Annotated in this window: 198 protein-coding genes, 1 tRNA gene and 3 pseudogenes (1 of these 202 only partly in view); 73 read left to right on the top strand and 129 right to left on the bottom strand. The window is 68.4% G+C overall.

Annotated elements, in window-relative coordinates:
* Nucleotides 1–372: 372 nt before the first annotated feature.
* The 6 genes from AC07V5_RS30335 to AC07V5_RS30310 all read right to left on the bottom strand — a co-directional run bounded on the left by AC07V5_RS30335 (nt 373) and on the right by AC07V5_RS30310 (nt 7,017).
* Nucleotides 373–1,884: a tripartite tricarboxylate transporter permease gene (locus AC07V5_RS30335; protein WP_495119338.1), complete on the bottom strand. Its 1,512-nt coding sequence runs from the start codon at nt 1,882–1,884 to the stop codon at nt 373–375.
* A 9-nt stretch (nt 1,885–1,893) separates the two neighbouring features.
* A complete protein-coding gene (locus tag AC07V5_RS30330; RefSeq protein ID WP_495119336.1) occupies nt 1,894–2,358 on the bottom strand; it encodes a tripartite tricarboxylate transporter TctB family protein in 465 nt (154 codons plus the stop codon).
* 104 nt (nt 2,359–2,462) lie between these two features.
* Entirely contained in the window at nt 2,463–4,244 is a 1,782-nt protein-coding gene (gene tfpB, locus AC07V5_RS30325) for a type IV pilus assembly ATPase TfpB (RefSeq protein WP_495119335.1), read from the bottom strand.
* An 11-nt stretch (nt 4,245–4,255) separates the two neighbouring features.
* Nucleotides 4,256–5,026: a spermine/spermidine synthase domain-containing protein gene (locus AC07V5_RS30320; protein WP_495119334.1), complete on the bottom strand. Its 771-nt coding sequence runs from the start codon at nt 5,024–5,026 to the stop codon at nt 4,256–4,258.
* Entirely contained in the window at nt 5,023–6,450 is a 1,428-nt protein-coding gene (locus tag AC07V5_RS30315) for an amidohydrolase family protein (RefSeq protein WP_495119333.1), read from the bottom strand. The genes AC07V5_RS30320 and AC07V5_RS30315 overlap by 4 nt, the downstream gene beginning before the upstream one ends.
* 9 nt (nt 6,451–6,459) lie before the next feature.
* Nucleotides 6,460–7,017, bottom strand: coding sequence for a DNA-deoxyinosine glycosylase (locus AC07V5_RS30310; protein ID WP_495119332.1), 558 nt, complete (start codon nt 7,015–7,017; stop codon nt 6,460–6,462).
* A gap of 18 nt (nt 7,018–7,035) precedes the next feature.
* On the opposite strand from AC07V5_RS30310, the gene AC07V5_RS30305 reads away from it, so the two are divergent.
* Nucleotides 7,036–7,845 (top strand): mechanosensitive ion channel family protein, encoded by an 810-nt coding sequence (locus tag AC07V5_RS30305; protein ID WP_495119361.1) that lies wholly within the window; start codon nt 7,036–7,038, stop codon nt 7,843–7,845.
* A gap of 13 nt (nt 7,846–7,858) precedes the next feature.
* Entirely contained in the window at nt 7,859–8,680 is an 822-nt protein-coding gene (locus AC07V5_RS30300) for an MOSC domain-containing protein (protein WP_495119331.1), read from the top strand.
* On the opposite strand, the gene AC07V5_RS30295 is transcribed toward AC07V5_RS30300, so the two are convergent.
* The 4 genes from AC07V5_RS30295 to AC07V5_RS30280 all read right to left on the bottom strand — a co-directional run bounded on the left by AC07V5_RS30295 (nt 8,681) and on the right by AC07V5_RS30280 (nt 12,425).
* Complete coding sequence (locus AC07V5_RS30295; RefSeq protein ID WP_495119330.1) at nt 8,681–9,490, bottom strand: TatD family hydrolase; 810 nt, start codon at nt 9,488–9,490, stop codon at nt 8,681–8,683.
* Between the two features lie 154 nt (nt 9,491–9,644).
* On the bottom strand, nt 9,645–10,499 hold the full coding sequence (purU, locus tag AC07V5_RS30290) for a formyltetrahydrofolate deformylase (RefSeq protein ID WP_495119329.1): 855 nt from the start codon (nt 10,497–10,499) through the stop codon (nt 9,645–9,647).
* Nucleotides 10,496–11,176, bottom strand: a complete 681-nt coding sequence (lolD, locus tag AC07V5_RS30285; RefSeq protein ID WP_495119328.1) for a lipoprotein-releasing ABC transporter ATP-binding protein LolD — start codon at nt 11,174–11,176, stop codon at nt 10,496–10,498. The genes purU and lolD overlap by 4 nt, the downstream gene beginning before the upstream one ends.
* Nucleotides 11,169–12,425, bottom strand: a complete 1,257-nt coding sequence (locus AC07V5_RS30280) for a lipoprotein-releasing ABC transporter permease subunit (protein WP_495119327.1) — start codon at nt 12,423–12,425, stop codon at nt 11,169–11,171. Before AC07V5_RS30280 ends, lolD begins: the two co-directional genes overlap by 8 nt.
* 89 nt (nt 12,426–12,514) lie before the next feature.
* Here AC07V5_RS30280 and AC07V5_RS30275 point away from each other — a divergent pair, with 89 nt between their 5' ends.
* A complete protein-coding gene (locus AC07V5_RS30275) occupies nt 12,515–13,051 on the top strand; it encodes a histidine phosphatase family protein (RefSeq protein WP_495119326.1) in 537 nt (178 codons plus the stop codon).
* On the opposite strand, the gene AC07V5_RS30270 is transcribed toward AC07V5_RS30275, so the two are convergent.
* The 4 genes from AC07V5_RS30270 to AC07V5_RS30255 form a co-directional block, all read right to left on the bottom strand.
* Entirely contained in the window at nt 13,048–15,897 is a 2,850-nt protein-coding gene (locus tag AC07V5_RS30270) for a DUF3857 domain-containing protein (RefSeq protein ID WP_495119325.1), read from the bottom strand. The two genes, AC07V5_RS30275 and AC07V5_RS30270, sit on opposite strands and share 4 nt — an antisense overlap.
* Before the next feature lie 54 nt (nt 15,898–15,951).
* The gene (locus tag AC07V5_RS30265) at nt 15,952–16,791 is read right to left on the bottom strand and encodes an HDOD domain-containing protein (RefSeq protein ID WP_495119324.1); all 840 of its coding nucleotides are present in this window, start codon (nt 16,789–16,791) and stop codon (nt 15,952–15,954) included.
* Nucleotides 16,792–16,867: 76 nt separating this feature from the next.
* A complete protein-coding gene (locus AC07V5_RS30260) occupies nt 16,868–18,154 on the bottom strand; it encodes a glycerate kinase type-2 family protein (RefSeq protein WP_495119323.1) in 1,287 nt (428 codons plus the stop codon).
* A complete protein-coding gene (locus tag AC07V5_RS30255; protein WP_495119322.1) occupies nt 18,151–19,332 on the bottom strand; it encodes a urate hydroxylase PuuD in 1,182 nt (393 codons plus the stop codon). The genes AC07V5_RS30260 and AC07V5_RS30255 overlap by 4 nt, the downstream gene beginning before the upstream one ends.
* A gap of 223 nt (nt 19,333–19,555) precedes the next feature.
* Here AC07V5_RS30255 and AC07V5_RS30250 point away from each other — a divergent pair, with 223 nt between their 5' ends.
* Nucleotides 19,556–20,374 (top strand): hypothetical protein, encoded by an 819-nt coding sequence (locus tag AC07V5_RS30250; RefSeq protein ID WP_495119321.1) that lies wholly within the window; start codon nt 19,556–19,558, stop codon nt 20,372–20,374.
* A 12-nt stretch (nt 20,375–20,386) separates the two neighbouring features.
* Here AC07V5_RS30250 and AC07V5_RS30245 read toward each other — a convergent pair whose 3' ends face one another.
* The 4 genes from AC07V5_RS30245 to uraH form a co-directional block, all read right to left on the bottom strand.
* On the bottom strand, nt 20,387–21,952 hold the full coding sequence (locus AC07V5_RS30245) for a methyl-accepting chemotaxis protein (protein ID WP_495119320.1): 1,566 nt from the start codon (nt 21,950–21,952) through the stop codon (nt 20,387–20,389).
* A 119-nt stretch (nt 21,953–22,071) separates the two neighbouring features.
* Nucleotides 22,072–22,872 (bottom strand): xanthine dehydrogenase accessory protein XdhC, encoded by an 801-nt coding sequence (gene xdhC / locus AC07V5_RS30240; RefSeq protein ID WP_495119319.1) that lies wholly within the window; start codon nt 22,870–22,872, stop codon nt 22,072–22,074.
* A complete protein-coding gene (locus AC07V5_RS30235) occupies nt 22,865–23,071 on the bottom strand; it encodes a hypothetical protein (RefSeq protein ID WP_495119318.1) in 207 nt (68 codons plus the stop codon). Before AC07V5_RS30235 ends, xdhC begins: the two co-directional genes overlap by 8 nt.
* 7 nt (nt 23,072–23,078) lie before the next feature.
* Nucleotides 23,079–23,432 (bottom strand): hydroxyisourate hydrolase, encoded by a 354-nt coding sequence (gene uraH / locus AC07V5_RS30230; RefSeq protein WP_495119317.1) that lies wholly within the window; start codon nt 23,430–23,432, stop codon nt 23,079–23,081.
* A 42-nt stretch (nt 23,433–23,474) separates the two neighbouring features.
* Here uraH and puuE point away from each other — a divergent pair, with 42 nt between their 5' ends.
* From puuE to AC07V5_RS30210, 4 genes are read left to right on the top strand one after another with little or no spacing between them, the layout of a single operon-like run.
* A complete protein-coding gene (gene puuE / locus AC07V5_RS30225; RefSeq protein ID WP_495119316.1) occupies nt 23,475–24,440 on the top strand; it encodes an allantoinase PuuE in 966 nt (321 codons plus the stop codon).
* Complete coding sequence (uraD, locus tag AC07V5_RS30220) at nt 24,437–26,197, top strand: 2-oxo-4-hydroxy-4-carboxy-5-ureidoimidazoline decarboxylase (RefSeq protein ID WP_495119315.1); 1,761 nt, start codon at nt 24,437–24,439, stop codon at nt 26,195–26,197. Before puuE ends, uraD begins: the two co-directional genes overlap by 4 nt.
* Nucleotides 26,198–26,201: 4 nt before the next feature.
* Entirely contained in the window at nt 26,202–26,555 is a 354-nt protein-coding gene (locus AC07V5_RS30215) for a hypothetical protein (RefSeq protein WP_495119314.1), read from the top strand.
* 26 nt (nt 26,556–26,581) lie between these two features.
* Nucleotides 26,582–27,802, top strand: a complete 1,221-nt coding sequence (locus tag AC07V5_RS30210; protein ID WP_495119313.1) for an ArgE/DapE family deacylase — start codon at nt 26,582–26,584, stop codon at nt 27,800–27,802.
* 395 nt (nt 27,803–28,197) lie between these two features.
* Here AC07V5_RS30210 and AC07V5_RS30205 read toward each other — a convergent pair whose 3' ends face one another.
* The 3 genes and pseudogenes from AC07V5_RS30205 to AC07V5_RS30195 all read right to left on the bottom strand — a co-directional run.
* The gene (locus tag AC07V5_RS30205; RefSeq protein WP_495119312.1) at nt 28,198–28,749 is read right to left on the bottom strand and encodes a TlpA disulfide reductase family protein; all 552 of its coding nucleotides are present in this window, start codon (nt 28,747–28,749) and stop codon (nt 28,198–28,200) included.
* A 90-nt stretch (nt 28,750–28,839) separates the two neighbouring features.
* Nucleotides 28,840–28,938, bottom strand: a pseudogene (locus AC07V5_RS30200) (PEPxxWA-CTERM sorting domain-containing protein); the annotation flags it as partial.
* A gap of 87 nt (nt 28,939–29,025) precedes the next feature.
* Nucleotides 29,026–29,889: pseudogene (locus AC07V5_RS30195) on the bottom strand (NF038122 family metalloprotease); the annotation flags it as partial.
* Nucleotides 29,890–30,066: 177 nt separating this feature from the next.
* Between AC07V5_RS30195 and AC07V5_RS30190 the strand changes: the two are divergent.
* From AC07V5_RS30190 to AC07V5_RS30180, 3 genes are all read left to right on the top strand, one after another.
* Nucleotides 30,067–30,465: a DUF2946 domain-containing protein gene (locus AC07V5_RS30190; RefSeq protein ID WP_495119311.1), complete on the top strand. Its 399-nt coding sequence runs from the start codon at nt 30,067–30,069 to the stop codon at nt 30,463–30,465.
* A gap of 83 nt (nt 30,466–30,548) precedes the next feature.
* On the top strand, nt 30,549–32,942 hold the full coding sequence (locus AC07V5_RS30185; RefSeq protein ID WP_495119310.1) for a TonB-dependent receptor: 2,394 nt from the start codon (nt 30,549–30,551) through the stop codon (nt 32,940–32,942).
* Entirely contained in the window at nt 32,939–33,472 is a 534-nt protein-coding gene (locus AC07V5_RS30180; protein ID WP_495119309.1) for a YcnI family copper-binding membrane protein, read from the top strand. The genes AC07V5_RS30185 and AC07V5_RS30180 overlap by 4 nt, the downstream gene beginning before the upstream one ends.
* Here the strand turns inward: AC07V5_RS30180 and AC07V5_RS30175 are convergent.
* The 4 genes from AC07V5_RS30175 to AC07V5_RS30160 form a co-directional block, all read right to left on the bottom strand.
* Nucleotides 33,432–34,355: a PEP-CTERM sorting domain-containing protein gene (locus AC07V5_RS30175; RefSeq protein WP_495119308.1), complete on the bottom strand. Its 924-nt coding sequence runs from the start codon at nt 34,353–34,355 to the stop codon at nt 33,432–33,434. The genes AC07V5_RS30180 and AC07V5_RS30175 overlap by 41 nt on opposite strands.
* A gap of 430 nt (nt 34,356–34,785) precedes the next feature.
* The gene (locus AC07V5_RS30170) at nt 34,786–35,214 is read right to left on the bottom strand and encodes a hypothetical protein (RefSeq protein WP_495119307.1); all 429 of its coding nucleotides are present in this window, start codon (nt 35,212–35,214) and stop codon (nt 34,786–34,788) included.
* A gap of 38 nt (nt 35,215–35,252) precedes the next feature.
* A complete protein-coding gene (locus AC07V5_RS30165) occupies nt 35,253–35,774 on the bottom strand; it encodes a c-type cytochrome (RefSeq protein ID WP_495119306.1) in 522 nt (173 codons plus the stop codon).
* Nucleotides 35,771–36,592, bottom strand: a complete 822-nt coding sequence (locus tag AC07V5_RS30160) for a hypothetical protein (RefSeq protein ID WP_495119305.1) — start codon at nt 36,590–36,592, stop codon at nt 35,771–35,773. Before AC07V5_RS30160 ends, AC07V5_RS30165 begins: the two co-directional genes overlap by 4 nt.
* 199 nt (nt 36,593–36,791) lie before the next feature.
* Between AC07V5_RS30160 and AC07V5_RS30155 the strand changes: the two genes are divergently transcribed.
* Nucleotides 36,792–37,469: a hemerythrin domain-containing protein gene (locus AC07V5_RS30155; protein WP_495119304.1), complete on the top strand. Its 678-nt coding sequence runs from the start codon at nt 36,792–36,794 to the stop codon at nt 37,467–37,469.
* Here the strand turns inward: AC07V5_RS30155 and AC07V5_RS30150 are convergent.
* Nucleotides 37,436–40,069 (bottom strand): winged helix-turn-helix domain-containing protein, encoded by a 2,634-nt coding sequence (locus AC07V5_RS30150; protein ID WP_495119303.1) that lies wholly within the window; start codon nt 40,067–40,069, stop codon nt 37,436–37,438. The genes AC07V5_RS30155 and AC07V5_RS30150 overlap by 34 nt on opposite strands.
* 110 nt (nt 40,070–40,179) lie before the next feature.
* Between AC07V5_RS30150 and AC07V5_RS30145 the strand changes: the two genes are divergently transcribed.
* From AC07V5_RS30145 to AC07V5_RS30120, 6 genes are all read left to right on the top strand, one after another.
* A complete protein-coding gene (locus AC07V5_RS30145; protein ID WP_495119302.1) occupies nt 40,180–41,007 on the top strand; it encodes a PEP-CTERM sorting domain-containing protein in 828 nt (275 codons plus the stop codon).
* A gap of 223 nt (nt 41,008–41,230) precedes the next feature.
* Nucleotides 41,231–41,941: a PEP-CTERM sorting domain-containing protein gene (locus AC07V5_RS30140; protein ID WP_495119301.1), complete on the top strand. Its 711-nt coding sequence runs from the start codon at nt 41,231–41,233 to the stop codon at nt 41,939–41,941.
* A 105-nt stretch (nt 41,942–42,046) separates the two neighbouring features.
* Nucleotides 42,047–43,723, top strand: a complete 1,677-nt coding sequence (locus AC07V5_RS30135) for an alkaline phosphatase D family protein (protein WP_495119300.1) — start codon at nt 42,047–42,049, stop codon at nt 43,721–43,723.
* Nucleotides 43,724–43,740: 17 nt separating this feature from the next.
* The gene (locus AC07V5_RS30130) at nt 43,741–44,316 is read left to right on the top strand and encodes a DVUA0089 family protein (RefSeq protein ID WP_495119299.1); all 576 of its coding nucleotides are present in this window, start codon (nt 43,741–43,743) and stop codon (nt 44,314–44,316) included.
* A gap of 74 nt (nt 44,317–44,390) precedes the next feature.
* Nucleotides 44,391–45,962 (top strand): cation:proton antiporter, encoded by a 1,572-nt coding sequence (locus AC07V5_RS30125; RefSeq protein ID WP_495119298.1) that lies wholly within the window; start codon nt 44,391–44,393, stop codon nt 45,960–45,962.
* 193 nt (nt 45,963–46,155) lie between these two features.
* Nucleotides 46,156–46,878 (top strand): PEP-CTERM sorting domain-containing protein, encoded by a 723-nt coding sequence (locus tag AC07V5_RS30120; RefSeq protein ID WP_495119297.1) that lies wholly within the window; start codon nt 46,156–46,158, stop codon nt 46,876–46,878.
* 369 nt (nt 46,879–47,247) lie between these two features.
* Here the strand turns inward: AC07V5_RS30120 and AC07V5_RS30115 are convergent, their stop codons facing one another.
* From AC07V5_RS30115 to AC07V5_RS30090, 6 genes are all read right to left on the bottom strand, one after another.
* Complete coding sequence (locus AC07V5_RS30115) at nt 47,248–47,610, bottom strand: hypothetical protein (protein ID WP_495119296.1); 363 nt, start codon at nt 47,608–47,610, stop codon at nt 47,248–47,250.
* A 149-nt stretch (nt 47,611–47,759) separates the two neighbouring features.
* On the bottom strand, nt 47,760–48,296 hold the full coding sequence (locus tag AC07V5_RS30110) for a hypothetical protein (RefSeq protein WP_495119295.1): 537 nt from the start codon (nt 48,294–48,296) through the stop codon (nt 47,760–47,762).
* Between the two features lie 89 nt (nt 48,297–48,385).
* Nucleotides 48,386–48,889, bottom strand: coding sequence for a hypothetical protein (locus AC07V5_RS30105; protein WP_495119294.1), 504 nt, complete (start codon nt 48,887–48,889; stop codon nt 48,386–48,388).
* Nucleotides 48,890–49,010: 121 nt separating this feature from the next.
* The gene (locus tag AC07V5_RS30100) at nt 49,011–49,244 is read right to left on the bottom strand and encodes a hypothetical protein (protein WP_495119293.1); all 234 of its coding nucleotides are present in this window, start codon (nt 49,242–49,244) and stop codon (nt 49,011–49,013) included.
* Nucleotides 49,245–49,298: 54 nt separating this feature from the next.
* Complete coding sequence (locus AC07V5_RS30095) at nt 49,299–49,730, bottom strand: hypothetical protein (RefSeq protein WP_495119292.1); 432 nt, start codon at nt 49,728–49,730, stop codon at nt 49,299–49,301.
* Nucleotides 49,731–49,804: 74 nt separating this feature from the next.
* Nucleotides 49,805–50,338 carry a hypothetical protein gene (locus tag AC07V5_RS30090; protein WP_495119291.1) on the bottom strand — a complete coding sequence of 178 codons (534 nt, stop codon included), beginning with the start codon at nt 50,336–50,338 and terminating at the stop codon, nt 49,805–49,807.
* 392 nt (nt 50,339–50,730) lie between these two features.
* Here AC07V5_RS30090 and AC07V5_RS30085 point away from each other — a divergent pair, with 392 nt between their 5' ends.
* Nucleotides 50,731–51,027 carry a phage integrase N-terminal SAM-like domain-containing protein gene (locus AC07V5_RS30085; protein ID WP_495119290.1) on the top strand — a complete coding sequence of 99 codons (297 nt, stop codon included), beginning with the start codon at nt 50,731–50,733 and terminating at the stop codon, nt 51,025–51,027.
* Here AC07V5_RS30085 and AC07V5_RS30080 read toward each other — a convergent pair.
* The 5 genes from AC07V5_RS30080 to AC07V5_RS30060 all read right to left on the bottom strand — a co-directional run bounded on the left by AC07V5_RS30080 (nt 50,979) and on the right by AC07V5_RS30060 (nt 57,218).
* The gene (locus tag AC07V5_RS30080; protein ID WP_495119289.1) at nt 50,979–52,229 is read right to left on the bottom strand and encodes a class I SAM-dependent methyltransferase; all 1,251 of its coding nucleotides are present in this window, start codon (nt 52,227–52,229) and stop codon (nt 50,979–50,981) included. The two genes, AC07V5_RS30085 and AC07V5_RS30080, sit on opposite strands and share 49 nt — an antisense overlap.
* A gap of 294 nt (nt 52,230–52,523) precedes the next feature.
* A complete protein-coding gene (locus tag AC07V5_RS30075) occupies nt 52,524–55,001 on the bottom strand; it encodes a CPBP family glutamic-type intramembrane protease (RefSeq protein ID WP_495119288.1) in 2,478 nt (825 codons plus the stop codon).
* Complete coding sequence (locus tag AC07V5_RS30070) at nt 54,998–55,747, bottom strand: ABC transporter ATP-binding protein (protein ID WP_495119287.1); 750 nt, start codon at nt 55,745–55,747, stop codon at nt 54,998–55,000. Before AC07V5_RS30070 ends, AC07V5_RS30075 begins: the two co-directional genes overlap by 4 nt.
* 144 nt (nt 55,748–55,891) lie before the next feature.
* Complete coding sequence (locus AC07V5_RS30065) at nt 55,892–56,422, bottom strand: PEP-CTERM sorting domain-containing protein (RefSeq protein WP_495119286.1); 531 nt, start codon at nt 56,420–56,422, stop codon at nt 55,892–55,894.
* Nucleotides 56,423–56,546: 124 nt separating this feature from the next.
* The gene (locus tag AC07V5_RS30060) at nt 56,547–57,218 is read right to left on the bottom strand and encodes a histidine phosphatase family protein (protein ID WP_495119285.1); all 672 of its coding nucleotides are present in this window, start codon (nt 57,216–57,218) and stop codon (nt 56,547–56,549) included.
* Between the two features lie 52 nt (nt 57,219–57,270).
* Here AC07V5_RS30060 and AC07V5_RS30055 point away from each other — a divergent pair, with 52 nt between their 5' ends.
* From AC07V5_RS30055 to AC07V5_RS30045, 3 genes are read left to right on the top strand one after another with little or no spacing between them, the layout of a single operon-like run.
* The gene (locus tag AC07V5_RS30055) at nt 57,271–57,726 is read left to right on the top strand and encodes a GNAT family N-acetyltransferase (protein ID WP_495119284.1); all 456 of its coding nucleotides are present in this window, start codon (nt 57,271–57,273) and stop codon (nt 57,724–57,726) included.
* Nucleotides 57,719–58,378 (top strand): alpha/beta hydrolase, encoded by a 660-nt coding sequence (locus AC07V5_RS30050; protein ID WP_495119283.1) that lies wholly within the window; start codon nt 57,719–57,721, stop codon nt 58,376–58,378. The genes AC07V5_RS30055 and AC07V5_RS30050 overlap by 8 nt, the downstream gene beginning before the upstream one ends.
* Nucleotides 58,379–58,436: 58 nt before the next feature.
* Nucleotides 58,437–59,687 (top strand): hypothetical protein, encoded by a 1,251-nt coding sequence (locus tag AC07V5_RS30045; RefSeq protein ID WP_495119282.1) that lies wholly within the window; start codon nt 58,437–58,439, stop codon nt 59,685–59,687.
* On the opposite strand, the gene AC07V5_RS30040 is transcribed toward AC07V5_RS30045, so the two are convergent.
* Nucleotides 59,684–60,571, bottom strand: a complete 888-nt coding sequence (locus tag AC07V5_RS30040) for a LysR family transcriptional regulator (RefSeq protein ID WP_495119281.1) — start codon at nt 60,569–60,571, stop codon at nt 59,684–59,686. The genes AC07V5_RS30045 and AC07V5_RS30040 overlap by 4 nt on opposite strands.
* A gap of 107 nt (nt 60,572–60,678) precedes the next feature.
* On the opposite strand from AC07V5_RS30040, the gene AC07V5_RS30035 reads away from it, so the two are divergent.
* Complete coding sequence (locus AC07V5_RS30035) at nt 60,679–61,566, top strand: MBL fold metallo-hydrolase (protein ID WP_495119280.1); 888 nt, start codon at nt 60,679–60,681, stop codon at nt 61,564–61,566.
* Nucleotides 61,567–61,720: 154 nt separating this feature from the next.
* Here AC07V5_RS30035 and AC07V5_RS30030 read toward each other — a convergent pair whose 3' ends face one another.
* The 6 genes from AC07V5_RS30030 to secA form a co-directional block, all read right to left on the bottom strand.
* Nucleotides 61,721–62,164, bottom strand: a complete 444-nt coding sequence (locus tag AC07V5_RS30030) for a GNAT family N-acetyltransferase (protein ID WP_495119279.1) — start codon at nt 62,162–62,164, stop codon at nt 61,721–61,723.
* Complete coding sequence (locus AC07V5_RS30025) at nt 62,161–64,290, bottom strand: prolyl oligopeptidase family serine peptidase (RefSeq protein ID WP_495119278.1); 2,130 nt, start codon at nt 64,288–64,290, stop codon at nt 62,161–62,163. The genes AC07V5_RS30030 and AC07V5_RS30025 overlap by 4 nt, the downstream gene beginning before the upstream one ends.
* Before the next feature lie 112 nt (nt 64,291–64,402).
* Entirely contained in the window at nt 64,403–65,632 is a 1,230-nt protein-coding gene (gene argJ, locus AC07V5_RS30020; RefSeq protein WP_495119277.1) for a bifunctional glutamate N-acetyltransferase/amino-acid acetyltransferase ArgJ, read from the bottom strand.
* Nucleotides 65,633–65,755: 123 nt separating this feature from the next.
* The gene (locus AC07V5_RS30015) at nt 65,756–66,427 is read right to left on the bottom strand and encodes a PEP-CTERM sorting domain-containing protein (RefSeq protein ID WP_495119276.1); all 672 of its coding nucleotides are present in this window, start codon (nt 66,425–66,427) and stop codon (nt 65,756–65,758) included.
* A gap of 40 nt (nt 66,428–66,467) precedes the next feature.
* Nucleotides 66,468–67,019 carry a PEP-CTERM sorting domain-containing protein gene (locus AC07V5_RS30010; protein ID WP_495119275.1) on the bottom strand — a complete coding sequence of 184 codons (552 nt, stop codon included), beginning with the start codon at nt 67,017–67,019 and terminating at the stop codon, nt 66,468–66,470.
* 227 nt (nt 67,020–67,246) lie between these two features.
* Nucleotides 67,247–69,991: a preprotein translocase subunit SecA gene (secA, locus tag AC07V5_RS30005; protein ID WP_495119274.1), complete on the bottom strand. Its 2,745-nt coding sequence runs from the start codon at nt 69,989–69,991 to the stop codon at nt 67,247–67,249.
* 180 nt (nt 69,992–70,171) lie between these two features.
* Here secA and AC07V5_RS30000 point away from each other — a divergent pair, with 180 nt between their 5' ends.
* A complete protein-coding gene (locus tag AC07V5_RS30000) occupies nt 70,172–70,510 on the top strand; it encodes a hypothetical protein (protein ID WP_495119273.1) in 339 nt (112 codons plus the stop codon).
* A 43-nt stretch (nt 70,511–70,553) separates the two neighbouring features.
* Here the strand turns inward: AC07V5_RS30000 and AC07V5_RS29995 are convergent.
* From AC07V5_RS29995 to petA, 6 genes are all read right to left on the bottom strand, one after another.
* A tRNA-Thr gene (locus tag AC07V5_RS29995) sits at nt 70,554–70,629 on the bottom strand.
* A gap of 49 nt (nt 70,630–70,678) precedes the next feature.
* The gene (locus AC07V5_RS29990) at nt 70,679–71,182 is read right to left on the bottom strand and encodes a ClpXP protease specificity-enhancing factor (protein WP_495119272.1); all 504 of its coding nucleotides are present in this window, start codon (nt 71,180–71,182) and stop codon (nt 70,679–70,681) included.
* Nucleotides 71,182–71,799 carry a glutathione S-transferase N-terminal domain-containing protein gene (locus AC07V5_RS29985; protein ID WP_056192820.1) on the bottom strand — a complete coding sequence of 206 codons (618 nt, stop codon included), beginning with the start codon at nt 71,797–71,799 and terminating at the stop codon, nt 71,182–71,184. The genes AC07V5_RS29990 and AC07V5_RS29985 overlap by 1 nt, the downstream gene beginning before the upstream one ends.
* A 138-nt stretch (nt 71,800–71,937) precedes the next feature.
* Nucleotides 71,938–72,708: a cytochrome c1 gene (locus tag AC07V5_RS29980; protein WP_495119271.1), complete on the bottom strand. Its 771-nt coding sequence runs from the start codon at nt 72,706–72,708 to the stop codon at nt 71,938–71,940.
* Nucleotides 72,709–72,728: 20 nt separating this feature from the next.
* A complete protein-coding gene (locus AC07V5_RS29975) occupies nt 72,729–74,135 on the bottom strand; it encodes a cytochrome b (RefSeq protein ID WP_495119270.1) in 1,407 nt (468 codons plus the stop codon).
* A 9-nt stretch (nt 74,136–74,144) separates the two neighbouring features.
* On the bottom strand, nt 74,145–74,741 hold the full coding sequence (gene petA / locus AC07V5_RS29970) for a ubiquinol-cytochrome c reductase iron-sulfur subunit (protein ID WP_495119269.1): 597 nt from the start codon (nt 74,739–74,741) through the stop codon (nt 74,145–74,147).
* A 176-nt stretch (nt 74,742–74,917) separates the two neighbouring features.
* Between petA and mscL the strand changes: the two genes are divergently transcribed.
* Together mscL and AC07V5_RS29960 are read left to right on the top strand one after the other, a co-directional pair.
* Nucleotides 74,918–75,343, top strand: a complete 426-nt coding sequence (mscL, locus tag AC07V5_RS29965; protein WP_495119268.1) for a large conductance mechanosensitive channel protein MscL — start codon at nt 74,918–74,920, stop codon at nt 75,341–75,343.
* Between the two features lie 132 nt (nt 75,344–75,475).
* Nucleotides 75,476–77,917, top strand: coding sequence for a DUF1631 family protein (locus AC07V5_RS29960; protein WP_495119267.1), 2,442 nt, complete (start codon nt 75,476–75,478; stop codon nt 77,915–77,917).
* On the opposite strand, the gene pdxA is transcribed toward AC07V5_RS29960, so the two are convergent.
* On the bottom strand, nt 77,914–78,930 hold the full coding sequence (gene pdxA, locus AC07V5_RS29955; RefSeq protein ID WP_495119266.1) for a 4-hydroxythreonine-4-phosphate dehydrogenase PdxA: 1,017 nt from the start codon (nt 78,928–78,930) through the stop codon (nt 77,914–77,916). The genes AC07V5_RS29960 and pdxA overlap by 4 nt on opposite strands.
* A 72-nt stretch (nt 78,931–79,002) precedes the next feature.
* Between pdxA and AC07V5_RS29950 the strand changes: the two genes are divergently transcribed.
* Both AC07V5_RS29950 and AC07V5_RS29945 read left to right on the top strand, forming a co-directional pair.
* Nucleotides 79,003–80,808: a DUF885 domain-containing protein gene (locus AC07V5_RS29950; protein ID WP_495119265.1), complete on the top strand. Its 1,806-nt coding sequence runs from the start codon at nt 79,003–79,005 to the stop codon at nt 80,806–80,808.
* Nucleotides 80,805–81,716: a M14 family metallopeptidase gene (locus AC07V5_RS29945; protein ID WP_495119264.1), complete on the top strand. Its 912-nt coding sequence runs from the start codon at nt 80,805–80,807 to the stop codon at nt 81,714–81,716. Before AC07V5_RS29950 ends, AC07V5_RS29945 begins: the two co-directional genes overlap by 4 nt.
* 796 nt (nt 81,717–82,512) lie before the next feature.
* Here the strand turns inward: AC07V5_RS29945 and AC07V5_RS29940 are convergent.
* Nucleotides 82,513–83,259: a Nif3-like dinuclear metal center hexameric protein gene (locus AC07V5_RS29940; RefSeq protein WP_495119263.1), complete on the bottom strand. Its 747-nt coding sequence runs from the start codon at nt 83,257–83,259 to the stop codon at nt 82,513–82,515.
* Between the two features lie 19 nt (nt 83,260–83,278).
* Here AC07V5_RS29940 and AC07V5_RS29935 point away from each other — a divergent pair, with 19 nt between their 5' ends.
* Nucleotides 83,279–84,466 (top strand): S1C family serine protease, encoded by a 1,188-nt coding sequence (locus tag AC07V5_RS29935; protein WP_495119262.1) that lies wholly within the window; start codon nt 83,279–83,281, stop codon nt 84,464–84,466.
* Here the strand turns inward: AC07V5_RS29935 and tatC are convergent.
* From tatC to AC07V5_RS29895, 8 genes are all read right to left on the bottom strand, one after another.
* Nucleotides 84,454–85,251 carry a twin-arginine translocase subunit TatC gene (gene tatC, locus AC07V5_RS29930; RefSeq protein ID WP_495119261.1) on the bottom strand — a complete coding sequence of 266 codons (798 nt, stop codon included), beginning with the start codon at nt 85,249–85,251 and terminating at the stop codon, nt 84,454–84,456. The genes AC07V5_RS29935 and tatC overlap by 13 nt on opposite strands.
* Nucleotides 85,251–85,727 carry a Sec-independent protein translocase protein TatB gene (gene tatB / locus AC07V5_RS29925; RefSeq protein WP_495119260.1) on the bottom strand — a complete coding sequence of 159 codons (477 nt, stop codon included), beginning with the start codon at nt 85,725–85,727 and terminating at the stop codon, nt 85,251–85,253. Before tatB ends, tatC begins: the two co-directional genes overlap by 1 nt.
* Before the next feature lie 17 nt (nt 85,728–85,744).
* Nucleotides 85,745–85,981, bottom strand: a complete 237-nt coding sequence (gene tatA, locus AC07V5_RS29920) for a Sec-independent protein translocase subunit TatA (RefSeq protein ID WP_495119259.1) — start codon at nt 85,979–85,981, stop codon at nt 85,745–85,747.
* 120 nt (nt 85,982–86,101) lie between these two features.
* Nucleotides 86,102–86,452 (bottom strand): histidine triad nucleotide-binding protein, encoded by a 351-nt coding sequence (locus AC07V5_RS29915; RefSeq protein ID WP_495119258.1) that lies wholly within the window; start codon nt 86,450–86,452, stop codon nt 86,102–86,104.
* Nucleotides 86,449–86,772 carry a phosphoribosyl-ATP diphosphatase gene (locus AC07V5_RS29910; RefSeq protein WP_495119257.1) on the bottom strand — a complete coding sequence of 108 codons (324 nt, stop codon included), beginning with the start codon at nt 86,770–86,772 and terminating at the stop codon, nt 86,449–86,451. The genes AC07V5_RS29915 and AC07V5_RS29910 overlap by 4 nt, the downstream gene beginning before the upstream one ends.
* Complete coding sequence (hisI, locus tag AC07V5_RS29905; RefSeq protein WP_495119256.1) at nt 86,765–87,154, bottom strand: phosphoribosyl-AMP cyclohydrolase; 390 nt, start codon at nt 87,152–87,154, stop codon at nt 86,765–86,767. Before hisI ends, AC07V5_RS29910 begins: the two co-directional genes overlap by 8 nt.
* 4 nt (nt 87,155–87,158) lie before the next feature.
* A complete protein-coding gene (locus AC07V5_RS29900; RefSeq protein WP_495119255.1) occupies nt 87,159–87,584 on the bottom strand; it encodes an NUDIX domain-containing protein in 426 nt (141 codons plus the stop codon).
* Nucleotides 87,581–88,447 (bottom strand): ATP-binding protein, encoded by an 867-nt coding sequence (locus AC07V5_RS29895; protein ID WP_495119254.1) that lies wholly within the window; start codon nt 88,445–88,447, stop codon nt 87,581–87,583. The genes AC07V5_RS29900 and AC07V5_RS29895 overlap by 4 nt, the downstream gene beginning before the upstream one ends.
* A 142-nt stretch (nt 88,448–88,589) precedes the next feature.
* Here AC07V5_RS29895 and AC07V5_RS29890 point away from each other — a divergent pair, with 142 nt between their 5' ends.
* From AC07V5_RS29890 to AC07V5_RS29880, 3 genes are read left to right on the top strand one after another with little or no spacing between them, the layout of a single operon-like run.
* Nucleotides 88,590–89,144 carry a PEP-CTERM sorting domain-containing protein gene (locus AC07V5_RS29890; RefSeq protein ID WP_495119253.1) on the top strand — a complete coding sequence of 185 codons (555 nt, stop codon included), beginning with the start codon at nt 88,590–88,592 and terminating at the stop codon, nt 89,142–89,144.
* A gap of 17 nt (nt 89,145–89,161) precedes the next feature.
* A complete protein-coding gene (locus AC07V5_RS29885; protein WP_495119252.1) occupies nt 89,162–91,096 on the top strand; it encodes a bifunctional metallophosphatase/5'-nucleotidase in 1,935 nt (644 codons plus the stop codon).
* Nucleotides 91,093–92,142, top strand: a complete 1,050-nt coding sequence (locus tag AC07V5_RS29880) for a hypothetical protein (protein ID WP_495119251.1) — start codon at nt 91,093–91,095, stop codon at nt 92,140–92,142. Before AC07V5_RS29885 ends, AC07V5_RS29880 begins: the two co-directional genes overlap by 4 nt.
* On the opposite strand, the gene slmA is transcribed toward AC07V5_RS29880, so the two are convergent.
* The 4 genes from slmA to argB form a co-directional block, all read right to left on the bottom strand.
* The gene (gene slmA / locus AC07V5_RS29875) at nt 92,123–92,749 is read right to left on the bottom strand and encodes a nucleoid occlusion factor SlmA (RefSeq protein WP_495119250.1); all 627 of its coding nucleotides are present in this window, start codon (nt 92,747–92,749) and stop codon (nt 92,123–92,125) included. The genes AC07V5_RS29880 and slmA overlap by 20 nt on opposite strands.
* Before the next feature lie 10 nt (nt 92,750–92,759).
* On the bottom strand, nt 92,760–93,446 hold the full coding sequence (locus AC07V5_RS29870) for a response regulator (protein WP_495119249.1): 687 nt from the start codon (nt 93,444–93,446) through the stop codon (nt 92,760–92,762).
* Between the two features lie 77 nt (nt 93,447–93,523).
* The gene (locus AC07V5_RS29865) at nt 93,524–94,204 is read right to left on the bottom strand and encodes a pyrimidine 5'-nucleotidase (protein WP_495119248.1); all 681 of its coding nucleotides are present in this window, start codon (nt 94,202–94,204) and stop codon (nt 93,524–93,526) included.
* Entirely contained in the window at nt 94,201–95,106 is a 906-nt protein-coding gene (argB, locus tag AC07V5_RS29860) for an acetylglutamate kinase (protein WP_495119247.1), read from the bottom strand. Before argB ends, AC07V5_RS29865 begins: the two co-directional genes overlap by 4 nt.
* A 127-nt stretch (nt 95,107–95,233) precedes the next feature.
* Between argB and AC07V5_RS29855 the strand changes: the two genes are divergently transcribed.
* The 4 genes from AC07V5_RS29855 (at nt 95,234) to AC07V5_RS29840 (ending at nt 99,083) form a co-directional block, all read left to right on the top strand.
* Complete coding sequence (locus AC07V5_RS29855; RefSeq protein WP_495119246.1) at nt 95,234–95,785, top strand: hypothetical protein; 552 nt, start codon at nt 95,234–95,236, stop codon at nt 95,783–95,785.
* Nucleotides 95,786–95,868: 83 nt separating this feature from the next.
* Nucleotides 95,869–96,762 carry a cation diffusion facilitator family transporter gene (locus AC07V5_RS29850; RefSeq protein WP_495119245.1) on the top strand — a complete coding sequence of 298 codons (894 nt, stop codon included), beginning with the start codon at nt 95,869–95,871 and terminating at the stop codon, nt 96,760–96,762.
* Nucleotides 96,759–97,199 (top strand): D-aminoacyl-tRNA deacylase, encoded by a 441-nt coding sequence (gene dtd, locus AC07V5_RS29845; protein WP_495119244.1) that lies wholly within the window; start codon nt 96,759–96,761, stop codon nt 97,197–97,199. Before AC07V5_RS29850 ends, dtd begins: the two co-directional genes overlap by 4 nt.
* A 15-nt stretch (nt 97,200–97,214) precedes the next feature.
* Nucleotides 97,215–99,083 carry a sensor histidine kinase gene (locus AC07V5_RS29840; protein ID WP_495119243.1) on the top strand — a complete coding sequence of 623 codons (1,869 nt, stop codon included), beginning with the start codon at nt 97,215–97,217 and terminating at the stop codon, nt 99,081–99,083.
* Here AC07V5_RS29840 and AC07V5_RS29835 read toward each other — a convergent pair.
* From AC07V5_RS29835 to AC07V5_RS29785, 11 genes are all read right to left on the bottom strand, one after another.
* Nucleotides 99,076–99,735: a response regulator gene (locus tag AC07V5_RS29835; protein WP_495119242.1), complete on the bottom strand. Its 660-nt coding sequence runs from the start codon at nt 99,733–99,735 to the stop codon at nt 99,076–99,078. The genes AC07V5_RS29840 and AC07V5_RS29835 overlap by 8 nt on opposite strands.
* Before the next feature lie 63 nt (nt 99,736–99,798).
* Nucleotides 99,799–103,098 (bottom strand): GH36-type glycosyl hydrolase domain-containing protein, encoded by a 3,300-nt coding sequence (locus AC07V5_RS29830; RefSeq protein WP_495119241.1) that lies wholly within the window; start codon nt 103,096–103,098, stop codon nt 99,799–99,801.
* Complete coding sequence (locus AC07V5_RS29825; RefSeq protein WP_495119240.1) at nt 103,095–103,820, bottom strand: carboxylesterase family protein; 726 nt, start codon at nt 103,818–103,820, stop codon at nt 103,095–103,097. Before AC07V5_RS29825 ends, AC07V5_RS29830 begins: the two co-directional genes overlap by 4 nt.
* Complete coding sequence (locus tag AC07V5_RS29820; RefSeq protein WP_495119239.1) at nt 103,817–106,774, bottom strand: glucosidase family protein; 2,958 nt, start codon at nt 106,772–106,774, stop codon at nt 103,817–103,819. Before AC07V5_RS29820 ends, AC07V5_RS29825 begins: the two co-directional genes overlap by 4 nt.
* The gene (locus AC07V5_RS29815) at nt 106,771–107,583 is read right to left on the bottom strand and encodes a carbohydrate ABC transporter permease (protein ID WP_495119238.1); all 813 of its coding nucleotides are present in this window, start codon (nt 107,581–107,583) and stop codon (nt 106,771–106,773) included. Before AC07V5_RS29815 ends, AC07V5_RS29820 begins: the two co-directional genes overlap by 4 nt.
* On the bottom strand, nt 107,580–108,476 hold the full coding sequence (locus AC07V5_RS29810) for a carbohydrate ABC transporter permease (RefSeq protein ID WP_495119237.1): 897 nt from the start codon (nt 108,474–108,476) through the stop codon (nt 107,580–107,582). Before AC07V5_RS29810 ends, AC07V5_RS29815 begins: the two co-directional genes overlap by 4 nt.
* A complete protein-coding gene (locus AC07V5_RS29805) occupies nt 108,473–109,753 on the bottom strand; it encodes a sugar ABC transporter substrate-binding protein (RefSeq protein WP_495119236.1) in 1,281 nt (426 codons plus the stop codon). Before AC07V5_RS29805 ends, AC07V5_RS29810 begins: the two co-directional genes overlap by 4 nt.
* Before the next feature lies 1 nt (nt 109,754).
* A complete protein-coding gene (locus AC07V5_RS29800) occupies nt 109,755–111,176 on the bottom strand; it encodes a glucoamylase family protein (protein WP_495119235.1) in 1,422 nt (473 codons plus the stop codon).
* A gap of 54 nt (nt 111,177–111,230) precedes the next feature.
* Entirely contained in the window at nt 111,231–114,164 is a 2,934-nt protein-coding gene (locus AC07V5_RS29795) for a TonB-dependent receptor (protein ID WP_495119234.1), read from the bottom strand.
* A 44-nt stretch (nt 114,165–114,208) separates the two neighbouring features.
* Complete coding sequence (locus AC07V5_RS29790; RefSeq protein ID WP_495119233.1) at nt 114,209–115,216, bottom strand: LacI family DNA-binding transcriptional regulator; 1,008 nt, start codon at nt 115,214–115,216, stop codon at nt 114,209–114,211.
* The gene (locus AC07V5_RS29785) at nt 115,216–116,565 is read right to left on the bottom strand and encodes a GH1 family beta-glucosidase (protein WP_495119232.1); all 1,350 of its coding nucleotides are present in this window, start codon (nt 116,563–116,565) and stop codon (nt 115,216–115,218) included. Before AC07V5_RS29785 ends, AC07V5_RS29790 begins: the two co-directional genes overlap by 1 nt.
* Before the next feature lie 208 nt (nt 116,566–116,773).
* Between AC07V5_RS29785 and AC07V5_RS29780 the strand changes: the two genes are divergently transcribed.
* The 4 genes from AC07V5_RS29780 to AC07V5_RS29765 all read left to right on the top strand — a co-directional run bounded on the left by AC07V5_RS29780 (nt 116,774) and on the right by AC07V5_RS29765 (nt 118,628).
* On the top strand, nt 116,774–117,196 hold the full coding sequence (locus AC07V5_RS29780) for a hypothetical protein (RefSeq protein ID WP_495119231.1): 423 nt from the start codon (nt 116,774–116,776) through the stop codon (nt 117,194–117,196).
* Entirely contained in the window at nt 117,193–117,402 is a 210-nt protein-coding gene (locus tag AC07V5_RS29775) for a DUF1737 domain-containing protein (protein WP_495119230.1), read from the top strand. Before AC07V5_RS29780 ends, AC07V5_RS29775 begins: the two co-directional genes overlap by 4 nt.
* A 63-nt stretch (nt 117,403–117,465) precedes the next feature.
* Nucleotides 117,466–117,960: a VOC family protein gene (locus AC07V5_RS29770; RefSeq protein WP_495119229.1), complete on the top strand. Its 495-nt coding sequence runs from the start codon at nt 117,466–117,468 to the stop codon at nt 117,958–117,960.
* A 104-nt stretch (nt 117,961–118,064) separates the two neighbouring features.
* Nucleotides 118,065–118,628 (top strand): PEP-CTERM sorting domain-containing protein, encoded by a 564-nt coding sequence (locus AC07V5_RS29765; RefSeq protein WP_495119228.1) that lies wholly within the window; start codon nt 118,065–118,067, stop codon nt 118,626–118,628.
* Here the strand turns inward: AC07V5_RS29765 and AC07V5_RS29760 are convergent.
* Genes AC07V5_RS29760 through AC07V5_RS29720 form a run of 9 tightly spaced genes read right to left on the bottom strand, consistent with a single transcriptional unit; the run spans nt 118,600 to nt 128,025 of the window.
* Complete coding sequence (locus AC07V5_RS29760; RefSeq protein ID WP_495119227.1) at nt 118,600–119,589, bottom strand: tripartite tricarboxylate transporter substrate-binding protein; 990 nt, start codon at nt 119,587–119,589, stop codon at nt 118,600–118,602. The two genes, AC07V5_RS29765 and AC07V5_RS29760, sit on opposite strands and share 29 nt — an antisense overlap.
* Before the next feature lie 18 nt (nt 119,590–119,607).
* Nucleotides 119,608–120,843, bottom strand: coding sequence for a phenylacetate--CoA ligase family protein (locus AC07V5_RS29755; protein ID WP_495119226.1), 1,236 nt, complete (start codon nt 120,841–120,843; stop codon nt 119,608–119,610).
* The gene (locus AC07V5_RS29750; protein WP_495119225.1) at nt 120,840–121,139 is read right to left on the bottom strand and encodes a hypothetical protein; all 300 of its coding nucleotides are present in this window, start codon (nt 121,137–121,139) and stop codon (nt 120,840–120,842) included. Before AC07V5_RS29750 ends, AC07V5_RS29755 begins: the two co-directional genes overlap by 4 nt.
* A complete protein-coding gene (locus AC07V5_RS29745) occupies nt 121,136–121,945 on the bottom strand; it encodes an ABC transporter ATP-binding protein (protein ID WP_495119224.1) in 810 nt (269 codons plus the stop codon). The genes AC07V5_RS29750 and AC07V5_RS29745 overlap by 4 nt, the downstream gene beginning before the upstream one ends.
* Before the next feature lie 4 nt (nt 121,946–121,949).
* On the bottom strand, nt 121,950–123,263 hold the full coding sequence (locus tag AC07V5_RS29740) for an ABC transporter substrate-binding protein (RefSeq protein WP_495119223.1): 1,314 nt from the start codon (nt 123,261–123,263) through the stop codon (nt 121,950–121,952).
* 36 nt (nt 123,264–123,299) lie between these two features.
* Nucleotides 123,300–124,364, bottom strand: a complete 1,065-nt coding sequence (locus tag AC07V5_RS29735) for a branched-chain amino acid ABC transporter permease (RefSeq protein WP_495119222.1) — start codon at nt 124,362–124,364, stop codon at nt 123,300–123,302.
* Nucleotides 124,365–124,367: 3 nt separating this feature from the next.
* Complete coding sequence (locus AC07V5_RS29730) at nt 124,368–125,297, bottom strand: branched-chain amino acid ABC transporter permease (RefSeq protein WP_495119221.1); 930 nt, start codon at nt 125,295–125,297, stop codon at nt 124,368–124,370.
* Nucleotides 125,297–126,082 carry an ABC transporter ATP-binding protein gene (locus tag AC07V5_RS29725; RefSeq protein WP_495119220.1) on the bottom strand — a complete coding sequence of 262 codons (786 nt, stop codon included), beginning with the start codon at nt 126,080–126,082 and terminating at the stop codon, nt 125,297–125,299. The genes AC07V5_RS29730 and AC07V5_RS29725 overlap by 1 nt, the downstream gene beginning before the upstream one ends.
* On the bottom strand, nt 126,079–128,025 hold the full coding sequence (locus AC07V5_RS29720; protein WP_495119219.1) for an AMP-dependent synthetase/ligase: 1,947 nt from the start codon (nt 128,023–128,025) through the stop codon (nt 126,079–126,081). Before AC07V5_RS29720 ends, AC07V5_RS29725 begins: the two co-directional genes overlap by 4 nt.
* Before the next feature lie 136 nt (nt 128,026–128,161).
* Between AC07V5_RS29720 and AC07V5_RS29715 the strand changes: the two genes are divergently transcribed.
* Entirely contained in the window at nt 128,162–128,872 is a 711-nt protein-coding gene (locus tag AC07V5_RS29715; protein WP_495119218.1) for a Crp/Fnr family transcriptional regulator, read from the top strand.
* A gap of 3 nt (nt 128,873–128,875) precedes the next feature.
* Here AC07V5_RS29715 and AC07V5_RS29710 read toward each other — a convergent pair whose 3' ends face one another.
* Entirely contained in the window at nt 128,876–129,436 is a 561-nt protein-coding gene (locus AC07V5_RS29710; RefSeq protein WP_495119217.1) for a GNAT family N-acetyltransferase, read from the bottom strand.
* A 195-nt stretch (nt 129,437–129,631) separates the two neighbouring features.
* Nucleotides 129,632–130,537 (bottom strand): AraC family transcriptional regulator, encoded by a 906-nt coding sequence (locus AC07V5_RS29705; RefSeq protein ID WP_495119216.1) that lies wholly within the window; start codon nt 130,535–130,537, stop codon nt 129,632–129,634.
* A 120-nt stretch (nt 130,538–130,657) separates the two neighbouring features.
* On the opposite strand from AC07V5_RS29705, the gene AC07V5_RS29700 reads away from it, so the two are divergent.
* Nucleotides 130,658–131,401 (top strand): SDR family oxidoreductase, encoded by a 744-nt coding sequence (locus AC07V5_RS29700; RefSeq protein ID WP_495119215.1) that lies wholly within the window; start codon nt 130,658–130,660, stop codon nt 131,399–131,401.
* An 8-nt stretch (nt 131,402–131,409) separates the two neighbouring features.
* Here the strand turns inward: AC07V5_RS29700 and AC07V5_RS29695 are convergent, their stop codons facing one another.
* The 5 genes from AC07V5_RS29695 to AC07V5_RS29675 all read right to left on the bottom strand — a co-directional run bounded on the left by AC07V5_RS29695 (nt 131,410) and on the right by AC07V5_RS29675 (nt 136,790).
* The gene (locus tag AC07V5_RS29695) at nt 131,410–132,195 is read right to left on the bottom strand and encodes an alpha/beta fold hydrolase (RefSeq protein WP_495119214.1); all 786 of its coding nucleotides are present in this window, start codon (nt 132,193–132,195) and stop codon (nt 131,410–131,412) included.
* 43 nt (nt 132,196–132,238) lie between these two features.
* Nucleotides 132,239–134,131 carry a molecular chaperone HtpG gene (gene htpG, locus AC07V5_RS29690; protein ID WP_495119213.1) on the bottom strand — a complete coding sequence of 631 codons (1,893 nt, stop codon included), beginning with the start codon at nt 134,129–134,131 and terminating at the stop codon, nt 132,239–132,241.
* Nucleotides 134,132–134,197: 66 nt separating this feature from the next.
* The gene (locus AC07V5_RS29685; protein ID WP_495119212.1) at nt 134,198–134,509 is read right to left on the bottom strand and encodes a hypothetical protein; all 312 of its coding nucleotides are present in this window, start codon (nt 134,507–134,509) and stop codon (nt 134,198–134,200) included.
* A gap of 13 nt (nt 134,510–134,522) precedes the next feature.
* On the bottom strand, nt 134,523–135,647 hold the full coding sequence (locus tag AC07V5_RS29680) for a 3-deoxy-7-phosphoheptulonate synthase (RefSeq protein WP_495119211.1): 1,125 nt from the start codon (nt 135,645–135,647) through the stop codon (nt 134,523–134,525).
* Between the two features lie 219 nt (nt 135,648–135,866).
* On the bottom strand, nt 135,867–136,790 hold the full coding sequence (locus AC07V5_RS29675) for a LysR family transcriptional regulator (RefSeq protein ID WP_495119210.1): 924 nt from the start codon (nt 136,788–136,790) through the stop codon (nt 135,867–135,869).
* A gap of 129 nt (nt 136,791–136,919) precedes the next feature.
* Here AC07V5_RS29675 and metE point away from each other — a divergent pair, with 129 nt between their 5' ends.
* Nucleotides 136,920–139,196, top strand: a complete 2,277-nt coding sequence (gene metE, locus AC07V5_RS29670) for a 5-methyltetrahydropteroyltriglutamate--homocysteine S-methyltransferase (protein WP_495119360.1) — start codon at nt 136,920–136,922, stop codon at nt 139,194–139,196.
* Between the two features lie 49 nt (nt 139,197–139,245).
* Nucleotides 139,246–140,019: a fumarylacetoacetate hydrolase family protein gene (locus tag AC07V5_RS29665; RefSeq protein WP_495119209.1), complete on the top strand. Its 774-nt coding sequence runs from the start codon at nt 139,246–139,248 to the stop codon at nt 140,017–140,019.
* A gap of 15 nt (nt 140,020–140,034) precedes the next feature.
* On the opposite strand, the gene AC07V5_RS29660 is transcribed toward AC07V5_RS29665, so the two are convergent.
* Together AC07V5_RS29660 and tldD are read right to left on the bottom strand one after the other, a co-directional pair.
* Nucleotides 140,035–140,508 carry a DUF5063 domain-containing protein gene (locus AC07V5_RS29660; RefSeq protein WP_495119208.1) on the bottom strand — a complete coding sequence of 158 codons (474 nt, stop codon included), beginning with the start codon at nt 140,506–140,508 and terminating at the stop codon, nt 140,035–140,037.
* A gap of 7 nt (nt 140,509–140,515) precedes the next feature.
* Complete coding sequence (gene tldD, locus AC07V5_RS29655; protein WP_495119207.1) at nt 140,516–141,979, bottom strand: metalloprotease TldD; 1,464 nt, start codon at nt 141,977–141,979, stop codon at nt 140,516–140,518.
* A gap of 175 nt (nt 141,980–142,154) precedes the next feature.
* Between tldD and AC07V5_RS29650 the strand changes: the two genes are divergently transcribed.
* Nucleotides 142,155–144,923, top strand: a complete 2,769-nt coding sequence (locus AC07V5_RS29650) for an FG-GAP repeat domain-containing protein (protein WP_495119206.1) — start codon at nt 142,155–142,157, stop codon at nt 144,921–144,923.
* 1 nt (nt 144,924) lies between these two features.
* Here the strand turns inward: AC07V5_RS29650 and AC07V5_RS29645 are convergent, their stop codons facing one another.
* A complete protein-coding gene (locus AC07V5_RS29645; protein ID WP_495119205.1) occupies nt 144,925–145,056 on the bottom strand; it encodes a hypothetical protein in 132 nt (43 codons plus the stop codon).
* Between the two features lie 129 nt (nt 145,057–145,185).
* Here AC07V5_RS29645 and AC07V5_RS29640 point away from each other — a divergent pair, with 129 nt between their 5' ends.
* Together AC07V5_RS29640 and AC07V5_RS29635 are read left to right on the top strand one after the other, a co-directional pair.
* Nucleotides 145,186–145,515, top strand: coding sequence for a hypothetical protein (locus tag AC07V5_RS29640; RefSeq protein ID WP_495119204.1), 330 nt, complete (start codon nt 145,186–145,188; stop codon nt 145,513–145,515).
* A 110-nt stretch (nt 145,516–145,625) separates the two neighbouring features.
* Nucleotides 145,626–146,801 (top strand): PQQ-dependent sugar dehydrogenase, encoded by a 1,176-nt coding sequence (locus tag AC07V5_RS29635; protein ID WP_495119203.1) that lies wholly within the window; start codon nt 145,626–145,628, stop codon nt 146,799–146,801.
* On the opposite strand, the gene rsmI is transcribed toward AC07V5_RS29635, so the two are convergent.
* Nucleotides 146,779–147,708, bottom strand: coding sequence for a 16S rRNA (cytidine(1402)-2'-O)-methyltransferase (gene rsmI, locus AC07V5_RS29630; protein WP_495119202.1), 930 nt, complete (start codon nt 147,706–147,708; stop codon nt 146,779–146,781). The two genes, AC07V5_RS29635 and rsmI, sit on opposite strands and share 23 nt — an antisense overlap.
* On the opposite strand from rsmI, the gene AC07V5_RS29625 reads away from it, so the two are divergent.
* Genes AC07V5_RS29625 through AC07V5_RS29615 form a run of 3 tightly spaced genes read left to right on the top strand, consistent with a single transcriptional unit; the run spans nt 147,695 to nt 149,319 of the window.
* Nucleotides 147,695–148,093, top strand: a complete 399-nt coding sequence (locus tag AC07V5_RS29625) for a YraN family protein (protein WP_495119201.1) — start codon at nt 147,695–147,697, stop codon at nt 148,091–148,093. The two genes, rsmI and AC07V5_RS29625, sit on opposite strands and share 14 nt — an antisense overlap.
* Nucleotides 148,094–148,109: 16 nt before the next feature.
* Nucleotides 148,110–148,688 carry an SIS domain-containing protein gene (locus tag AC07V5_RS29620; protein WP_495119200.1) on the top strand — a complete coding sequence of 193 codons (579 nt, stop codon included), beginning with the start codon at nt 148,110–148,112 and terminating at the stop codon, nt 148,686–148,688.
* Nucleotides 148,689–148,707: 19 nt separating this feature from the next.
* Nucleotides 148,708–149,319, top strand: coding sequence for a BON domain-containing protein (locus AC07V5_RS29615; protein ID WP_495119199.1), 612 nt, complete (start codon nt 148,708–148,710; stop codon nt 149,317–149,319).
* 64 nt (nt 149,320–149,383) lie between these two features.
* Here AC07V5_RS29615 and AC07V5_RS29610 read toward each other — a convergent pair whose 3' ends face one another.
* Genes AC07V5_RS29610 through AC07V5_RS29600 form a run of 3 tightly spaced genes read right to left on the bottom strand, consistent with a single transcriptional unit; the run spans nt 149,384 to nt 152,485 of the window.
* Nucleotides 149,384–150,274, bottom strand: coding sequence for an NAD(P)-dependent oxidoreductase (locus tag AC07V5_RS29610; protein WP_495119198.1), 891 nt, complete (start codon nt 150,272–150,274; stop codon nt 149,384–149,386).
* A gap of 11 nt (nt 150,275–150,285) precedes the next feature.
* The gene (locus AC07V5_RS29605; RefSeq protein ID WP_495119197.1) at nt 150,286–151,422 is read right to left on the bottom strand and encodes a PilT/PilU family type 4a pilus ATPase; all 1,137 of its coding nucleotides are present in this window, start codon (nt 151,420–151,422) and stop codon (nt 150,286–150,288) included.
* Between the two features lie 19 nt (nt 151,423–151,441).
* The gene (locus AC07V5_RS29600) at nt 151,442–152,485 is read right to left on the bottom strand and encodes a type IV pilus twitching motility protein PilT (protein WP_495119196.1); all 1,044 of its coding nucleotides are present in this window, start codon (nt 152,483–152,485) and stop codon (nt 151,442–151,444) included.
* Between the two features lie 24 nt (nt 152,486–152,509).
* Here AC07V5_RS29600 and AC07V5_RS29595 point away from each other — a divergent pair, with 24 nt between their 5' ends.
* From AC07V5_RS29595 to AC07V5_RS29570, 6 genes are all read left to right on the top strand, one after another.
* Nucleotides 152,510–153,187, top strand: a complete 678-nt coding sequence (locus tag AC07V5_RS29595; protein ID WP_495119359.1) for a YggS family pyridoxal phosphate-dependent enzyme — start codon at nt 152,510–152,512, stop codon at nt 153,185–153,187.
* Between the two features lie 29 nt (nt 153,188–153,216).
* Entirely contained in the window at nt 153,217–153,618 is a 402-nt protein-coding gene (locus tag AC07V5_RS29590; RefSeq protein WP_495119195.1) for a GFA family protein, read from the top strand.
* A complete protein-coding gene (locus AC07V5_RS29585; protein WP_495119194.1) occupies nt 153,615–154,298 on the top strand; it encodes a c-type cytochrome in 684 nt (227 codons plus the stop codon). Before AC07V5_RS29590 ends, AC07V5_RS29585 begins: the two co-directional genes overlap by 4 nt.
* A complete protein-coding gene (locus tag AC07V5_RS29580) occupies nt 154,295–155,575 on the top strand; it encodes a c-type cytochrome (RefSeq protein ID WP_495119193.1) in 1,281 nt (426 codons plus the stop codon). The genes AC07V5_RS29585 and AC07V5_RS29580 overlap by 4 nt, the downstream gene beginning before the upstream one ends.
* A gap of 211 nt (nt 155,576–155,786) precedes the next feature.
* Nucleotides 155,787–157,334 (top strand): methyl-accepting chemotaxis protein, encoded by a 1,548-nt coding sequence (locus AC07V5_RS29575; protein ID WP_495119192.1) that lies wholly within the window; start codon nt 155,787–155,789, stop codon nt 157,332–157,334.
* A gap of 30 nt (nt 157,335–157,364) precedes the next feature.
* A complete protein-coding gene (locus AC07V5_RS29570) occupies nt 157,365–157,682 on the top strand; it encodes an energy transducer TonB (protein ID WP_495119191.1) in 318 nt (105 codons plus the stop codon).
* Nucleotides 157,683–157,772: 90 nt separating this feature from the next.
* Here the strand turns inward: AC07V5_RS29570 and AC07V5_RS29565 are convergent, their stop codons facing one another.
* On the bottom strand, nt 157,773–158,180 hold the full coding sequence (locus AC07V5_RS29565; RefSeq protein ID WP_495119190.1) for a cold-shock protein: 408 nt from the start codon (nt 158,178–158,180) through the stop codon (nt 157,773–157,775).
* 109 nt (nt 158,181–158,289) lie between these two features.
* On the opposite strand from AC07V5_RS29565, the gene ylqF reads away from it, so the two are divergent.
* Nucleotides 158,290–159,255: a ribosome biogenesis GTPase YlqF gene (gene ylqF / locus AC07V5_RS29560; RefSeq protein ID WP_495119189.1), complete on the top strand. Its 966-nt coding sequence runs from the start codon at nt 158,290–158,292 to the stop codon at nt 159,253–159,255.
* 65 nt (nt 159,256–159,320) lie between these two features.
* The gene (locus tag AC07V5_RS29555; protein WP_495119188.1) at nt 159,321–160,712 is read left to right on the top strand and encodes a wax ester/triacylglycerol synthase domain-containing protein; all 1,392 of its coding nucleotides are present in this window, start codon (nt 159,321–159,323) and stop codon (nt 160,710–160,712) included.
* A 6-nt stretch (nt 160,713–160,718) separates the two neighbouring features.
* Here the strand turns inward: AC07V5_RS29555 and AC07V5_RS29550 are convergent, their stop codons facing one another.
* Nucleotides 160,719–160,976 (bottom strand): hypothetical protein, encoded by a 258-nt coding sequence (locus AC07V5_RS29550; protein WP_495119187.1) that lies wholly within the window; start codon nt 160,974–160,976, stop codon nt 160,719–160,721.
* Nucleotides 160,977–161,069: 93 nt separating this feature from the next.
* Here AC07V5_RS29550 and AC07V5_RS29545 point away from each other — a divergent pair, with 93 nt between their 5' ends.
* Entirely contained in the window at nt 161,070–162,224 is a 1,155-nt protein-coding gene (locus AC07V5_RS29545; RefSeq protein WP_495119186.1) for an acyl-CoA dehydrogenase family protein, read from the top strand.
* 11 nt (nt 162,225–162,235) lie between these two features.
* Nucleotides 162,236–163,438 carry an acetyl-CoA C-acetyltransferase gene (locus tag AC07V5_RS29540; RefSeq protein WP_495119185.1) on the top strand — a complete coding sequence of 401 codons (1,203 nt, stop codon included), beginning with the start codon at nt 162,236–162,238 and terminating at the stop codon, nt 163,436–163,438.
* A 10-nt stretch (nt 163,439–163,448) separates the two neighbouring features.
* Here AC07V5_RS29540 and AC07V5_RS29535 read toward each other — a convergent pair whose 3' ends face one another.
* The 3 genes from AC07V5_RS29535 to AC07V5_RS29525 all read right to left on the bottom strand — a co-directional run bounded on the left by AC07V5_RS29535 (nt 163,449) and on the right by AC07V5_RS29525 (nt 166,066).
* Nucleotides 163,449–163,793 carry a hypothetical protein gene (locus AC07V5_RS29535; RefSeq protein ID WP_495119184.1) on the bottom strand — a complete coding sequence of 115 codons (345 nt, stop codon included), beginning with the start codon at nt 163,791–163,793 and terminating at the stop codon, nt 163,449–163,451.
* The gene (locus tag AC07V5_RS29530) at nt 163,790–163,957 is read right to left on the bottom strand and encodes a hypothetical protein (protein ID WP_495119183.1); all 168 of its coding nucleotides are present in this window, start codon (nt 163,955–163,957) and stop codon (nt 163,790–163,792) included. Before AC07V5_RS29530 ends, AC07V5_RS29535 begins: the two co-directional genes overlap by 4 nt.
* Nucleotides 163,958–164,038: 81 nt before the next feature.
* Nucleotides 164,039–166,066, bottom strand: a complete 2,028-nt coding sequence (locus AC07V5_RS29525) for a S9 family peptidase (RefSeq protein WP_495119182.1) — start codon at nt 166,064–166,066, stop codon at nt 164,039–164,041.
* Nucleotides 166,067–166,130: 64 nt separating this feature from the next.
* Here AC07V5_RS29525 and AC07V5_RS29520 point away from each other — a divergent pair, with 64 nt between their 5' ends.
* Nucleotides 166,131–166,379 (top strand): hypothetical protein, encoded by a 249-nt coding sequence (locus AC07V5_RS29520; RefSeq protein ID WP_495119181.1) that lies wholly within the window; start codon nt 166,131–166,133, stop codon nt 166,377–166,379.
* Nucleotides 166,380–166,383: 4 nt separating this feature from the next.
* On the opposite strand, the gene AC07V5_RS29515 is transcribed toward AC07V5_RS29520, so the two are convergent.
* Both AC07V5_RS29515 and AC07V5_RS29510 read right to left on the bottom strand, forming a co-directional pair.
* Nucleotides 166,384–167,541 (bottom strand): YbfB/YjiJ family MFS transporter, encoded by a 1,158-nt coding sequence (locus AC07V5_RS29515; protein ID WP_495119180.1) that lies wholly within the window; start codon nt 167,539–167,541, stop codon nt 166,384–166,386.
* A complete protein-coding gene (locus tag AC07V5_RS29510; RefSeq protein ID WP_495119179.1) occupies nt 167,538–167,909 on the bottom strand; it encodes a YciI family protein in 372 nt (123 codons plus the stop codon). The genes AC07V5_RS29515 and AC07V5_RS29510 overlap by 4 nt, the downstream gene beginning before the upstream one ends.
* Nucleotides 167,910–168,052: 143 nt before the next feature.
* On the opposite strand from AC07V5_RS29510, the gene AC07V5_RS29505 reads away from it, so the two are divergent.
* Nucleotides 168,053–168,874 carry a M90 family metallopeptidase gene (locus AC07V5_RS29505; RefSeq protein WP_495119178.1) on the top strand — a complete coding sequence of 274 codons (822 nt, stop codon included), beginning with the start codon at nt 168,053–168,055 and terminating at the stop codon, nt 168,872–168,874.
* Here AC07V5_RS29505 and AC07V5_RS29500 read toward each other — a convergent pair.
* From AC07V5_RS29500 to AC07V5_RS29460, 9 genes are all read right to left on the bottom strand, one after another.
* Complete coding sequence (locus tag AC07V5_RS29500; RefSeq protein WP_495119177.1) at nt 168,871–169,425, bottom strand: protein phosphatase CheZ; 555 nt, start codon at nt 169,423–169,425, stop codon at nt 168,871–168,873. The genes AC07V5_RS29505 and AC07V5_RS29500 overlap by 4 nt on opposite strands.
* 128 nt (nt 169,426–169,553) lie before the next feature.
* Nucleotides 169,554–170,354 carry a DUF2520 domain-containing protein gene (locus AC07V5_RS29495; RefSeq protein ID WP_495119176.1) on the bottom strand — a complete coding sequence of 267 codons (801 nt, stop codon included), beginning with the start codon at nt 170,352–170,354 and terminating at the stop codon, nt 169,554–169,556.
* Between the two features lie 82 nt (nt 170,355–170,436).
* A complete protein-coding gene (locus AC07V5_RS29490; RefSeq protein ID WP_495119175.1) occupies nt 170,437–171,201 on the bottom strand; it encodes a class I SAM-dependent methyltransferase in 765 nt (254 codons plus the stop codon).
* A 58-nt stretch (nt 171,202–171,259) separates the two neighbouring features.
* The gene (locus AC07V5_RS29485; RefSeq protein WP_495119174.1) at nt 171,260–172,399 is read right to left on the bottom strand and encodes an MFS transporter; all 1,140 of its coding nucleotides are present in this window, start codon (nt 172,397–172,399) and stop codon (nt 171,260–171,262) included.
* A gap of 43 nt (nt 172,400–172,442) precedes the next feature.
* Nucleotides 172,443–173,045, bottom strand: coding sequence for a TVP38/TMEM64 family protein (locus AC07V5_RS29480; protein WP_495119173.1), 603 nt, complete (start codon nt 173,043–173,045; stop codon nt 172,443–172,445).
* Nucleotides 173,042–175,072, bottom strand: a complete 2,031-nt coding sequence (locus tag AC07V5_RS29475) for an alkaline phosphatase (RefSeq protein ID WP_495119172.1) — start codon at nt 175,070–175,072, stop codon at nt 173,042–173,044. The genes AC07V5_RS29480 and AC07V5_RS29475 overlap by 4 nt, the downstream gene beginning before the upstream one ends.
* A 10-nt stretch (nt 175,073–175,082) precedes the next feature.
* Nucleotides 175,083–175,553, bottom strand: a complete 471-nt coding sequence (locus AC07V5_RS29470; protein ID WP_495119171.1) for a hypothetical protein — start codon at nt 175,551–175,553, stop codon at nt 175,083–175,085.
* A gap of 90 nt (nt 175,554–175,643) precedes the next feature.
* Nucleotides 175,644–176,339, bottom strand: a complete 696-nt coding sequence (locus AC07V5_RS29465) for a cytochrome b/b6 domain-containing protein (RefSeq protein WP_495119170.1) — start codon at nt 176,337–176,339, stop codon at nt 175,644–175,646.
* Nucleotides 176,314–176,820 (bottom strand): rhodanese-like domain-containing protein, encoded by a 507-nt coding sequence (locus AC07V5_RS29460; protein WP_495119169.1) that lies wholly within the window; start codon nt 176,818–176,820, stop codon nt 176,314–176,316. The genes AC07V5_RS29465 and AC07V5_RS29460 overlap by 26 nt, the downstream gene beginning before the upstream one ends.
* Nucleotides 176,821–177,139: 319 nt before the next feature.
* On the opposite strand from AC07V5_RS29460, the gene AC07V5_RS29455 reads away from it, so the two are divergent.
* From AC07V5_RS29455 to AC07V5_RS29420, 8 genes are all read left to right on the top strand, one after another.
* Nucleotides 177,140–179,755, top strand: a complete 2,616-nt coding sequence (locus tag AC07V5_RS29455) for a TonB-dependent receptor (RefSeq protein ID WP_495119168.1) — start codon at nt 177,140–177,142, stop codon at nt 179,753–179,755.
* A 145-nt stretch (nt 179,756–179,900) separates the two neighbouring features.
* On the top strand, nt 179,901–182,399 hold the full coding sequence (locus AC07V5_RS29450) for a DUF1549 and DUF1553 domain-containing protein (protein ID WP_495119167.1): 2,499 nt from the start codon (nt 179,901–179,903) through the stop codon (nt 182,397–182,399).
* A 10-nt stretch (nt 182,400–182,409) separates the two neighbouring features.
* Nucleotides 182,410–183,861 (top strand): DUF1501 domain-containing protein, encoded by a 1,452-nt coding sequence (locus AC07V5_RS29445; protein ID WP_495119166.1) that lies wholly within the window; start codon nt 182,410–182,412, stop codon nt 183,859–183,861.
* A gap of 605 nt (nt 183,862–184,466) precedes the next feature.
* On the top strand, nt 184,467–184,844 hold the full coding sequence (locus tag AC07V5_RS29440; RefSeq protein ID WP_495119165.1) for a hypothetical protein: 378 nt from the start codon (nt 184,467–184,469) through the stop codon (nt 184,842–184,844).
* On the top strand, nt 184,841–185,224 hold the full coding sequence (locus AC07V5_RS29435; RefSeq protein WP_495119164.1) for a hypothetical protein: 384 nt from the start codon (nt 184,841–184,843) through the stop codon (nt 185,222–185,224). Before AC07V5_RS29440 ends, AC07V5_RS29435 begins: the two co-directional genes overlap by 4 nt.
* A 10-nt stretch (nt 185,225–185,234) precedes the next feature.
* Nucleotides 185,235–186,707, top strand: coding sequence for an SMP-30/gluconolactonase/LRE family protein (locus AC07V5_RS29430; protein ID WP_495119163.1), 1,473 nt, complete (start codon nt 185,235–185,237; stop codon nt 186,705–186,707).
* Between the two features lie 37 nt (nt 186,708–186,744).
* Nucleotides 186,745–187,215, top strand: coding sequence for a c-type cytochrome (locus tag AC07V5_RS29425; RefSeq protein WP_495119162.1), 471 nt, complete (start codon nt 186,745–186,747; stop codon nt 187,213–187,215).
* A complete protein-coding gene (locus AC07V5_RS29420) occupies nt 187,215–187,904 on the top strand; it encodes a lectin (RefSeq protein WP_495119161.1) in 690 nt (229 codons plus the stop codon). Before AC07V5_RS29425 ends, AC07V5_RS29420 begins: the two co-directional genes overlap by 1 nt.
* Nucleotides 187,905–187,913: 9 nt before the next feature.
* On the opposite strand, the gene AC07V5_RS29415 is transcribed toward AC07V5_RS29420, so the two are convergent.
* From AC07V5_RS29415 to AC07V5_RS29355, 13 genes and pseudogenes are all read right to left on the bottom strand, one after another.
* Nucleotides 187,914–189,800, bottom strand: a complete 1,887-nt coding sequence (locus AC07V5_RS29415) for an AAA family ATPase (RefSeq protein ID WP_495119160.1) — start codon at nt 189,798–189,800, stop codon at nt 187,914–187,916.
* Between the two features lie 144 nt (nt 189,801–189,944).
* On the bottom strand, nt 189,945–190,814 hold the full coding sequence (locus AC07V5_RS29410; RefSeq protein ID WP_495119159.1) for a sugar phosphate isomerase/epimerase family protein: 870 nt from the start codon (nt 190,812–190,814) through the stop codon (nt 189,945–189,947).
* Nucleotides 190,815–190,873: 59 nt separating this feature from the next.
* Nucleotides 190,874–191,206 (bottom strand): hypothetical protein, encoded by a 333-nt coding sequence (locus AC07V5_RS29405; protein WP_495119158.1) that lies wholly within the window; start codon nt 191,204–191,206, stop codon nt 190,874–190,876.
* A gap of 125 nt (nt 191,207–191,331) precedes the next feature.
* Nucleotides 191,332–192,198 carry an ABC transporter permease gene (locus AC07V5_RS29400; protein ID WP_495119157.1) on the bottom strand — a complete coding sequence of 289 codons (867 nt, stop codon included), beginning with the start codon at nt 192,196–192,198 and terminating at the stop codon, nt 191,332–191,334.
* Nucleotides 192,195–192,995: an ABC transporter ATP-binding protein gene (locus AC07V5_RS29395; RefSeq protein ID WP_495119156.1), complete on the bottom strand. Its 801-nt coding sequence runs from the start codon at nt 192,993–192,995 to the stop codon at nt 192,195–192,197. Before AC07V5_RS29395 ends, AC07V5_RS29400 begins: the two co-directional genes overlap by 4 nt.
* A 1-nt stretch (nt 192,996) precedes the next feature.
* Nucleotides 192,997–194,004 carry an ABC transporter substrate-binding protein gene (locus AC07V5_RS29390; RefSeq protein WP_495119155.1) on the bottom strand — a complete coding sequence of 336 codons (1,008 nt, stop codon included), beginning with the start codon at nt 194,002–194,004 and terminating at the stop codon, nt 192,997–192,999.
* Nucleotides 194,005–194,006: 2 nt separating this feature from the next.
* Nucleotides 194,007–194,876 carry a TauD/TfdA dioxygenase family protein gene (locus tag AC07V5_RS29385; RefSeq protein WP_495119154.1) on the bottom strand — a complete coding sequence of 290 codons (870 nt, stop codon included), beginning with the start codon at nt 194,874–194,876 and terminating at the stop codon, nt 194,007–194,009.
* Between the two features lie 3 nt (nt 194,877–194,879).
* A complete protein-coding gene (locus AC07V5_RS29380) occupies nt 194,880–196,679 on the bottom strand; it encodes a family 2A encapsulin nanocompartment cargo protein cysteine desulfurase (RefSeq protein ID WP_495119153.1) in 1,800 nt (599 codons plus the stop codon).
* Nucleotides 196,654–197,577 (bottom strand): family 2A encapsulin nanocompartment shell protein, encoded by a 924-nt coding sequence (locus AC07V5_RS29375; RefSeq protein ID WP_495119152.1) that lies wholly within the window; start codon nt 197,575–197,577, stop codon nt 196,654–196,656. Before AC07V5_RS29375 ends, AC07V5_RS29380 begins: the two co-directional genes overlap by 26 nt.
* A gap of 51 nt (nt 197,578–197,628) precedes the next feature.
* Nucleotides 197,629–198,561, bottom strand: a complete 933-nt coding sequence (gene epsC, locus AC07V5_RS29370; RefSeq protein WP_495119151.1) for a serine O-acetyltransferase EpsC — start codon at nt 198,559–198,561, stop codon at nt 197,629–197,631.
* Nucleotides 198,561–199,031: a rhodanese-like domain-containing protein gene (locus AC07V5_RS29365; RefSeq protein ID WP_495119150.1), complete on the bottom strand. Its 471-nt coding sequence runs from the start codon at nt 199,029–199,031 to the stop codon at nt 198,561–198,563. The genes epsC and AC07V5_RS29365 overlap by 1 nt, the downstream gene beginning before the upstream one ends.
* 99 nt (nt 199,032–199,130) lie before the next feature.
* Nucleotides 199,131–200,138 carry an isopenicillin N synthase family dioxygenase gene (locus tag AC07V5_RS29360; RefSeq protein ID WP_495119149.1) on the bottom strand — a complete coding sequence of 336 codons (1,008 nt, stop codon included), beginning with the start codon at nt 200,136–200,138 and terminating at the stop codon, nt 199,131–199,133.
* Nucleotides 200,139–200,335: 197 nt separating this feature from the next.
* Nucleotides 200,336–200,458, bottom strand: a pseudogene (locus tag AC07V5_RS29355) (PLP-dependent transferase); the annotation flags it as partial.
* A 38-nt stretch (nt 200,459–200,496) separates the two neighbouring features.
* Here AC07V5_RS29355 and AC07V5_RS29350 point away from each other — a divergent pair.
* The 3 genes from AC07V5_RS29350 to AC07V5_RS29340 all read left to right on the top strand — a co-directional run bounded on the left by AC07V5_RS29350 (nt 200,497) and on the right by AC07V5_RS29340 (nt 203,077).
* Nucleotides 200,497–201,102, top strand: coding sequence for a TetR/AcrR family transcriptional regulator (locus AC07V5_RS29350; protein ID WP_495119148.1), 606 nt, complete (start codon nt 200,497–200,499; stop codon nt 201,100–201,102).
* A 146-nt stretch (nt 201,103–201,248) separates the two neighbouring features.
* Nucleotides 201,249–202,079 carry an oxidoreductase gene (locus AC07V5_RS29345; RefSeq protein WP_495119358.1) on the top strand — a complete coding sequence of 277 codons (831 nt, stop codon included), beginning with the start codon at nt 201,249–201,251 and terminating at the stop codon, nt 202,077–202,079.
* On the top strand, nt 202,076–203,077 hold the full coding sequence (locus tag AC07V5_RS29340) for an NADP-dependent oxidoreductase (protein ID WP_495119147.1): 1,002 nt from the start codon (nt 202,076–202,078) through the stop codon (nt 203,075–203,077). Before AC07V5_RS29345 ends, AC07V5_RS29340 begins: the two co-directional genes overlap by 4 nt.
* Here AC07V5_RS29340 and AC07V5_RS29335 read toward each other — a convergent pair.
* Both AC07V5_RS29335 and AC07V5_RS29330 read right to left on the bottom strand, forming a co-directional pair.
* Nucleotides 203,064–204,110 (bottom strand): DUF3500 domain-containing protein, encoded by a 1,047-nt coding sequence (locus AC07V5_RS29335; RefSeq protein ID WP_495119146.1) that lies wholly within the window; start codon nt 204,108–204,110, stop codon nt 203,064–203,066. The two genes, AC07V5_RS29340 and AC07V5_RS29335, sit on opposite strands and share 14 nt — an antisense overlap.
* On the bottom strand, nt 204,107–204,146 hold the final stretch of the coding sequence (locus tag AC07V5_RS29330; protein WP_495119145.1) for a PEP-CTERM sorting domain-containing protein. 758 nt of this gene lie beyond the right edge of the window; only the last 40 of its 798 coding nucleotides appear in the window; its start codon lies beyond the right edge, outside the window — the gene reads right to left on this strand; it ends in the stop codon at nt 204,107–204,109. The genes AC07V5_RS29335 and AC07V5_RS29330 overlap by 4 nt, the downstream gene beginning before the upstream one ends.

The following is a 204,146-nucleotide window of genomic DNA, read 5'->3' as shown; positions in this document are numbered from 1 at the left end:
AACCCGCCGCACTTACCGTCTCCGGTCAGCGCCGCGCTTTGTCAGCAGCGAAGCCCACGACTGTAGCACAGGAATTTGCAGCAGCGCAAGAAGTTCGGCGATTTGATGTCGAGGGCGCACTGCGCCAGGCTTCAGCGCAGCCGCCTCAGTCTCCCAAGAGGATCACCACAGCCTATATAGATGACGGGCGCTAGATGCCGCTCAGCGCGCTCAACGCTCTCAGTGCGCCGCTGCAGTTCCACCACTGCCTGGCAATGACTGGCCGGGGGCTGGCAGCAGGCGCCTCAATCTAGGCGCAGACACGATTGCGCTCCAGGCACCCTAGAAAGGTGGCATTACCGAACAGCCGTGCGCTCAGCGGCGCACAGCCCATCAGCTTTCTTCCTGGAACGCCTCTTCCCGCTTGCTCTTGATCGACGGCAGCATCACAACAACGATCATCAGCGCAGCTGCAATCAACAGGCCGGCGGACAGGGGGCGCGTCAGGAACGTACTCCAGTCCCCCCGCGCCAGCAGCAGTGCCCGGCGCAGGTTCTCTTCCATCATGGGGCCAAGGATGAAACCGAGCAGCAGCGGAGCCGGCTCGCAACTGAGCTTGTAGAAAACATAGCCCAGCAGCGCGAAACCTGCCGTCAGATAGACGTCGAAGCTGTTGTTGTTCAGCGAGTAGGTGCCGATGCAGCAAAAGACGACGATGGCCGGGAACAGGAACCGGTAGGGCACCGTCAGCAACTTGATCCAGATACCGATCAGCGGCAGGTTCAGCACGATCAGCATCAAATTGCCGATCCACATCGATGCAATCAGGCCCCAGAACAGCTCCGGGTTGCTGGTCATGACCTGCGGGCCGGGCTGGATGCCCTTGATGGTCATCGCGCCAACCATCAGTGCCATCACAGCATTGGGAGGGATGCCCAACGTCAGCATCGGGATGAATGAAGTCTGCGCACCGGCGTTGTTCGCGCTCTCGGGACCAGCGACACCCTGGATCGCGCCCTTGCCGAAGGGCACTCGCGGATTGCGAACGACCTTCTTCTCCAGCGTGTAGGACGCAAACGAGGCCAGCAAGGCGCCGCCACCTGGCAGCACACCGAGCACCGAGCCCAGGGCGGTGCCTCGCAGCACAGAGGGCCAGGCATCCATGAAGTCCTCACGCGTCGGCCATAGCCCCTTGACCTCCTTCGTGAAGACCTCGCGGTGTTCTTCAGGCTGACCAAGGTTGGCGATGATCTCGCCGAAACCGAATACGCCCATCGCGATGACCACGAAGCCGATGCCGTCGGTCAGCTCGGGAACGTCAAAGGAAAAGCGCGCCGTGCCGGTGATGACGTCCGTGTTGATCTGGCCAAGCAGCAGGCCGAGCACGATCATCGAGATGGCTTTGACCAGAGAGCCAGATGCCAGCACGACAGCGCCCACCAGACCCAGCACCATCAGCGAGAAGTACTCTGCAGAACCGAACTTGAAGGCCAGCTCAGTCAGCGGCGGCGCGAAAGCCGCAATGATGATGGTGCCGACACAGCCGGCGAAGAAGCTGCCCAGGCCAGCAGCCGCAAGCGCCGCGCCAGCGCGGCCACGACGGGCCATTTGATAGCCATCGATGGCGGTCACCACCGAACTCGATTCGCCCGGCACATTGATCAGGATGGCCGTCGTCGAGCCGCCGTACTGCGCGCCGTAATAGATACCGGCCAGCATGATGAGGGCCGGCGTCGCATCGAGCGTGTAGATAGACGGCAGCAGCATCGCGATGGTCGCGACCGGCCCCAGGCCCGGCAGCACACCGATCAGCGTGCCCAGCACCGTCCCGAAAAAGCAATACATCAGGTTCTGCAGCGTTAGCGCCGTCTGGAACCCGATACCGAGGTTGTTCAGCAGGTCCATGTCGCGCCCTCAGCCAGTGATGTAGATGGGCCAGAGCGGAATGGTCAGCTTCAGGCCCAGTATGAACAAGGCCCAACTGCCCACTGTCAACACGACACTGCTGAGCAGCACATCGCGCCAGCGAAATTCGTCGCTGGCAAAAGCCGACATCGTGATGAGGATGGGCAGCGTGCAAGCCAGGCCCAGGCGCGGCAAGGCAATGCCGAAAACCGCCACCGCCAGGACGATGACGATCAGCGGTCGCCAGGCGATGGCGCCAATGGCATCGCCACCCTCAGATTCCAATGTGAGCGCCTTGAACAGCACCAGGCCGCCAAGGATGGCGAGCAGTACACCGAGCCCGAACGGGAAATACCCTGGACCGGGCCGGGCAGATGTTCCGAAGGAGTATTCGGTCGCGCCCCACGCGAACGCCACGCCCACCACCAGGAACATCAGCCCGGACAAGAAGTCCCGCTGGCTTTTGATCTTCATCGCTTGTCGCCTCCGGCGAGCCGCAGGGCTCGCTCTATTGGCGGCGATTCTGGCAGTCGGGCCATCGCTTCCCGACTGTGGATTACACGTAAGACAACCGAGGCTCAGCCTTCCCAGGCCGGTGTGCTGCGCAGCACTTCCTCCACTGTCGTCACGCCCTCAGCCACTTTCATCGCACCCGCCAGTCGCAGCGGGCGCAGGCCCTCCTGCATGGCCTGGCGGCGCAACGCCGTCAGATCGCCCAGCGCGCCCTTGACGCCTTCGGTCACGGTCAGCAGCTCATAAAGGCCAGCACGGCCGCGGAAGCCCGTGTTGCGGCACTCCAGGCACCCCACAGGCTTGTAGGGCTTCACACCGCCACCCAGGCGCCAGTGGCGCACCAGTTCGTTCAGGCTCTCGCGCGTGACGAGCGGGTCAGGCTGCTTGCAATGCGGGCACAGCGTGCGCACCAGCCGCTGGGCCAGCACGCCGATGATGGTTGCGCTGAGCAGATAGCTCGGCACGCCCAGATCCAGCAACCGCGTGATGGCCGATACCGAATCGTTGGTGTGCAGCGTGCTGAAGACGAGGTGGCCCGTCAGCGCGGCCTGAATGGCCATCTCGGCCGTCTCGAGGTCGCGGATCTCGCCCACCATGATGATGTCCGGGTCCTGCCGCATCAGCGCGCGCAGGCCTTCGGCGAAACCGAAGTCGAGCTGGTTCTGCACCTGGGTCTGGTTGAAGGCCGGCTCGATCATCTCGATCGGGTCTTCAATCGTCGTCACGTTGACCTCGTCGGTCGCCAGCCGCTTGAGGGTCGAGTACAGCGTCGTCGTCTTGCCGCTGCCGGTCGGGCCGGTCACGAGGATGATGCCGTGGGGCTGCTTGACCAGTTGCTCCCAACGGTCCGAATCGTGCTGGCCAAAGCCCAGCGACGACAGGTCCTTGACCGCCGTGTCGGGGTCGAAGATGCGCATGACCATCTTCTCGCCGAAGGCCGTGGGCAGCGTCGACAGGCGCATTTCAACTTCGTCACCCGCGGGGTTGCGGGTCTTGATGCGGCCGTCCAGCGGGCGGCGCTTCTCGACCACGTCCATGCGGCCCAGCAGCTTGATGCGCGAGGTCATCGCCGCCATCACCGTGGGCGGCAGCTGGTAGACCGTGTGCAGCACACCGTCGATGCGAAAGCGGATGACGCCCATCTCGCGGCGCGGCTCCAGGTGGATGTCGCTTGCGCGCTGGTCGAAGGCGTATTGCCACAACCAGTCGACGACCTGCACCACGCCCTGGTCGTTGGCATCCAGCTGCTTGTTCGTCCTGCCCAGCTCGACGAGCTGCTCGAAGCTCGCCACCTGGCTCTGCTCGCCGGCCTTGGCCGCGGCGCGCACCGAGCGCGCCAGCGTGAAAAACTCGGTCGTGTAGCGCGCGATGTCCAGCGGGTTGGCGACCACCAGCTTGATGGGCTTGCGCACATGCGACTCGATCTGCGCCACCCAGCTCGTGTCGAACGGCTCGGAGGTCGCGATCGTCACGTCGTTGAGGCCGAACTGCACCGGCAGGCAACGCTTGGCCTCGGCATAGCCGATGGACATCACGTCGCCCACACGGCCCACGTCCACCTTCAGCGGGTCGATGCGCAGATAAGGCAGCTTGACGCGAATCGCCAGCCATTCAGACAGTGCGTCCACATCCAGCGGCTTGCCGGTCGACAGCCGCACCAGGCTGGCATGGCCCAGCCGCACCAGCGGATGCAGCGCGCTATCACCGGCCGCAAAGCGCTGCTCGGTGCGCTGCACCTGAGGCTCGTCGATGAGACCGTCCTCCAGCAGCCAGTGCAACAGCTGTCGCCACTCCAGGCGGCCGTCGGACTTGGGGGCGGGAGCCAAGGGCTTGGGCTTGGTCGTCATCGAGGCGGATTTCAGAGTGCGTTGAGGATGCTCATCGGCAGCGGCCTGACAAGCCTGAGCCATTTACGGGCCGGCAGCTTGAAGCGCGATTCGATATTAGCCGCGCGTTGCTCCAGGATGTCACGATGCGGCACCTGCACACCGCGCACGGCAACCACGATGGTGTTGCCCTCCTTGGTGGGCGCCAGGCTCCAGACCTGGTCGGACCCGAAGGCTTTGGCGATGCGCAGCGCGCTGCGCGCGAAGCTGGCGCTGCGGCCGAAGAGGTTGACCGTCATCAGCCCACCGTCGGCCAGCACGCTGCGGCAGGCAGCGTAGAAGGCCTCGTCGTCCAGCACCGGCGATGCGGCGTCGTGGTCGTAGAGGTCGACATTGAGCACGTCGACCGTCTGCAGGTTGGTGTCATCGTTGACCCAGGCCGCGGCATCGGCGTTGATGACGTTGAGCCGCGCATCGTTGCCCGGCAGGCGGAACCAATGCCGGCACGCCGCGATGACCTCGGGGTTGATCTCCACGGCCGTCGTGCGCATCTTCAGCTGGCCTTGGCAGAAGCGCGTCAGCGCCGCAGCGCCCAGGCCCAGCTGCGCCGCATGGCCTTCGCCGAGCGAGGCCGGGTCGCGCCACAGCATCCAGGCGCACATGCGCTGGATGTATTCCAGCTCCAACTGGTCAGGCTTCCTGATGCGCATTGCGCCCTGCACCCAGATCGAATCCAGGTGCAGGAAGCGCACGCCGTCGAACTCGCTCAGCGTCGCCGGGCCCCACGTCTGCTTGGCCTTCATTGCTTGGCCACCCAGTCGCGCACGTCGGCCAGCATCGCGTCGAGCCGCTTGCGGTCCAGCAGGCGCCCTTGCGTGACGACCGCATCGATCTGTCGCGTTGCGGCGATGTCTTCCAGCGGGTTGGCTTTCAGCACGACGATGTCGGCCACCTTGCCTTCGGCCAGCGCGCCATACCGATTCAGCTTGCCCAGGAAGCGCGGCCCGGCAACCACGGCCGAACGCAGTGCCTGGGCGGGCGTGAGGCCCGAGCGCACATAGACAGCCATCTCGTCATGCAAGGCCTGGCCGGGATAGTCGAAGCTGTTCAGGAAGCCGGCATCCGTGCCGGCAACGATCTCGACACCCGCCTCCGCCAGCAGCGGCAGCAAGCGGGCCGTCTTTTCGTAGCTGGCGTGGCGGTAGGCAATCGCGTCCGGTCCGTCCAGCGCGGCGCGCTTGACGCGCCAGTCGTAGGTCTGGCGCAGCTTGGGGCCGATGTACTTCAGGTAGTCGTCACCCGCGTGATCGTCCTGGTCCAAGTAGGCGGTGATGCGAATGACCGACAGCGTCGGCACCACGGCCGTGCCCCGCGCAGCCAGGCGCTTGAAGGCGGCGCGGGCCGTCGCCTCGTCGTAGCTCGCCAGGCTCTGCTCGGCAGCCGAGCGCGCGGTGATGGCGCCGGCCACGACCTGGGCCGTCAACTCCGCCTCACGCGGCGTCGCGGCGCGCAGCAGGTAGTTCATGTGCTCCAGCGTGCCCAGGCCAGCCTCGCTGGCTTGATCCAGCGTGACCTGGCCGTGCAGATGGGCCGAGCTCGGCAGGCCGCGCGCCTTGGCTTGGCGCAGCGCATCCAGGTAGACGTCGGCCCGCATCGTGTTCTCGGTGATCTTGACGAAGTCGGCGTGATCGTTGCGCAGCTTGTCCAGCGCCTGCGTCACTTCCTCAGGCGTGCCAACCTCCTGCGTCCCCTTCCACAACGGCTTGTAGCCCTCCAGCTTGGCACCGGACGCAAAGATCGTCGGCCCGAGCAGCTTCTTGGCGGCGATGTCGTCGCGCCACTGCAGAACCGTGCTGCTGAGGTCGCCGGCGCAGTCCCGCACCGCCGTGATGCCGTGCGCCAGGTAGAGCGGCAGCAACTCGCGGTTCTCGTCGATCAGCCCCTCGCCGCCGCCGAAGTGGACATGGCTGTCCCACAGGCCGGGGATCAGGTAACGACCCTTCAGGCTCAACGTTTTCTTAGCCCTGTACTGGCCAAGCTGCTTCACGTCGACGACGGCGAGGATGCGGTCGCCACGGGTAACGACCGCCTGGCCACGCACGAGACGGCCGGCAGCCACGTCGACGACGGTGGCATCCCGCAGGATCAGGTCGGCGGAAATGGCGGGCGCCGCCGTGGCCCAACTCGCCCAGACCGCCAGCGCGGCAGTCAGCAACATTCTTCTCATGAATGAATCCTAGGCCAAGTACGGTGCCAGCCCGGCACGCCAGGCGGCGATCTTGTCGGCCAGGCTCAAGCCCGCATGAGCCGGGCTGGTGGACGGCAGGCGCAGCACGGGCAGCGCCACGTTCCCCAGCGCCAGCAGCGTCTGCCTGTGCGCCAGCGCGCCATTGCAGGCAACGGCCCGCAGCTGCGGCAGCCGGGCGACGAGTTCGAGCAGATCACTGGGCTCAGCCGCTTCGATGGCCGTATCCAGGCTGCCCTCACGCTGGCATGTCGCCACGGCATCCCACAGCGCGACGCGATGGCGGCGCAGGGCCTGCAACCGCTCGCCGTAAGGCCGGGCTGCGAGGTCAGCCTCGCCCACCAGCGCCGCCATGACCGGCCAGAACGCATTGCGCGGATGGGCGTAATACTGCGCTGCCTGCAGCGAGGCCGCGCCAGGAAAACTGCCGAGCACGAGCAGCCGGGCCTGCGCGTCAAACACCGGCGCCAGCCCGACGAGCCGTGCGGAATCGGGGTTTGAGGGGTTGATGCCCGCCGCAGCCCGCTGCGACGATGGGGGCGTTTTCACAGGGAGTGATTCGACATGATGAATACGGAAGCCATCTGGCTGTTCCTCAGCACCCAGGGTGCGGATTTCGGCTTGAAGATTCTCGCGGCCATCGCCGCCTGGGTCGTCGGCCGGTGGCTCATTTCAATCGCGCTGCGCGTCTTCTCGGCGGCGCTGGAGCGCGGCAAGCGCATCGACTCGACGCTGGCCACCTATCTGCGCTCCATCCTCGGCGTGCTGCTGAACCTGGTGCTGATCCTGGCCATCCTGGACATCTTCGGCGTCAAGACCACCTCGTTCGCCGCCTTGCTGGCGGGCGCCGGCCTGGCCATCGGCACCGCCTGGGGCGGATTGCTGACCCATTTCGCGGCGGGTGTCTTCATGCAAGTGCTGCGGCCGTTCAAGGTCGGCGACTTCGTGCAGGCCGGCGGCGTGACCGGCACCGTGACCGAGATCGGCCTGTTCGGCACGACGATCAACACGCCGGACAACGTGCACACCCTTGTCGGCAACAACACGGTGTTCAGCAGCGCCATCCAGAATTTCTCCGCCCTGCCCCACCGGCGCGTGGATTGCACGGCCAAGGTCGACAACAGCGTGGACCCGCTGGACGCCATCGCACGGCTGCGCCCAGCCATCGCCGCCATCCCGAACGTGCTGGCCAAGCCGGCGCCCGACATCGAGATCCTGCAGTTCACGCCCGAAGGCCCGCTGCTCTGCGTCAGGCCCTACTGCCACACCGACCATTACTGGCAGGTCTACTTCGACACCCACAAGGCCGTCGTCGCGACCTTCGGCGCGGCCGGCTATCCGGTGCCTGAAACGCCCATCTCGCCGCGCAACCGTTGACGCCGGGAACACCATGGCTGATCTGATCGCCCGCGTCGCCGGGCTCTGGCGCTACCCGGTCAAGTCCTGCGCCGGCGAAGCCGTCGACACACTGCGGCTCGACGCCGACGGCTGGCCCGAAGGCGACCGCGGCTGGGGCGTCGTCGACGCGACCGGCGAGCTGACCTGGATGGGCGCCCACCCGCGCCTGGCCTTGGTCAGCGCGCGCCTGCTGGCCGGTGGCCTGGAGCTGGCAGCCGAGGGCCGGGTGCAGCAGGTGGCGGCAGACGCCGGCAGCGAGGTTGGCGTGCGGGGCTGGAATGGCGAGCGCCAGGACTTCGACGCCCTGCAGGCCTGGGACGCCGGCGACGACGCTGCTGCCCTGCTGCGCGCAACAACGGGCGAACGCCTGCGCCTGGTGCGCCTGAGCCTGGAGGCCCAGCGCCGACCGATCCTGAACGCGCTGCACATCGTCGGCGACGGCTCGCTGCGCGCCTGGAGCGACGCGATGGCTCAGCCGCTGAGCAGCCCGGCCAAGCGGGCCCGGCCCAACCTGCTGCTGCGCGCCGATGACGGCGGCGAATTGCCGCCCTTCATCGAGGACATCCTGACCGAGGCCCGCATCGGCGCGTTGACCCTGAGCCGCACGACGGTCTGCGTGCGCTGCGTGGTGCCCACGGTCGACCCGGCGACCGGCCAACCCCAGCCGCTCACGCTCGAGGCCCTGACCCAGCTCAGCGCCGAGCGGGCCCCCGGCGCGCCGGTGCAGTTCGGCATCTACGCACGCGGCAACGGTGTGGGTGACCTTCGCGTGGGCGACCGCGTGGAGCTGTCGCTGAACTTCGGCAACGCCTGATCAGCGCAGCCGCGGCAACGCAGCGCGCGCGTTGGCGCTCGTGACCGCCGCCGTCTGCTCCAGCGTCCAGCCGCGCAGTTCGGCCAGGCTCTGGGCAATGCGTGGCAGCTCCGAGGACTCGTTGCGTGCCTGGCCCGGGCTGGCCTCTCGCTCTTCGGCCGTCTTGTAGAGCCACTGCGGCGGGATGTCGGGCGCGTCCGTCTCCATGACCAGCGCCGTCTCCGGCACGCTGGCCGCAATGCGGCGGATCTGCAGCGAACGCTCGAAAGTCAGCGTGCCGCCGAAGCCGAGCTTGAAGCCCAGATCGATGAAAGCCTGCGCCTGCTGCTCGCTGCCATTGAAGGCATGCGCGATGCCACCGTGCTTGAAGCCAACGCGGCGCAGGCCGGCGAGCAACTGATCCGCGCTGCGGCGCACGTGCAGCAGCACGGGCAGGCCGGCGCGCTTGGCGAGCTTGAGCTGCTCCACGTAGAAGTGCTGCTGCGTGGCAGCGTCGAGGCCCGGCACGAAGAAGTCCAGGCCGATCTCGCCGACGGCGACGAGGCGAGGGTCGATGTGGTGCGTGTCCAGCGCTTCTGCCAGCTTGGCCAGATCACCGTCGGCCGCCCGCATCACACACAGCGGATGGATGCCCAGCGCGTAGGCAAAGTCGTGCTCGATGGCCAGCAGCCGCACGGTGTCGAGGTTGGCCGCAGCAACGGCCGGGATGACGATCTGCCTGATGCCCGCGGCCCTGGCGCGCGTGACGACGGCCTCACGGTCGGCGTCGAACTCGGCCGCGTCGAGGTGGCAGTGGGTGTCTATCCACATGCTCAGAACTCACAGGTGCGCTGCGCGTCAAGCCATCGACCGCCGGCATCCAGACAGCGATCTTGCTGAAGCCAAGCCCACGCCTTGAACCCAAATCCAGCCGCAGCAGCCACAAGAATCAACGCAAGTGACGCGCGGCGGATTCGCATGTCGATTACCGGAACACCACCGTGCGGTTGCCATTCAGCAGCACCCGGTGCTCCGCATGCCACTGGATGGCCCGCGCCAGCGCCACACACTCCATGTCGCGGCCGATGCCGACGAGTTGCTCGGGCGGCATGCTGTGGTCGATGCGCGCCACTTCCTGCTCAATGATCGGGCCCTCGTCCAGGTCGCTGGTCACGTAGTGGGCCGTGGCGCCGATGAGCTTCACACCACGCTCGTAGGCCTGGTGATAGGGCTTGGCGCCCTTGAAGCTGGGCAGGAAGCTGTGGTGGATGTTGATGGCCTTGCCCGACAGATCTCGGCACAGCTCGGGCGACAGGATCTGCATGTAGCGCGCCAGCACCACCAGATCAATCTGATTGTCGGCCACCACCTCGCGGATCTTGGCTTCCTGCGCCTGCTTCTGCGCATCGGTGGCGCCGAGCAGCGGGAAGTGGTGGAAGGGAATGTTGTGCGACGCCGCGAGTTGGTAGAAGTCGCGGTGGTTGGAAACGATGGCCGGGATCTCCACGTTCAAGTGCCCGGTCTGCACGCGGAACAGCAGGTCGTTCAGGCAGTGGCCCAGCTTGGACACCAGCAGCAGCACGCGCGTCTTGCGGGCGCGGGCCACCAGCTCCCAGTCCATGTCGAACTGCGCGGCCAGCGGCGCAAACGCGGCCTGCAGCGCAGCTTCCTCAGTGTTGGCCTCGAACTCGATGCGCATGAAGAAGCGGGCATGGTCCGCGTCGCCATGCTGGTGCGACGTGATGATGTTGCCGCCCTGCTGCAGCAGCACACCGGTGACGGCGTGCACGATGCCGGCGCGGTCGGGGCAGGAGAGCTTGAGGACGAAACGCGGATTCATGATGCTTGAAATTGCCCCGCAACCAGGCGCAGCTGCCGGTCGCAGCGCGCCGCCAGATCGCGGTCGTGGGTTACGAGGACGAAGGCCGTGCCGGACTCGCGGGCGCGCTCCAGCATCAGCTCGAAAACGGCCGCGGCGGTGTCGCGGTCCAGGTTGCCGGTGGGCTCGTCGGCCAGCACGCAGGCCGGCCGCGTGACGAGGGCGCGCGCAATGGCCACGCGCTGGCGCTCACCGCCCGACAGCTCGGACGGGCGGTGCTCCACGCGATCTTTGAGCCCGACGCGGGCCAGCATCTCGGCGGCCACGGCGCGTGCTTCGGCCGGCGGCTGGCGGCGGATGCGCAGCGGCATGGCCACGTTGTCCAGCGCGCTGAACTCGGGCAGCAGGTGATGGAACTGGTAGACGAAGCCCAGGTGCTGGTTGCGCCAGCGGCCGCGCTCGGCCTCGTCCATGTCGGCGAGCGGGCGGCCCATCAGCGTGACGTTGCCGGAGGTCGGCGAGTCCAGCCCGCCGAGCAGGTGCAGCAGCGTGCTCTTGCCCGAGCCCGACGCGCCCACGATGGCCAGCGTCTCGCCGCGTGCGACGTGGAGGTCCACGCCCTTGAGGACGGTCACATCCAGGCCGCCTTCGCTGAAGCGACGGGTCAGGCCCGTGGCCTGGAGGATTTGTTCATTCATAGCGCAGCGCCTCCGCCGGTTGCACGCGGCTGGCGCGCCAGCTCGGGTAGAGCGTGGCGAGGAAGGAGAGAAGCAGGGACACCAGCGCAATCGGCACGATGTCGCCCCGCTGTGGGTCGCTGGGCATCTGGCTGATGACGTAAATGCTGCCCGGCAGGAAGCTGACGTTGAGCAGGCGCTCGATGGCGGGCACGATGAAGTCGATGTTGCAGGCCACCAGCAGCCCCAGGCCCACGCCCGACAGCGTGCCGATGACACCGGCCACGGCACCCTGCACGATGAACACGCCCATGATGGAGCGCGGGCTGGCGCCGAGCGTGCGCAGGATGGCGATGTCGCTCTGCTTGTCGGTCACCGTCATCACCAGCGTGGACACGAGGTTGAAGGCCGCCACAGCGACGATCAGCGTCAGGATGATGCTCATCAGCCGCTTCTCGATCTGCACGGCGTCGAACCAGTTCGCGTTGGCGCGCGTCCAGTCGCGCACGAGGATGTCCGGCCCCATGGCCCGCGACAGCTCGGCCGCCACGCGGCGGGCGTCGTGCACGTCGCGCAGCTTGAGCTGCACGCCCGTCGGGCCCTCGGTGCGGAAGAGCTTGGCCGCATCGTCGACGTGGATCATCGCCAGGCCCGAGTCGTATTCGTAGTGGCCGGCGCTGAAGGTGCCGACAACGTTGAAGCTCTTCAGCCGCGGCACGACGCCGGCCGGCGTGACCTGGCCGCCTGGCGCCACGATGGTGATCTTGTCGCCCTCGCGCACGCCCAGCTGGCGGGCCAGCTCCGCGCCCAGCACGATGTTCCAGGCGCCGGGCTGCAGCTTGGCAAACGCGCCGTCCTTGAGCTGGGCGCCCAGGGCCGTCACGCTGGCTTCTTCCGCCGGCGAGATGCCGCGCAAGATGGCGCCGCGCATGTCCTCGCCGCGGGCGATCAGGCCCTGGCTGGCGATGAAGGGCGCCGCGCCGATGACCTCGGGGTTCTCTTTTGCCTTGGCCGCCGTGGCCTGCCAGTCGGGCAGCGCCTGGCCCGAGTAGTTCAACAGCTCGACGTGGGCGATGACGTTGAGCATGCGGTCGCGCACTTCCTTCTGGAAGCCGTTCATCACCGACAGCACGATGATCAGCGCTGCCACACCCAGCGCGATGCCCAGGATGGACACGCCCGAGATGAAGCTGATGAAGCGGTTGCGCCGCCCGCCGCGGCCGGCGCGCGTGTAGCGCCAGCCGACCTGGAGTTCAAACGGCAGGGTCATGAGGCTTTGAAAAAGGCGTACGGCATGGGGCCGGGATGGTAACTGGCAGGGCGTGGCGAGAATGGCGCAAGATCCCTTCCGGAATCACGATGAAGCCCTTGTCCGTCCTGCTCGCGGCCTGTCTTCTGACAGGCGCCCTTCCTGCCCCCGCCGTCGCCATGCCCGATCTCGTCATCCTCGTGCGCCATGCCGAACGCGCCACGGAGCCCCCGGGCGACCCCGGCCTGACGCCCGCCGGCGCGCAGCGCGCCCAGGCCCTGGCCCAGGCGCTGGCCGGCCTGCGGGTGAACGCCATCGTGACGACACCCTTGCGCCGCGCACGCGACACGGCCGCACCGCTGGCCCAGGCCGTGGGCGTGCAGCCCCAGGTGGTGGAAGCCAGGGGCGCCGCGCATGTGCCGGCAGTGGTGGACGCCGTGCGTGCCCAGACCGGCGTGGTGCTTGTCGTCGGCCACAGCAACACGGTGCCAGCCATCCTGGCGGCCCTGGGCGGGCCGAAGCTGGCCGATCTGTGCGAGACCAGCTTCCACCACGCCTTCGTGCTGCAACTTGGCAGCGAGCCGCCGCGCTGGGCGCAGTTCAGCTACGGCGCACCGAGCGGGTCGCCGGAAGCGAACTGCCTCTAGTTGCCGCCCCGCTTCAGTTCCCACTGCGCCAGCGTGAACTCGCGGTAAGGCACGGCCTGGGTGGTGAGCGTGCGTTCGAACCAGGGCAAGGCCTCACCGCGCCGGCCCTGGGCCGAAAGCTGCTGGCCGATGAAGAAATACGCCTCGGCCAGGCGCAGCCGCTCGGTCTCGGGTTTTTCACGGGCCAGCTTGAGCAAGGCCTCGCGGCCCAGGCTGCCGCCCAGATAGCTCAGCAGCGCGCCGCTCCACTGGCTGGCGTCGGCTGAAGCCAGCTCGTCGGCGATGGCCGCCTTGCCGCGGCCGCCCTGCTGCTCGGCGGCCAGGTACAGCCACAAGAGCGTGAACTGGCGCGTCTCGCCGCTGGCGTTGGCGGCGCTGTCGCGCAGGGCGGCCTCGGCGCGGGCGTAGTCGCCCAGCATGTAGTGCGTCGTGCCCAACCAGCTTCCACCAGCGCCGCTGAGGGCTGCCTGCTGGCTGAAGGCCGCCAGCGCCTCGGCCGGGCGGCCCAGGCCGATCAACGCCACGCCCTTGGCCTCCAGCGCGCCACCGCCCTCCTCGCCTTCGGCGCGGATGGCCAGGGCGGCCTCGGCGTCCGCCAGCGCGGGCGCGAAGTCGCCGAGCTGGTTGTGGGCCTGGGCGCGTTCCACGCGGGCCCAGGCGGCCAGCCGGCTGTCGGGCGCCACCTGGGCCAGCAACTGAGCGTCGATGAGGCGATTGACCTCGTTGCCGAGCAGGATCTCCCACAAGGCATCGGGCTTGGCGCCATTGCGAAAGCGCGCCATGCGCTGGGCCACCTCGACAAAGGGCGCCTCCAGCGCCTTGCGGTCGACGAGGTTCATGCGCAGGCGCTGCACGTTCAGCATCTGCCGCGCCCGGCCCACGCGCTCCCGGTAGCCGTCCACATCGGTCGGCAGCACCTCGTCGGCACGGCGCTCCACGCGGCTGATGAACTGCACCGTGGCGCCGCTGATCTCGACGCGGCTCGTGAAGGCGAAATGCTTGTCGGTCAGCTGCTGGGGCGCCGGCGGCTGGGCGGTGAAGGGCCTGGCGCCGGTCACGCTGACGCGCAGCTCGGCCGCGCGCGTGGCGTCGAGCATGAAGGGGTAGCGGCGCCTGGCCTCGGGCGGCACGGGCAAGGCGTCGGTCAGCTCGACGGCCGGGAACTCCAGGTCCAGCCAGCCGCGCTGGTAGTGGCCGGCGGTGGGGTGCTCGAAGCGCAGCTTCAACACCCATTCGTTGGCGTCCCGGTCGTCCAGCACCTCGGGTTGGCCGACGCTGACGAGGCCGGGCAGCAGGCGCACATAGGCGCCGCCGATGGAGTCGGCCAGGCGCTCCAGCCCGGCCATGGCCAGGTTGGCGCGCCAGCGTTCGGCAGCCAGGCCGATGGCCTTGAAGCTGGTGGTCAGCTGGGCGGGGCGGGCGAGCTGGCTGAAGTCCCAGTCCTGGCGGAAAGCCAGCGCGTCCTGCGCAAAGGCTGGCGGCAGCACGGGCTGCGGCCCCGCCTCCCCCAGGCCGACGATGAGCGCTGCGCCGTAGCGGTAGTAGCCGCGCTTCTCCAGCGAATAGCCCTGGCCGTTCATCGTCGGGTCCAGGAAGTAGACCGCGTCGCCAACCTTCACGCGGCTGATGACGTGGTCGAACTGGTCATGCGAAGGCAGGTAGTTGGCGATGCCGCGGTTGCGCGCCATCGACACCAGCGCCGGCTTGGCATCAAAGCCCATGGCACCGAGCAGGCTGTTGAGCAGCAGCGTCTTGTCCTTGCAGTCGCCCAGGCGCTCGGCCAGGGTCTTGGCCGCCGGCTTGGGCCGGTGCGAGCTTTCACCCAGCGACGCGGAGAAGTAGCGCACCTCGTCCTGCAAGAAGCGCAGCGCGGCGGCCACCTGCTGCTCGGGTGTGCCGCCCAGGGCTTTCAGCTCCGCAGCCTTCTCGGCGATCCCGGCCGCCTGCGCCTCGACGGCGAAGAGCCGCTGCGCCCACTGGTCCACCTCGGCCCAGCTGCCGTACTCGCTGACCTGCAGCACCGGGAAGACCTTGAACCAAGGCGGCGTGGCGGCCTCGTCCGGCACGGGCGCCACGCGCTCGCGCAGCACGCGGATGACCTGGCGGCCGCCCTCCTCGAAGCGCTCCGGCACAACATCGGAGGCCAGCGTCTTGACGTTCAGCCGGCGCTCGGCCGGCGCCTCGATGCGCAGGTGCAGGCGATCGACCGGCGCATCCGACGCGAGCTGCAGCAGCGCCGAGTAGCGGCCCTCGAAGATGGGGTTCTCGCCCTCCAGCGTGTAGGCCACGTCCACCACGTCGCCCACGCGCACGTCGCTGAGCACGACCAGGGCGGTGCGCACACCGTCGATCAGTTGGCGTTCCAGCTGCTGCTCGCGGCGCATCAGCTCGATGCGCGCACCCTTGAGCCGGTCCAGGCGCTCGCCGTTGCGCAGCACGGCCAGCTGGTGGATGACGAGCTGCTGGTAGGCCGGGTTGAAACTGATCTGCGGCTCCGACACCTCGCGCAACGTCGACGTGTCCAGCGCCTCGTGCTGCAGATGGATGTAGGTGGCGGTGGCGGACTTGGGGGAGAGCTGCACCTGCACGTCCACCAGCGGCTCGCGGCGCGCCTTGGCGCCCGGTGCCGCAGCGCGGGCCTCGGTGGCGGTGGCGGGCGGCAGCGGCTTGACCCAGGCCGGCACGGCGCCGTAGCGGTAGCCGGCGCCGGCTGGCACCGCGGGGACGGCGAGATGGGCCGAGGCAGCAGGCTTGGCGGGCTTGGTGGTCGGCTTTGGGGGCGTCTGCGCAGCGGCGACACCCACGGACAAGGCCAGCAACAGCGCCGGCCAGAACTTCGAACTCATCCACTTCCTCCCCGCGAACCCGCCCGATTGTGCGGGTTGGCCGGGCGCGTGAATTCAGTGAAGCATTTGCTCCACCTCAGCCGCCGGGTCGCCGGCCGCGGCGATCTTGGCGGCCAGCAGTTCGAGGTCCAGGTGCAGGTGCTCGATCAGCTCGGGCACCGCCACCTTCAGCGCATGCACCGGCTCGTCGTGGTGCTCGGAGGCATCGGCCAGCACCTCGGCCACATGCAGCACGGCGGCGATCAGCGAGAAGGGCCGGATCTCCAGCGGCGTGTTGGCGTCCTTGAAGGCCTCCACCATCGCATGCGGGAAATGCCAGTGCTCGGCCAGCGAGGCCGTCACGTCGGCATGCGTGCAGCCGAAGCGGTGCTCTTCCAGCGAGAAGCGGCTGCCCGGCTCGGCGGCGTGGGCCTCCACATCGGCCACCAGATGCGGTTCGTCGATGGCCATCAGCAGTTGGCCGGTGCGCAGCATCAGGCCGGCGAGATAGGCGGTATCGGACGTAGCCGCATCGGTGCCCAGCATGCGGGCGAGGATGCGCGCGTAGTTGGCCGTGGCCACGCTGTGGCGCCAGAAGGTGGCGCGGTCCAGGCCCTGGACCTTGGGAAAGGCGCCGCTCAGGCAGGCCGCCATCGCCAGGTTGCGCAGCGTCTCCAGGCCCAGCGCGTGGGCGGCGTCGACGACGGTGGCGATCTGGTGCGAAGGGCTGTAGTGGGCCGTGTTGGCCAGGCGCAGCACCTTGGCCGTCAGCGCCCCGTCCTTCTCGATCAGCGCGGCGATGTGAGCGAGGCCGACGTTGTCGTCATCGAAGCTCTTCAGCAGCCGGGAGGCCACCTCGGGCATGGTGGGCAGGGCGTTGTGCTTGACGAAGAAACGTTCAGCAGCTGCACTCATTTTCTGATCTCCGGGTCGATGTCGACCGGACCAGTCTAGGACGAAGGTCAGCGCCGTGCCACGGCCTTCACGTCTCTTAAACGATCAGCAATGCACGGAAGTCGTTGACGTTCGTGAAGCTGGGGCCGGGCACGAGCAGATCGCCCAGCGGCGCGAAGAAGCTGGCGCTGTCGTGGGCATCCAGCAAGGCCTGCGAATTCAGGCCCAAGGCCCGGGCACGGCCCAGGCTGGTGGGTGTCAGCAGCGCTCCGGCGTGGGGGCCGACGCCGTCGATGCCGTCGGTGTCGGCAGCCAGCGCAAACACGCCGGGCTCGCATTGCAGAGCCAGCGCGCAGCCGAGCAGGAACTCGGTGGCACGGCCGCCTTTCCCAGCAGGTTTGGCAGCGTCGACCGTCACCGTCGTCTCGCCGCCGGACAGGATGACGCAGGGCTTGGCGAAGGGCTCACCGCGGCGAGCGACGGCGCGTGCCAGCGCCGCATGCATGCCGCCGATGACGCGTGACTCGCCCTCGATCTCGTCGCTGAGGATGTGGGCGGTGATGCCCCGCTCCCGGGCAAAGGCGGCCGCGGCGTCGAGGCTCATCTGCGGCGTGGACAGCATGACGAGCTCGTGCCCTTCCAGGCGCGGATCGCCGGGCTTGGGCGTCTCGAAGGCGCCGGATTCCAGGCCGGCAAGGGCGGCAGGGGGCAGCTCGATGCGGTATCTGCGGCAGATGGCCAGCGCATCGGCGCAGGTCGTGGCGTCGGCCACCGTCGGGCCAGAGGCGATGACGGCGGGTTCGTCGCCAGGAACATCGCTGATCGCCAGCGTCAGCACGCGCGCCGGCGCGCAGGCTGCGGCCAGGCGCCCGCCTTTGATGGCGGACAGGTGCTTGCGCACGCAGTTCATCTCGCCGATGGCGGCACCGCTGTTCAGCAGGGCGCGGTTGACGGCCTGCTTGTCGGCCAGCGTCAGCCCCGGCGCCGGCAGGCTCAGCAAGGCGGAGCCGCCGCCGGAGATCAGGCAGATGACGAGGTCGTCGGCGGTGAGGCCGAGGGTCAGCGCGAGCAGCTTTTCGCTGGCGGCCAGGCCAGCGGCGTCCGGCACGGGGTGTGCGGCCTCGACGACCTGCAGCCGGCGCGGCTTGTAGCCCGGCGGCACGTGGCCGTAGCGGGTGATGACGAGACCGGACAACTTTGCGTCGGCAGGCCACGCCGCTTCCAGCGCCTGGGCCATCGAGCCACCCGCCTTGCCGGCACCCAGCACCAGGGTGCGCCCCTTGGGAGGTGGCGGCAGGTGGCCGGCGAGAACCCGCCCGGGCAGCGCACTTGCGACGGCCACGTCGTAGAGCTGTCGCAGCAGCGCGCGCGGGTCGAGGCTCATGGTTGTTGAGCCCAGCGGCCGATGAGCGCGCGCTCTTCTTCAGTCAGACCGGTCGCGTTGTTCAGCGGCATCGCGCGCTGCACGACGACCTGCTGGTAGATCTGCGCCTTGCGGGCGGTCAGGGCCTCGGCGCTGTCCAGCCGCACGCCTTTTTGCGCGACCTCGCCCGTGTGGCAGGCCAGGCAGCGCTGGGCCGCGATGGCCTGAACCTGTTCGAGCGAGACCGGCGCGGCCGAGGCGGCGGCCTGCGGTTGCGGCGCCATCCAGGCGATGAGCCCGGCCAGCAGCGCCAGCGCCAGCGCAACGGCGCCCCAGCTGTTGACGCCCTTGTGCCGCTTCACGAAGAACACCCGGATGGCCACGCCCGCAGCCATCAGCACGCACAGCACGACCCAGTTGTGCGGGTGCTGGTACAGCATGCCGTAATGGTTGCTGAGCATCGCCACCAGCACCGGCAGGCCGAAGTAGGTGTTGTGCACGCTGCGCTGCTTGCCGCGCTGGCCGTAGATCGGCTCGGGCTTCTGGCCGGCGCGCATCTGCGCGATGACCTTCCTCTGGCCCGGGATGATCCAGTGCGCGACGTTGGCGGTCATCATGGTCGCGAGCGTGGCGCCGACGATCAGGAAGGCCGCGCGGCCGGCAAACAACTGGCAGGCCAGCCAGCTCTCCAGCACGACAAAGGCCGCGACAACCGCCATCACGCGGCCGTCATTGCCGATGCTGCCGTCTTTCGTGCGGCCCAGGGCCTGGCAGGCGATGTCATAAACGGCCGAGCCGACAACCAGAAAGCCCAGCGCCGCCGTCACGGCCTGCCAAGGTGCGCCCCAGGCGTGCACGCGCGGGTCGATGAGCATCTGGCTGGCATTGCACAGGTACAGCACGATGAACAGCGCCATGCCGCTCATCCAGACCCAATAGCTCTCCCAATAGAACCAGTGCAGGTCCTGCGGCAGGTTGGCGGGCGCCACCATGTACTTCTGCGGGTTGTAGAAGCCGCCACCGTGCACGGCCCAGAGTTCGCCGTCCACGCCCTTGGCCCGGAGGTCGTCGGTGGCGGGCTTGACGAGGTGGTTGTCCAGCCAGACGAAGTAGAAGGACGCGCCGATCCAGGCGATGACGGTGATGACGTGCAGCCAGCGCAGCAGCAGGTTGGCCCAGTCGAGCAGATAGATATCCATGAGCGGTGGTGTTTTCGCACGGCCCCACCACGGCGGGTGCTGTGGGGCCCAAGGGTCGCGTCCGCGGGCCCGAAATTTCCCTCAAGCCCGACACCGCTGCGACTGGCTGGGAGTGTATGCAGGCCGCCGTCGCGAGCCCGCCACGAAGCTGGCCGTGAATGCGTTCACGTTGAAGCGTTAGCGGAGACGCATTCCGATGGCAGCTGCCCCCCAGAATCGGCCCATGCCCGACCGCACCTCCCGCCAGCACCTGCCCCTCTGGGCCTTCCTGGCGCTGACGGCTGCCCTGCCCGCTGGCGCGCAGGAGCCACCGGTCGTGCGGCTGGCCACCAACATCGAGCGCAGCTATTTCCCGCCCGCCGAGGCGCTGCTGCGCAAGGCCTATGCGTCCATCGGCCTGCAGGTCGAGTTCCTGCCCTGGCCACTGCCCCGCACCCACGTGGAATTGCAGAGCGGCCGGCTGGACGGCGTGGCCATGCGGGCGGACGCCTACTTCGAGCAGGCGCCGTTCCTGCGCCGGGTCGACGTGCCTTTGCTGCAGCTGCACGTCTTCGCCTACGGCCGGCCGCCCTGCCCGCAGGCACTGGCGCCGGAGGAGCTGGGCAAGAGCCGTGTCACCTACCAGCGCGGCATGGTGGCAGCCGAAGCCCTCGTGTCCGACTCGACGCGCGTGCCGGCCAACACGCCCAGCGACGCCTTCCTGAACCTGGGCGCCGGCGCGGCCGACTACGCGCTGGTGTTGACCACGCCATGGATGGCCGAAGTGCCGGTGGACACCCGGCAAGGCTCGATCTGCCGCATCCCCACGCCGTTGACGCGCACCCAGCTCTTCCACGGCGTGCACGAATCCCACGCCGCCTGGGTGGTGCCGCTGGAGCAGGCACTGCGCCGCATGCGCGAGCGCGGCGAGATCCAGCAGGCCTGGGTGGATTACGAACGCCTGATCGGCGGCGACAACAACCGCCTGCAGGCCCAGCCCGGCCGCAGCCTTACGCTGACACCGGCAACGCCAGGCTCTGCGCCGGCACGGCCACCGCGATGACGGGCGGACAGCTCAGCTCTTCTTGAACCCGACGTAGGCCACGCCGATCACCGAGCCTCGGCCGTCCTTGATCGGGCTGTAGCAGGCGTCGAAGCGTTTGCCCAGCACTTCCACTTCGCCGCTGAAGGGTTGGCCCCGGCTGATCAGCTCGTAGGCCTTGGCCCGAGCCAGTGGCGTGCCCACGCCGCGCGTGCCCTCGGGCGTGAGCACGTTGGTGCTGATGCGCACGAACTCGTCGCCGACCTTCACGAACACCGTGGCCGTGGCACCGGTCTTTCGCTTGATGTCGTCCACCAGCTCGTAGTCGTTGTTCAGCTTGCGCGCGCCGAAGTACAGGCCAGGCACCGGCTTGCCGCCGGCCTTTTCGGTTCCCCGCAGCTCAGGCGCGCCCAGTTGGGCCAGGCTCGCCAGCATGTTGGCCATGAGGGCCTGGGGGTTGCCGGCCTCGTGCAGGCGGAAGAACGCGACGGCGCCGACGAGTTGCTGCGCCTGGTCGCGCAGGCTTTCGGCAGCGGCAGCGCTCTGCTCCACCAGGGCGGCGTTCTGCTGCGTGCTGCGGTCCATCTGGCCCACGGATGCGCCCACGTCGCTCACATGCTGGGCCTGCGCGGCGCTGGCGGCGCTGATCTCGTTGACGATGCGGTCGACCTTCTGGATGGCGTCCACCACCTGCTGCATGGTCTCGCCCGCGCCGTCCACCTGCCGCGAGCCCTGCTGCACCTGCTGGCCGCTGTCGGAAATGAGCTGCTTGATCTCCTTGGCCGCGTTGGCGCTGCGTTGCGCGAGGCCGCGCACTTCGCCGGCGACGACCGCAAAGCCGCGGCCCTGCTCGCCCGCGCGGGCCGCCTCCACCGCGGCGTTGAGCGCCAGGATGTTGGTCTGGAAGGCGATGCTGTCGATGACGCCGATGATCTCGGCGATGCGGGCCGAGCCGTGGCTGATGGCGTGCATGGTGTTCACCACCCCGCCCACCACGGCGCCGCCGCGCTCGGCCACGCCGCAGGCCGTCGTGGCCACGCTGCTGGCATCGCGCGCATGGTCTGCACCGAGCAGCACCTGCTGGCGCAGCGTCTCCATCGCACCGGCGGTGCGCTGCAACTCTGCGGCCTGCAGCTCGGTGCGGTGGGAAAGGTCGGTGTTGCCGGTGGCGATTTCGGCGCTGGCCATGGCCACGCTCTCAGCGCCCTCGCGCACCTGGGCTACGACCGTGATCAGCCGCTGCTGCATCTGCGCCAGCCCCGCCATCACGCTGGCCTCGTCGCCGGGCCTGACGGGCACGTGGTGCGTCAGGTCCCCCTGGGCGACGTACTGCAGCTGCTGAGCCACCACGCGCGGCTCGCCGCCCAGCTCGTGCAGCAGGGCGCGCGACAGCACGACCGCCACTGCCACGATGGACAACACGCTGGCAACGAGCAGGCTCCAGATGAGGGCCTGGCCCAGTGAATAGAGTGCCGCCGCGCCAAGCGCGGCCGTCAGCACGATCAGCCAGCCGAACGCCAGCGCCAGCTTGCGCGGGGTCGACAGCCCGGCCTGACGTTGGGAGGCACTGGCGCCCAACCGCTCCGCGTTCAACGGCATGTCAATGTTTCTTGCACTCGTCCAGGGCAACGAGCGGCATCGCCGGCAGCGTCAAAAAAGCAGGTCTGACCATCAAAGTCTCCGGGTGACGTCGCCTGCAAGCAAAACAGCGAAAGCGGTTAGCGTTGTAACACCTGGGGCTGCGGCTCAAGCCAAGGCAAGGCGAGAACCTGCGCCAAAACGGACACCGCGATGACCGCAGGCTGTTTGCCCGCCACGCCGAGCACGCCGATGGGGCAGACGACGCGGGCCAGGTCAGCCTCGGTGAAGCCCCGGGCTTCGAGCCGCTGACGGAAGCTCGCCCATTTGGTGCGGCTGCCGATCATGCCGATGAAGGCCAGGTCGCCCTGCTCGCGCTGGCGCTTCAGGCAGGCCGCGACGATGTCGAAGTCTTCGGCATGGTTGTGGCTCATGACGAGCACGGCCGAGCCGGGCGCCAAGTCGTCTACGGCGTCGGCCGGCGGCTCGCACACCTCCTGGCGCCAGCCGCGCGCGGGAGGCTCGCCGGGGAACTGGCTCTCGCGGCTGTCGATCCAGTGCAGCGCCAGCGGCAGGTCGCGTGCGATGTGGGCGATGGCCGCGCCGACATGACCGGCGCCGAACAGGGCCACGCGCCGCTGCGGGGGCTGGGGCAGCCGGGTGGCCAGGTCTTCTCCCGCGGCGACACGCTCGAAGCGCAGCCAGACGACGCCGCCGCAGCACTGGCCCAGGCTGGGGCCGAGCGGGTAGCGCACCTCGTCGGCCAATTCACCGCCGGCCAGCGCGGTTCGGGCTCGGGCAATGGCGTCGAACTCCAGATGGCCGCCGCCCACGGTGCCGGTAAGGCCGTCCGGCGTCACCGCCATCCAGGCACCCACCTCGCGCGGCACGCTGCCGGTGCTGCGGGCCACGGAAACAAGGATGCAGGCCGCCTCAGCCACGCTGGGCCTTTCTCTTCACGCGCAGCCGCTTGAAGCGCAGGAACACGCCCAGCCCCAGCGCCGCCAGCGCGCCGCCCAGCAGGAACTTGCCCATCGCGACGGCAAGGCCCGCGCCGCCCCAGGCGCCGACGTTGGCCAGCCCTTCGACCACCGCCAGGGCACCGTCACCGAGGCTTTCACCCCAGCCGGAGCGCTTCAATGAAGGTTCAGCTGCCACGGTAGGTCGAATAGCTCCACGGCGAGGCCAGCAGCGGCACGTGATAGTGCGAGTTCTCGTCGGCGATGCCGAAATCCAGCGGCACCTCGTCCAGGAAGGCCGGCTCGGGCAGCTTCCCGCCAAGGGCGCGGAAATAGGCCGCCACCTCGAAGACGAGTCGGTAGCGGCCGGCCGTGAAGGTGGCGCCCTCCAGCAGGGGGCCGTCGGCGCGGCCGTCGGCGTTCAGGTGCAGGCTGCGGAGCCACTTGGGGCCCTCAGCGTCGAAGCGGTAGAGACGCACGGCCATGCCGGCGGCCGGGCAGCCATTGGCGGTGTCCAGCACATGTGTTGTCAGTTTGCCCATCGGAACTCCATTGCTGATTGCAGCTTGATGCAAAGTGTAGGGATGAGCACGCCCCATCAGCCGCGGTATCCCCGCGACCTCGTCGGCTACGGCGAGAACCCGCCCCACCCGCAATGGCCGGGCGGCGCCCGCGTTGCGGTGCAGTTCGTCCTGAACTACGAGGAGGGCGGCGAGAACTCGGTGCTGCACGGCGACGCCGGCAGCGAGCAGTTCCTGTCCGAGATGTTCAACCCGCCCAGCTTCCCGGCCCGGCACCTGAGCATGGAAGGCATCTACGAATACGGCTCGCGCGTGGGCGTATGGCGGCTGCTCAAGGAGTTCGAGCAGCGCGCGCTGCCGCTGACCGTCTTCGGCGTGGGCATGGCGCTGGAGCGCCACCCGGATGTGACCCAGGCCTTTGTCGAGCTCAACCACGAGATCGCCTCCCATGGCTGGCGCTGGGTTCACTACCAGAACATCGACGAAGACACCGAGCGCGCCCACCTGGCCCAGGCCATGGCGAGCCTGAAGCGCCTGACGCTGGGCCGCGACCCGCACGGCCTGGGCTGGTACACCGGCCGCGACAGCCCCAACACCCGCCGCCTGGTGGCCGACTTCGGTGGCTTCGAGTACGACAGCGACTACTACGGCGACGACCTGCCCTTCTGGCTGCAGGTCAAGAAGACCAACGGCGAACTCGCGCCCCACCTCGTCGTGCCCTACACGCTGGACTGCAACGACATGCGCTTTGCCCTGCCCCAGGGCTTCAGCCATGGCGAGCCGTTCTTCGAGTACCTGAAGGACACGTTCGACGTGCTCTACGCCGAGGGCGCCGAGGCGCCCAAGATGATGAGCATCGGCATGCACTGCCGGCTGCTCGGCCGCCCGGGGCGCATGCGCGCGCTGCAGAAATTCCTGGACCACATCGAGGCGCATGACCGCGTGTGGGTGTGCCGCCGGCTGGACGTCGCGCGGCACTGGAAAACCGTTCACCCCTTTGACGCCAAGACGGCCTTCGTCTGGGAATGATGAAACTCGACGACCTCAACAACGCCAGCGCCGCGGACTTTGTCGCGCTGCTGGACGGCACCTACGAACACTCGCCCTGGATCGCCGAGCGCGCCGCCGCGGCCCGGCCATTCAAGTCGCTGGCCGCGCTGAAGGTGGCGCTGGCCCGCGTGGTGCGCGAAGCCAGCGTGGCCGAGCAGCTCAGCCTGATCCGCGCCCACCCCGAGCTGGCCGGCAAGGCGGCCGTGGCCGGCGAGCTGACGGCGGAGTCGACGAACGAGCAGCAGAAGGCCGGCTTGACGGCCTGCACGCCCGACGAGTTCGCCAAGCTGCAGAAGCTCAACGCCGACTACAACGCCCGCTTCGGCTTCCCGTTCATCCTGGCGGTGCGCGGGCCACGCGGCACGGGCTTCACCCGCGCCGAGATCATTGCCACCTTCGAGCGCCGGCTGCGCGCCCACCCCGATCTGGAGCGGGCCGAATGCCTGCGCCAGATCCACCGCATTGCCGAGATCCGGCTGAACGACAAGTTCGGCGTCGAGCCCCGGTTGGGCCAGCAGCTCTGGGACTGGGCCGCCGAGCTGGCCGCGCACAGCGAGGCCGAAGACTTCCTGACCTGCACCTACGCCACGCCCACGCACACGGCCGTCGCCGAGCAGCTGATGACGTGGATGCGCGACTGCGGCTTCGATGAAGTCAGCCGCGATGCGGTCGGCAATGTCGTCGGTGTCTACAACGGCGCCGGTGATGTCTCCACACAAAAGCGCCTGCTGACCGGCAGCCACTACGACACCGTGCGCCGCGCCGGCCGCTTCGACGGGCGGCTGGGCATCTTCGTGCCCATGCTGGTGGTGCGCGAGTTGCACCGACAAGGCAAGCGGCTGCCGTTCGGTCTCGAGGTCGTGGGCTTCTCCGAGGAAGAGGGCCAGCGCTACCCAGCGGACTTCCTCGGCTCGAGCGCGCTGATCGGGACTTTCCAACCTGCATGGCTGGACCAGACCGACGCCACAGGTATCACGCTGCGCGACGCCATGCAGGCTGCGGGCATGGCCGGCACGATGGAGAGCATTCAGACCGCAACGCGCGATCCGAGCCGCTACCTCGGCTTTGTCGAAGTCCACATCGAACAAGGCCCGGTGCTCGACAGCCTGGACCTGCCGCTGGGCATCGTCACCAGCATCAACGGCAGCCGCCGCTACACCGGCGAGATCGTCGGCCTGGCCAGCCATGCCGGCACCACGCCCATGGGCCAGCGCCGCGACGCGGCCGCGGGCGTGGCGGAGCTGATCCTGTTCACCGAGCAGCGGGCCGCCGCAGCGCCCGACGTCGTCGGCACGGTGGGCATGCTGGAAGTGCCCTCGGGCTCCATCAACGTCATCCCCGGCCGCTGTCGCTTCAGCCTGGACCTGCGCGCGACGACCGACGCAGCCCGCGATGCACTGGATACCGACGTGCGCGCCAAGCTCGACGAGATCTGCCAGCGCCGCGGCCTGAGCTACACACTGCAGCCGACGTTGGCCGCCAACGCCGCGCCGAGCGACACCGCCTGGCAATCGCGCTGGGAGGCCGCCGTCACCGAACTGGGCCTGCCCCTGCACCGCCTGCCCTCAGGTGCAGGCCACGACGCGATGAAGATCCACGAACTGCTGCCCCAGGCCATGCTCTTCGTGCGCGGCGGCAATGGCGGTATCAGCCACAACCCGCTGGAGTCGGTGACGGTGGATGACGCGGAGTTGGCGGTGCAGGCGTTCCAGGCGCTGGTACAGCGGTTCAGCTGAATCCATGAACCACCTCAGCACTCGGCTCGCGACAGACTGGTCCGATCCACCAGCACGTCCTGCGTTATGGCAGCGTCTGCTGAAGCAGGCGCTGCCGGCCGCGAATCCAGATTTCGAGCAACTGATTCCCCGGGTGCGATGCTGGTGGCTTGAGGTTGACGAGACTGGGATGCCACAACGAGAAATCGGTTTCGATTCAGAAGGCGCTGTTCTCTTTGCCGCGCCTTTCGATCACAACATGGGTTTCTGGACGGACTCCGACATGACGTTCTTGCCGGCCGACAACGAGCCCGTGAGCGCCGATGACTTTGAGACCACCTGGAGCGACTTCGTTGGTCGATGGAACCCGCTTCGCTAGCCGCAAGAACTCAAGGAACAAGCCCGATGTCATCGCTGGATCAAGAAATTTCCAATCACTTCGCCGACGAAGTCCGCTTCCTGCAAGCCCTCGTCCGCATTCCCACCGACACCCCGCCCGGCAACAACGCGCCGCACGCCTACCGCACGGCCGAGCTGTTGGCGGAGCTGGGCTTCGAGGTCGAGAAGCACACCGTACCTGCCGCCGAGGTGCATGCCGCCGGCATGCAGTCCGTCACCAACCTCATCGTGCGCCACCGTTTCTCCGAAGACGGCCCAACCATCGCGCTGAACGCCCATGGGGACGTGGTGCCCCCGGGCGAAGGTTGGACGCATGAACCCTACGGCGCCGAGATCGCAGACGGCAGGCTCTACGGCCGCGCGTCGGCCGTCAGCAAGAGCGATTTCGCGACCTACACCTTCGCGCTGCTGGCCCTGAAGAACTCGGGGCTGAAGCTGAAAGGCGCCGTCGAACTGCATTTCACCTACGACGAGGAATTCGGCGGGGAGCTAGGCCCGGGCTGGCTGCTGGCCCAAAGCCTGACAAAACCCGACTACCTGATCGCCGCCGGCTTCAGCTATCAGGTCGTTACGGCCCACAACGGCTGCCTGCAGATGGAAGTTACCCTGCATGGCCTGGCCTCGCATGCGGCCTACCCGAGCACGGGCATCGACGCGCTGCAGGCCGCCAACAAGCTGCTCACCGCGCTTTACGCCCACAACGACGTGCTGAAGATGCGCCGCTCCGAAGTGACCGGCATCACCCATCCTTATCTGAACGTGGGCCGCATCGAGGGCGGCAGCAACACCAATGTCGTGCCCGGCAAAGTCGTCATCAAGCTGGACCGCCGCATGATTCCGGAGGAAGACCCGGTGGCCGTCGAGGCCGAGGTGCGCGCGCTGATCGAGAACACGGTCGCGCAAAGCCCAGGCATCAAGCTCGACATCAAGCGCCTGCTGCTCGCCAACTCGATGAAGCCCCTGCCCGGCGCCGCGCCACTGGTGGCCGCGCTGCAGAAGCACGGCCAGGCGGTGTTCGGCGAGGAGATTCCAACCTCGGGCACGCCGCTGTACACCGACGTGCGCCTCTACACCGCCCACGGCATCCCGGCTGCCATCTACGGCGCCGGGCCGCGCACGGTGCTGGAGAGCAATGCCAAGCGGGCGGACGAGCATCTCGTGCTGGACGACCTGAAGCGCGCGACCCAGGTAGTTGCGCGCGCTGTCGCCGAGCTACTGGCCGCCTGAGGCGGCGACTCTCAGCATCTCGCGGCGCTCGGCCAACTCGGCCGGCGGCCATGGCCCCCAGGCTGCGCGTGGCGGCCACGGCGTGCAGGTCGGTGCGGCGCAGCTCCATCAGCAGGACCGGCAGCGCCGGCTCGCCGAAGGAGGCCAGCACGACGGCGTTGTTGTTCAGCTTGCCGAGGTCTTCCTCCTCGGTGAGCTTTTGCAGCAACGCGAGCATTTCCTTGGTGTAGCTCAGGTCGAGCAGGCGCCGCTTGATGGCCAGGTCCACCGAGTCCTTGATCCAGAAGCCCAGCACCAGCACGACAATGCGGGCGATCAGCTTGGGTGGCGAGGGGGTGCGGCATCCATGGGCGCGGTGCCTGCCGCCCATCACGCCGCACACAACTCCAAATCAGCTACGCGTTTGCCCGGGCGGCCGCGAGAGCCGCGTTGACGTGCTCGAGGACGAAATCCAGGCTGCCCTCGCCCCAGCCGCGCTGGGTGGCCGCCACGGTGGCGTCGGCCCGCACGACGACTGTGTAGGGCAGCGACCCCGGCTTGGCGAAGGCCTTGGCGGCGGCTTCGTCCGGGTCGTAGGTCAGCACCATCTGAGTGGCCTCCGACAGCGCGCGGTGCAGCTTGCGGAAGATCGCCTTCTCTTCCACGTTGACGGCGATGACGCGCAGGCGATCCTTGCTTGTGGCGCCCTGCAGGCGCTCCAGCACGGGCAGCTCGTTGCGGCAATGCGGGCACCAGGCGGCCCAGAAGAAGACGACAACGGGCATGCCGGGGTAGTCGGCCATGCTCACCACCTTGCCATCCAGCGTCTGGCCAAGCGATGCGTCGGGCGCGACGCGCGAGAGCGTCTTGGGCTTGGCGGCCTCGTCGGCCGCCTGCGCGGCGCCGCTGCCCAGTGCAGCGAGGCCGGCCCAGGCCAGCAGGCCGCGGCGGTGCAGTTCGTCGTTCATGAATCTCCCTGGCGGGGCGCGTGCAGTGCCCGCGCCGAGAGCATCTTAGGCAGCGGGGCTGCTGCCCGACGTTACGGCTTGTGCGAGCGGTCAGGCCGCCTGTTGCTTTGCGCGGCGGCGCAGCACCGCCCCGGTCAGGCCCAGGCCCGCCAGCAGCAGCGCGCCGCTGGCCGGTTCCGGCACGGCGGTGGCGTTCAGGTAGTCCTGCAGGACCTGCGACGTGAACTTCTGGTAGCCCGGCTGGGTCAGGATGTTGGTGTTCAGGTTCCAGCCGATGGCATCGAACAGCGCCAGGTCCTGGGCAGTCACGATGCCCTCCTGGCAGAGGCCACCAGTCGGGTCCATGACACCGATCTGCAGCGTCGAGATCGTGCAGGTCACGCCGTCGTGCTGGCGAGGAGCCTCCTGCCAATGCGAGGTCTGGAATCCGTCGGCGCCGTTCGCGAAATCCGAACGGCCGAACACTTCGCTGACACCGCCGTCGATGGAGAAATACGGCGAGCCACCCCAGAGCATGCTGAAGGCGCCGTTCTGGTAGCGGAACATGTCCGTGTTGGCCGGCCGCGAGGCGTTGGTCGAGTTGGTGCCGACGTTGCTCGTGAAGCCCAGCGCGTGGCCCATCTCGTGCACGGCGACGCTGACGAAGTCAGACGACACGGTGCCGAAACCGTCACGCGTGTCGAAGTCAAAAGGCCGGGCGCTGTTGAAGGTGATGGTGGCGTCGATCGAGCTCGCCGCGCCGGCGTACAGGCCCAGCGCCTTCTGCAGCGCGGTGTTCAGCGTCACGTTGGCGTTGGCGAAGGTGGCCAGGTTGCCCGTTGCGATGAGGTCCAGCGGCGTGGACGCATCAGCCGTGATGGCGGTGCGCCAGGCGGCCTGCGTCTTCTGGCCGGACGAGCTGGCCGTCTGGCCCAGCGTCGTGGGGGCGAAACCCACCGTTGTGAAGCCCACGTTGAAGTTCAGCGTGACGTTGTCCGTCAGCACGGACTCCCAGTACGCGGCCGCGGCGGAGAACCCGACGTAGGCTGCGGTGCCCTGCTCGACCCCACCGGTGTTGATGAGGTTGATGGTGAGCGCATGAGCACTCGGGACGGCCAGCAGCACGGTGGACGCGCTGGCAAGGACTTGGCGCAACTTCATCGGGATCCCTTGTGGAGATTTGGGCAGGCCAGTTACCCCAACTGACATGGAAGACATGCCGGTTACCCCAACGGCACTCGGCGGATGCTAAGCGCACCTTCGTGCGGCAGCAATGCGGACTTCGTCCCACGAGCCCGCGACAGTGTCAACCCTGAGCCACCTAGAATCTCTTGGCTCGTGACCGCCCTGCCCCACGCCCACGCCCGCCGCCAGACCTGGTGGCTGCTGGCCGTGTTCGTGCTGGCCATGCTGGCCCCAGGTGTCAGCGCCGCGCTGGCGCATGCACGCGGCGATTTCTCGGCCTGGCAGGACATCTGCCGGGCACCGTCGGCCAGCTCTGCGGGCAAGCAGAGTCAACCCGCGGAGCCCGGAGGCGCCGGGCTCAAGCTGCTGGCCCAGGGCCATTGCCCGGCGTGCCATCTGAGCCACGCCGACCTTGCCCCGCCGCCCGTACCGACGCTGGCGGTGCTGCGCGAGGATGTGGTGCTGGAGGCGCCCGAGCGTTTCTGGACCGCACCAGTCACTGCCCACGCCTGGCGCCCTGCCAGTGCGCGCGCCCCACCCGGGCTGATCTGAGTCTCCCGCGCCGCCGGGCCGCCCAGGCCTGACGTTTGCCGCCGCCCACCCGGGCGCCGGCCCGACTCCGATCCAGCCCATCCATGAACAAGAAGACTGCCCTTGCGCGCGCGGCCGCCGCCTGCGCCGCCCTGTACCTATTGCCCGCCCTGGCCCAGGCCTGCGACGACTGCGACTGCGACGACGCGCCGCCCGCCGTGCTGGCTACCGCTGCCGCAGAAGACGCCACACCCCGCGCCAGGCTCGGCCTCGTGCGCGTGCAAGGCGCCGCGCCCAGCTCGCTTCCCACCAACATCCCCACCACCCGCGAGACCGTCACGCGCGAGGAGATCGAGCGCAGCATCAACGCGACCGACTCGGAAGACGCGCTGAAATACCTGCCCAGCCTGCTGGTGCGCAAGCGCTACATCGGCGACTACAACCACGCCATCCTGTCCAGCCGCGCCTCGGGCACCGGCAACAGCGCGCGCTCGGCCGTCTACGCGGACGGCATCCTGCTGTCCAACTACCTGGGCAACGGCGTGGGCGGCCTGAGCTTCCCGCCCCGCTGGGGCCTGGTGACGCCCGAGGAGATCGAACGCGTGGACGTCATGTACGGCCCCTTCTCGGCCGCCTACCCGGGCAACTCGGTCGGCGCCGTGGTGGACTACGTGACCCGCATGCCCACCAGGTTCGAGGCCCATGCCAAGGTTGGTTATGTGTCCCAGCCCTTCGAGCTCTACAACACCAAGGCCACCTACCGCGCGTGGGCAAGCAGCGCCTCGGTGGGCAGCCGCGAAGGCGATTTCAGCTGGTGGATCAACGTCAACCACACCGACAGCGACGGCCAGCCGCTGACCTTCGCGACCCGGCTGCTTTCCACCAACGTCACCGGCACGGCGGGCACGGCCGGCACACCGGTCACCGGCGCCGTGCCGGGCCTGAACAACGCCAACCAGCCCTGGCTGCTGCTGGGCGCGGGCACCACCTACAGCACCCACCAAGACCACCTGAAGATCAAGCTCGCCTACGACCTCAGCCCCACCGTGCGCGCCAGCTACGTGCTGGGCGCCTGGCGCAACGACGCGGACGGCAACTCCGAGAGCTACCTGCGCAACGCGGCCGGCCAGCCGGTCTACGCGGGCGCCATCAACATCGACGGCAAGCAGTACGCCGCGCTGACCGGCGGCGACTTCGCGCTGACCCGCGAGAAGCTGCTGCACCTGATGCACGGCGTCTCGGTGAAGAGCCGCACGGGCGGTGAATGGGACTGGGAAGTCGCAGCCAGCCTCTACGACTACCGCCAGGACGACAAGCGCCAGAACGCCGCGTCCAACCCGCAGCCCGCGGCCCAGAGCGGCGGCGCCGGCACGTTGGCCGACGGCAGCGGTACCGGCTGGCACACGCTGGCACTCAAGGGCATCTGGCGCCCGGCCGACACCAGCCACGTGGTGGACCTGGGCCTGCAGCAAGACGGCTACAAACTCAGCTACGTCACCTCCAACATCACCGGCAACTATCTGCAGGACGGTGCTGGAGCCCTGGCCAGCAACGTGCGCGGCAACACCCGGCTGCAGGCCGCGTACGCGCAGGACGCCTGGCTGATCAGCCCCGACTGGAAGGCCGTTGTCGGTCTGCGCGCCGAAGCCTGGAAGGCCACTAACGGCCGCACCGACTTCTCGGCCACCGCCGGCCAGAGCTACGCAAGCCGCAGCGAGAACTTCCTGTCGCCCAAGGCCGCACTGTCCTGGCAAGCCGCGCCCGAGACCGTGCTCAAGGCCTCGGTCGGCCGCGCAGTGCGCACGCCCACCGTGGCCGAGCTATACGGCGCCACGTCCACTACCAACTCGCAGTACATCAACGACCCCAACCTCAGACCCGAGAAATCCTGGACCGGCGAGCTGAGCGCCGAGCAGGCCTGGGGCCCGCTGCAGTCGCGCGTGACGCTGTTCGCTGAAGAGACGCGCGACTCGCTGTACTCGCAGACCGCGTTCGACGCCGTGGCCAACCGCAACATCAGCCGCGTGCAGAACGTCGACAAGGTCGGCACCACCGGCCTGGAGGCCACGCTGGCCGCGGTCGACTGGCTGGCCAAAGGCCTGGACCTGTCGGCCAGCCTCACCTACACCGACTCCAAGATCAAGGCCAACAGCGGCTTCGTCGTGACGCCGGGCGACGCGGTGGGCAAGTGGCAGCCCAACATCGCCCGCTGGCGCGCCACCCTGCAGACAGGCTGGCGCTTCAACGACGCCTGGACTGCCAACCTCGCCGCCCGCTACAGCGGCCCGCAATACCGCACACTGAACAACGCCGACGTGAACGGCCATGCCTACCAGGGCGTCAGCAAATTCCTGACCGTCGACCTGCGCGTGCGCTGGAAGATCGACCGCCAGTGGAGCGCCGCGGTCGGCATCGACAACCTGAACAACGACAAGTACTGGAACTTCCACCCCTACCCGCAGCGCAGCACTGCAGCCGAGCTGAAATTCGATCTATGAAAACACTGTTCACCCCGGTCCTGCTGGCGCTGGCCGGCGCCGCCCAGGCCCACATCACGCTGGACCAGCCCGAAGCTCCGGCCGGCAGCAGCTACCGCGCCGTCTTCAAGGTGGGCCATGGCTGCGAGGGCGGCGCGGCGACGAAGGAGATCCTCGTCACGCTGCCCGCGGGCTTGCGCGGCGCCAAGCCCATGCCCAAACCCGGTTGGACGCTGACGACCCAGCGCCGGCCGCTGAAAACGCCCTACGACAGCCACGGCAAGCCCGTCACCGACGAGCTGGCCGAGGTGCGCTGGGCGGCCAACGGCGAGGCCGACTACCTGCCCGACGCCTGGTACGACGAGTTCATCCTGCGCGCCTCGCTGCCTGCCGAGGCAGGCGAGCTGTGGTTCAAGGTGCGCCAGGTGTGCACGACGGGCGAATGGAACTGGGCCGACATCCCGGCCGCGCCGACCGACAGGCCGCGTGCGCCCGCCGTGCGCCTGCTCGTCAAGCCGTTGGGCAAGGAGGCGGCGCCGCACGCGCACTGACGGGCTGGCCGGTGCGCCGGCGCAGCCAGGCGGCCAGGCCCAGCAGGCCGGCCAGCATCAACGCGCCTTCGCCCGGCTCGGGCACCTGCGCGATGACCAGTTGAAAGCTCAACGCTTCACCCGCGCCAACGCCGTTGGACCGCAAATTGAAGGCCAGATAGGGCGCTGCCGTGTCGCGCACGAACGCCGTCGCGTCGAAATAGGCGATCTCGCCATAGGTCGTGACCGCAGCCATCTGCAGCGTGCCGAGCCAGTGGCCGGCCCACATGTCGCTTGCGCCGAGCGACACCTCCGTGCTGCCGTAGCCGTAGACCTCGACGGTGTACGCCGCAACCGGAGGGGCGCCTCGGGCCAGCGCCAGCCAGGCCTGCCCGACGCCGCTGCCGGCCACGCTGCCATCAAACTTGGCGAGGGCCTGCGCATTCGCACCCAGCCAGGTGGGGTCGTTCTCGGCAATGCCGCCACAAGCCGCGCAGGTATAGAAAGTGCCCTGGCTGAACGGGTCCAGCCGCCAGGCCGACGATGGCGGCACTGGGACCGGAGCGGGGGCAGGCGTAGGTGCGGGGGCAGGCGCCGGACTGGGAACCGGCGCGGGTGCCGGGCTTGGTGCGGGTGACGGCGGGCTGGGCACTGGTGCGGGGCCAGGTGAAGGCGAAGGGCTCGGCGCCGGTACGGGCGCGGGTGCAGGCGGCGTGGGTACCGGGGCGGGTGCGGGCGGCTGGGCCGACGGCAGCGGCGGCGCGGGCGGCAGCATGTCGCGCGTCGTCAAGCCACCGTTGCCGGGAGAAGGCCAGCCGATCGGCCCCGGCGCCACCTGCGCCCAGGTCGTCGTGCCGGTTGCGCACAGCAGCGCTGCTGCAACGGCCGATGTCGTATTTTTCATGGCTCCCCCTGACGTTCTTGGCAAGAGTCTCCCTGTCCATGAAAACCGGCCGATGACAGCGCCTGGGCCGAATGGCTCATCCGGGGCATGGTGCAAGCAGGCTTTGAACCGGAAAAACAGCCCGCAGCCCGCGCTGATCGCAGCTTCGTTCCCGCGCCCCAACGCGATGATTCAGCCCGTCACCAGTGCATGGCCCCCGGCAACGTTGCGGCCCCTGGCGAGGCGGACAAACGCGAACCGCCCGCGACGAAGAGCACAAAGATTCAGGCCCGCTCGCATCACGCCCGCCGTGTTGCCCGCGACCGGCCACCTGCGCTGTGATGCACGCCGCAGCCCTACGCACCCTCCACGGTGTGTCCCGGGCGGCGTGAAGCGCTCTTGCGCCCCGACCGGCTCACGCCGGGCGGGGCTTTGTTTTGCCTTCTCGACGTCAACGCATCGCCACGATGCCGCCCTCGCGCGAGGGCGCCAGCAGGAAGAGACCCGCCTCGTTGCGGTCACCGCTCTTCACCTGCACGTCCACGAGGCAGGTCTGACCCACGTCGGTGGCGCGTACCAGCCGCGTGTGCCGCGGCTGCGACGAACGGCCCAGGCGCTCGATGAGCTCGCGGTAGACCGCCACGCGGCCCGCCTCGCCGCCGGCGCCCAGGCTGCCCTCCATCGTGAACTGCGCCGTCAGGCCCCAGGCGTCGCTGGCGTTCCAGCGTGCATCGAAATCGTCCAGCCGCCGCTGCAGCGCGGCCGTGTCCTCGCAGGTGGAGGCCGCCGCATGGGCGTCCTCGGAAAACGCCAGCGCGGCGGCGACGACGAGGCAGAGGGCGGACAACAGGCCCAGGCGGGCGGGGGTGATCAGGGTCATGGAAATCTCCTTGGGTTTCAGGCTGTGGGGCGGAGCGATCAGGGATGGGCAGGCGCCAGCGGCTCGGGCACCTTGTTGCGGATGGGCGGCAGGCTCTTCAGGTAGGCGAACATGGCCTGCAGGTCGTCGTCCGTCATCTGGCTGTAGACGGGGATGGGCATGGGAGGCAGCACCGGCCGGCCGCGGCCGAGGTGGCGGCCGGTGCGGATGGTCTGCACGAAGTCGTTCTCGCTCCAGCGGCCCAGGCCCGTCTCCATGTCCGGCGTCAGGTTGGCCGTGAAGCTCACGCCCCAGGGGCCGGAGAAGGCCGTGGCCGTGACGGCGGTGACGGCCATCCAGGGGCCCGGTGGCACGGCCACCGGCGCCGTGATGACGAGCTGCTGCGGGTGGCCCGACAGCAGCCGCGTCATGTCGGGCTCGGGGCCGTTGGCGCCCATCTTCAACGGCGTGTGGCAGTCCATGCAGCCACTGGTGTTGACGAGGTAGCGGCCACGCTCGACGCGGTCGGAAGCCTGGGCGGCGCCGGCCAGCAGGATGAGAAGGGGAAGCAAGGCTTTCATGGGATCTCCGGGTTGAAGTGACGGGCCAACAAAGCCAGGCCCTGGGCGTCGATCTCGCGGGTGCCCAGGGGCGGCATCTGCTGGTAGGGGTTTCGGGTGCCGGCGCGCTTCAGCACCTTGGCCGCGTCCACCGGCGCGGGCGGCTGGCCGACGTCCAGCGCCAGGCGCAGCGGCACGGGCACGCCGCCGTCGAAATGGCAGTGCGCGCAGTTGCCGTGCAGATAGCCGCGGGCGGCGTGCTCGGCGGGGCTGGCGGCGGGGAAGTCCGGCGCCTGCAGGCTCCAGGCGGCGGGCGCGTTCTTGAGCAGGCCCTCGCGCACCAGCGCCGGCACGGCGGGGCCGAGCTGCAGGGCCGCAAAGCCCAGCACGGGGCTGCGGGCGCCGGCATGGCAGGCCATGCAGTCGCCGGTGGAGGGCACCTCGTAGCGGCGGCCGCCCGGCAGCGTCAGCACCAGGCCGCGGACCGGGGCGCGCACCGCGTCGGCACCGGCCCAGACGTAGCTGGCGCCTTCCCAGCGGCCGTCGGCGCCGAGCACGAAGTGGCGCGTTTCCACCGGCCGGCCGTCGACGCTGAACTCCTTCCACAGCCGCGTACCGGCCGGGAAGCGCCAGGCATCCGGCTGGCTCGCGTCCACCTGCGCGCCGGGCGGCAGCGCGATCCAGCGCCGCTTGGCTGCGCCGTCGGACCACAGCGCAAAGCGTGGCTCGAAGGCGCGCACTGCGGCTTCATCAAGGCCGGTCTGGCTCAGGCGCTCGGGCAGCTCGGCGCGAGCGGCCAGGGCGGCGGTGCAGAGCAGCAGGAGGGCGAGGCGGGGCATGGGTCGGCACTGTGCCGAGCGGCCCGGCGCGCGGCATCGCCCCGACGGGCCAGCGCGGCGGGCCGCGAGGAGCCATGACTGAGGTCATGGCCATGGCCCACCGGCGATGGCCCATCAGGGCGATGGCAGCGGCGGCTCCGCTCGGAACACTGGCGACCATCCGGCCCACCTTGGCGCCGGCCCAACCCGGAGCCTCACCATGACCACCGCCCCCCGCCTCGACCTATACGCCCACATCCACAAGGCCCTGCGCCTCTTCATGACCGACACGCTGCAGCAGCTCGGCCGCCTCGACGTCGACGACCCGCTGGACCTGGCCGCCGGCCTGGCCCAGCTGGACGCGCTGCTGGACGCCGCCAAGCACCATGTCGACAAGGAGAACGCCTTCATCCACCCGGCCATCGAGGCCCGCCGGGCCGGCGCCAGCGCGGCCATCGAGGTGGAGCACGAGGAGCACCTCGACACCATCGCCACGCTGCGCGCGGAAAGCGCCGCGCTGCGCGCCATGCCGTCAGCCGGTGCCGCCCAGCGCCTGTACCGCCGCTTCGCGGCCTTCGTCGCGCACAACTTCGAGCACATGAGCGTGGAGGAGAGCCGCCACAACCAGGCGCTGTGGGCCAGCTACAGCGACGCCGAGCTGATGGATCTGCACCACCGCATCCTGGCCAGCATCGGCCCGCGCGAGATGAGCGAGACGCTGCGCTGGATGATCCCTGCGCTCACCCCCGCCGAGCGCGCCCTCGTCGTCGGCAGCCTGCCGCCCCCCGTGCAGGCGCCGGTGCTGGCCTCGGCACGGTCGCTGCTCAACGACACGGCCTGGGCCAAGCTGAGCCGGGCGGTGGGTCAGCCCAGCGTGCCGGGCCTGGTGACCGTTTGACGGTCGCGCCACCACGCGGCCGCCTCGCCGCGTGAGTTCAGGCCCAGCTTGTCGAGGATGTTGGCCACGTGCCGCTTGACGGTGTGGGGGCTCAGGTCCAGCGCGCGGGCGATGTGCTTGTTGCTGGCGCCGGCGGCGATCTGGGCGATGACCTCGGCCTCGCGCTGGGACAGTCGGTCGTCGACCGGCGCGGCGCCTTCGGTGGCCATGGCCAGCGTGGCCGGCCGCACCGCGTCGGCCCAGCCGCGCAGGCGGGCGACGTCGGCCGGCTGCAGCAGGTCGCCCCAGTCCTCGGCGGCCATCCGCAGCAGCTCCGGCGTGGCCCACATCAGGCCGCCGGGCTCGCGCCTGGCCAAGGCCGGCGCCAGGGCCTCGGCCGCGGCGGCGCGGTCGCCACCTTCCAACAGGGCCACGGCCAGGCGCAAGCGCGCTTCGGCCAGTTGGCCCAGCAGGTCGCCACTCTCACCATCGGCCAGCAAGCCGTGCCAGGCCGCGATGGCCTCGTCGCGCCGCCCCTGCAAGGCGGCGAGCTGGGCCTGCAGGCCGATCAGCGGTCGCGGCCGGTGCGGCATGACGAGGTCTGGCAGGTCGGCGCCCACACGCACGAGGCGCTGCAGGCCGTCGGCCAGCGCCTCGCGGTCGCCCACGGCCGCGGCCATGCGGGCCATGAAGAAGCCGGCATGCCACTGCCCCCAGGCGCCATAGCCCGGCACATGCTCGGCCAGGCGCAGCCGCATCAGCTCCAGTGCCTCGCCGTGGCGGCCGGCGATGAGGTCCAGCATGGCGTGCAGGGCCTGGCCGTGATTGCGCGCGATGACGAGGCGGCCGAACCAGGCGGCGTCGGCCTCGGCGCGGGCCAGCAACTGCTGCGCCTCGGCCAGGCGGCCCTGCCAGAACAGGTTCCAGGCCTGGGCCATGTGGGCGTTGACGCCGAAGGGCAGCGGCCGGTCGCCCAGCACATGCATGGCACCGCGATACCAGCGGTCGGCCACCGGCGCCATGCCGACGCAGCTGATCTGGCGCGGCGGCGGCGAGCCGGTGTACCAAGCCTCCAGCGAGGCCGTCTGCAGCAGCTCGGTGACGAGGGCGTCGAACAGCGGCGCGACGGCGTCGAAGCGGCAGCTTTCCAGCGCGTGCCAGGCGCGGCCCAGCAGCGTCATGCGGCGCAGCTCGCCGCTCAGCGCAAACGGGTCGAGGTCGCGCAGCAGCGCCTCGGCCTCGTTGAGCCGGCCCTGGGCGATCAGCAGGATGCTGCGGTGGGCGCGCGAGGCCCGCAGGCCGGCCTCGTCGCCACGGGCCTCGAACAGCACCTCTGCCCGGCTCAGATGCCACTCGGCCTGCTGGGCTTCCCACAGCACCCACAGCGACAGCGCCTTCACGCGGTGCAGCTCGGGGTTGGCCTCCGCAAAGGCGGGGTCGAAGCGCTTGGTCAGGTCCAGCAGGCCCTGCGCGCCGAGGTGGTTCATCAGCAGGGCGCCGTCTGCCAGCAGCAGCTCGGCGGCACGCTCGGGGCGACCCGCGGCCAGCAGCAAGCCCTGGCGGCGCAACGCGTCCGTCTCCAGCAGGGCAGCGCGCTCCAGCAACTGGCGGTGCAGTTCGGGCTGCTCCTGGCGCAGGCGCTGCTGCAGCATGTCGCGGAAGAGCTGGTGCAGCCGCAAGGTGTGGGGCGCGAGGTCGACGACGGTGACGAAGAGGGCCAGTCGCTCCATCTCGGCCAGCCAGCCGGCGGCGTTGGCGTCTTCACCGAGGGCCTGGCAGCGCGCCACGTCAAGCTCGTGCAGCACGCTGGTGCGCAGCAGGAAACCGCGCAGCCCGGGCTCCAGGCGGTCCAGCACCTCGGCGGCGAGGTAGTCGAAGGTGGCGCGGTCGATGGCCGCGGGCAGGCGCTGGCCACCTTGGTTGATGCCCAGCGCCAGGCGCAGGCCAGCGGGCCAGCCCTGGCAACGCTCGTAGAGCCCGGCCGCCGCGCTGTCGTCCAGGCCCGCGGCCTGGGCCAGTTGGGCCACCTCGCCACGCACCAGCGCCAGCTCGGTGGGGCCCAGGTCGGCCAGCTCGCCGGCAGCGCGCAGCCGTGCCAGGCGCAGCGCCGGCTCGTGGCGGGTCGACAGCACCAGGCGCCAGCGCTCGCCCATGCGGGCCAGCCAACGGTCCAGGAACTGCAGCGAGGCGGGGTCGACGAGGTGGTGGGCGTCGTCCAGCACGATCAGCCCACGCTCGACCTCGCAGGCTTCCAGAGCGTTCAGCATCGCGTCGGCCACGGTGACGATCTCGGCGCCGCCGCGCAGGGCCGCGTCGCGCAAGCCCTCGGGCGCCGTGCGCCAGGGCGGGTCATAGGGTTCGAAGGCGGCGAACAGGCAGTCCAGCAGGCGGCCCAGATCATCGCCCTCGTCCAGCGTCACCCAGGCAACGGCGCTGTCTTCGGGCACATCGGCCAGGGCCTGCGTGAGCAGCGCCGTCTTGCCGTAGCCGGCGGGCGCGCAGATGAGCAGCACGCGGTGGGTGTCGAGCGCGCGCTGCACCGTGGCAAGCAACGCCGGGCGCGGCAGCAGCAGGCCGGCGCGCGGGCGCGGCGCACGGGTCTTGGTGTGGGCGAGAGCCATGGACGCGAATGCTAGACCACCAACTTGAGGGGGTGCATCAGGCCTTGCCGCTAACGATTGCCTAACGGTCGCTTCCGAGACTGGCCTCCAACCTGATCGGAGACCCCACCATGAAGCTCGCTCGACTGCTGCTGCCGCTGATCCTCGCCACGGGCATGGCCCAAGCCGACCAGGGCGTGAGCCTGGCCAGCGGCTACACCGACTTCACGACCTGGCAGCTGTACGGCAGCGCCACGGCCAACAACTTCACCCCGGGCAACGGCTTCACCTACAGCGACCTGGTGCTGACGTCGCCAGGCACGGGCGCTCAGGGCGGCGCCGGCTTCGCGCCAACGGCCATCACGCTGGACTTCAACCAGGCCTTCGCCTTCGACTTCCACTTCTTCATCCCCGTCAGCCAGCAGCTGCGCGGCGATGGCCTGACCTTCACACTGAGCGACGCGACCGGCGTTGGCGGCGCGGGCTCGGGCCTGGGCTACGACGGCATCAGCTCGGCCAGCGTGGCCTTCGCCATCGACACCTTCCACTTCAGCGGCGAACCGGTTTCGCCCAGCCTGCAGATCCTGTCGGGCGGCTCGGTCACGCCACTGGCCTTCACCGAAACCGGCTTGGGCGACGCCATCCGCGACCCCGATTTCCAGTGGTACGCCTCGGTGCAGTACACGCCCTCGGGCCTGAACGACGATGCCGGCACGCTGACGGGCACGATCGACCACCTGAACCTCGGCACGTTCAGTGTCAGCGCCCAGGTCAGCTTCGCCGACCTGGGCCTCGTCGGCCTGCCGGTGTTCTACGGCTTCACGGCCGCCAACGGCCTGGCCACCGACGGCCACTTCATCACCTCCGCCGTGCCGGTGCCCGAGCCGGGCATCTGGGTCATGATCCTGGCCGGCCTGGGTTGCCTGAGCTTGCTGGCGCAGCGGCGCCGCTCGCGCTGACGTTGCAAGCCGGCGCTCCATTTCGGCAAAACCGGACATCGCGCCCGCGCCGTCTCCCCAGCCGGTAGGGCGCACGCCTTCATTCACGGCATCTCCCCCTAGGAATCGGGTTCCTCCTCGCGACGCGCCGGCCTAGATTGCAGCGGCACGTCACGCATCGCAAGGAGGCCCCGTGAAGCCCGCAAACCATTCCTCTTGGCACGCCGCCCTGACACGCGCCTCAGTGACTGCCCTGCTGGGTCTGCTGGGCGGATTCACCGCACCATCGGCCAACGCGGTGCCTTGCGACAGCGGGACCTACTGCAGCCCCAGCGACCCCGGCGCTTACCGCATGCACTTCGACGTCACGAGCACGACGCCCGTGGCGATCACCCAGATCGTCGACATGTGGGGTGGCAGCAAGGCCGCCGACGGCCAGGGGGTCTTCAACTTCGGCAGCCCACCGAGCCTGGTGACCGGCAGCGGCCGGCTGGATGCCGGCATCTGGCTGGGCGAGGATGCCCATTTCCTGCTCGGCATGGCGGGCCCTGACCTGGTGATCATGATGAACCCGGCCACGGCGGCCCTGATGACGGGTCAGCCCTTCGACTACCTGATCAACGGCATCCCGCCGGTGGCGACACCCAACCCGACGCCCTTCACCGGCGCGGAAGCCTTCATCATCAATCGCCTGACCACGCAGCCAGCCGAGTGGGATCACGACATCTGGAGCCTGTTCGACACGATCTACCGCCCCGCTGCCCTGGACCCGACGGTGCTGATCGGCCCAGGCCCGCACGCGACGGCGGTGCTGATGAGCTTCACCGATGGCAAGGTCCTCGGCACCGTGAACATCAGTGTCAGCCCGGTGCCCGAGCCGGGCAGTTGGGCCATGGTGCTGGCCGGCCTTGCCTGCCTGGCCCTCATCACCCTGCGGCGCCGGCACGCGCGCTGAAGCTGATCCGTTAGGCGGGGTGGCCGTCGCAGCGCGGTCACAGTCGCTCGCCATGCTTGTCGCTTCGCCGGGGCCGTCGCCGCGGCACTCAGCGCGAGGTTCAGCATGGGGCGTCCCAACAAAGTCCAGCCGGCACTGTCCGGCAGCAGCCGCCGGGAGTTCTTCAAGCGCTCCGGCGCCGGTGCCGTGGCCCTCGCCGCCACCGCGCCGATGCTGGCAGCCGAAGCCGCCGTTGCCGCCTTGCGCTTCGACCACGGCGTGGCCAGCGGCGACCCGCTGGCCGACCGCGTCATCCTGTGGACGCGCATCACACCGGCCACGCCGCGCCCGGCGCTGACGCTGACCTACGTCATCGCCACCGACCCCACGCTGACGCAGGTGGTGCAGCGTGGCTCCACCAAGACCAACCCGGGCCGCGACTACACGGCCAAGGTCGACGCCGCCGGTCTGCAGCCCGGCACGACCTACTACTACCGCTTCAGCTGCGAGGGCGTGGACAGCCCGGTCGGCCGCACGAAGACGCTGCCAACGACCGGCGTGAACAGCCTTCGCTTTGCCGTGGTGAGCTGCTCCAACCACGCCTACGGCTACTTCAACGCCTACGCCCGCGTGGCCGCGCGCGCCGACCTCGACCTGGTCATGCACCTGGGCGACTACCTCTACGAATACGGCGCTGGCCAGTACGGCAATGCGCGCACGCCCGAGCCGGCCAACGAGATCGTCTCGCTGGCCGACTACCGCCAGCGCCATGCCCAGTACAAGCGCGACGCCGACGCCCAGGCCCTGCACCGCCAACATCCGCTGATCGCCATCTGGGACGACCACGAAACCGCCAACAACGCGTTCAAGACCGGTGCCGAGAACCACCAGCCCGCCACCGAAGGCGACTGGGCGGCACGCGTGGCCGTGGCCCTGCAGGCCTACTACGAGTGGATGCCGGTGCGCCCGGCCGACGTGAACAACCTGCGCGACAACCACCGCAGCTTTGCCTACGGCGACCTGGCCGAGCTGCTGATGCTGGAGGAGCGCGTCAGCGCCCGCTCCGAGCAGCTCACCACCGCCGTGCACGCGACGCCCTTCGGCGCCGGCTTCGCCACCACCGACCCCGGCTACGGCGACGCCAGCCGCACACTGCTGGGCGACGCCCAGGAGGCCTGGCTCGTCAACCGCCTGCGCACGACGCCGGCGCAGTGGAAGCTGCTCGGCCAGGGCGTCATGTTTGCCCAGCTCAAGGCCCCTGGCAGCAACCAGGCGACCGACCCCGGCCTGTACTTCATCAACAGCGACCAGTGGGACGGCTACGAGCCGGCGCGCAACCGCGTGTTCGCTGGCATCAAGGGCGATGCCGCCAACCCGCAGGTCAACAACGTCGTCGTGCTGACCGGCGACATCCACAGCAGCTGGGCGGCCGACCTCACCCCCAACCCCTACAACCCGGCCGCCTACGACAAGGCGACCGGCGCCGGCTCGCTGGCCGTGGAGTTCGTCGGCACCTCGGTCACCTCGCCCGGCATCGACAGCGACACGACGGGCGGCATTGCCGGTGCGATCAAGCTCTACAACCCCCACTACAAGTACGTGCAGCTGACCCGCCGCGGCTACATGGTGATGGACGTGAACCGCGACCGCGTCGTCGGCGAGTGGTGGTACGTGGACACGGTGGCCAGCGCCAGCAACATCGAGACCTTCGCAGCCGCGTTTGAAGTGCGCACCGGCGAGAACCACCTGCGCCCCTCCGCCCAAACCACGCCGCGCGCCAACCCGCCGGTTCTGGCTCCCTGACTCGACAAGGAATGGACATGAAGAAGCACCTCCTCGCGCTGGCCCTGGCCGCGCTGTCCCTGGGCGCCCAGGCCGCCGACCTGACGTTCTCCGGCCAAGCCGTGAACCACAACGACAAGGTCGTCATCGACTTCCAGGTCGCCGCCGGCAGCACCGTCAGCCTGTGGACCGACTCCTGGCAGTCGGGCCTGAACTTCGACCCGCAGCTCTTCCTGGCCAGCGGCGGCGTCATCGTCAACATGGACAACGACAGCGGCAGCCTCGTCAGCGCTTCAGCCGGCTACTACGACGCGGGCCTGCAGTTCACGGCCATCGCCGCGGGCAGCTACCGCCTGGTGCTGAACGCCAGCTCCAACGACGCGCTGGGCACGACGCTGCCCCAGGGCTTCGTCTACGACGCCGATGCACCGATCAAGCTCGCGGACTGGAACCAGCCCGGCTATGACATCAACGCCAACGACCAGAAGGGCGGCTTCTGGCAGCTGCACCTGAGCGGCGTCGAGCAGGCCGCCGTCGTGCCCGAGCCCGCCGGCTGGGCCTTGCTGCTGCCCGGGCTGCTGGCGCTGGGCCTGGCCGGCCGCCGCCGGCGCTGAGTTAGTTCGGCAGGCGCCGTAGCAAGCGCCTGCCCGCCTTCCTTTGCCGTGACGAGGCCTCCATACTCCGGCCGGTGCGGGAACTCGAACAGATCCTGATCCTTTTCGTGGCTGCCGTGGTGCTGGCCGCCACCGCGCGCCGCGCCGGTGCGCCCTACCCCGTCTTCCTGGCCATTGGCGGTGCGCTGCTGGCGCTGATCCCAGGCGCCCCCAGCGTCAGCCTGCCGCCCGACCTGGTGTTGGCCTTGTTCGTGGCGCCCATCCTGGTCGACGCTGGCTACGACGCCTCGCTGCGCGACCTGAAGGACAACTGGGCGCCGCTGGTCAGCCTGGTGGTCGTTGCGGTGGGGCTCACAACGGCGGCGGTGGCCGTCGTGGCCCACGCCCTGGTGCCGGGCCTGCCCTGGGCCGCGGCCATCGCGCTGGGCGCCATCGTCGCGCCGCCGGATGCCGTGGCGGCCACGGCGGTGCTGCGGCCACTGCACCCACCGCAGCGCATCCTGGGCATCCTCGAGGGCGAGAGCCTGCTGAACGACGCCAGCGCGCTGCTGATCTACCGCCTCGCCGTGGGCGCGGTGGCGGCCGGCGGCTTCTCGGTGCAGGCGGTGGCGCCGACCTTTTTGCTGGCCGTGCTGGGCAGCCTCATCGCGGGGCCCGCGCTGGGCTGGCTGGCACAGCGCCTCTTCGAGCGCGTGCAGCACATTCCCACGGCCATCATCCTGCAGTTCATCGGCACCATCACCGTCTGGCAGTTGGCGGAACACGTCGGCCTGTCGGGCGTGCTGACCACCGTGTGCTTTGCCATGACGCTGGCGCGCACGGCACCGGCACGCATCCCGGCCCGCGTTCGCATCCCCACCAACGCGGTGTGGGCCACGGTGGTGTTCGCGCTGAACATCTTCGCCTTCATCTTCATCGGGCTGCAGCTCCGGCCCATCCTGATGGGGCTGGAGGCGCCGGCGCGAGAGCAGTACCTCGTTGTGGCTGCCGCCGTGCTGGCGACGGTCATCCTCGTGCGCATCGTCTGGCACATGACCTTCAATGCGGTGGTGCGCTGGCGCGACCGCCGCCACGGCTTCAACCCACCGCGGCCCATGCTGCGGCCCACGGTGGGCAGCGGCCTGGTGATTTCGTGGGCCGGCATGCGCGGCATCGTCACGCTGGCCGCGGCGCTCGCGCTGCCCGAGGGCTTCCCGGCCCGCGACTTGATCGTGCTGACGGCCTTTCTCGTCGTGCTGGGCACGCTGCTGATCCATGGCCTCACGTTGAAACCGCTGCTGCGGGCGCTGGACCTGCACGACGGCAACCCCGTCGAGCACGAGGAGCACGCCGCGCGTCATCGCATGCTGGAAGCCGCCTTCGCGCAACTGCCGGCCGACGGCTCTGCCGCCGTGAGCCTGGTGCGCAAGAACCTGAAGATGCACCTGGGCCGGCCGCTGCACGAAAGCGGCAGCCCGTTCGCCTCCTTCGGCGCCGAGTACGACGACCGCTACCGCGCCGCGCTGCAGGCCGCCCGCCAGGTGCTGCTGGCACTGCGCAACGCCGGCGACATCGGCGACGACGCCTTCCACACGCTGGAGAACGACCTGGACTGGCTGGAGGTGTCGGACCCGCTGCGAGCAGCGAATGCGGACGCGACGGAGTAGCGGTTTCCAAGCAGCCCCAGGTCAGCAAGCCACCCCGGCTTTGCATTGACAGCGAATCAGATTCGTGTTAACCCTAGCCCAGGTGTTTGGGGCCGCCGCATGGCCGCTCGCCACGCCAAGCCGGGCAGTATGGCGGCGCCTTTCAACCCTAGTTCGGAGAAGAATATCCAGGGAGCTACTTAGGAGAACCGCCGTGAATCAGATCTCGAAGCAGTTGAGACTTTGCGCTGCAGCGTTTTCTGTCTGTCTGCCCGTTTCGGGTATGGCAGCAGTCATATTTGAAGCGGAACCCAACAACTCTCTCGCTGCCGCCCAGTCGGTCGATGGTCATTTCAGCCTGGATTACAGCCCCGATATTGGCAACGGCACGCTTGTCGACAATACCTCGCTGACCATACCGCACGTGACAATAAAGGGCACGGGCGACGGCACCTTCGACTACTACTCTTTCTATTTTCCCGGGGCGGGCAGCACCTTTGGTTTTGTGGTGCTGGATATAGACCACACGTCATCGACTTTCGATTCGCGCGTGGCGATTTGGGCCGCCGACGGCTCCTCGCTGGGGCACAACGATGACTATGATTATCGCGGCGGTGCGGACGGCAGTGTTTTGAATTACAGCGGCACGATGTCGTACGACTCGCTGATGACGACCTATCTCACCGCACCAGGGGTTTATATCGTTGGCGTGGGGAGATTCGGCGCCAGCCCAGTAACTGGTGGATATACGGGCGGATTTGTCGACGCCGAACCTCAGCTCGGTGATTTCTACACCCTGCAGATTTCAGTGGAGAACGTGCCGGTGATTCCTGAACCGGCTACGTCGGCCTTGCTCGGCCTGGGTGCGATCGCCCTGCTCGCCCGGCGCGCTCAGCAGTTGGGCTTGAAGTTGGTGCCGCAAGCGGCATCAACCTGAACGCAGCTCAGGACGTTGCCAGAGGATCAACGAAATCAACTGCCTGGGGGGTGTTTCTTTAAAGGTCACTGGCGCATGCCTACCAAAGCACCGGCCCGCCCGCCCTTTGGCGAGACAGGCTGCGCCCCAAGTTGCTTGCGATAAAGCACCCGACAGCCAGTGCGACCGGAATGGCTACGAACCAGAGTGGATTTGCAAAGCTCACAAATCCAATTGAGGCGACAGTCCCGCCCCCAGCAAGGGTCGCAACTGCGACGCCAGCACGAAACAAGAAGGAGAAACGCCTCCGCGGATGATCATGCTCCGGCTCAGCGCCGCGCATTGGCGGCAGTTGGCTGGGCGGAAAGAACCTCATCAGCTGGTTCCCGTTTATTGAAGCCGCGTAATCTCTGCATCGAGAACGTGAAGCAGACGATTTGCTTGGTGTGTACTCAGGACTTGGCGTTGAAGCATGAGAAGGGCGCTTTCAACTTGTGCTGCCAAGTCTTCGATTCTTGCGTAGGACTTGTCGGGGGTGGCGGTTAGGAGCCTGGCTTGGCAGAAGAGATCCGACGCGGCGTTTGAAAACTGGCCTTTGCTCGCCTGGGTTTCAGCATTCGGCGGCTCAGAAATAGCTGAGGCAAGACTGGTATGCAGCGCTCCCAAGGTGGAAATCAAGCGCTCTCGTTCAGCTTTCAGCGCGACTGGCGAGGAAGCAGCGAGTGACAAAAGATCGAATAGCGTCCAGAGCACGATCGTTCTTCTTTGTGCGGCCTAACGTTCGAGATAACCGGACTGCGGAGGCGGGTGCCGCTTGGCCGCGGAAGAAAAATATAAACCCTGGCCTGGAGCGGCCAAGCGGTGGCCGCCGTAGCGGGTCCGGTTGAGCGATGGGTTAGGCCTCACCAAGCCAACACCCACCGCGGCTCGAGTCCGGAAACCATGCACCCACCAGGCACAAACTCGCCTCGCTCTGCGGCGGCCAGTCCATCGGCATTTAGCAACCCCATTCCCAGCGGCAACACTCTCGGGCAATCCTTCACGGAGCTCACGGCCACGTCGAACGGCGCTGACAACAAGAGCTGCAATCCGAGAAATAGCGCGACGCTAGTGCGAGGTGCTTGTGCTAGCCAAAGCAAAGCAGAGAAGACCAACCCGACCGCGATTGGCGCTGCAAAGGCAACTGAGGAGAACGCGATCTCGGGCATCGCTGCCAGAACGGCCGCGGCAGGCGGGCTCGCCGCGAGCGCAAAGAGCACCGACGCAGTGCGATGCGTGCAACCCCGTAGCGCTCGAAACATGACGACGACGGCAAAGAGTATCGAGAGCACGCCCCACGCCGGGCGCTGAAACATCGCAGCAAGCACGAACAGAAGCGCACAGGCGACAAGGCCCAGCGCAAGTGTTCCGGCTGTTCGGAGGCGCAGCGATGTCAACATGTGAGGCCTAACGTTGAAGCTGACCCGAGGACCGAGGCTTGCCGAGGGATGTCGGGTCGAGCGACCGATTAGACCGCGCTCGGAGCAAGTTAGTAATACTCCCAGTGCGGACCCTTTGTCTCGTTGATATCTGCGGCATAGAGGTTACCGATGTCTGATCTCATCTGCTTGCGAAGCCGATTTCTCGCGAGGAACACCTTGTCAGCCTGTTCCTCCGAGTAGTCTTGGCCATGGGCCGGATTCTTCGCAAGTGCTCTCCTCAACTCCCAATAGCACTCCGTAGTGTCTAGCGAGAAGAAGAGTGAAGTTGGGCCAGCCCACTTATTGAGCTCGTCCTTGAGCTCCTTTAGATGATCTGGATGCGCTAGGTAATGCGGCGGACCCAGCCTCCTTATCCTACTAAGAATTGAATACCCTTCCGGATAGTACTTAACTCTATTCTCATAAATTCTCTCCGAAAAGGCATGGGCTATGTCGTCGGCCTGCTTCTTCCGCGCATTTCGGAGTTGCAACCAGGTTCCGCCAAGACTTAGGGCAGCGACGAAAATAGATACTCCTGCTGCTATGAAGGCACTAGTCAGCGCGTCTGGCATATCAATTTCCTTGAGGTCGGAACACTAGTTTGGTGCGGTCTAACGTTTTAGCTCAGCGGACGGCGAAGCCGTCCGCTGCAGTGCAGGGTTGGGCAGCGTGACCGCGAACCACAACGATGCGCTACCGAGTTCGACTGGCGAAATGCTCGACGGTGCGTGCATAGAACCCTTCCCAACCTAGTGGTTCGGCAAAGCGTCTACGGACGGAACTCCGGACCTCTTCGGACTGCGCCATGAACCATTCTTGCCACGCGTACCAATATTCTTCGCCGCCGCCCACACGCCAACCTATCGAGCCGAGCGGAATCTTGGGGAATTTGAGCCACGGCGGCTCCATGAAGATGCTGTCCGTCATGCTGCTCAACGTTCGAGCTCAGCGGACGGCGGAGCCGTCCGCTGCAGCAAAGGGTTAAGGCGCTGGTGGTCGATGCAAAACACGCTCACTCCAGAGTCGTGAAAGCCGAGACGATACGAGCGCGAGCAAAAAGATGCCTACCCCGAGGACAAGCATGATGCCGCCATCGTCACCAGGGCGATCAAGATTCGGCACGAGGATGCGGAACACCCCGTATCCAACGCAGAACACAGCCATCGCAAGCAAGAACCTTGTTCGCCACTTGGTGACCTTTCCGCGGTGGGAAATTTGCTGGCGCCGATGAGCCTCTTCAGAAATTGCTTCGCGCTGTCGCTCTTGAGCATGCGCAGAAAGATCGTTGATGCCACGCTGCTTCAACTCGGCGTGAAGCGCAGCGGCGGCCTCGGGCACCAGTTCCTGCCGCAGCGCGAGTTCGATGAGGGCCTCGTCGTGCAGACGTTCGTAGTGTTGTGCAAACTGAGACATGAAATTCCGATGAGTCGAAGCGCCTTAACGTCTGGCATCAGCGGCGAGCGTAGCGAGTCCGCTGCATGCCGGGGTTAGGTCGCGCGTGAACCCGAGAGAAGGATCTCCAGGATGAGAGCCCGGACGTCGTCCTCGGAGACGGTGGGAAGTGCTTGCTCGAGGACGTCGAGAACGGGACCGTGCGAGCACTGCTGCCATATCTGCTCCAACGCGACCACGGCGAAGTAGTGGCACCCGAGAGTGTCGGGGGCGTGAGAAAGAAGGAGGTCCCGAAGAGCCGGCACCAGCACCGGGGAAGGAAAGTCCATGGCGCATTGCGACGCCCAGTACCGGACGCCGAGAAGCGGACTCTGAAGTGCAGATTGAAGATGTGGAACGACCTGCTCAGGCGTGTACTTGAGGAAGACGTCGTCCACGACCTGATAGACACCGAAGCCGGAGCCGTCGCCAAAGGAGTTGAGGAAAAGCGGAATGCACCTGGGATCAGGGTGCCGCACGAAATGGCACCGTACCGCGTCGTATATGTCAATCAGTTCGTCCGACAGCATGCCGTCGGCGGGGAGGGGCTGATGCTGAGCCAGGAAGTGAAGGGCGTCTTCTGTATCCATGCGCGTATGCGGGCATCGCGGTCTAACGTGTTCTGTGGAGACAGGGGCCGCCGCCTAGGCAGGAAGGCTGCGCCCTAGATCGGCACCGAATGGCGGATACAAGCAATTGATTTATCAACAACTTCCCCCCATCGACTGTACGGATGTACAGCATTAAATTTCCCGCAAAAGCGGCGCGCAGTTACAAGTTCTTGTTGAACAGAGGCGATGCCGCTGGAAGGCTCATGATGCCAGTCCAGTTGCCGGGCTTGCCACCTCGGGGAAACCTGCGGCCCCGGCCATCACCGAGCGACTTGCCGCCCCTGCGGTCCGCCCGCGTGCTCGATCAGTTGCGCGAGCGCTGCCGGCTCCTGCACTACAGCCTGCGTACCGAAGAGGTCTATGCCTAATGGGTGAAGGCCTTCATCCGGTTTCATGGGCTGCGGCATCCGGCAGAGTTGGGCGGACCCGAGGTGGAAGCCTTCCTGCCGCTTCTGGCCAATGACCGCTCGGTGGCACCGTCAACGCACAGCCAGGCGCCGTCGGCCTTGCTGTATTTCTATGCCAGGGTGCTCCAGGGCATGCAAAGCAAGCACCTGCTGCTGGCTCAGCTGCGGGTCAAGGCAATGGACTTTAGCCGGCACGCGCTGATCGCCCGGCTTCAGCGCTCCGCCAGCAACTGCTCCAGCCGTTGCTCCCGCAGCCCGTAGAAGCGCTTGATCTCCGCGATTTGCGCCAGCAGCTCCGGCCGGCGCGCGGCCAGGGCCTCGGCGGCCAGGCCCTGCGCCTTCACGGCCAGGATCATCTTGTTCTTGCTGGTGTGCTCCAGCGCGATGAACTCGAACACCTGGGTGCGGTAGCCCTGGCTTTCCAGCAGCAGCGCGCGCAGCGAGTCGGTCACCATCTCGGCCTCCTGGCCGAGGTGGATGCCATGCTGGAGCATGGGTCGCAGCACGGCCGGCATCGTCATCTGCGGGCGCAGCTCCTTGTGGCAGCAGGGCGAACTCATGATGACGCGGGCGCCGGATTGCAGGCCGACATGCAGCGCATGGTCGGTTGCGATGTCGCAGGCGTGCAGCGCGATCATCACGTCCAGCGGCTGCACGGCTTGGGTCCGCACGTCGCCCTGGTCGAAGCGGATGCCGGCGAGCTGTTCACCCTCGATGACGGCGTTGCACAGCCGCACCATGTCGTCGCGCAGCTCGATGCCGGTCACGCGGGGCTGCAGGTTGTGCGACTGCAGCCAGTCGTGCACGGCAAAGGTCAGGTAGCCCTTGCCCGAGCCGAAGTCGGCCACGCGCACGGGGCCTTGCAACTCGGCTTCGTCGACCGCCGAAGACAGGATCTCGACGAAGCGGTTGATCTGCTTCCACTTGCGCGCCATCGCCGGCACCAGCGCCGGTTCGGCCTTGACGAGATGGGTCAGTCCCAGGGCCGACCAGACCGGGTGGGCCATGTCCAGCGGGCGCTGCTTGGCCTTGTCGTGCGCGGCGGGTGCCGCGGCTTCGGCGGCTCTGTCTGCGTCCAGGCGCGTCACCCGCAGCGTCTCGCGGCCTTTGCGGCTGACGGCGAACTGCACCTCTTCCGAGGCGGTGTGCAGGTGGGCATTGCGAAAACGCGCGCCCAGCAGCGTGGCGATCTCGGCCAGGCCGGCCTCGGGCGCATGGTTCTTCGTGATGTCCTTGGTGCGATGCTTCCACAGGAAGCTCAGCGTCGGCTCACCGCGCAGGTCGACGAGGCGCACGGTCAGTCGCTCGACATCCTCGTCATCACCCACCGGGCCGGACAGCAGCAGCTTGCCGAACTGGCCGCCGGCCAGGGCCAGGCGGGCGAGGTGCAGAAAGCGCTCGTGGGCGGGCGCCGTGGCGGCCGGGGGCGGGGTGATCAGCGAGGTGAAAAGCGGGGCGGGCATTGCGCCGCATTGTCCCGGATCGAATCCCTAGGGCCTGTTAACACGGCGGCAGTAGGCTGCGAAGGCCCGCCGCCAGGGGCCAATCAAGGCGCGGCGCGCCGCCCGCACTGATGTGCGGGCCAGCGGTGCAACGCCGAGTGGCCCTTGGCGGCGGGCCTTCCCTTCGGGTTGTGGCCAGACAGGCCGCGCGCGGCGTTGCAAATCCTCGCCGGGCACCCAGCCCGGCTGCGGTTTGCGCCTTGCTCGCGGCCTGTCTGGCCACAACGCGACCTGCTGCCGTCGTGTTAACAGGCCCTAAGCCGCAGGCGCGAGGAACTGGTAGCCGATGACCCCCGCGTTGTAGATCGCATGGGTGAGCATGGGGGCGGCGAGGCTGCGGGCGCGCTCGTAGGCCACGGCGGTGAACAGGCCCAGGAAGAACACCGGGATGATGGACATCGGCGGGTGGACGATGGCGAACACGGCCGCGCTGGCGACCGCCGCAGGCAGCAGCGGCATCGAGCGGCGCAGGCCGCCGAAGATGAGGCCTCGGAAGATGAACTCCTCGAACAGCGGCGCCGCCAGGATGCCCAGGGCGGCGAGCCACAGGCGCAGCGAGGCCCCCGCGGCGCCCTGCGCCGGCAGCAAGTCCAGTTGCCGCATCGCCAGCAGATAGGCCAGGCCCAGCCCCGCCGCCGCCGCGCCCATGACGGCGCCGGTGCGCCAGGTGGATGCCAGGCGCGCCTCGGGCCCCAGCACGCGCGGGAGCGGCTGCGTGCCGGTGCGCCAGTAGACCAGGCGCACCAGGCCGTAGGTGATGGCGCCGGCCCCGACGAACGAGGCCAGCAACCCGGCCCCCAGCATGCGTGGCCGGATGGCGAACCACAGGGCGGCGATGACGATTTGGAACACGAGGAAGGCCATGGCCGCGATCAGGCCATCCGCCGCCGACGTCCTGGCGGGCGGTGCGGCGACGGGGTCGAGCAAAAAGGGCAGTTGATCCGACGCCTTCTGCCACAACGCCATCGCCAGCAGCGCCGCCAGCAGCGCAATCTCAAGCGACTGCCACCACTGCGCGGCCCAGATGCCGTAGACGTAGAAGCCGCTCAGCAGCATGAAGAGGTAGAGGTACCTCGGGCGCACGCGCGCACCCTGCTCCGTGGCGAGCGGGTCGCTCGCGAACACGGCGAGCGCCACGGCGATGACGGCGTAGATGGGCACGCCGGCCAGGGCCAGCAAGGCATGGCCCAGGTAGCGCCAGTTCTCGTGGCCCGACACCAGCGCGCCAGGCACCAGGATGAGGAGTGGATAGGCCAGTGCGAGCACCGCCCAGAGCTGCGCCTTCTCCTTGAGCACGCTGCCGATGCTGCGAGGGAAGGTGTAGAGCAGCCACAGCGCACCGCCCTCGGTGTTGAGGGTCTGGAAGGCCGAGAGCATGAGCATGTAGCTGGCGATGCCGAAGGCTGCCGACGCGACCAGGGCCGGCGGGCCACCCCAGAGCTCGGCAATTGCCGAGAAGCCGCCGTTCATGACCACCTGGCTGCCGATGATGACGACCGGCAGCAGCAGGGTCTGGACGAGGAAGTTGCGATCCCGCGCCAGCAGGCGCAGCTCGCGCCGCTGCACGGCAGACTTGATCAGCATCGCCGCGCCAGCAGGCCTCGAAGGCTCGGACGCGGCGGCGCGGCCCACGGTTTCGCGGGAGCCTCCGGCCAGCACGCCGTGGCGCAGCTGGTGCTGCATCCAGGCCACACCCAGCGCCGCCAGCGCCAGCACCTGCGCCAACGCCCCGAGCATGAAGAGCAGGCCATGGCCCGCATCGGCGGCGTTGAGCGCCTGCACCACCAGGCCCGGCGGCGCCCACACGGCCCAGGGCGGCAGGGCCGTCACCACCGCCGCGCCGTATTGTCCACCGCCGGGTGATGACAACGACAGGGCGAGGTACATGCCCACCATGCCCAGCACCGACATCAGCGCCTGCAGGTTGCGCAGCTTGGACGGCGCCAGCTTCAGCCGCAGGCCGATGTCCACCAGCGAGCGCCCGAGCGCCGAGAGCGAACACAAGGGAATGGCGGCCGCCAGCCCCGCCAACGGCGCCAGCCACCAGCGCATGCCCGACAGCCAGGCCAGCACGGTGCACAGCGGCAGGAAAGCGATCAGCCCGAACGCGCTGGTGAAGGTGCGCTCCACGAGCCTTGCCCACAGCAGCGTCGGCATGGCGATGGGCAGGGTGACGAGCCACTCCATGTCCCACTCGGGTTTGGCCAGTTCGCGCGCGCCGAGGTCGTTGAAGATGGACATCACCAGCAGCAGCGTCGCCAGGCCCGCCGTGGCCTGCAGCAGCTCGGGGCTGAACGGGCCTCGCTCCAGCGCCTTCCACCGGTGCGTTTCGCCGGCCCTTGCTGTGCCGCTGGCCTCATCGGTCTGATCGGCGTGATGCACCTGATGCGCTCTCGGCGACGAGGTCGGCAACAGCGGCGGCGGCACGTCCACCCGATCGTGCAGGTGGATCACGCTCTGGAAGGCGATGTTGCCGAAGGTGAACAGCATGAACAGCGCCACGAGCATGCCCAGGATGGGGCCGGCCAGCGCCTTCTTGGCCGTGCCGGTGCGGCCTTGCGAGGCCTGGGTCTGCACCTGAGCCTGGGCGGGGGCTGGCACGGCGGCCTTCTTCTTGCGTGTGAACGACAGCCGCCCCACCATGCCCAGCAGGTTGTAGAGGCGGCGCGCCCGCAGCCGCGTCAGCAGCCAGAACATCTGCGGGGCGCTCGGCGCAGCCCGTGTGCACCTCATGGCTGCGCCTCGTGCTGCTGCTGCGAGGTGATGTGCAGGAAGGCGTCTTCCAGCGATCCATCCTGGCCGGAGGCAGTCAACTGTTGCTTGATCTGGCCTGGCGTTCCCACGGCCGCGAGCTGGCCTTTGTGAATGATGCCGATGCGCGAGCACAGCCGCTCCGCCATGTCCAGCAGGTGGGTGGACACGAAGATGGTGCAGCCTTTCGCGGCCAGCGTGCGCAGGCGCTCCTGCACATCGCGTGAGGCGCGCGGGTCCAGGCCGTTGATCGGCTCATCCAGGATCAGCACCTCGGGCTCGTGGATCAGCGCGCAGGCCAGGCCGAGCTTCTTCTTCATGCCCAGCGAGTAGTTCACCGCGTACTCCTGCGCGTCCTCACGCAGGCCGAACTCGTCCAGCATCTGATCGGCGCGTGCCGCCGCTTCTCGCCGCTGGAAACCGTGCATCTCCGCCACGAACTGCAGGATCTCCCGCCCGCGCAGGTAGTCGTAGAAAGTGGGCGTGTCAGGCAGATAGCCCACGTGGCGCTGCACCTCGGCGCGCTGCGCGTGGCAGTCCAGGCCCTGAATCAGCACCTGGCCGCGGCTGGGCACCAGGATGCCCATCATCATGCGGATGGTGGTTGTCTTGCCGGCGCCGTTGGGCCCGAGGCAGCCGAACAGCTCGCCTCGCTCCACCGTGAGCGAGAGATTGCGAACGGCGTCGAACGCGCCGTAGCTCTTGCCGAGATTCTGAAAGTCGATCAAGCGGGGCCTCCCTGTCGCGCCGCCGGCCTCGGCGGGGCAGGCCGGTACGCGCGCGTTGCAGTTGTTGTTCGTCGCTCGTCATTTTGACGGGCGCGATCAACGCGGCGGCAAAGCGGGGGCGGCGCGACGGAAGGCCGGCAGGGCTCAGCGCGCGCGCCGGCGCTGGCTCCAGAGTCCGATGAAACCCATGCCGGCCAGCAGCAGCGCCAGGCTGTGAGGCTCGGGCACGGCAGCCGTGACTTGCAGCGGCTCCCAGCTCATGGACACCAGGCCCAGGCGCTCGTCGGTGACGACGCCGGGGATCATGTAGCTGGGCCAGCCCTTGCTGTCGAAGCTGAAGAAGCGCACGCCCTCGTCGTTCTGGCTGAAGGCGGCCATGTGCCAGAGCGTGCCGGTGGCCAGCTCATATTCCAGGCCGGCGCGCTCGCTGTAGCCCAGGCTGAAGGACTGCACGGCGCGGTTGCCCGACCAGTTCAGCTCGAACCCGGTCAGCTCGTAGCCGTAGAGCCAGCCGTCGTCGTCGAGGTCGCTGCCGGCGAACTGGCCGCTCAGCGTGGCGCCATCGGCATAGCCGCCTTGTTGGAACTGGAAGCTCTGCGCCTCGGCAGGCTCGACGAAGGCGGCGGCAGCCAGGGCGACAAGGGCGGTGAGGGCGAAAAAACGAGGTGCGGACATGACGGAACTCCATCGGGGGTTGAGGAGTCGTCATGCTGCCGATCGGGTCGCGTTGCCGCTTCGCCCAGGAGAGCCACCTCCCGTGCCATCAGTGATGGCCCGTTGGGGCCAACGAGGTTTCAGTTCAGGCGTGCGTCGCCAGGCCGCGTGTCTCGGCCGCGTCCAGGTGGGGCAAGGTGTTGAAGGTGACGAGGTGGTGACGCTTGGGGTTGAACGCGAACTCCGTGACGGCCGAGTTGCGGATGCGCAGGTTCAGCTCCACAAACGTTTCGGGCGGCGTGGACAGCACCTGGCTGACGGCCGTCGCGATGGGGCCGCCGCTGGAGACGATGAACACCTGCTTGCCCACGCCCACCGCCAGCACGCGGGCCAACGCATCGGCCACGCCGGCGGCAAAGTCGGCGTGCAGTGGCATGCCCACGGGTGCCGTCTCGCCGCGCATCCAGGCCAGCAGGCCCTGGCGCAGCAGCCGGAAGTGCTGCTTGACGGCCTCGGGGTCGCGCGGCACCGCCACCGGCTCGGGGTGGACAGCGCGCACAACGGCCTCGCTGTCGTATTCGTTCAAGCCGGGCAGCGCGACGGCGGGCAGGGCCTCGCCATAGCCCTCGACGATGCCGGCCAACGACTGCGCATGCCGCTTCAGCGTGCCGGTGAAGACGGCGTCGAAGCGCTGGCCGCGTTCGCGCCAGTAGGCGCCGAGGTGGCGGCATTGCTCATGGCCCTTGGCGCTGAGCTGGTCGTAGTCGGCAGCGCCAAAGCTGGCCTGGCCGTGGCGGACGAGGTAGAGGCTTCCCATGGCCGTCATCATGAAGGGCCGAGGGGCCCGCGACTGTCGCGACAATGACGCCATGACGCTCAGACAAGCCACCCGCGACGACGCCGACGAGATCTGGCGCGTGCGCTACCTGGTCACCGAGAACCGCCTCACGCCGGGCCGGCTCGATCACGCCTTGCTGTACCCCTACCTGGAAGACTACGGGCGCGGCTGGGTCATCGAGCTGGAACCTGCCCCAAATCTGAAGATTGCCGGCTTCTCCATCGGCGACACCCGCGACGGCAACATCTGGGCGATGTTTGTCGACCCGGCGCTGCATGGCCAGGGTCACGGCCGGGTGCTGCACGACGTGATGGTGAATTGGTTGTTCGACCAGGGGCTGACGCGGCTGAACCTGGGCACCCAGCCCGACTCGCGTGCCGAGGCCTTCTACCGGCGCGCCGGTTGGCAGCCGACGGACGAGGGCCTGGATGCCCACGGCGACAAACGTTTTGAATTGCGCATCGAGGACTGGAAGCACCATGCTTGAAACCCATGTGATCGAGACCGGCCCCAACCCTGGCACGACCCTGATCGTGTTGCATGGCCTGGGCGCGGACGGTTATGACTTCGTGCCCATCTGCGGCGAGTTGGACCTCGGCCGCCTGGGCGCCGTGCGGTTCGTGTTCCCGCATGCACCCGAGCGGCCGGTGACGATCAACGGCGGCTACGTGATGCGCGCCTGGTACGACATCCTCGGCGCCGACCTCGTGAAGCGCGAGGACGAAGCCGGGCTGCGCGAGTCGCAGGCCGCCATCGCGGCCATCATCGACAGCGAGCGCGCGCGCGGCGTGGCGGCGGAACGCATCGTCCTCGTCGGCTTCTCGCAGGGCTGCGCGATGGCGCTGATGACGGCGCTGCGCTACCCCGAGCGCCTGGGTGGCGCCGCGGGGCTGTCGGGCTACCTGCCGCTGGCGGCGACGACGGCTGCCGAGCGCACGGCGGCGAACGCCGACCTGCCCATCTTCATGGCTCACGGCACGCAGGACCCGATCGTCGCGCCCGCCCGCGGCACGGCCAGCCGCGACGCGCTGCGCACGCTGGGCCACGAGGTGGCTTGGCATGACTACCCGATGCCGCATTCGGTCTGCGCCGAGGAGATCGAGGACCTCAACGCCTGGCTGCTGAAACAACTGGGCTGAGTTCCTGGGTTTGTTCGGTGCGCTGAGCACCGCGCGCCCCGGCGAAGATCGATGAGTCATGGAGCGCCTAGCTGAACAGATCGTTGCCTGGCACAACCGCCACCCTTTCGCGCGGCGCATCGCCATGGGCGATGTGCACACCGTGGGCGTGGTGGCCCTGCCCTTCGTGCGCGCCTCTGCGGAGGCGGGCGGCCTCGTCGAGCCGGTACTGACCGACGCGGTCACCTTCGACGAACTCGCCGCTGCGCCGCGCCAGTCGTGGATAGCCGGGCTGTTGCACCGCCTGGCCGGCCTGGCCCGGCTGCCGGGCCGCAAGCCGCGCACGCAGTGGCGCGCCTTCAGCGAGAAATTCCTGCCCGGCCTGAGCCCCAACAGCGTCGAGCGCTTTGCGCTGGCGCATGGCTTTGCCGAACCGCCCGCAACGCCCGAATCGCGCCCCTGGCGCGTCATCGTCATCGACGAGTCGATGGCCAGTGCCCACAGTGGCTGGCCCTTCGAGCTGTATCTGATGACGGCCGGCATCGACGTCGGCAGCCGCCGCACGCGCGTGCTGGCCGGCCGCGGCATCCCGTCGGAAGTCATCGGCCGCCGGCTCTGGGACATGCGCCGCGTGGGCGCTGCAGGTGCCGTGGTGGCGTTGCTGGTCGCCATCGGCGCCTGGTCGATGTGGCCCCGGCGTGCGGCCGAACCTGTGCCGGTGCCGGCAATGGCCGCCTCTGCGGCGTCCGCACCTGCATCAGCGGCGACGGCGCCTGTGGCCACGCCCGCTTCCGAAGTGCCGTCTCAACCAGCCTCTCAGGCTGACGCGGCATCGGCACCGGGAACGGCTGCCAGCGAGCCGGCCGATGAAGGCCCGCCGCCCGACATCCGCCCTCGCCTGGTGGAGCGCACCGACGGCATCAAGCGGCCGCCACTGCGCTCGACGAAGGCGTCAGAGCCGGTAGTGGAAAAAGCCGCAGAGAAGCCCGCTGAAAAAGCGACCGAGAAAACGACCGAAAAAGAGCACTCCGCCGCCAAGCCCGAGCCAGTGGACCCACGCCTGGCTCGCCTGGCCCAGTCGCCGGACAAGACGGTGGTCGCCCTCGTTGGCCCGCCGGGCAGCAAGGCCGAGGCCGAGGCGCTGCTGAAGAAGATGCAGGCTGGCCTGGTGGGCGTGCACGGCAACCCGGAAGCGCTGCAGGCCGACGTCATCCAGACGCCCGAGGGCTGGCGCGCCACGGTCTGGCCCTTCCCGAGCCGGGAGCAGGCTCAACTGATCAACGCGACGCTGGTGGCCCGTGGTCTCAAGACCAAGGCCGTGAATTTCTAAACCCCGCTCTCGAAGCGGTCGGCCAGGAAGTCCAGCAGCAGGCGCAGCGCCAGCGGCTGGTACTGGCGCGACAGGTAGACGCCGTGGATGGCGTGGGCCTCGGGCTCGTAGCCGGGCAGCAGGCGCTGCAGCCGGCCCTCGCGCAGGTCCTCGTCGACAAGGTAGCTGGGCAGGATGGCCAGGCCAGCGCCGGCCAGCGCCGCGCTGCGCATGACGCCGGCATCGTTGCTCTGCAGCACCGAGCGCACCGGCACGCGCAGCCATTGGCCCTCGTGCTGCAGCGCGTAGTCGTTGCGGTTGACGTAGGCGTGCGTCACGCAGCGGTGCTGGCGCAGGTCCTCGGGCGTCGCCAATGGCGCTGCGCCGGCGAGATAGGCCGGTGCCGCGCACAGCACCGAGGAGAAGCGCCCGAGCGGGCGGGCCACGAGGTTGGGGTCGAGCTGGTTGCTGATGCGCACGGCGAGGTCGATGCGCTCCTCGACGAGGTTGACCGCGCGCTCCAGCACGACGAGCTCGACTTCACAGTCCGGGTAGCGGGCAAGAAAGTCGGCAACCGCAGCGGCGAGCCGAGCCTGGGCGAGCGACGCGCTGGCCGTCACGCGCAGCCGGCCGCGCGGTGCAAGCCGCTGCTCCCCGGCAGCGGCCTCGGCCTCGCGGGCCAGTTCCAGCATCTGCCGGCAGCGCAGCAGCGCACCGGCGCCGGCCTCGGTGAGGCTGACGCGCCGCGTCGTGCGCTGCAGCAGCCGCGCGCCCAGCCAGCGCTCCACACTTTCCAGGTAGCGCGACACCATGGCGCGCGACATGTCGAGCACGTCGGCGGCCTGCGTGAGGCTGCCGCGCTCGGCCACCTCGACGAAGACCTGCATCGCGATCAGGCGGTCCATGACTTGCTCGATTCAGTTGACAAATCATCGACTTTAGCGATGTTTATCAATCGAATCAGCGCCAATAGAGTGACGGCATTCCCACTCACACCCCTCCAGGAATCGCCATGAACACCCTCAAGACCCTGCGCCGCCTCGCCCTGCCGATGGCCGCCCTCACGCTGGGCATCACGGACGCCAGCGCCCAGGCCACCGCCCCGCTGAGCCTGCAGGTCTACAACGCCGACGCGGGCAGCTTCCACGTCAACGCGGTACTGGTGAGCGGCAAGACTGACGCGGTGCTGCTGGACACCGGCTTCACGCGGGCCGACGCGCTGCGCATTGCCGGCATGGTGCTGGACAGCAAGAAAACGCTGAAGACGATTTACATCAGCCAGGCGGACCCGGACTTCTATTTCGGCGTGGGGCTGTTGAAGCAGTTCTTTCCGCAGGCGCGCGTCGTTGCGACGGCGCCGACGCTGAAGAAGATCGAGGCCACGTTGGCGACCAAGCTGCAGGTCTGGGGCCCGCGCCTGGGCGCCAACGCGCCGCAGGCCGTGCCACTGCCCGAGGCACTGGCCACGCCGGTCATCGAGCTGGAGGGTGAGAAGCTGGAGGTGCGCGGTTTGGACGACGCCCTGCCCGGCCGCAGCTATGTGTGGATCCCGTCGCTGCGCACGATTGCCGGCGGCGTCAATGTGTTCGCCGGCCTGCATGTGTGGACGGCCGACTCGCAAACCACGCGGGAGCGCGCCGACTGGAGCGCCAAGCTGAGCGCGATGGCCGCGCTGCAGCCGTTGCGCGTCATCCCCGGCCACAGCCGCGCCGGTGCGCCGCAGGACGCGACCCAGCTGCGCTGGACGCAGGACTATCTGGCCCGCTTCGAGACGGAGCTCCCCAAGGCCGTGAACGCCGCCGCGCTGATCAGCACCATGCAGCAGGCCTACCCGGACGCGGGCCTGGGCATTGCGCTGGACATCGGCGCCAAGGTCAACAAGGGCGAGATGAAGTGGTGAGGGCAGAAGCTGTGAACGGACCCCGCGCGACCGAGCAGACCGTCGCGGCGTCGCCAATCAAGGCGCAAAGCGGAGCCGTAGCTGGAACTACGGCGAGCATTTGCAACGCCGAGTGGTGGCGTTGCGGCGGGATGAGCGGGCGTGTGGGGTTCGTTTACAGCTTCTTTGCCCGGCGGATGACGAAGGCGCGCTTGTCGCCGCTGTCGAAACCGCAGCGCTCGTAGAAGGCCCAGACGGCGGGGGCCTTGCGGCTGGTGGTCAGCACGACCTTGTAGCAGCCGGCGCCCCACGCCTGCTCGATGGCATGGCGGATGACGGCCTGGCCATGGCCCTGGCCGCGACGGTCGGCCTGCGTGACGACGTTTTCGATGACGCCGTAGCCACTGCCGCCGCGTGTGAGGTTGGGAATGACGGCGAGGTTGCAGCTGGCGATGAGCGCGTCGCCGATGAACAAGCCGAAGTGCCGCAACCCGGGATGCGCGAACACGGCGCGTACGGCCTCGGGAGGAGGCGGTGCGTCGCCGGCGTTCAAATGGGCGTAGAGCCCGATGAGGGCGTCGACATCGCCGACGCCCAGGTCGCGGATTTCGCTGTTCACTTCACCTCAAGCTTCATCGTGTTGGCGATGAAGGCGAGGATGTCGCTGCGCTCCTCGATGATCTTCGAGGTGGGCTTGCCGGCACCATGGCCGGCGTTAACCTCGATGCGGATCAGCTTGGGTGCCGGGCCGGTCTCGGCGGCCTGCAGCGTGGCGGCGTACTTGAAGCTGTGCGCCGGCACAACGCGGTCGTCGTGGTCGCCCGTGGTGACGAGCACGGCCGGGTACTTCGCGCCGTTCTTGACGTTGTGCACCGGCGAGTAGGCCAGCAGCGCCTTGAACATCTCGGCGCTGTCCTTGCTAGTGCCGTAGTCGGTGGCCCAGGCCCAGCCGATGGTGAAGTTCTGGTAGCGCAGCATGTCCATCACGCCCACCTGCGGCACGGCGGCGGCGAACAGGTCCGGGCGCTGGTTGGTGACGGCGCCCACCAGCAGGCCGCCGTTGCTGCCGCCGTTGACGGCCAGCGTGGCGGGGCTGGCGACCTTGTTGTTGACCAGCCATTCGCCGGCGGCGATGAAGTCGTCGAAGACGTTCTGCTTCTTCAGCTTGGTGCCGGCATCGTGCCAGGCCGAGCCGTACTCGCCGCCGCCGCGGATGGAGGCGATGACGTAGACGCCACCCATCTTCATCCAGGTGGCTGCCGTGACGCCGTAGCCCGGCGTGATGGAGATGTCGAAGCCGCCATAGCCGTAGAGCAGCGTGGGGTTGCTGCCGTCGAGCTTCAGGCCTTTCTTCGCCGCGATGAAGATCGGGAAGCGCGTGCCGTCCTTGCTGGTGACGAACTCGCGGCGGGTCTCGTACTCGTCGGGGTTGAAGGCCGTCTTGGGGCGCTTGAAGAGGTCGATCTTGCCGGTCTTGACGTCGTAGCGATGGATCTCGGCCGGGTTGGTCAGGCTGGTGTAGCTGAAGAAGGTTTCCTTGTCGCTCCAGCGGCCGCCGAAGCCGCTGGCGGTGCCGATGCCTGGCAACTGGACCTCGGTCAGCTGCTTGCCATCGGCGCCGTGCACGCGCACCAGCGTGGCGGCGTCGTGCAGATAGCTCATCAGGTAGCGGCCACCCACGGCGGAGGCGCCGGTCATCGCATCGGGGCCTTCGGCGATCAGCGTCTTCCAGCCGGCCGGTGCCGGGTTCTTCAGATCGATGCTGACGAGGCGGCCGCGCGGCGCATCCTTGTCGGTCTTGACGACGAGCTTGCCGCCAACGACGGCGACCGGGGTGTACTGGGCGTCGAAGCTCAACGTGATGGGCTGGGGCTTGCCGCCGCCGAACCCGCCCTTGGGCAAGGGCAGCACGAGCAGGCCGTTCTTGCTGCCGGCGCTCTTCCAGACGTTGATGAGCAGCAGTTGGCCGTCGTCGGACACCTCGACGCCGAAGCCCCATTCCTTGTCGTCGCGGTTCTCGGTGACGAGGACGTCCTCGCCCTGCGGCGTGCCGAGGCGGTGGTAGTAGAGCTTCTGGAAGTAGTTGGCGCCGGTCAGCTTGGCGCCTTCCGGGGGCGCGTCGTAGCGCGAGTAGAAGAAGCCCTTGCCATCGGCCGTCCAGGCGGCGCTGCTGAACTTGACCCAGTCGATCTTGTCGTCGAGGTCCTGGCCGGTGGCCAGGTCGCGCACCTTCCAGACCTGCCAGTCGGAGCCAGCGCCTGCCGTGCCGTAGGCCAGCAGCTTGCCGTTACGCGAGGGCACGAGGCCGGTCAGCGCCACGGTGCCGTCCTTGGACAGCAGGTTGGGGTCCAGCGCGACTTGCGGGCTGTCCTTCAGCGACTTGGCCGTGTAGATGACGTTCTGCTGCTGCAGGCCGTCGTTGCGGCTCCAGAAGTAGCGGCCGCCTTCCGTGAAGGGGATGCCGAAGCGCTCGAAGTTGTAGAGCTCGGTGTAGATGCGGCGCGCGGGCAGGCGCTGCGGCATCGCTTCGAGGAATTTGTCGGTGACCTGGTTCTGGGCGATGACCCAGGCCTTGGTCTCGGCGCTGTTGTCGTCTTCCAGCCAGCGGTACGGGTCGGTGACGTTGGTGTCGTGGTACGCGTCGACCTGGTCGGCCTTGCGCGTGACGGGGTAGCTGAGACCTTGAGCCTGGGCGCTTGTGGCGAGCACGGCTGCGAGGGTGATGGCAGACAGGGTGAGCTTCATCGAGCGACATCCGGGGTTCTTGAAGCCGCGGATTGTCAGCGCCGCTCGCGAACGGCGCCGATGGTCATGCGATGAAAGCCCTGACAGCAATAACCCGCAGAGGCCCGACGCCTCAGCTGCGGTAGTCGGCGTTGATGCTGACGTAGTCGTGGCTGAGGTCGCAGGTCCAGACGGTTGCGCTGGCGGCGCCGCGGTTCAGACCGACGCGAATGGTGATCTCGGCCTGCTTCATGACGCGCTGGCCGTCTTCCTCGCGATAGCTCGGTAGCCGGCCGCCCTGGCGGACGATGGCGACGTCGTCCAGGTCCAGGTCGATCAGGCCCTGATCCAGGTCGCCGATGCCGGCATAGCCGACGGCGGCCAGGATGCGGCCGAGGTTGGGGTCGCTGGCGAAGAACGCCGTCTTGACCAGCGGCGAGTGCGCAATGGCGTAGGCGGCCAGCTTGCACTCGGCCTCGTCGCGGCCGCCTTCGATGGTGATGGTGATGAACTTGGTGGCGCCCTCGCCGTCACGCACGATGGCCTGGGCCAGTTCCTGGGCCAGCGCAATCAGCGCAGCGCGCAGGGTTTGTGCGTCTGCGCTGTCCAGCGATGTGATCTCAGCGTGCGCGGCCTTGCGGCTCGCGATCAGCATGAAGCAGTCGTTGGTGGAGGTGTCGCCGTCGATGGTGATGCGGTTGAAGGACGCGTCGGCGGCCTCCTTCACCAGCGGCTGCAGCAGGGCCGGCGCGATGTTGGCGTCGGTCGCGACAAAGCCCAGCATGGTGGCCATGTTGGGGCGGATCATGCCGGCGCCCTTGGAGATGCCTGTCAGCGTGACGGGCACGCCGCCGATGTCGATGCGGCGGGACGCGGCCTTGGGCAAGGTGTCCGTCGTCATGATGCCGGCGGCGGCCTCGGCCCAGTTGTCGGCCTTCAGCACGGCCAGGGCGGCGGGAAGGCCGGCGGTTATGCGGTCGACCGGCAGCGTCTCCATGATGACGCCGGTGGAGAAGGGCAGGATCTGCTCGGGGGCGCAGCCGATCAAACCGGCCAGTGCCTTGCAGGTCTCGCGCGCACGGGCCAAGCCGTCGGCACCGGTGCCGGCGTTGGCGTTGCCGGTGTTGATCAGCAGGGCACGGGTCGCGGCGCCGCCGGCCAGGTGCTCGCGGCAGACCTGCACCGGGGCGGCGCAGAAGCGGTTCGTCGTGAAGACGCCGGCGACCGCCGAGCCCTCGTCCAGCGCGATGACGCTGAGGTCACGCCGGTTGGCCTTGCGCACGCCGGCCATCGTCACGCCGAGGCGAACGCCTGGCACTGGCAAGAGGGTGGCGGGATCAGGGGCGAAAAGATTGACGGGCATGTCGCGCTCGGGAGGAGTCAGGGAAAGCGCGCGGATTGTAGGAAGTACGCAGCGTGCGGCAGACCAAAAAGCAAAAGGCTCCCGAAGGAGCCTTTGCAAGGGTGGCGCGATCAGCGCTGCGGATCAGCGCGGCAGGCGGCGGCGGGCCACCATGCCGATGATGCCCAGGCCGGCGAGCAGCAGCGCGTAGGTCTCAGGTTCCGGCACGGCGTTGACGGAGTTCGCGACGATCAGATCCTGGTAGCTGGCGTTGGTCAGCATGGTGAGCGAGTACAGGGACGCGCCCTGATAGCCCTGCGCAGCCTGTAGATAGCTGTTGGCCAGGCCTTCCACCGCGCTGGCAGTCTGAATGGATCCGGCCGAGCTGTTGGCAGGCTTCAGGTAGAAGCTGCCAGCGTTGTTGGTCACGCTCAGCGTGCCGGTGGTTTCACGCACCAGTTCCCAGACGGCCAGTTGGAAGGCGGCCTGCTCGGTCGTCGTCTGCACCGAGGCGAAGGTGCTGGAGTACAGACCTTGCAGCAGCGCTGCCTGCGCGCCGCTGAAGCTGGCGACGGTGTAGGCCTGTGCGCCGTAGGACGTCAGCGCGTTCGGCTGAGCCGGCTCGATGCAGTAGGCCTGGAAGCTGCCCGCTGCGGTGTCCACGTAGTTCAGCACGCCGGCGGCAACCTGACCAGTCTGCGACGTGCGCACCACCGGAGAGCTGGTGTCCTTGCCCATGTACGTGATGTTCACGTCGGCAGCAGCGGAGACGCTGGCAGCTGCAGCAAGAGCGAAGAGAGTGATTTGCTTGTTCATGGCCTATCCGATGATTTCTTGCGATCAGTGCTGGCGCGGCTCAGTCGGCGCGACGGCGGCGGCTCAGGCCCAGGGCGGCCAGGGCAGTGGCCACGAGGGCGAGAGCGGTCGGTTCGGGCAGGTCAGCAGCATTACCGGCCAGCAGACCTTCGTAGCCGTCAGCGCCCTTGTCGTTGATGCCGATGCCTGAGACGACGAGCGTCCACTCGCCGGCTGCGAGCTGAATCGGGGACAGCGCCCAGATTTCCATGCCGCTCTGGCCATGGCTCCAGTCGAAGCCGACGGTCTGGATCAGGTTGTAGCGCACGCCCGCTGCGGATTGCAGGTAGGCGGACTGGATGTCCAGGTAAGGCGTCGTTGCGTCCGGATCGCCATCGACGATGACGGTCTGGATCTGGCCCGACAGCGTTGCAGTGCTGCCGAGAGTGAAGGTGTGCAGGTCGTTGAAGACCGTCGGTGCGCCGGAGAACAGGTCGGCGGCGTAACCGTCCACGGCGGTTTGCTGGATGCTGACCGTCACGGGCGCGGCCGACACAGCGCCAGCGGCGAAGGTCAGGCTCAGGGCGGCGAGGGCTGCAGACAACGATTTCATGACGTGCTTTCAGGTTCTCTATCAGGGTCTACCCGAGCTTTCTCGGGGCATGGACTGCACTCTAGGGGGGTCGGCGCGAGGCGAGCACCCCCCAGGCGTGTGGCGCGGGGGGCGCTATGTGCTCAAACGCACGGTTTTCCCCCCACATGGGTGGGCTCCGCGAAGCGGACAGCCCAATGAAAACGGGCCGGCAGAGCCGGCCCGTGACGAATTTCAAGCGCGAAAGATCAGGCCAGCTTGCCGTGGCAGAGCTTGAACTTCTTGCCGCTGCCGCAGGGGCAGGGGTCGTTGCGGCCGATGTGACCGTACTCGGCCAGCAGCGTCGCCGGGTCGACGTCCTGGCTGATGGAGCCGTCCTCGTTGGGGTGCTGGTAAGTCACGTTGGACACGGCCTCGGCGCGGCGCTCCATGGCCTCGGCGGCCTGGTTGGCCTCTTCCTGGCTCTGGATGCGCACGTTCATCAGCGTGCGGGTGACTTCCATCTTCACCAGGTCCAGCAGCTGCGAGAACAGTTCGAAGGCCTCGCGCTTGTATTCCTGCTTGGGGTTCTTCTGGGCGTAGCCGCGCAGGTGGATGCCCTGGCGCAGATAGTCCAGCGCCGCCAGATGCTCGCGCCAGCGCTGGTCGATGCTCTGCAGCAGCACCATGCGCATGAAGGGGTTGAACTGCTCGATGCCGACTCGCTCGATCTTGCTCTGGAAGAGCTCCTCGCCGGCCTTGACCACCGCCTCGACGATGTCCTCGTCGGTGATGGAGTCGCTCTTCTTGACGAGCTCGGTCAGCGACAGTTCGATCTGCCACTCGCCCCGCAGCACCTGCTCCAGTCCGGGGATGTCCCACTGCTCCTCAACGCTCTCAACCGGCACGAAGGTGCGCACGACGTCGGTCAGCGTGGAGTCGCGCAGCGAGGCAATCTGCGCCAGCAGCACCTCGGCTTCGAGGATGTCGTTGCGCTGCTGGTAGATGACCTTGCGCTGGTCGTTCGACACGTCGTCGTATTCGAGCAGCTGCTTGCGGATGTCGAAGTTGCGGGCCTCGACCTTGCGCTGGGCGCCTTCGATGCTGCGCGTGACGATGCCGGCCTCGATGGCCTCGCCTTCCGGCATCTTGAGCCGGTCCATGATGGCGCGCACGCGCTCACCGGCGAAGATGCGCATCAGCTGGTCGTCCAGCGACAGGTAGAAGCGCGAGGAGCCCGGGTCGCCCTGGCGGCCGGCTCGGCCGCGCAGCTGGTTGTCGATGCGGCGGCTCTCGTGGCGCTCGGTCGCGATGATGCGCAGGCCGCCCTCGGCGCGCACCTTGTCGTGCAGGCCCTGCCACTCGTCCTTGAGCTGCTGGATGCGCCGGGCCTTTTCGTCGGCGGGAATCGCCTCGTCGGCTTCGAGGAACTTGACCTGGTTCTCGACGTTGCCACCCAGCACGATGTCGGTACCACGGCCGGCCATGTTGGTGGCGATGGTGATGACGCCCGGGCGGCCGGCCTGGGCGACGATCTGCGCTTCCTTCTCGTGCTGCTTGGCATTCAGCACGTTGTGCGGCAGCTTGGCCTGGTCGAGGAGCTTGGAGATCAGCTCTGAGTTCTCGATGGACGTCGTGCCCACCAGCACCGGCTGGCCGCGCTCGTGGCAGGCGCGGATGTCCTCGACGACGGCGTTGTACTTTTCCTTGTCGGTCTTGTAGACCAGGTCCAGTTCGTCCTTGCGGATGGTCGGGCGGTTCGGCGGGATGACGACGGTTTCCAGGCCGTAGATCTCCTGGAACTCGTAGGCCTCGGTGTCGGCCGTGCCCGTCATGCCCGACAGCTTGCCGTACATGCGGAAGTAGTTCTGGAAGGTGATGGACGCCAGCGTCTGGTTCTCGGCCTGGATGTCCACGCCTTCCTTGGCCTCGACAGCCTGGTGCAGGCCATCGCTCCAGCGGCGGCCGCTCATCAGGCGGCCGGTGAACTCGTCGACGATGGTGACTTCGCCGTTCTGCACGACGTAATGCTGGTCGCGGTGGTAGACGTGGTGGGCACGCAGCGCTGCATTCAGGTGATGCATCAGCGTGATGTTGGCCGCGTCGTAAAGGCTGGCGCCTTCGGGGATGAGGCCGGCCTCGGTCAGCAGCGCTTCCGCAACCTCGTGGCCGTCTTCGGTCAGGTGGATCTGGTGCGACTTCTCGTCCACCGTGAAGTCACCCGCCTCGATGACGCCCTCGCCCGTGCGCGGATCGAGTTCGCCGATCTGCTTCTTCAGCTTGGGCACGACGGCGTTGATGCGCAAGTAGACGTCGGTGTGGTCGTCGGCCTGGCCCGAGATGATCAGCGGCGTGCGCGCCTCGTCGATGAGGATGGAGTCCACCTCGTCGACGATGGCGTAGGCTAGGCCGCGCTGCACGCGATCGGCCGTCTCGTAGACCATGTTGTCGCGCAGGTAGTCGAAGCCGTACTCGTTGTTGGTGCCGTAGGTGACGTCAGCGGCGTAGGCCGTCTGCTTCTGCTCGCGCGGCGCCTGCGGCAGGTTGATGCCGACCGACAGCCCGAGGAAGGTGTAGAGCTTGCCCATCCACTCGGCGTCGCGGCGAGCGAGGTAGTCGTTCACCGTGACGACGTGGACGCCCTTGCCCGTCAGCGCGTTCAGGTAGACCGGCAGCGTCGCCATCAGCGTCTTGCCTTCGCCGGTGCGCATTTCGGCGATCTTGCCGGAGTTGAGCACCATGCCGCCAATGAGCTGCACGTCGAAGTGCCGCATCTTCAGTGCCCGCTTACTGCCCTCACGGCAGACGGCGAAGGCCTCAGGCAGGATGTCGTCAACCGTCTCGCCGGCGGCGATGCGCTGCTTGAACTCGGCCGTCTGGGCGCGCAGTTCGTCATCGCTCAGTGCCTCGTACTTGGGCTCCAGCGCGTTGATCTGCTGCACGGTGCGGCGGTAGGTCTTTAGCAGGCGCTCGTTGCGGCTACCGAAAATCGAGGTGAGAAGCTTGGGCAACATGCTGCTAAGAGATGGGGTGCTGCGCTGACACCGACGGGCGGCCCGGCCGGCAAGAGGCGCGAATCTGGGGGCACGACGAGGCATTGCAAGAAGAACTTGCCCTGTCGCGCAAAACGGCGCAGTTTAGCAGCGGGGTTCCGGTGAGGCTTGCCCGCCAGCTGGGCTGACTACACTGCCGCCATGTCCTCCGCGCCCCGCTACCTCGCGCCCAAGAGCACGCGTGCCAGCGTGCCCTCGCCGACGCCGGTGGCGCAGGCCTTGCGCGAGCATGCCGGCCTGGCCTTGCTGGGCGAGCGGCTGGAGGCATCGCGCCGCCGGCTGCGCGTCATCGCGCCGGCGCTGCCCGGCGGCCTGATCGCCAGCCTTCAGCCGGGGCCGCTGGACGAGGACGGCTGGAGCCTGCTGGCCGCCAATGCAGCCGTCGCGGCCAAGCTGCGTCATCTGCTGCCGCGGCTGGAAGCGTTGTTGGCCCAGGCCGGGCTGCCGGGACGCATTCGCGTGAAGCTGCTCCAGAAATGACAAGACCCACGGCCTGAGAGGCGGTGGGTCTTGCGTTTTGGATTGGTGCCGGCTATCGGATTCGAACTGATGACCTACCGCTTACAAGGCGGTTGCTCTACCAACTGAGCTAAGCCGGCGAAAAAAGAGGTGCGATTCTAGCGTTCACCGCGCTCGTGCGCGGGCACGCTACTTCACCCGCTTGAGCGAAGGCCGCGGACCGCCGCTGGGCGTATCCGGCGGCGGCGTGTCGTCGCCTTCGTCATCGTTCGCTTCGCTGGCCAGGCGCAGTCCGCTGCGACGCGGCTCCTGCGGAGCCGGGCTGGGTGCCGGCACGCCATCGGCCGGAGCCTCGGGCGCAGGGAAGGCCATGCCTTGGCCGTTCTCACGGGCGTAGATCGCGACGACATGGTCCACCGGCACGACGATTTCACGCGCCACGCCGCCGAAACGGGCCTTGAACTGGATGAACTCGTTGCCGAGGTCCAGCCCGCTGGTCGCATCGAAGCCGACGTTCAGCACGATCTCGTGGTTGGACACGTACTCCATCGGCACCTGCACCGAACGGTCGACGTGGACCGCGATGTAGGGCGTGAAGCCGTTGTCCGTGCACCAGTCGTGAAGCGCGCGGATCAGGTAGGGGCGGGTGGACGTGCCATTGCCCGCCCCACCGGGGGCCGGGGTCTGGTCCATCAGCGGCGCATGACCTTTTCCGAGGGCGTCAGCGCCTCGATATAGGCCGGGCGGCTGAAGATGCGCTCGGCGTACTTTAAGAGCGGCAGCGCGTTCTTGGACATGTCGATGCCGTAGTAGTCCAGGCGCCACAGCAGCGGGGCGATGGCCACGTCGAGCATCGAGAAGTCGTCGCCCAGCATGTACTTGTTCTTCAGGAAGATCGGGGCGAGCTGGGTCAGGCGGTCGCGGATCTGCGAGCGGGCCTTTTCGAGCTGCTTGTCGGTCGCCTTGGTCGTCGTGCCGCGGCCTTCGAGGATGTTCACGTGGGCGAACAGCTCCTTTTCGAAGTTCAGCAGGAACAGGCGCACGCGGGCGCGCGCGACCGGGTCGCCGGGCATCAGCTGCGGGTGCGGGAAGCGCTCGTCGATGTACTCGTTGATGATGTGCGACTCGTACAGGATGAGGTCGCGCTCAACGAGGATGGGCACCTCGTTGTACGGGTTCATCAGGGCGATGTCTTCGGGCTTCGCGAACAGGTCAACGTCACGGATTTCGAAGTCCATGCCTTTCTCGAACAGCACGAAGCGGCAGCGGTGCGAGTAGGGGTCGGTGGTACCGGAGTAGAGGACCATCATGGCTTGGGCTCCCGAGGGGTCAGTCAATCAAAACGCGCAGCGGTCAGCCGCGCTGAAAAAGCAAACGCAGTGGGTGGCCGAAGCGCGCCCCACTGCGTGGTTCGGCACCGCCCGAGAGCGGTACCGGGATGGACGGGCTTACTTCACGTCCTTCCAGTACGAGGCGTTTAGGCGCCAAGCGAACACGGTGAGGATGGACAGGAAGATCAGCACGATCACACCGAGCTGGAAGCGCTGGCCTTGCGCGGGCTCGCCCATCCACTGCAAATACGCCACCAGGTTGGCCACGGCTTCGTCGTACTGGCGCTCGTTCAGGGTGCCGGGCGTCAGTTGCTGGTAGCCGGCAAAGACGTGGGTCTTCTTGTCGTGGTCATGCGGGTCGGCGACTTCCTCGAACTTGGCGGCGCGCTGGCCTTGCAGTTCCCACATCACATGCGGCATCGCGACGCTGGGGAAGGCCAGGTTGTTCCAACCGGTGGCCTTCGTGTCGTCGCGGTAGAAGTTCCGCATGTATGTGTAGAGGTAGTCGGCACCCGAACCCTTGGCACCGTCGGCGCGCGAGCGCGCGATGACGGTCAGGTCGGGCGGGTTGGCGCCGAACCAGGCCTTGGCGTCCTTGGGGTCGATGCTGACCTTCATGGTCTCACCGACCTTGTCAGCCGCGAACAGCAGGTTGTTCTTGATGTCGGCTTCCGACAGGCCGATGTCGCGCATGCGGTTGTAGCGCATGTAGGCGGCCGAATGGCAGTTCAGGCAGTAGTTGACGAACAGCTTGGCGCCGCTTTGCAGCGCAGCCATGTCCGACATCTTTTCCTTGGGGAACTTGTCCCACTCGATGCCGCCGGTGTTGGCCTGGGCGGCACCAACCAAACCCAGGGTGGCCAGCAGGATGGCAATCAGCTTTTTCATTTGTGTTGTTGCTCCGCGGCTCAGTGGGCGTGGAAGGTCACACGGTCAGGCACGGCCTTCGGCGTACCGAGGCGGCTCCACCACGGCATCAGCAGGAAGAAGCCGAAGTAGAACAACGTGCCCACCTGGGCGACCAGCGTGCCTATGTCGCTCGGCGGCTGGATGCCGAGGTAGCCCAGCCACAGGAAGAAGACGACGAAGACGGCGTAGACATACTTGTGCCAGTCAGGGCGATAGCGGATCGACTTGACCGGGCTGTGATCCAGCCAGGGCAGGAAGAACAGGATGATGACCGCGCCACCCATGACGACCACGCCCCAGAACTTGGCGTCGAAGATCTTGAGCAGGAAGATCAGCACGGCGGCCGCCACCAGCAGAGCGATCTTGGCCGCGCCACCGAACTTGCCCTTCAGGAAGCTCACGACAGCCGCGATGCCGACGACGCCGCAGAGCACGTTGACCATGGTGTCGGTCGTCGCGCGCAGCATCGAGTAGAACGGCGTGAAGTACCAGACCGGGGCGATGTGCGCCGGCGTCTTCAGCGGGTCGGCCGGGATGAAGTTGTTGTATTCCAGGAAGTAGCCGCCCAGTTCCGGCGCGAAGAACAGGATGGCGGTGAAGGCCATCAGGAACAGGCAGACGCCGTAGATGTCGTGCACCGTGTAGAACGGGTGGAAGGCAATGCCGTCCAGCGGGATGCCGGTCTTCGGATCCTTGTGCTTCTTGATCTCGACACCGTCGGGATTGTTGGAGCCGACGTCGTGCAGGGCCAGCAAGTGGGCCACGACCAGGCCCAGCAGCACCAGCGGCACGGCGATGACGTGGAAGCTGAAGAAGCGGTTCAGCGTCGCGTCGCCGACGACGTAGTCGCCGCGGATCATCAGCGCCAGGTCACCACCGACGAAGGGCACGGCGGCGAACAGGTTCACGATCACCTGGGCGCCCCAGTAGGACATCTGGCCCCAAGGCAGCAGGTAGCCCATGAAGGCTTCGGCCATCAGGCACAGGAAGATCGCGCAACCGAAGATCCAGACCAGCTCGCGCGGCTTGCGGTAGCTGCCGTAGATCAGGCCACGGAACATGTGCAGGTAGACGACCACGAAGAACGCTGAGGCGCCGGTGCTGTGCATGTAGCGGATCAGCCAGCCCCAGGGCACGTCGCGCATGATGTACTCGACCGACGCGAAGGCGAGGCCCGCATCCGGCTTGTAGTGCATCACCAGGAAGATGCCGGTGACGATCTGGATCACCAGCACCAGGAGCGCCAGCGAGCCGAAGATGTACCACCAGTTGAAGTTCTTCGGCGCGTAGTACTCCGACATGTGGACCTTGTAGGCGTCGAACGCGGTCGGGAACCGGTTCTCCAGCCAGGTCATGGTCTTCACGCCTACCGAGGCGCCTGCGGGCGCATCTTTGAATTCAGCCATGTCTCGTCCTCAGGCCTTCTTGTCTTCACCGATGACCAGCCGGGTGTCCGACAGATACATGTACGGCGGCACCTCGAGGTTGTCGGGCGCGGGCTTGTTCTTGAACACGCGGCCGGCCATGTCGAAGGTCGAGCCGTGGCAGGGGCACAGGAAACCGCCCGTCCAGTCATCCGGCAGCGACGGCTGGGCGCCGGTCGTGAACTTGTCGCTCGGCGAGCAGCCCAAGTGCGAGCAGATGCCGACGACGACGAGGTACTCGGGCTTGATCGAGCGGTTCTCGTTCTTGGCGTAGTCCGGAATGGGGAACGCCTTCCGATCGGAATTCGGGTCGGCCAGTTGGCCGTCGTTCTTCTTCAGGGCCTCGAGCTGTTCGGGCGTACGACGCACGATCCAGACCGGCTTGCCACGCCATTCGACGGTCAACTTCTCGCCAGGCTTGATACCGGAAATATCGACCTCGACGGGGGCACCGGCGGCCTTGGCGCGCTCGCTTGGCGCAAAAGTGCTGACGAAGGGCACTGCGGTCGCAACGCCACCAACGGCGCCGGCACAACCGGTTGCGATCAACCAGGTGCGTTTGCCTTGGTCCACTTGCTGGTCACTCATGAGGGTCCTCTAAAGAGACTTCTGATCAGGGGCAGCCCGGGATTCTAACGGACGCTTACCCGAGGCCCGACCCAAGCCCGCGCGCCCGACCACAGGTTTACCCGCCTTCAAGCCCCGGGGACTTGGCGCCAACATCGCGCCGGGTCATCTCACGACATCGCAAACCAGGAGTGCGCATGAGTTTCTTTTCCGAGTTCAAGGAGTTCGCCGTCAAAGGCAACGTGGTTGACCTCGCGGTCGGCGTGATCATCGGCGGCGCCTTCGGCAAGATCGTCGACTCCCTGGTCGGCGACGTCATCATGCCGGTCGTCAGCAAGATCTTTGGTGGCCTGGACTTCAGCAACTACTTCATCCCGCTGGCCGGCCAGACAGCGTCCACGCTGGTCGAAGCCAAGAAAACCGGTGCCGTGCTGGCCTACGGCAGCTTCCTGACCGTGTCGCTGAACTTCATCATCCTGGCCTTCATCATCTTTCTGATGATCCAGCAGATCAACCGCCTCAAGCGTGAGCCCGAGCCCGCCGCCGCGGCGCCCGCCGAGCCGCCGCCCACGCCGGAAGACATTCAATTGCTGCGCGAGATTCGCGATTCGCTGAAGCGCTAAGCTCTCGCCCCGCTCCGCCGCCCGGTAAGCAATGGTTACCGGGCTTTTTTTTGCCACCAAGTTGGCAACCCGCTGAAAACCCGCCCTTGTTGCAAGCGCGATACTTTCGATGCAGCTCGTGCCAATTCCTTGATGAACGCGCCAGAGATACGTCTGAACCCGCACCTTGAAGCCTCGCTGACCCGCATCCGTCTGGCGGGTGAGCAGGCGGCCGAGCGCTGCGCGGAGGGCCTCGGCCTGTCGGCGCTGTCGGCCGGCCAGATCAAGCGGCGCGACGCGCTGCTGGCCGCGCAATTCGTCTTTCGCCAGCAACAGGCCGTGTTCTCGCAGCGTTTCGTGCAGAGCCTGCGCAAGCAGGTGGCGGCCGAACAATCCGACACCAAGCCGGCCGCCGCGCCTGACAAGAAGAAGGACTGGGGCGAGCTTTCGCTGATGGATGACGACCAGGTCAACAACCTCGTCGCGGCCGACCGCATCGGCCTGGCCATCGGCCACCACTGCGAGTGGGAGCTCCGCGACGTGGAGTCCTATGTCGCCAGCATCCAGATCGGCGAACGCAACCCGCTGCGGCCCGAGCTCATCGGCCAGGGCCTGCTCGACGCCGTCCAGTCCATCACCGACGACGCACAAACGCGCCAGACCCTGACCGACGAGCTGACCCGGGCACTGGCCCAGGAGATGCGCGCCTGCTATGCCGACATCGCCGAGCTGCTGCGCACGCGCGGCCTGCGCCCCCAGGATCTGCGCGTGCGGGCAACGCCGGACGGCGGCATGTCGCGCCACGGCGGCCTGGGCGCCAGCACCCAGCAGGGCGACCTCGACTCCGGCCACGGCGCCATGTCCACGCGCGGCGGCTATGGCGGTTCGGGCCATGGCGGCCTTGGCCAAGGCGGTGGTGGCCGCGGCAGCGGTTTCGGGGGCGGTATCGGCGGCCGCGGAGGCAATGGTGGTGGCGGCGGCGGTGGCAACGGTGGGGGTGGAGCTGGCGGTGGCGTCAGCGGCGGCATCGGTCGTGTCGACCCCCAGATGATGGATCTGCTGCGCCGCCTGGCGCAGACGCCTGGCGCCTACGAACCCGGCTACGACAGCCATGGTCACTCCAGCCGCATGGGCCTGGATACCCTGGGCAGCGAACCCAGTGCCTGGGGCCAGTTGCCGCTGCCGACCAACCTGATCCACCAGCACCGCGACGAGTTGCGCCAGCTCGCGACGGGCCGGCTGGACCACATGGTCATCGACGTCGTCGCCGGCCTGTTCGACCAGATCCTCTCCGACCCCAAGGTGCCGCCCCAGATGGCGCGCCTGCTCGCGCGCCTGCAGCTGCCGGTACTGCGCGTGGCGCTGGGCGACGAAACCTTCTTCTCCTCGCGCCGCCACCCGGTGCGCGCGTTCGTCAACCGCATGGCGTCGCTGGCCTGCGCCTTCGACGACTTCAGCGACGACCCCGGCCGCTCCTTCCTGGCCCACGTGCGCGACCTTGTGCAAGACGTGGCGAGCGGCGACTTCGACCGCATGGACGTCTACACGGCCAAGCTGGACGAGCTCGAGACCTTCATCACCGAGCAGACCCGCAGCACGCTGAAGGCGGCCGGCGACGCCGCCGCCGTCGTCGAGCGCCGCGAGACCGACCTGCGCCTGCAGCAGCGCTATTCGCTGCTGCTGCAGCAGCAGCTGGCCAAGGTGCCGATGCAGGACTTCCTGCGCGTCTTCCTCGCCCAGGTCTGGAGTCAGGCCATCGTGCTGGCCTCGCGCGAAGGTGCTCCCGAACGCGCGCTGCGCCTGCGCCAGCTCGGCCGCAGCCTCGTCATGAGCGTGCAGCCCAAGGCCGGCACGGCCGCCCGCGCCGACTTCCTGCGCGAGCTGCCCAACCTGATGCGCACCCTCAACGAGGGGATGGATCTGATCCGCTGGCCGGACGGCCCGCGCAAGGACTTCTTCGGCGTGCTGCTGCCCGCCCATGCCGAGTCGCTCAAGGGCCAGGCCCCCAGCGCGCTCGACACCAATCTGCTCATCAAGCAGCTTGACCAGATCTTCGGCGTCGCGCCGCCCGCCGAGGCCGACCTGGCCAAGCCCGTCGTCGGCGACACCGCTGCCGGCGACCTCGACGCCAGCCAACGCCTGACGCCCGCCGAGGCCAAGAGCCTGGGCCTGGTGGAAGAGTCCGGCGTCGACTGGAGCGGTGATCTCGACCTGGACCTGTCCGGCAACGACGCCGCCGCCGCCGCCGAGCCGCTGCAGGCCGTTGACATCTCCATCGACGGCCTGCCGGCCTCGGAGAGCGCAGCCGAAGCCAGCGGCGGCGCACTGCTGCTGGACACCATGCAGCTCGGCTTCGCCTACCAGATGCACACGGGCGACCAGTGGCAGAAGGTGCGCCTGGCCCACGTGAGCGCGGGCCGCAGCTTCTTCATCTTCACGCACGGCAGCCGCCACCAGGAGACGGTGACGATGACGGCCCGCATGCTGAAGAAGCTCTGCGAGGCCGGCCGCATGCGCGCCTACGAGCACGCCTTGCTGCTGGAGCGCGCGACGGCGCGCGCCCGGGCCCAGCTCGCGGCGCTCGGCGGCCGCTAGGTTGCTGCCAGCCGGCGCGCCATCGCCAGCGCCGCACCCAGGCTCGACGGGTCGGCCACACCCTGGCCGGCAATGTCGAAGGCCGTGCCGTGATCGGGGCTGGTGCGCACGAAGGGCAAGCCCAGCGTCACGTTGACGCCCTGCTCCACGCCAAGGTATTTCACCGGGATCAGCCCGTGGTCGTGGGTCATCGCGACGACGACGTCGAACTCGCCGCGGCGAGCGCGCATGAAGATGGTGTCGGGCGCAAAAGGTCCGGTCGCCTCCATGCCCGCAGCGCGCGCATCGGCGATGGCCGGCGCGATGTGCAGGATCTCCTCGTCGCCGAACAGGCCGCCCTCGCCGGCATGCGGGTTCAGCCCGGCCACGGCGATGCGCGGCTTGGCAAAGCCCATGCGCTTGAGCGCGGCGTCCGTGATGTGCAGCGTCTCCAGAACCGCCTCGCGCGTCACGCGGGCGATGGCCTCGCGCAGCGAGCAATGGATGGTGACGAGCACCGTGCGCAGCTCTTCGTTGGCCAGCATCATGCGCACCGGCGCGCTACCCGCCAGGGCCTGCAGCATCTCCGTGTGGCCCGGGTAAGGCGAGCCCGCCGCGTGCAGGGCCTCCTTGTGGATGGGCGCCGTGACGAGGCCCCGCGCCCGCCCGGCCTGGATCAACCCGACCGCGGCCTCGATGCAGCGTGCCGCCGCTGCGCCGGCACGTGCGTCGACCCGGCCCAGCGGCGCTGCGGCCAGGTCCGCCGGCAGCAGTGAAGGCTGCCAGACCGGCAGGCAGCGCGGCGGCACGCGGTCCAGCTCCTCCGGCCCCTGCAACTCGGCGACCGCCAGGCCGCCACCGATGGCCGCCACGGCCCGCCTCATCACGGCCACGTCACCGGCAATGACGGCATCCCGCGGCGCATCGCGCTGCCACAGCCTGGCGATGATCTCGGGGCCGATGCCGCAGGCATCACCCATGCTGATGACAAGGGGCGCGCCCAGCGTGCCGTCTAGGGAGTTTTCCGGGGTCATGCCTCATTCTTTCATCACGCCGGCGGCGCACTGGCAGACTGCCGGCCGGCCCATCACGCCGTGGAGACTCTCTTGCGCAAGACCCTTGTTGCCGCCCTGATCGCTGGTTTGCAGCTGTCCGCCCTCGCCGCCACTCAACCGGCAGCCAAACCCACAACTGCCGCAGCCACCGCTGCCGACACCGCCGCCCGCGCCCACCAGGCCCTGCAGGCCTTGTTCGACGAAGCCTGGGAGGCCGAAGCCCGTGCCGCGCCCGAATGGGCCACGCTGCGCGGCGACCTGCGCTTCAACGACAAGCTCAGCGACCGCTCTGCCGCCGCCCTCGCCGCCCGCGATGCCTTCGCCCGCGACATGCTGGCGCGCGCTCAAGGCCTCGACGCCGGCTTGCTCAGCGACACGGACCGCGTGTCCCTGGCCCTCTTCATCAATCGCTACCAGCAGGACGTGGCCATGCAGGGCTTCACCGGCTGGCGCACGCTGACGCTGGGCACGCTGTACGGCGCGCAGTCGGCCCTGGCCGGTTTTGCACGCAACGTGCCGGTCGGCAACGAGACCCAGGTCAAGCAGTGGCTGACGCGACTGGCGGCCTACCCGGCGCGGGTCGACCAGGAAATCGCCATCCTGCGCCAGGGCCTGGCCCTGGGCTGGGTCACATCCAAGCCCGTGCTGGCGCGCGCCATCGCACAGCTGGAGGGCCAATTGCCCGACGACGTGACCAAGAGCCCCGTCTACGAGCCCTTCAACCGCATGACGGTGGATGCCAGCGTCAAGGCCGGCTACCAAGCGCAGGGCCAAGCCGCCCTGCGCGAGCACTTCTACCCGGCCCAGCGCAAGCTGCTCGCCGTGCTGAAGGACGAACTGGCTCCGAAGGCACCGGACAGCGGCTCGCTCTCCAGCTACCCGGGCGGCGACAAGGTCTACGAGGCGCTGATCCTGCGCAACGTGACGCTGCCGCTGGCGGCCGGCGACATCCACACCACCGGCCTGCGCGAAGCCGCTCGCATCCGCGCCGAGATGGAAAAGGTCAAGACCGAGGCCGGCTTCGACGGCGACCTCGCCGCTTTCAAGAAGTTCCTCTACAGCGACCCCAAGTTCTTCAACCAGAGCGCCGACGAGCTGCTGGACGGCTACCGTGCCATCGCCAAGCGCATCGACCCCGAGCTGCCCAAGCTCTTCGCCCAGTTGCCGCGCTCTCCCTATGGCATCCGCGGCATGCCGGCCTACACCGGCGAGGGCGCGGCCGACAACTACAACGGCCCGTCGCTGGACAGCACGACGGCCGGCTGGTTCAACGCCAACGCCATCGCCTTCAAGCGCCGGCCCAAGTGGGCCATGGAAACGTTGGTGGCCCACGAGACGGTGCCCGGCCACCACCTGCAGATCTCCCGCCAGGTGGAGCTTGGTGAGCTGCCCAACTTCCGCCGCCAGTCGCAGTACTCGGTCTTCAGCGAGGGCTGGGCGCTGTACGCCGAGACGCTGGGGCCGCAGATCGGCCTGTTCCGCGACCCGTACACGCGCTTCGGCCATCTGCAGGCGCAGATGTTCCGCGCCGCACGGCTCGTCGTCGACACCGGCCTGCACGCGCTGGGCTGGAACCGCGACAAGGCCATCGCCTACATGATCGAGCAGACCGGCCACGACCCCGTCTTCATGACGGCCGAGGTGGACCGCTACTACTCCCAGCCCGGCCAGGCGCTGAGCTACATGATGGGCGAGCTCAAGATCAAGGAACTGCGTGCCCGCGCTGAAGCCGCGCTGGGAGCGAAGTTCGACCAGCGCCGCTTCCACAACGCCGTCATCGACCAGGGCGCCATGCCGCTGCCGCTGCTGGAGCAGCGCATCAATGCCTGGATCATGAGCGAGAAGGCCCGGCCATGAGCTACGCAATAGGCACGCCGGGCCAACCCTGGGGGCCGGCGGAGGTCCGCGCCTGGCGCGAGCGCCTCGTCAAGCAGCGCAGCTACGCGCAGGACGTGCTCGCCGCCGTGGCGGCATTGCGGCAGCACTTCGATGTCAGCGAGTACGGCGCACTGGACTACGACGGCGAGCACTTCCCGCTGCTGGCCCTGCTCAGCCGCGACTGGCGCGAAGACCTGCCCAACCTCGTCGTGACCGGCGGCGTGCACGGCTACGAGACCAGCGGCGTGCACGGCGCGCTGCAGTTCCTGCGCGACCACGCGCTGGAAACCGCCGGCCGCGCCAACCTGCTGGTGGTGCCCTGCATCAGCCCCTGGGCCTACGAGCGCGTGCAGCGCTGGAACTTCGACGCCCTCGACCCCAACCGCAACTTCCGTGAGGGCAGCCCGGCGGCTGAATCCGCAGCGCTGGTGGCCCTGCTGGCGCCGCTGCGCGGCCGCGTGCTGATGCACATCGACCTGCACGAGACGACGGACTCGGACGAGTCGGAGTTCGGGCCGGCCCTGGCGGCGCGCGATGGCCAGGCCTTCGTGCGCGGCGAGATCCCGGACGGCTTCTATCTCGTCGACGATGTCGACCACCCGCAGCCGGAATTCCAGCGCGCTGTCATCGATGCAGTCGCCGCGATCACCCACATCGCCGAGCCTGACGCCAACGGCCAGATCAACGAAACACCCCTGCAGTCGCCAGGCGTCATCAACTATCCGGTGTCGCAGCGCAGCCTGTGCGCGGCCATCACCGGCGCACGCTTTGCAACGACGACCGAGGTCTACCCGGACAGCCCGCGCGCCACGCCCGCGCAATGCAATGCGGCGCAGGTCACGGCCACCCGCGCCGCGATCGCCTATGCGCTAGCGGCTGCGACCTGAGCCGCACGCGCCGGCACTCGCACACCTGCACGCTCTTGGCGCCCACGCCATGGGTGGCCTGCAGCAAAGAGGTGGCATTCACGAGCCGCCCCATCCGGCGCCGCACGAAGCCGTCCGCATCGCGCTCGAGCTTGACGCAGAGGTTGGGGTCCAGCCCCATCGCAATCCGCTCCTCGAAGTTGGGCCGGGGCGAATTGCTGCGCGGGTCGGAGGTGGCCGGGTTGGCCAGAGCGCCGCGCAGGGCTTCAGGGCTGGGCCTGAGGTTCAAGGCGCCGGGCGCGGAAGCTGCCACACCGGGAGACAACGCAGATCCCGCCGCGGCCAGGCGCTCCCCCACACCGCCAGCTGAAGCGCCGCCAGCGTCCGGCGTGGCGGGCAGTACCGGTGGTGGTCTCAGGCTGATGGCCGCTGACGTTGAGGCAGGCTGCCGGGCCTCCACGCGGGTAGCACGCTCGCGTGGAGGCCGTGGCGGTGGCACCAGATGCAGCACCAACGAACGCCGGGCTTCGCTGCCTACCGCCGGCAAGCGCCGCTCCTGCAAGACGAGCATCCACAGCGCCGCATGCCCCACCAGCACGACACAGACCGCCACCTGCCGGCGCCGGGACGAGGCCAGCCGCCAGCGGCCCGGCCCTGCCGTCACGCGCCGGCCTGGTGAAGGCCATGCAGCCACCGCGAGGTGACGGGTAGAAAGCCAGTGGGTGAGCGGACAGCACGACGAGAACAGAAAACCATCACCGGATGCTAGAAGCCGCAGCCCGGCGCCGGGTTACGCCAGGGTTAGGGCCAGCGCCATTCAGGCCGGGTTGTCCACGTCGATGAACTGCCAGGTGAGCCCCAGGTCCTGCGCGACCCGGGCGCCAACGCCCTGCACGCCGTAGCGTTCGGTCGCGTGATGGCCGGCCGCGATGAAGGCCACGCCGGTTTCGCGGGCGTAGTGGGCTTGCGGCTCGGAAATCTCGCCGGTGATGAAAACGTCGGCGCCGGCCGCGATGGCGCTCTCGAAATAACCTTGCGCGCCACCGCTGCACCAGGCTGCGCGGCGCAGCGGCCGGCCGTCGCCGGGCACGGCCGTCACGTCGCGCCCAAGCACGCCGCGCAGCTGCGCCGTCAGTGCGTCGAGATCGGTGGCTGCGATGGCCGCGCTGAAGCCCAGGTCCTGCTCGCCGAAGCGCGCATCCGCCGTCCAGCCGAAGCGAGCACCGAGCTGGGCGTTGTTGCCCAGCGTGGGGTGGGCATCCAGCGGCAGGTGGTAGGCGAAGAGATTGATGTCGTGCTGGATCAGCCGCGCCAGCCGCTGCTTCATCCAGCCCGTCACGCGGCCGTCCTGTCCACGCCAGAACAGGCCGTGATGCACGAGGATGGCATCCGCCTTGGCCGCGATGGCCGCGTCGATCAAGGCGAGGCTGGCAGTGACCCCGCAGACGAGATGGCTCACCTCGGCGCGCCCCTCGACCTGCAGACCGTTCGGCCCATAATCCTTGAAGCGGGTGGGCTCCAGCAGCTGGTTCAGGCTGAGTTCCAGCGCGGCGCGATCGGTCATGGCTTGATGGGGATGTTGGGTGTTGAAACGGCTCTGGCTGATTTTCGCGCAGGCGGTCACCGTCGCCCTCGCCGCCCTCTTCGTCGTGTCGACGCTGAAGCCGCAGTGGCTTCGTCAAGCCCGTCTGCCGGACGCGACCATCGCACAGACCGCACGCCAGATTGCCCTGCCGCCCTCCCTTGCCGCTTCCGTCGTGCGTGCTGGCTTCTCGCAAGCCGCCCGTGTCGCGGCGCCGGCCGTCGTCAGCATCACCGCCAGCAAGGCGCCATCGCGCGCGGGCCGGGGGCATGAGCAACTCTTCGGCTTCCCTGGTTCTCCATTTGGCCCCCGCCAACCGCGCGGCGGACCTCAGCTTGGCCTGGGCTCTGGCGTCATCATCTCGGCCGACGGCGTGCTGCTGACGAACAACCATGTCGTCGAAGGCGCGTCCGACATCGAGGTCATGCTCAGCGACGGCCGCCAGGCCCAGGCCACGCTCATCGGCACCGACCCCGAAACCGACGTCGCCGTGCTGAAGATCAACCTGCCCGACCTGCCCGTCATCGCGATGGGCGACGCGGCCAGCCTGGCGGTGGGCGACATCGTGCTGGCCATCGGCAACCCCTTCAACGTCGGCCAGACGGTGACCTCGGGCATCGTCTCGGCGCTGGGCCGCAACCAGCTCGGCATCAACACCTTCGAGAACTTCATCCAGACCGACGCGGCCATCAACCCCGGCAATTCGGGCGGCGCGCTGGTGGACGCCGATGGGCGGCTGGTGGGCATCAACACGGCCATCTTCTCGCGCAGCGGCGGGTCCTTGGGCATCGGCTTTGCGATCCCCGTGGACGTGGCGCGCCAGGTGGCAGCAGCGCTGCTGCAGGACGGCGTCGTCGCGCGCGGCTGGATCGGTGTGCAGACGCGCGAGCTGACGCCCGAGCTGGCCGAGGCGCTGAAGCTGGGCGACGGGAAATCGCAACTTCGGGGCGTGCTGATCGGCGGTGTCGTCACGGATGCACCGGCCTCCAAGGCCGGCATCAAACCGGGTGACGTGCTGACCCGCATCGGCGAGCATGCCGTTGCGTCGCCGGCTGACCTGCTCGCCAGCGTGGCAGCGCTCAAGCCCAAGACTCAGGTCGAGGTGGGTGTGCAGCGTGGCGGCAAGGCCATGGCCTTCCAGCTGGCCGTAGCGCAGCGGCCCAGGCCACAGCGCAATCAGGACGAGTGATTCGTCTGGTCGACCTCGTCGGGCGCTTTGGTGTGGCGCACGAAGTAGGTGGAAGCAAACAGGCCCACCTCATAGAGCAGGCACATCGGGATGGCCAGCGCGAGTTGCGAAACGATGTCCGGAGGCGTGATGACGGCCGCGACGATGAACGCGACGACGATGAAATAGCCGCGCCATTCGCGCAGCTTCTCAACCGACACGATGCCCATGCGCGCCAGCACGACGACGATGACCGGTACCTCGAAGGCCGCGCCGAAGGCGATGAACATGTTCATCACGAAGCCCAGATAGGCCTCGATGTCTGGCGCCGCCGTGATGCTCTTGGGCGCAAAGCTCTGGATGAACTTGAAAACCTGGCCGAAGACGAAGAAGTAGCAGAAGGCCACGCCGGAGAAGAACAGCAGCGTGCTCGACACGACCAGCGGCATCACCAGCCGCTTCTCGTGCGAGTACAGGCCCGGTGCGACGAAGGCCCAGGCCTGGTAGAGCACGATGGGCAGCGCCAGCATGAAGCCGGCCAGCATCGTGATCTTGATCGGCACGAAGAAAGGCGCGATGACGTTGGTCGCGATCATCTTGGTGCCTTCGGGCAGGTTGGCCACCAGCGGCGCAGCCAGCCAGTCGTAGAGTTGGCTGGGGCCCGGGTACAGGCACAGCACGCCGAAGCACACGGCGATGGCGATGACGGCGCGCAGCAGCCGGTCGCGCAGCTCCATCAGGTGAGTGACGAAGGGTTGCTCGGTGCCGGCGAGTTCGTCGTGGTCGGGTTTCTGGAAGGAGCTCATCAGCGGATGCCTGGCGGGCGGAAACGCGCCACACGGGCCGCGCCCGACTGGGTATGCCGCTTCACGCCGGCCTTCTGCTTGAACCACATCGGCGTCGCTCCGCGCTTGACGCGCCAGTTCTTCTTCGGATGGCGGTACTCGGGCGGCGGTGGTGCGATGGCCGTGCCGGACTCGTAGGACGAATCGCTGGTCACGTCGCTCCAGGTCTGGTTCAGCGCGTTCGTGGCCGAGTCCACCTCCTGGCGCACGCTCTGCTCCACGTCGCGCGCGGCCGTCTCGAACTGGGACTTCATCTTCTGAAGCTCCTCCAGCTCGATGGAGCGGTTGACCTCGGCCTTCACGTCGGCCACATAGCGTTGCGCCTTGCCCAGCAAGGTGCCCACCGTGCGGGCCACGCGCGGCAGCTTCTCGGGGCCGATGACGATGAGCGCCACCGCGCCGATCAGCGCGATCTTGTCGAAACCGAAGTCAAGCACTCGTCAGGCTCGGCTTCTCAAGACTTGGTCTTGGCGTCGACGTCAACCGTATTCGGGTCGTTGACCTTGTTGGTGGCCGTGACCTGTTGGGGCGGGGCGGCCGGATCGGAGGTCGTGCCGTCCTTGACGCCATCCTTGAAGCCCTTGACGGCGGCGCCGAGGTCGGAACCGACATTGCGCAGCTTCTTGGTGCCGAAGATGGCGATGACGACGACGAGGACGATCAGCCAGTGCCAAATGCTGAATGAACCCATGATGCTTACTCCTTGAGGACTGGCTCAAATTCTAGGTGAGGGGCGCCATGCCGACTCCACATCGGGAGCGGGCATCTCGCAGACGCTGCTTTGGACACCGCGTCTAGATGGGGCTGGAATTCAACCTTTCAACCACGGCCGTGGCCCGCCCATCACATGCAGATGCACGTGATACACCTCCTGACCGCCATCCGGGCCGGTGTTGATGACGTGGCGGAAGCCGTTGGTCACGCCCAATTCCTTCATCAGGCGCGGACCCAGGGCCGTCATCTTGCCCAGCAGCGCGGCCTCGGCCTCGGTCACATCGACCATGGACGCGATGTGACGCTTGGGGATGATGAGAACGTGGACCGGCGCCCAGGGGTGGATGTCGTGGAAGGCGAGGATGTCTTCGTCCTCGTAGGCCTTCTTGCTCGGGATCTGGCCGGCGACGATCTTGCAGAAGAGGCAATTCGGATCGGAATGACTCATGGTTGTCCTCGTTGGGCAAATTCAGTCAGGCCCGACAAGCCCTCGCGGCGGGCCAGTTCAGCCAGCACGTCCTCGGGCTTCAAGCCGAAGTGGGCCAGCGCAACCATGCTGTGAAACCACAGGTCGGCCACCTCGTAGACCACCTTCTGGGCGTCGCCGTCCTTGGCGGCCATGACCGTCTCGGTGGCTTCCTCGCCCACCTTCTTCAGGATGGCATCCAGGCCCTTGTCAAAGAGCTTGGCGACGTAGCTCGTCGTGGGGTCGGCACCCTTGCGGGACTCGATGACCGCGCCGACGCGGGAAAGGATGTCGTCACTCATAGATCTTGGTCGGGTCTTTCAGCACCGGCTCCGTAGCGCTCCAGACGCCGTTCTCCAGCTTCTGGAAGAAGCAGCTGTGGCGGCCGGTGTGGCAGGCGATGCCTGGCTCATGGCCGAGCTGGGTGATGGTCAGCAGCACGACGTCGTTGTCGCAGTCCATGCGGATGGCGTGCACCTGCTGAAAGTGGCCGCTCTCCTCGCCCTTGTGCCAGAGCTTGCTGCGCGAGCGGCTCCAGTAGACGGCCTGGCCGCGCTCGGCCGTCAGCGCCAACGCCTCGCGGTTCATCCACGCGAACATCAGCACGTCGCCCGTGCCCTGCTCCTGGGCGATGACGGGCACCAGGCCCTTGTCGTCCCATTTCACTTCGTCAAGCCAGCTCATGGTTTCAGTCTAGGTGAGTGGGGCCGACATGGCTGCGCTCTTCGGCAAACCAGTTCAGCACGGGGATGGTGCCCGGCAGCACCGGCTTCACCTGCACCGGCAGGCTGGCCCAGGCCATCTGCTGGTTCTCCAGCATCTGGAACTCGCCGGTCCACTCGAAGACCTTGCAGAAGTTCAGCCGCACCAGGGCGTGTGGGTAGTCAAAGATCTCGGTCTTCCACGGGTGCGCGGCGCCGATCTCGATACCGATCTCCTCGCGCAGCTCGCGCGCCAGGGCCTGCTCGACGGTCTCACCCGCCTCGACCTTGCCGCCCGGAAACTCCCAGTAGCCGGCGTAGACCTTGCCTTCGGGACGCGAGGTCAGCAGAAACTGGCCGTCAGGTGCGACCAGCACGCCGACGGCGACCTCAGTAATCGGACGTTCACTCATTCAGCGCGCCCCGCCATGTCACGGGCGAACTGGTAGGCCACACGGCCCGAGCGCGAGCCGCGCTCCAGCGCCCAGATCAGCGCCTGCTGCCGCGCGCCTTCAATGGCTGCGTCGTCCACGCCAAAGTGGCGCAACCACTGCGCCACGATGGCCAGGTACTCGTTCTGGCTGAAGGGGTAGAAGCTGATCCACAGGCCGAAACGCTCGGACAGCGAGATCTTTTCTTCCACCGCCTCGCCGGGGTGGATCTCGCCATGCTCGCCGTGCGTGCCGGCCAGGTTGTCCACCATCTTCTCGGGCAGCAGGTGGCGGCGGTTGCTGGTGGCGTAGATCAGCACGTTGTCGCCGGCCGCGGAGACGGAGCCGTCGAGCACGCTCTTCAGCGCCTTGTAGCTGGCCTCGCCTTCGTCGAAGCTCAAGTCATCGCAGAAAACGACGAAGCGCTCCGGGCGGGCGGCGACCTGCTCGACGAGGTCCGGCAGGTCGACGAGATCGGCCTTGTCGACCTCGATGAGGCGCAGGCCACGATCCGCGAACTCGTTCAGCACGGCCTTGATGAGCGAGCTCTTGCCCGTGCCCTTGGCGCCCGTCAGCAACACGTTGTTGGCCGGGCGGCCGGCAACGAACTGGGCCGTGTTGCGCAGCAGGCGCTCCTTCTGCGGCTCCACCTCCTGCAGGTCGGCCAAGCGGATGCGGCTGACCGCACGCACCGGCTCCAGCACCAGGGCGCCATGGCGGCGGCGGGCTCGAAAGGCGGTGGAGGCGGCCCAGTCGGGCGGCGTGGCGGCGTGGGGCAGGACGGCTTCAAGCCGGGCCAGCAGCCCCTCGGCGCGGTTGAGGAAGGATTCCAGTGCAGCAGACATCGCCGCAGTTTAGGGGGCCGGTGTTTCATGCAAGGGTCACGCGCACTGGTTCCAACGGCAGGGCCGCGAGGCCTGCCTGCGTCAACACCGGGACACCCCCGCGGCCGACGATGCCGTCACTCCCTAGCCCTCGAGGATGTCCATGCGCTCCACCCTGCTCGCCGCCGCACTCCTGCTCGCCGCGCTTTCCTCCGCCCAGGCCGCCACCCTGCCCGCCGACGGCAGCTGGGCCGGCTTCAGCGTCGACGCCAACCTGCCGCCCTATGCCTTCGGCTGGGTGGACGACAACGGCGCGCCGCTGAGCTTCAGCGTGACGATCGCGGCCGGCGAGGTCGGCACGCTGACCGTCGTCGATACCGGCGTCTCCGGCGACCGCTTCCAGGTCTGGGACGGCGCTACGCTGCTGGGCAGCACCGGCACCGCCGTCAACGGCGACTCCGCCGGCGCCATCACCTTCGACCACGACGCCGCTCTGGCCAATGCCGACTTCAGCCGCGGCACGTTCACGCTGGGCGCCGGCAGCCACGTCATCACCGGCCTCATGTTCGAGTCGGCGACCGACGCCTTCGGCCCGCTCAACGCAACCATCGGCGGCGTCAAGCTGAGCGTCAGCCCCGTGCCGGAGCCCGCCACCGCTGCGACCCTGCTCATCGGCCTGGGCGTGCTGCTCGGCGCGCTGCGCCGCCGCGCGGTCTGAACGAACGAAAGAATCCCATGCACAGCTTCAAACTCCTGCCCCTTGCAGCGGCCCTGTTCGCCGCCGCCGTCCAGGCCGCCACGCCGGTCAACGTGAAGATCGTTGCCTTCAACGACTACCACGGCAACCTCGAAACGCCCGGCACCTTCGGCCTGAACACCAGCGTCCCCGCGGCCCAGCGCCCGGCCGTCGGCGGCGCCGAATATCTCGGCGCCTATGTCGCACGCATGCGCGCGGCCAACCCCAACACCGTCGTCGTCGGCGGTGGCGACCTGATCGGCGCCTCGCCGCTGTTGTCGGCGCTGTTCTTCGACGAACCGGCCGTCGAGACGCTGAACCAGATCGGCCTGGACTTCTCGTCGGTGGGCAACCACGAGTTCGACAAGGGCAAGGACGAGCTGCGCCGCCTGCAAAACGGCGGCTGCAAGCTCACGAGCGGTGGCGCACCCGAAGCCAACAGCTGCCGCGGCTTCGGCTCGTCGGCGCCCGGCACGTTCGACGGCGCCAGGTTCAAGTGGCTGTCGGCCAACGTCGTCGAGACGGCCACCGGCCGCACGCTGCTGCCGGCCTATGGCCTGAAGAGCTTCGGCAACGTCAAGGTCGCCTTCGTCGGCATGACGCTCAAGGGCACGCCCGGCATCGTCACGCCCACCGGCGTGGCTGGCCTGGAGTTCAAGGACGAGGCCGACACCGTCAACGCGCTCGTGCCCCGCCTGCGCGCCCAGGGCGTCGAGGCCATCGTCGTGCTGGTGCACCAAGGCGGCTTCCAGAACGCCGCCAGCGTGGGAGGCTTCAACAACAGCGACATCAACGGCTGCCTGAACGACCTGCGCGCCAGCGGCAGCAACGCCGCCAGCGACATCGCCGCCATCGTCTCGCGCCTGGACAACGCCGTGGACCTGGTCATCAGCGCCCACACCCACGCGGCCTACAACTGTTCGCGCAACACCACGGACAACGGCGGCGCCGTGCGCACCGCCGGCCTGCCCAACAAGGCCGGCCGCCTGGTGCCCGTGACCAGCGCCAGCGCCTTCGGCCGCGTGCTGACCGAGGTTGACCTGCAGATCGACCCGGTGACCCGCGACGTCATCGACGTGAGCCCGAAGAACGTGCTGGTGGCGCGCAACAACCCGGTCAACGCCAACGACCCGGCCATCGTCGCTATCAACGACCAGATCACGGCCAACCCGCAGGTGAAGAACACCGTCGCCGCCTACAAGGCCGCCGTGTCGCCGCTGGCCAACCAGGTCATCGCCACCATCACGGCCGACATGAGCAACGCGGCCAACAGCGCCGGCGAAATGCAGGCCGGCGACCTCATCGCCGACGCCCAGCTGCAGGCCACCCAGCCCGCCGGCCTCGGCGGCGCGGTCATCGCCTTCATGAACGCAGGCGGCGTGCGCAACCCCGGCTTCATCAAGCCCGCCGCGGCAAGCTTCCCCTACAACCTGACCTACGGTGATGCCTTCACCGTCCAGCCCTTCGGCAACAGCCTGGTCACGATGACGCTGACGGCCCAGCAGATCAAGGACGTGCTGGAGCAGCAGTTCGCCGGCTGCATGGGCCAGACGGCGACGCGCATCATGCAGATCTCCAACGGCCTGAAATACGGCTGGAAGTCGAGCGCCGCGCCCTGCAGCAAGATCACCGACGTGGCCTTCACGCCGACCGACGTGACCGTCTATCCGCCGGTCGTCACCGGCCCGGTCGACAACATCGTCATCGGCGGCATCGTGCAGAACCCGGCCAAGACCTATCGCGTGACGGTCAACAACTTCATGGCCACCGGGGGTGACGGCTTCGGCGTGCTGGTGGGCGGCGGCAGCCCCCTTGGCGGCGCCCAGGACATCGACGCGCTGATCGCCTACCTCGCCGGCTACAAGGCGCCCGCCACGGCCTACAACCCGGCCAGCCCGGTGCTGGCCAAGCCGCGCATCACCGTCACGCCGTGAAGCACCGCTGGCTGGCCGTGCTGCTGGCCGCGGCCGGCCTGGCCCAGGCGCATGAGGCGGCGCTGGCCCCGGCCCAGGAGGCCGAGCGCCAGCGCCGCCTGGGCGAGGCGCGCGCAGCGCTGTCGCGCGGCGAGGCGGATGCGGCCGTGCTGCCGCTGGACGCCGCCGCCGCGATGAGCCACGCAGCCGACACAGAATTGCTGCAGCTGCAGGCCCAGTTGCAGCGCGGCGAAGTGCGCCAGGCCCTGGCCTTCGCGGCCCACACGGCGGCAGCCCACCGAGACGAGCCCGAGGCCCAGGCCCTGCATCTGTGGCTGCTCGCCCTGTCGGGCCAGCCGGCTTACGCCGCGTCGCGGGCGACCACGCCGGACATTGCTGCCGCACTGGCGGCCCTCGACAACGCCTCTGCCCTGCCCGCCGGCCTACCCGGCCCCTGGCCTCACGGCGCCACCGTGCCGGCGGACGCCCGGCCGATCGCCACCGGGCTGCTGCTGGACGGCGGCCGCCTCGCGCTGGTGCCGGCCAGCGCAGTGCGTGGCGATGGGCCGTTCTGGCTGCGCAACGGCCTGGGCCGCGCCAGCCGGGCCCGGGTGGCTGCCACGGAGGCGCCCCTCGCCGAGCAAGGCCTCACGCTGCTGAGCGTGGAGCCGGCGCTGGTGCCGCCAGCTCCATTGAGCCGCGCCCCTCGGCCGGCCTTTGCCGGCAGCCCCGCCCTGCGCGTCGCGGCGCTGAACGTGGACGAGGCCGCGCCGGCGTGGCCGCTGCTGCAATCGGGCTTCCTGGGCCGCGTCGACCGCGACGGGCGCCAAGCCCTGGGCTGGCAGCGCGGCGCCAGCGTCGGCGGCGGGCCGGTGTTCGACCTCTTCGGCCGCCTGATCGGCCTCGCCCTGCCTGGCCCCGATGGCGAGCGCCTGCTGCCCGCCGCACAGATTGCACCGCTGCAGACGCTGTCCGCATCGCCCGGCACCCAGGCGCGCATGCCGGATCAGGTCTACGAAGCCGCCCTGCCCTGGGTGGCCCAGTTGCTCAGCCCGCCACGGCCCTGAGGGATGCTTCCAGCTGCTCCGTGGGCAGCCGCTTGAAGCCCGAGCGGGCATAGCGCTGCAGCCGGCCGATGATGAAACTGACCCAGACCGAGGCCTGGGCGTTGGCCTGCACCGTGGGCGTCATCGAGCCCTGCGTCTCGGCCACCGGGCGCAGCACCTGGCGCAGGGAGGACTCGATGCGGTCGAAGAACTGGTTCATGCGCGCCACCAGGCGCTCGTTCTCATAGACGAGGGCGTCGCCCACCATCACCCGCGTCATGCCGGGGTTCTTCTCGCCGAACTGCAGGATGACGCTGGCAATGCGCGCGGCCTTGCCGGGCGGCGGCAGCGGGTTGGGGTTGTCGGCGATCTGGTTGACCAGGCCGAAGACGCTGTTCTCGATGAAGTCGATCAGCGCCTCGAACATCTGCGCCTTGCTGGCGAAGTGGCGGTACAGCGCCGCCTCGCTGACGTCGAGCCTGGCCGCCAGCGCCGCCGTCGTGATGCGGTCGGCCCCCGGCTGTTCCAGCATGCCGGCCAGCACCTGCAGGATCTGCGTGCGGCGCTCCCCGGGCTTGGGGCGTTTCTTGGGGGCGGGGCTGTCGGCGGCGGGCTGGTCGGCGTCCATGCCGGAGATGCTAATCGCGGAGCCAGCCCAAACGGCGCGCTTCGTAGATCGCTTCCACCTTGGAACGGACGTGCAGCTTGCGGTAGACCCGCTTGACGTAGGTCATCACCGTGTGCGGCGAGACCTGCATGAACTGCGCGATCTCGTCAAAGGTGAAGCCCTTGGCCGCCAGGTGCAGCACGCGCGACTCCTGCTCGGACAGGGCAACGACTTCTTCGTCCGCCAGCGTCGCGGCCATGGCCTCCGGCGAGGGGCCGGTCGTGCCCTGGGCACCGGGCGCCAGGCGAACCAGCAGGCGGCGGGCGATGACGGGGCTGATGGGGCTGCCGCCGGCACGCAAGGCGCGCAGCTGGCCCGGCAGATCGAGCGCCAGGCTGTCCTTGAGCAGATAACCGGTCGCGCCGGCCTCGATGCTGGCGACGACATGCTGCTCGTCACCGAAGACGGAGATGACCATGACCTCGCACTGCGGCCGCGTCTGGGCGGCATGGCGGATCAGCTCGATGCCGCTACCGCCGGGCAGGTCCAGGTCGACGAGCAGCACGTCGGGCTGCAGTTGGTCGAACATGCGCCGGCCCTGGGGCAGGTCGGGCGCAATGCCCAGCAACTCGATATCAGGCACGCTGCCGAGGGCATGCGTGAAAGCATCTCGGAAGCGGGCTTGGTCTTCGACGATCAGGACCGAGAACGGGGACATGGACTCTGTGGACTTTCCAAACGCGCGGGAGTCGCATTGTCGGTTGAGGATACCCCCTCATCCACGAGCGCCTTCCTTCAGAAGTGGGGGGAACGTAACAACGCGGCCAGCGAACGCACGCGCCGGCTCACGTAGGCGGGGCGCCGGTGCAGGCGCGCGGCCCCCGCCCGGCGCAGCCAGCGCTGCATCCAGACCGTGCGCAGCCCCAGGCCGCGGGCAGTCTTCTGGTGGATCAGCGTGTCCTCGACGAGGGTGCATTGCTCGGGCCTGAGCTTGAGCCGCGCCAGCACGACGCGGAACATGCGCGCGTCCGGCTTGGGGCGCGACTGGCCGAAGCAGCTCATGTCCTCCACGCAGATCAACCCTTCGAAAACGCCCAGCAGCCCGATGGCGGCCAGCACGCGCTGGGCATAGGCCAGCGGCGCGTTCGTCATCAGGAACTTGCGGCCCGGCAGGCGGCGCAGCGCGGCCAGGTCATGGGCGTGGCCGTGCAGGTGGGCGTCCAGCCCGGGCAGCTGATGCGTCTCGTGCAGGAAATGCGCGGCCTTGACCCCGTGGTGGCGTTGCAGGCCCGTCAGCGTCGCGCCGTAGCGGGCGAAGTAGCCGTGGCGCAGCGCGACGGCCTCGTCGGACGTCAGGCCCAGATGGGTCTCGATGTAGGCCGTCATCGACGCGTTCAGCGCCGGGAACGCGCGGTGCGAGGCGTTGTGCAGCGTGTCGTCGAGGTCGAACAGCCAGACCCTGTCGCGCGCGTTCACCGGGAAGAAATCATCGTGCCGTAGGCCTGGTCCGTGAGGATCTCAAGCAGCATCGCGTGCGGCACGCGGCCGTCGATGATGTGGACGGCGTTGACGCCGCTCTTGGCGGCATCGATGGCGCCGGCGATCTTGGGGATCATGCCGCCGCTGATGGTGCCATCGGCCACGAGTTCGTCGATGCGGCGCGGCGTCAGCTCGGTCAGCAGCTCGCCGTTCTTGTCCAGCACGCCACGGATGTTGGTCAGCATCAGCAGCTTCTCGGCCTGCAGCACGGTGGCCAGCTTGGCAGCCACGACGTCGGCGTTGATGTTGTAGCTCTCGTTGTGCTCGCCGAAGCCGATGGGGCTGACGACGGGGATGAACTGGTCGTCCTGCAGCGCCTTCACGACGCTGGGGTCGATGGCGACGATGTCGCCGACCTGGCCGACGTCGTGCTCCTTGGCCGGGTCATCCTTGTCCAGCATCTTGAGCTTCTTGGCGCGGATCATGCCGCCGTCACGGCCCGTCAGGCCCACGGCCTTGCCGCCGGCGGCGTTGATGAGGCCCACGATGTCCTGCTGTACCTGGCCGGCCAGCACCCATTCGACGACTTCCATCGTCTCCTCGTCGGTGACGCGCATGCCCTGGATGAACTCGCCCTTCTTGCCCAGGCGGGAGAGCGCGCCCTCGATCTGCGGCCCGCCACCGTGCACAACGATGGGGTTCAGGCCGACGAGCTTGAGCAGCACGACGTCTTCGGCGAAGTCCTGCTGCAGAGCCGGGTCGGTCATCGCGTTGCCGCCGTACTTGATGACGATGGTCTTGCCGTGGAACTTGCGGATGTACGGCAGGGCCTGGGACAGGATCTCGGCCTTCTCGCGCGGCGCGATGTGGGAGACGTCGGTGGTGTGGGCGGTGGTCATGGCTCGGCTGGAACTCCAGATAACCGGCGCATTCTAGGCAGCGGGTGTGTGCTTCCTCGCGTTTGCCCGGCCCCGGCGGGCCGCCGACATCGGTTAAAAACCGGCCGCCAACAAACTAGGGGGGAACATGGCAATCATCAAAATCACCGCGCTTGCGGCCACGCTCGCGCTGACCGGCTGCGCCTCGGTCATGAACGACACCACGCATCCGATGCGGCTCGAAACCAAGGCCGCCAGCGGCGAACTGGTGGCGGGCGCCGAATGCAAGCTCACCAACGACTACGGCACGGTCTCGGGCAAGTCGGGTGACACGCTGCAGGTTCGCCGTTCCAACAAGGACCTGGACATCACCTGCGTGCATCCGAGCAATCCCAATGCGACGGCACGCGCCATCTCGCGCGCCAACAGCGGCATGTGGGGCAACATCATCATCGGCGGCGGTATCGGCGCCATCATCGACCACAACAAGGGCACCGCCTACACCTACCCGACCTGGGTGCAACTGGTGTTCGGCAAGGCGTTGGTGTTCGATCGCAGTGGCGAGAAGGAAGGCCAGCCGACGCCGTTCACGGAGAGCGGCAGCACCGTGGCCGCTGCCCCCGCCGCCCCCGCTGCGACAGCAGCCCCGGCTACTGCGCCCATCCCGGTCGCCGCGGCCTCGGCCCCGCTCGTCAAGTAAGGGCCTCAGGCCATTGCCCAACAGGCCCTGCGGGGCCTGTTTGCATTTCCGAGGGCGTCAAAGACTCACGCAACAATGACGCCATGCAAGCCAGCGCCTATCTCAAGCTCTCGGTAGCGACGGCCCTCGTGACCATCGTGCTGAAGACCGCCGCCTGGTGGTGGACGGGTTCGGTCAGCCTGGCGGCCGACGCGCTCGAATCCCTGGTCAACCTCGCCGGCGCCGTGTTCGCGCTGGCCATGATCACGCTGGCCGCCCAGCCACCGGACGCCGAGCACCCCTATGGCCATCACAAGGCCGAGTACTTCTCCAGCGGCTTCGAGGGCATCCTCATCATCGCGGCGGCCATCGGCATCCTGTGGGGCGCCTTTGACCGCTGGCGCCACCCGGAGCCGCTGCACTCGGTGGGCCTCGGCGTCGCACTGGCCGTCGTCAGCTCGGCGCTGAACGGCGCGCTGGCCTGGGCGATGTTGCGCAAGGCGCGCGAGGTGCGCTCCGTGGCGCTGGAGGGCGATGCCCGCCATCTCTTCACCGATGTCTGGACATCGGCCGGTGTCGTCGTCGGCCTGCTCGGCGTCATGGCCACGGGCTGGGACTGGCTGGACCCGCTGCTCGCCGTGATCGTGGCGCTGAACATCCTGCGCGAGGGCGTGCACCTGATGCGTGAGTCCACCCGCGGCCTGATGGACGAGGCGCTGGACGCCGAAGCCCAGGCCCGTGTGCAGGCCGTGCTGGACGAGTTCCGCCACCCGCACACCATCCGCTTCGACCACATCGCCAGCCGCGTCGCCGGCCAGCGCCGCTTCGTCGACCTGCACATGCACATGCCGTCGAGCTGGACGCTGGGCCGCGCCGCCGCGCTGCGCGGCTCCGTCGAGCAGGCGTTGATGAGCGCCGTGCCGGGCCTGCGCGCGAGCATCCAGCTGCTGCCGATGGACGTCGAGGCCCATTTCGACGACCCGAAGGATCTGCTGTGATCGCGCTGCTGCAACGCGTGACGGAAGCCCGCGTCGAAGTGGGCGGCCAGGTCATCGGCCAGATCGGGCAAGGCTTTCTGATGCTGGTCTGCGCCGAGCCCACCGACACCGAGGCGACGGCCGAGAAGCTGGTCGCCAAGGTGCTCAAGCTGCGCGTCTTCAGCGACGACGCCGGCAAGATGAACCGCAGCGTGCAGGACATGGCCGGCGGGCTGCTCATCGTCAGCCAGTTCACGCTGGCGGCCGACACGACCGGTGGCAACCGGCCAAGCTTCACCGGCGCCGCACCTGCCGATCAGGGCCGGCAGCTCTATGAACACACGCTGGCCGTCGCGCGCCGGCAGCACCCGGTGGTCGCCAGCGGCGAATTCGGCGCCGACATGCAGGTCCACCTCGTCAACGACGGGCCCGTGACCATCCCGATGCGGATGAGCTGAACGCCGATGCCGCGCATGCCTACGGCCCGCCTGTGGTTGACGCTGTGCACCGCTGCGCTGCTGCCGCTGCTGGCCGTACTGGCGGTGCAGGCCGTGCAGGAGCCCGACCCCGCCGGCCTGGGCGTGCGGGTGCTGCGCGAGGCCCGCGTGCTGGTGTCCGACGCCGCCACGCCGCCGGCCGAACTGGCCAGCGCGCCGCTGCGCCGGCTGCCGCTGAGCCGCGGGGCCGACGAGCCCTCGGCGCTCTGGCTGGCCATTCCCATGCCTGCGCCCAGCGGGCGGCCCGAGAGCCTGGCCCTGGCCTACCGCCCTGGGCTGACGGTCTATCTGGACGGCACGACGCTGGCCACCGGGCCTGGCGACGCAGCGGGCACCGGCGAACGCTTCGTGCTGGGCCACCAACGCTGGGTGCTGCAACTGCTGCCAGGCCTGCACCGCCAACAGCCCACCCAGGTGCTGCAGCTGCGCCTGGCAGCGCCCGGGCCCAGCGGCGCCAGCCTGGACGCGCCGCTGCTCGGCCCGCCCGAGGCCGTGCAGGCGCTGGATGCCGGCCGCCGCCACTGGCAGCTGCTGCGCGCCACGACGGCTCTGGGCGGCCTGCTCGTCGCGGCCTTCCTGGCGCTGGTGGCGCGCACGCGGCGCGACGAGCCCATCTACGCGCTGAGCGCCCTGCACGTCGCGCTGCTGGCCCTGCTGCTCAGCCCCTATGTGCTGCCGGACCAGCCCCTGCCCTCGCCGTGGTGGCGCATGCTGCTGGACGCGGCCGACCTGGGCGCCAAGCTGCTGCTGGTGGCCATCTGCGCCCGGCTGGCCCAGGCCTGGGCGCCATGGCTGCGCCGGCTGCTGTGGGCCGTGGCCGCGGTGGGCCTGCCGCTGGACCTGCTGGCCGCGGCACTGGGCTGGTCGTGGGGCAGCTTCGACCAGCCCTGGCCCTGGTGGGCGCTGGGTTCGCGGGCGCTGCTGTTCGGCCTGGCATGGAGCCTGGCGCTGCGAGCCCTGCGTGAACGCGGCACGCTGGCCACCTGGGGCACGGCCCTGCTGGTGGGCTTTTCGGCGGCCACCTGGGCCTGGGTCAGCCTCTGCGCGCTGGTGCTGGACCGGCCCGTGGTGGACGCCAACGCCCTGGCCCACGCCGGCTGGGTGGCCTGGGTGGCCCTGCTGTTGCAGCGCCACTTCAACGACGGCGCGCGGCGCGAGCGCCAGCTGCGCGAACGGCTTGCGCTGGAGCTGGAGCAACGCAGCCGGGAACTGAAGGCGGTGTTCGCAGCCCATGCCCAGGCGGAGCGTGAGCGTGCCGCCAGCGACCAGCGCCGCCGTTTGCTGCAGGACCTGCACGACGGCCTCGGCGCCCGCCTGCTGAGCGTGCGCCTGCGCGCGCCCGAGCTCGACGCCGCGGCCCTGGCCGAGGCGCTGGACGACTGCCTGCTGGAGATGCGCCTCTCGGTCGACACGCTGGCGCAGGAAGACGGTGACCTCGGCGTGCTGCTGGGCAGTTGGCGCCAGCGCATCGAGCCAGTGCTGCGCAGCGCCAGCTGCGCGATGGACTGGCGCGTGGCCCATGCGCCCCACCTGCCCTGCCTGCTGGGGGGCGGTGCGCTGGAGCTGGTGCGCGGCCTGCAGGAGCTGACGAGCAACGCGCTGCGCCACGGCGGCGCGCGGCGCCTCATCGTCGCCACCGAGGCGGACGCTCAGGCGGTAACGGTCTGGCTGGTGGACGACGGTTGCGGCCTGGCCGAGGACGCGCGCATGGGCCAGGGCCGGCGCAGCGTCATGCAGCGCGCCGAACGCCTGGGTGGCGCCGTCAGCTGGCATTCGCCGGTACCGGCGCGCTGGGAGGTGGCAGGCGTTGGGACCGCCGTGGCCTGGCGGCTGCCGCTCAACTGATCAAGCCCAAGCGCCTGGCCTGGGCCAGGGCCTGCGTCTTGGAATGCGCCTGCAGCTTGCGGTAGCAGCGCTTGACGTGGGTGGCCACCGTGTTGAGGCTGATAGCCAGCTGCACGGCGATCTCGTCATATCGGTAGCCGCGCGCCACGGCCTCCAGGATCTGCATCTCGCGCTCCGACAGGCTGACCTCGGAACTCACGGGCAGCGGCGCAGGCGGGGCCTCGGGCGTCAGCCGCCGCAGCAGCTGGCGCGCCAGCACCGGGCTCAGCGGTGCGCCGCCCTCGCGCAGGCTCTGCAGCTGCTCGACGAGACGGTGGGCCTGGCCCTGCTTGAGCAGATAGCCCACGGCGCCCGCAGTCAGTGCGGCCAGCACGCTGTCCTCGTCACCCAGCGTCGTGACGACGACCACCTCCGTCTTGGGCAGCTCGGCCGCCGCTGCCTCGATGAGGCGCAACCCGCTGCCCGAGGGCAGCTGCAGGTCGACGAGCAATAGATCCGGCTGCACGCGGCGCAGCAGTTGCAGCCCATCCGGCAGGTCGGCGGCCGTGCCGACAAGCTCGAAGCCCTCCGCCTGCATGACCGCCGAGGCCAGCGCGCCACGGAAGGCGGCTTCGTCCTCGATCAGCGCAGTGCGCAGGGGCGGCATCGACATGCGCGCATTGTGAAGCGAGGGCCCCTGTCGTGGCCCTCGCTTCACCTGAATCGGTGACCGTCCTCAGCCCAATTCGACGGTCCAGCGATTCAGGCTGGCGGGCGCAGGCCGCGGCAGCGCGAGCGCGCCCACCCGGTAGGCGTGGGGCCGCCGCTGGGCTGCCAGCTCCTGACCCGCGTCGTCGCGCACCCGCTCCACGCCATGGCCGCGCGGGCCGACACGGTAGGTCAGCTCGAACCGCATGTCGGCCAGTTGCAGCTGCACGGTCAGGCCGTCCAGCACGGCGGGCATGACGGGGTCCACCACCAGGGCCTCGTGCTGCAGCCGCAGGCCCAGCAGCGAACCGATGACCAGGCCCAGCGCAATGCCCGGGCCGCTGGAATAGATGCGCCAGCCGCCGTCCAGCGCCACCTCGCCGGCCAGCGCGCGGCCGTAATGGGCGCGGGCCTCGTAGCGGTCGGCAAAGGCGGCGTCGGAGCTGGAGTAGTAGCAGTTGGCCTGGCGCCGGCTGGCGCTCGGCACGCGGTCGGTCAGCGCGATCGGGTGCGCAAGCGTCAGCGCCTGCAGGAAGGCCTCCGAGTGCCCCAGGTGGGCCAGCATCTGCGCGTACCGCAGATGGGCATGCATGTACATGATGCCGATCTCGCGACCGAAGAAGGTGCTCGTCTCGGCCCGCTGGAAGAGCTGCGACGGCCCGCCGCGATAGGGCAGCGGTGCGTCGAACAGGCGGGCGCCGTCGGGGCCCTTCAGATGCTGCTCGATCAGCGCGGCCTGCGTGGCCGCCTGCTCGGGCGTGAAGAGTTCGTCGATGACGGCATGCATCATCGGCAGCAGGCTGTAGCGCAGGCCGGTGCGGGTGTCGCGCGGGTGGATCCACAGCTCACGCTCGCCCTGCTCCGGGAAAAGCGCGTAGCCGGCGACGACATCGTCCTGCACCAGCAGGCGCTGGAACTCGGCGCGCACGCCCACGGCCTCGGCCGTCAGCGCGGCGGCCTGGTCGGCGCGGCCGATCTGGCCAAGCGCCGTGGCCAGCGTGTGCAGCATCTGGTGGTGCAGCGTGACGGTCCAGGCGCTGCACAGGCGCTCGCGCAGGGCCGGGTCGGCCGGCTGCAGCGAGTCGTTCCAGTCGCCATGCCAGTAGGCCGCCAGGCCCGTGCCGGGCACGACGCGCTGGCGGATCAGACCCAGCGCCCGTTCGACGTGGGCAGCCAGCGTCGCAGGCTCGCCGCCGTGGAAAGGCAGCACCTCGTCCAACAGGCCGGCGTCGCCGCTGGCGATCAGGTATTGCGCAAGGCCCAGCAGCGGCCAGAAGACGATGTCGCCGTGCGAGTCGCCCGCGCGGATGGCGCTCTCGCGCTCGAAGAACATGAACCACTGCGGCCAGTCGCCGTCGGGGTTCTGGGCGCTGAAGACACGCAGCAGCAGGTCGCGCACCGGCGCCGGCTGGCCCAGGGCCAGCAGCATCTCCAGTGGGCCCTGGCAGACGTCGCGCGTGCCCCAGCCGCCACCCGAATACTGCTCCAGCCCGCGCGGCGACAGGTAATGAACCAGGGCGTTGTGGGCGTACCAGGGCAGGATGTCGCGCAGCTGCGCCAACGCGGGCTGGGCCAGCTGCCATTGCGGCAGGGTCAACGGCTGCGGCGCGGGCGCTGCGGCGTCGATCAGCGCGCCATGCAGCGTCAGGGCAATGCCGGTGGCGGGCGCGAAGTCCAGGCACAGCAGCGGCTCACCACGGCTGACGCCGTCGTCAAACAGCCGGCCGTCGTCGCCGACTATGGATATGCCCGGTGCATCGATGTCGAAGCAGCCACCGGGGAAGCGTTCGGCCAGCTCGCTGCCCTCGGGCGGCGTCAGGCGCAGGCGGTCGCCGCTGTGCGTCCAAATGGGCTTGAGCGACGCGGCACCATCGTCGCCGCCCAGCGCGAGGTTGAGGCTGGCGCGTACGCGCAACGGGCCGCCTTGCAGCACGGTCAGCGCCAGGCTCATCGCCGTCGGCACGGCGCCGGCTCCGGCCACCACTTCGATCAGCCCACCGTCGTGGGCGTACAGCCAGCGGCAGCGCTGCGGCTGCATCTCGAAGGCGGACGGCAGGCCCAACAGCTGCCAGTCACCGCCGTCGGCCTGAACAAACAGCCGCAGCCCGGCCGTGCGGAACAGGCCAAGCAAGCTGCGCTGCGTGGACAGCAGGCGGTTGATGCTGACGTGACCCTGGGTCAGCATCGAATGGAAAACGCCGCCCATCCAGCAGGTGGACGTCAGCGCGCTCTCGTCCGGCACGAGGTGGTCGCCACTGCGCAGGATGTGGCCGTGCGGGCGCTGCACGCGCAGCTCCTTGGCGCGCAGCACGACGTGGCTCGCTTCGTTCGGCGATTGGCCGGCGAAGAAGCTCAGCAGCTGGCCGTCCTGCCATTCCTCGTGGCGGCGCTCGCCGGGGAAGAGCTGGCGGCGCGCCTCGGCGCCGAGGTCCAGGCTGGCCAGCAGGGGCGCGCTGGCAAACAGGCTGGGCGCGGGCGCGTGGGCAGGCGCATCGATCGGCACAGCGGGCTGAGCCTCGGGCAGCGTCAACAGGGCCGGCAGGCGGGCCAGGTCGGCATCGCCGCTGGCTTGCGCGTGGTGAGCCTGCAGCGCGAGGAAGAAGCCTGCAGCCGTGCCCTCGCCGGGCGCAAGGGTGACGGCCGCGTCCTGCAGCGCGACAACGGCGTGCTCCTGCTGCAGGCGCTGGCCTGGCAGGCCGGCCAGCAGCGCGGGCGGCGTGGCGCCTTCACGAGCGGCGTGGCCCCAGACCTGGGCCGCGTCGGTGGCGAAGGATTCGGCACGGCGCAGCGAGCCGGCCAGCAGCCACGGGTGCTGGCCGCGCTGGGCCTGGTTCTGGCGTGCGGCCAGCAACGCGCCGTGGTGGGCATGCTGCAGCGGCTGCAGGTCGATGTAGTGGCTGACGTAGAACTCGTTGGTGCGCACGGCGCCGTAGTCGGCCAGGCCCACGTCCTGCACCAGCACGGGCGCGATCTCGCAGGCCGTGCTGCTGCGGTTGTCCACCTGCAGATGCCAGAACAGCGTCGGCTCGTCGGCGGCCAGGCGCAGTTGCAGGCGCAGTGCCAGGCCATCCCAGTCGCCACGCATCTCGAAGGCACCGGCCTCGGCATGCACGCTCAACGGCGACAGCGGCCCGAGCAGCGGCGCCACGCGCCAATCGCCCCCCGCATCGCGCCGGCGCAGCCAGACATTGGCCGGCCCACCCTCCAGCTCGTTGCCGGGGAAGAGGTTGAGCATCAGCGCCGGCCCGGCCATCAGGCGGCGCAGCGCGCCGTGAGACAGCAGCTCGACCTCGAGGCCGGCTTTGTTGCGAAGGGAATGCAGGGTCATGTTTGTCGCTGCGCCAACAGCCAGGGCAGCAGTCCAGGATCTTGGTAGGCAGGCGTCCACGAATCGTGGCCGACGCCGGGGTAGATGGTCAGCGAGGCCGTGCCGCCGGCCGCGCGCAGCGCCTCGACACAGGCCACGTGCGGGGCCAGGGGCACGGCGGTGTCCTGGTCACCGTGATAGCCGCGCACCGGCACGCCGCGCATCGCGGCCACCTTGGCCGGGTCGCCAAAGCCGCAGACCGGCGCGATGGCTGCGAGGTCGCGCGGGTAGGTGGTGGCCCAGTTCCACACGCCGTAGCCGCCCAGGCTCAGACCTGTGCCGAGGCAGCGCCGCGGGTCAACGTGGAGCCGGGTCTTCAAGGCACCGAGCAGCTTGTGCAGGCGCTCCGCGTCCCACCAGTGGGCGCTCTCTTCCAGCTGCGGGCTGACGACGATGCAGGGGTAGGGCACGCCCTGGGCGACGAGCTTCGGCGGGCCGTGCACCTTGACCTTCTCCATGTCCGTGCCGCGCTCGCCCGAGCCGTGCAGAAAGATCAGCAGCGGCCAGCGCTCGCTGCGCTGGGTGTACTCGCGCGGCAGCGCCACCCAGAAGCGCTCGCCCTCCAGCTGCCAGGGGCGCTGCTCGCCCGCAGCGAGGCCCTCGGGCACGGTGGGCGGCAAGCTGGCGCAGGCGCTGAGCAGCGCCGGGGTCGTCAGCATCAGTTGGCGGCGGTTGATCGTCATGGCGTGGGGTCCAGTTGGATGAGGGTGGCACCGGGCGGCAGCGGCAGCTCGCGGCCCTGCCAGTTCAGCTGCGTGGACTCGACGTTAGCGCGCGGTAACCGATCCGTACCGGGCCAGGCCAGGCGCAATTCGCCGGGCAGGCGTTCGGGGCGGCGGTCGATGTGCAGCGTCCAGCCGCCGTCGGCGCGCTTCAGCAGGCGGTAGTCGAGCCGGCCCCAGGCGGTGGACAGGCCGGTCACGCCGATGTCGCCAGCGGCGCGCCAGGCCGGCGGCACGCCCGCGGCAAGCACGACGCTGCCGGTGCTTTCGCGCTCGTAGGCCAGCAGGTCCAGCGCGGCGCGCAGGTAGTCAGACGAGATCCAGGCATGCGGCATGTCGCCCAGGAACTGGACCTTGCGCGCGTCGGGCAGCACGACTTCGGCCCACTGGTTCCAGCCCGCCGGGCGCTGGTGGGTGAAGAACCAGGCGAGCAGGCGGTGGGCGTCTTCCACGCGGCCCAGCCGCGCGAGGGCGCTGACGTTGCGCAGCTCGTAGGGCGTGTAGTCCTTCCAGGCCTTGGTGCCGGCGATGCGCGCATCGGCTTCGGCCACGTAGCGCTCGAACGTGCCGCGCAGCAGCTCGGGCGCCAGCTTGTCGGCCTGAGCGGGGTTCAGGGCCATCGTCGTTGACGTGGCATCGAAGTCGCCACGGTCGGCCGCGCCGGCGATGTGATCGAGGCCGTAGTGCTTGGCCGTCGCGGTGATGGACGCGGCGAGGTCACTCTCGAACTCGTCGCGCGACACGGCCCAGCGGACGGCGTTGGCGGTGTCACCCCGGGCCTGCGCGATCTGCACGGCGTCCTTGTAGCCGCGCAGCGCCCAGAAGTCGTCCCAGTAGGAGTACGCCGGCTTGTCGGAATAGCCCTCGTGGCTGATGGACGGCGGCATCAAGCCTCTGAACCTCGCATCGGCTCCAGGCTTGCGTTCGCTCAGGCGCAGCGCCTCCATCCACGCGACGACGCGCTGCACCTTGGGCCAGTGGCGCTCCAGCAGCGCGCGGTCTTGCGTGTGGCGCCACAGCTCGGCAACGGCGAACAGGTACTGGCCGTGGCTGTCGTTCTCGACGACGGGGTCGGCGCCGCGCTGGTCCACGCAGCACGGCACCTTGCCGGATTCGAAGATGTAGCCGCCGAACCAGTCGACGAACTCCCGCGCTGCCTGCACCTCGCCCATGCGCACGAGGCCGGCCACCATCATGGCGCCGTCGCGCACCCAGGAGCGGGCGTAGGACCGCGTGCCGGGCCGCAGCGCCGGGCCGTCGCGGGACATCAGGATCTGCGCGAGCGCGCTGCGCATCGTGTCGGCGATGGGCTGGGCTTGTGGGGGCAGGCGCAATTCCAACGCGCCGAGGCGGTCGCGCCACTGCGCCGCGGCGACGGCCAGGCGCGTGTCGAGGGCGCTGGCGTCTCCGCCCGTCACCCATCCGAAGCTGCGCGCCTCGCCAGCGCCCAACTCGATGTCGAAGCGCAGCAGGGCCGAGGGCAGGCTGTCGCTGTCCGCCAACTGGGTCAGCGGCGGTGCTTGCAGCAGGGCCGCGAGGCCGGGGCCGGCGCTCCACGGCGCGGCGCGGACCTCGGCCGGCGCCTCGCGAGGCTTGATGTTCAGGCCAGCCGCGGTGAGCTGGCCGTCGGCCCAGCCAATTGCGGGCAAGGGGCTGATGCCGCCCTGGGTCGACAGGAACTGCTGCGGCGGGTTGACCTGCCAGGGGCGCAGTACCAGCAGCAAGGCGTAGCGCTGCGGTTTGCTTGTCGGGTTGCGCAGCGTGTAGCGGGCCAGCAGGTTCGGCGCCTTGGCCGCGCCGTCGGCGCCAGCCTCGACGCGCAGCTCCACGTCCGCATGCCGCCACTGCACGACGGGCAGCGCGTGCTCGACCAGGCTGTGCTCGATGCGCGCCTGCGCCCAGGTGACGAGGCGGCCATCGGCCAGTTGCACGACGGGCTCGATGCTGGGGCCGCCCCGGGTCAGCTCGATGGCGCCGTCTTCGCTGACGAGGCCTGAGCGCTGCGCGCCGCCGTCCACGCCAACCACCGTCCAGTAGTTCTGCTCGCCGATGAAGGCCCGCGGCAGCTCGCCGCGCGGCAGTGACCTGGCCACCTCGGCCACGGCGGCATTGCGGTCCGGCCAATGCGCCGCGTCACGCAGTTCGACCTCGGGCGGCTTCTTGCCCTCATACCGCAGGCGAATCCAGCGCCACTCCTGTTCGCCCAGGAATAGCGCGCGGCCGGGGCGCGACGACAGCAGCTTCCAGCGCCGGTTGTCGTCGGATACCTCGATGCGCGTGGCCGCGCCACTGGCGAACCACAAGCCCGTGAATTCGCGCAGGGTCTGGAAGTCCAGCGTCACCTCGCCGCCGCCGAGCTTGCGTTTGGGCTCGGGCCAGGCCTTGGGCGCCGGCTCGCGCGGTTCCAGGCCCAGCGCGCCGACGCACAAGGCCCCTGCCCCACCGCCCTGCTGGCCGGCGACGACAACGAACTCGATGAACTGGCTGCGCTTGAGCACGCGGTCCTGCGCCGGCCCCCAGGCGAAGGCGACGTGACGGCGCTTGAAGCGCATCTCCGTCAGCGTGTCGGGCAGGGCCAGCGCGGGCCGGTTGACCCACCAGACGTTGTCGCCGCTGGCGTCGACGAACTTGATCTGCACGTCGTTGCCCTGGCCCTTGCCTTTGAGCTGGGTCGTCAGCGCGAAGTCGGCGGGCCAGTCGGTGGGCAGTTCGCGGCGCAGCACGGCGTAGCCGGAGACGCCGGCGAAGTCGTAGTCCAGACAGAGGCTGTCGTCGCGGGCATCACGGCGCAAGCTGGCCTTGACCTGGTCGGAGGCGGTGGCCTTCCAGACGCCGGCGTCCTTCATGTCGTCGAGCACGGCGGCGCCAGCCAGGCGAGTGGCCAGCAGCAGCGCTATGGCGAAACACCGCTTCACTTCACGCTTCCCATCAGCAGCCCCTGCATGTAGTACCTCTGCAAGGCGACGAACAACGCCAGCACCGGCAGCACGGTGATCACCGCCCCGGCCATCATCAGTTCGCTGTCCTGCACATGCTCCCGCGACAAGGCGGCAAGGGCGACCGGCAGCGTGTGCATCTCGCCGTCGGTCAGCACGATCAGCGGCCACATGAAGTCGTTCCAGCTGCCGAGGAACGCGAACACCGCCAGCGTCACCAGCACGGGCTTCAGCGTCGGCAGCACGATGTTCCAGAAGATGCGCCACTCGCCCGCACCGTCCAGCCGCGCCGCTTCCAGCAGTTCATCCGGCACACCGCGCGCGTACTGGCGCACGAGGAAGATGCCGAAGATGCCGGCCATGCTCGGGATGAGCACACCCATCCAGGTGTTCACCAGGCCCATGCCCTTGAGCATCAGGAACAGCGGCAGCATCGCCACCTGGCCGGGAATGACCAAGGCCGCGATGAGCAGGCCGAAGACGCGCTCCCGGTGACGGAAACGCAGCTTCGCGAACGAGTAGCCGGCCAGCGTGTTGAAGCTCGTGGACAGCAGCGTGCTGACGATGGCCAGGCCCAGGCTGTTGACGAACGCTCGCTTCAGGCCGCCGTCGCCGAGCAGCTGGCGGTAGTGCACCAGCGTCGGGTCCTTGGGAATCAGCGGCGGCGGCAGGCTGGACGCGCTGCCGGCGGGCATCAGCGACACGCAGACCATCCAGACGAGCGGGAACACCGCCAGCGCGGCGAAGGCCCACAGCACGCCGTTGACGAGCAAGGTGCGCGGCTTCATGCCTCTGCCCCCGTCAGCCGCCGCTGCAGCACGATCAGCCCCTTGCTGACCGCCACGATGATGAGGAAGAGCACGAAGGCCACGGCCGAGGCCAGGCCCAGGTTCCACCACTTGAAGCCCTCGTCGTACATCAGGTAGAGCACGCTAACCGTGCTCTGCAGCGGGCCACCCTGGGTCATCACATAGGGCTCGGCAAAGAGCTGGAAGTAGCCGGCCGTCGTCAGGATGGTGACCATCAACAGCGTTGGCGCGATGCTGGCCAGCGTGATGTAGCGGAACTGCGCCCAACCGCGCGCGCCGTCCAGCCGCGCGGCCTCGTACAGGTCCTGCGGCACGGCCTGCAGCGCGGCGATGAAGATGATCATGTTGCCGCCGAAGTTCTTCCACGCGGCGAACAAGATGATGGTGGGCATGGACCAGTGCGGGTCGCCCAGCCAGTCGATGGCGTCGATGCCGAAGGACTGCAGCGTGTAGTTCACCAGGCCGTACTTGACGTGGAACAGGTAGCGCCAGATGACGGCGACGGCTACCAGCGTGGTCACCACCGGCGCGAACAAGGCCGTGCGCAGCAGCGGCTTGAAGCGCACGAGCTTGGACTGCAGCAGCACGGCGGCCGCCAGCGACACGCCAATGGACAGCGGCACGCCCAGCACGACGAAATAGGCGGTGTTGGCCAGCGCCTGCCAGAACAGCGGCATCGTCAACACGTGGACGTAATTGTTCCAGCCCTGCCAGCGCAGGTTGCGCAAGTCGGCCAGCGCGTAGATGTCGAAGTCGGTCAGGCTCAAAGCCAGGCCGGCGAAGACGGGCACGCCGAAGAACAGCGCGATGACGATCAGCGCCGGAGCGGCGAAGGCCCAGGCGGCGAAGGATTCGCGACCGGTCGTTCTCACGATGCCTTCCTGTCCAGCATCCAGCGGCGCTTTTCCAGGATGCCGTCCACGCGCGCGTCCAGGCCCTTCACGGCGACATCGATGCTGTCGCGCCCCCCCACCACCCGCGCGGCGGCGAGCTGCATCTCCTGCATGACACGCTCCCACTCGGGCACGGCCGGCGTGGGGCGCACATGTTCGAGCTGGCGGCGGAAGGCGGCGGCGTGGCGGTCTTCGGCCAGCGTGGTGCCGCCGGGCAAAGGCATCGTCCAGGTGCTGCGGCGTGGCGGCAGGTCGCCGGTCAGGCGGTAGAACTCCAGCTGCACGTCGGGCCGGCTCAAATAGCTGATGAGAGCCCAGGCTTCGGGCTTGTGGCGCGAGCGCTTGAACATTGCGAGGCTGGCACCGCCGGCAATCGATGCGCCGGGGCCTTGCCCGGTGACAGGTCCAGGCAGCTCGGCAGTCGTCCACGCATCGGCCAGCTCGGGCGGCAAGCGCCGCTTGAACTCGCCGATGTTCCACGGCCCCGAGATGTAGAACGCAAAGGTGCCGCGCCCGAACTCCTGCCAGACGTTGGCAACCTGGTTGTTCGTCAGTCCCGGCGCGTCGCCGAGCTTGAAACGCTCGGCGTAGAAGCCCAGCGCGCGGCGGAAGTCCTCGGAAGAGAAGTTGCCGAAGCGCCCGCCCTCGCGCAGCACCTCGGCGGGTTGCTGCAGCGCCAACGCCAGCAGCGGCTCGAACTCGTTGGTGGGCAGCAGCAGCGGCGTGGCCATGCCGCGGTCGCGCAGCCGGGCGAGCGCCGTGCCCCAGGCGGCCCAGTCCTGGGGGATCTGCGGGATGCCCGCGTTCGCGAGCAGGTCCTGCCTGACGAAGAGCAGCCGCGTGTCGACATACCAGGGCAGGCCGACGCGCTGGCCGTTGGGTGCGTTGGTGGCCCAGATGCCGTCGAAATAGTCCGCCGGCTGCAGCGCCTGCGTGCGGGCGATCCACGGCTCCAGCGGCTCCAGCGCGCCCAACGCTTGCATCTCGGGCAGCCAGGTGTTGCCGACCTGGGCGAGGTCGGGCGTCGCGTCGCCGGCAAAGGCGGTCAGCAGCTTCTCGTGCGCGGCCGTCCAGGGCAGTTGCTCGACCTTGACGCGCACGCCGGGGTGCTCGCGCTCGAAGCCCGCGATCAATTCGGCCGCCACCTCGCTCTCGCGGCCCATGGCCCAGAAGCGCAGCGTGGTGGTGGTGCCGTCGCGCGCGCAGCCGGTGAGCGCGGCGGCGGCAGTGGCCGTGAGCAGGTCGCGGCGTTTCATCTCAGCCGAGCCAGCCTCCGGTGAAGCCGGCCTTCTTCAGGCCGCGCACCAGATGCGCGTTCTTGCGCATCGCCTGCCACACCAACTCACCACGGTGGTTGCCCATCATGGCGAGCAGCGGGCCCTGGTCGATGCCCAGCATGTCGGTGTCCACCCAGCCTTTGCCGGGTTCGATGCGGCCATGCGTGAGGCGCACGTCCGGGAAGTTGAAGCTGGGGTTGAAGGCGTCCCAGAAGCCGTAGCGGCCCCAGGTGTGCGGGTAGCGGTCCTTGATGGCCATCAGCGCGGGCACGACGATCTCGGGTGCGAAGGCAATCGAGGAGCCTGCCGCGTAGGGCGCCAGCGTGCCGTCGTCGTACAGGCCCATGCCGCGGCCGGCGTAGCTGATGAAGCGGCGCTTCTCGGTCTTGCCGGCGGTCGTCGTGTAGGCCAGCGAGATGTCGGCCGGGCCGTCGCTGGCGCTGACGCCCCAGACCTCGGCGCTGTAGCCCTGCCAGCCCAGCGGGTTCGCGGCCGCGTAGGCCTGCTGCGCGTAGGTGGCGCGGCGCGAGTTCTCGAAATAGTCGAGGCCCTTGGCGCGCATGTAGGTGTCGCGGATGCCACGGAAGTCCACCCAGCAGTGCGTGAACTGGTGGCCGAACAGTGGCGGGAAGCGCAGCAGCGTCTGGCCGTGGCTCTCGCCCCAGCTGTCGCGGTCGTAGGTGCTGAGCCAGGCGTCATACGCCTCGGGCGCGACCGGCCGCGTGGGCGAACCCAGTGCCAGCAGGTAGACCATCATGGCCTCGTTGTAGCCCTTCCAGTCGCTGGCGATGAAGCCCTTCTCGGGCGACCAGCCGTGGCTGATGGACGGCGGGCGCACCTGGGCCCAGGCCCAGTCCACGCGGCCATAGAGCTCGTCCACCAGTTTGCGGATGGCGGCCTCGTCGGCATGCTTGCCATCGAAGAAGCTCTGCGCATGCAGGGCGCCCATCAGCAGCAGCGCGGTATCGACCGTGGACAGCTCGCACTGGGCGAAGCGCAAGCCCTCCTTCATGTCGAGGAAGTGATAGAAAAAGCCTTTGTAGCCGGCCACGCCGGTCTTGCCCGGGCCCTGCGGCAGGCCGGCGAAGAAACGCAGCGTGGTCAGCGTGCGTTCGCGCGCCTGGGCTCGGGTGATGTAGCCGCGGGCCACGCCCACGGGGTAGGCACTGAGCGCGAAGCCCACCGCCGCGATGCTGGCGAACGACGGCGTGGGCCAGCGGTCGGGCGCGAGGCCCGTCCTGGCGTCCGTCGTTTCCCAGAAGAAATCAAAGGTGCGGCGTTCGAGGTCCGCAAGAAAAGTGTCGGCGGCCAGCGCCGGTGCTTCCGCCCAGCTGGGCAGGTTGGCGGCCAGGGCAAGGCCGGCGCCGTGCGACAGCAGGGCACGTCGGGTCAGCAGGTTCATGGTGGGGTGATTGTGGGAGCGGGCACGGGCCGCGCTCCCACGGGTCTTGCAGGGTCAGAACGAGTAGCTGGCGGTGAGCTTCACCGTGCGGGCCGGATCCCTCACGCTGTTGGGCGTGCCGACGTTGAGGTTGTCGCCACCGTACTTGTTGGCCTTCTGGCCGGGGGCCACGGGACCGCCACCCCAGTCGTCGAGACCGTCGTAGTTGGTGGTGTTGAACAGGTTGATGACGTCCATGCGCAGGCTCACGCGGTGGATGCCGAACTGCAGGGCCTTGGCAATGCCGATGTCGAACTGGCGGAACACCGGGCCGTCACCCTCGACGCTGATGCACTTGTCCCAGCCCGCAGCGCAGGACGTGACCCGGCGCGGGGCGCCACTGGCATAGGTGGCCTTGCCCGACAGCGACATGTCCCAGGGCAGCAGGCGGTCCACGACGCCGGCAGCCACGAGGCGGTGCTTGCTGGCATCGGCGGACGGGTTCCAGCCGTGCGTGCTGCGGCCGTAGGTCCAGTCGAAGATGTCGTTCTTCCACTCCTTGTGGGTGGTCTTGGCGTCGCTGTAGGTGTAGGCGATGTTGACCGCCCAGCCGGAGGCCGCGGTGTAGGGCTTGGCGGCGCTGACGAGCACCGCCTGGGTCTTGGTCTCGCCGACGGAGTCGCCCAGGATCAGCGTGCCGTAGCCGTTCGGTCCGCCCCACAGCGGGTCGATGGGGCTCTGCGTGGCCCAGCCACCGTTGGCGTCGCGGTTGCCGCCGAACCAGACGAACTGGTTCTTGGCATGCACCTGGCTCAGCGCGATCTCGGCGTTCCAGTCGCCCACGGCCTGGCGCAGGCCGAAGCTGAACTGGTCGGCATAGGGCGTCTTGACCTTGTTGTTGATCATCCAGATCTCGCCACCGCCCTGCAGGTTCTTCTGCAGTTCGTCCAGCGCATGGTTGGCCATCGTGCGGTCGTAGCTGCGGCCCCAGCCGCCGAAGAGCACGGACATGCGGTCGCCGAACAGGTCGTAGGACGCCCCGACGCGCGGTGCGAACGCGCCCTTGAAGGCACGGCGCGAGCCGCCGTTGCTGATGTAGTCCTCGATATTGACGCCACCCTTGGCGAGGGACTGGGCGTAGGTCTGGCCGGCCGGGGGCGTGAGGCCCCAGCGCGGGCCGTCCAGCGCCCGCAGCGCGGTGACGCGGTCGGCCGGCGTGACGTAGCTGTTGTTCAGCATGTTGGTCTCGTAGTCCCAACGGATGCCGAGGTTGAGCTCCAGCTGCTTGCTCAGCGCCCAGTCGTCCTGCAGGTAGAGGCCGTACTGCTTGTTGTTGAAGTTGACGTCGACGCTGGGCAGCGCACGGTCGATCTTGCACTGGTCGCTGTTGACGCCGCCGTTGGTGACGTTGGTGCCCGTGCAGACCGAGCCGTTGTAGTACAGGTTGCCGGTGGTGCGGTCGATCAGGGCCTCGACGATGTCGACGCTGCGCGAGGTGCCGCCCAGCTCGTACTTCATCGCCTTGAGCTTGGCACCGACCTTGATGACGTGGCCGGCCATGCCGGTGTAGGTCAGGTCCTCGGCGAAGTACAGGCCCTTCTGGCCGCGCTTTTGCGCGTCGGGCGAGCCCCCGCCGAAGATGACGTCGTCCGCCGCGCTAAGCAACTGGGCCGGGCTGTTGCCGACCTTGTACTTGATGAAGGCGGAGCTGACCGCCGCGTGCGGGTTCCAGGTGTAGTCCTCGTAGCCGGTGCGCGCCTCGCTCAGCCAGGGGCCGCGCGACCACTCGTGCTTGAGGTCGATGCGGGTCTCGTCGTTCTGGCGTTCCTTGTCGTTGCCAGGCAGGCTGAGGTCGCGGTTCTCGGCCACGCGGTCCTTCTCGCGGCGCAGGCGGGCCGAGACGCTCAGGCGCTGCTCGTCGTCGATGTTGATGTCGAGCTTGCCGAACAGCAGGTGTTCCTTGAAGTTGTCGACCTGGCTGCCCTGCAGAGCCACCAGCCCCGGCACGATGCCGGTATTGGGCAGCTTGTCGCGGTTGCGCAGCACGATCTGGCGCGAGTCATCGATGCTCTTGCCGTCGTAGGCGAAGAAGAAGTGCGCCTGGTCCAGCTTGATGGGGCCGCCAACGCTGAAGCCGTACTCGTTCTTGCTCGACGGCGGGCGCGGCACGCCAGCGGCCTCGCGCTGCTGCTCGGACTTGTTCAGCGCGCGCCAGTTGGTGCCGGTGCGGTCGCCATAGACCTCGCCGTGCAGCGTGTTGGTGCCCGACTTGGTGACGGCGGTGATGGCCGCGCTGCTGACCTGGTCGAACTCGGCCTTGTAGTTCTGCGTGATGACCTTGTATTCGGCGATGGCCGACTGCGGGAACGGGTTGCCGCGCGAGGTCTCCTGGCCGCTCAGGCCGCCGCGCAGGATGTTGTTCTTCTGGCCCACGCCGTCGATGAAGACGTTTACATGGTCGAAGTTTTGAGCGCCAGCCTGGACTGAGGTGTAGCCGTTGCCGTCCGACTGGAAGGCCACGCCGGGGGCGAGGTCGATGGCGCTGAGGAAGTTGCGCGTCGTCTGCGGCAGGCTCTCCAGCATCTTGGCGGAGACGTTGGTGCCCATCTGCGAGTCGCGCACGCCCTGGCGCTGGGCGGTGCCGAGGATGGTGACGGTGCCCAGGTTGGTGGCGCCGCCGAGTTGCAGGTCCAGCGCGGCGGTTTCGCCGACGGCCAGCGTCACGCGCTCCGTCTTGGCGCTGCCGACGCGGATCTCGTAGCTGCCGGGCGCCAGGCCCAGCAGCGTGTAGCTGCCGTCGGCCTGGGTCTGCGCGCGGTAGGTGGCGCCGTTGGCGAGGTTGACGGCGACGACGGTCAGGCCGGCGCGCTGCTCACTGGCGGCTGCCTGGACCGAGCCCTTGATGGTGGCCGTGCTGACCTGGGCCGAGGCGGCGCCAGCCAGCGTGAAGAAGACGGCAGTGGCGAGCGCGTGGCGGCGCCACGGCTTGCGGGTTGATTGCTTGCTCATGATGTCCTTGTCTCCTGTTGTGTGATGTGTGATGTGGACGGGATTCAGGTCTTGGTGCCGCCGCAGGAGCGGCGCACGACGAGCTGCACCGGCATCACGGTGGTGCTGACGTCGGGTGCATTGCGTTCAAGGGTGTCGGCGAGCGCGTCGAGCGCCTGGCTGCCGAGCGCGGCGATGGGCACGTGCATGGTTGTGAGCGCGGGGCTCACGTAGCGTGCGACGGGGATGTCGTCGAAGCCGGCGAGGGCGATGTCCTCAGGCACCCGCACGCCGCCGGCCTGCAGCGCGCCGAGCAGGCCGATGGCCATGATGTCGTTGGCGGCGAAGACGGCGTCGGGCCGCTCGGCCACGGGCAGCGCCAGCAGGCTTGCTGCGGCACGCTGGCCGCCGGCCTCGGAGAAGTCGCCCTCCAGCAGCCAGGGCCTAACGCCCGCAGGCAGGCCAGCGCGGTGGCCGCGTTCACGCTCGCGGGCCTCGAAGTTGGCAGAGGGCCCGCCGAGGAAGGCGATGCGCGTGCGGCCTGTGGCAACGAGGTGCTCGGTCATCGCACGCGCGCCACCGAAGTTGTCGACGGCGAAGACCCGCTGCGGCGCCTCCCGCACGCCGGAGTTCAGCAGCACGGCAGGCAGGTTGGACGGCAGGTTCTGCGACAGGAAGTCGTCGTCGGCATGCGGCGACATGACGAGCAGGCCGTCCACGCGGCCGTTCATCGCCCGCAGCGCAGCGGCGGCCTCGTCGGCGTCATCATGGGAGCTGGACAGCAGCAGGTGCAGGCCGCGGGCACGGGCGGCCTGGTCGATGCCGCGGATCAGCTCGGAGAAGAACTCGCCGTGCAGGTCGGGCAGCAGCGCGCCGACGGTGTCGGTGCGGCGCGTGATGAGGCTGCGCGCGGCGCCCGAGGGGCTGTAGCGCAGCTCGCGCGCCACTTCGACGATGCGCTGGCGGGTGTCGGGCAGCACGTTCTCGGCGCCGTTGAGTGCGCGCGACACCGTGGCGACGGACACACCGGCGACACGGGCGACATCCTTGATCGTGGCGGGAGAAACCGACATCAGGGCTCCAGGTTGGTGCCGTGGGCGGCGATGACGTCAGCATAGAAGCGCGCGCTGGCCTTGGGCGTGCGCTGCTGTGTCTGAAAGTCCACATGCACGAGACCGAAGCGCTTGGCGAAACCGAGCGCCCATTCGAGGTTGTCGAACAGCGACCAGGCGCAGTAGCCGCGCACGTCGGCGCCCCGTTGAATGGCGTCCCGCACGGCGGCGATGTGGGTGCGCAGGTAGTGCACGCGCAGCGGGTCGTCGATGCGGCCGTCGATAGCCACGGGCGGGTCGTAGAACGCCGCGCCGTTCTCGGTCACGTACAGCGGCAGGCCGCCGTAGCGTTCGTGCATCCACACCAGCGTGTCGGCCAGGCTCTGCGGGTGCAGCTCCCAGCCGGTCTCGGTGTAAGTGCCACCGGGCTGGCGCTGCGGCGTGGCGGGCACGGGCCAGGCCTTGGCGTCGTGGCGAACGACGGCACGGGTGTAGTAGTTCAGGCCAAGGAAGTCGACAGGTTGCTTCAACGCCTCGACCTCGGCCGCCGGCCAGTCGGGCCAGGCCTCGCCAAACACCTCGCGCAGCTCATCGGGGTAGGTGCCGAGCAAGGCCGGGTCGAGGTACTGCCGGTTCATGTAGGCATCGGCCAGCTTGGCGGCGTGGCGGTCGTACTCGCTGGCGTCGGCCGGCAGATGCTTGGGCTCGATGTTGACGACGAGGCCGATCCTGTTCTTGCCCACGGCGCGGTAAGCCTGCACGCCCTTCGCGTGGGCCTGCATCAGCCGGTGGGCGGCGATGGCCGCCTCGTAAGCGCTCTTGTGCCCGGGTGCCAGCGCGCCATGCATGAAGCCGCCGTCGGCGACGACCCAGGGCTCGTTCAGCGTCACCCACATCGGCACGCGGTCGTCCAGCGCCTTGAAGCAGACCTGGGCGTAGTCGGCAAACCAGTCCGGCATGTCGGGGTTGAGCCAGCCGCCGCGGTCGTCCAGCGCGGCGGGCAGGTCCCAGTGGTGCAGCGTGGCCATCGGCGTGATGCCGGCCGCCAACAGTTCGTCGACGAGGCGCTCGTAGAAGCCCAGGCCTGCCGCGTTCACGGCGCCACGCCCCTCGGGCAGCACGCGGTTCCAGGCGATGCTGAAGCGGTAGGCCGTGAGGCCGAGCTCGCGCATCAGCGCGACGTCGTCCTTCATGCGGCGGTAGTGGTCGCAGGCGACGTCACCCGTGTCGCCACCGAGCACGCGGCCCGGTGTGCGCACGAAGCGGTGCCAGTTGCTGATGCCGGCGCCATCCGCAAGCGGCGAGCCTTCGATCTGGTAGGCCGAAGTCGCGCAGCCCCAGAGGAAGCCTGGCGGGAACGGTTGTCTCATCCGTGTGCCGACTCCGCTTGCGCGGGCCGGTCGTTGTGTTGTCATGTAAACGTTTACATGCATTCTTTCCGTGATCGACGAAGGAGTCAACAGCGTGTTTACCCGCTGCGCGGAACGCGGCGAGCGGGCCCCTCTCGCAAGTCCTGAAGCCACGGTGCAAGGCCCGCTGCTATCTTCCGCGCGCCAAACAATTCAGGGAGAAAACGGCATGGCCATCAATGAAGATCCGATCGTCAAAGGCGCAGCACGCTGGTTCTGGTGGATCGCCGGGCTGTCGCTCGTCAACGCGGTGATGTTCCACGCGGGCAGCGACACCAGCTTCGTCCTCGGGCTCGCCATGACGACGCTGGCCAGCGCGGTGTTCGCGTCGATGCTGCCGGTGGCCATCCTGTTGACGGCCATCACCGTCGGCTTCTACTTTGCGATGGGCCTGTACGCGCAACGCGGCAAGCTGTGGGCCTTCTACGCCGGCCTCGCGGTCTACGTCGTCGACGCCCTCATCTATCTGAAGTTCGAGGACTGGATGTCGGTCGGCTTCCACGCGCTGGCGATCTTCTTCATCGCCAGGGGCCTGATGCGCGTGCGTGAACTCGACCGCATGCCGCCGCCTGAAGCCGCCTCGGCCCAATGACCCGCCCACCCGACGGCCTGCCCGTCTACCGCCTGCTGACCGGCCCCGACGACGCCGGCTTCTGCCATCGCGTCAGCGAGGCGCTGGCCTTGGGCTACCGGCTCTACGGCTCGCCGGCGGCGACTTTCGATGGCCAGCGGGTCATCGTGGCCCAGGCGCTGATCTGGCCGGCGGCCGACGCGCCTACGCCCGTGCCCAAGCCGTAACCCGTCCACGCAACGGCGTCGCTAGCATGCGCGCCCATTGCCGCAATTTGCGAAGAGGACGAGATGCTGGAGCAGCCGGTCGGACATGTCTTTGAAGCCAGCGCCCGCGAGGCACTCTCGCCGCGCCAGCGCCTGCATCTGATCCTGCTCGGCGTCGACAGCGTCGAGCGCTCGACCGCCTTCTACGAAGCGCTGGGCTGGAAGAAGTCCGCCACCGGCACCGCCGGCTTCGCGAAGTTCGACCTGGGCGGCTACGCGCTGTGCCTGATCTCGCGTGCCGACTTCGCCAAGGACGCGGGCTTCGATTCACCCGAAGGCCGCGGCTTCGCTGGCGTCGCGCTGATCCATCTCGCGCAGTCTGCCGACGAGGTGGCGCGCATCCTGGCCAAGGCGGTTGAAGCCGGCGGGCGGCTCGTCAAGCCCGCCACGCGCACGCAGTGGGGCGTCGCGGGTTATTTCACCGACCCGGACGGGCATCTCTTCGAGGTGGATTACGAAGAGGTCTGGGTGCTCGACAACGACCACCGGTTGGTGGTCGACAAGGTCAACGGCACCTAACGCAGCGATCACGCGCCGGCACAAACTCAAGCCCTAAGCTGCAGGAGGGCGCCGCGGGCCTGGCAGCACTAGGCTGGAACCCATCGCATCCATGGAGCGCCGTCATGAAGACCGTCCTCAGCCTGGGGCTTGCCGCCGCGTTGTCCACGTCGGCGCCCGGCGCGGCAGCAGCCAACTGGACCTTCACGTTCACCAACCTGTGCGCCGACATCGGCTGCGTGGACCTGAACGGCCAGTTCAGCGGCGTGGACAGCAATGGCGACGGCACGATCGCGCTGGACGAGCTCACACTGCTGGAGATCGACACGGCACGCTTCTTCCCGGCATGGACGTCAGCGCCAGGCGACCTGCCCGCAGCCGGCTCGACCTTTGCCTTCAGCTACGTCATGGGCGGGCCGCTGAGCTTCAGCGCCGGCGCGTACTACTACCGCGTCCAGGTCAGCGTTACCACCGGCACCGACTACATCATCTTCGGCCCCGTGCCCGAGTCCGGCACCTATGCGTGGACACCGCAGACGACGCAGGTCGTGACGGCAGTCGTTGTGCCGGAACCCGGCACGGCCGCACTGCTGGCACTGGGCTTGTTGACGCTCGGAGCCCGCGCGCCACGGACTCCGCTCGACCCCTGGTCGGCGTCCTCTAGTCAGCGTACTGGCCAGCCGCCTTGATGACCGGGCTGAGCTTGTTGATCTCGGCCTCGACGAACTTCTTGTGCTCGGCCGGTGCAAGGCGTGCATCATTGATGATGACGGCGCCCAGGGCCTCCTGGCGCTTGTGGAAGTCGGCATCCTTCAACGCCGCCCGCAGCGCCGTGTTGACCTTGTCGACCACGGCCTTGGGCGTGCCCTTGGGGGCGTACAGGCCGTGCCAGACCGCCAGGTTGAAGCCCTTCACGCCGGACTCGTCGGCCGTCGGCAGCTTGGCCAGCGAGCCGCTGGTCAGGCGCTTGGACGACATCACCGCGAAGGCCTTGACCTTGCCGGCCTCGATCTGGCCGGTGGTGTTGGTCGTCTGGTCGCACATGATGTCCACCTGGCCGCCGAGCAGGTCGTTCATGGCCGGCGCGGTGCCCTTGTAGGGCACGGTCGTCATGTCAATCTTGATGGCCGACTGGAACAGCAGGCCGCACAGGTGCGAGGCCGAGCCGACACCGGCATGCGCCAGGTTGATGGTGCCCTTGTTGGCTTCCAGCCATTTGCTCAGCTCGGCGTAGTTCGACGCCGGCAGCGAGGGGCGGCCGATCAGCGTCATCGGCACTTCGTTGACCATGCCGAGGTATTCGAAGTCTTCCAGCGTCTTGTAGGGCAGCGTGCGGTACAGGGCCGTGGCGCTGGCGATGCCGATGTGGTGCAGCAGCAGCGTGTAGCCGTCGGGCGTGGCCTTGGCCACTTTGTTGGCACCCAGCGTGCCGCCGACGCCACCGACGTTCTCGATGATGATGGTGCCGCCTAGGGGTTTGCGCAGCGCCTCGGCCAGGTCGCGGGCGACCTTGTCGGTCGGGCCGCCGGCGGCGAAGGGCACGATGATGGTGACGGGCTTCTCGGGGTATTCGGCCAGGGCGGGAACGGCGAACAGGCAGGCCAGCAGGCCAGCGGCAATCGACAGTGAAGTCGGCAGGGAACGGCGCATCGGGGTGTCTCCAACGGGTTAGCGACGGTCTTCGATGAGCTTGCCGTCATTGGGCAGGCTGCCTGGCGGCAGCGTTTCCACCTCAATGCGGAGTTTGGTCAGGTCGCGCGCAGCCTGCATCAGGCTTTCCACGAAGGTTTTCTGCAAGGTCTGTGTAATCTCAATCTGCAGCACAACGTGATCCTGCGCCAATTCGCCGCTGACGACGAGGCGCGCCTTCAGCAGCTCGGGGTGGCGCTTGAGCAGTTCCGCCACCTGGCCGGCATGCACGAACATGCCGCGCACCTTGGCCGACTGGTCGGCCCGGCCCAGCCAGCCGCGCAGGCGCTGGTTGGTGCGCCCGGTCGGGCAACTGCCCGGCAGCACGGCAGACAGATCACCGGTGGCGAAGCGGATCAGCGGGTAGCCGGCGGACAGCGTCGTCACCACCACCTCGCCCACCTCGCCGTCCGGCAGCGGGTCGCCCGAGCCGGGGCGCACGATCTCGACGATGACGCCCTCGTCCACCACCAGGCCTTCGCGCGCGGTGGTCTGGTAGGCGATGAGGCCGAGATCGGCCGTGGCGTAGCACTGGGTGACGTTCACGCCACGCTCCGCAAACCACGCGACCAGGGGCGGTGGGCAGGCTTCGCCGCTGACCAGGGCGCGCTGCAGATAGGGCAGCGCGTGCCCCCCTTCGGCCGCCTTCTCGAGCAGGATGCGCAGCAGGCTCGGCGTGCCGGCATAGGCCTCGGGCTGCAGGTCCATCAGCGCCTGCAGCTGCAGCTCGGTGTTGCCGACACCGCCGGGAAAGCTCGCCGCGCCCAGCGAGCGCAGGCCGGCTTCCATCATGGCGCCGGCCGGCGTCAGGTGGTAGCTGAAGCCCACGTGGGCGAGTTGCCCGGCGCGAATGCCGGCCGCATGCAGCGCGCGCCCGATGCGCCAGGGGTCGGCGCCGTCGGCATCGGGCTCGGGCTCATAGAGCGGCCCGGGCGATTGGAAGATGCGCCGTGGTGCGCCGGCCGCAAAGCCGCCCAGGCGCAGCGTGCGCCGTGCCGCCTGGGCGGCAGCGAGGCTGCTCTTGCGCGTCAGCGGCAGCTGGGCCAGGGCCGCGCGTGAGGTGATGGCCGCCGCATCAATACCGGCCAGCAGCGCGGTGTAGGCCGGGCTGCTCGCCTGGGCATGGGCGACCTGCGCCGGCAGCGCAGCCATCAGCGCGGCCTCGCGGGCGGCCGGGTCGCGGGTCTCCAGCGCGTCGAAGAACTCGTCGCTCACTCGTCTTCCTTCCAGCGCGTGAGCCGGCGCTTGATCTCATCCTGCAGCTTGCGCAACTCGGTCGCGGACTTGAGCGTGAACGTGTCCCACTCGGGCGTGCGCGCCGGGCGCTTGGTGAGCTGGACCTTGACCGTTGCACCGTCCACCGCCAGCTTGAGCACGACGTCGGCGCCCAGCATCCAGCCCTCGCCGCGCTCGGCCAGCACGCGCTGGTCGCGGGCGAAGCGCTTCATCGTCAGCAGCGCCGAGTCCGCATCAAAGGGCGGCGGCGCCATTTCCCAGGAATCGTCACTCATGCGAGCCACCTCTTCCTTCGCTTGTAGCTCTTCACATCCTTGAAGCTGCGCCGCCCTTCCCCGCCCACGCCGAGGTAGAACTCCTTGACGTCCTCGTTCTCGCGCAGCGCGCTGGCGGCGCCGTCCATGACGACGCGGCCGTTCTCCAGGATGTAGCCGTAGTCGGCATAACGCAGCGCCATGCTGGTGTTCTGCTCGGCGAGCAGGAAGGTCGTCCCCTCCTTGGTGTTGAGGTCGCGCACGATCTCGAACACCTCCTCCACGATCTGCGGCGCCAGGCCCATGGACGGCTCGTCCAGCAGCACCATCTTCGGGTTGGCCATCAGCGCGCGACCGATGGCGCACATCTGCTGCTCGCCACCTGACGTGTAGGCGGCCTGGCTGGTGCGCCGGGTCTTGAGGCGCGGGAAGTAGGTGTAGACCTTCTCCAGCGTGGCCGCCACCGCCGCCCGCCCGTCCTTGCGGGTATAGGCGCCGGTCATCAGGTTCTCCTCGATGGTCAGGTGGGCAAAGCAGTGCCGGCCCTCCATCACCTGCACCACGCCACGCTCGACCATGGCCGATGTGGACAGCTTCTCGATGCGCTCGCCGCGCAGCTCGATGCTGCCCTTGGTGACTTCGCCGCGCTCGCCTTCGAGCAGGTTGGACACCGCCCGCAGCGTGGTGGTCTTGCCGGCGCCGTTGCCGCCCAGCAGCGCCACCACCTTGCCCTGCGGCACCTGCAGCGACACGCCCTTGAGCACCAAGATCACGTGGTTGTAGATGACCTCGATGCCGTTGACGTTGAGGAGAACCTCGGTGCTCATCGCATCAGCTCTGGCAGTCTGCGGGCGTGCGACGGGTGAGCTTCTTCTCGCCGGCGTACTTGTCCGCCGCCGCCTTGACCATCGGCTTGATGATCTGGCTGTCGGCCTCGTACCAGTCGCTGCTGAAGCTCCACTTGGCGCCGTCCCAGGTGTGGATGCGCGCCCAGGTCGAGCCCTGGTGATCGGTGCAGCTGGTGCTGATCGGGCGGATCACGCCGGTCAGGCCCAGGGCGGCCAGCTTCTTGTCGTCCAGCGCCAGGTTCTCCAGGCCCCAGCGCACCTGCTCGCCGGTCATGACCTTGCCCTTGCCGAAGCGCTCCTGCGCGCGCCGCACGGCCTCCACGCCGAGCGCCTGGATGACCAGGCCGCGCGTGTAGAGCACCGAGCCGACCTCGTCCTTCGGGCCAGTGCCCTGGCCCTTGTCATGCACGAGCTTGAGGATGTCCTGGATGACCTTGGGACTCTGGCCCGAGGTGTTGAGGTTGAGCGCGTTATAGCCCTTGGCACCCTCACCCACGTCCTTCACATCGGGCTCGGCACCCGACCACCAGACGCCGTACATCTTGTCGCGCGGGTAGCCGGTGGCCTGGGCCTCCTTCAGCGCGGTGGAGTTCATGACGCCCCAGCCCCACAGCAGCGTGTAGTCGGGCCGCTGCTGGCGCACCTGCAGCCAGGCGCTCTTCTGCTCCACACCAGGCGCGGTGACGGGGATCTTCACGAGCTCGAAGCCGTGCGTCTTGCTGCGCTCTTCCAGCAGCGGGATGGGCTCCTTGCCGAAGGGGCTGTCGTGATAGACCAGCGCGATCTTCTTGCCCTTGAGCTTGTCCAGCCCGCCTTCCTTCTTGCCGATGTGCTGGATGAGGATGTCGGCCGCCGTCCAGTAGCTGCCCATCAGCGGGAAGTTCCACGCGAACACGCCGCCGTCGGCCGAGGCCGACAGGCCGTAGCCCAGCGTGATGAGCGGGATCTTGTCGTTGGGCACCTTGTCGGTCAGCGCGAAGGTGATGCCGGTGGCCTGCGGGTCGAAGAGGCTGGCGCCCTTGCCCTTCAGGCGCTCGTAGCACTCCACGCCCTTGTCGGTGGCATAGCCCGTCTCGCATTCCTCGAACGTCAGCTTCACGCCGTTGACGCCGCCGTCGCGCGCGTTGATGAGCTTGATGTAGTCCTGCTTGCCATTGGCCCAGGGCGTGCCGTTGGGCGAGTAAGGCCCCGTGCGATAGACCAGCAACGGGAAGAACTGCTCCTTGGCTTGCGCCTGGGCTGCGGGGGCTGCAAGTTGCAGTGCGGCGAGGGCCGCGCAAGCGATGAAGGTCTTCATGAGCGTTGTCTCCTGTCGTTGTGGGTCTGTGCAAGTTCAGTGAGGGAAGGGCCAGAGGCGCAGCTTTTCCTTGGCTGTCGCCCAGAGCCGTGCCAGACCGTGCGGTTCCTTGATGAGGAAGAACACGATCAGCGCGCCGAAGATCATCAGCGCGAGATGGGAGGCGGTGGCCGTGTCGATGGGCAGGCCGGTCCAGTAGGGCAGCTTGTCCAGGATCAACGGCAGCACGACGATGAAGGCCGCGCCGAAGAAGGCACCCGAGATCGAGCCGAGCCCGCCGATGATGACCATGAAGAGCAGGTCGAACGAGCGGTTGATGCCGAAGGCCGCCGGCTCCCAGGAACCCAGGTGCACGAAGCCCCACAGCGCACCGGCCACGCCGATGATGAAGCTGGACACCGCGAAGGCGCTGAGCTTGGCCTGCATGGGCCGGATGCCGATGACGGCGGCGGCCACATCCATGTCGCGCATGGCCATCCACGAGCGCCCGATGTGGCCGCGCACGAGGTTCTTGGCCGCCAGCGCGAAGACCACGACGAAGGCCAGGCAGAGCAGGTAGCGCGAGGCCGGTGATTCGACATTGAAGCCCGCGATGCTGAGCCCCGCCACGCTGACCGAGCCGGACGAAGAGCCGTTGGTGACCCAGGGCAGGCGCAGGCAGGCCCAGTCGACGAAGAACTGCGCCGCCAGCGTGGCCACCGCGAGGTAGAGGCCCTTGATGCGCAGCGACGGCAGCCCGAAGGCCACGCCCAGCACGGTCGCGCCCAGGCCGCCGGCCAGCAGCGACACGATCAGCGGCATGCCTTCGAAACGAGCCTGGCAGTTGTAGGCCACGTAGGCGCCCACGGCCATGAAGGCGCCCGAGCCGAGCGAGATCTGGCCGCAGTAGCCCACCAGCACATTCAGGCCCAACGCGGCGAGCGACAGGATCAGGAAGGGGATGAAGATGGCGCGCAGCAGGTACTCGCTGGACACCATCGGCACGACGACAAAGGCGACGGCCAGCAGCAGCGCCATCGCGACGCGGTCCTGGCGGATGGGCAGGATCTGGCTGTCCGCCGAGTAGCTGGTCTTGAACTGGCCGTTCTCTCTGTAAAGCATGGCTCAGACCCGATCGATGATCTTCTCGCCGAACAGACCCTGCGGCCTGACCAGCAACACCACGAGCACGAGCACGTACCCGAACCAATACTCGATGCCACCACCCAGCGCCGGCCCGAGGTAGGCCTCCGACAGCTTCTCGCCGACGCCAATCAGCAGGCCTCCGACGATGGCGCCGGGCACACTGGTCAGCCCACCCAGGATGACCACCGGCAGCGCCTTCAGCGCGACCAGCGAAAGCGAGAACTGCACGCCCAGCTTGCTGCCCCAGATCATCCCGGCCACCAGCGCCACAAAGCCGGCCACGCTCCAGACGATGACCCAGATGCGCGACAGCGGGATGCCGATGCTCTGCGCAGCCTGGTGGTCGTCTGCCACGGCGCGCAGCGCGCGGCCGGTGGCGGTCTTCTGGAAGAACAGCGACAGGCCAGCCACCAGCGCCGCTGCGATCAGCGCGGCGTAGAGGTCTTCCTTGCTGACGAGGATGCCGCCCTCGAAGGTCTTGTCGAACAGGAACATCGGGTCCTTGGGCAGGCCGATGTCGATCTTGTAGATGTCGTTGCCGAACAGCGTCTGGCCCAGGCCTTCGAGCAGGTAGGCGATGCCCAGCGTGGCCATCAACAGCGTCACGCCCTCCTGGTTGACGAGCTTGGACAGGGCCAGCCGCTCCACCAGCCAGGCCACGACGACCATGACGGCCAGCGCGCCGGCAAACGCCAGCAGGTTGATGACGAGCTTGCCGTCCAGGCCCGTGTATTTCTGGATCCACTCGGCAAAGCGCGCCATGGCGAGTGCCGCGAACAACACCATCGCACCCTGCGCGAAGTTGAAGACGCCGCTGGCCTTGAAGATCAGCACAAAGCCCAGTGCGATCAGCGAATACAGCATGCCGGCCATCAGGCCGCCAATGAGGGTTTCGAGGAAAGGTCCCATCAGTGGCTCGCTCCGAGATAGGCCTTGATGACATCTTCGTTCTTGCGCACCTGGTCTGGTGCGCCGTCGCCGATCTTCTTGCCGTAGTCCAGCACGACGACGCGGTCCGAGATGTCCATGACGACGCCCATGTCGTGCTCGATCAGCACGATGGTGGTGCCGAACTCGTCGTTGACGTCGAGGATGAAGCGGCACATGTCCTGCTTCTCCTCCACGTTCATGCCGGCCATGGGCTCGTCCAGCAGCAGCAGGCTGGGCTCCATGGCCAGAGCGCGACCGAGGTCCACACGCTTTTGCAGGCCATAGGGCAGGCGGCCGACGGGCGTCTTGCGGTAGGCCTGGATCTCGAGGAAATCGATGATGCGTTCCACCGCCTCGCGCTGCTCGCTCTCCTCGCGCCGCGCGGGGCCGAGGTGCAGGGCCTGCCAGAACAGGCCGCGCTTCATGCGCAGGTTGCGGCCGGTCATGATGTTGTCCAGCACGCTCATGCCCTTGAACAGGGCCAGGTTCTGGAAGGTGCGCGCCACGCCCATCTCGGCCACCTGGCGCGGGCTCATGCCCTTGAAGGTGCGGCCGCGCAGCGTGATGGCGCCCTGCTGGGGCTGGTAGACGCCGTTGATGCAGTTCAGCATCGAGCTCTTGCCCGCACCGTTGGGGCCGATGATGGCCCGCACCTCGTGCTCGCGCACGTCGAAGCTGATGTCGGTCAGCGCCTTCACGCCGCCGAAGGCCAGCGAGATGTTCTTCACGTCGAGGACGACGTCGCCAATCTTCTTCGCGCTCATGCCGCTTGGCCCTTCACGGCAGGAAAGGTGCGCGCCTCGACGATGCGCAGGTCCGCCGCCACCATGGACGTGCGGCCATCCTCGAACTTCACCTGCGTCTCGATGTACTGCGAGACCTTGCCCTCGTAGAGCGCGTCGATGAGCACGCCGTACTTCTCGGCGATGGCGCCGCGCCTGACCTTGCGTGTGCGCGTCAGCTCGCCGTCGTCGGCGTCCAGCTCCTTGTGCAGCACCAGGAACCGGCTGATCTGGCTGCCCGCCAGCAGCTCGTCCTGCGCCAGGTCGGCGTTGACCTTCTCGACGCAGTCGAGGATCAACTCGTAGACCTCGGCGCGCTGGGCCAGGTCGGTGTAGCCGGCGTAGGGCAGGTTGCGGCGCTCGGCCCAGTTGCCCACGGCCTCGAAGTCGATGTTGATGAAGGCGCACACCTTGTCGCGCTTGTCGCCGAAGCAGACGGCCTCCTTGATGTGCGGGAAGAACTTCAGCTTGTTCTCCACGTACTTGGGCGCAAACATCGCGCCGTCGAATGCGCCGCCCATCAGCCGCCCGACATCCTTGGCGCGGTCGATGATCTTCAAGTGGCCGCCGGGCGTCAGGAAGCCGGCGTCACCGGTGTGGAACCAGCCGTCGGGCGTCAGCGCCTCGGCCGTTGCGGCGTCGTTCTTGTAGTAGCCCTTGAGCAGGCCGGGCGAGCGCACCAGCAACTCGCCGCTGTCGCTCAGCTTGATCTCCACGCCGTCAATCGGCACGCCCACCGTGTCGGCGCGGGCCTCATGGTCGGGCTGCAGGCAGACGAAGACGGCGGTCTCGGTGGAGCCGTAGAGCTGCTTGAGATTGATGCCGATGGCGCGGTAGAAGCTGAACAGGTCGGGGCCGATGGCCTCGCCCGCCGTGTAGGCCACGCGCACCCGCGAGAAGCCCAGCGTGTTGCGCAGCGGGCCGTAGATCATCAGGTCGCCAAGGGCGTAGGCCATGCGGTCCAGCAGGCCTACGGGCTCGTGGTCCATCAGCCGCGGGCCAACGCGGCGGGCCAGCGTCATGCAGCGCTCGAACAGCCGGCGCTTGATGGCCGAGGCGTCCTCCATGCGGATCATCACGGTCGTCAGCAAGCCCTCGAAGACACGCGGCGGCGCGAAGTAGTAGGTCGGGCCGACCTCCTTCAGGTCGATGCTGACGGTGCTGGCTGACTCCGGGCAGTTGACGACGTAGCCCACCGCCAGCCACTGCGCGTAGCTGAAGATGTTCTGGCCCACCCAGGCCGGTGGCAGATAGGCCAGCACCTCCTCAATCGACGTCAGCTTGTCAAAGCGCTGGCCGGCCTGCGCACGGTCGATCAGCGTTGCATGGGTGTGCATGACGCCCTTGGGGTTGCCCGTGGTGCCCGACGTGAAGAACAGCGCGGCGACGTCACCCGGCAGGCATGCCGCAACCTCGGCGGCGAAGAACTCGGGGCGCTCGACCGCATGCGCGCGGCCCTGCACGATCAGCTCGTCCAGCGAGGCGAGGCCCGGCTCGTCGTAGTTGCGCAGGCCGCGCGGGTCGTCAAACCAGATGCGCTTGAGCTGCGGACATTGCTCGCGCAGCTCCAGCAGCTTGTCCACCTGCTCCTGGTCCTCGACGATGGCGAAGGCAATCTCGGCGTTGTTCAGCGGGAAGACGAACTCGGCCGCAACGGCGTCCTGATACAGCGGCACCGGCACGGCACCCAGACATTGCGCGGCCAGCATGCTGGCGTACAGGCGCGGCCGGTTCTCTCCGACGACAACGATGTGCTCGCCGCGGCGCAAGCCAGCCGCGGCCAGGCCCAGGGCCAGCTCCTGCACCAGCGCTGCCAGCTGCGCCCAGGACAGCGTCTGCCACACACCGAACGCCTTCTCGCGCAACGCGGGCGCTTCGGGCCGTTGGGCAGCGTGCTCGAGCAAGAGCCGGGGGAAGGTCGTCAAGCCTGTCTCCAATGCGAGGGCTGGAGCCCCCGTCTGTTGGGCCCATTCTGGTCAGTACTTTGACGCCCATCTGTCTGTACGACGACAATTTACGGGTCTTCACGGCCCAGACTTTCCCGCCCCTCAAGCGTCCAACATGGCCGACACCCCACTCAGCCTGCGCCAACGCGCCCGCAGGCCCACCCCGGCCGAGCTGGACGCCATTCCCTGGCTGAAGCTGCTGGACGGCCCACAGCGCGAGCGCGCCATCACGACGCTGGAGGTGGCCGATGCCGAACCGGGCGAGCGCCTGTGCCGCATCGGCCGGCCGGCGAACTTCTGGTTCGGCGTCGTCGACGGCCTGCTGAAGATGAACAACGACGATTCGCTGGGTGCGGCCGTCACCTTCACGGGTGTCCCGCCGGGCGGCTGGTTCGGTGAGGGCACGCTGCTCAAGCGCGAGGTCTACCGCTACAACATCCAGGCCCTGCGGCCCAGCGTTGTCGCCGGCCTGCCCATCGACAGCTTCCATGCGCTGCTGGACGGCAGCATCGCCTTCAACCGCTTCGTGCTGAATCAGCTGAACGAACGGTTAGGGCAATTCATTGCCGCCCGCGAGACCGACCGCATCCACGACCCCGACGTGCGCGTTGCGCGCAACCTGGCCGCCCTCTTCCACCCCACGCTCTACCCGGGCGTGGGCAACTGGCTGCGCATCACGCAGCAGGAGCTGGGTTATCTGGTGGGGTTGTCGCGCCAGCGCGTGAACCAGGCGCTGCACGGCTTGAGCGGCGCAGGGCTGATCCGCATCGAGTACGGCGGCCTGCGGGTGCTGGACCTCGCCGGCCTGCGGCGCTTTCCCGGCTGAGGATCAGGCGGCGAAAGCCACCGCTTCCGGCTCGCCGCGCGGCAGGCTGGCCCAGCGGTTGCCGGTCAGCTCGTACAGCAGGGCCGCGGCGCTGCCGGGGCCATCCGCCAGCGTGCCCTTGGGGCGCAGGCCGAGACCTTCCAGCGTCTTGCGTGTGGGTGCGTTGCTCGGCAGCACGGCGGCGACGACGGCCGCCTCGTGGCGCTGCTCGAAGGCCTGGCTCATCGCGTACTGGGCCATCTCGGACGCCAGGCCGCGGCCCCAAGCCTGGGGCGTGATCCGGTAGTAGAGGTACAGGCCGGCGTGGCCGGCAACGCTGCGATGCATCAGCCCGCCGAAACCGATCAGCGTGTCGGGCTGTTCGCGCTCGGCAATGGCCCAATGGCCGAAGCCACGGGTCTGCCAGTGGGAGAGCCACGTCTGCAACTGCGCTTCGGTTGCCGCCCGGCCATGCGGCGTGGCCGCGGCACAGAAGCGGTTGACCGCAGGGTCGGCATGCAGCGCCGTCAGCGTGTCGAGATCACTTTCCCGGGGCGGCCTCAGCACGAGGCGGCGGGTCACCATGGCCGCTGGCACGGCGGGAACAGAGGCGCAGAACTCACTCGGAACCATGTACGACGCTAACTCGGTGAAAACCCTAGTAGGGTAGCCGCGAGCCGTCCGGGGCGAAAGCCCGGGGGTGCGGGAGCTGTCGCAAAACCGTCACAAAACCACGTAAAGACGGCGAAAGCCGCGGTTGGCGGGCGCCAGCCGCGCACCTTAGGCCCCCTCGCCCGCTCGCGCATACCGGCTGGGCGGCTGCCCGACGTGCCGGGAGAACGCCGTGCTGAACGTGCTGGTCGATCCATATCCCACGCGCTCCGCCACGTCGGCGACGGCGACCCCCTCGTGCCGAAGTAGCCCCTTGGCGATCTCCATGCGCCAGCCCAGCAGATAGGCCATCGGCGTGGCGCCGACCGTGCGGGTGAAGCGGTCGAAGAACGCCGAGCGCGACAGCGCCGCGACGCCGGCCAACTCCCCCACCGTCCAGGCGTGCTCCACCCGGGCATGCAGTTGCCTGAGCGCTGGAGCCAGTCTTTCATCCCCCAGCCCGCGCAGCAGGCCAGGCGGCGCGCTGCCCGCCGTCGTCCAGCGCATGGCTTCGACGAGCAGCATGCCCACCAGGCGCGACAGCATGTATTCGTTGCCCGGCCGCTGCTCCTCGTACTCCTCGCCCACCATGCGCACGAGCTGGGCCAGCCGCTGCGAGCCCCGCACATGGACGACCCCGGGCAGCAACGAGATGAGCAGGCCCGGCTCGGCGCCGTCGAACAGGAAGGCGCCGCCCAACGAGCGCATGTCGGGCTCGCCGTCCATGTCGCCGTGGCGCCGCTCGCCGTTGCCGCCCGGCACGAGCTTGGGATCGATGTGGACGGCCGGCGCGGGGCCGAAGCTGGAGATCGTGAACGGCGGCGTGGTGGGCAGCAGCACGAAGTCGCCGGCGCTCAGCGTCACCGGCTCGTGGCCGTCCACAGCCAGCAGGCAACTGCCCTCCAACATGATGCAGAAGCTGGGCTGTCCGTACTCGGCGTAGCGCACCGCCCAGTCGCCCTTGCCGCTGATGAGGTTGGCGAAGACGGCCCGCGGCTGCATCAGCCGGACGACTTCGGTGAGCGGATCACTCATCACCCGATTCTCCGCTGGATTGGACTTTGACTAAACAAATGCGGATTCTCTGTTATTCATAGTCCTGTCTTCGCTCGATATCGTGAGGTCCTCGCTACCCACCCTTGAAAGGACCTCCCCATGAAAACCGTTCTCATCACCGGCTGCTCCTCGGGCTACGGCCTGGCCACTGCCCGCCACTTCCTCGCTCAGGGCTGGAAGGTCATCGCCACCATGCGCACGCCGCGCGAAGATTTGCTGCCCCGCTCGGACCGCCTGCGCGTGCTGGCCCTGGACGTGACCCGGCTGGACAGCATCGCCGCGGCGGTCTGGGCCGCCGGCCCGATTGACGTGCTCGTCAACAACGCCGGCATCGGCGTCGTCGGCGCCTTCGAAGCGACGTCCATGGACACCGCGCGCGAGGTCTTCGAGACCAACACCTTCGGTGTCATGGCCATGATGCAGGCTGTCGTGCCGCAGTTCCGCGAGCGCCGCGCGGGCGTCATCGTGAACGTGACGTCCAGCGTGACGCTGGCGCCCATGCCGCTGGCCGGTGTCTACACGGCCAGCAAGACGGCCATCACCGGCCTCACCGGCTCGGTGGCTCACGAACTCGCGGCCTTCAACATCCGCGTCAAGCTCGTGGAACCGGGTTATGCGCCGACGACCCGCTTCGCCGAGAACGGCGCCGCGCGCATCCAGGGTTTGATCCCCGACGCCTACATGCCCTTCGCCCAGCCGATCTTCGCGGCCTTCGCCCAACCGGCGGCGGTGACGACGGAGCAGGACGTGGCCGAGGCCGTCTGGCAGGCCGCCCACGATCGCTCGGAGCGCCTGCGCTTTGCGGCCGGGGCCGACGCCGTCGCCCTCGCCCAAGCGGCCTGAGGCGCTGCTCAGCGCCGGATCAACGCATCCAGCTCCTCGGCGACAACGTCGGGCCGGTCCTTCTGGATGTAGTGGCCGGCGCCGTCCACCTGGCGCCGTGTGGCGCCGGGCATCAGCTGCAGCCAGTCCGCTTCCAGCCGACGGACCAGGGTCTCGAAAGCGCCTTTCTCCGCCAAGCCGAAGCTGGAGCGCGCGAGCAGGCGCACCGGCATGCTCGGTGCCGGCTGGGCCTTGGCGCAGTCGACTGATGCCTGGGCGTCGAACTCGGCGCGCATCGCGGCGCCAAACACCGTCGCGCGCATGCCACCGAGGATGCGCGCAGAGGCCGGCGCCTCGCGCTGCATGCGCGCCCAATGGTCGGGATGGGTCGGGTCGACCAGCAGCACCGCGGCAACCTCGGCCGGGTAGAGCTTGGCGAAGACGTATTGGTAGAGGCCGCCAATGGAGTGGCCGACAAGCACATAGGGCGGGTGCTGCCCGGCGGCTTGCAGCGCTGAATGCAGTTCGCGCGCGATGCTGCAGGGGTCGCGCGGCGCGGCCGGCACGGCACTGCTCTCGCCATAGCCCGGGCGGTCATAGGCAAAAACCGACGTGCCCGGCGCGACGCGGCTGATGACGGCGCCCCACACATCCTTGCCGTCGCCCAGGCCGGACTGGAACACCACCACCGGTTGGCCGGCACCCGCCTGCACATAGGCAATGCGGCTGGCGCCAAGCTGCAGGGTGTGCGTGGGCGGCAGGCTGGCGCAGCCGGCCAGCGCGAGGGTGATCGAAAGGGAGGTGAGGAGGCGCATGGCCGCGAAGCCTATGCGCCGAACCTCAACGCCTCCCAAAGACTCAGCCAGTCAGCAGCGCATTGACGCGACGCACGTACGCGGCGGGATCTTCCAGATGGCCGCCCTCGGCCAGCACGGCCTGGTCGAACAGCACCTGGGCCAGGTCGTCGAAGTGGGCCTGAGATGCCGAACTCGCGTCCAGCTTCTTGACCAGCGCGTGCTCGGCGTTGATCTCCAGCGTCGGCTTGCTTTCAGGCGCGGTCTGGCCGGCCTGCTTGAGCAGGCGCGCCAGGTGGCCGCTCATGTCGCCCTCTTCCACGACGATGCAGGCGGGCGAGTCGACCAGGCGGGTCGTCACGCGCACGTCCTTGGCGCGGTCCTTCAGCGCTTCTTTCAACTTGTCGAGCAACGGCTTCAGGCTCTCGGCGGTCTCGTCAGCCTTCTTCTTCTCGTCCTCGTCCAGGAGCTTGCCTAGGTCCACGGCGCCCTTGGCGACGGACTGCAGCGTCTTGCCTTCGAACTCGTACAAGTGGCTCAGCATCCACTCGTCGACACGGTCCACCAGCAGCAGCACCTCAATGCCCTTTTTGCGGAAGATCTCCAGCTGCGGGCTGTGCTTGGCGGCGGCGAGCGAATCGGCGGTGATGTAGTAGATGACCTCCTGGCCATCCTTCACGCGCGACACGTAGTCGGCCAGGCTCACGTTCGCGTCGGCATGCGTGGACGCAAAGCGGAACAGCTTGGCCAGGCGTTCCTGGTTCTGGTGGTCTTCGCCGATGCCTTCCTTCAGCACCTGGCCGAAGTCGGTCCAGAAGGCCGCGTACTTGTCCTTGTCGGCCTGCTCTTCGCTGTTGGCCAGGCTCTCCAGCATGCCGAGCACGCGCTTGGTGGAGCCCTCGCGGATGGCCTTCACGTCGCGGCTTTCCTGCAGCAGCTCGCGGCTCACGTTCAGCGGCAGGTCGGCCGAGTCGATGACGCCCTTGACGAAGCGCAGGTACACCGGCATCAGCGCCTCGGCGTCGTCCATGATGAAGACGCGCTTCACGTAAAGCTTCACGCCACCGCGCTTGTCGCGGTTCCACAGGTCGAACGGCGCCTTCTGCGGGATGTAGAGCAGCTGGGTGTATTCGCTGCGGCCTTCCACGCGGTTGTGCGTGTAGGCCAGCGGCGCTTCGCTGTCGTGGCTGATCTGCTTGTAGAACTCTTCGTACTGCTCGGGCGTGACGTCGCTCTTGCTGCGCGACCACAGCGCGGACGCCTTGTTGACCGGCTCCCACTCGTCGAGCACGACCTGCTTGGCGTTGTCGGCGTCCCACTCTTCCTTCTTCATCAGGATGGGCAGGGAGATGTGGTCGCTGTACTTGCTGATCGTCGACTTGACGCGCCAGGTCTTCAGGAACTCTTCCTCGCCGTCGCGCAGGTGCAGCACGACGTCGGTGCCGCGGCCGGGCTTGGTGATGGTTTCCAGCTCGTACTCGCCGGTGCCTTCGCTGCTCCAGCGCACGCCCTGGTCGGCCGGCAGCTCGGCGCGGCGGGTCTCGACCGTGATGCGGTCGGCGACGATGAAGCCCGAGTAGAAGCCGACGCCGAACTGGCCGATGAGCTGGGCGTCCTTCTTCTGGTCGCCTTCGAGCTTGGCCATGAACTCGCGCGTGCCGCTCTTGGCGATGGTGCCCAGGTGCGACGCGGCTTCCTCGGCGCTCATGCCGATGCCGTTGTCGCTGATGGTCAGCGTCTTGGCTTCCTCGTCGAAGCTGACGCGCACTTCCAGGTTGGGTTGGTCTTCGAACAGCGCGGCGTTGTCCAGGGCCTCGAAGCGCAGCTTGTCGCAGGCGTCGCTGGCGTTGCTCACCAGCTCGCGCAGGAAGATCTCCTTGTTGGAGTACAGCGAGTGCGTGACGAGGTGCAGGATCTGCTTGACTTCGGCCTGGAAGGCGTGGGTTTGCTTGGTCATGGCGGGGGGAATTCCGTGAACGAAAACGCGGCCTACATGAGGCCGCGCGGGGTTGAGTTCAAGAGGCTAGTAAGACACGGCAAGACGGGGCACGTCGACCTTGATCAGCGCCTTGGACAGCGAACCGGCCGCCGCGCGGGCGTAGTCCAGCGCCCAGGCGGCATCGGCAAACGCGGCCGGCCCGGCGGCGAGCGCAATGCCCACCAGCTTGTCGGCCAGCAGCACCTTGCCTGAGCCGCGTAGCGGCTCGCACTCCAGGCGGACGAAGTTCTCGTCCAGCCAGCGGCGCGCTGCTTCGTAGCTCAACACCTCGGCGCCGTCGAGCTGGATGTCGACCGGCGCGCCGGTGGCGAAGACAACGGTGATCCGGGCTTGCATGGCCCGGATTGTGTCAGCGCCCGGCCTTGACGGCCTCGGACAGCACGTCCAGCACGGCCAGGGAGTCGTCCCAACCCAGGCAGGCGTCGGTGATGCTCTTGCCGTATTCCAGGGCCGCGGGGTCGTCCTTGCCGGGCGTGAACTTCTGGGCGCCATCGTTCAGATGGCTCTCCACCATGACACCGAAGATGCTCTTGCCGCCCTCGCGCATCTGGCCGGCGATGTCGCGCGCCACGTCCAGCTGGCGCTGGTGCTGTTTGCTGGAGTTGGCGTGCGAGCAGTCGACCATCAGGCGCTGCGGCAGCTTGGACTTGGCCAGGTCGGCGCAGGCCTCGGCCACACTCTTGGCGTCGTAGTTGGGCGCCTTGCCGCCGCGCAGGATGACGTGGCAGTCCTCGTTGCCGCGCGTCTCGACGATGGCGACCTGGCCGTTCTTGTGCACCGACAGGAAGTGGTGGCCGCGCGCCGCAGCCTGGATGGCGTCGGTGGCGATCTTGATGTTGCCGTCGGTGCCGTTCTTGAAGCCGATGGGAGCGGACAGGCCCGAGGCCAGTTCGCGGTGCACCTGGCTCTCGGTCGTGCGCGCACCGATGGCGCCCCAGGCGATCAGGTCGCCGATGTACTGCGGCGAGATCACGTCCAGGAACTCGCTGCCGGCCGGCACGCCCAGGCGGTTGATCTCCAGCAACAGCTGGCGGGCGATGCGCAGGCCTTCGTCGATGCGGTAGCTCTCATCGAGGTAGGGGTCGTTGATCAGCCCCTTCCAGCCCACCGTCGTGCGCGGCTTCTCGAAGTAGACGCGCATGACGATCTCGAGCGTGTCGGCGTACTTCTCGCGCTGCACTTTCAGCTTGCGGGCGTACTCGATGGCGGCCGTCGGATCGTGGATGGAGCAGGGGCCGATGACGACGAGCAGCCGATCGTCCTCGCCGCTCATGATCTTGCGGATGCGCTGGCGGGTGTTGCTGATGAGCCCTTCCATCGCCGTGCCGCGGATGGGGAAGAAGCGGATCAGGTGCTCCGGCGGCGGCAGCGGCGTGATGTCGAGGATGCGCTCGTCATCGGTGGCGCTGGTCTTGTCGTCCTGGGAGTACCAGCGCTGGGCTTCGGGTTCGACGGAGGAGACTTTGGCGTTCACGGAAAAGGCCTTTCAGAAAACAAAAAACCGCCGGGCTTTGGAGGCCCGGCGGTTTGTAGGGAGTCTGGGTTCAGCGCGCGCGCTCAGGACTCTCCACCGCCGGGGCGGGGAAAAAACCAAAAGCTAAAAAACGCAGCGCGGGACATGGGAGCGGAATCTAGCACGCTGCCGGCGGCGCGGTTTCGGCGCCGCGCAAAGCAGCCATCGCGCGGCGCGACATCACAGCAGGCTGGTGCCCGCCAGATTCAGCAGCGAGGTCTCTCGCATGATGCGCACGAAGTCGGCCAGGAAGGGCTTGGCCGCCAGCGCCTGGGTGCTGACTGCGTAGAGCCGCCCCGTCAGCCCCGCTTCGCCGATGCGCTGGCGCGCGACGTAGCCACGAGCTAGGTAGCCCTCCACCGCCCACAGCGGCAGCGCAGCAAAGCCACGGCCACTGGCGACAAGCTGCAGCATGGCCACCGTCAGCTCACTCGTGCGCCGCGGCGGCGTGATGCCGGCGGGCTGCAAAACACGGCGCACCAGGTCCAGCATCTCGTCGGGCACCGGGTAGGTGATCAGCGTGTGCTCGGCAAAGTCGACCGCCTCCAGCCAGGGCTTGCCCAGCAGCGCATGGCCCTTGGGCAGCAGCGCGACGATCTCGAAGCTGAAGAGGGGGTGCACGACAACACCGGTCTCGTCGGCGTCCACGTCGGACACGATGGCCAGCTCGGCGCGGTCCTGGTGCAGCAGGCCCACGGGGTCGGCCTGGAAGCCGGAGACGATGTCCAGCTCCACCTCGGGCCAGCGGCCGCGGAAGGCGTCCATGGCCGGCATCAGCCAGTCGAAGCAGGTGTGGCATTCGACGGCGATGCGCAGTTGGCCGGCCGAGCCGTCCACGAGGCGGCGCACGTCGCGGTCGGCCTCGTCGACCTGCGGCAGCACATGGTCGGCCAGCTTCAGCAACCGCTGGCCGACGACGCCGAAGACCAGCGGGTTGCTCTTGCGCGCGAACAGCTCGGCACCGTAGTGCTCTTCCAGGCCCTTGAGCTGGTGGGACAGGGCCGACTGCGTCAGGTTCAGCAGCTGCGCGGCGCGCGACAGGTTGCCGGCCTCGCGCAAGGCGACCAGCGTGCGCAGGTGGCGGAATTCAAGCGGCGCTTGCATGAGCAGAACTTGTGATGATTCAAAAAACGTTTCGTTTGAATCATAGATAACAAATGCCGATCATCACGAATCTGATTCAACACCAACAGATTCATCGTGATCAAGACTCATATTCTGGGCTTCCCCCGCATGGGCGAGCAGCGCGAGCTGAAGACGGCGCTGGAGCGCCACTGGCGCGGCGAGATCAGCGCCGACGCCCTGGAGGCACAGGCCGCCGAACTCCGCGCCCGGCACTGGAAGCTGCAGCAGCAGGCCGGCCTGGATCACGTCACGGTGGGCGACTTTGCCCTCTACGACCACGTCGCCAATCTGATCCAGCTCTTTGGCTGCGAGCCAGCGCGCTTCGGCTTCAGCGGCCAGCAGACTTCTCTGCAGCGCTACTTTGCGATGGCACGCGGCACGGCGACTCATGCTCACGGCGAGGCCTGCTGCGGAGTCAACACCACGGCGCTGGAGATGACCAAGTGGTTCGACACCAACTACCACTACCTCGTGCCCGAGTTTGACAGCGCCACGGCCTTCAGCTTGGCGCCCGAGCGCCTGCTGGCCGAGGTGGACGAAGCCATCGCCCTGCCGGCCAGCCCCAAGGTGGCGCTGCTCGGGCCGGTGAGCTTCCTGTACCTGGGCAAGAGCAAGGAGGAAGGCTTTGACCGCTTGGCGCTGCTGGACCGCCTGCTGCCCGCCTACGAGCAGCTGCTGACCCGCCTGGCCGCCCGCGGCGTGACCTGGGTGCAGCTGGACGAACCCATCCTCGGGCTGGACCTGAGCCCCGCCTGGCAGGCCGCCCTGCGCCAGGCCTATGCCCGCTTGGCCAAGGTCGAGCAGCATGTGCTGCTGGCCACCTATTTCTCGCCGCTGGGCGACAACCTCGCGCTGGCCTGCGAGCTGCCCGTGGCCGGCCTGCATGTCGACGCCGTGCGTGCGCCGCAGGAACTGCTCGCCGTGGCCACGCGCCTGCCGGCGGACCGCGAGCTGTCGGTCGGCATCATCGACGGCCGCAACATCTGGCGCAGCGACCTCGACCGCGCGCTGCAGCTGCTCGACCACGCCCGCGAGCTGCGTGGCGGGCGGCTCTGGGTGGCGGCATCCTGCTCGCTGCTGCACGTGCCCTTCAGCCTGCGCCACGACGCGGCGCTGGACACCGAACTGCAGGGCTGGCTGGCCGGCGCCGTCGAGAAGCTGGACGAGCTGCGCGTGCTCAAGCGCGCGCTGTGGGCCGATGAAGCTGGCGTGGCGCGCGAACTGGCCGAGTCCCGCGTCGCCCGCGCGGCCCGCGTCGTCAGCCCTCGCGTGCGCAACGGCACCGTCGCAGCCCGCCTCAAGGCACTGCCCGCCGACGCCGACCAGCGTCGCTCGCCCTTCCCCGCCCGCCAGCTCGCGCAGCGCAAACGCCTGCAACTGCCGGCCTTCCCGACGACGACCATCGGCTCCTTCCCGCAGACGGCCGAGATCCGCGCCGCCCGCGCTGCCTTCAAGCGCGGCACGCTGGAAGAGCCCGCCTACCGACAGGCCATGCAGCGCGAGATCGAGCTGGCCGTTCGCAAGCAGGAGGCGCTCGGCCTGGACGTGCTGGTGCACGGCGAGGCCGAGCGCAACGACATGGTGGAGTATTTCGGCGAGCAACTGGCCGGCTTCGCCTTCACGGGCAACGGCTGGGTGCAGAGCTATGGCTCGCGCTGCGTGAAGCCACCGGTGCTGTTCGGCGACGTGTCCCGCCCGCGGGCCATGACGGTGGACTGGACCGTGTTCGCACAGAGCCTGACGGACAAGCCGATGAAGGGCATGCTGACCGGCCCCATCACCATCCTGCAATGGTCCTTCGTGCGCGATGACCAGCCGCGCGCCGACACCGCACTGCAGATTGCGCTCGCCATCCGCGACGAAGTGGCCGACCTGGAGGCCGCCGGCATCGCCGTCATCCAGATCGACGAACCCGCCATCCGCGAGGGCCTGCCGCTGCGCCGAGCCGCTTGGGGGCCCTACCTCGCCTGGGCCACTCGCGCCTTCCGCGTGGCCGCCAGCACGGTGCGTGACGACACGCAGATCCACACCCACATGTGCTACTCGGAGTTCAACGACATCCTGCCCGAGATCGCCGCGATGGACGCCGACGTCATCACCATCGAGACCAGCCGCTCCGACATGGAACTGCTGAGCGGCTTTGCCGACTTCCGCTACCCCAACGAGATCGGCCCGGGCGTCTACGACATCCACTCACCACGTGTGCCAGACGCAGCCGAGATGCTGCGCCTGCTGAAGAAAGCCGCCGCCGTCATCCCGCCCGAACTGCTCTGGGTCAACCCCGACTGCGGGCTGAAGACGCGCGCCTGGCCCGAGACCGAGGCCGCACTGCGGCATATGGTGGCTGCGGCGCGCGAGCTGAGGGCGGAGGGCTTGCCCGCTTGACCCGGCGCGAGGCTTGCCCGCCAATGGTGGCTGCACCAGGAGACAAGCCATGCAAAGACGTCACGCGCTGGGCGCCGCCGTCACGGGCCTCGCGGCCGCCGGCTGCGCCACGACGACCGCGGCCTCCGCGTCGCCTTTCACCGTCGCGCAGCCCTTCGTGCCCATCGCGGGCAGCACCGAGGTCTTCCCGGTGCGGCGCATCTACTGCATCGGCCGCAATTACGCGGCCCACGCCCGCGAGATGGGGTCGGACCCGACGCGCGAACCGCCCTTCTTCTTCCAGAAGCCCAGCGACGCGGTGCAGTTCGTCGCACCCGGCACGACGGCCAGCAACCCCTACCCGACGCTGACCAAGAACTACCACTACGAGCTGGAACTCGTCGCGGCCCTGCACAAGGGCGGCAAGAACGTGCCGGTGGAGAAAGCGCTGGACCTGGTCTACGGCTATGCCGTGGGCCTGGACATGACGCGCCGCGACCTGCAGCGCGGCATGGGCGACCAGAAGAAGCCCTGGGAGATCGGCAAGAGCTTTGACCGCTCCGCGCCCATCGGCCCCATCCACCGCGTCGCCCAGGTCGGCCACTTCACGGCCGGTGCGATCACGCTGAAGGTCAACGGCGTGGTCAAGCAGGACGCCAACCTGAACCAGATGATCTGGAACGTCGCCGAGCAGATCGCCCAGCTGTCCCAGGCCTTCGAGCTGATGCCGGGCGACATCATCTACAGCGGCACGCCGGAGAACGTCGGGCCGGTAGTGCCGGGGGATCTGATGGAGGGGACGATTGCGGGGTTGCCGCTGCTCAGCGTCAAGGTCGTCGCCTGACTGGCGTTGGGACCGTCAGTCAGCCATGGGCTCGCAGTGCAGCGCAAAGAGCGCTCCAACCGCATGGCGCCCCCAGTGGATGCGGTGCAGGAACGCCCAGTACCACAGCGCTTCGACTTGTTTTCCTTGATCCATCAGGACAAGGCCGGACTTCACATCCTTGTAGATATCCAGCAGGTCATCGCCGACGTCGCCCATCACCGCCTCGTCTTCCAACGAAGGATTCGGGTCGAAAAACTCGCGGTAGTACCAGCCCATGAAAAGGGCGAGGTTTGCCGCAGCCTGGGCCGCTGGCGCTTCGGGCAAATCGGATAGACCGTCCTCGTTGTCGGGATCGACTTCCGGCAACGTCAGCGCGGCTGCATGGAGCCGGGCAAGCCATATTGCGGCGTCGCGCTCCGGTTGAGCACCGAGCGATGAACTCTCGCACCAAGCGCAAAAGCCTCGCGCTATCTCGGCGAATGCCTCAGCAGTGTCGGCGTGCAGCACGAACCGGTCAGGCTGTCCCACCCACCGTCAGCCCCTCAATCCGCAATGTCGGTTGTCCCACGCCCACCGGCACGCTCTGGCCTTCCTTGCCGCAGACGCCCACGCCGGTGTCCAGGGCCATGTCGTTGCCGATCATGCTGACGCGGGTCAACGCGTCCGGCCCATTGCCGATGATGGTGGCGCCCTTGACCGGGTACTGGATCTTGCCGTTCTCGACCCAGTAGGCCTCGCTGGCCGAGAACACGAACTTGCCGCTCGTGATGTCGACCTGGCCGCCGCCGAAGTTGGTGGCGTACAAGCCCTTCTTGATGGACGCGACGATCTCCTTGGGGTCGTCCTTGCCGCCGAGCATGTAGGTGTTGGTCATGCGCGGCATGGGCACGTGGGCGTAGCTCTCACGGCGGCCATTGCCGGTCGGCGCAACCTTCATCAGCCGCGCGTTCATCGCGTCCTGGATGTAGCCCTTCAGGATGCCGTCCTCGATGAGCACGTTGCGCTGGCTGGCGCAGCCCTCGTCGTCGACGTTCAGCGAACCGCGGCGATCCGGCAACGTGCCGTCGTCCAGCACCGTGACGCCCTTGGAAGCGACACGCTGGCCGATGCGGCCGGCGAAGGCGCTGGAGCCCTTGCGGTTGAAGTCGCCTTCCAGCCCGTGGCCGACGGCTTCGTGCAGCAGCACGCCCGGCCAGCCCGGGCCAACAACGACGACCATCTCGCCGGCCGGCGCAGGGCGGCTTTCCAGATTCGTCAGCGCGGCGTGCACCGCCTGCTCAACGTAGCTCGCAATCATCTCGTCGGTGAAATAAGCCAGACCAAAGCGCCCACCGCCGCCGCCCGAGCCCACCTCACGGCGGCCGCTGCTCTCGGCGATGACGGTGATGGACAGGCGCACCAGCGGGCGCACGTCCGCCGCCAGCGTGCCGTCGGCGCGAGCGATCAACACCACCTCGTGCTCGGCGGCCAAGCCGGCCATCACCTGGGCCACGCGCGGGTCTTTGGCGCGAGCCATCTTTTCGGCGCGCTCCAGGAGCGCCACCTTGGCGGCGCTATCCAGGCTGGCGATGGGATCGGCCACGCCGTACAGCTCACGGCTGCCAGCCACACGGCTCTGCGAAGGCACCTTGACCTTCTTGCTCTGGCCGGCCGCAGCGATGGTGCGCACGGTGCGCGCGGCGTCCAGCAGCGAGTCCAGCGAGATGTCGTCGGAATAGGCAAACGCCGTCTTCTCGCCGGCCACGGCGCGCACGCCCACGCCCTGGTCGATGCTGAAGCTGCCGCTCTTGACGATGCCCTCCTCCAGGCTCCAGCCCTCGGCGCGCGTGGTCTGGAAATAGAGGTCGGCGTCATCGACGCGGTGCTCGGTGATGACGCGCAAGGCCTGCGAGAGCGAAGCCTCAGTCAGGCCAAAGGGCTCCAGCAGTTGCGAGCGTGCAGTGGCCAGGCGGGCCAGGGTGGGTTCGACGGCGATCATGGATTGATTCTAGGAGCCGGGCTCTCCGGGTGCTGCTAGCGACAACCAAACCTTCGTCGCACGTTGAACGCATGGCAAGTCGAGGGGGCGCTCCCCTCGAACGCATGCCTAAAAGCGTCGTAGCGGCTGGGTAGACTCCAGCCGCCAAAAAAATGATGACGCCAGGGAGGGCGAGATGAAAATACGGCACAGCCACGGATTGTGGGTTGCGGTCTTGACGTTCGTGTTGGGCGGCTGTGGGGGCGGCCAGCCAGTCGAAATGCCTCAGACCAGCGCCACCCCGCTCACCGCGACGGCCATGGCTGGCTTGGCTGTCACCGGCCCGAGCATGGAGCAGGTGCTGGCTCAGCCCAGCATCGTGCGTCCACCTGCGCAGACGGACAGTGCAAGCCCCACGGCCAAGCGACTGGCCGCCGGCACATCGGCAGCACGCTACCCCGACCTCATCTGGCTCAACGCCACCACGGGTCAGACCGTCAGCTGGACGATCGACGGGGTTCAGCCAAAGCGCGTCAATCCGCTGTTCCAGCATCCCGACTGGCGGCTGAATTTCGTCGCCGACCTCAACGGCGACGGACAGGACGACTACATCTGGGAGAACGAGAAGACAGGCCAAATGGCCGTATGGCTCATGAACGGCCCTGCGTTGGCCGACGCCAGCGAAATCACGTTGTTGCTGGAAAGTCCTGGATGGAAGGTGGTCTTCACCGGCGACTTCGATGGCGACGGCAAGGCCGACCTGATCTTTTACAACGCCAAAACCAGTCAAACCGTCATGTGGCTGATGGATGGCAGCCGCATCCTGGAGAGCCGGTTGTTGGCCGGCGAACCCGGTGAGCGTGTCATCGGCGTCGGTGACCTCGATGGCGATGGGCGCAGCGACCTGGCCTGGGGCGGCAAGGATTCGACGATTGAGACCTGGCTGATGCAGGGTAGCGCACGGACCGGCGGTCGACGCGTTGCCTGCGATGCGTCTTGCCAGGGCACCGTTCCGCTGGCACTGGTCGATCCGGACGGGTCTGGTCGCGCCGCCTTCCCGGCTTTGACAGGGGGAAAGAACCCGTCTTTGCTGTTGCTCAAGACTGAGGCCGAAGGCGCGTCGGCTTGGTCGACCGCGACTCTTGGGCGTCTCGATGATGCATCTGGGGGCGCCGCAACGCAGATTTCCGCGCTCGCAGATCTTCATGGTGATGGCGTTGTTACGGCTCTGCTGCGAGACCCCGGCAGCCAAGCAAATCTGGCTCTACGCACCGGTAAGCCTGACCAGTCTTTCTCTGCACCGCAGCCCTTGGTGAAGTTGCCTGGCTGGTCGGTCGAGCGCGCCGCCGATCTGGACGGCGATGGCAAGGCGGATCTGATCTGGCGTCATGCCGGCAAGGGCCAGACCGTCGTCTGGCTGATGAACGGACTGGAGGCCAAAGCGCAAGGTGATCTGCTGCAGAACCCGCAATGGTTTGTGACGAACGTTCGCAACGCTACGGCAAAGCCTCAAGCCGTTGTCGGGCCTTCTCAGACGCTGCAGCAACCCGCCACTGTGACTCTGGATGGCAGCGCAAGTTTGGCTCGCGGCTTGGGTGGGCTGAGCTACCAATGGTCACTCGTCGAAAAACCGACGGGCAGCGCGGCAACACTCAGCTCAGCATCATCGCCAAAACCTGCCTTCACGCCGGATGTGCCGGGTCGGTACCGTGTGCAACTGGTCGTCACCCGCAATGGGATCAACAGTTCAGCGGCGACCGTCAGCGTCACGCTTCGCCATCCACCCAGCGTCCTCTCCAGCGTATTGCTGGAGCCCCCTTCGCGCGCCATCAATGCCAGCGTTGGGTTTGATATCTTGTTTCGGCCAACGAAGGCATTAGGCCCCGGCGACAAGGTTTTCATTGAGGTTCCAGGCGAATACGGCCGCCTTTGGGACAGCGACATCAGTACGCGCCGATGGGATGGGGTGCCCTCCTCCGTGCACTGGCAGTCAGTTCGGGAAAGGGTGCTGTCCGTTGCATTCGACGGGGGCGCGTCGAACAGCCAAACCGTCCGGCTTGCACTCTACCCAAGCGGCAATCAAGCCTTCCACAACCCCTCGCAGCAGGGGAACTATGTCTTCAGGGTCTGGACGACAACGGATCCAACGCCGGTCGAAGTTCCCGTCCAGATCCTGACGGCGGATACCAAACTAGAGAAATTTCAGATGATCTTCACCAACCGAGACAGCGCGCGGGAAACGGTGCAGGTCGCGGTGGATTTCATTACGCCATCTGGCCTGCCTCAAGGGGCGCGCTTCTTCGCTTCGCTGCCTAGCGGTGTCGATGGCAGAGAAGCTCAGCTTGTTCGACCCAACCCGCTCTTCCAACTGTATGAGGCGCCTACCTTTGGTGAGCAGCTGATCTACATCGTCACAGCGCCAGAGGGGCTACCCGCCGGTACGCGCGTCACGGCCGAACAGACGATGGTGTCCGGAGTGCGGGCGACGGCCTGCCCCACGAGCGACCCGCGGTTCTGGAACTTTCAAGTGCACGGCCGCACGTCGCAAGACTTGATTTCCAGTGATGGCATCGAAGTACTGCCTCAACCGCTCACGACCACCTCGCTCAGCGACGTGATGGTGATATTCACGCGCGACAAGACGTGGCCGCAAAACGGCCGTTGGCAATTGTCATTGCGCGGCGCCAGCGGGCTTCCCATGGGCTCGCGCGTGCACCTCAAAACCGACCTGTCGAAGATTCCTGGCAATCAACAAGCGTTCTCAGCCAACAATTTATTCCGGCAGGACCTTCAGTGCCGCGACTTTGATACCTATGAGATCGGCGAAAACGCAGCTGTGCCTGCGGGCGATTACTTGCACATCATCTCCGCGCTCGTGAGTGCCCCAGCCCCAGGGACGTACACGTTCACCGTTTACACGAGCCTTGATAACCGGCCGGTCACAGCGACGGCGACCGTGGATTGACTCAGGAATCTGACAGCGGCTCGGTGATGAAGCGCAGCGCCTGGCTGAGCGACGCCTCAGTCAGGCCAAAAGGCTGCAGCATTTGCGAGCAGTCGACGGCCGAGCGGGCAGGGGTGGGTTCGACGGCGATCATGGGCTTCTAGAAAGCGTGACTCAGCAGATCGAAGACAGTGATATTTTTCTTTACGAATGTCCTGTCGGCGGCAGTTACTAGGCCTTCGTTGTGGATGGGCCTCGCAACCACCCCCACACGGAGCCCCCGATGAAGACCTCCCACAAAGCCCTGATCGCCCTGCTGACCCTGGCCGGCGCCAGTGCCTTCGCCCAGACGAGCACGCCGCGCGTCGACCAGCGCGAAGCCAACCAGCAGGCGCGCATCGCCCAGGGCGCCGCCAGTGGCAGCCTGACGGCACACGAGACCCAGCGCCTGGAAAAAGAGCAGGCCCACATCAACAACGCCGAAGCCAAGGCCAAGTCGGACGGCACGGTCACGGCCAAGGAGCGCCGCCGTCTGCATGCGATGCAGGACGGTGCCAGCCGCGATATCCACCGCAAGAAGCACAACGCCCGCGCCGCCAGCGCGCCGGGCTGACACGTCCGCTAACAAATCCGTCCCTGGCAACCGCCTGCTAGGGATGGCCGCCGGGCCGACGCCCGGCCGAGCATGCGACGCAACCGTTTTCACGGAACCTGGAGCGTCGCATGAAGCATTTCTTCCCGCTGGCCCTGGCTGCCATCGCCAGCGCCCCCGCCCTGGCCTACACCCAGGTCGGCGCGGGCTACAGCCAGCCCGTCTTCCTGACCGCCCCGGCCGGTGACTCTCGCCTCTTCATCGTCGAGAAGGGCGGCGTCATCAAGACGCAGCAGGGCGGCAGCGTGTCCACCTGGCTGGATATCTCCGGCAAGGTCGACACCGGCGGCGAGCGTGGCCTGCTCGGCCTGGCGTTTGATCCCAACTTCGCCAGCAACGGCCGCTTCTATGTCGACTACATCGACAAGACGACGCTGAGCACCGTCGTTGCGAGCTACACGGTCAACGGCTCGGGCGCTGTGGACCTGGCCAGCGCCAAGACCATCATCACGGTGGCCCAGCCGGCCGGGCGAAACAACCACAAGGCAGGCTGGATCGGCTTCAGCGCCGCCGACCCCGGCCAGCTTTACATCGCCACCGGCGATGGCGGCAGCGGCAACGACCCCGATAACAACGCGCAGAACCTGAACAGCAACCTCGGCAAGCTGCTGCGCATCACGCCCAACGCCGCCGGCGGCTACTCGGTGCCGACGAACAACCCGTTTGTCGGCGTGGCCGGCAACGACGAGATCTGGGCCTACGGCCTGCGCAATCCCTTCCGCAACAGCTTCGACCGCCTGACGGGCGACCTGTGGATAGGTGACGTCGGCCAAGGCGCGCGCGAAGAGGTCGACTTCGCCTCGGCAGCATCCGGCCTGGGCCGCGGCGCCAATTACGGCTGGCGCGTGCGTGAAGGCTCGATCGCCACGCCCGGCATCGGCGACCCGACGCCACCCAACCTGACCGGGCCGCTCTTCGACTACGACCGCAGCGTGGGCGGCACCGTCATCGGCGGCTACGTCTATCACGGCGCAGACGCCAGCCTGGACGGCAAGTACGTCTACGGCGACTACGTCGCAGGCAAGATCTGGAGCTACAGCAACGGCACGACCACCGAGCTGGCCGACCCCTTTGGAACCTTTCAACTGACCAGCTTCGGTGAAGGCGGCGACGGCTCGCTCTACGCCGTGGGCATCAACGGCAACATCTATCTGCTGGCTGCCGCAGTGCCCGAGCCCGCACCGGCCCTGCTGCTAGCGTTGGGGCTGGCCGCCGGCAGCCTCTTTATTCGTCGCCGCCGCGCTTGAGGGCCAGGCCCGCCTCGTAGAGGCGGTTGCGCGGCTCGCCGCTGATCTGGGCTGCCAGGGCCACGGCCTGCTTCAGCGGCAGCTCCGCCGCCAGCAGCGCCAGTACGCGCAGTGCCTCCGCCGGCAGCGCGTCGTCTGCTGCGGCCACTGGCGCACGGGCGTGCAGCACGAGGACGAACTCGCCGCGCTGGCGCTGGCTGTCATCGGCCAGCCAGGCGGGCAGCGTCGAAGCCTCGGCGGTGTGCACGGTCTCGAACTGCTTGGTCAGCTCGCGGCAAACCGTCACGCGCCGGTCGGGCGCCAGCTCGGCGAGCAGCGCTATCAACTCGACGATGCGGTGCGGCGCCTCGAAGACAAGCTGGCTCTGCTCTTCGACAGCCAGCACCGCCTGCAGCGCCGTGCGACGCTCGCCGGCCTTGGTGGGCAGGAAACCCACGAAGGCAAAGCCCTGGGCGGCCGTGTCGCCCGCCACGCTGAGGGCCGTTGCCGCGCTGCTCGGGCCGGGCAAGGGCAGCACGCGGTAACCGGCGGCAGCGGCTTGCTGCACCAGCACGGCACCGGGATCGGAGATGGCCGGCGTGCCGGCATCCGACGCGTAGGCCACGCGCTCGCCCGCCGCCAGCCGCGCCAGCACGCCGGCGCTGGCCTCGCGCTCGTTGTGCTGATGCAGGGCGATCAGCGGCTTGTGCAGGCCCAGGTGGCGCAGCAGCTGAGCCCCCTGGCGCGTGTCCTCGCAGGCCAGCGCGTCCACCAAGCCCAGCAGGTGGATGGCGCGCAGGCTCAGGTCGGCGAGATTGCCGATCGGCGTCGCGACGAGATAGAGCGTGGCGGCCGGATACTGCTGGCCACCTGCGGCAGCGGCCGCGGCCTGGCGCAGCAGGGACTGATCGGAAATGGCGATGTTCAACTGGGGCTCTCGATCAAAACCGGATACCAAGACGCTCGGTGACGCGGCGGAGGACGCCGCGCTGGCGCATCTGCAACGCGCCGGCCTGCGCCTGCTGGAGCGGAATTATCGAGTCGGCGCCGGCCCCAGCCGCCGCGCCGGCGAGGTGGACCTGATCCTGACCGACCGCGACGGCACGCTGGTGTTCGTCGAAGTGCGCGCGCGGGCCGATGCCTCGCACGGCGGCGCGGCGGCCAGCGTGACCGCCAAGAAGCAGCAACGCCTGATCTACGCCGCCCAGCACTATCTGCTCCGCCACGCCAGCCCGCCTCCGTGCCGGTTCGACGTCGTGGCGCTGGACGGCGCCGAACTCACCTGGTTACAGGGGGCTTTCGATTTGAGCTGACTATGATCGCCGCCCAATGATCGAGCAAAGAATCCAGCAGCAGTTCTTCGAGAGCGCAGACCTGCTTTACCAAGCCGCCGAGCAACTGGCCCGGCCCCTGGCGATGGCCGCGCAGATGGTGGTGGACGCCATTACCGGCGGCAACCGCATCCTCTGCGCCGGGCACGGCCTGGCCAGCATGGAGGCCGACTACCTGGCCGCCCGCTTGGCTGGCCGCTTCGAGCAGGAGCGCCCTGGCCTGGCCGCCTGGAGCCTGGCCGCCCAGGCCCGTGAAGCCGCCGGCCTGGACATCGCGCGCCTGCTGCAGGCCCACGGCCACCCGGGTGACGTCCTCGTCATGATCGAGCCGCTGCGCGAGCAGCGCGATGCCTGGCAGCCGGCCGTTGCCATCGCCCACGCGCAGGAGATGAGCATCATTGCGCTGACGGCCCAGCCCCCGGGCGCCACCGACGAGTGGCGCGGCCTGCTGCAGGACACAGATATCCAGATTCGCGTCAGCCACGGCCGCGAGCCGCGCGTTATCGAAGCCCAGCGTGTGCTGCTGCATGCGCTGGCCGACGCCGTCGACCTGCAACTGCTTGGCAGCGACGAATAACTTTTCCGATGGAAGCCCGATGAAAAAACTCAGCCTGACCCTGACCGCCGCCATCCTCGCCAGCACGCTTGCCACCGGCTGCGCGCCGCTGCTGATTGGCGGCGCGATGGTGGGTGGCGTCAGCGTCGCCACCGACCGCCGCACCTCGGCCACCCAGCTGGAAGACGAAACCATCGAGATCAAGGCTGGCAACCGCATCCGCGAGCAGCTGGGCGACAAGGTCCACATCAACGTCAACAGCTACAACCGCGTCGCGCTGATCACCGGTGAGGCCCGCACCGAGGCCGACCAGGCCCAGCTGGAGCGCATCGTCGCCGGCGTCGAGAACGTCACCCGGGTGATGAACGAGACCGCGGTCACGATGCACAGCGCGCTGAGCGGCCGCTCCAACGACGTCGTCATCCAGGGCAAGGTCAAGGCCCAGTTCATCGATGCACGCGACCTGCTCAGCAACGCCTTCTACGTCGTCGTCGAACGCGGCGAGGTCTTCCTGATGGGCCGCGTGACGGAGCGCGAAGCCAATCGCGCCACCGAGATCGCGCGCCAGGTCAGCGGCGTCAAGAAGGTGGTGCGGGCGTTCGAGATCATCAGCGAGGATGAACTGGCGCGCCTGCTCCCCAAGAAGCAGTGATCCCTTGAGCACATCGGCTCAAGCGCGCCTAGGGTCGGCCCGGCGGCGCGCTTGAATCAAATGCTCAGAGGCGTTTGATTAGCGAGGACGTGTCCCAGCGGTTCCCACCCTGGGCCTGCACGTCGGCATAGAACTGGTCCACCAGCGCCGTCACCGGCAGGCGTGAGCCGTTGCGGCGGGCCTCGTCGAGCACGAGGCCGAGGTCCTTGCGCATCCAGTCCACCGCGAAGCCGAAGTCGAACTTGCCTTCGACCATGGTCTTGCCGCGGTTGTCCATCTGCCAGCTCTGGGCCGCACCCTTGCCGATGACGTCGAGCACCTGGGCCATGTCCAGGCCCGCGTTCTGGCCGAAGCGCACGGCCTCCGACAGGCCTTGCACGACACCGGCGATGCAGATCTGGTTGACCATCTTGGCGAGCTGACCCGCACCTGGGCCGCCGAGCAGCGTCACCGCCTTCGCGAAGGCGAGCGCGATGGGCTTGGCCGCTTCGAAGGGCGCCGAGTCGCCACCGCACATGACGGTCAGCGCACCGTTGACCGCACCGGCCTGGCCGCCGGAGACCGGCGCATCGATGAAGGGCAGGCCACGCCGGGCGCCTTCGGCATGCAGCTCGCGCGCGACCTCGGCGGAGGCCGTCGTGTGGTCGATGAAGACCGCGCCCGCCGCCATGCCGGCGAAGGCGCCCTGCTCGCCCAGCACCACCGAGCGCAGATCGTCGTCGTTGCCGACGCAGCAGAACACGAACTCGGCGCCGCGCGCGGCTTCGGCCGGCGTCGCCGCAAAGGCGCCACCATATTCCTTGGCCCAGGCCTCGGCCTTGGCCGCGGTGCGGTTGTAGACGGTGACCTGGTGGCCGGCTCGCGCCAGATGGCCGGCCATGGGATGGCCCATGACGCCCAGGCCCAGGAAGGCGACGCGGCGGGAGGGGACGGGGTCGTAGCTGCGGGTGGTCATGGGCGACAAGGTCAGAGGATCGTGAGGTGTTCGGTGCCGGAGGAGAGATCGCCGGAGCGGGCGCGCTCGCTGTTGAGCTTGATCTGCAACCGCAGGTCGTTGACAGAGTCGGCGTTGCGCAGCGCGTCTTCGTAGGTGACCTTGCCGGCTTCGTACAGGTCGAACAGCGACTGGTCGAAGGTCTGCATGCCCTGCTCGCGCGAGCGCTTCATCAGCTCCTTGATCTCGGTGATCTCGCCCTTGAAGATCAGGTCCGAGATCAGCGGCGAGTTCAGCAGGATTTCGACGGCGGCAACCCGGCCCTTGCCCTCGCGACGCGGCAACAAGCGCTGGCTGATCAGCGCGCGCAGGTTCAGCGACAAGTCCATCAGCAGTTGCTGGCGGCGGTCTTCGGGGAAGAAGTTGATGATGCGGTCCAGGGCCTGGTTGGCGCTGTTGGCGTGCAGGGTGGCCATGCACAAGTGGCCGGTCTCGGCGAAGGCAACGGCGTGCTCCATCGTCTCGCGGTCACGAAGCTCGCCCATCAGGATGACGTCGGGGGCCTGGCGCAGCGAGTTCTTCAGCGCGGCCTCCCAGCTGTCGGTATCCAGGCCCAGTTCACGCTGCGTGACGATGCAGTTCTTGTGCGGGTGCACGAACTCGATCGGGTCCTCGATGGTCACGATGTGGCCATAGGTCGTCTCGTTGCGCTCGTCGATCATGGCGGCCAGCGACGTGCTCTTGCCCGAGCCGGTGGCGCCCACGACGATGACCAGGCCGCGCTTGTGTTGCACGACCTCGCGCAAGATGACGGGCAGGTCCAGCGAGGTGATGGTGGGCAGCGTCGACGGAATCGTCCGCAGCACCAGGCCCACCTGGCCCTGCTGCAGGAAGGCGTTCACGCGGAAGCGCCCCACGCCATGCGGCGAGATCGCGAAGTTGCACTCCTTGGTGCGTTCGAACTCGGCCGCCTGCTTGTCGTTCATGATGGCCCGCGCCAGCTGCAGCGTGTGCTGGCCCGACAGCGGCTGCGGCGAGACCTTGGTCAGCTTGCCGTCCACCTTGATGGCCGGCGGGAACTCCGCGGTGAGGAAGAGATCGGAGCCCTTGCGCGACAGCATCAGCCGCAGCAGGTCGTTGATGAACTTGGAGGCCTGATCGCGTTCCATGGTGCGTGTCCTTGGGCGGTCAGCCTGGGAAATTTTCCGGGAATTTCGCCTTGGAGCGAGCTTCGGCGGGGGAAATGATGTTGCGGCGGACCAGGTCCGTCAGGTTCTGGTCCAGCGTCTGCATGCCTTGCGAATTGCCCGTCTGGATGGACGAGTACATCTGCGCCACCTTGTTCTCGCGGATCAGGTTTCGGATGGCCGAGGTGCCCAGCATGATCTCGTGGGCCGCGACGCGGCCCGTGCCGTCCTTCAACTTGCACAGGCTCTGTGAGATGACGGCCACGAGGGACTCCGACACCATCGCCCGCACCATTTCCTTCTCGGCCGCGGGGAACACGTCGACGATGCGGTCCACCGTCTTGGCGGCAGATGACGTGTGCAGCGTGCCGAACACCAAGTGGCCCGTTTCGGCAGCGGTCAGCGCCAGGCGGATGGTTTCCAGGTCGCGCATTTCGCCGACGAGCACGCAGTCCGGGTCTTCGCGCAGTGCCGAGCGCAGCGCGTTGGCGAACGAGTGGGTGTGCGGGCCCACCTCGCGCTGGTTGATCAGGCTCTTCTTGGATTCGTGAACGAACTCGATCGGGTCCTCGATGGTGAGGATGTGGCCGTACTCGTTCTCGTTGAGGTGGTTGACCATGGCCGCGAGCGTCGTGCTCTTGCCGGAGCCGGTCGGGCCGGTCACCAGCACCATGCCGCGGGGCTTCAGCGCCAGTTCGGCGAAGACCTTGGGCGCGGCGAGCTGCTCCAGGCTGAGGATCTTGCTCGGAATGGTCCGGAACACGGCGCCCGCGCCGCGGTTCTGATTGAACGCGTTGACGCGAAAGCGCGCCAAGCCCTGGATCTCGAACGAGAAGTCGACCTCCAGCGTCTCCTCGTACACCTTGCGCTGGGAGTCGTTCATGATGTCGTACACCATGTCGTGGACCGCGCGATGGTCCAGCGCCTCGACGTTGATGCGGCGCACGTCACCGTGCACGCGGATCATGGGCGGCAGCCCGGCCGAGAGGTGCAGGTCCGATGCTTTGTTCTTGACCGAGAATGCCAGCAGCTGAGTGATGTCCATGGTGTGCCTGGAAGTGCTCGGACCATTATGGCGATCTCCGACTCCCTGCAATCCACCAAAAATCGCATCAACGCGGCATGCGTCTCAGCCGGCCGCTCCCCCGGGGCCGTGCGCCTGCTGGTCGTCAGCAAGACCTTCCCCGCTTCTGCAGTGCGCCAAGCCTTCGACGCCGGCGCCCGTGCCTTCGGCGAGAACTATGTGCAGGAGGGCCTGGCCAAGATCGACGAGCTGAGCGACCTGCGCAGCCAGATCGAGTGGCACCTCATCGGCCCGCTGCAGTCCAACAAGACCAAGCCCGTGGCCGAACAGTTCGACTGGGTGCACTCGGTGGACCGGCTCAAGATCGCGCAGCGCTTGTCCGAGCAGCGCCCGGCGGAGCTGGCACCGCTGAACATCTGCCTGCAGGTGAACATCAGTGCCGAGGCGAGCAAGAGCGGGTTGCTGACGGCCGAAGTGGCCGCGCTGGCCCACCAGGTGGCCGCCCTGCCCCGGCTGAAGCTGCGCGGGTTGATGGCCATCCCCGAACCCGGCCCCGGCGCGCTGGCCCAGCACCAGGCCATGGCGGCGCTGTTCCGGGAACTTCAGGCCCAGGGCCTGGCGCTGGACACGCTGTCCCTGGGCATGAGCGCCGACCTCGAAGACGCCATCACAGCGGGCTCGACGATGGTGCGCGTGGGCAGCGCCATCTTCGGCGCACGCTGAGCCCCTTTTTGACTCCGAGGAGATCCAGCATGGACCGATTCACCGGCGGCTGCCTGTGCGGTGATGTCCGCCTCGTCGCTTCGGGGCGCCCTTACCGGGTTGGCCTGTGCCACTGCCTGGACTGCCGCAAGCATCACGGCGCACTGTTCCATGCGTCAGCCATCTTCCCGCAGGACGCCGTCACCATCAGCGGCGACACGCGCGACTACGCCGGGCGGTTCTTCTGCCCCCGCTGCGGCTCGTCCGTCTTCTCGCGCAGCGCGGATGAAATCGAGGTGAATCTTGGATCCCTGGACGCCCCTGACCAGCTGAAGCCGACCTACGAGCTCTGGACCGTCCGCCGCGAGTCCTCGCTGCCGCCGTTCCCGCTCACGCGGCGATACGAGAGGGATCGCGACGCCACCAGCCGCTTCGAGGATGCCGCGTCATGATCCGTTCGCTCGCCGCCGCGCTCTGCCTCGCCGCCACGGCGCTCCAGGCCCAACCCGTTCCCGACAACCTCGCGCAGCGAGCGCTGGCCTGCACCGGCTGCCATGGCAAGGAGGGCCGCGCGGCGCCCGACGGCTACTACCCCCGCCTGGCGGGCAAGCCGGCCGGCTATCTCTACAACCAGCTGCTGAACTTCCGCGACGGCCGGCGCGACTACGGGCTGATGAGCGAGCTCATCGCGCCGCTGTCCGACGCCTACCTGAAGGAGCTGGCCGGCCATTTCGCGTCGCTAGACCTGCCCTACCCGGCGCCCCAGAAGCCCACGCTGCCGGCGCCCGAGCTGGCGCGTGCTGAAGCGCTGATCCGCCACGGCGACGCCGCGCGAAAACTGCCGGCCTGCACCGCCTGCCACGGTGAGCGCCTGACCGGCACCCAGCCGGGCGTGCCCGGGCTGCTGGGCCTGTCGCGCGACTATCTGAACGGCCAGCTCGGCGCCTGGCGCAGCGGCCAGCGGCGCGCGCTGGCGCCCGATTGCATGGCGCATATCGCCAAGACGCTGAGCGAGGGCGAGATCAACGCCATGACGCAGTTCCTGGCCGGCCAGCCCATGCCGGCCGACCCGCATCCGGCCGCCGCCCTGGCCGCGCCGGCGCCGTTGCGTTGCGGGGGGCTGCAACCATGAAGCGGCTGCTGGCGGGGTTGATCCTGTTGGGCCTGCTCGCCGCGGGGGCTGGCTTTGCGCTGCTGGCCTGGCAGCGCGGCCTGAGCGACGCGACGCCGCCCTCCTCCACACCAGCCAGCCTGGGGCGCGGCGCCTACCTCGCCGCGGTCGGCAACTGTGCCGGCTGCCACACGGCCCGCGGCGGTGCGCGGCTGGCGGGCGGGCGGGCCATTCCGACGCCCTTCGGCACGGTGTTCTCCACCAATCTGACGCCCGATGCCACGGGCCTGGGCGGTTGGAGCGCGGACGACTTCTGGCGCGCCATCCACCTCGGTATCAGCCAAGGCGGGCGGTTGCTGGTGCCGGCCCACCCGATCACGAACACCACGCTCGTCACGCGCGAGGACGCCGACGCCCTGCATGCCTGGCTGCAGGCCCAGCCGCCCGTGGCGGCTCCGCGGCGTGAGCATGAGCTGCACGGCCTCTACGGCAGCCAGCTCGCCATCGCCACCTGGCGGGCCCTCTACTTCAAGCCCGGCGTCTACCGGCCGGAGCCCGCCCGTGACGCGACCTGGAACCGCGGCGCCTATCTGAGCCAGGGCCTGGCGCACTGCAGCGCCTGCCATGCCGGCCGCGACGCGCTGGGCGGCGATCGCGGCCCGGCCGACTTCCGTGGCGGCCTGCTGGCCGGCTTGGGCTGGGTGGCGCCCTCGTTGCACGACCCGGCCGAGGCCGGCGTGCAGCGCTGGCCCACCGAGACGCTGCAGCGCTGGCTGCGCGATGGCCACGCCGACGGCCATGCCGCGCAAGGGCCGATGGCCGAGGTCGTGCTTGGCAGCACGGCAGCGCTGAACGACACCGACCTGGCCGCGATGAGCAGTTATCTGCGCGCCCTGCCGGAGCAGGCCGTTGCCGCGCCCGAGCCGGCCAGGCCGGATGCACGCCGGCGTGAGCTCGGCGCCGGCCTCTACCGCGAGCATTGCGCCGCCTGTCACGGCGCGCAGGGCGAGGGCCGGCGTGACGAGAGCGGCGCCCTGGCCTACCCGGCACTGGCCGGCAGCCGCCTGGTGACCCAGGCGAGTGCGGCCAATCTGATCCGCGTCATCGAGCGCGGCGGCTTTGCCCCGGCCACGCCCGGCCACCCCCGGCCTTACGGCATGCCGCCCTTTGCCGGCGTGCTCGGCGTTGACGATCTGGCCGCGCTGGCCAGCCATCTGCGCCAGTCCTTTGGCCACGGGGCCGGCGACGTCGATGCCGTCGAAGTGCTGCGCCTGCGCGCCGCGGCGTCCCAACGGTGACAGGCAAGCCCCCGGGCGCGGGGGCCGACGTGAACGACTTCACGCAAGCCTGCTGCAAGCATGAAGCAAATGGTCACAGGTCGCGACACACTGCGCGCCGGCCCCTGGGTATGGCCGCAAAAACACGGCCGCGAGGCCTACAGTCGTCGTTGAATTCAAGCGCGGCAGCCCGCCGCCGATACCCGAAGATCACCGCAAGGACCTGAACCGCATGAACTTCCTGACGCAATTGCGCATTGGCCAACGCCTGGCCGTGAGCTTCGGCCTGCTGATCGTCCTGCTGGTGGCCATCGGCATCTACGGCGCCTCCAACGCCAACCGCCTGGCCAAAGACCTGGACCGCACCGCGAATTCCAGCCTGGTGAAGATCGCCGCGGCCAACGCGCTGGAGAGCCAGGTCAACATCATTTCGCGCGCCGTGCGCGACTTGCTGCTGCTGGACACGGCCGGCGCCATCAAGAAGCAGAAGGCGGCCATCTCTGGCGCGCTGGAAGAAGCCGAGAAGCAACTGACCGGCCTGGAAGCCGCCGCTGCCGACGGCACCGAGAAGTCCGCGGTGGGCGAAGTGCGTGAGCGCAAGGTCAAGTTCCTGACCGCGCTGGAGAAGTTCCAGAAGATCCAGACCGACGGCAGCCCCGACGAAGCGCGTGAAAGCCTGATCACCGACCTGCGCCCCGCCCAGGCCGCGCTGCAGGAAGGCCTGAAGAAGCTCGTGGACATGCAGTTCGAGAGCGGCAAGGAACTGGCCGTCTCCGGCGGCGAACTGGCCCGCTCGTCGGTCATGCTGACGGCGGTGCTCGTCATTGCCGCCGTGGCCCTGGGCATCGGTGGCGGCATCGTCATCGCCCGCTCCATCGTCGTCCCCGCCCGCAAGGCGCAGGCCGCTGCCGAAGCCATCCGCGACGGTGACCTGACGCAAGACATCCAGGTCGAAGGCCGCGACGAGCTGAGCCAGATGCTGCAGGCCATGAAGGACATGCAGACCGCCTTGTCCGGCGTCGTGCGTGATGTGTCTACCGCCGCTGCTGAAGTGGCGCAGAACTCCGGCTCCATTGCCGACAGCAACTCCAACCTGGCCGAGCGCACCACGCGTTCCGCCGCCAGTCTGCAGAACACCGCCGCCTCGGTGGAAGAGATCGCCTCCACGCTCAAGGGCGCCAGCGACCTGACCCGCCGCGCCGCCGGCATCGCCGTCACGGCCCGTCAGTCGGCCAGCAACGGCGGCGCTGTCGTCTCCAAGGTCGTCGAGACCATGGAAGAGATCAGCGCCAGCTCCAAGAAGATCGGCGACATCATTGGCGTCATCGACGGCATCGCCTTCCAGACCAACATCCTGGCGCTGAACGCCGCGGTGGAAGCGGCGCGCGCCGGCGAACACGGCCGCGGCTTCGCGGTGGTGGCTGCCGAAGTGCGCGCGCTGGCGCAGCGCTCGGCTGGCGCCGCCAAGGAAATCAAGGTGCTGATCCAGGAATCGACCGTCAAGGTCGAGAACGGCACCACGCTGGTCAACAACGCGGGCGTCACCATCCGCAGCGTCGTCGACGAGGTCAACAACATGGGCCAGCTGATCGAGGAGATCTCGCACTCGGCCCAGGAGCAGGCCACGGGCGTGGGCGTCGTCAACGGCGCCATGAACGAACTGGACAAGGCCACGCAGCAGAACACCAGCCTGGTGGGTGAGCTCAGCCGCTCGGCCGACGCGCTGCGCGACAGCTCGACCCGCCTGATCGAGGCGGTCGGGTTCTTCCGCGCCGCCTGAGCCCCAATCACTTACTTTCCAAGGGTCGCCATGTCATTCCTGCGTTCCGCCACCGTCCTCGCTGCCAGTCTGATGCTGGCCCTGGCCGCCCAGGCTACGCCCAAGATCGTCAAGAAGGTGCCGCCGGAATTCCCGGCCGAAGCCACCAAGAAGGGCATCTCCACCGGCGTCATCAAGGCCAAGCTGACCATTGAAGCCGACGGCAAGGTCAGCGACGTCGAAATCGTCGAAGCCGAACCCAAGCGGGTCTTCGACCGCGCCGTGAAGGCCGCGCTGATGGAGTGGAAGTTCGAGCCGGGCGAAAAGGCCACCCACGAAGTCAAGCTCGTCTTCAAGAACGAGGACTGAGTGAGCGCCGAAGACAGGCCCTGCGGCCTGTCTGACGGCTCACGAAGGACTGCGGCATGCAGGCCGCAGGCATGAAATGGGACCGAGCGCCTAGCGCCTCACCCCCGCCGCCACGTCCCCGGCCTTGTTCTGGTTCGGCCAGAACTGCATGCCCCCCACCACCAGCGACACCGCGATGACGGCGCCGGCCGCAAGGCCCAGGCGCCGTTTTCTTTGGGCCTGGCGGGCACGGACATGCGCCGCGCCTACACCGGCCGCCGCTTCCCGCAGGGCCGGGCTGAGCTGGGAGCGCGACAGGCGCCGCAGGTTGACGGCCTGCTTGCGGCCGTCACGGCTGGTCACAATTTCAAAGCTCAGTGGCTCGTCCGGCCGCGGACCTTCGCCATCGGTCGGAAACGCGGCCAGGCCCACAAAGACCTCTTCACCACCGCCAGAGGGGCGGATGGCGCCATAACCGGCGTCATGGTTCCACGCGCTCAACACGCCTTCGAATCTCATATTCACCTCAACGACAACCCTGCAATCTTGGGGGAGGCCGCCGGCACCGCCGAAACCGGATGTAAGCCGTCGACAATCCGCCCTCCCCCGTTTTCTGTTCCTTCAGCGCATGCCTATCAACTGGTTCCCCGGCCACATGAACTCCACCCGTCAGGCGATCAAGGATCGCGTGAAGGCGGGGCTGGACGTGGTCATCGAGCTGCTCGACGCGCGCCTGCCGGGCTCCAGCAGCAACCCGCTGCTGGCCTCGCTGACGACAGGCCGCCCGTCTCTGAAGGTACTCAACAAGCAGGACCTTGCCGACCCCTCAATCACGGGCGACTGGTTGGCTCACTACAACGCCCAGCCGCACACGCGCGCCATCGCGCTGGATGCCGGCGACAAGTCGCCCGCCCGCGCGCTGATCCACGCCTGCCGCGAGCTGGCGCCGCTGCGGGGCGACATGCACAAGCCGCTGCGCGTGCTGATCTGCGGCATCCCCAACGTGGGCAAGAGCACGCTGATCAACACCCTGGTCGGCCGCAAGGCCGCCAAGACGGGCGACGAACCCGGCATCACGAAGCTGGAACAAAAGTTCGTGCTGGAGAACGGTTTTTACCTGTTCGACACACCCGGCATGCTGTGGCCGCGCATCTCCATCGAGCAGAGCGGCTACAACCTCGCCGCCAGCGGCGCCATCGGCCGCAATGCCTTCGACGAGGAGGAGGTGGCGCTGGAGTTGATCGCCACGCTCAAGCACCGCTACGCCGAACGGCTGCAACAACGCTACGGCCTGGCTGAACTGGGCACGGACGACGCGGTGCTGGAGGCTATCGGCCTGAAGCGCGGCGCCAAGGTACGCGGCGGCGCGGTGCAGATGCACAAGGCTGCCGAGGCGCTGCTGATCGACTTCCGCCAGGGCTTGCTCGGCCGCATCACGCTGGAGACGCCCGAGGAGATGGCCGCCTGGCGCCGCGCCGCGGCCGACGAGGAAGCGCGCAAGGCCGCCGAGCAGGAGGCGGCGCGGGTCGCCGAGAAGGAAAAGCGCAGCGGCAAGCGCAAGTCGTCCAGCGGTGACGGGGATACAAGCGCGTGATTCCCCGGCCTTGACCGTCTCTCGGGCGCGCCTATGCTGGCTCGCCCATAACGACAAGAGACATCATGAGCCGACTCTCGCTGCTCGACCTTGCCTTCTTCATCGCCGAGACCGAGGCCAGCCCCAAGCACGTGGCGGGGCTGCAGATCCACCAGATCCCCAAAGGTGGCGGCGCGAACTTCGCCAAGCAGATATTCGACGAGTTCCTGACCCACACCGACGTCCAGCCGCCGTTCAACCAGGTCATCAACTTCGTGTCGGCCGGGCTGATGCCGAGCTGGGTGACGGCGGAGTCGGTGGACCTCGAACAGCATGTCTTCTTCCACAAGATGAAGGCGGGCCACAACGACCGCGACGCCCTCTACGCGCTGACCGCCAAGCTGCACGAGCCCATGCTGGACCGCAGCCGGCCGCTGTGGGAGGTGCACGTCATCGCCGGCCTGTGGGACAAGCAGTTCGCGCTGTACTACAAGATGCACCACGCCGCGGCCGACGGCATCACGATGACGCGCTGGGGCGTCGACTCGCTGCGCACGACGCCCGACGACGACACCGTCACGCCGGTCTGGACCTTTGACCACACGCGCCGCGGCGGCGGCCTGGGGCGCAAGAAGCGCCTGGACCAGGCCGTGGCCGGCACCGTCTGGAAGCAGCTCACCGCCAACAGCAAGCGTGCCGTGGGCATCGGGCGCCTCACGGCGATGCTGGCGCTGGAAGCCGTCAAGCTGACGAAGAACGCCATCGCCCTGCCCTTCATGGCCAGCGGCAGCACGCCCTTCACCGGCAATGCGACGCCCGGCCGCCAGTTCGCCACCGCCGCGGTGCCCATGGCCCGCATCGACGCCATCCGCAAGGTGTCCCGCGCGACGCTCAACCACGTGGCGCTCACCTGCCTGGACGGTGCCATGCACCGCTACCTGGCCGACGAAGGCATCGAGCTGGACCGGCCGATCACGATCCAGATGCCCGTGAACCTGCGCCGCGAGGGCGAGAAGGGCGGAGGCAACAAGATCGGCATCATCCTTGTGGACCTCTCGCCGCCCACCGACGACGCCTATGTGCGGCTGCGCAATGTGGGCTACTCGCTGCGCAACGTGCGCGCCATGATCGACGCCGTCGCGCCCGAGGCCGTCGAGACCTACACCATCCTCACCGGCCTGCTCGGCCAGATCGCCGGCATGCTCAACCTGGCCGACAAGGTCACGCCCATGGGCAACACGCTGGTGTCCAACGTGCCAGGGCCGGCCGAGCGCCTGTACCTGAAGGGCGCGCCGCTGCTGGAAATGCACCCGGTGTCCACGCTGCCCGCCACGCATCTGCTCAACATCACGCTGTTCAGCTACGCGGGCACGCTCTACTTCGGCCTGATCGCTACCGACGCCCTGCCCAATCTGGGCAGGCTGACGGCTTATGTCGAAGAAGAGATCGCGACGCTGGAAAAAGCCGTCGGGATCTAGGGCCGTTTATTGCGGCGGAGGCGGCGGGATCTTCAGCTCGCCGGCCATGCGCTGCGCGGACTCCATGCTGTTCTTGTAGTCCTCCTTGCTCATGCAACGGCGAACCTTGCGATTGGTACCGGTCGCCGCCTCGAAGAAGCAGACCACGTCGGCCTGCGGCCCGTCGGCCATGGCCAATTGCTGAGACTCCGGCTCCGGCGTCGCGCAGGCGGACAACAGCGCCAGCACCGACACAGTGCCCGTGAACTGAAGAAGAAACTTCACGACTAACCCTCCGATGGATTGCAAGCACGAATGTAGCCGCCCGCGGGCGGCGGTCGCGCGCTGGCATCATCAAAGCCGACCAATCGACTCACCATGCCCCTGCCCCTGTTCGATTCCACCTGGATGAGCGCTGAACACCGCCTGCTGCGGGACAGCGCCGCGCGCTTCTTCACGGAGCGCTGGCTGCCGCGCGCCGCGGCCTGGCGGGCGGCCGGGATGATGGAGCGCGACACTTGGCGCGAGGCCGGCGTGCAAGGCCTGCTGTGCGCGGCCATACCGGAGCAATGGGGCGGCAGCGGCGGCGACTTCGGCCACGAAGCCGTCATCGTCATGGAAGCCGCCCGCGCCAACCTCGGTGGCTTTGGCGGCAGCGTGCACTCGGCCATCGTCGCGCCCTACCTGCTGCGCCACGGCAGCGATGCGCAAAAGTCGCGCTGGCTGCCGCTGCTGGCCACGGGCGAGCGCGTCGGCGCCATCGCGATGACGGAGCCGGGCACGGGCTCGGACCTGCAGGCCATCCGCACCCGTGCGCGGCTGGACGGCGATCACTACGTCATCAGCGGCCAGAAGACCTTCATCACCAACGGCCAGAACGCCGACCTCATCGTCATCGTCTGCCGGACCGACGCTGCCCCAGGGGCCAAGGGCCTCTCCCTCTTCGTGGCCGAGATCGACGCCGGCACGGCGGGCCTGACGCGCCGGCGCCTGGACAAGGTCGGCCTGCACGCGCAGGACACCAGCGAGCTCTTCTTCGACGAACTCCGCGTGCCGGCCACACACCTGCTGGGCGACCGCACAGGCCTGGCCTTCGGTCAGTTGATGCAGGAGCTGCCGCAGGAACGCCTCGTCATCGCGTGCCAAGCCGTCGCGATGATGGAGCGCGCGCTGGACGACACGGTTGCCTACGCCAAGCAGCGCGAGGCCTTCGGCCAGCCGATCTGGAACTTCCAGAACACCCGCTTCGTGCTGGCCCAGGCGCAGAGCGATGTGCTGGCCGCTCGCGCCCTCGTCGATGCGGCCATTTCGGCCCACTTGAAGGGCGAACTCGACGCCGCCCGCGCCGCGCTCGTGAAGGCCTGGTGCAGCGACCTGGCCTCGCGCCTGACCGATGCCTGCCTGCAGCTCTTCGGCGGCTACGGCTACATGCTGGAGACCCCCATCGCCGAACTCTGGGCCGATGCCCGCGTGACGCGCATCTACGGCGGCACCAACGAAATCATGAAAGAGCTCGCTTCGCGCAGCATGTGAGGAGACAAAAGATGTTCGACGCCTATCTGTACGACCACTGCCGCACGCCACGCGGCAAGGGCAAGCCCGAGGGTTCCCTGCACGCGGCCACGCCGATCTGGCTGGTGCGCACGCTGCTGCAAGCGCTGCAGCAGCGCACCGGGTTGGACACCGCGCTGGTGGACGACGTGGTGCTCGGTTGCGTCACGCCGATTGGCGAGCAGGGTGGCGACATCGCCCGCATCGCCGTGCTGGACGCCGGCTGGGCCGAGACGGTCGCGGGGGTCACGCAATCGCGCTTCTGCGCATCGGGGCTGGAAAGCGTCAACCTCGCCGCGGCCAAGGTGGCGAGCGGCTTCGAGCGGCTGGTGGTGGCTGGCGGCGTGGAGAGCATGAGCCGCGTGCCCATGGGCAGCGACGGCGGCGCCTGGATGCTGGACGAACGCGTCGTCAACGCCGTCGGCTTCGTGCCGCAAGGCATCAGCGCCGACCTGATCGCGACGCTGGAGGGTTTCACACGCGACGACCTGGATGCCTACGCCGCACGATCGCACCAGCGTGCCGCTGCGGCCCGCGCGGCTGGCCATTTCAACCGTGCCCTCGTGCCGGTGCACGACGAAGGTGGCGCGCTGCTGCTGGCCGAGGACGAAACCATCCGCCCGCAGACGACCGCCGAAACACTGGCCGCGCTGAACGCCAGCTTCATCAAGCTGGGCGCGAAGTTCGACGCACTCGCACTGCGCAAGTACGCGCAGGCGGCGGCCATCGAGCACCGCCACCACGCCGGCAATTCATCGGGCATCGTCGACGGCGCTGCGCTGGTGCTGGTGGGCTCCAAGGCGGGCGGCGACGCGGCCGGCCTGAAGCCCCGCGCCCGCATCCGCGCCGCGGCCGTGACCGGCAGCGAACCCACCATCATGCTGACCGGCACGACACCGGCCTGCCAGAAAGCGCTGCGCCAGGCCGGCATGCAGGCGTCCGACATCGACCTGTGGGAAATCAACGAAGCCTTCGCCGCCGTGCCGATGAAGACGGCGCGCGACCTTGGCCTGGACCTGGATCGCGTCAATGTGAACGGTGGTGCGATTGCGCTCGGCCACCCGCTGGGCGCGACCGGCGCGATGCTGCTGGGCACGCTGCTCGATGAACTCGAGCGGCGTGACCTTCAGACTGGCGCCGTGACGCTGTGCGTGGGTGGCGGCATGGGCATCGCCACCATCATCGAACGGGTCTGAAGAGACCCGATCAGAGGCGCATCCAACCACCGATGCGCAAATGCCAGCGGCCGCCGCGGTTCTCCCAACGGTTGGGCTCGTAGCGGTAGCCGGAGCGCGGCCGGTCGTAGTAGCCCGGCACCCAGTTGTGACGGCCACCGCTCCAGCCCCAGTAGCCGTTGATCCAGACCGCGCCCGGGTAGGGCATGACGGGCACGACCTCGGCATAGGGCGCCGGGGGCGGCGCGTCCACGACGATGCCGGGCTCGGCGTAATAGCCACCGCCCCCGCCACCACCGCGGTGGGCGGGCACGACGATGCAGGCCGACAGCAGCGCCGACGACGCCAGTGCCAGCGCGAAGCTGGCCCGTTTCATCGCCGTGGGCCAGGCTGGCCGTAGACGGGGCCGCTCTGATAGTGACCGCCCCCTTGGTAGTAACCGCCACCGCGGTAGCCGCCGTGACGAGACGGCACGATGATGCAACCCGACAGCAGGGCCGCGGTAGTGATCAGCGTGATGGCCAGGGCCAGTCGTTTCATGAGGGAACTCCAGGCCGCAAAAGCGCGACCGCAGCCCTCTAACCGTCCAGCACCTCAGGCGGATGACGATGTCACACAGAGTTACTTCCCGGCCGGCGGCTTCAGATGGCGGTCCATCCAGGCGATGAAGCGGCTTTCCCAGTCGCGCTGGTAGCTCGGCAGCGACAGGCCGTGGAACTGCCCCGGGTAGATGACGAGCTGGGTCGGCACGCCCAGGGCTTTCAGCGCCTGATACATCTGCTCGCTGCCCGAGATGGGCACGTTGAAGTCCTTCTCGCCGCCCATGAACAACGTCGGCGTCTTGATGCGGTCGGCCTTGAAGAAGGGGTAGGACACCTTCAGCCAGCGCTCGCGCTGCGCCCAGGGCAGGCCCATCTCGCGTTCGTACTGCACGGCGTACTGGTCGGTGCCGAACATGCTGAGCTGGTTGCCGCTGCCGGCACCGCTGACGGCGGCCTTGAAGCGCGTGTCGCTGGCGATCAGGTAGTCGGTCAGCAGGCCGCCATAGCTCCAGCCGCCCACGCCCAGGCGGGCAGGGTCGGCAATGCCCTGCTTCACGGCCCAGTCCACGGCGGCGTGCAGGTCCTGCACCTCCAGCCGCCCCCAATCCGCGTAGATGGTGCGCTGGAAGGCCTGGCCACGGCCGCTGCTGCCGCGGTAGTTGACGAGCAGCACCGCGTAGCCGGCGGCGACGAGGCGCTCGCGCAGCGCGCTTCGCGTAGAGAGTTCCTGCGCATCCTGGCCATTCGGGCCACCGTGGATGAGCAGCACGGTCGGCAGTGGCAGCCTGGCCTCGGGGGGCAGCGCCAGCAAGCCGTGCACTTCGGTGCCATCAGCGCTCTTGGCCGAGAACTCGCGCAGCATGGACAGCGCGAGGCCTGTGCGCCAGGCCTCGTGGTGCGTCGTCAGGGCGCGCGGCGCAGTGCCGTCCACCACATGCAGCTCGGCCGGCTGCTGCCAACCACCGGCGAGGAAAGCGATGCGGCCGTCGCGGGAAACGCTGGCCTGGCCGGCCGTTCCGGCGCCGCTGAGGCGCTGCAGCCTGCCATCCGCCACCGCGATGCGCGTGAGCCGGCTCATCCCGTCGTCATCGACGACGCCAACCAGCGCCGCGCCGTCCGCTGCCCACACGAGCTGCTGCTGCCAGCCGCGGTCCAGGCCCGCGCCCAGCACGCGCGCCGCGCCGCTGGCGACTTCGTAGAGGCCAACACGCCACTGCTGATAGGAACTCCACTTCACCTCGTCGCCCGTCGGCAGCGCGATGAAGCGGCCGTCGGGGCTCCAGGCCGGGTGGGCGTCGGTGTCCGTCATCAGCGTCACCAGCGGCCGCGCACTTGAGCCTGCCTCGGCCAGCATGACGAAGAGGCTGGTCGCCTCGGTGCGGTCGCGCTCGGGCGAGCGATTGCTGAGGAAGGCGAGCTGGCGGCCATCCGGGCTCCAGGCCGGCGCGGTCTCGTCAAACTCGCCGCTCGTCAGCGCGTCGAGCTTGCGGCTGGCCAGGTCCAGCAGCCGCAGATGCTTGCGGCGGCCCTCGAGATAGCCCTCGCGGTCCTGCTTGAAGTGGAAGGCATCGATGACGATGGGCAACGGCGTCTTGCGCTGCCAGCCGGCCAGCTTCTCCGGGTCGGGCGCCTCCTCCTGCACGACGAGGGCGGCGCGGCTGCCGTCGGGTGCAACCGCGTAGTCGTCGACACCGCCGGGAATGTCCGTCAGCTTCTCGGCCTCGCCACCGGCCAAGGGCAGGCGCCACAGCTGGGCGCCCTTCTTCTTTTCATCGTCACTGCCGCGCGTGGCCAGGAAGGCGATGGCCCCGCCGTCCGCGCCCACCCAGTGCGGCTTGCCGGCAACGTCTCCGCCGAAGGTCAGCCGCCGCGGCGCGCCGCCCGCGGCCGTGGGCGCGAGCCAGAGGTCGGTCAGGTATTTGTCCTTGGCCAGATCAGCCACGCGCAGGCCGTAGACAACCCAGCGTCCGTCGGGCGAGATCTCGGGCTCGACGAGGCGCTGCAACGTGTTGGCGGCATCGATGTCGAAGGGCCGGGCGGCGGGCTCGGCCAGGGCCGCAGAGCACAGCAGGCCGGCCAGGCTCAGGGTTGTCAGCAGGTGTCGCATGTCACGGTGTTGGAGGGTCAGGCCCGCGGTATTCTGCGGCGCTTCGTACGAACCTACTTTCGCCATGAAACGAATCCTCCTAACGCTGTTGCCGCTTGCACTGGCCGCCTGCGCCTCGACGCCCCCCACCGACGCCACGCAGGCATCGGGCGACAACGGCACCCTCTGCGAACGCGACGCGCGCACCGGCAGCATGCTGCCGACGACGCGCTGCACCACCGCCGCCGAGCGCGAGGCCGCGCAGCGCAGCACCCAGGCCGTCAGCGAGGCCGTGCGCAACCAGCGCACCGCCCCTCCCGGCAAAGGCAGCTGACCCCTCAGCGAGCGTCCCTCAGTACCGCGGCCAGGCAGACCATGCCGGCCGCCATCACGCCTGCCGTCAGCCACAACGCGGCGTCGAAGCTGCCGCTGGCCTCCACCATGTGGCCGGTCAGCGCCGGCGCGCTGATCTGGGCCAGGCCGTAGCTCAGCGTCAACCGGGCCATCGCCTTGCCCGGGTTGGCGGGTGAACGGCGGCCGACCAGGGCCAGCGTCAGGCTGACGATGCCGATGAAGGTTGCGCCGTACAGCAGGGCTCCCGCCAGCGCGGCGACGAGACCCCCGGCCAGTACCGGCAGCAGCACGGCGAAGATCTGTACGCCGAAAGCGATCAGCAGCGCGCCCACGTCGCCCGTGCGGCGCGCGATGCGGTCCCAGACGAAGACGGCCGGCGTCGAGGCGAGGCCCACCAGCAGCCAGGCCCAGGGGCCCTGCCCTGCCAGCAGCGGCTGCTTCTCCACGATGGCGACCGTGAAGGTCGCGTTGATGACGAAGCCCCAGCCGGCGCAGAAATAAGCCGCCACCATCAGCGCCATCCAGCGCCGGTTCGGCGCCTGGCCGGCCGCGGCCTTCGTGGCCGGTGGCGGCACCGGCGGCCGCCAGGCCCAGGCCGGGATCAGGAAGGCCAGGCCGATCAGCGCAAAGCCCTGCCATTGCGCGGCCCAGCCCAGGCTCAGCCCCGTCATGCCCATGGCCCCCAGCGCCGACACGACGATGCCCAGCCCCAAGCCGATGAAATAGATGCCCAGCTCCGGGCGCCGGCCCGAGCGGATCAGCCAACCCTGCACCAGGCCCGAGCCCAGCAGCATGCCGGCCGCGCCACACAGGCCGCCCAGGTAGCGCGACGCCGCCCACACGCCGAACGACGAGCTCCAACCCATCAGCGCCGTGACGAGCAGCGCCAGCGGCAGCCCCCAGCTGTACAGGCGCTGGCGCCAGACCGGACTCTCGATCCAGGCCGCCAACAGCGCGCCGCTCATGTAGCCGGCGTAGTTGATGGAGGCGAGCAGCCCGCCGTCTGCCACGCCCAGGCCGGCCTGGGCATGCATCTGCGGCAGCAGCGGCGTGTAGGCGAAGCGCGCCAGGCCGATGGTCAACACCAGCGCGCAGATGCCACCAAAAAGAACCTGCCAGGCGCGCAGCGGCGCTGCAGTCACGGGCGGCGTGGGCGGGGCTGCAGGCTGCCGCCGTAGAAGACGTTGAAGGAATGCACGTCGATGCTGAAGGTACCGGCTGCGATGGACGGGTCGCCGTCCATCAGCGCACGTGCCGCCGTCTCGCTCTCGGCGCTAACGACAAGCAGGCCGACGTCGGCATAGCGCGCGCCCATGACCAGGCTGCCGGCGTCGCGCAACCGCTTCAGGTGGGCGCTGTGCTCGCGGAACAGCGCCTGCTCATGCGGCGGTTTGGCGGTGTCCCAACGCGGGCCTGTCCTGGCCTGGATCGCGAACAGCGCCGGCTCGGCCACGGGCGGCGTCTGCGCCTGGGCATCGAGCCCCAGGGCCAACAGGGTTGGCAGGACCAAAGCCCAGCGTCTGGGGACTTTCGCGAGACTGAGCGGCATGGGAACTCCGGGCGACGAACGCGGACCATGTTATGCCCCCTGGCCCGGTGGGTTTCGTCGCGTGTGGGGCTTGCAAAGCACGCCGCCAGACCCAGTTGCCGCCCATGCCGCTGTTCATCTGCTTCTGTCTCGTCCTGCTGGCCGCCGCCGGTATCGCGCTGTGGCCGCTGTGGGTGCGCCACCGCCGCGAGCGCATTGCCAACCGCCCCTTCCCGCAGGCCTGGCGCCGCCTGCTGCGCCGCCACGTGCCGCTGGTGTCCCGCTTGCCGGCGCGCCAGCAACTCAAGCTCAAGGGGCTGATGCAGGTCTTCCTCGCCGAGAAACCCATCCTGGGCTGCCGTGGCCTGCGCGTGACGGATGAGATCCGCGTGACCATCGCCGCCCTGGCCTGCCTGCCGCTGCTGGGCGCGGCGCGTGGCGTGTACCCGGAGCTGCGCCAGGTGCTGGTCTACCCCGGCGCCTTCGTCGTGGACCGGCCGGTGACGGAGTCCGGTGGCGTGCTGTCGGACCAGCGCCGCGTGCTGGCCGGCGAAAGCTGGAGCCAAGGCCAGGTGCTGCTGGCTTGGGACGAGGTCAAGCGCGGCGCGTCAACGCCGGGTGATGGCCACAACGTCGTCATCCACGAGTTTGCCCACCAGCTCGATCAGGCTGGCGGCCCGGCCAACGGCGCGCCCGCACTGCCCACGGCCGAGGCGTATCGGCGCTGGTCGACGGTCATGCAGAACGAGTTCGATGCGCTGCGCTGGCGTTTGGCGCGCGGCGAGCCCAGTTTGATCGACGCCTACGGCGCGACGGATCCGGCGGAGTTCTTCGCGGTGATCAGTGAGCTGTTCTTCGAGCGGCCGATCGAGCTGGCCGCCGGTCACCCGGCGCTGTACACCGAGCTCAGTAGCTACTACCGGCTGGATCCGGCTTCCTGGAATTAGAAGCCGAGGCTGGCCAGCAGGTCGTCCACGTCGTCCTGCTTGAGCGCCTTGTCCGGCGTCTGCACACCGCCCAGCTCGGCGGACACGGCCGCAGCGGCGGGCGCGGGCAGGGACTGGACCAGATCCTTGAGCGGCGGCTCGGCGCGCTCCAGCATCTTGCTGACCTTGTTGATGACCTGGCCGGAGAGATCCTGGAAGTCTTGCGACATCATGATCTCGGTGTGCAGCGACTTCTCGCGAGCGGCAAAGCTCGCGGCGTCGGCGGCATAGGCCGCGCACAGCTTCATCAGCGCACGAGCCCGGTCCGGGCTGATGTTGCTGGACAAGGCCAGGCGGTTCAGTGCGTCGGACAGCGCGCGGCCCTTCTTGCGCACAGCCTCGGCGTCGTCCTGGGCGGCTTCCACCAGGTTGAGCACCTTGGTGGCGGCCTGCTCCGTCATGCTGCGCACATAGGCCAGCCGTTCGCGCGCATCGGGCAGTTCCTCGACCACGTCGTGCAGGATCTGAGCGGCGTCGGCCCGGATCATGGCTTGGATGGACGCGTCGGACATGTGGAACTCCCTGGGTGCGCCCGGCAACTCGTCGGGTCTGCGGCCAGTTTAGGACGCGCACCCCGCCGCGCAAACGCCTGGCGGACAGCCGAACGCGGCCTTTGTCACGCCGACTGCAAACGTCTTCATTACTCCGCCAGCAAGGCCCGCAGCGCCGCGATCTGTGTCACGTCCAGGCGGCCTGCCCGTTCGGCCAGCGCGAGCTGGCGCCGGGCCAGGGCGAGCAGCAGGTCGTCGTCCAGGCCCGCCGCCGCCAGCGCGGCCAGGTGGCGGGCCAGCACACCGGCGTCGCCGCGCGCAACGGGTCCGGAAACGGCACCGGCCAGACCACGCGCCAGCGCCGTGTCCAGCGCGCCGCGGGTCAGCGGCGCGAGGGCCGGCAAGGCGTCGGCCGGCGCCAGGCCAGCGGCCGTCCACAACGTTTCAGCTTCGGCCAAGACAGCCAGCACACCGCTGGCGGCGAGGTTGGCGGCGGCGTGATACGCGGCCCGCGCCTGGGCCGTCATGGGCGATGGCAACGCAAGCGGCACAAGGCCCAGCTTGTGAGCGAGTGCTTCCAGCGCGGGGCGATGGATGACGTCGGCTTCGATGCCAACATGCACGCCCGCGAGGCCGGCGTCGCCGGCCAGCAGCTTCAAAGGATGGAAGCCGGCGGCGGCTGGTGCCGGAGCGAGCGCGGTCAACGGCGTTGCGCCGCTGCAGTGCAAGGCCAGCTGGCCCACCCGCCAAGGCAGGCCAGCGGCAATCGAAGCGATGTGGTCATCAGGTACGGTGAGCCAGACCCAATCGACCGCTTGAACCGCGTCGGCTGGCGAGAACTCGCCTTCGCCCGGCGCACGCCGACCGACGACAACCGTCTGGCCGGCCGCCCTGAGCGCCGGCACGAGCGCCTGCGCCAGGCGCCCGTAACCAACGACCGCATGGATCATGTCTGCCCCTCGACCGCCGAGTACGTCGGTCGGTCCCCCGAGGGGACGAGGGCCGGCTCGGGAGCGGCCCAGCGCTCGGCCCTCAAGGCTTCACGAACTTCAGCGTCATGCGATCACTCTCGCCAATCGCCTGGTACTTCGCACGATCCTTGTCCTTGAGGGCGTAGGTCGGCGGCAGGGTCCAGACGCCGTCGGGGTGGTCGGCCGTGTCCTTGGGGTTGGCATTGACTTCGCTCTTGCCCGCCAGCTTGAAGCCCGCGGTTTCGGCGAACTTGATGACGACCGCCTCATGCACGTAGCCGCTGCTGCCCTTGGGGTCTTGCGTGCGCGAGGCGGGCAGGCGGTGCTCCTCCACGCCCAGCACGCCGCCGGGCTTGAGCGCCTTGAAGGCAGCGTCGAAGACTGCCTGGGCCGTGCCGCCGTTCATCCAGTTGTGCACGTTGCGGAAGGTCAGCACCGCGTCGGCGCTGCCGGCCGGGGCGATGTCGAACGCGCCCTTGGCCGGGTCGAAGCTGGTGATCTTGACCTTGCTGTAGACGCCCATCGACTCCATCTTGGCCTTGAAACGCACGCTGCCGCCGTCGGCTGCGTAGAGCTGGCCACCCTCGCGCAGGTAGGGCGCGAGGATCTCGGTAAACCAGCCACCGCCCGGCACCAGTTCGACGACGGTATCGGTCGGCTTGATGCCGAAGAAGCTCAGCGTTTCATACGGGTGGCGGTGCGCATCGCGGGCGACATTGCCCACCAGGCGGGTGTCGGCCGCGACGGCGGCCTTCAGCGGGTCGGTGCCTTGAGCTTGCGCGCCGGCGGCAGCGAGGGCGAGAGTGGCAATCAGCCAAGTCTTCATAGGGAGTGTCTCCTTGTGGAAGGGCCAGTATCCAGCGCGCGTCGGCCCCTGTCCAAGGTCAGCGACGAAATGCCAATGACGCCAGACCAAGCAGGGCCAGCGCGGCGCCAAACGGCCCCAGCGCATGCAGGCCCAAGCCCTTCAGCACCACGCCGCCGACGCTGGCGCCCAGCGTCGCGCCCACGTAGATGGCCGACGCGTTGAGCGCAAACAGCACTGGCAGCCGCGCCGGGTCCAGCGCCGCCAGCCGCGCCTGCTGCGGCACCATGAAGCTCCAGCCGAACACGCTCCAGACGAACATCAGCCCGCCGACGACCGCCAGCGGCCAGGTCGGCAGCGTCAGCGCCGGCATCAGCAGGCTCTGCGCCAGGCACAGCAGCACCAGCGTGCGGCGCGAGCCGATGCGGTCGGTCAGCCGCCCGCCCATGGCGTTGCCAACGACGGCGCCCAGGCCGAACAGCAGCAGCATGCCCGTCACGCCGTCGCGGCTCAGGCCGTAGACGGTCTCCAGCAGCGGCGCCACGAAGGTGTAGCAAACGTAGAGCGCGCCCATGAACAGCGTCGTGAAAGCAACCGCGCCCATCAGCCGCCCGCTGCGCAGCACGGCGCCCAGGCTCGCCAACGTGGCCACGGGCACGGCGATGCCTGCTGGCAGAGCGATGACGATGGCCGCCAGGCCGAGCGCCGACAACACGGCGACCGCCGCGAAAGCCGCCTGCCAGCCCAGTGCATAGCCCAGCCAAGCACCGGCCGGGATGCCCAGCACCTGGGCCAGCGTCAGCCCGCCGAAGACGACGGACAACGCCTTGCCCTGCTGGCCCGGGCCGGCCAGGGCGACGCCGATGGACGCCGCCACCGGCGTGACGAGGCCGCCGCCCAGGGCCATCAGCGCACGCGCCGCGAGCAGCAGCGCAAAGCTGGGCGCCAGCGCGGCCGCGAGTGACCCGAGGCCGAACAGCGTGAGGCCGATGGACAGCAGCCGGCGCCGATCCAGCCGGCCGGTGGCGGCCACCAGCAGCGGCGAGGTGACGGCATAGGTGGCGGCATAGACACTCATCAGCGCGCCCGCTTGCGCCCGGTCGACGCCAAAGGCCACTGACACCGGTGACAGCACGCCGACGACGACGAAAGCGCCCATGCCGATGACGAAGTTGGCCAGGGCCAGCAGCCAGAGCTGGCGTGTGGTGGATACGTTCATCAGCGCATCTTCCCTGCGGGCGCCGGGCCGTGCCGTGCCAGGGTCAATGGACCGACCAGCCCATCCAGCCCGCCAGCGTGTCGAAGAAGGTCGCGTAGATGATCAGCGGCCCGGGCAGGCCGATCAGCGTGCCCAGCATGTAGTCGCGAAAACGCAGGCCCGACAGCGCCAGCGCGTAGTTCAACGCCGGCACGGTCTGGAAGACCAGGCGCAGCAAGGCCACGCTGCGCACCGGGTGGGCGTCCAGGCGCGCGAACAGCCGCTTGGCCAGCGGCCCGGGCAGCTCGCGCAGCGCATCGGCGCCAAAGGCGCGCACGACGAAGAAGGTGACGACGCAGGAGATCAGCGCGGCCGAGCCCGTGGCCAGCGCCCCCCACAGCGGCCCCAAGGCCAGCACCGCGGCGGCCAGGAAGAACCAGCCGGGCAGTTGGATCAGGTTGCCGATGGCGAACAGCGCGGTGAAGGCGGCAAAGCCCCAGAAGCGATGCTCGCCGAAGCCGTCGCGCAGCGCCTGCGGGTTGATCTGGGCGCGCAGGCCGGTGAACTCGAACAGCGCCCACAACGCCGCCAGCAGGGCCAGCACCGCCGCCAGACGACGCCAGGGCTTGGGAGAACTGGCGGGTGGGGCGGTGTCGGCAGGTTTCAACGCTTGGGTTTGGGCGGCTTCTTGGAGCCGGAAGTATCGGCGGGCGCAACGACGCCCTTGACGGCCGCCTGGGCGAGCTTGAAGAACACGTCGGTGTTGTCGATGACACCGGTGAAGGCCAGCGCGCCAGGGCCGTAGGCGGACAAAGGCACGTCCGTGGCCGTGTGCACGGCCTGCTCGCCGGGCACCTGGCCGGTGACGAGGTAGTCGCCCAAGGCATCGTCGCGCTCCTGCGCGTTGGCGGGGTACCACTTCAACGGCGCATCGCTGGCGAAAGGCTGTTGGACATCGCGCTGCGGCGTCTTCTTCGTGCGCCAGTCTTCGTAGCGGTCGGCGTTGGCGCCGTAGCCCACGAGCAGGCGGTAGTCGATGTCCGTCGTCTCCGGGTAGCCATCGGCGGCGAGCTTGTAGCGCGGGAAGCCGGCCTTCTCGTAGGGGCCGACGACGCTGTTGCGCAGGTTGGCCACACCCTTCTTGGTGGCCAGCTCCACCAGCTGCTTGTCGGTGACGATGGAGCCGCCGATCAGTGCAGCGCCCGAGCATTCATGGTCGGCCGTCACGATGACGAGGGTGTCGCCCTGCTCGGCCGCGAAGTCTTGCGCCACGCGCACGGCGCGGTCGAACTCCAGCGTGTCCAGCATCCAGCGCTCGGTGTCCATCGCATGGGCCTGCTTGTCGATGGAGGCGCCTTCGATCATCAGCACGAAGCCCTTGGGCGCGCGCTTCAGCACGGCGAGGGCCTTGGTGGCCATCTCGTCCAGCATGGGCTGGTCGGGCAGGCCGAAGTCCTCGACGACGCTGGCGCCGCCCAGGCCGTTCTTCTCCGTGCCGCGGCGGCCGTTGATCTTGTCCAGCGCCACGTTCATGTTGGAGAAGGCAAACAGGCCGAGCAGGGGCTTGGCGGCATCGGCCTTGTCGAGGTCGGCCTTGGTGGCGGCGTAGCTGAAGCCGGCGCCCTGGAAGGCCGCGATGAGGTCGCGGCCCTTGTCCATCGCGCCAGCGGCGGCACCCCAGCGCTTGACGATCTCGGCCGTGTGCGCGTCACTGGCCGAGAACGCGTAGTCGCTCGTGTCGGTGCGCGCCGAGCCCGGCGTGCCCGCGGGCAGGAACCACTTGCGGCCGCCGCCCATCAACACGGTCAGGCCGGTCTGGCCACGGTCGTCGAAGAACTGGTCGACGATGCCGGTGCCCGCGCCGCGGTTGCTGGTGTGCACGGCGTTGCCGGCAGGCGTGGCGTCGAAGACATCGGCCGTCGTAACGACGCCGAGCTGCTTGCCCTGCGTGCGGTGCAGGTACTCGGAGAGGTACTCGATGCGCGGGTTGTCGAAGGCGTCGACCGTGTCGTCGGGGAACACGCCCTCCTCGTTGTTGTTGTTCTTGTTGCCGCTGACATAGCTCGTCATGCCGGGCGCCGAGTCCGTGACGATGCTGTTCAGCGACGCGGTCTTGACCAGGGCCGTGGCGGTGAACGTGTCCATCGCCAGCGGCTGCAGTGCCTTGCCTTGCGCGTAGCCATGCACGATGCGCGCAGCCGTGCGCTGCGAGGCGCCCATGCCGTCGCCGAGCAGGATGATGATGTTCTTCACCTTGGGGCCCAGGGCTGCCGTGAAGGGCACGACCTCGAAGTTGCCCTTGGCCACCACCTTCTGGCCATCGGCCTGCGTCGCCTCGACGCTGAACTCATGCTTGCCGGCGACGTCGACCGAGACTGCGCGCGCGGTGGCAATCGCCGTCTCCGCGACCAGGCCCTTGGTGCAGCCGCTGGCGCAGTCGCGCAGTGCGACGGTGGCGGCCACCGGCTTGCCGTCGACGAGGAAACGCGCGGCGGTGATCTTCTGGCCGGCGTCGGGCTTGACGGTGGCCTGCAGGTCGAAGCGCTGGCCCGGCAGGAAGCGGGCGATGACGGGGTCGGCACGGCCGCTGGAGAACAGCTCGCTGGGCGGTGTCAGGCGGGTCACGGCGGGGGCAGCGACGGCGGAACCCGCGGCCAGTGCCGCCAGTACTGCCAAAAGCAGGGTCTGTTTCATCGGAGAGGTCTCAGTGCGAAGGGGGGTGGGCGGCCAGGGCCTCGGGCGCGAGGCGCAGGCGCAGCCAGGACACGCGGCCGGTTTCGTCTTCGGCCGGGCCGTATTCGAGGCGGCCGGTCAGGCCGACCGGGCCGGCCTGGTGAGCGACGACGCGGGCGCGCTGTGCCTCGGGCAGCAGCACGGTGACGGTGGCGGCGGGCAGGTCATCGGCCTCGCCGTCGGCGTGCTCGGCCATGGAGACCGGCCGCGGCGTCAGCAGGAAGCGCCCAGGCTGGGCATGCTCGCGCTGCACCATGAAGCCGACGAGGCGCACCTCGCGGCCTTGTGCCGCCAGCAGCCGTGCCGTCGGCTCCAGCCCACGGGGGCCGATGGGCTGGGCGAAGAAGTCGCCGAAGGCCAGCTCAAGTGGTGCGTCAGCGGCGCGAGCCGCAGGCAAGGCGATCAGGCCGATCAAGGCCAGCAAGGCAGGCAGCAGTCTCATGCAAGGCGGTTGTCGCAAAACCGCCGATGCTGGCCGCGCTGCGTGACAGGAACGTGACGACGGCGCTCCCGCACCGTCGTCAACGAGGGCTCATATCTGCGAAAGCCCGGAGATCCAGAGCAGCGCCCAAGCCCCCGCACCCAGGCCCAGGCTGAGCAGCAGCAGCGGCCAGCGCAGCCGCTCTGCAGCCGCGGAAGCCGCACCCGGGCGCCGGCCTTGCCACATCGCGCGCAGCAGCGGCTGGCGGTGCAGCAGTTCATGCACGGCAATGGCCACCACGTGCAGGCCCAGCCAACCGTAGAGCAGCTTGGCCGCCAGCTTGTGCCAGCCGGTGAGGCTCAGACTGGTGTCCTCCGACACCCAGCCCGACCACGGCCCGGCGAAGCCGATCTCGTCATTGCCGAGCAGGCCGGTCAGCACCTGCGTGACAAGCAGGGCCAGCACGGCGAAGACGGACAGCGCCCCGAGCGGGTTGTGGCCCAGCGCCTGCCAGCGCCCGCGCAGGTAGGCCCACACACGCGAAGGCGCGGGCCAGAACTGCGCGAAGCGCGCATAGCGCGTGCCCCACAGGCCCCAGGCGAGGCGGAACACCAGCAACGCCGCGATGGCCTGGCCGGCGCGCGCATGCCAGGTCATCCACGCTCCACCGAGCAGGCCTGTGGCGATGGTGGCCGTGACGAGCAGCACCAGCGCCCAGTGGAAGACGCGCAGCGGCAGGTCCCAGACCGGGACATCGGCAGGAGCCCCCGCCGCACCGGCCTCAAGGCTGGCGAGCTGCTGCGACATCCGTTCCTCCGGCGGCGGAAGCAGCGGCACGCGGCGCGCGCGGCGGCGGTGCCTGCAAGTGGGTAACGGCCTTGCCGCCTTCGTTCTCGTAGTCCTCGCTGCCGGTGGCGCCGACCACCTTGTAGCCCTTCGCGGCCAGCAGGTCGCCCGCAACGCCAGCGCGCACCGCGTGGTTGGACACGGTCAGGATGACGCGGTCCTTGGGCAGGTAGGCCAGGTGCTTTTCCAGGTCCTTGTTCTGGATGTTGAGGTAGACCGGGAAGCTGCCGTACTTGATGAGCTCGTCGGGGCGGCGCAGGTCCAGCACCAGCAGCTTCTCGGGCTGGGCCAGCAGCGCGTCGACCTCCGGGGCCTTCAGGCGCGGGGTCTTGTTCTTCCATTCGGCAGCGGCGGCGGGCGCGGAGGCAGCAGCGGTCTGGGCTTGCACGAAGGGCGTGGCGGCCAGCAGGGCAGCCATGGCGAGGGTGCTGAGTGCTTTCATTGGGGGGCGGAGTGAAGTGACAGACCCGGGGCACAGCGCAGCTTCCGTGCCAGCCTGCAAGCGCCTCGATGTGCCGGGAAACGCACGCCGCAGCGATCAGAACTGCGGACACAACAGCAGCACCTGCTGACCAACTGTTGCGCCCGCAACAGCCCGGAGCCGGCCGCGGGTGGCAAGCCACAGCACGCGGCCGCAAAACCGGCGCCAAAGGGCTCAAAACCCCCGCCGCCAACGCGAAGCGCATCAGCTTAGAAGCCCTGCGTATTGGGCACGCTCCCTGCAATTGGTGAGCAGCAAACCCTCCCGCTCACCTCATCCCATGAACCCAAAAAACGCTTTCCGTCTTCGTCCACTGACTGCCCTCATCGCCACGCTCGCTGCCGGCAGCGCATTCGCCCAGGACACCACGCCGCCCGCCCCTGAAACCCAGGAACTCGGCGCCGTCACCGTGCGCAGCCGCAACCGCATCGAGAAGCTGCAGGACGTGCCGCTGTCGATCTCCGTCATCCAGGGCGAGGAGCTCTCGCGCCTGGGCGCCACCGGCATCGAGGAAATCACCAAGCGCGCCGGCAACGTGTCTTGGAACCTGGGTAACCAGCGCACCAGCTCGCTGTCCATCCGCGGCATCGGCAAGGTCGGCCAGACCGAAGCGCAGGACCCGAGCGTCGGCGTCATCGTGGACGGCGTCTCCTATGCCTACAACGCGTTGACGTCGAGCTTCGACTTCATCGACATCGACACCATCGAAGTCTCGCGCGGCCCGCAGGGCACGCTGCTGGGCAAGAACACCAGCGTCGGCAACATCATCTTCAACACCAAGAAGCCGTCCTTCACGCCGACGGCCGACTACGGCATCACCTTCCAGCAGCGCCGCGGCCTGCAGGCCTGGGCTGCCGTGGGCGGCCCCATCGTCGACAACGTGCTGGCCTGGCGCGGCGCCTTCTCCGTGCAGCGGCAAGAAGGCGACATCCCCAACCAGTACAACCGCAACGTCACCTACACGAACAAGGACCGCGTCTCCGGCCGCGTGCAGTTCCTGTACCGCCCGAGCGACGACTTCAACGCCATTGCGCGCTTCGAGCTGCAGCCGCGCGCGGCCGAGACCACGAACGGCCGCAGCTTCAACTTCGCCAACACCCACACCTACCTCGACGGCACGGCCATCCCGGCTTCGACGACGTCGACCGAGGCCCGCCTGGCCCGCCGCTGGTTCAACCAGGTCAAGAGCTACACGCTGGACGACTACTACAACACCCTCAACAACGACGCCGCGCGCGGTCTCGTGACGGGCAGCAGCGGCGCCTCGCTAGAGGCCAACTGGAAGCTCGCCGGCGACCACACCCTGACCTCCATCACCGCCTTCAAAAACTACCACTTCAACGCCGTCAACGACGAGGGCACGCCCTTCGACATCGCGCGCAACTCCGGCGGCTACTGGAACGACTACAAGCAGACCAGCCAGGAGCTGCGCATCAGCTCGGCGGCCGGCGGCTTCGTGGACTACCAGGGCGGCCTCTACCTGATCCGCGTGAAGAACTCGGCCGAGTACGACCGCGCCTGGGGCAACGACGCCGGCGCCTGGTATGCCAGCGCGTCGCAGTACACGACGCTGGATACCGACGGCGCGGGTCGCTACCTGCTGGCCAACTCATTGGCCAACGTGAAGGCCGCAGTGAACTCCACGCCGGGGGCGCAGTTCATCGACAACCGCAGCGCAGCCGTCTTCGGCCAGGCCAACTGGCACCTCAGCGACAAGATCACGCTGACCACGGGCCTGCGCATCACCCGCGAAGACCGCCGCAACCTGACCTCGTCGGTGCTGCTGGACCCGGGCAGTGCGCCCGAGCTGAACCCGGTCGGCATCACGAACGTGGCGCTGGGCGGCTTCGCCAACGACGCCGCCGGCAACCTCACCGCCGCCAACAGCGCCACGCAGATCGCACTGGCCGATGCCACCGCCGCCAAGTATTTCAACGTCGCCACCTACGGCGCGCTGACCGCCGCGCAAAAGCGCCAGGTCGCCGCCGCCAAGGCCATCCGCCTGAGCCAGCTCGGCGTGCTGTTCAACCCCAAGTGGGTCGAACCCTACAAGGCCACGCAGCCGTCGTTCACCATCAGCCCGAGCTACAAGTTCACGAAGGACATCACGGGCTACGCCGCCTACCAGCACGGCGAGAAGGCGGGCATTGCCCAGGCCTACAACGGCGAGTCCTACCCGGTGAAGGCCGAGAAGACCGACAACTTCGAGCTGGGCTTCAAGTCGCTGCTGCTCAACAAGACGCTGGTGCTCAACGCCGATGTGTTCTTGACCAACATCAAGGACTACCAGCAGGCCGTGCGCGTCATCGACGTCTACACGACCAACCAGAACATCGCCAACGGCATCACGCCGTCGGGCGCCTACGCGTCGATCACGGGCAGCGCGCCCAAGGTCCAGGTGTCGGGCCTGGAGGTCGACGGCGTCTACAACGGCATCCGCGACGTCAGCCTGCGCTTCTCCGGCGCCTACAACAAGGCGATCTACAAGTCCTTCCCGAACGGCGCCTACCCGGTAGAGGAGGCCAACGTGGTCACCACCACCAACTACGCCAAGGACTACTCCGGCAAGACGCTGGCCGGCGCACCCAAGCTGACCTGGAACGTCGGCGGCGACTACCGCCTGCCGATCTGGGGCGACAAGCAGTTCCACGTCACCGGCAACCTGGCCTACTCGTCCAGCTACCTGTCCGACAACTCGCTGTCGATCTATTCCAAGATCCCGGCCAGCTACCGGGTGGACCTGGCCCTGGGTGTCGGCAAGATCAACAAGACCTTCGACATCAGCCTGCTGGCCAAGAACCTGTTCAACGACGACACGCCGCAGTCGCAGAGCTGGACGAGCTACTCGCCAGCCACGCCGCGCTCCATCGGCGTGCAGATCACCGGCAAGTTGTAAGCCCTGCTGTTGCTGGATCAACAGCCGCGCAACAGCGCTGTTGATCCGGCTCCAAAAAACACCGCCAAACAGGTGCCCGGCCACGCTTTTGGCTGGCGCGCTTATTGCGCTGACCACCTCAGTCCATTCCCATCGGGAGACCTCCGTGCCCCAACGCTCCAAGTTCAGGATCGCCCCCCTCGCCCTCGCGGCACTGCTCGCCAGCGTCGCCACACTCAGCCCCGCAGAGGACTACGCGCCTCCGGGCGGCTTCGTGAAGGGCAGCGAGCGCCCCTGGTCGTACACGCCGCTCAACACCAAGCTGGCCACGCCTGCCGTCAAGGCCAAGGCCTGGGTGCGTGAGCCGCTGGACGCCTTCGTGCTGGCCAAGCTCGAAGCCGTGGGCCTGACGCCCTCGGCCGAAGCCGACCGCCGCGCCTACATCCGCCGCGCCACCCTCGACACCTGGGGCATCCTGCCCACGCCCGAAGAGGTCAACGCCTTCGTCAACGACAAGTCGCCCAAGGCGCACGAGAAGCTCGTCGAGCGCCTGCTCGCCTCGCAGCGCTACGGCGAGCGCCAGGCACGCCGCTGGCTGGACCTCTCCCGCTACGCCGACAGCGACGGCTACAACACCGACGGCACCCGCCCCAACATCTGGCGCTACCGCGACTACGTCGTCAACGCCTTCAACGCCGACAAGCCCTTCGATCGCTTCGTCAAGGAACAGCTGGCCGGCGACGAACTCTGGCCCGAGAAGACCGAAGCGCTGATTGCCACCGGCTTCCTGCGCAACCTGCCGGACGAAATCAACGCCCGCGACCTGAACCTGAAGAAGCAGGAAGTCGCCAACGACCTGACCGACACCGTCTCCGCCGTCTTCCTGGGCACGACGCTGGGCTGCGCCCAGTGCCATGACCACAAGACCGAGAAGATCACGCAGCAGGAGTACTACCAGTTCCAGGCGTTCTTCTCGAACGCCAGCTGGAAGGACGACGTCTCCACGCTGACCGGCAAGGCCAAGACCGACTACGACACTCAGCTCGCCAAGTGGGAGGCTGCCACCAAGGACGTGCGCGAGAAGCGCGAAGCCCTGCTCAAGCCCACCATCGACAAGCTGGAGACTGACCGCCTGTCGGGCTTCGTGCCCGAGACGCGCGTGTCCATCACCAAGCCGGCCGCCGAGCGCAACGCCTACGACCGCTGGATCTACCACCGCAACCTCTGGACGATGCAGGGCCGCACCCGCAATGCCGAGAACCAGATGCGCACGCGGGACAAGGACAACTACGCCAAGTACCAGGCCCTGGGCGACGAGCTGAAGAAGTTCGACCACCTCAAGCCCAAGGACCCCGGCGCGATCTCGACCATGGTCGAGCTGGGCCCGGACTCGCCGCCGACCAAGGTGCTGTTCAAGGGCATCTACGACCGCCCGCTGCAGGAAGTGCAACCCGGCCTGCCAGCACTGCTGACCGACAACACGACGCTGGACATCAAGCCCACCGCGACGTCCTCCGGCCGCCGCACGGCGCTGGCCAACTGGCTGGTGAGCCCCGAGAACGGCCTGACGGCGCGCGTCTTCGTCAACCGCCAGTGGGCGCAGTTCTTCGGTCGCGGCATCGTCGACACGTCGGCCGACTTCGGCAAGACCGGCTCCAAGCCCACCCACCCCGAGCTGCTCGACAAGCTGGCCGCCGACTTCGTCAAGCAAGGCTGGAGCGTGAAGACGCTGCAAAAGCAGATCCTGCTGTCCAGCACCTACCGCCAGGCCAGCGCCAATCGCGACCCTGCCGAGGTCAAGAAGGACCCGGACAACAAGCTGCTGTGGGCCTTCCCGCGCCAGCGCCTGGAAGCCGAACAGCTGCGTGACTCGCTGCTGGCCGCTTCGGGCCTGCTTGAAGAGAAGCGCGGCGGCCCGTCGGTCTATCCGCCGATTCCCGTCAACTTCGACATAGGCGGCCAGCGCAACCGTTGGCAGACGTCCGAGGACCCGCGCGACCACAACCGCCGCAGCCTCTACGTCTTCGTGCTGCGCAACTCGCCCTACCCGCTGCTGGAAACCTTCGACTGGGCCAACCCGCAATCGCCGCACTTCCGCCGTGACGTGACGACGACGGCACCGCAGGCCCTGGCCCTGGTCAACAGCGACCTGGTGCTGGGCTGGAGCCAAGCCCTGGCCGGCCGCGTGATCCAGGAAGCGCCCACCGGCGAGTCCGCGCAGATCGACCGCGTCTACGAGATCCTGTTCGCCCGCAAGCCGAGTACCAAGGAGAAGGAAAAGCTCGTCGCCTTCCTGAACGCCCAGGAGGCGCTGCAGACGGCGCAGGCCGGCGAGGTCAAGAAGCCGCATCTGCCCGAAGGCTGGGGTGTCTCGCCCACGCTCGCCAAGCAGATCGACGGCTTCTACAAGGCCGCCTACAAGCGCGAGCCGGACCGCTACGAGCGCACTGCCTTCCTGTCCTACCTGGACCAGCAGGCCGCCAAGCGCAAGAAGGGCGACGGCGGCGATGACGCCGCGGACGACGGCGGCGCAGCCGCCCCCGCCACCACCGCTGCGGCCACGAGCGGCGCACCCACCAAGGGCGCCAGCAAGGCCCGCGCCGCCGCCTTCGTCGACCTGGTCCACACCCTGGTCAACACCAACGAATTCACCTACCGCTTCTAAGAGGTCCGCCATGAGCCATTCACACGACCATTCCCGTCGCCCCAATCGTCGGCATTTCCTCGGCACGGCTGCCGGTGCCGCCACCGCGGGTGCCTTCGGTTTCGGCAGCTTCGGCGGCTTGCAGTCCGCCGTCGCCGCCGAGCTGTTCGACCCGACGCAGCCGCGCCAGCCCCATCACCCGGCCAAGGCCAAGGCCGTCATCTGGCTGCACATGGCCGGCGCGCCCAGCACGCTGGACCTGTTCGACTACAAGCCCGAGCTCATCAAGCTGGCTGGCACGCCGCTGCCCGACAGCTTCGGCAAGGACCTGAAGACCGCCACCGACGGCGGCGTGGGCAACCTGTTCGCCAGCAAGCGCACGTGGAAGCAGCACGGCGAGCAAGGCGCGTGGGTCTCCGACCTGCTGCCCAACATCGCCAAGCAGGCCGACAGCATCGCGTTCCTGAAGGGCAGCAAGACCGAAGGCAGCACGCACGTCATCGCGTCGCTCAAGCTGCACACCGCCGGCCTGGTGCCGGGCCGCCCGGCCCTGGGCTCCTGGGTGCAGTACGGCCTGGGTTCGGCCAACCCCGACCTGCCCGCCTTCGTCGTGCTGCCCACCGGCGTGGGCGCTGCCGGCGGCGGCCGTGGTGCGGTCATCTGGAGCAGCGGCTTCCTGCCCGCCGCGCTGCAGGGCACGCCTTTCCGCAAGGGCGACTCGCCCATCCTGCATCTGGCCCGCCCGGACGGCATCACCGAGAAGGAGCAGCGCGCCCAACTCGACCTGCTGCGTGCCCTGAACGGCGAGCACGCCGACCGCTACCCCGGCGACACCGAGCTGATCGCCCGTGCCAAGAGCTACGACCTGGCCTACCGCATGCAGACCTCGGCCCCCGAGGCCGTGGACCTGAGCAAGGAAACCGCCGCCACCAAGGCCGCCTACGGCATCGGCACCAAGGAGACCGACGAGTACGGCACCTCGCTGCTGCGCGCCCGCCGCCTGGTGGAGCGCGGCGTGCGCTTCGTGCACGTGATCTCCGGTGCGCCGGACAACAGCGTGGATTCGTGGGATGCCCACAACAACCTGGAGCGCAACCACGCCGTGATGTGCAAGCAGGTCGACCAGCCGGTCGGCGCACTGCTGGCTGACCTGAAGGAGCGCGGCCTGCTGGAGACGACGCTGGTGGTCTGGGCCTCCGAGTTCGGTCGTACGCCGTATGGGCAGAGCGGCAATGGACGGGACCACAACCCCTGGGGCTACACGCAGTGGATCGCGGGTGGTGGCATCAAGCCTGGGACGTATGGCGGCACGGACGAGATCGGGCTGCGTGCAGAGACCGGCATCGTGGACACGTATGACCTGCAGGCCACGTTGCTACATCAGCTGGGGCTGAACCACAAGAAGCTGGTGTTTGCTCACCAAGGTCGGGCGGAGAAGGCAACCACCGTGTTCGGTGACGTCATCAAGGAGATCCTGGCTTGATGTGAAGGTTGCTCGTGCGGAGAGTGCGTCTGATCGCTGCATTGCCGGGAGTCCCGCCCGGCGGCGGGGTAACTTTCTTCTGCGGCGCCAGAAGAAAGTCACCAAAGAAGAGGCGCTGAACCGCACACCAGCACCACATGCACGAGCTGCGCCGTGCGACCGCCCTGATGACCTGCCCGCATGCGAACCGCTTCGCTCTCGCGTCTGACTTGTCACGAGCCGTTTGCATCGAACCCTTGGCCCGTCCGACGCGCGGCTGCACGCCGTGCTCACCAGAACAGCCCAATGCAGCGTCGCCCGAGCGACGCGGTATCCCCTGATGAGCCCGGCGTGCAGCCGGCGTTAACCGGCGTGAAGGGGCAATGGATGGTGCCGGTCACAGGGACAGCAGCGAGAGCGAAGCGGGTCGCGTCTTGGCGCAACGCCGCTGTGGCTTTGCCCCCTGCACACGGCACTTGGTGCTCGTGTGCGGTTCAGCGCCTCTTCTTTGGTGACTTTCTTCTGGCGCCGCAGAAGAAAGTTACACGCCCGCCGGGGCGGAATCCCGGCAATGCAACGAGCAGACAACGCTCTCCGCTAAAGCAAGCAACAAACGAACAACCCGAATGCGCTCCCGTTTCACACTCGCCGCAGCTCTCCCGTTGCTCATCGCAGGCTCCGTCCTCGCCGCCCAAGGCCTGACCGCCGACGACATGCGCGAAGCCGAGGAGACGCTGCACAACCTCGACTCGCGCATCAGCCTGCAGGACAAGAAAGCCCTGGACGACGCCAAGGAACTGGCTCGCTATTTCCAGCGGGTCGAAAGCCACTTCAGCGCCAAGGCCGATGCCACCCGCGGCGTGGACTTTTCGCGCAAATCCCAGGCCCATGCCAAAGCCATCGTCGAAGCCGTCGAGGCCGACAACTACGACGCCGCGATGGATGCCCTGAGCGACCTGACCCGCAGCTGCAAGACCTGCCACGAGGTCTACAAGAAGAAATGAAACGCCTGATCCTGCTGGCCTTCATGGCCCTCTGCGTCGTACCGCTGACCCAGGCCGCCTCGCGCCTGGAGCTAGGCATCTGGATGCGCGCCATCGACGCCAAGACCGTCAGCGTGCAGAAGCACCTCGCCGCCGGCCGCAAGGACGAAGCCGTGGCCGATGCGCAGGCGCTGCGGAAGCTCTACGCCGACATGGCCGTGTACTTCGAGCGCGACTACCCCGCCGCCGATGCCGTGGGCTTCTCGCGCGACGGCGAAAAGCTGGCCGCGGCCATCCCGGGCCACGTGGCGCAAGGCGACCTCGCCGCCGCCGCCCAGTCGGCCCGCGCCATTGCCCTGGCCTGCAACGACTGCCACGACCCCTACAAGCCCCTCCCCTGACGAGATCGCCATGACGCTCATGAAACAGACCATCGCCTTGTCCGTCGCGCTCGCCTTCGCCACTGCATCCGGCTTGGCCCAAGCCGCCCTCAAGCCCGGCGATGCCGCGCCCGACTTCAAGGCCAGCGCGGCCCTGGCCGGCAAGACGGTGGACGTGCAGCTGAAGACTGCGCTGGCCAAGGGGCCGGTCGTCGTCTACTTCTACCCCGCCGCCTTCACCGGCGGCTGCAACCTGCAGGCCCACGCGTTCGCCGAGAACCTGGCCCGCTTCACCGCAGCCGGCGCCACCGTCATCGGTATATCGGGCGACAGCCTGGAGCGCCTGCGCGAGTTCTCTACCGACCCCGAGACCTGCGCCGGCAAGTTGACCGTGGCCTCCGACGCCGATGGCCTGGTGGCCCGCGGCTTCGACATCGCCACCACCGCCACGCCCCCCGGCCGCAAGACGACCAAGGGCCAGGACATCACCCACGCCCGCGCCGAGCGCACCAGCTTCGTCGTCGGCCGTGACGGCCGCGTCGTCGCCACCGTCGGCGGCCTGGCCCCCGAGGCCAACGTGGACGCGGCGCTCGCCGCCGTGCAGGCGCTAGCCCCCGCCCCCGCGCGCACCGGCGCCATCCCGGGCGTGGTGGCCGATGGCACACCCATCGTCATCCTGGGCGACGGCTTCAAGGGCACCGAAGGGCCGCTCGCCCTGCCCGACGGCAGCTTCGTCTTCACCGAGACGCAGGACGCGCGCATCACCCGCATCGCCACTGACGGCCACCTCAGCACCCACCTGCGCGACACCAACGGCGCCAACGGCCTGGGCCTGAACCCGGCGGGCGAGATCGTGGCCGTGCAGGTGAACGACACGCGCGTGGGCACGCTGGGCACGGCGGCCAAGACCCTGGCCAGCGGCTGGGGTGGCAAGCCCTTCGGCCGGCCCAACGACCTCGTCGTGGCACGCGATGGCAGCGTCTATTTCACCGACTCCGGCCGCAACGCAAACCAGGCTGGCGCCGCCCCGGGCGAGGTGGCACCGCCGGCCGTGTACCGAGTCAAGCCCGGGCTGCTGGAGCGGCTGGCGGCGGACATCACGCGGCCCAACGGCATCCAGCTGAGCCCCGACGAGAAGACGCTGTACGTCGCGAACACGGCCGGTGAGCATGTGCTGGCCTACGAGATCCTGGCCGACGGCAACCTGGGCCCACGCCGCGACTTCGCCAAGCTGGCGGGCTGGCGCGTCGACGCCCCCAACGGCCCCAGCAGCGGTGCCGACGGCCTGGCCGTGGACGCGCAGGGCCGGCTCTACGTCGCCACCAGCGCGGGCATCGAGGTGTTCGATGCGGCCGGCCGTGCGCAGGGCGTCATCTCGCTGCCGAAGCAGCCGCAGAACCTCGCCTTTGCCGGCAAGGACAAGAAGCAGCTCTTCGTCGTCGGCCGTGGCGCCGCCTACCGCATCGACACGCTGGCCCAGGGCTACACGGGCCGCGCCAAGTAACGCTCAAGAACCCCCTCCCCTCCACCACGAGAACTCGATGAAAACCACCCTCACCGTGCTGGCCGCCACGCTGCTGGCAGCCACAGTCGTCACCGCCGCCCAGGCCCAGCAGGCCCCCAAGCCCGAACAGCTCATCAAGTGGCGCCAGTCGGCCTACCAGGTCATCGGCTGGAACGCCGGCCGCGTGAAAGCCAATGTCGATGGCAACTACAACAAGGACGAGGTCATCCGCGCGGCCAACACCATCGCCGCGCTGGCCAACACCGGTTTGCCCTCGCTGTTTGCCGCCGGCACCGAGACCGGCAAGGGCTGGAAGGACACGACCGTGAAGGCCACGCTGTTCAGCGACGCCTCCGGCGCCGCCGCCGCGCAGGCCGCTTTCGGCAAGGAAGCCAACGAACTGGCCCGCATCGCTCAGGGCGGTGACGTGGCCGCCGTCAAGGCTCAGCTCGCCGCCCTGCAGAAGACCTGCAAGGCCTGCCACGACGACTACCGGAACACGAACTGATGAAGACCGCCCTCTCCTTTGCGGCCCTGCTGGTCGCGACCGCCGCCGCGCAAGCCCAGACGGCCCCGGCCGCTCCAACGGCCGCCGCCAGCGCCCCGCCGCCTCCGCCCTTCACCTTCTTCGTCACCAGCGTGGGTGGCGGCAACGGCGCCAACTACGGCGGCCTGGCCGGTGCCGACGCGCACTGCCAGAAGCTCGCCGAGTCCGTGGCCAACCCCTACAAGACCTGGCGCGCCTACCTCAGCACGCAAGGCGCCAACGCCGTCAACGCGCGTGACCGCATCGGCAAGGGCCCGTGGACCAACGTGCGCGGCCAGCCGGTGGCGCGCGACGTGGCCCACCTGCACGGCGACACGCTGGAGCTGGCCCAGCTCGGCAGCAACCTGACGCGCAACACCGCGCTGACGGAAAAAGGCCAGCGCCCCAACGCCGCCGGCGACACGCCCAACGAGCACGACATCCTGACCGGCTCCACGCCGGACGGCCGAGCTTTCCCGGAGGGTGCGGACAAGACCTGCAAAAACTACACGAGCGGCGCCGAGGACGGCTCCGTGCAGCTGGGCCACTTCGACCGCACCGGTGGCGGCAACGCGTCCTGGAACTCCGCCCACGGCAGCCGCGGCTGCAGCCAGCCCAAGCTGGTCAGCACGGGTGGCGCGGCGCTACTGTACTGCTTCGCGGCGAACTGAAGCGAGCGCTCAGCCTGCAGCCTCGCCCGACAGCACGCGCCTGAGCGGCGCGCCGCTGACGGTCTCCTGGCCGAGCAGCAGCTCGGCCAGTGTGCCCAGGCGGTCCCGCTTTTCTTCCAGCACGCGGCGGCATTCGGCCTGCGCGCTTTCCAGCAGCGCCCTCGCTTCGTCGAGCAGCGACTTCTGCACATCGGGCCCGATCAGCTCGCGCGGCACGCCGGCCATGCTGAGCAGACCGAAGGTCTTGCCGAAGCCCATGGAGCCGACCATGGACGTGGCCAGCTCGGATGCGCGCTTGAGGTCGTCGGTGGCGCCGGACGAGGCATTGCCGAAGGCGATCAGCTCGGCCTCGCGCCCGGCCAGCATCATGGCCAGGCGGGAGCGCAGCTCGCGCTCGCCGTACAGCGGCTCCTCGTGGTTGCGCGCCACATAGGTCACGCCGAGCGCCGGGCCGCGCGGCTCGATGCTGACGCGCTCGACGCTGCCGGCCTCCAGCACATGCGCCACCAGCGCGTGGCCGGACTCGTGGAAGGCGATGCGACGCAGCGTCTCGGGCGTGATGATGTCCTTGGTGTTCGTCACCTCGCCACCGAGCTGATGGGTTTCCAGCGACTGGTAGACGCGCTCCTGGCTGACCTCGGCTTCACCGGCTTCGGCCGCGTAGGCGGCGGCGCGGTTCACGCAGTTGGCGATGTCGGCCGGCGACATGCCCACCGACGTGCGGGCGATGGACGCGATGTCCATGCCGGCGGCTGCCTTGACCTTGCCGAGGTAGAGCCCGAACAGCTGGCCGCGCTCCGGCGCCGTGGGCAGTGAGGTGCGCACCGACAGGTCGAAGCGACCCGGGCGGCGCATGGCCTCGTCGACGTTGTCGACATGGTTGGTGGCGCCGATGACCACGACGTTCTCCAGGGACGAGAAGCCGTCCATCTCCACCAGCAGGCGGTTGATGATGCGGTTCTGCTCCTGCTCGCCGCCGCCGGGCGCGTCCTTGCCACTGCTGCGCCGGCCGATGCCGTCGATCTCGTCGATGAAGATGATGCAAGGCGCCGCCTCGCGGGCCGTCTTGAACAACTCCTTCACCTTGCCGATGCCGGCGCCGTAGAACATGGAGCTGAAGTAGGAGCCATCCACGCTGATGAAGCTGGCGCCGCACTCGCCGGCCAGGGCCTTGGCGAGCAGGGTCTTGCCGGTGCCGGGCGGGCCGTCCAGCAACACGCCTCGCGGGGCCTGGGCGCCCACGGCGGCGTACTGCCCGGGGTCCTTCATGAAGGCCGTCACGCGCTTCAGCGCCTTCTTGGCCTCGTCGGCCCCGATGACGTCGTCGAAACGGACTTTGGGTTTCTCGGCCAGGCGGGTGCGCTGGCCCAGCGCGCCGCGCAGATGGAAATACACCAGCACGCCGGCCACCAGCAGCAGGGCCAGCAGCGGGGCGAGCACGCTCAAGGCTTTGTCCACCACCTGGCTCAGGCGCTGGCCGGTCGTGCGTGCGTCCACGTCGATGTGCGTCAGTGCAAAGCCCTGGGCCAGGCTCAGCTCACCCAAGCGCGAGCCGATCTCGTTCTTGCAGCTGACGCCGCAGTCGATGAGCCGGGTGCTGTACTGCTGACCGGCACGGTCGGTGTAGAGCACGAGATAGCCGTCGACGCCCACGGCCGCCACCTCGCGGGCCTGCACGGCACGTTCGAACTCCGAGGCCTCGCGTGGGCGCGCCAGCCACTGCTCGGGGGCGCGCTCGAAGGCCAGCGCCGTCGCGTTCTTGCGGGCCTGAAGCTCGGTGGCCGTGCGCTTCTGAAGCAGGGACAGCCCCCAGAGGGCGAGCAGCACGATGACGGCGACGGCAGCGACGATGAGTTTCTGGCGGAGTCCGGGCTTGGGATTGCTGGCGCTGTCCATGGTGATACGGCGGCTTGGGTAAATCTGAGGGCGAGCGCAGACTACCCAGCCCGACACCCGGCCGCGCGTGCGTTATCGAGTCTTGGCCGTGCGGTTGCAACTGCGCGCTGCAACAGCGGTAACAAGCGCCAAAAACTGCGCGAGCTACAGCGTCAGGCTGCGCACATAGCGCAGGCTGGTCTCGATGCTCGCCATGGGTGCCGCCGGCTCGTCATGCTCGACGAAGAAATGCCGCACGGCGCGGCTGGCCGGGTCCGCCAGCAGGGCGGCGAAGTCAACGACGCCGGGGCCGACTTCGGTCATCAGCTTGCCGGCCTCGTCCATCCGCAGGCTGAGCACGTCCTGGCCGTCAAGCCGTGGCAAGGCCTTGAGCTGCTTGAGATGAAGCATCGGGAAGCGCCCCGGGTGCGCCCGCAGCAGCTTCAGTGGATCCTGCCGCGCGGCTGCGGCCCAGCAGACGTCCAGCTCCATCTGCACCAGGGCGGCATCGCAGTCTTCGAGCAGCAGGTCGTAGGGCCGCCGCCCCTGGATCGTGGCGAACTCGAAGTGGTGGTTGTGATAACAGAACTGCAGGCCGGCGCGGCGGCACAGCTCGCCGGCGCGGTTGAAGGCCTGGGCCCTGCGCTTCCAGCCGTCCATGTCGCGCCACTGCTCTTGCGGGAGCCACGCGAGAACGAGGTACCGGTGCCCAATGGTGCGAGCCTCGTCGATGACGCGCTCCGCCTCCGGCCCGAACAGGCGGTCGCCCACGTGGGCGGAGGGAGCAGCCAGCCCCAGGCCATCGAGCAGGGTACGAATCGCTGCCGGTGACTCATCAAAGTAGCCCGCGAACTCCACTTCGCGATAGCCCAGCGCGGCGATGCGCGCCAGCGTGCCGCGGAAGTCCCGCTTCAGCTCATCGCGGACCGTGTAGAGCTGCACCCCCGGGTTGGCGATGCGCGGCCCCGCGCCGGCCCAGGCCGGTTGGGCACAACCTGCTGCAAGCAGGCCTTTCAGAATCTGGCGTCTGTCCATGCACGGTCTCCGGCCCGGAAAGGACCGGGCGACACAAGGCGTGCATCCTAGGGCTGGCGCTAGCGCGTTACCGGCAGGCTCGCGTGCGTGCGCCAGCACTCGATCAGTTGCCGAGCCAGCACCGGCAGTTCGCCGCGCCCCACCCGCTTGGCGAAGCCGAAGCGCTCGCCGGCATAGATGCGGTCGTAGGCCAGGCGCGACACATGCGCCGGCCAGCCCTGGGCGGCCATCAACGCCGAAAAGCGCTCCAACTGCCGCAGTTCGGCCCGCACCGGCCGTTCACGGCTGGGAACGTGTTCCTCCATGACCACGCGGCCCAAACCCTGCTCGCAACGGATGCGGCGCGGGCCGAAGCTGGGCAGCGGGAGCGGGCGGCGGTGGCGGGATGTCATGCCCGCAAAGATAGGACCGGCGCCGATTCGCCCGCGCTGAAAAGCACCGCTTCCGCCGGCTTCGCTGCGCCGGCATCGACAAAGCCGACCTGGGCGTGGGTTAGGTCACGCTCGGTGGAGCAGCCTCAGCGCTGCACGCCCCAGCGCCTCACCGTCAGCCGCTCGACGGTGTCGAACACGAAGCGTTCGACCAGCCAGCCGATCAGCACGACGGTGGCCAGGCCGGCAAAGACGCGATCGGTCAGCAACTCGTTGCGGCTCTGGAAGATGTACCAGCCCAGGCCACCGCGGCCCGACGACGCACCGAAGAACAGCTCCGCCGCGATCAGCGTGCGCCAGGCAAAGGCCCAGCCGATGCGCAGGCCCGACAGGATGGCCGGCATCGCCGACGGCACAAGGATCTGCAGCACGTAGCGCATGCCACGCAGGCCGTAGTTGCGGCCGGCCATGCGCAGCGTCTCGGGCACGCCCTGGAAGCCGGACAGCGTGCTCAGCGCCAGCGGCCACAGCACGGCATGCACGAGGACGAAGACAAGGCTGCCCTCGCCGAGGCCGAACCACAGCAGCGCCAGCGGCAGCAAGGCGATGGCCGGCAGCGGGTTGAAGAGGGAGGTCAGCGTGACCAGCACGTCACGCCCCGGCCGCGTTGCGACAGCGAGGGCCGACAGCGTCAGCGCGAGCACGACGCCGAGCACATAGCCCTTCAGCAGCAGTGACAGCGACGCGGCAGTGCGCATGAGCAGCTCGCCATTGCGCAGGTCCTCCCACCAGGCCTGGGCGGCTTGCAGGAAGCCGGGTAGCAGCAAGTCATTGCCGGCAAGGCGCGCGGCGGCTTCCCAGGCGGCGGCGATGAGCACCAGCACGACGATCTGGCGGATGCCGTCGCGTTGCCACAGGCGCTGGGTGACGCTCAAAGGCACGTCGATGGCGGGCGCCGGCAGCGGCGGCAGCTCGCGCTCGAACTCGGGGCGATGCGGATGAACGTAACTCATTGGTCAAAGAGCAGGCGATGGATGCGCTGTTGCTGCGCCTGGAAGGCGACGCTGCCGACGCTGGCAATGTCGAAGCCGTCCGCGTTCAGTTCCGCACGCACGCGGCCCGGGTGGGGCGACAGCAGCAGGATGCGGTTGCCGACGAGCAGCGCCTCCTCGATGGAGTGCGTGACGAAGAGCAGCGTGAAGCCCAGCTCGCCCCACAGCCGCAACAGCTCCTCCTGCAGGCCGCGGCGCGTCAGTGCGTCGAGCGCGGCAAACGGCTCGTCCATCAGCAAAACGCGCGGGCGCATGGCGAGTGCCCGGGCGATGGCCGCGCGCTGCTTCATGCCGCCGCTGAGCTGGTGAGGAAAGGCGTCGGCAAAGCGGGACAGGCCCACCGTCTTCAAGGCCTGGGCGGCGCGCTCACGGGCTTCCTCCTTGCCGCATTGGCGGGAGGCGATGAGGCCGAAGGCGACGTTGTCGAGCACTCGCTTCCAGGGTGGCAGCTGGTCGAACTCCTGAAAGACGACGACGCGGTCGGGGCCGGGTTCGGTGACCGGCCGGCCTTGCAGCAGGATCTCGCCAGAGCGCGGGGCAATGAAGCCGGCCACGACCTTCAGCAGCGAACTCTTGCCGCAGCCCGAGGCGCCGAGCAGGACGAAGCGGTCGCCTTGCTGCACGTCGAACGAGACCTCGTGCGTGGCGCGGATGGTGCGCTGCTCGCTGCGGTATTCCAGCGTCAGGTCACGCACCTGCAGCAGCGGCGCCGCCACGGCCGCGACCGCCTGCTGTTCCTGCAGGGCCGTGGCGGCCATGTCAGCTGCCACCGTTCAGATGGGCGTCGTCGAAGAAGTAGTCCTTCACCGAGGCCGGCTTGTTCTTGATGGCGCCAACGCGATGCATGAAGTCAGCCAGCGCGAAGGTGTTCTCGGGCGTCAGCTTGAACTCCACCTCGGGGTTCTTGATGATCTTCAGCAGCAGCGCACGGTCGACCTTGCTCTTGTTGGTGCGCAGGTAGATGTCCGCCGCCTTCTCGGGGTCGGCCTTGACCAGCTTGGCCGCCTCGGTCAGCGCATCCGTGAACGCCTTGTAGGTCTTCGGGTTGTCCTTGCGGAACTTCTCGGTGGCGTACAGCACGGTGGCCGACGCCGGGCCGCCCAGCACGTCGTAGCTCTTCAGCACGATGTGGGCTTGCGGGTTGCCGGCCAGCACCTGATCCTGGAAAGGCGGGTTGCCGAAGTGGGCGTTGATCTCGGTGCCGCCCTTGATCAGCGCCGCCGTCGCCTCAGGGTGAGGCAGCGCCACCTGCAGCTTGTCGAGCTTGTTGAACTGGGCGTCGCCCCAGAGCTTGGCGGAGGCCAGTTGCAGGATGCGCGACTGCACGGACACGCCGGTGGCGGGCGTGGCGATGCGGTCCTTGTCGCCGAAGTCGGCGATGGTCTTCACCGCCGGGTTGGTGCTCACGAGGTAGTAGGGGAAGTTGCCCAGCGACGCCACGCCGCGCACGTTCTGCTTGCCGTTGGTGCGGTCCCAGATCGTCAGCAGCGGGCCGACGCCCGCGCCGGCGATGTCGATGCCGCCGGACAGCAGCGCCTCGTTGACCGCCGCGCCGCCGGAGAGCTCCACGAACTCGACCTGCACCTCGGGCAGGCCCTGGGCCTTGCCGTGCTTCTGGATCAGCCCCTGGTCCTTGGCCACGTCGAGCAGCAGGTAGACGATGCCGAACTGCTCGGCGATGCGGATACGGCCTTCGGCCTGGGCGGCCAGTGGCAAGGCGATGAGGGCGGTGAGCGCGAAGCGATGCAGGGTCTTGGACAGGGTCATGTTCAGAAAGGCTTGTCGCCCTCGATGGTGGTGCGGTGAAGGCGGCGGCGCATCTGCGGCGGGCAGCCGGCGGCCAGGTGGGTGACGGAGCGGTTGTCCCAGAACACCATGTCGTGGGGCTGCCATTGGTGGCGGTACTGCAGTTCGGGGCGCGTGCCGTAAGCGAACAGCTCGGCCAGCAGCACGCGGCTCTCTTCCTCAGACACGCCGACGATGCGGGTCGTGAAGTGCTCGCTGACGAAGAGGCCCAGGCGCCCCGTCTCCGGGTGGGTGCGGACGACCGGCTGCACGACGGGCTTGACCTGCGCCACCTGCTCATCGCTGAGCTTGGGCCGCCACGGGCTGCGCTCGCGCAGCTCCTCGTACTTGGCGAGGTAGGAGTGCTCGGCTTTCAGGTGGCGCACGCGGGCCTGCAGTTCCGGCGGCATCGCCTCCCAGGCCGCATGCTGGTCGGCAAACAGCGTGTCGCCGCCCTCTTCCGGCAGCTCCTGCGCCAGCAGCATGGAGCCGAGGCTGGGCGTTTCCTTGTACGACAGGTCCGAATGCCAGAAGTGGCCCGCATCGCCGAGGCCGACCGGCTGGTCGTTCTCGACGATGTTGGACACGATCAGGATCTCGGGGTGGCCCTTCAGGTGGAACTGGTGCAGCACATGGATCTGCAGCGCGCCGAAGCGGCGACTGAAGTCGATCTGCTGCGCCGGGCTGATGCGCTGGTCGCGGAAGACGAGCACATGGTGGTCCAGGTGCGCCCGGTGGATGCGGCGGAAGTCCGCCTCGTCCAACGGTTGGCTCAGATCCAGCCCCACCACTTCGGCTGCGAAGCTGCCGGGCAGCGGGCGGATGTCGACTCGAGTCAGCGCATCAGTGTTCATCGTTCAGGCCCTCGCCAACCGGCGCACGACCGACACGAAATGGTCGATCTCGTCGCAGGTGTTGTAGAACGCGAATGATGGCCTCACGGTGGCTTCCACGCCAAAGCGGCGCAGGATGGGCTGGGCGCAGTGATGGCCGGAACGCACCGCGATGCCCTCCTCCGCCAGCGCCTTGCCCACCGCCGCCGTCTCGTGACCGGCCAGCACAAAGCTCAGCACGCTGGCTTTGTCCACCGCAGTGCCGATGAGCCGCACGCCCGGGATGGGGCGGATGGCTTCAGTCGCGTAGGCCAGCAGGTCGTGCTCGTAGCGGGCGATGTGGTGCAGGCCTACGCGCGAGACGTAGTCCAGCGCGGCGCCCAACCCGGCGGCGTCGGCGATGTTGCCCGTGCCGGCCTCGAATTTCGCCGGTGCCGGTTGGAACACCGTGCGATCGAAGGTCACGTCGGCAATCATGTTGCCGCCCCCCTGCCAGGGCGGGATGGCGTCCAACACCTCTTTGCGGCCGACGACCGCACCGATGCCGGTGGGGCCGAAGATCTTGTGGCCGCTGAAGATGAAGAAGTCGCAACCGATGGCCTGCACGTCCACGGCAAGGTGAGACACCGACTGCGCACCGTCCACCAGCGTCGTCACACCTTGCCGCTGCGCGATGCCGACCAGCTCCTGCACCGGCACCACCGTGCCGAGGGCATTGCTGACCTGCGTCACGGCGAGCAGCTTGGCGCGCGGGCTCTGGATGAGCTTCTGCGCTTCGCTCAGGATGACCTGGCCGGTGTCGTCCACCGGGATCACGCGCAGATGCGCGCCCTTGCGGGCGGCGAGCTGCTGCCAGGGCACGATGTTGGCGTGGTGCTCCAGGTGCGAGACGACGATCTCGTCGCCCGCGCCGACGTTCTGCTCACCCCAGGTGTTGGCCACGAGGTTGATGGCCTCGGTGGCGCCGCGCACGAAGATGACTTCATCGGCCGAGCGCGCATTGACGAACTTGGCAACGGTCTTGCGGGCGCCTTCGTAGGCGTCCGTCGCGCGTGCCGCCAGCGTGTGGGCGGCGCGGTGGATGTTGCTGTTCTCGTGCTCGTAGAAGTAGCTCAGCCGGTCGATGACGGCCTTGGGCTTCTGCGTCGTGGCGGCGTTGTCGAACCAGACGAGCTGCCTGCCGTTGACGCGCTCCTGCAGGATGGGGAAGTCGCGCCGGATGGCGTTGACGTCGAAGGGCACGCGCTGGCCTTGCAGCTGGTGCTTGTTCGGCAGCTCGCCCGCGTGATGGCCATGGGCGCCGGGGTGGCGCTGCAGGTCCAACACGTAGAGCGAAGGCTGCTGCGACGACACGCTCGAAGGCTCGACAAAGTAGTAGCCCGAAGGCACGGCCTCGCGCTGCGGTGGCGTGATCTGCTGCGGCACGCCAAGCAGCTGGCTGCCGGCGCGGCCGTCGATGCCGGGCACGCTGGTCAGCAGCACGTCGGGCACGCCGTTGCCGGCCTGCGCGTGAGGCGCTCGCGCGGGCGATGGGCGCAACAGTGCGGCGACGTGATCCGGGCCGGTGGGCGCGAGGTTGAGGCCGGGCGCAGCCGCGCCGAAGCCGCCGAACTGCGTGGTGGTGGACTGGGGCAGCGGGCCGCTCGGCAGGCCGGGCGGCAGCGGGTTGGCGGGGACGTTCAGGCCGCCGGCGGACTGCACCGGTTGGGCAGAAGGCAGCGACCCTGCATTCAAGCTGCCGAACAACTCATTCGCCAGCCGACCCAGCGCTGCAACGTCGAAAGGGCTCTCGACCACGTCAGCGGTAGGTGTCAGGGTACTCATGGTACTTGCCCACTTCCACGTCTTCGAGCACGGCCAGCGCGTCGTCGCTGTGCACCGCCAGCGAGCAATACAGGCTGATCAGGTAGGAGGCAATCGCGTTGCGGTTGATGCCCATGAAGCGCACCGACAGGCCCGGGCCCTGTTCACCCGGCAGGCCGGGTTGATACAGGCCGACCACGCCCTGGCGCTTGTCGCCCACGCGCAGCAGGATGATGCTGGTCTTGCCGTCGTTGACGGGCACCTTGTCGCTGGGGATCAGCGGGATGCCGCGCCAGGTCAGGAACTGGCTGCCGAACAGGCTGATGGTGGGCGGCGGCACACCGCGGCGGGTGCACTCGCGGCCAAAGGCGGCGATGCCCAGCGGGTGGGTCAGGAAGAAGGCGGGTTCTTTCCAGACCTTGCCGAGCAGGTCGTCCAGGTCATCGGGCGTGGGCGCGCCGGTGAGGGTGGACAGGCGCTGCGAGTCCGCGACGTTGGCCAGCAGGCCGTAGTCGGGGTTGTTGATCAGCTCGGACTCCTGGCGCTCCTTGATCGTCTCGATGACGATGCGCAGCTGCTCCTTGATCTGGTCGTGCGGGCTGCTGTAGAGGTCGGACACGCGGGTGTGCACGTCCAGCACGGTCGCGACCGCGTTCAGGAAGTACTCGTGAGGTGCGGCGTCGTAGTCGGCGAAGGTGACGGGCAGTTCGGCCTCGTCGCGCTTGGCGCAGGCGACCTTGACGGCCTCGGGGTCGGCCACCTTGTTGAGGCGGTAGATGCCGGCCTCGACCGGGATCCACTGCAGCAGATGCGTCAGCCAGCGCGGCGTGATGGTGGAGAGCTGCGGGACTGTTTTTGTCGCATTCGCAAGCTGTCGCGCGGCGGTGTCGCTCAGCGCGAGTTGGGGAGTGTCAGCCATGGGGAAAAGGGCTCCTGGGGGCGGTGGTGGGGGTGATTCGGGTGGAAAGAGTCAGGCGCTCAGCGGCTGGAAGGCTGAGTTCGGATCGGCTTGCGAGGCCGCTTGGGAGATGCGGCTTTCCGGTGGCAGGCTGCGGGTCAGCCAGACGTTGCCGCCGATGACGGAGCCGCGGCCGATGGTGATGCGGCCCAGCACGGTGGCGCCGGCGTAGATGACGACGTCGTCCTCCACGATGGGGTGCCGCGGCTGGCCCTTGTGGGCGTGGCCGGCCTCGTCGGTGGGGATGCTCTTGGCGCCCAGCGTGACGTTCTGATAGATGCGCACACGCCGGCCCAACACGGCGGTTTCGCCGATGACGACACCGGTGCCGTGGTCGATGAAGCAACCCGCGCCGATCGTCGCGCCGGGGTGGATGTCGATGCCGGTCTGCGCGTGCGACAGCTCGGCCACCACGCGGGCGATCAGCGGCAGGCCAAGGACGTACAGCTCATGCGCCAACCGGTGGCTGATCAGCGCGTGCAAGCCGGGGTAGCAGAGCAGCACCTCGTCGACGCTGCGCGCGGCCGGGTCGCCCTGGAAGGCGGCGATGACGTCGCTGTCCAGCAGCTCGCGCACGGCAGGCAGGCGGCGAGCGAAGGCGGCCACGCGATCGGCCGCCTCGCTCTCGGGCGGCGCGTCGACGCTGCGCAGCCGCGCGTCGTGGCCCAGCTCCAGCGCCACCTGCTGGCGCAGCCGCGACAGCGCCGCGCCCAGCGTGTGGCCGACGTAGTAGTCCTCGCCCTCGGGCTGCAGATCGGGCGGCCCCAGGCGCATCGGGAACAGCGCGCCGGCCAGCTGCTGCACGACAACGGCCAGCAGCTCCCGCGACGGCAGCTCGCGGCCACCGGCGTCCCAGCGACGGTGCTCCTCGCGCCAGCGGCGGCGTGCGCCACGCAGGGCGCTGACGATGCCGGACAGCTCGTCGACCGGGTCGGCGGCGCCCATCAGTCCTGCACCCAAGGCAGGCTGTGGAAGCGCCAGCCATTGAAGTGGCCGCGCTGCTGGTGGTCGTCGCTGTCGCCTTCAAAGCCTTCCTGGACATTGAAGACGTTGGCCAGCCCGGCCTTGGCCGCGGCTTCGGCAGCCAAGGCCGAGCGCTTGCCGCTGCGGCACAGCAGCAGCACCGGCAGCTCGTTGCCGGACTTGGCGCCAACCTTGGCGTCCAGCTCCTTGGCGAAGCGCGGGTTGCGGTTCAGCGACGTGCCGGTGGCCCAGGCCAAGTGCAGGCTGCCCGGCACATGGCCGACGAAATGGCGCTCCTCGGCGCTGCGCACGTCGACAAGGACGGCGCGGCCGGCCTGGACCAGGGCCCATGCATCGCGCGGTGAGACGCTGCCCGCGAACGGCAGTGCGGCGGTCTGGGCGGCCTCGCGGGCGCTGGCCAGGACTTCGGGTTCATCAACAACGGTGCTCATGTCGGCTCTCATGCGAAAACCGAGCAAGGCTAGGACTCAGGGCATTTTCAGCAAACGAAGCAAAACGCGAACGGTTATGCGGATTGCGAGCAAGAAGCTTCAGGGCAGCACGGCGCTACCCAGATCCGGGAAGACCTTGCCCACCTTGCGCAGCAGGTAGTCGCCATAAGTGCCGCTGAACTCGTGCACGCTGGCGCCATCCCAGCGGGTGGCGCGGTCGTCCGCTGCGGCGGGCAAGCCCTCGATAGGCGCGGGCGTCGAGAAGAAGTTGGGGTCGAAGAACAGCGGTACCGACAGCCGGTCGCGGCCCGAGGTGTTGAGGCGCACGCGGTGCGGCGTGGAGCGATACAGGCCGCGCGTCATGCGGTCCAGCATGTCGCCCAGGTTGCACACGAATGTCCCGGCCAGCGGCGGTGCGTCGACCCAGCCCTCGGGCGTGTGCACCTCCAGGCCACCGACGTCGTCTTGATAGAGCAACGTCAGCAGGCCGTAGTCGGTGTGCTCGCCCACGCCCCAGCCGGCGCCGTCAGGTGCCGGGCGGCTGGGGTAGTTGAAGAGGCGCAGCAGCAGCAACGGATCGCGCGTGTAGCGCCGCTCGAAGTAGTCGGCTGGCTGGCCCAGGCTCAGCGCGATGCCGCGTAGCACGGTCGCGCAGACGGCGGCGCCGGCGTCCAGATAGGCCAGCACGGTCTCGCGCAGCCCTGGCGTGTCGGGCCACAGGCTAGGGCCGTGCAGCGGCGTGCCGGCCTGCACCAGCGGGTGGCCGGCCGGCAGCTCGCTGCCGAGGTAGAGCCCTTCCTTCCAGTCCGGCCGGCCCGACGTGAGCTCGCCACCGGCGCCGAAGTAGCCGCGCCAGGCCCGCCCGCCCGCGCTCATCGGCCAGCGCAGCTTGAGGCTTTCGGGCTGCGCGAAGAAGGCGCGCGACAACGCGTCCAGCCGCGCGGTGAGCTCGCCGGGCAGGCCATGGCCGGTCACGTAGAAGAAGCCATGGGCCACGCAGGCACGGCGGATTTCGTCGACGCAGTGCTGAAGTGCGCGTGCATCGGTCTGCGGTTGGCGCAGCGGCGCGATGTCGATGACGGGCAGGCAAGGCGTGGAAGAAGGCATGGCGTGCATCGTCGCGCGACTCAGCCGCGCACAAGAAAAAACCCTTCGGCCGGCGGGCGCCCGAAGGGTTGAAGTCCACCCATGCGGGAGGAGGAGACAAACAAATCAGGCCTGACGATAAGGCCTGCCGGGCGGCAGAACCAATCAAGTTTGCGACTGAACCCATGACGAAATGCCATGAGGAGCAGTCGCGGCGCTCAAACAGCCGCCAGCGCGGGGTCCAGATCCGCTCGCGGATCGTCGATGTGCTCGATGCCGACCGAAAGCCGCACCGTGTCTTCACCCACACCAGCCTTGTCCAGCTCGGCCGGCGACAGGCGTGCCACAAACTTCACGACACCTGCGCCAAGAATTAAGTATGATGAACGTCATGCGAAATTCAACGCCCAACGCCAGAGCCGCTGCCAAGGAAGCCTCACACGAGCGCATCGTGTCCGCCGCGGCGCGGGCCATTCGCCGCAGCGGCTACGACGGCACGGGCGTCGCAGACATCATGAAGGAGGCGGGCCTGACCCACGGCGCCTTCTACGCCCACTTCGCCTCCCGCGAGGCCATGCTGGCGGAAGCAGCCGGCCTCGCCTGCGCGCAGTCAGCCGCCGCCGCGGCCGACGTCGTGGCCCACACGCCGCCTGAGCGGACCCTGGAGACCATGCTCGGCGCCTACCTCTCCCAGGCCCACCTAGGCCAGGTGGAGCTGGGATGCCCACTGGCGGCGCTGGGCTCGGAGACTTCGCGGCAGGCCCCTGAAGTGCGCCGCGTGACCACCCGTCACATCAAGGCGATGGTGGACTTGATTGCACGCCAGTCACCCGGCTGGGGGCAGCCGGCGGCGCACGAGCATGCACTGATGACCCTGGCCACCATGGTCGGCACCCTGATGCTGGCACGCGCCGTTGACGAGCCCGCGCTGTCAGACAGCCTGCTCGACGCGGCGCTGAAGCGCCTGACCCCCGCCCATCCCTGAACTTCACCGATGGAAGTCGGCCATTTGCTCGCCTCTAAATATGACGAACATCATACGAATTGAAACTCAAACCTTCCTGACTCGCCGCGCACCGCGTACGCCGGCGAGCCCCTAACCTCACACGCGGACGGAGAAACACCATGAACATGAACAGCAAGGTCGCCCTCGTGACGGGCGCCTCCTCAGGCATAGGCCAGGCCACCGCCGAGCGGCTCGCGAAAGCGGGCTACACCGTGTACGGCACCAGCCGGCAGGGGCGGCAGGCGGGGCAGCACGGGTTCGAGATGCTGGCACTGGATGTGACGCTGGACGACTCGGTCGAAGCAGCCGTGGCGAAGGTGGTGGCGCGGCACGGCCGCATCGACCTGCTCGTCAACAACGCCGGCTTTGGCGTCGCACCGGCTGGCGCGGAAGAGAGCTCCATCGAGCAGGCGCAGGCCATCTTCGACACCAACTTCTTCGGCATCGTCCGCATGACGCGGGCCGTCCTGCCGCACATGCGGCGGCAGGGCAGTGGCCGCATCCTCAACATCGGCTCGGTGCTGGGCTTCCTGCCCATGCCGTACGGCGCGCTCTACGCCGCCACCAAGCACGCGATCGAAGGCTATTCCGAGTCGCTCGACCATGAGTTGCGCACCCGCGGCATCCGGGTCTCGGTCATCGAGCCGGCCTACACAAAAACACCCTTCGATGCGAACTTCCTGGAGCCCGACGCCAAGCTCGATGAGTACCGCCAGGCCCGCACGGCCGTGACCGAGAGGGTCAGGGAAGTGATGACAACCGCAGACCAACCGGGCGTCGTTGCCGACGTCGTGCTGAAAGCCGCCAACGCAGCGAACCCGAAACTCCGCTACACGGCCGGCGGGCTCGCGAGCCGCCTGCGATTGCTGCGCAGGTTCGCACCAGCCGGCATGGTGGACGCCGGGATTCGACGCGACCTGCGGCTCGACGCCGTGCTGTTGGTGAGCGCGCCATGAAAGCATTTCTCCTCGACCGCTACGGCAAGAACCGCGCGCTGCGGTTGGCAGAGATCCCCGATCCGGTCTTGCGCGATGACGAGGTGCTCGTCCAGGTCCATGCCGCCGGCGTGAACCTGCTGGACGCCAAGATCAGGAACGGCGAGTTCAAGCTCATCCTGCCCTACCGCCTGCCGCTCGTGCTGGGCCATGACGTGGCCGGTGTCGTGACCCGGGTCGGCCCACGCGTGCAGCGCTTCAAGCCGGGCGACGAGGTGTACGCCCGGGCGGATGACTTCCGCATCGGCACGTTTGCCGAAGTCATCGCGGTCAAGGAAGCGTCCCTGGCGATCAAGCCCAAGGCGCTCAGCATGGAAGAGGCGGCGTCTCTCCCGCTGGTGGCCCTGACCGCGTGGCAGGCACTGATCGAGAAGGCGAAGCTGCGCAAAGGGCAGAAGGTCTTCATCCAGGCCGGCTCCGGTGGCGTCGGCACTTTCGCCATCCAGCTGGCCAAGCACGTCGGCGCCACCGTCGCCACGACGACCAGCAGCGCCAACATCGACTTGGTGAAGCGCCTCGGCGCCGACGTCGTCATCGACTACCGGAAAGACGACTTCGAGAAAGTGCTGCAGAACTACGACGTGGTGCTGCACAGCCAGGACGCCGCAGCACTGGACAAATCCCTGCGCGTGCTCAAGCCCGGTGGCACCCTCATCTCGATCTCCGGCCCGCCTGACCCTGCCTTTGCCAAAGGCATCGCGGCACCGTGGTTCGTGAACCTCGTCGTTCGCCTGTTGAGTGCCGGTGTCAGGAAGAAGGCCGCCCGCCTCGGCCTGAACTACGCCTTCCTCTTCATGCGAGCGCATGGCGAGCAGCTGCGGGAGATCACCTCGATCATCGATGCCGGCGCGATCCGCCCCGTGGTGGACCGGGTCTTCCCGTTCGACGCAACCAACGAAGCGCTGGCCTATGTCGAAACGGGCCGGGCCAAGGGCAAGGTCGTGATCAAGGTGAGGTAGACGGCCGGTGCCGATGGGCACCGCCCTCGGCCCGGCGATAGTGCTCGCCCAGCACGTCGTGGCCGAAGTCGCCGTCAAAGTCGCGCCAGACCGAGTGGATGTGGTTGCCACCCGAGTTGTCGAACTCGATGAGGAAGTTCGCGCCCTGGATGCGGAAGTAGTGCGGCTCGCCGGGTGTCAACGAACCGGCCCAGCCGACGCGAAGGGCCTCCAGCGGCGCGGCGCGAACGCGGGTCAGGCGTGCCTGTGCGAGCTCGGGCTGCAGGTGGTCGGCAAAGGCTCCGATCAGCTTCAGCACCTGGGCTTGCTGGCCGCCGTCCATGTCGGCGAAAGGCAGGCCCACGGCACCCAGCGGCTTGGCCCGCCGGGCATTGCCGCTGACGATGTCGCCAAACGGCCGCGTATCGAAAACGGCGCGTGATCGCTGCGCCGCACTGAGGCTGGCCAGCCATTGGCGGGCCAGATCCTCCTCGTCGCCCAGCAGCCGGAAGCCCGACCGCGGCGCACCGCCACCGGCGTCGCGCGGCACGACGGCCGGGTTGGCACCGAAGAACTGCGGCAGCGTGGACACATAGCGGTCGCCGTCCAGGCTGAAGTGCAGCGACAGGTGATGGCCCTCGATGCGCCAGCCCCAGCCGCTGCCGCCGGGCTCGCCGTAGATCGCGACCGCATAGTTCTCCGGGTCGCGCGACAGGCCGGAGCCTTCCATCTGGCGCAGCGCGATCTCCAGCGCCATCAGTGCACGCACCTTGTCCAGCCCGCGCTCGTTCAGCGCCGTGCGCAGCAGTGCCGTCGTCGCCTCGCGCTGAGCGGGCGACAGGGTCTTCCACGCCAGCCCGTCACGGCGGCGCGGGGTGTAGTGCCAATCGCTGCGGGTGGTGTCGGTGAAGGGCAGGATCAGTTCGCCCTGCCGCGCCGATGGCGTCAGCTGAACGAGGCGCTGCGCCGCCTGGCTGGCCGTCAACGCATCGGCCCGAACGAGGGCCGGCAGGGCAAGGGCAAGACAGGCTAGGAGCGCCCGACGGCGGATCATCGGCTGGGTGTCGGCTCGCCAAAGTTGCGGCGCCGC

It is taken from the genome of Roseateles sp. GW821-FHT02E12 (assembly GCF_059421665.1).
The sequence above is the reverse complement of the archived record's forward strand: the minus strand, read 5'-3'. Positions and strand labels throughout refer to the sequence as shown.

Coding starts and splice junctions, on each gene's coding strand:
- AC07V5_RS29895 (WP_495119254.1), bottom strand. CDS start 88,447: ATGTCTGCTGCACTGGAATCCTTCCTCAACCGCGCCGAGGGGCTGCTG.
- AC07V5_RS29710 (WP_495119217.1), bottom strand. CDS start 129,436: ATGGTGACCCGCCGCCTCGTGCTGAGGCCGCCCCGGGAAAGTGATCTC.
- AC07V5_RS29390 (WP_495119155.1), bottom strand. CDS start 194,004: ATGACCCTGTCCAAGACCCTGCATCGCTTCGCGCTCACCGCCCTCATC.
- AC07V5_RS29800 (WP_495119235.1), bottom strand. CDS start 111,176: ATGAACCTGCTGACCCGACGTGCCCTGCTGTCGCACGGCGCCGGCCTT.
- AC07V5_RS30260 (WP_495119323.1), bottom strand. CDS start 18,154: ATGAGCCTCGACCCGCGCGCGCTGCTGCGACAGCTCTACGACGTGGCC.
- AC07V5_RS29590 (WP_495119195.1), top strand. CDS start 153,217: ATGGACCGATTCACCGGCGGCTGCCTGTGCGGTGATGTCCGCCTCGTC.
- purU (WP_495119329.1), bottom strand. CDS start 10,499: ATGAATCCGCGTTTCGTCCTCAAGCTCTCCTGCCCCGACCGCGCCGGC.
- AC07V5_RS29700 (WP_495119215.1), top strand. CDS start 130,658: ATGAAAACCGTTCTCATCACCGGCTGCTCCTCGGGCTACGGCCTGGCC.
- pdxA (WP_495119266.1), bottom strand. CDS start 78,930: ATGACCCCGGAAAACTCCCTAGACGGCACGCTGGGCGCGCCCCTTGTC.
- AC07V5_RS29425 (WP_495119162.1), top strand. CDS start 186,745: ATGAAAACCACCCTCACCGTGCTGGCCGCCACGCTGCTGGCAGCCACA.
- AC07V5_RS29525 (WP_495119182.1), bottom strand. CDS start 166,066: ATGCGACACCTGCTGACAACCCTGAGCCTGGCCGGCCTGCTGTGCTCT.
- AC07V5_RS29600 (WP_495119196.1), bottom strand. CDS start 152,485: ATGGACATCACTCAGCTGCTGGCATTCTCGGTCAAGAACAAAGCATCG.
- AC07V5_RS30060 (WP_495119285.1), bottom strand. CDS start 57,218: ATGGGAAGCCTCTACCTCGTCCGCCACGGCCAGGCCAGCTTTGGCGCT.
- AC07V5_RS30270 (WP_495119325.1), bottom strand. CDS start 15,897: ATGAGTTCGAAGTTCTGGCCGGCGCTGTTGCTGGCCTTGTCCGTGGGT.
- AC07V5_RS30055 (WP_495119284.1), top strand. CDS start 57,271: ATGACGCTCAGACAAGCCACCCGCGACGACGCCGACGAGATCTGGCGC.
- AC07V5_RS29535 (WP_495119184.1), bottom strand. CDS start 163,793: ATGAAACGGGCCAGCTTCGCGCTGGCACTGGCGTCGTCGGCGCTGCTG.
- AC07V5_RS29915 (WP_495119258.1), bottom strand. CDS start 86,452: ATGAGTCATTCCGATCCGAATTGCCTCTTCTGCAAGATCGTCGCCGGC.
- AC07V5_RS29375 (WP_495119152.1), bottom strand. CDS start 197,577: ATGGCTGACACTCCCCAACTCGCGCTGAGCGACACCGCCGCGCGACAG.
- AC07V5_RS30100 (WP_495119293.1), bottom strand. CDS start 49,244: ATGACGGACAGCATCTTCATGGAGCCGCCGTGGCTCAAATTCCCCAAG.
- tatA (WP_495119259.1), bottom strand. CDS start 85,981: ATGGGTTCATTCAGCATTTGGCACTGGCTGATCGTCCTCGTCGTCGTC.
- AC07V5_RS30245 (WP_495119320.1), bottom strand. CDS start 21,952: ATGCCGTTGAACGCGGAGCGGTTGGGCGCCAGTGCCTCCCAACGTCAG.
- AC07V5_RS29470 (WP_495119171.1), bottom strand. CDS start 175,553: ATGAGACTGCTGCCTGCCTTGCTGGCCTTGATCGGCCTGATCGCCTTG.
- AC07V5_RS30150 (WP_495119303.1), bottom strand. CDS start 40,069: ATGGCTCTCGCCCACACCAAGACCCGTGCGCCGCGCCCGCGCGCCGGC.
- puuE (WP_495119316.1), top strand. CDS start 23,475: ATGAGCACGCCCCATCAGCCGCGGTATCCCCGCGACCTCGTCGGCTAC.
- AC07V5_RS29960 (WP_495119267.1), top strand. CDS start 75,476: ATGAACGCGCCAGAGATACGTCTGAACCCGCACCTTGAAGCCTCGCTG.
- AC07V5_RS29360 (WP_495119149.1), bottom strand. CDS start 200,138: ATGCCTTCTTCCACGCCTTGCCTGCCCGTCATCGACATCGCGCCGCTG.
- AC07V5_RS30305 (WP_495119361.1), top strand. CDS start 7,036: ATGAATACGGAAGCCATCTGGCTGTTCCTCAGCACCCAGGGTGCGGAT.
- AC07V5_RS29650 (WP_495119206.1), top strand. CDS start 142,155: ATGAAAATACGGCACAGCCACGGATTGTGGGTTGCGGTCTTGACGTTC.
- mscL (WP_495119268.1), top strand. CDS start 74,918: ATGAGTTTCTTTTCCGAGTTCAAGGAGTTCGCCGTCAAAGGCAACGTG.
- AC07V5_RS29540 (WP_495119185.1), top strand. CDS start 162,236: ATGTTCGACGCCTATCTGTACGACCACTGCCGCACGCCACGCGGCAAG.
- uraH (WP_495119317.1), bottom strand. CDS start 23,432: ATGGGCAAACTGACAACACATGTGCTGGACACCGCCAATGGCTGCCCG.
- AC07V5_RS30130 (WP_495119299.1), top strand. CDS start 43,741: ATGAAGAAGCACCTCCTCGCGCTGGCCCTGGCCGCGCTGTCCCTGGGC.
- AC07V5_RS29460 (WP_495119169.1), bottom strand. CDS start 176,820: ATGAAAGCACTCAGCACCCTCGCCATGGCTGCCCTGCTGGCCGCCACG.
- secA (WP_495119274.1), bottom strand. CDS start 69,991: ATGTTGCCCAAGCTTCTCACCTCGATTTTCGGTAGCCGCAACGAGCGC.
- AC07V5_RS29870 (WP_495119249.1), bottom strand. CDS start 93,446: ATGTCCCCGTTCTCGGTCCTGATCGTCGAAGACCAAGCCCGCTTCCGA.
- AC07V5_RS30090 (WP_495119291.1), bottom strand. CDS start 50,338: ATGGATACAGAAGACGCCCTTCACTTCCTGGCTCAGCATCAGCCCCTC.
- AC07V5_RS30010 (WP_495119275.1), bottom strand. CDS start 67,019: ATGAAATCGTTGTCTGCAGCCCTCGCCGCCCTGAGCCTGACCTTCGCC.
- AC07V5_RS29520 (WP_495119181.1), top strand. CDS start 166,131: ATGAAACGAATCCTCCTAACGCTGTTGCCGCTTGCACTGGCCGCCTGC.
- AC07V5_RS29725 (WP_495119220.1), bottom strand. CDS start 126,082: ATGAGCGCGAAGAAGATTGGCGACGTCGTCCTCGACGTGAAGAACATC.
- AC07V5_RS29770 (WP_495119229.1), top strand. CDS start 117,466: ATGCTGGAGCAGCCGGTCGGACATGTCTTTGAAGCCAGCGCCCGCGAG.
- tatC (WP_495119261.1), bottom strand. CDS start 85,251: ATGAGCTCCTTCCAGAAACCCGACCACGACGAACTCGCCGGCACCGAG.
- AC07V5_RS30080 (WP_495119289.1), bottom strand. CDS start 52,229: ATGCCCGCCCCGCTTTTCACCTCGCTGATCACCCCGCCCCCGGCCGCC.
- AC07V5_RS30040 (WP_495119281.1), bottom strand. CDS start 60,571: ATGGACCGCCTGATCGCGATGCAGGTCTTCGTCGAGGTGGCCGAGCGC.
- AC07V5_RS29430 (WP_495119163.1), top strand. CDS start 185,235: ATGACGCTCATGAAACAGACCATCGCCTTGTCCGTCGCGCTCGCCTTC.
- AC07V5_RS29350 (WP_495119148.1), top strand. CDS start 200,497: ATGATGAACGTCATGCGAAATTCAACGCCCAACGCCAGAGCCGCTGCC.
- AC07V5_RS30110 (WP_495119295.1), bottom strand. CDS start 48,296: ATGTTGACATCGCTGCGCCTCCGAACAGCCGGAACACTTGCGCTGGGC.
- AC07V5_RS29410 (WP_495119159.1), bottom strand. CDS start 190,814: ATGGACAGACGCCAGATTCTGAAAGGCCTGCTTGCAGCAGGTTGTGCC.
- AC07V5_RS29990 (WP_495119272.1), bottom strand. CDS start 71,182: ATGGACCAGACCCCGGCCCCCGGTGGGGCGGGCAATGGCACGTCCACC.
- AC07V5_RS30180 (WP_495119309.1), top strand. CDS start 32,939: ATGAAAACACTGTTCACCCCGGTCCTGCTGGCGCTGGCCGGCGCCGCC.
- htpG (WP_495119213.1), bottom strand. CDS start 134,131: ATGACCAAGCAAACCCACGCCTTCCAGGCCGAAGTCAAGCAGATCCTG.
- AC07V5_RS29985 (WP_056192820.1), bottom strand. CDS start 71,799: ATGATGGTCCTCTACTCCGGTACCACCGACCCCTACTCGCACCGCTGC.
- AC07V5_RS29455 (WP_495119168.1), top strand. CDS start 177,140: ATGAACCCAAAAAACGCTTTCCGTCTTCGTCCACTGACTGCCCTCATC.
- metE (WP_495119360.1), top strand. CDS start 136,920: ATGGGCGAGCAGCGCGAGCTGAAGACGGCGCTGGAGCGCCACTGGCGC.
- AC07V5_RS29945 (WP_495119264.1), top strand. CDS start 80,805: ATGAGCTACGCAATAGGCACGCCGGGCCAACCCTGGGGGCCGGCGGAG.
- AC07V5_RS30170 (WP_495119307.1), bottom strand. CDS start 35,214: ATGACCCTGATCACCCCCGCCCGCCTGGGCCTGTTGTCCGCCCTCTGC.
- AC07V5_RS30210 (WP_495119313.1), top strand. CDS start 26,582: ATGTCATCGCTGGATCAAGAAATTTCCAATCACTTCGCCGACGAAGTC.
- AC07V5_RS30165 (WP_495119306.1), bottom strand. CDS start 35,774: ATGAAAGCCTTGCTTCCCCTTCTCATCCTGCTGGCCGGCGCCGCCCAG.
- AC07V5_RS29835 (WP_495119242.1), bottom strand. CDS start 99,735: ATGTCGATGCCGCCCCTGCGCACTGCGCTGATCGAGGACGAAGCCGCC.
- AC07V5_RS30015 (WP_495119276.1), bottom strand. CDS start 66,427: ATGAACAAGCAAATCACTCTCTTCGCTCTTGCTGCAGCTGCCAGCGTC.
- AC07V5_RS30105 (WP_495119294.1), bottom strand. CDS start 48,889: ATGCCAGACGCGCTGACTAGTGCCTTCATAGCAGCAGGAGTATCTATT.
- AC07V5_RS29635 (WP_495119203.1), top strand. CDS start 145,626: ATGAAGCATTTCTTCCCGCTGGCCCTGGCTGCCATCGCCAGCGCCCCC.
- AC07V5_RS29940 (WP_495119263.1), bottom strand. CDS start 83,259: ATGACCGATCGCGCCGCGCTGGAACTCAGCCTGAACCAGCTGCTGGAG.
- AC07V5_RS29570 (WP_495119191.1), top strand. CDS start 157,365: ATGTCATTCCTGCGTTCCGCCACCGTCCTCGCTGCCAGTCTGATGCTG.
- AC07V5_RS29335 (WP_495119146.1), bottom strand. CDS start 204,110: ATGATCCGCCGTCGGGCGCTCCTAGCCTGTCTTGCCCTTGCCCTGCCG.
- AC07V5_RS29385 (WP_495119154.1), bottom strand. CDS start 194,876: ATGAACACTGATGCGCTGACTCGAGTCGACATCCGCCCGCTGCCCGGC.
- AC07V5_RS29435 (WP_495119164.1), top strand. CDS start 184,841: ATGAAACGCCTGATCCTGCTGGCCTTCATGGCCCTCTGCGTCGTACCG.
- AC07V5_RS29730 (WP_495119221.1), bottom strand. CDS start 125,297: ATGGGACCTTTCCTCGAAACCCTCATTGGCGGCCTGATGGCCGGCATG.
- AC07V5_RS29740 (WP_495119223.1), bottom strand. CDS start 123,263: ATGAAGACCTTCATCGCTTGCGCGGCCCTCGCCGCACTGCAACTTGCA.
- AC07V5_RS29395 (WP_495119156.1), bottom strand. CDS start 192,995: ATGGCCGCCACGGCCCTGCAGGAACAGCAGGCGGTCGCGGCCGTGGCG.
- AC07V5_RS29495 (WP_495119176.1), bottom strand. CDS start 170,354: ATGATCCATGCGGTCGTTGGTTACGGGCGCCTGGCGCAGGCGCTCGTG.
- AC07V5_RS29400 (WP_495119157.1), bottom strand. CDS start 192,198: ATGAGTTACGTTCATCCGCATCGCCCCGAGTTCGAGCGCGAGCTGCCG.
- AC07V5_RS29580 (WP_495119193.1), top strand. CDS start 154,295: ATGAAGCGGCTGCTGGCGGGGTTGATCCTGTTGGGCCTGCTCGCCGCG.
- AC07V5_RS29445 (WP_495119166.1), top strand. CDS start 182,410: ATGAGCCATTCACACGACCATTCCCGTCGCCCCAATCGTCGGCATTTC.
- AC07V5_RS29850 (WP_495119245.1), top strand. CDS start 95,869: ATGCAAGCCAGCGCCTATCTCAAGCTCTCGGTAGCGACGGCCCTCGTG.
- AC07V5_RS29380 (WP_495119153.1), bottom strand. CDS start 196,679: ATGAGTACCCTGACACCTACCGCTGACGTGGTCGAGAGCCCTTTCGAC.
- AC07V5_RS29620 (WP_495119200.1), top strand. CDS start 148,110: ATGATCGAGCAAAGAATCCAGCAGCAGTTCTTCGAGAGCGCAGACCTG.
- AC07V5_RS29890 (WP_495119253.1), top strand. CDS start 88,590: ATGCGCTCCACCCTGCTCGCCGCCGCACTCCTGCTCGCCGCGCTTTCC.
- AC07V5_RS29615 (WP_495119199.1), top strand. CDS start 148,708: ATGAAAAAACTCAGCCTGACCCTGACCGCCGCCATCCTCGCCAGCACG.
- AC07V5_RS29765 (WP_495119228.1), top strand. CDS start 118,065: ATGAAGACCGTCCTCAGCCTGGGGCTTGCCGCCGCGTTGTCCACGTCG.
- AC07V5_RS29790 (WP_495119233.1), bottom strand. CDS start 115,216: ATGTCGGTTTCTCCCGCCACGATCAAGGATGTCGCCCGTGTCGCCGGT.
- AC07V5_RS30215 (WP_495119314.1), top strand. CDS start 26,202: ATGAACCACCTCAGCACTCGGCTCGCGACAGACTGGTCCGATCCACCA.
- hisI (WP_495119256.1), bottom strand. CDS start 87,154: ATGAGCTGGCTTGACGAAGTGAAATGGGACGACAAGGGCCTGGTGCCC.
- AC07V5_RS29975 (WP_495119270.1), bottom strand. CDS start 74,135: ATGGCTGAATTCAAAGATGCGCCCGCAGGCGCCTCGGTAGGCGTGAAG.
- AC07V5_RS29420 (WP_495119161.1), top strand. CDS start 187,215: ATGAAGACCGCCCTCTCCTTTGCGGCCCTGCTGGTCGCGACCGCCGCC.
- AC07V5_RS30095 (WP_495119292.1), bottom strand. CDS start 49,730: ATGTCTCAGTTTGCACAACACTACGAACGTCTGCACGACGAGGCCCTC.
- AC07V5_RS29685 (WP_495119212.1), bottom strand. CDS start 134,509: ATGCAAGCCCGGATCACCGTTGTCTTCGCCACCGGCGCGCCGGTCGAC.
- AC07V5_RS30185 (WP_495119310.1), top strand. CDS start 30,549: ATGAACAAGAAGACTGCCCTTGCGCGCGCGGCCGCCGCCTGCGCCGCC.
- AC07V5_RS29340 (WP_495119147.1), top strand. CDS start 202,076: ATGAAAGCATTTCTCCTCGACCGCTACGGCAAGAACCGCGCGCTGCGG.
- AC07V5_RS29610 (WP_495119198.1), bottom strand. CDS start 150,274: ATGACCACCCGCAGCTACGACCCCGTCCCCTCCCGCCGCGTCGCCTTC.
- AC07V5_RS29980 (WP_495119271.1), bottom strand. CDS start 72,708: ATGAAAAAGCTGATTGCCATCCTGCTGGCCACCCTGGGTTTGGTTGGT.
- uraD (WP_495119315.1), top strand. CDS start 24,437: ATGATGAAACTCGACGACCTCAACAACGCCAGCGCCGCGGACTTTGTC.
- AC07V5_RS30275 (WP_495119326.1), top strand. CDS start 12,515: ATGAAGCCCTTGTCCGTCCTGCTCGCGGCCTGTCTTCTGACAGGCGCC.
- AC07V5_RS29405 (WP_495119158.1), bottom strand. CDS start 191,206: ATGACATCCCGCCACCGCCGCCCGCTCCCGCTGCCCAGCTTCGGCCCG.
- ylqF (WP_495119189.1), top strand. CDS start 158,290: ATGCCTATCAACTGGTTCCCCGGCCACATGAACTCCACCCGTCAGGCG.
- AC07V5_RS29605 (WP_495119197.1), bottom strand. CDS start 151,422: ATGGAACGCGATCAGGCCTCCAAGTTCATCAACGACCTGCTGCGGCTG.
- AC07V5_RS29575 (WP_495119192.1), top strand. CDS start 155,787: ATGAACTTCCTGACGCAATTGCGCATTGGCCAACGCCTGGCCGTGAGC.
- AC07V5_RS29675 (WP_495119210.1), bottom strand. CDS start 136,790: ATGCAAGCGCCGCTTGAATTCCGCCACCTGCGCACGCTGGTCGCCTTG.
- AC07V5_RS30330 (WP_495119336.1), bottom strand. CDS start 2,358: ATGAAGATCAAAAGCCAGCGGGACTTCTTGTCCGGGCTGATGTTCCTG.
- AC07V5_RS30320 (WP_495119334.1), bottom strand. CDS start 5,026: ATGAAGGCCAAGCAGACGTGGGGCCCGGCGACGCTGAGCGAGTTCGAC.
- AC07V5_RS29715 (WP_495119218.1), top strand. CDS start 128,162: ATGGCCGACACCCCACTCAGCCTGCGCCAACGCGCCCGCAGGCCCACC.
- petA (WP_495119269.1), bottom strand. CDS start 74,741: ATGAGTGACCAGCAAGTGGACCAAGGCAAACGCACCTGGTTGATCGCA.
- AC07V5_RS29815 (WP_495119238.1), bottom strand. CDS start 107,583: ATGAAGCCGCGCACCTTGCTCGTCAACGGCGTGCTGTGGGCCTTCGCC.
- AC07V5_RS30175 (WP_495119308.1), bottom strand. CDS start 34,355: ATGAAAAATACGACATCGGCCGTTGCAGCAGCGCTGCTGTGCGCAACC.
- AC07V5_RS29900 (WP_495119255.1), bottom strand. CDS start 87,584: ATGAGTGAACGTCCGATTACTGAGGTCGCCGTCGGCGTGCTGGTCGCA.
- AC07V5_RS29780 (WP_495119231.1), top strand. CDS start 116,774: ATGGCCATCAATGAAGATCCGATCGTCAAAGGCGCAGCACGCTGGTTC.
- AC07V5_RS30035 (WP_495119280.1), top strand. CDS start 60,679: ATGAACACCCTCAAGACCCTGCGCCGCCTCGCCCTGCCGATGGCCGCC.
- AC07V5_RS29825 (WP_495119240.1), bottom strand. CDS start 103,820: ATGACGATCAACCGCCGCCAACTGATGCTGACGACCCCGGCGCTGCTC.
- AC07V5_RS30000 (WP_495119273.1), top strand. CDS start 70,172: ATGTCCTCCGCGCCCCGCTACCTCGCGCCCAAGAGCACGCGTGCCAGC.
- AC07V5_RS29885 (WP_495119252.1), top strand. CDS start 89,162: ATGCACAGCTTCAAACTCCTGCCCCTTGCAGCGGCCCTGTTCGCCGCC.
- AC07V5_RS29910 (WP_495119257.1), bottom strand. CDS start 86,772: ATGAGTGACGACATCCTTTCCCGCGTCGGCGCGGTCATCGAGTCCCGC.
- AC07V5_RS29665 (WP_495119209.1), top strand. CDS start 139,246: ATGCAAAGACGTCACGCGCTGGGCGCCGCCGTCACGGGCCTCGCGGCC.
- AC07V5_RS30045 (WP_495119282.1), top strand. CDS start 58,437: ATGGAGCGCCTAGCTGAACAGATCGTTGCCTGGCACAACCGCCACCCT.
- AC07V5_RS30025 (WP_495119278.1), bottom strand. CDS start 64,290: ATGAAGCTCACCCTGTCTGCCATCACCCTCGCAGCCGTGCTCGCCACA.
- argJ (WP_495119277.1), bottom strand. CDS start 65,632: ATGCCCGTCAATCTTTTCGCCCCTGATCCCGCCACCCTCTTGCCAGTG.
- AC07V5_RS29345 (WP_495119358.1), top strand. CDS start 201,249: ATGAACAGCAAGGTCGCCCTCGTGACGGGCGCCTCCTCAGGCATAGGC.
- AC07V5_RS30335 (WP_495119338.1), bottom strand. CDS start 1,884: ATGGACCTGCTGAACAACCTCGGTATCGGGTTCCAGACGGCGCTAACG.
- lolD (WP_495119328.1), bottom strand. CDS start 11,176: ATGAATGAACAAATCCTCCAGGCCACGGGCCTGACCCGTCGCTTCAGC.
- AC07V5_RS30250 (WP_495119321.1), top strand. CDS start 19,556: ATGCCCGACCGCACCTCCCGCCAGCACCTGCCCCTCTGGGCCTTCCTG.
- AC07V5_RS29830 (WP_495119241.1), bottom strand. CDS start 103,098: ATGACCCTGCATTCCCTTCGCAACAAAGCCGGCCTCGAGGTCGAGCTG.
- AC07V5_RS29750 (WP_495119225.1), bottom strand. CDS start 121,139: ATGAGTGACGATTCCTGGGAAATGGCGCCGCCGCCCTTTGATGCGGAC.
- AC07V5_RS29415 (WP_495119160.1), bottom strand. CDS start 189,800: ATGGACAGCGCCAGCAATCCCAAGCCCGGACTCCGCCAGAAACTCATC.
- AC07V5_RS29440 (WP_495119165.1), top strand. CDS start 184,467: ATGCGCTCCCGTTTCACACTCGCCGCAGCTCTCCCGTTGCTCATCGCA.
- AC07V5_RS29625 (WP_495119201.1), top strand. CDS start 147,695: ATGGCGATGTTCAACTGGGGCTCTCGATCAAAACCGGATACCAAGACG.
- AC07V5_RS29500 (WP_495119177.1), bottom strand. CDS start 169,425: ATGTCCGACGCGTCCATCCAAGCCATGATCCGGGCCGACGCCGCTCAG.
- AC07V5_RS30050 (WP_495119283.1), top strand. CDS start 57,719: ATGCTTGAAACCCATGTGATCGAGACCGGCCCCAACCCTGGCACGACC.
- AC07V5_RS29775 (WP_495119230.1), top strand. CDS start 117,193: ATGACCCGCCCACCCGACGGCCTGCCCGTCTACCGCCTGCTGACCGGC.
- AC07V5_RS30135 (WP_495119300.1), top strand. CDS start 42,047: ATGGGGCGTCCCAACAAAGTCCAGCCGGCACTGTCCGGCAGCAGCCGC.
- AC07V5_RS29365 (WP_495119150.1), bottom strand. CDS start 199,031: ATGAGCACCGTTGTTGATGAACCCGAAGTCCTGGCCAGCGCCCGCGAG.
- AC07V5_RS29530 (WP_495119183.1), bottom strand. CDS start 163,957: ATGAAACGACTGGCCCTGGCCATCACGCTGATCACTACCGCGGCCCTG.
- argB (WP_495119247.1), bottom strand. CDS start 95,106: ATGACCACCGCCCACACCACCGACGTCTCCCACATCGCGCCGCGCGAG.
- tfpB (WP_495119335.1), bottom strand. CDS start 4,244: ATGACGACCAAGCCCAAGCCCTTGGCTCCCGCCCCCAAGTCCGACGGC.
- AC07V5_RS30065 (WP_495119286.1), bottom strand. CDS start 56,422: ATGTCCGCACCTCGTTTTTTCGCCCTCACCGCCCTTGTCGCCCTGGCT.
- AC07V5_RS29475 (WP_495119172.1), bottom strand. CDS start 175,072: ATGAAACAGACCCTGCTTTTGGCAGTACTGGCGGCACTGGCCGCGGGT.
- AC07V5_RS30075 (WP_495119288.1), bottom strand. CDS start 55,001: ATGAGGTGCACACGGGCTGCGCCGAGCGCCCCGCAGATGTTCTGGCTG.
- AC07V5_RS29555 (WP_495119188.1), top strand. CDS start 159,321: ATGAGCCGACTCTCGCTGCTCGACCTTGCCTTCTTCATCGCCGAGACC.
- AC07V5_RS30265 (WP_495119324.1), bottom strand. CDS start 16,791: ATGAGTGCAGCTGCTGAACGTTTCTTCGTCAAGCACAACGCCCTGCCC.
- AC07V5_RS29785 (WP_495119232.1), bottom strand. CDS start 116,565: ATGAGACAACCGTTCCCGCCAGGCTTCCTCTGGGGCTGCGCGACTTCG.
- AC07V5_RS30160 (WP_495119305.1), bottom strand. CDS start 36,592: ATGCCCCGCCTCGCCCTCCTGCTGCTCTGCACCGCCGCCCTGGCCGCT.
- AC07V5_RS30255 (WP_495119322.1), bottom strand. CDS start 19,332: ATGGATATCTATCTGCTCGACTGGGCCAACCTGCTGCTGCGCTGGCTG.
- AC07V5_RS30145 (WP_495119302.1), top strand. CDS start 40,180: ATGAAGCTCGCTCGACTGCTGCTGCCGCTGATCCTCGCCACGGGCATG.
- AC07V5_RS29640 (WP_495119204.1), top strand. CDS start 145,186: ATGAAGACCTCCCACAAAGCCCTGATCGCCCTGCTGACCCTGGCCGGC.
- AC07V5_RS29465 (WP_495119170.1), bottom strand. CDS start 176,339: ATGTCGCAGCAGCTCGCCAGCCTTGAGGCCGGTGCGGCGGGGGCTCCT.
- AC07V5_RS29695 (WP_495119214.1), bottom strand. CDS start 132,195: ATGCGCCTCCTCACCTCCCTTTCGATCACCCTCGCGCTGGCCGGCTGC.
- AC07V5_RS29490 (WP_495119175.1), bottom strand. CDS start 171,201: ATGAAGACTTGGCTGATTGCCACTCTCGCCCTCGCTGCCGCCGGCGCG.
- AC07V5_RS29705 (WP_495119216.1), bottom strand. CDS start 130,537: ATGAGTGATCCGCTCACCGAAGTCGTCCGGCTGATGCAGCCGCGGGCC.
- epsC (WP_495119151.1), bottom strand. CDS start 198,561: ATGGGCGCCGCCGACCCGGTCGACGAGCTGTCCGGCATCGTCAGCGCC.
- tldD (WP_495119207.1), bottom strand. CDS start 141,979: ATGATCGCCGTCGAACCCACCCTGGCCCGCCTGGCCACTGCACGCTCG.
- AC07V5_RS29840 (WP_495119243.1), top strand. CDS start 97,215: ATGCCTACGGCCCGCCTGTGGTTGACGCTGTGCACCGCTGCGCTGCTG.
- AC07V5_RS30155 (WP_495119304.1), top strand. CDS start 36,792: ATGACCACCGCCCCCCGCCTCGACCTATACGCCCACATCCACAAGGCC.
- AC07V5_RS29805 (WP_495119236.1), bottom strand. CDS start 109,753: ATGAAACGCCGCGACCTGCTCACGGCCACTGCCGCCGCCGCGCTCACC.
- AC07V5_RS29760 (WP_495119227.1), bottom strand. CDS start 119,589: ATGCGCCGTTCCCTGCCGACTTCACTGTCGATTGCCGCTGGCCTGCTG.
- AC07V5_RS30295 (WP_495119330.1), bottom strand. CDS start 9,490: ATGTGGATAGACACCCACTGCCACCTCGACGCGGCCGAGTTCGACGCC.
- AC07V5_RS29505 (WP_495119178.1), top strand. CDS start 168,053: ATGCCGCTGTTCATCTGCTTCTGTCTCGTCCTGCTGGCCGCCGCCGGT.
- AC07V5_RS30205 (WP_495119312.1), bottom strand. CDS start 28,749: ATGAACGACGAACTGCACCGCCGCGGCCTGCTGGCCTGGGCCGGCCTC.
- AC07V5_RS29545 (WP_495119186.1), top strand. CDS start 161,070: ATGCCCCTGCCCCTGTTCGATTCCACCTGGATGAGCGCTGAACACCGC.
- AC07V5_RS29585 (WP_495119194.1), top strand. CDS start 153,615: ATGATCCGTTCGCTCGCCGCCGCGCTCTGCCTCGCCGCCACGGCGCTC.
- AC07V5_RS29735 (WP_495119222.1), bottom strand. CDS start 124,364: ATGCTTTACAGAGAGAACGGCCAGTTCAAGACCAGCTACTCGGCGGAC.
- slmA (WP_495119250.1), bottom strand. CDS start 92,749: ATGGACGCCGACCAGCCCGCCGCCGACAGCCCCGCCCCCAAGAAACGC.
- AC07V5_RS30280 (WP_495119327.1), bottom strand. CDS start 12,425: ATGACCCTGCCGTTTGAACTCCAGGTCGGCTGGCGCTACACGCGCGCC.
- AC07V5_RS30315 (WP_495119333.1), bottom strand. CDS start 6,450: ATGAGAAGAATGTTGCTGACTGCCGCGCTGGCGGTCTGGGCGAGTTGG.
- AC07V5_RS29485 (WP_495119174.1), bottom strand. CDS start 172,399: ATGAACGTATCCACCACACGCCAGCTCTGGCTGCTGGCCCTGGCCAAC.
- AC07V5_RS30300 (WP_495119331.1), top strand. CDS start 7,859: ATGGCTGATCTGATCGCCCGCGTCGCCGGGCTCTGGCGCTACCCGGTC.
- AC07V5_RS29745 (WP_495119224.1), bottom strand. CDS start 121,945: ATGAGCACCGAGGTTCTCCTCAACGTCAACGGCATCGAGGTCATCTAC.
- AC07V5_RS29855 (WP_495119246.1), top strand. CDS start 95,234: ATGGCAATCATCAAAATCACCGCGCTTGCGGCCACGCTCGCGCTGACC.
- AC07V5_RS29645 (WP_495119205.1), bottom strand. CDS start 145,056: ATGATCGCCGTCGAACCCACCCCTGCCCGCTCGGCCGTCGACTGCTCG.
- AC07V5_RS29795 (WP_495119234.1), bottom strand. CDS start 114,164: ATGAGCAAGCAATCAACCCGCAAGCCGTGGCGCCGCCACGCGCTCGCC.
- AC07V5_RS29565 (WP_495119190.1), bottom strand. CDS start 158,180: ATGAGATTCGAAGGCGTGTTGAGCGCGTGGAACCATGACGCCGGTTAT.